We start from the raw sequence: 230,686 nt of genomic DNA, 5'->3' as shown, positions 1-230,686 counted from the left end.
AAAATCTTTTAAAGGCGACAGTTGGGAAAAACTGAAATTATATGTTTTTGATGTGCCTGATGCAGAAGGCAATTTATTTGAGCGTTTAGCTAAATTGAAAACGTATTTACTTGAACATCCAACAACTTATATTGACATTATTGAACAAATTCCAGTGAGAGATAAAGCGCATTTATATGAGTTTCTTAATCAAATCGAATCTTTGAAGGGGGAAGGCGTCGTTGTTCGAGATCCTAATGCACCTTACGAACGAAAACGTAGTAATCGGATTTTAAAATTAAAAACGACTCAAGATGAAAAATGTACGGTCATTGCACATCATAAAGGCAAAGGACAATTTGAAAATGTGATGAGCGCTTTAACCTGTAAAAATCATCGGGGAGAATTTAAAATCGGTTCGGGTTTTAATTTAAGCGAACGAGAAAATCCCCCTCCGATAGGATCTGTGATTACTTATAAATATCGAGGTCTCACAAGTCGTGGAAAACCTCGATTTGCAACCTATTGGCGAGAGAGAAAGTAGTAACGGAGAGTTGAAGCGTTTATTTCATAACTTAAACTTTATAATACCTAGAGAAGATTCAACCGAATCTTTGGTTGATTTCATTAAATAATTCTGAAGGATTTAGCTCTAGGGCTTTACAGTATTCTAATAATTCAAATACATCTAATCGCCGGTCACCAGTTTCAACCTTACCGACAAACGAATGCACAACACCCAATTTTTCAGCTAATGCGCGTTGTGTTAGTCCTAATTCATGACGGCGATTCAGCAGTTTCTGTCTTAGCCAGAAATGTTCTTCTGAATGAACCGATAATCTTAAATTTCCCATTGCACCTGTTTTAGGTACAACCTGAACGTTATTTATTAATTTAAATAAACCGAGGAAATTACGATGAAAAAATTAAAACTTATCTCTTGTCTTATTGCTGCTGGATTGCTTTCTGCTTGTGTGACACACCGTGTTGGTGATTTTACTTTAGTTAGTACAAAGAATGTAAACCTTAACTCTAATTCCTTAGTGAGAGGAGATCGTGTTGCCGGAATAGATAAAACAACCAATGTTGTTTATATGAAAAATGCTGTTGATAACGCTATTGAAAAAAATAAATGTGCTGTCGCACTTTCTGATGCTGTAATTAAATTGGAAAATAATTTCTTTGCTGTAAGTTATATTGCAGAAGGTAACTTAGTTATTGATAGAAGTTTGCCAGGATGTGGTAGTAAATAAGATTTAGGAGTTGATATGAAAAAAGCACTATTTTTAGGCATTTTAGGTTCTACTTTTGCTGTTTCATCATTTGCTAATGTAGTTTGGTCACCTGTGGGTAGTAACACTGTTGTGGGGAGTAATGGTTCATCTTATACTCAAATGGGAAATACCATTAGAAATAACAATACAGGTGAAACGTACAGTACGTTTAATGGCACAACATTAGGTTCTGGTGGACAAAATTACCAGACCTATGATCGCGGAAGTTACAGTACAACGATTGATACAAATACTGGTCATTCTTGTACAAATTGGGGAAGTAGCGTTGGCACAGTATGTAATTAACTGTATTACAATGATTTAGCGAGAGCATTATGTAAAGATGCTAAATGCTATTGGTCAACAATCCCCTGATTAATAATCAGGGGATTGTTTTATGTTTAGTTAATATGGAAACAAGCGATTAATTTTCCATCAGTATGTTGCTCCAAGTGCGGTTGATTTTCAAGGCATTTTTCTGTTGCTTTCCAACAACGAGGATTAAATGCACAGCCTTTTGGTGGATTAATTGGGCTTGGCAATTCACCTGTCAACTTTATACGTTCACGGCGCAAGTTTGGTGACAAACGTGACGTCGCTGAAAGTAATGCTTTGGTATAAGGATGTTGAGGATTAGAGAAAATTTGTTCTGTTGTTCCTTTTTCAACACAACGACCTAGATACATCACCATCACTTCATCGGCGATATGCTCTACCACAGAAAGATCGTGTGAAATGAACACGTAAGACAAGCCTAATTCATCTTGTAAATCCATCATTAAATTCAGTACTTGCGCACGCACGGAAACATCCAATGCAGAAACCGGTTCATCGGCAACGACAACATCTGGATCTAACATTAAACCACGAGCGATGGCGATACGCTGGCGTTGTCCGCCTGAGAACATGTGAGGATAACGATCATAAAATTCAGCGCGCAATCCCACTTTTTCCATCATTAATAAAACTTTTTCTCGACGTTCTTTGGCTGAAAGTTTTGTGTTGATGATCAATGGTTCTTCCAAAATTGAACCAATTTTTTTACGTGGATTTAATGAGGCATAAGGATTTTGGAAAACTATTTGAATTTTTTTACGACGTAGCGCCTTTGTTTCGGAATCATTTTCTAAAAAATTGTTCCCTTTGTAATACAATTCGCCTTCGGTTGGTTGTTCAATCATGGTTAGCAAACGCCCTAGCGTTGATTTTCCACAACCAGATTCCCCTACTACAGCTAAAGTTTTACCTCGTTCAAGCTGAAAAGAGACACCATCTAACGCTTTTACTTGCTGTGATTTTGCAAACAAGCCTTTTTTTACAGGGTAATATTTTTTTAAGCCAATCGCATTTAATAATGGCGTATTTTCTTTTACTTCATTCGTCATTATTAAGCTCCTTGATATTCAACAGGATTGCCTTGCTCGTTCAGTGGAGTATGGCATTTTACTTTACGCGAACCGATATGATGCAATTGGGGTTCGACTTGGCGACAGTATTCGGTTGCATAAGGACAGCGAGGATTTAATAAGCAGCCTGTTGGGCGATCGTATTTTCCAGGTACCACACCTTGTAATGACGCTAAGCGAGATTTTCCTTCTGCAAATTCAGGTAATGAACGTAACAAAGCCTGAGTGTAAGGATGTTTTGGCTCGCGGAAAATATCTTTTGCAGAGCCTTCTTCAACAATTTGTCCTGCATACATCACGATAATTCGATCTGCAGCTTCAGCAACAAGCGCAAGATCATGGGTAATCAAAATCAGCGACATGCATTCTTTTTTCTGCAATTCGAGTAAGAGCTCCATAATTTGTGCTTGAATAGTTACGTCCAATGCAGTAGTTGGCTCGTCAGCAATCAATAATTTAGGTCTGCAAGCAATTGCCATCGCAATCATCACTCGCTGACTCATTCCGCCAGACAGCTGATGGGGATAAACATCAATCCGAGATTCAGGATCAGGAATACCGACCAATCTTAAAAGCTCTAAAGTGCGGTCTTTTCTTGCCTTTTTTGTACCGCCTTCATGAGTTTTTAACGCTTCCATAATTTGGAAACCCACAGTATAAGCTGGATTCAAGCTTGTCATCGGATCTTGGAAAATCATCGAAACATCAGCGCCAATAAGCTGACGTTTAGCTTTACTCTCTAAAGTGAGTAAATTTGTGTTTTCAAATTGCAAGGATTCTGCCGATACACGTCCTGGATGATCAATTAATCCCATAATTGCGAGAGAACTCACAGATTTACCTGAGCCTGATTCTCCCACAATGCCAAGCACTTCGCCTTGTGCAACTTGATAGCTGATGCGATCCACGGCTTTAAATGGCGTTTTTTTATCGCCAAAGTGAACAGAAAGTTCTTTTACGTCTAATAATGCCATTCTGTTTTCCTATTGTTTGAGTTTTGGATCAAGTGCATCACGCAAGCCATCACCCATTAAGTTAAAGGCGAGCACTAAAGATAAAATCACTAAGCCAGGAATTGTAACCAACCAGTTTGCCGCTTGCATAAAACCACGAGCTTCTGAAAGCATTGTACCAAGTTCAGGTGTTGGTGGCTTTGCACCAATGCCTAAGAAACCAAGTGTCGCAAGCTCTAAGATTGCATTGGAAATTCCCATCGTCATTTGCACAATCAAGGGCGCTAAACAGTTTGGTAAAATCACAATAAACATGAGGCGAAGAACACCTGCACCAGCGACTTTAGAGGAGGTGACATAATCACGATTTTTTTCATTCATCACCGCAGCTCGAGTTAAACGCACATAGCTAGGAATTGATACAACGGAGATCGCTAAAGTGGCATTGGCGAGTGATGGCTCTAAAATAGAGACGACCACAATCGTCAAGAGTAAGTTTGGAATCGCGAGCATAATATCAATTAGGCGAATAATAACTGTATCTAGCACACCGCCATAATAACCAGAAATTAATCCAAGACTGGTACCAAAGGCGCAGGATAGCAATACAATGACAAATCCCGCAAAGACGGAAATTCGCGTTCCGTAAATGATGCGAGAAAGGATATCTCGCCCAATATCATCTGTTCCGAGTAAATAGGCAGGATTGCCGCCTTCATACCAAGCGGGAGGCAGTAAAAGTGCGGTACGATTTTGTTCTGTTGGATCAAAAGGCGCAATGTAAGGCGCGAAAATGCTGATTAAGGCAACAATTACAATAAAGGTTAAACCGATTAGTGCACCTCGGTTTTGTTTGAAGTAAAACCAAAATTCTTGCAAGGGCGTTTTCGGCACGAAAGTTGAAGGCGTGTCAGACATAATTTCTCCCACAATTAATGACGGATACGCGGATTGACCACGCCGTAAAGTAAATCGACGGTTAAATTCACCACAATAATAATTGTTGCAATAATTAGTACAGAACCCTGTAATACTGGATAATCGCGCGCTTGAATAGCATCAATAATCCATTTTCCAATTCCTGGCCATGAGAAAATGGTTTCTGTCAGTACGGCACCGGAAAGCAATTGACCAACGATTAATCCGACCACAGTGACAACAGGAATTAACGCATTACGCAATGCATGAACAATGACGATTCGAGTATAACTTAGGCCTTTTGCTTTTGCCGTGCGAATGTAATCTTCACCTAACACTTCCAACATTGCAGAGCGTGTCATACGAGTAATAATAGCGAGAGGAACTGTGCCTAGGACTATTGCAGGAAGAATTAAGGATTTAACCGCATTTTCGAAGGCTCCGGGCATACCAGAAAGCCAGCTGTCAATAAGCATAAATCCTGTTGGTGTATCGATCCAAAATTCATTATCTAAACGTCCACCTTGCGGTAAACCGAGTTGTGGTGAAACGTATAAAATTAAAATCAGTCCCCACCAGAAAATTGGCATAGAATACCCAGTGAGCGATGCAGCGGTAACTGTGTGAGAAATCCAACTATCTTTTTTTACTGCTGCAATCGTACCTAAAATCACCCCGCCTAATAACGACCAAAATAACGCAAAAAATGCCAATTCAGCTGTAGCAGGGAAAAGTGTAAAAAATTCAGTAAGAACAGGTTGTTGAGTGCGGAATGATGCACCAAAATCACCTTGTAGCACTTTAGCAATATAATGAAAATATTGTTCATGCAAAGGAAGATCTAATCCTAATTGATGCATCATTTGTTGATGTATTTCAGGTGTTAAGCCACGTTCACCCATCATTATTTCAACTGGATCGCCAGGAATAAAATGCACAAGGGCAAACGTGATAAAAGTAATGGCAATAAAAGTTGGAATTACCATTAAAATACGTTTGAAGAAAAATTTAAACATTCAATCACTCAAATACAAAAAAAGTGCAGTTAAAATTCACCGCACTTTTCAAAGAAATTAATCGGTAGAAGTAAAACTCTCTTGGATTCTACCGCACTTTTTCCAGTTTTGCCAAATGTGCAATGAGCCATTTAATGCCTTGCGCTTGGAAGGCAATTTGGAGGCGAGTATTGTTATCTGATCCTTCGACATTAATGACGGTGCCAAAACCGAATTTTTCATGTTTGACTTTTTGACCCATTTTCCATTCATTTTCGACCGCACTGGTATTAGACAATGAACCGACTTTTGCTAGATTCATTGCGCGCGTGACAGTTCCTCGTAAACGAATTTCTTGGATACATTCTCTCGGTAATTCGGCGATAAAACGTGATGGTAAATGGCGTTCTTCTTTTGCATATAACCGACGGCTTTCCGCATAAGAGATGGTCAGTTTTTTCTTCGCACGAGTAATGCCGACATAAGCTAAACGACGTTCTTCTTCTAAACGCCCAGGTTCCTCAAAAGAACGGAAACTTGGGAATAAACCTTCTTCTACGCCAACCATAAATACACGAGGAAATTCTAAGCCTTTAGCAGAGTGTAATGTCATCATTTCTACACAAGATTGATGTGGAGAGGCTTGTTCTTCACCCGCTTCTAAAGAGGCGTGAGTTAAAAAGGCGGTGAGCTCCGTCATATCTTCTGTATCATCAGGTTTGATGAATCCACGGGTTGCGGTAACTAATTCTTCCAAGTTTTCAATACGCACTTCGCCTTTTTCACCTTTTTCTTGTTTATACATATCATATAAACCTGAATGTTTAATCACAAAATCAGTTTGTGCGAAAAGCGGCATTTCTGCGGTATCAAGTTGTAGTGAATTAATTAATTCCAGGAAACGCAATAATGCGGTTGAGGCTCGCCCAGCCAACATATTTTCTTGTGTTGCGACTTGTACTGCTTGCCATAAGGTAATTTGGCGTTCGCGGGTTAAGTTGCGCAATATATCTAAAGTGCGGTCGCCAATGCCACGCGTTGGCGTATTAATTACACGCTCAAAAGCTGCATCATCTTGACGATTATTAATCAAACGAAGATAGGCTAAAGCATCTTTAATTTCTTGACGTTCGAAGAAACGCATACCGCCATAAATACGATATGGAATTTGACAACGAATTAAGGCTTCTTCAATAACGCGTGATTGGCTATTACTACGATAAAGTACAGCGCAATCATCAAGTTTTCCGCCATGTTCTACCCAATCCTGAATTTGTGAGGAGACAAATTTTGCTTCGTCTAATTCATTAAAAGCAGCATAGATGCCAACCGGATCGCCTTTTTCACCCTCTGTCCATAAATTTTTACCAAGACGATCACTATTGTTTGCAATTAATTCATTTGCGCTGTTTAGGATATTGGCGGTAGAACGATAGTTTTGTTCAAGGCGAATTGTTTCGGCTTTGAAATCTTTCAAGAATTTTTGAATATTTTCGATTTGTGCGCCACGCCAACCGTATATAGATTGATCGTCATCGCCTACGATCATGACTTTGCCAGTTTCTCCAGCAATAATTTTGATCCATTTATATTGAATTTTATTGGTGTCTTGAAACTCATCCACCAAAATATGCTGAAAACGTTGTTGATAACGTTGCAAAATTAATGGTTTTTTCTCAAATAATTCATAGGCCCGAATTAATAATTCAGCAAAATCGACCAATCCTGCGCGATCGCAAGTGTCTTGATAGATCTTATAAATTTTAATCCATTCACGCTCTTGACGATCATTAAAATCTTCAATGTCGTTTGGTCGCAAGCCTTCATCTTTTTTGTTATTGATGTACCAACAAGCCTGTTTAGGCGGAAAGGCTTTTTCATCAAAATTATGTAATTTTAATAACCGTTTAATTAAACGAAGTTGATCTTCTGAATCCAAAATTTGGAAATCTTGTGGCAATCCTGCATCTAAATGATGAGCTCGCAATAAACGATGGGCAATGCTGTGGAAGGTACCAATCCACATACCAAATAATTGATGTTGTGCGTGTTTAGCAAGTGTTGCTTGAATACGATGACGCATTTCTGCTGCTGCTTTATTGGTAAACGTTACCGCCATAATGCTGCCTTCAGAAATATTTTCTACCGCAATTAACCAAGCGATACGGTGCGTCAATACACGCGTTTTACCAGATCCTGCACCCGCTAGCACTAAGTGATTACCAAGAGGAGCAGCTACAGCTTCGCGTTGTTTATCGTTAAGTCCGTCAAGTAATTCAGAAATATCCATAACAATTAAACTGTTCAAATTTACAGTTATTATAATCCTATTTCTCTTTTGAAACAATAAGATTTGTAGGTATATCAAAAGGAGGGTAAAACATGTTCGAATAATATTAAGCAGGATTATCTATATCCTTAAACTCAACATCAAAACCATATGCTTTAGAAAGCCATTCTCCTAATATTTTTATACCATAGCGTTCTGTTGCGTGATGACCAGCGGCAAAAAAATGAATGCCCTGTTCACGTGCAGAATGAATAGTTTGCTCAGATACTTCACCTGTAACAAATGCATCACAGCCTTGCGCAGCAGCAAGATCAATATAACCTTGTCCTCCTCCTGTACAAATTCCTACTTTTCGAATCAGGCACGGACCATTTTCAATACAAATTAATGGCTTTCTATTCAAAACTTTTTCTATTTTCTCTGCAAATTCTTCTCCCGTCATAGGGGATCGCAATTCCCCCCAAATAGGAATGCTCATCGGCGACTTTTCTAGTGGGTGTAACTGTTCAATACCAAGTAATTCTGCTAACTGGGCGTTATTTCCTAATTCAGAATGAATATCTAATGGTAAATGATAGCTATATAAATTTATATCATTCACAAGCAAACTTTTTATTCGTTTACCTTTCATTCCTCGAATACAAGGATTTTCACTTTTCCAAAAATAGCCATGATGAACAATAATAGCATCAGCATCTTGCTCAATGGCATAATTAATCAATGCTTGACTTGCTGTAACTCCTGTAATGATTTTATGAACATTTGCTTTGCCTTCTACTTGCAAACCATTTGGCGCATAGTCAGTGATTTTTTCAGAATTAAGTTTTAGGTTAAGAAGTTGCTCAAGTTCAATGTTATTCATAATTAATATAAATAGGAAAAAGATAAGATATGGTACAAAATTCCAAAAAAAATGGCTAGCACAAAGGAGTGGGGGAAGTGTGCTAGCCAGGTTTGATTATGATTACTATCTAAAACAAGAACCATTATATACTAAATTATATATCGATCAATAAAAAAATAATATTTCTTTCTATTACTCAATACCAATCAATTTATGTGTTTGTAAACTTAGCTTCCATTTAGGTTTATTTGAGCGTAGATTCAACTGACCAAGTAAAGTGATAGTCTCAAGTAAATTCATTTTCCCCGTAATTTCACAAGGTGAAAGATAGTAATTCTCTGCTTTTATTTTTTTCTCAATCAATTCACAAAATGATGATACATTACCATCCATGACAATACGTACTTCATTTGCAAATGAAATACAGCGCTTTTCATACTTATGCGCATAAAGGCTCTTAGGACTCGTCGCAATATAATCTATTTGAGCAGGAACTGTCTTTAGACCATTAGTTTCAATTGCAAGAAAATAGCCATCTGCTTTAAATTGCTCAAGTAAGTATTCAATTTTTGGCACAATTGTTGGCTCACCACCAGTGATGATAATATTCCTTGATGGAAAGGACCGCACTTTTTCTAAAATCTGTGATGCAGACCAGCGTTTAAAATCATTATAAGGCGTATCACACCAAGGACAGTCCAGATTACATTTACCAAATCGTACAAAAATACTTGGCATCCCCGTATTGAACCCTTCTCCTTGCAGACTTTCAAAAATCTCAACTATATTAAAGTGCGGCTCAAACTCATGATATTTTTCCACCGACACTTACTCCTGATACTCACAAAACGAAGTTGGCGTTTCCCATAAACGAACGGCTGATATAGCCAGTTGTTCATCATGTTTTAAACGATTAAAAATAAAACGAGCCATTTCTTCTGCCGTCGTTCTAAAAGGAACACCAAACGTTTTTGAGTTTAACTTTTGCAATAGCGCGGCAATTTGGCTTTCTCGCTCACTGGTTTGATCATAAATAAATGCATGATCCATCGGATCTAAAATAGTTTTTTTCACAATAGACTTTAGATCTGAAAAATCAATGACCATTGCTTTTTTTGCACCAGACTCATATAAGTCACCCGAAATTTCAACTTGTAATTTATATGTGTGCCCATGTAAATTTTGACATTTCCCGTCATGCCCATCTAATAAATGTGCCATATCAAAGCTAAATTCTTTGTAAATTTTAAACATTTTTTCCACCTTTCTGAGCCAAATATTCCGTCAGACCTTTATCGCGTAAAATACAACTTGGGCATTGACCACATCCTCCATTTACACCTTCATAACAAGTATGAGTATAGTTACGCACATAGTCTAGCACTCCTAACTCATCAGCAAGTTGCCAAGTCTGTGCTTTGGTGAGATACATTAATGGCGTTTTGATGTTAAATTGATAATCCATTGCAAGATTTAATGTGACATTCATAGACTTTATAAACACGTCTCGACAATCGGGATAACCACTAAAATCCGTTTCACAAACACCGGTAATAATATCCTGAATACCCTGTCCCTTGGCATAAATTGCAGCATAAAGCAAAAACAATGCATTACGGCCATCAACAAAAGTATTGGGTAATTTATTGTCTTTTTGTTCAATATGCACGTTCTCATCCATTAAAGCATTGTGAGTGATGGCTTTAATAACAGAAGTATCAATAAATGTTTGTTTCACACCTAAATCTTGTGCAATCCATTTTGCTTTTTCTAATTCAATTGAATGACGTTGTCCATACTGAAATGTAATAGTTTCAACATTTTCTTTGCCATATTCAGCAATAGCTTGAAACAAACAGGTGGTGGAGTCTTGCCCACCAGAAAAGATAACAATCGCTTTACGATTATAATTTGGATTGGAAATATTCATATTTTACCTAGTTTTTTTATGTAGGAGGTTTGCGAACTACGAATTGAGGGCGTGCATTCTAGTGCTAAATAAGATCTTTTACAATAAAAATGGCTACCTAATTGAGTAGCCATTTAAATATTTACTTCCAAATACGATAATCTAATACTCTCTTACTTAACTCTGGATAATCACTGATATTAAATTCAGGTGTTTTTCCAGATCTAAGTTGGCGTTGATAGTCTTTCATTAATTTCCATACAATAGGAGAAAGCATTAAAATAGCCACTAAATTAATAATAGCCATAACCGCCATCACAGTATCCGCAAAACTCCAAACAACATTTCCTGATCGTACTGCACCAAAATAAACAAAAAAGAGCACCATTAATCGGAATAAAAAAATAAACCAAGGTTTATTCTTAATAAAACGAATATTACTCTCCGCATAGGCATAGTTCCCAATAATGGAAGAATAAGCAAATAACAATAAAATAAAAGCAAGAAAATGCACGCCAAATTCACCGACATGATATTGTAATGCCGTTTGCGTAAGAGAAATACTTTTTAGTGTTTCATTACCATAATTATTGGAAAGCAAAATAATAATTGCCGTACAAGTACAAACAATCATGGTATCAACAAACACTCCCAGCATTTGAACTAATCCTTGACTAACTGGGTGTTTTACATGGGCTGCGGCTGCAGCATTTGGAGCTGATCCCATTCCTGCTTCGTTCGAAAATAACCCACGTTTAATCCCCATCATCATCGCTTTTGACACTAATGCTCCAAACATGCCTCCTGCTGCAGCATCAAAATTAAATGCGCTTTTAATAATATTACTTAAAACACTAGGAATCATTTCTGTATGCATTCCCAAAATGATCACTGCCATAATGAGATAAAAAAGTGCCATCATTGGGACTAAGCTACTTGAAATTACTGCAATACGCTTAATTCCACCAAAAATAATAAGCGCAGTTAAAATCACTAATGCAAGACCAATGTATTCACCTTGCCAATTCCAAGCATTTTGAGTTGCTTCAACAATAGAATTAGCCTGAACAGAATTAAATGCGAAACCAAAGGTAAAAATTAATGCCACGGCAAATGAGACTGCCATGCAACGTGATTGTAATCCTTGAATAATGTAGTATGCAGGGCCACCGCGAAATGAGCCATCTTTATCTTGAACTTTAAATAATTGTGCCAAGGTTGATTCAGCAAAAGCACTTGACATACCAATAAATGCAGTCACCCACATCCAGAATACTGCACCTTCTCCACCCAATGCAATAGCCGTTGCTACCCCACCAATATTGCCTACTCCTACACGGCTAGCTAATCCTGTAGCAAAGGCTTGAAATGGTGTAAGAGAATTCCCCTCGGTTGCTCTACCAAACCACATTTCTCGAATGCTTGCTGGGAAAAGGCGAAACTGTACAAATCCAGTTGTTATAGTAAAAAACAATCCTGTACCTAATAAAATAATAATAGTGATATCCCATAAAGGAGCATCAATGTGTGAAACAATCCAACTTAATGCTTGTTCCAAAATTTTAGAAAATTCAAACTCCATAAAACCCCCTCAAAAAGTAAAAATCTAATTATATGAATTCAAGGTATAATTTCGATGATTTTTAAGCAATACAACAAAAAAAACAGCAACAATAAAGAAAAAATCTAATAAATTAGAAATATTTTAGATATTTTCAAAAATTAAAATTGAAGTTAACGTTTATAATTTAAAAATTGAATTAGACTATCCACCTCGTCTTTCCAGTTCTTATTCATTAATTCAATCCATTTCTCAATAATAATCTTATTAGAAACCTGAGCTGCCTTTTCTAAATCTTCAGCCAACTTATGTAATTGAATGAGTCCTACCGATGCTGCAGCTCCTTTAATTTTATGAGAAAAGGATTCCGTTTCTTTTAAATTATTAACTGATAGTTTAGACAAATAGGTGGGCATTACTTGTTTAAAAATATCTAAATTAGCCAAAACTTGTGCTTTACCTAAAGTTTCAATGAGATCCAAATCAAATACTTCTGTATTATCATTTTCTTGTATTTTTACAATAGGATGAGATTCATCTGAGAAAAAGTATTGCAGACAATGCTGTAAGTCTTTAATTAAAATAGGTTTACGCAATACACCATCCATCCCCATTTCAAGATAGTCTTTCTCACTATGCATTACATTAGCCGTGAATGCGATCATCGGTGGTAAAAAATCATAAATCCCTTCTTCATAATTTTTTCGTAAATATTGCGCAATATCAAACCCCGTCATATCTGGCAATTTAATATCAAGCAATAGTAAATCATAGGAGTTTTTTTCAAATAGTGTGATGGCTTGCTGACCATTTATCGCCACATCTACCCGATGCCCCAACTTCTCTAAAATTGTTTTTGCAACAATAACATTGAGTTCAACATCTTCAACTAAAAGAATATGTAAATGAGGAATAACTTGATGATTAATTGTGTTAATTTGCGTTTCTTCCGCCTGAATAGATAAATAGAATGTTGATCCCTTTCCTAATTCACTTTCAACTCTCAAATCCCCCCGCATTAATCTAGCAAGATTTTTAGATATTGCTAACCCAATACCACTGCCCGCACTTTGCTGACGACTCTCTTTTACTTGGTAATAAAGTTCAAAAATACGAGACTGCTCTTTTGGTGCGATCCCCATTCCTGTATCAATCACATTAAAATAATAATAATCTTTTTCCCTACTTACTTTTAATGTAATTTCCCCATGATCAGTAAATTTCACAGCATTACTAATTAAATTCCATAAAATTTGGCTTAAACGAACACGATCTAAGGTTAAATAATTAGGTAAACCTGGCTCTGTAACCAAATGAAAGGTAAGATGTTTTTGCTTTGCTAAAAAACTAGCGAAATTATAAATATCATTCAATAATGCAGGAAAATCTGTTGGTTGTAGATTTAACTCTATCCGGCTTGCATCAATTTTCTCTAAATCAATAATATCACTAAAAATATACCCTAAGCTTACCGCACTTATATTGATCGTTTTTAAATAATTGCGTTGTTTATCATCTAATTTATCATCAAGTAAAATTTGGCTTAAACCCACAATGCCATTTAATGGCGTACGCAACTCATGACTAATAGTAGCAAGTAAAGTGCTTTTATCTCTATTATGTTTTTCTAATTTTTCTAGCGCATCGGAAAGTTTTTGCTGAGCAATGATTCGCTCATTCACTTCCTTTTCTAATCGATTAACAGAACAAGATAGCTCTAAACGCGAACGTTCCAATCTTTCAACAAGCAACGTAAAAAAATAAATCACAAAAGGTGCAGTGAGCAATCCAAATGTAACTGATCGAATAATATCGCCCCAAGAGATAGTATGCACAATGAAAAAACTAAATAAAATTTGGGTACATAGTGCAAAAATAGCCAAAATCGTCACGCCTAATAAAGAAAAACGAATTCTTCCTAAGCGAATTACCCAATCAACGTAACGCTGTGCAAAATGCTTTATATTTTTCATTATTAGCCCTCTTTAAAATCATCCGAACTATAAGAATCTAAATCATCCAGTGTATTAAAATTCTCGAAATGCCCTTCTTCTTTCGTAAATTTTACTGAAATCCCACCATTTTCTTGCATAAACCGTAAAAGGTGTCGTTCACCCGATGCTAAATAGTGCCGTAATTTTTCCTTTAGCTGAACGGACATCAAACAAAAAACGGGATGTTCACGTTCCTCATCGCAAGCATAAGCAATTAAAGCACAGTGATTTTCAACCGCACTTTGGAGTTTATCTAAAAGATTAGTTGGGAAAAAAGGTGTATCACAAGGTGTAAAAAGGATAAAGTCACTTTTTGTCTTTTCAAGGGCTGTTAGCATACCACTCAATGGCCCTTGAAAATCGGGTAGTTCATCGGAAAAAACAGGAAAGCCAAATTTTGCATATTCTGTTTGACTTCGGTTAGCGTTAATCGAAATATCATGAACTTGTGGTTGCAAGCGATGAATAACATGTTGAATTAAAGATTGTTTACCTAAAATCTGTAATCCTTTATCTTGCCCACCCATTCTGCGTGCTTTGCCACCAGCCAAAATTACCGCGCTTATTGTGATTGTCATATTTTAATCTATCGTTATTTCAAGTATCATTTGCCTATTTTTTACGATTAAAAAGGAAATAGCAATGAAATGTAAGCGTTTAAATGAAGTTTTGGAACTTTTACAGCCTTATTGGTCTAAAGACCCAGATTTGAGCTTAATGGAAATTTTGCAAAAAATTGCCAATGAATCAGGTTTCCAAAAGCCATTAAATGAATTAACTGATGAAGTGATTATTTATCAGTTAAAAATGGATGGTACAGATAAACATGAGCCAATTCCTGGTCTCAAAAAAGATTACGAAGAAGATTTTAAAACCGCATTGCTCCGTGCTCGCGGTATCATTAAATAAGAGGGAAAGCAAATGAAAAAAGTATTACTTGCGTTAGGTTTAGGTATCAGTACGCTTATGTCTGTAAATAGTTTTGCCGCAGATTTACAAGAAGGCAAACAATATGTTCAAGTGAGTCAACAGGCTTCACAGCAAAAAGAAGTGATTGAGTTTTTCTCATTCTACTGCCCGCATTGTTACGCGTTTGAAATGGAATATAAAATTCCACAACAAGTCGCAGATACTTTACCAAAAGATGTGAAATTTAAACAATATCATGTAAATTTCTTAGGTCGCCAATCTGAAAACTTAACACGTGCTTGGGCGTTAGCAATGGCATTGGGGGCTGAAAGTAAAGTAAAGGCACCATTATTTGAAGCGGCTCAAAAGGATGCCTTAAAATCAATGGATGATATTCGAGCTATTTTCTTATCGAATGGTGTAACCGCGGAGCAATTTGATGGTGGCATTAATAGTTTTGCAGTAAATGGTTTAGTTAATAAACAAGTGAATGCCGCAGAACAATTTAAAGTGCGTGGCGTACCTGATTTTTATGTAAATGGAAAATTCCGCGTAAACCCTGAAGGGTTAAATTACGATGATTTCGTGAAAGATTATGTGCAAACCGTAAAAGGTTTATTGCAAAAATAACGAAAAATTGGTTTAATGCCTGCCCTATTTTGTAAATATTAATGAAAGAAGAGAGAATATTATGGCTGCAAGTTTTAGCGTAACGCGTCGTTTCTTTGACGACAAAAACTACCCACGTGGTTTTTCCCGTCACGGTGATTACACAATCAAAGAATCACAAGTGCTTGAGCAATATGGCCAAGCGTTCAAAGCATTGGACTTAGGGGAACGTGAGCCAGCGACTAAAGAAGAAAAAGATTTCGTCGCTTTTTGCCGTGGTGAGCGCGCAGCAGAGACTTTCTTTGAAAAAACTTGGAATAAATATCGTACTCGTATTAATACTAAAAAACGTGTTTACACCTTATCTGGTGATGTGAGTGAAGCTGCCTCTGGCAGTGAAGATTATTCCGGCGAATAAGATATGTTGAACAAGGCAGGCGGAAGTCTGCCTTTTGTTTTTGAATAGCTTGTGAAATCACGCGTAATTCACGGCTGATAACTTTATTCTCCTATCTTTGTATGAACGATTCGTCTTCATACGCCCTATGAATACTAATTTCTATGCAATTACCGATTTCTCAATACAACGAACAGCTACAAAAAAAACTTGAAAAGTTAACCGCACTTTTGCGCCCTTTTAATGCGCCGGATATTCAAGTTTTTGACTCTCCAACAAGCCATTATCGTATGCGTGCAGAGTTTCGTATTTGGCATGAGCAAGATGATTTTTACCATATTATGTTTGATCAAGCGATGCTACAGCGTTATCGCGTGGATGAGTTTCCAATCGCCAGCACGCTGATTAATCGTATGATGTGCACCTTATTACCTTTGTTAAAACAACAAGAGGTACTACACAAAAAATTATTCCAAATCGATTACCTTAGCACCTTGAGTAATAAGATTATTGTGAGCTTGCTTTATCATAAAACGCTCACTGAAGAATGGGAAAGTGCGGCTAAAAATTTGAAAGATTTACTCGAAAAGCAAGATTTTGATGTGCAAATAATCGGGCGTGCAAGTAAACAAAAAATCTGTTTTGAGAAAGATTATGTGGATGAAATTTTACCTGTGAATGGCAGAAATTATGTCTATCGCCAAGTCGAGAATAGTTTTACCCAGCCAAGCGCAACGGTAAACTGCAAAATGCTTGAATGGGCAATTGATTGTACCCAAAATAGTGAAGGTGATTTATTAGAACTTTACTGCGGAAACGGTAATTTTTCTATCGCACTTGCACAAAATTTCCGCAAGGTATTAGCAACAGAAATCGCCAAACCTTCCGTAGCCGCCGCACAATTTAATATTGCTGAAAATAAAGTCGATAATTTACAAATTATCCGTATGTCGGCAGAGGAATTTACGCAGGCAATGAATGGGGTTCGAGCCTTTAATCGCTTGAAAGGGATTGATTTAAAATCTTATGAATGTAATACCATTTTTGTCGATCCTCCTCGCGCAGGGCTTGATCCTGATACTGTGAAACTTGTACAAAATTACGATCGCATTTTGTATATTTCCTGTAATCCGCATACGCTGTGCGATAACCTTGTTGAACTGTCAAAAACGCACCGTATTGAAAAAGCTGCGTTATTTGACCAATTTCCTTACACTGACCACATGGAAAGCGGCGTATGGCTCATTCGCAAGTAGGAATTCAGCTGATTTCTGAATCTTCAGAAAAAACATTAGCAGAATTGACCACACTTTGTGCTGAACATAACATTATTCATGATGAACAAAGCCCACTTGCGCTTGTTCAAACCGATGAACGTTTAGAGCTTCGTAAATTAGACGAACCTAAACTCGGGGCGGTTTATGTTGATTTTGTAGGTGGCACAATGGCTCACCGTCGTAAGTTCGGTGGTGGTCGCGGTGAAGCTGTAGCGAAAGCGGTAGGGATTAAAGGTTCGGAATTGCCAACCGTTATTGATGCAACAGCAGGTCTAGGGCGTGATGCCTTTGTGCTAGCCTCGATTGGCTGCCAAGTTCGGTTAGTGGAACGTCATCCTGTTGTTTTTTTACTTCTACAAGATGGTATAAATCGTGCTTATCAAGATCAAGAAATCGGCGAGATGTTGCAAAAAAATTTGCGCTTGCTGAATGTTCACCATATTAATGAACTTGATCCTAATATTGATTATGCCGATGTGGTTTATCTCGATCCAATGTATCCACATAAACAAAAATCTGCGCTAGTAAAAAAAGAAATGCGCGTATTCCAGCATTTAGTCGGAGCTGATTTAGATGCTGATGGATTGCTGTTACCTGCGCTGCAATTAGCGAAAAAACGTGTGGTTGTGAAGCGTCCTGACTATGCAGAGTTTCTTGGTGGTAAACAACCGCACTTTAGCCGTGAAACGAAAAATCATCGCTTTGATATTTATATGGGAGCATCCCAATGCTAAGAGAAAGTGCCGTTGTTATTAGCTATGAAAATGGCATTGCCAAAGTGAAATGCCAATCTCAAAGTGCCTGTGGACAATGCGCAGCTAAAAACAGTTGTGGAACATCAAGCCTTTCCGAATTAAATGGTAAACGTGGCGAGCATATTTTTAATGTAGAAACATTAATGCCATTACGCGAAGGTCAAATTGTTGAAATAGGATTAAAAGAAAAATCAATGCTACTCTCTGCCTTATTAATGTATATTGCGCCACTTTTAACACTGGTATTAAGTACATTAATTTCTGATTATATTAGCCACAATGAAATTCTTCGTACAATACTGATATTTTTTTCCACCGCTATTTCATTTATCGTTGTGAAAATATATAGCAGAAATTTAGCACAAAAAACGGAGTTTCATCCTACTTTATTACGCGTTCTCTCATAAATAACATTTAATCTGTTAACTTCTGCAAACCAAAATGTCGATAAGTCTGTGATGTAGCAATTCGCCCACGTGGGGTACGTTGTAAAAAACCTTGCTGAATCAAATAAGGCTCTAAAACATCCTCAATAGTATCGCGTTCTTCACCGATTGCAGCAGCAAGATTATCCAGCCCTACTGGCCCGCCGTCAAAACGCTCAATAACTGCAGACAATAACTTTCTATCTAAATAATCAAATCCGGCATCGTCTACATCCAGCATTGAAAGCGCTTGTTTTGCCACATCTACCGAAATTACTCCCCCATTACGCACGTCTGCATAATCACGCACACGTCGTAATAAACGGTTTGCAATTCGAGGCGTACCTCGTGAACGACGAGCCACCTCAAAAGCGGCTTGCTGTTCTAATTCAAGATTCAAACATCCCGCACTTCTTTCAACGATAGATGTTAAATCTTCTACAGAATAGAATTCCAAACGTTGCACAATACCAAAACGATCACGCAATGGGGAAGTCAAAGAACCCGCTCTAGTCGTCGCGCCAACCAAAGTAAAAGGTGGCAAATCTAATTTAATAGAACGAGCAGCTGGCCCCTCACCAATCATAATATCCAATTGATAATCTTCCATTGCGGGATAAAGGACTTCTTCAATAGCAGGGGAAAGTCGATGAATTTCATCAATAAATAACACATCGTGCGGTTCAAGATTGGTTAGCATCGCGGCCAAATCTCCTGCTTTTTCTAATACAGGTCCTGATGTCGTACGAATATTCACGCCCATTTCATTTGCCACAATATTAGCAAGCGTTGTTTTTCCCAAACCTGGAGGACCAAAAATCAATAAATGATCTAATGCATCTTGACGTAGTTTGGCTGCCTTGATGAAAATATCCATTTGCTCACGCACTTGCGGCTGCCCAACATAATCTGCTAATAATTTAGGACGAATAGCGCGGTCAATAACATCTTCATCAATCTTAGCTTGCCCGCTAATAATTCTATCTGCTTCAATCATGTCTCACCTACAGTGCGGCTTTTAGAGCTTCGCGAATAACTTGTTCACTGGTTAATTCTGGCTTAGCAACACGTTTTACCATTTTTTCTGCTTCTACAGGTTTATAACCTAAAGCAACCAAGGCCGAAATAGCTTCATCGGATGAATTTTCTACACACGATTCAATAGATGGCGCTGACGGAATATGAGTACTTTCGACAAAGAAATCACTTTGTTTTATACCTTTAAATTTACCTTTGAGTTCAACTAATAAACGTTCAGCTGTTTTTTTACCCACACCAGGAATTTTGGTGAGTTTAGAAAGCTCTTCTCTCTCAATTGCATAAGCAAATTGTTCGACCGACATGGCAGATAAAATCGCTAAGGCTAATTTAGGGCCTACCCCATTTGTTTTGATTAATTCACGAAATAAAGTGCGGTCTGTTTTCTGGGCGAATCCAAAGAGTAAGTGAGCATCTTCACGAACAACAAAATGGGTGAATAAAGTAGTTTCTTGACCAATTTCTGGTAAATCATAGAAACTCGTCATAGGCAAAAGCAATTCATAGCCTACGCCTTGCACATTAAGTAAAATTTCTGGAGGTTGTTTTTCTAAAAGAATGCCTTGTAAGCGACCGATCATAATTCTTCCGAATGATAAAAAACTTAACGCATAGAATAAAATAAAACTGGACGAACATCCAGTTAAATTTTTAATCTAAAGCGTCCTCGGCTATATCTGGTCTTTAAAAGTGCGGTCATTTTTTCTTGCGTTTCTGTCATTTTCACAGAATTGGCAATATGTAAAGAATGTTGAATAGAATGCGCATGTGTAATTGCGATAGCCAAGGCATCCGCGGCATCGGCTTGAGGTTTATCTGACAACTTCAAAATACGAGTCACCATTTCTTGCACTTGCACTTTATCTGCTGAACCAATGCCCACCACTGTTTGTTTTACTAAACGTGCGGCATATTCAAAAACAGGTAAATCATGATTTACCGCTGCAACAATCGCCGTACCGCGAGCCTGCCCGAGTTTCAAAGCAGAATCCGCATTCTTCGCCATAAACACTTGCTCAATCGCAAACATATCTGGTTGAAATTGCGTGATGATTTCAGTTACTCCAGCATAAATGCGTTTCAAACGGGTTGGTAAATCTTCAACTTGAGTACGAATTGCGCCACTGCCAAGATATTCCAAATATCTTCCTGTTTGGCGAATCACACCATAACCTGTCACACGAGAACCGGGATCAATGCCTAAAATAATACTCATAAGAATAAAAATAAACGGCTAATCTATTAACACTAGCCGTTTTATTTTTTTATTATTTGTTTGCTTTTACTGTAGCTTTTACATTAACATCGCAATTCTTTACTAGAATTTTATCTGATTTTTCACCTTTTTCTAAAAGATTTACAGGCACTACAGAATCAAATTTATTTAACGTTAAACCACTATCTACGTTCCAAACATATTTGCCTGAAGTAAATGAAGTAAAATCTTTTTGCGCTGTATCACGAGAAAAATCTTTCGCGATAACTTTGTTACCAACCATCACCATTGCAGCTGTGGCTTCTTGATTCTCAAATTGATAAACTGCCGTAACCGTTTTTTTATTACAAGAATAAACAACTGTTTTATCTGTTACGGTTGGCATTGCACCTTGAGCTGGTTTTGATTCCATTTTTGCTGTTTCACTTGCACAAGCGGATAATACAACAAACGCAGCCATTACAGGCAATACTTTTACTAATTTCATTATTATCTCCTTAAAATTACAGCTGAGCTGCAATTTCATCACTAATTTCACCGTTATGATATACGTTTTGTACATCATCACAGTCTTCTAACATATCAATTAAACGCAACAATTTAGGCGCAGTTTCAAGATCAAGATCGACAGTAGTTGATGGAATCATTGTCACTTCAGCTTCTTGAACTTTAAAGCCAGCTGCTTCAATACCATCACGCACCGAACCTAAATCTTCCCAAGCGGTGTAGATTTCAAATGAACCATCATCTTGGGGTTGAATATCATCAGCACCTGCTTCAATTGCTGCTTCAGTTAACGCATCTTCGTCTGCTTCAGTAATTAGAATTAAACCTTTTTTACTAAACAAATAACCAACAGATCCCTCAGTCCCTAAATTCCCCCCACATTTAGTGAAACTTGGGCGAACTTGTGAGATCGTGCGGTTTGCGTTGTCACTTAGACACTCAACCATCACAGCAGTTCCACCTGGACCATAACCTTCATAAATTTTGGTTTCCATATTGGTGTCATCGCCACCACCTACACCACGATCAATGGCTCGGTTGATAGTATCACGCGTCATATTATTGCTAAGCGCTTTATCAACTGCTGCACGTAAACGCGGGTTAGCACTCACATCGCCCCCACCAATTTTAGCTGCAGTAACAAGTTCACGAATTAATTTAGTAAAAATTTTACCGCGTTGTGCATCTTGTGCTGCTTTGCGGTGTTTAATATTAGCCCACTTACTATGGCCTGCCATGTTGTTTTCCTTCTATTTAACTTTAAGAATATATTTTCTAATTGCTTCCGCATTATTGGAAGATTTCGTCATTTGGATCGCTTGTTCAGGTGAAACCCATTGATACGCCAAATGCTCACTTAATATCGGTTCAAATTCCTGCTCAATTGCCAATAAAAACCAATGTTCATGACATTGAGTCACATTCGGTGCGTATTTATATCGGAAATGTGGAAAAATTTCAAATTCTATGCTCTCTTTGCAATCAAAAAGTGCGGTGGAACTTTCTTCTATTTTTAATCCGACTTCTTCCCCAACTTCTCGAATCGCAGTTGTTCTTGGTGTTTCATTCGCTTCCAATGTACCAGTGACAGATTGCCAAAAAGTGGAATCATCTTGACGTTGAAGCATAAGAACACGATTCGTGCTTTTCGCATAAATTACCACGAGAACCGATTGATTATTTTTATATTTCAAACTTATCATTTACATGATTGAAAATGGGCGCATCATACCTTTTCTATTAAAAACTTTCAAAAAAATTACCGCACTTTAAAACCAAAGTACGGTAATTATCTTAATTATTTTAGTTTAACCAGCCAGCTTGTTGGGCGATAAATAATCCTGCAAAGGCGGTTAAGTAGAATAACCCAATAAGGGATAACCACAATAATCCACCTTTTACACTATGTTTCGCATGCTTAGTCAGAGATAAATTTAACCAAGCAAAAATTGGTGCTGAAACAAATGAGGCAATCATTGCGAATTTCAACATCGGCCCAACGGCATTATTAAAGTAGAAAATAATCGCTAAACCAGACAATGCTGCCAAAATCATACCGATATTAAGAATTCTCACTGAGCTTTCTTGTTTACCGAATAAAATACGTAAAGATTCAACATTGGTACGCGAATAACCATCAATTACCGTGATTGTTGTACCAAACATACACATGAACGCGATTACTGCAATTAATAAACGTGCCCATTCACCGATAGTACTTGCATACATATTGATAAGTTGCGCAATATATTTTCCGCCCACCATCTCTACGGTTTCAGGAGAACCATATTGTACCAATGCGCCAAGGGCTAAGAAAACAACGGCTAAAATGGCGGTACCGATGTAACCCACGTTGAAGTCAAACAAACCATCTTGATAAGACACTTTCGTTAGACGACGTTTTGCCACCACCCACATAGAATTAATTGCAGAGATTTCAATTGGCGCCGGCATCCAGCCCATCAAAGCAACTAAAAATGCTAATTTACTTAATTCCCATGGAGAAGGTGGCACAAAATCAGGTGCAGCTACGCCATGGATACCATTACGCATAAAGGCAATCACGACGGCGCTCACGGTTGTTACCGTTAAAGCAATCATGATGATTTTCGATAAGCTATCTAATAGACGGTATTTCCCTAACAATAAAATGCCAGTTGTCACAAGAATTACTAATGAACTTAACACTGGCATTGGGAGTGGAATTGGTGTAATGAAGGTTAAAATTGCTGCTGTTAATAACCCTACTGCAGCAGTATTAATCACTGTCGCAAAAATGTTTAAAGCTAAGAATAACCAAAGATAGAATTTCCCTTTTTGACGGTAACCTTCTAATAAAGTATTACCCGTATCTAGAGTATATTGAACACCGAAACGAAAGAAAGGATATTTGAATAAATTGGCAAGAATAACAATGCTCACTAATTCCCAACCATAGATTGCACCCGCTTGGGTAGATGCAATAATATGCGAACCACCGACAGCCGCTGATGCCATCACGATGCCAGGGCCTAAGGCAGAGAATTTACTCGCCCATGTTGATTTTTCTACTGGAGTTGAAATTTCACTCATAAAATTTTCTCTTATAAATTGACCATAAACCGAAAAAGGCCTTATTTATAATAGAATTTTATCCTTGAGTAAAGTAAATAAAATCCACTTAAAAGCACCAGTGTAAAATAAAAACCTAATTATTTTAAAATTTCAGAATATAACTCCAAAACAAATAAATTTCGCCAGTATTCACACCAAAAAACATATGTCTTTAAGTGAATAAAATTTTTTCAACAAAAAGAAAGTGCGGTCAAAATCAGTGGAATTTTTAACCGCACCATAGAATAATAAAACTAATTACTTTGAGCGTTTTTTATTTTTGAAGACTTGAAATATTCATTAATAATTGGACGATATAGGAAAAATCCCAAAATACATAATTTAATTAGACTTCTAATCGCATCTTTATCTGCATATCCGCCATCGATAAAACCAATGGCAACAGACAAACATCCTATAACTATATAAAGTGTTCTTCCCCATGATTTACCTTCCAGCATTACAATAGAAGATAAAAATACAAGGGAAGAAACTACAAATGCAAAAATTAAATATGGGATAGCTTCAGAAACTACATATCCTAAAGTTCGCCACCCATCCCATAAAATATAGAAAACTGAACAAAATCCAATCACTGAAGCGAGGATATTAATCCAAGCAATTACTTTAATGATGTAGGTTGTTTCATTTACTCTCCACAAAAATGCGGTCAAAATTGACCGCACTTTATTATTCAAATTTCAAATTTACTCAGCTTTTACAACCTGAATACTCAACTCCGCTAGCGCCTGTGGATTCGCAAAACTTGGCGCTTCGGTCATTAAGCACGCCGCTGCCGTCGTTTTCGGGAACGCGATGACATCACGAATATTTTCAGTGCCGGTTAAAAGCATAGTTAAACGGTCTAAACCGAACGCCAAACCTGCGTGTGGCGGTGTGCCGAATTTCAATGCATCCAATAAGAAACCAAATTTCTCGCGTTGTTCTTGTTCGTTGATGCCAAGAATACGGAATACGGTTTGTTGCATTTTCGGATCGAAAATACGTACAGAACCGCCACCTACTTCGTAGCCGTTGATGACCATATCGTAAGCATTCGCCACCGCAGTTGTTGGATCCGCTTCCAATTGTTCCGGTGTGAAATCACGCGGCGATGTGAATGGGTGGTGCATTGCCGCCAAATTGCCTTCATCATCACGCTCAAACATAGGGAAATCAATCACCCAAAGTGGTTGCCATTCGTCTAAACGAGTTAAACCAAGATCACGACCTAATTTCAAACGCAATGCGCCCATTGCGTCCGTAGTGGTTTGCCATTTGTCTGCACCGAAGAATAAAATATCGCCAGTTTGGGCTTTCACACGTTCTGCTAACGCTTTCCATACATCTTCATTTAAGAATTTCGCAATCGGGCTTTGTACGCCTTCAAGGCCAGCATTGATGTCGTTTACTTTCGCCCAAGCCAAACCTTTCGCACCATAAATACCAACAAATTGTGTATATTCATCAATTTGTTTACGAGTAATTTCTGCACCATTTGGTACACGAATCACGGTAACACGGCCATTTGGATTGTTGGCTGGCTCATTAAACACTTTAAAATCAACGCCTTTGACGATATCAGCCACATCTACCATTTCTAATGGGTTACGCAAATCTGGCTTATCAGAACCGAAACGACGCATTGCTTCTTGCCAAGTCATCACTGGGAACTTACCTAAATCTACACCAATGGTATCAAGCCATAAGCCGTGAACCATACGTTCCATAATTTCGCGAACTTCTGGCGCAGTTAAGAAAGAAGTTTCCACATCGATTTGAGTAAATTCAGGCTGGCGGTCCGCACGTAAATCTTCATCACGGAAACATTTCACAATTTGATAATAACGGTCAAAACCAGACATCATTAAAAGCTGTTTGAAAAGCTGTGGTGATTGTGGCAACGCATAGAATTTGCCTTTATGTACACGGCTTGGCACTAAATAGTCACGCGCACCTTCTGGCGTTGCTTTGGTAAGCATTGGGGTTTCAATATCAAGGAAACCATTATCATCCATAAAACGACGTACAAAACTGGTAATTTTCGCACGGGTTTTCAAACGTTGAGCCATTTCAGGGCGACGTAAATCTAAATAACGATATTTTAAACGTTGTTCTTCAGTATTGTTTTGGTTAAAGTCGAGAGGTAACACATCAGAAGCATTGTAAACACGCAATTCTTTCGCTAACACTTCCACTTCGCCTGTTGCCATATTTTTATTAATTTGGTTTTCAGGACGCGCAATCACTTCACCTTTAATTTGGATACAAAATTCGTTACGTAACCCCGCAGCCGCTGTCAATGCATCTTGATATTTCGGATCAAAACAAACTTGCACGATACCATCACGATCGCGCATATCAATAAAAATCAAGCCACCTAAATCACGACGGCGGTGGACCCAACCGCTTAATGTTACGTCTTGTCCGATATTGTTACGGTTTAATGCTCCGCAATAATGTGTACGCATCATATTCAATTCCTTAACTCTCTATAAAAATGGAAAAATACTGCAGAATTATACGGAAAAAGGCGCGTCTTTTAAATCTTAAACGGAAATTTATTTGACCCCTTGAAAACTTTCCTTAAAATGACCGCACTTTTTAAATATTTTCTAATTCGTAGGGTGTGGAAAAGTGAAAAACACACATACCCGACACAATGTAAACCATGAAAGATACTATTTTTTCCGCGCCCATTGAAAAACTCGGCGATTTTACCTTTGATGAAAACGTTGCTGAAGTCTTTCCTGATATGATTCAACGCTCCGTACCGGGCTATTCCAACATTATCACTGCAATCGGTATGCTGGCAGAACGTTTCGTTACTGCTGATAGTCATGTTTATGATCTTGGTTGCTCACGAGGGGCCGCTACACTTTCTGCACGTCGAAATATTCATCAACCAAACGTAAGAATTATTGGCATCGATAATTCTCAACCTATGGTTGAACGTTGTCGCCAACATATTGCGGCGTATCATAGTGAAGTACCTGTAGAAATTCTCTGTGACGATATTCGCCACGTTGAAATTAAAAATGCCTCAATGGTCATTCTCAACTTTACCTTGCAATTTTTACCGCCTGAAGATCGCATCGCATTACTTACTAAAATCTATGAAGGTTTAAATCCAAATGGCGTACTCGTGTTATCAGAAAAATTCCGTTTTGAAGATACTAAAGTTGATCATTTACTCATTGACTTACACCACCAATTCAAACGTGCTAATGGTTATAGCGAACTTGAAGTGAGTCAGAAACGCACCGCACTTGAAAATGTGATGCGCACAGATTCTATCGAGACACACAAAGTGCGGTTAAAAAACGTAGGATTTTCACAAGTAGAACTTTGGTTCCAATGCTTTAATTTTGGCTCGATGATTGCGGTTAAATAATTCATAACAAATTTATTTAATTCAACTTTTTTATGGCATAATGCCCGCACTTTTTATCACAAAAGGATTAAACCGATGCGAATTTTACATACTATGTTACGCGTGGGCGATTTAGATCGTTCAATCAAATTCTATCAGGATGTTTTAGGTATGCGCTTATTACGCACCAGTGAAAACCCTGAATACAAATATACGCTGGCTTTTTTAGGCTACGAAGATGGCGAAAGTGCGGCAGAAATTGAATTAACATACAACTGGGGCGTAGATAAATATGAACAGGGCACTGCATATGGACATATCGCTATCGGCGTGGATGATATTTATGCGACTTGTGAAGCCGTTCGCGCAAGCGGTGGTAACGTTACTCGCGAAGCAGGACCAGTTAAAGGTGGCTCAACCGTCATTGCTTTTGTTGAAGATCCAGATGGTTATAAAATTGAATTTATCGAAAACAAAAGTACTAAATCTGGTTTAGGCAACTAAAGTGCGGTCAATTTTTATTGTATTTTTAATAACGTAGGGATTCCTACGTTATTTTATTTTTAAGAGATAGATTATGTCCGATTCTCAAGAAATCCCTTATCACAACCAATTAAAAAATCGCTTTCGTGGCTATTTCCCCGTCATTATTGATGTTGAAACTGCTGGTTTTGATGCAAAAAAAGATGCGTTACTCGAACTAGCCGCCATCACATTAAAAATGGATGAAAACGGTTATTTGCATCCTGACCAAAAATGCCATTTTCATATCGAGCCTTTTGAAGGAGCAAATATTAATCCAGAGTCCTTGAAATTTAATGGCATTGATATTCACAATCCATTACGTGGCGCAGTGTCTGAACTCGATGCAATCACGGGATTATTTCAAATGGTACGTCGAGGACAAAAAGATGCAGATTGCCAACGCTCCATCATTGTGGCGCACAACGCTGCTTTTGACCAAAGTTTTGTGATGGCTGCAGCTGAACGTACCGGCGTAAAGCGTAATCCCTTCCACCCTTTTGGAATGTTTGATACGGCAACGCTTGCCGGTTTTATGTTTGGTCAGACTGTTCTCGTTAAGGCCTGTCTTGCCGCTAAAATTCCGTTTGATGGAAAGCTAGCTCACTCCGCGCTATATGACACCGAACGCACAGCGGAATTATTTTGCTATATGGTGAATCATTTAAAAGATTTAGGTGGTTATCCCCATATCATTCCAGACAGTGAAGTAAATGACAAATAAGAATAAATTCAAAGAACAAATTCCGCTTAGTCTGTCAAAAGAGAAAAATATGACTGAACAAAACGAAAAAATCATTAATTCATCAGTAAAAATGCTGACTATTAGTGAAGATGAAAGTGGCCAACGTATCGATAATTATTTATTAGCAAAACTCAAAGGCGTACCCAAAAGTTTAATTTATCGCATTGTGCGTAAAGGTGAAGTGCGGGTAAATAAAGGCCGGATTAAGCCAGAATATAAACTGCAAACAGGTGATATCGTTCGCGTTCCGCCAGTGCGTGTGGCTGAAAAAAACGACGCATCAATTTCAAAAAATCTCAATAAAGTCGCCGCACTTGAAAACCAAATTTTATTTGAAGATGATTGTTTAATTGTTTTAAATAAACCTTCAGGAATCGCTGTGCATGGAGGGAGTGGTTTAAATTTTGGTGTGATTGAAGCCTTACGAGCACTGCGTCCAGAGGCGCGTTTTTTAGAACTAGTTCATCGTTTGGATCGCGATACATCAGGTATTTTATTAATTGCTAAAAAACGTTCAGCATTACGTAATTTGCATGAACAACTTCGTGTCAAAACCGTTCAAAAAGATTATTTAGCGTTAGTTCGAGGGCAATGGCAATCCCATGTAAAAGTTGTTCAAGCACCTCTTTTGAAAAATGAATTATCCAGCGGAGAGCGCATTGTGCGTGTCAGCGAGCAAGGTAAACCATCTGAAACCCGATTTAGCATTGAAGAACGCTATACAAATGCTACGCTCGTGAAGGCTTCACCAGTCACAGGGCGTACACATCAAATTCGTGTACATACACAATATGCAGGACATCCTATTGCATTAGATGATAAATACGGCGATAAAGATTTTGATAAACAAATGAGCGAGTTGGGATTGAACCGTTTGTTCTTGCATGCCTTTTCAATTCGATTTGAGCACCCTAAAAATGGCGAAACACTACGTTTCAATGCACTACTAGATCATAAAATGAAAGCAATTTTGCAAAAGTTGCGGGAAAGCAAATAGACAACATTTGTGTTTATTGCTACACTTGCGTACGGAGACAACTCGTTTCTATCATCAAAATTTCATAATAACGACAACAAAGGATAGCAAAATGGCAAAAGGACAATCTTTACAAGATCCTTATTTAAATGCGCTTCGTCGCGAACGCATTCCTGTATCAATCTACCTTGTAAACGGAATCAAACTCCAAGGTCAAATTGAATCATTCGATCAATTCGTGATTTTATTAAAAAACACTGTGAACCAAATGGTATATAAACACGCAATTTCAACCGTTGTGCCTGCGCGCTCTGTTTCACATCACAATAGCAGCCATCATGTAGCAACACCTGAAGCCGTTGAAAGCGTGGAAACCCAAGTAGAATAATCACAGCTCCATCAATGGATAATCAATATTTATTAAGTGCGGTTGAAAATTCTCAGGAAATTTCAACCGCACTTTCTTCATCTCAACAATCTGAAAAAACGCGTGATATCGCCATCGTGGTTCACGTTTTCTTTTCGCAAGATAAAAACACTGACGATCTACAAGAGTTCTTACTGCTGGCTGATTCTGCCAATGTAGATGTATTGGATACAATCACGACCAGTCGCACCACTCCTCAAGCTAAATATTTTGTAGGTGAGGGAAAAGCTCAAGAAATTGCAGATGCGGTGCAATCACATAATGCTGATGTTGTGCTTTTTAACCATCAATTAACCCCAGCACAAACACGTAACTTAGAAAGTTTATGTCATTGTCGAGTGGTCGATCGCACTGGCGTCATTTTAGATATTTTCGCCCAACGAGCACGTTCTCATGAGGGGAAATTACAGGTTGAACTTGCGCAACTAAAACACTTATCCACTCGATTAGTTCGTCGCAAAACAGGATTAGATCAACAAAAAGGGGCGGTAGGATTACGAGGGCCGGGTGAAACTCAATTAGAAACCGATCGTCGTTTGATTAAAGTGCGCATTTCTCAATTACAAAATCGATTGGCAAAAGTAGAGAAACAGCGCAATCAAAATCGCCAAACACGCCAAAAGGCAGATATCCCGACCATTTCACTTGTTGGCTATACCAATGCAGGGAAATCAACCTTATTTAATCGTTTAACCAATGCAGAGGTTTATGCGGCAGATCAGCTTTTTGCAACATTAGATCCCACTTTACGAAAATTACAGATTCAAGATGTAGGCACGGCAATTTTAGCGGATACAGTTGGATTTGTTCGACAGCTTCCGCATGATCTTGTTTCAGCCTTTAAATCGACTTTACAAGAAACAGTGGAGGCCAGCTTATTACTCCATGTGATTGATGCGGCTGACTCGCGAAAACAAGAAAATATCGATGCCGTCAATGATGTGCTAGAGGAAATTGATGCAGGACAAGTGCCTGTTCTATTGGTATATAACAAAATTGATTTGTTAGAAAATGTTATACCGCATATCGAATACAATGATGAAAATCAGCCTATTGCAGTCTATCTCTCTGCGCAAGATGAGTTGGGTATTCATTTATTGTTTGAAGCTATTAAAGTGCGGTTAAAAAACGAGATACTTTCTCTTTCTTTAATTTTACAACCGCACGAAGGCAAACTTCGCCATGCTTTTTATCAGCTTGATTGTGTACGACATGAACAAATTTCTGAACAAGGCGAATTTTTGTTAAATGTGCAGATTGATAAGATTATGTGGTTAAAGTTATGTAAGCAATTTTCTGGATTAGCGGATATTAAAATACAATCTGACTATGCCTAATTTATAGAAAATTATTTTCCAATTCCATATTGTTTCAATTTATTCGCAATCGCAGTATGCGAAACACCTAAACGTTGAGCTAATTTTCTCGTGCTTGGATATTCTTCATAGAATAATTTTAGGACTTGTGCCTCATAAGAACCAATGATTTCATCTAAGGTTTTATTCTCAAATTCATCCAAAGAAATCACCGAACTTTGTGGCGGAGCAAGCTCTAGACTATCCGTAGTTAAGTGATTATCTTTTATCAATGAACTAGCGCGATAAAGGGTGTTATAAAGCTCACGAACATTCCCTTTCCAATCATATTTCTGCAAATAAAGAAGAAAATCTTTATCGAAAGTTGGTTTTGCAATTTTTAATTCTTCACTGATTTCCTGTAAAAAACCTTGTGCCAGTGGCTCAATATCAGCCATGCGTTCGCGTAATGGTGGCACATTAATAGTGAGAACATTTAAGCGATGAAACAAATCAGCACGAACTTTACCTTGCTCAACAAGCAAATGAAGTGGAACCTGTGATGTGCAAATCACTCGCACGTTTGCATGATGTTCCTTCTCTTCACCCACTCGACGGAAAGATCCATCCGTTAAAAAACGTAATAATTTAGCCTGTAAACCCAATGAAAGTTCTGCGATGCCATCTAGTAATACGGTTCCCTCATTCGCGTATTCAAAAAAACCGATAGTTTCACTGTCTCCGACTTTCCGACCAAACATTTCACTTTCCGCATCTTCATCAGGCAACCCCGCACAATTTACTGCGATAAATTTTTTATCACGACGTAAACTCTGATAATGGCAGGCTTTCGCCAACAAATCTTTTCCAGTCCCAGTTTCACCTTGAATTAATAAAGACGCATCAAACATAGCAAAACGTTTTGCATTCTCAACCGCACTTCTCATGGATTCACTTTGCACAATAAAACAATCGAAAGGTTTTTGAGGATCAAATTTGAAGGTTGTCATATATCGGAAATATGAGAGAAATAATATATGATTATGATAGTTTTTTTACATAAAGGTGTAAATATTATTTTACACATCGAAAAATAAAAATGCGGTCAATCTTGACCGCATTTTATATGACTATAATTTTAACATTCGCTCTGCTTCACGTGCTCGAACAAGGAATTGTTTCCGTTCAGCAGTGCCCATTCCACTACTTGTGCCTGGCAATTTAATCGTCAACGGATTAACTGCTCGCCCATTAATATGAAATTCATAATGCAAATGTGGGCCTGTTGAAATGCCAGTGTTACCTGAAAGTGCTATTCTTTCCCCTTTTTTGATTTCTTGTCCTGCGCGCACAAGTGGCTTGCTTAAGTGCATGTAAACCGTTTGATATTCTCGACCATGTCGAACGACAATATAACGACCAGCACCACCAGCTTGATATGCCACTTTTTCAACTACTCCATCTGCAGGGGCGATAATCGGTGTGCCTTGTGGAACAGAGAAATCCACACCTTTATGTGGTCGTATACGTCCAGTTACCGGATGACGACGATTCGGATTAAATGGTGAAGAAACCCGAGCTTGGCGTTGCAATGGATAACGAGCAAAACCTTTGCCTAGAGTCTCCCCTTGTTGGCTATAATAACGGCCATTTGTTGCTTGCACAGCATAATAACTCTTACCTTCAAATGAAAGGTGCAACGCTTCAACGTTACCTTGTCCAGTTAATTTATCACCTAAATATTCACGAGAAACTAAAATTGCAAATTTAGTTCCTTTTTTCAATTTCTGAATACTCACTTGCCATTGAAGTGCAGTTGTTAGTTGATTAATCTGACGGTTATCCAATCCTTGCGCTTTCAAACTTGCGGCAAAAGTACCATTAATCTCACCTTTTAATACTTCTTTCCGCCAAACACTTTTCTTCTCAATAACTTGACGTTTAAACGTTCCATTTTCTAAACGCTCATAAACTCGCTCTTCTTTTTCTGAAACAAGCCAATTTAAGTATTCTAAATTATCATTTTTATCTAGAATCCAATAAATTTGTTGGCCCGCATTTAAATGCGCCAATTGAGAATCCGTGTCAATTAAACGCTTTGCTGTATCATCCTCCAAACCAGAAAGTTCAAGTACATCTTTTAAAGTATCACCACTTGTAACGGTATGGCTAAATTGATCGGTAATTCGAATAGCCTGATCAGCTGCATCTAATAAACCACTTAGTGCATCTTGGGCATTTTGCGGAAGATCATCCAAATCATCTAAGAATGGTTTTACTTCTTCAACCTCATCATCATGAGCCTGTAATTCATCATCATAAGAGGTTGCTTCATCATGAGAAACCGGATGCGTTGTAATCGTCTCATCCTTAGGCGATGAGTTCAAAGATTGATATGCCACACCATCAACAACAGTCGGCATCATTTGACTGGATTCAGAATGGCTTTCAACATTATCTTTAAGCGTAAGTAAAATCCCAGTAAAAATCAGCAAAATAGCAATAAAAAAAACGCCCGCTTTAATGCGAGAACGCTTTTTCCGTCTATCTCGAGCTAATTTTACGTGTTGCACAGGATTTCCTAAAATTAAAAAGTTTTCTTTTCAGCACTCAGACTGCAAATTAAAAAGAAAATTCATTTTACCTGAAAAAGTCTCAATCAAACGCCTAAATATTCATCATAAAGCATAAGTTCTTGAGGAATCGATCAAAATGCGCTATTTTGACCAGCTAATCTCAAAAGCGCGGCGATTTTATGAATATAACAGCTATTCACAGTCAACCTGATTTATCCCCATTAATTCAGCTAAAAAATATTAGTGTCGTTTTTTCACAAAAAACAGCATTACAAAATATCAATTTAAATATCTATCCAAATTCTATTATCACTATTGTTGGGCCAAATGGTGGTGGTAAATCAACGTTATTAAAAACCTTATTAAAACTACAAACACCCACTTCTGGCGAAGTGATTTACAGTAAAAATGTTCGCATTGGCTATGTACCACAAAAAATCCATTTGGATCATAGTTTGCCTATTACGGTTGAGCGATTTCTTTCGCTAAAAAAAGGTCTCAAAACACAAGAAATATCCACCGCACTTGAGCAACTTTCGATTTCACATTTACGCAAAAGTAATATGCAAAAACTTTCTGGCGGTGAAATGCAACGCGTATTATTAGCACGTGCAATTTTAAATAAACCGAATTTACTTGTACTAGACGAACCCACCCAAGGTGTAGACATTACTGGTCAAGCAGAGCTTTATCAACTAATTCATCAGACCCAACAAAAATTAAATTGTGCCGTATTGATGGTATCACACGATTTACACATTGTGATGGCGGATAGTAAAGAAGTATTGTGTATTAACCAACATATTTGCTGTGCAAGTACACCCGATGTTCTCTCAAATGATCCAACATTTATGCGTTTATGGGGAAATCAGCTCGCACAAAATGTCGGCTTTTATACCCATCATCACAATCATCACCACACCTTACACGGGGATGTGTGCGGTTGTAATTCATCAGCTGTGCATTGTCAAAATAAGGATAAATAATGTTTGAAATTTTATTTCCCGCTTTTCTAACAGGCATTTTACTTTCACTTATTACTGCCCCACTCGGTGTTTTCGTTGTATGGCGGAAAATGGCTTACTTTGGTGATACGCTATCTCACTCCGCATTATTTGGCGTGGCCTTAGGTATTTTCTTTCAAGTAAATCCCTATATCGCAATCATTATACTTACCCTCATTCTCGCCATTGCAATGGTATGGTTAGAAAGCAACACACAATTTTCTATTGATACATTACTTGGAATTATTGCTCACAGCTGTTTATCTCTTGGGGTAGTAACTGTAGGATTATTAAAAAATGTTCGTGTTGATTTAATGAGTTATTTATTTGGTGATTTACTAGCAATTAACTATACCGATCTTATTTATATTGGTATAGGTGTTATCATTGTACTGACGGCCTTAGTATATTTTTGGCATGACTTACTTTCTACAACCGTATCGCCTGAACTTGCCCAAGTAGAAGGTATCAATATAAAAAAAATGCGCTTTATTTTAATGATTTTAACCGCTCTTACAATCGCACTTAGTATGAAATTTGTTGGCGCGTTAATCATTACATCACTCTTGATCATCCCTGCCGCTACTGCACGTCGTTTTGCACGAACCCCTGAATCAATGGTGTGTTATGCCACCATAATCAGCATGCTTTCCATTATTGGTGGTTTAATACTCTCGGTATTTTACGATACTGCAGCAGGTCCTTCTGTTGTAATATGTTCTGCATTTTTATTTGTATTATCCTTGATTAAAAAAGAACGCTTATAAAACATAATAAAAAAGACAGACACACAAATTCGGTGTCTGTCCTAAAATTATGAAATAACATTGCTAACTATGCTATTTGTACAAAAAAATCTTTTAAACCAATTAACACATTATTCACGGCAACTGTCGCTAAAATTAATCCCATCACACGACTAATAATTGCAGCCCCGGCATTACCAATAAAATGTTGAATGCGATTTGCACCAAGTAATAATAAATAAGTGATTAATAATACTGCTAACATAATTCCCGCCGTAATAAATTGTTCTGTAAAATTAAAACGATGGTTATCTGTTAAAAGTACAATGGCCATCATTGCACCAGGAGAGGCAATAGACGGAACCGCAAGAGGATAAACCGCAATTTCCGTAATATTTACCTTCATCTTTATTTCTTGTTCTGGCTTACTTTCACCAAAAATCATACTTAAAGCAAATAAAAAAAGCACTAAACCACCCGCAATTTGGAATGCAGGTAAAGGCACCTTCATCGCTTCAAAAAGAATTTGTCCACCAATCAAAAAGAAAAGCAAAATACCGGCTGAAATAATCACCGCATTACGCGCAATTTTCCTACGTTCATCTAATGAAAAACCAATAGTTTTCGAAAGATAAACAGGAATGGAACCGATAGGATCAATCACAGCCCATAACACGACAAACTGAACAACAAGAGAATCAAACATTTATGTTCCTTATTTATCACTAAAAACCATAGTTTCTGATTCTAGCAAAGAAATGACATGAAGTGCGGTTGGTTTTCTATCATTTTTCATTTGATTTAAAAACACAGAAAAAACCTACCGCACTTTTTAATTCATCACCATAAAAAATAAGTGGAATTCGATTTCTCTGCCAAGGGGGAATATCAAGTGATTGCCAGATTTTTTTTATATCTTCTCTTGGGCGTTTCGGATGATGTTTAACTTTACCTGAATAGCCAAAGCGGATAGAAATAGGTAAGTCCGTTTTGTCTAGCATAACAGAGTAATTCTGCCAGTAGAAAATCAGATTACGTTCATTTTCTTGAACAGTGAGATTGCCTAAATCATCGGGTAAACTTAGCGTGTTTTGTTCTAATTTTAAGATGTATTTGGTTAGATCAGAAAACGGCTTAGTTAAATATAAACTGTCCTTATAACGTCGAATGACTTTATTTACAAGCTGAAATTGAGGATTTGCATCTTCTTTTGCAAAAACAACATCATTAATAAGTTGTGTAAGTTGGCATTTACTTGGCATTTCAAGTTGGTTTTCGGCAAGCCACATGCGCAAAAGTGCGGTTTGTTTTGCAGGTGAATATTGGCGAAATTGGGGCAGTTTAAATTGGCTTTTAATTTGACAATGTTCTGCAAAGGCTTCACTCAATAAATCATTAATTAACTGTTGTTGCTCAAAACAATGTTGTGCTGAACGTTGTACGGCTAAATCAAAATAAGCCCAGCGTTCACGTAATTCTGGCAAAATTTCATTGCGTAAGAAATTGCGATCAAATCGATTATCTTTATTACTTTCATCTGTAATCCAGTTGAGCTTTTCTTTTTGCGCGTAATTTTCTAACTGTGGACGAGTAAAACCTAACAAAGGACGTAAAATCGGCATGCTGAATAATACACTTCGCTGCTGCATAGCGCCTAAGCCTTGTAGCCCACTGCCACGTTTTAGGGCTAAGAAAAAGGTTTCAGTTTGGTCATTTAGATGATGTGCCGTGACGAGCACTTCTTGAGTTTGAAGATGTTTTTTTATGGCTTGATAGCGTGCTTCACGCGCCCCAGCCTCAATACCATTGGTTTTATCTACTTGTACTAGCTCGACAATCAACGGAATTTGAAATTGATCGCATAAGTTTTGGCAGTGTTTAGCCCAACTGTCTGCATTAGGGCTTAATCCGTGATGAATATGGATTGCTCGTATAGATAAAGGTTGTAAGTGCGGTCGTTTTTGACGAAGTTTTGCAAATAAAGAAAGAAGTACAGTGGAATCCAAACCACCACTCAAGGCAATAAGAAATCCTTGAGTAGAGGTTTGTTTGAGTTGTTTTTCAATGTCTGAAAGTAAGTCCATTAGGCAACTTTTTCAGCTTTATAATTGCTGCTTGGATTGAGAATTTCAAAACGCGCAGCAATGGTTTGTAATTCGTAAGAACCTAGTTCAAAGGTGGTTTTCATTACGCCTGCTACTTCGTTATTCATCGCTTCAAAGGCTTCTACGTCAGATTTTCCATTGAGTAAATTTGCTAAGAATGTACCTGCGATTAAATCGCCCACACCCACCGGTTCAAAGTTGAATTGATAAAGTGGACGGCTTAAATGCCAAACACCCTCTGGGGTTGCCATAATAATTTCAAATGTATCAGGATCGTTAATTTTACCCGCACAGCCTAAATGTTTAACAAGGACTTTCTTCACGCCTTTTGCAATCAGTGCATTCACCGCTTTTAATACATCATCAAAGGTATTAATTGGGAATTCAGTCAGTTGGCGTAATTCATGCAAGTTTGGTGTCATAATATCAGCCACTGGAATCGCTTTTTCAATAAGAGACTCGCGAACACCATTTGCAACAACGCAGATTTTTTTCGGATGTGGCATCACTGGGTCACATAAATAAAGCGCATTTGGATTACGCAGTTTGATTTGTTCTAAGGCAAAAAGAATTTGATCGACTTGTTCCGCAGATCCTAAGTAACCTGATAGTAAGGCATCACATTCTTGTAGTTTTTCAATGTTGTCGAGTCCGGTCACAATTTCTCGGATTTGTTCTTGCGGAATGACCATGCCTGTCCATTTTCCATATTGGGTGTGATTAGAAAATTGAACGGTATTTAATGCCCATACATCTACGCCTAACAACTGCATTGGAAAAGTCGCAGATTTGTTACCCGCAAAACCATAGACCACGTGAGATTGGATCGAAAGTACGTTTTTCATTGTGTTTGCTCCTTTATTGTTATATTTAGATCAAAAAAGAGCGGCAAAAATCACCGCTCTTTTAGAATGTCAGCTAGCAATAACCGTAAGACATTAAACGTTCATAACGTCGATTTAATAATTCTTCTTTGCTTAGTCCATCGAGCTCTGCTAAATCTTCTTTTAAACGAAGTTTTAAGTTTTCAGCCATTTTCGCATAATTGCGATGTGCGCCCCCCAAAGGTTCTTGCACAATGTTATCGATAAGATTTAGTTCTTTTAAACGGCTTGCGGTTAATCCCATTACTTCAGCTGCGGTTGATGCTTTTTCTGCACTTTTCCAAAGAATAGAAGCACAGCCTTCTGGAGAAATAACAGAATAGGTCGAATACTGTAACATATTCACTTTATCGCCCACGCCAATAGCTAGTGCGCCGCCAGAACCGCCTTCACCGATAACGGTACAAATAACAGGAACGGTAAGCTGTGCCATTTCGCGTAAGTTACGGGCGATAGCTTCCGCTTGACCACGTTCTTCTGCGCCGATACCCGGATAAGCTCCCGGTGTGTCAATAAATGTGATAATCGGTAATTTGAAGCGTTCGGCCATTTCCATTAAACGTAACGCTTTACGATAACCTTCAGGTGCTGGCATACCAAAATTTCGTTGTACTTTTTCTTTTACGGAACGACCTTTTTGATGACCAATCACCATCACTGGGCGACCATCTAAACGAGCCAAGCCACCAACAATCGCTTTATCATTAGCAAATGCGCGATCGCCTGCAAGTTCTTCAAATTCAGTAAAAATATGTTCGATATAATCTAATGTATAAGGGCGGTTTGGATGACGCGCCATACGTGAAACTTGCCAAGCATCGAGGTTAGCAAAGGTTTTTTTAGTGAGTTCGTTACTTTTCTTTTGTAAGCGTTTGATTTCATCAGTTAAATCAACTTTATCATCTGATGCTGCTCGTAATGCTTCAATTTTTGCTTCTAATTCAGCAATCGGCAATTCAAAATCTAAATATTCTTGGCTCATTTTCTTATCCTAAAAAGACCGTAAAAATCGACCGCACTTTATCAAGAATTAAACTGTGGCGCAAATGGTTTTCACTGGTTGGGGGAGATAAGTAGCGGAGAAAATAATAGGAAAAAAACAGATCTATAACCACACATTAAAAAGCAAAAATGGTATTGCTTATACGCATATACCATTTTTATATGAAGCTATATTCTATCTTTTTAAATGATTAAGAAATGATTGTTCCTTCCTCTGTTCCCATTACAACACGGCGTAATGCACCAGGTTTTCCCATATTGAACACTCGAATCGGCATATGATGATCTCGTGCAAGTGTAAATGCGGCTAAATCCATCACTTGTAATTCTTTATCAATAACCTCTGCATAACTTAGTTGCTTATAAAGTTTTGCATCAGCATTTTTTGCTGGATCACAATCATAAACTCCATCAACTTTTGTTGCTTTTAATACCACGTCTGCTTCAATTTCAATACCACGTAAACAAGCTGCAGAATCGGTTGTAAAGAATGGGCTGCCTGTCCCTGCAGAGAAAATCACAACTCGTTTCTCGCGTAACATTTTGATTGCCTCAGACCAATTGTAAGTGTCGCAAATTCCATTTAACTGAAATGCAGACATTAATTTCGCATTTACATCCGCACGAAATAACGAATCACGCATTGCTAAACCATTCATTACGGTAGCAAGCATTCCCATATGATCGCCTACAACGCGATTCATTCCGGCTTTTGCTAATTTCGCGCCACGGAATAAATTTCCGCCACCAAGGACAACACCGACTTCAACCCCCATTTCTACAAGCTCTTTAATCTCTAATGCCATACGATCAAGAATTGATGGATCAATGCCAAAACCTTCTTCCCCTTGTAATGCTTCACCACTTAATTTTAATAAAATACGTTTGTAAATTGGTTGGCTCATTATTTTTTCCTTTTGGCTTTAAAAATCGGCTTATTTTATAAAATAACCTAGCAAGAGTGAAGAAGTTTAAGATGGAATTTATGTGTAAAAGGTGGATAATATTGAGCACATAAGTCTAATCTAAAATATTTACGATAGGGCTATTTCAAGCAACCAATACAAATAGTTTTGATATATCAACAACCCCTACACTTTTCTTTTAACAGAAGGTAATTATGAACACTAAAAAAACATGGCTAGTTTTTCCCGCACTTTTTATACTCATTTGCGTATTGCTTGCGGGCTATTTTATTTTGATTGGTTCTGGCATGTTTAACCAGCCAAATTTGACGCTCATTTTACTGACGGCAGCGGTCATTATTTTACTTAGTAGCAGTAAAAAAACATTCTATTTTATTTTACTTCCTCTTTCATTACTTCATGCAATTTATACGCCTACGGGGTTAAACTTTGGTGCACCAAGTTATCAATATATCGCCTCTCTTTTTGCAACAGATATGTTAGAAACTAAAGAATTTCTCTTACAGATTCCTATAAGTAGCTATTTAATTGCTTTTTCTATTCCTATTCTTATCTTTGTGCAATATAAAAGTGCGGTCAAATTTGACATAAAATTTTATCAAAATAAAACCTTTATTATTTTTACTACCTTACTCTTTGCTTATCATTTACCTATTTCAGCCCCATTAAAAGAAACTGTTGATTCCACTGTCAAAATTCTCGATGAGGTGCAGAAACTCAAAAAAATGTCTCAATCAAATGATTGGGGAAAATCTACTTTGGAAAATTCTCCTTATGATGATTACGTCATTGTATTAGGTGAAAGTGCCCGTAAAGATTATCATCATGCTTATGGGTATCCAATTGAAAATACCCCCTTTATGTCAAATTCAAAAGGCATATTAATTGATGGTTTTCGTTCTGCCGGAACCAATACCGTATCATCACTTCGTCTCATGCTAACCTTACCAAACAAAGAAAAATGGGAACCAAATTATAATTTAAGCCTTATTGATTTAGTAAAATCAGCAGGAATTAAAACATACTGGCTTTCAAATCAAGGTATGTTAGGGGAATTCGATACCCCAGTTTCATCACTGGCCTCAAAAGCAGATGAAACGATATTTTTAAAAAAAGGGGGAAGCTTTAATTCAACTAACTTCAGCGATTTTGATTTATTACCAAAATTTGCCAAAGTGTTAGAAAATCCTATTCAGGGAAAACGTTTTATCGTACTCCATATCTATGGTTCACACCCATTAGCATGCGATCGTGTAGAGGATTACCCAAAAATCTTTGATGATAATAAGATCGCGCCTAAATATGGCTACTTAAATTGTTATATCTCCTCAATTAAAAAAACTGATGAATTTTTAAAACGCGTATATGAGCAACTTAAAGAAAACAATCTAAAAAATCACCGCACCTTCTCTATGGTTTATTTCTCTGATCATGGTTTATGCCACCAACAAGATGAAAAACAAAATATTTTGTTGTTCAACCAAAATTGTTTCAGCCGTGAACATCACAATATTCCATTGTTTAAAGTATCTTCTGACGATACTGAACGTAAAGAATACAAGGTTTTTAAATCTGGACTAAATTTCCTCGAAGGCATTGCACATTGGGTAGGAATTAAAAATCCAAAATTGAATCATGAGGAAGACTTATTTTCTAATGAAAGCGATAAGGATGATTTTGGTTTACAAAAACGAATTAACGAGAAATATCGGAAAGATGATGACCCAGCAATAGATATTCGCCCAAACATTAACGATCAGTAATATCAATACCATACATAATTTCGATGATATTTATACATAAAATATCTATATACTTAAATCCTTTTGACTGGATGGATATAAAAACTTTCCTCTCAAGAGGATTTCTCTTTACTAAAAATACAAAACTCGCTTATGAGAACAAATAAGAATAACTTTTATAACCTTTTTCTCTATATAAAAAAAGCGGACATAATGTCCGCTTTTTCAACATGAAATATGAAAATAAATTATGCGTTACCGCCAGTGATTTTTGCTACTTCAGCAGCAAAGTCTTCTTCTTTTTTCTCGATACCTTCACCAACTTCTAAACGGATGAAATTAGAAACTGAAGTGTTTACTGATTTTAAGAAGTCGCCTACAGATACAGAAGGATCCATTACAAATGGTTGACCAGTTAATGAAACCTCGCCGGTGAATTTCTTCATACGACCTTCAACCATTTTCTCTGCGATTTCTTTTGGTTTACCAGAGTTAACTGCGATGTCGATTTGGATTTGGCGTTCGTGTTCAACTACTTCTGCTGATACATCTTCTGGATTTACGAATTCAGGTTTAGATGCAGCTACGTGCATAGCTACTTTTTTAAGTTCATCTGCAGAACCTTGACCTGCAACTAATACACCGATTTTCGCGCCGTGTAAGTATTGAGCAATTACTTGACCATCTAAGTAAGCAACACGACGGATGTTCATGTTTTCACCGATTTTAGCCACTAATGCAGCACGCTTTTCTTCAAATTGTGCTTGTAACGCTTCGATAGTGGTACCTTTATTTGCTGCTGCGAAATCAGCTACTTCGTTTGCTAAACCTAAGAAACCAGCATCTTTTGCTACGAAGTCAGTTTCACAGTTCATTTCAACTAATACACCAAAACCATTTTCTACACGAGCAAGGATAACACCTTCAGCTGCAACACGGCCTGCTTTTTTAGCTGCTTTAGCTTGACCAGATTTACGCATGTTGTCGATTGCTAACTCGATATCACCGTTTGCTTCAACTAATGCTTTTTTACATTCCATCATACCTGCGCCGGTACGTTCACGAAGTTCTTTTACTAATGATGCTGTGATTTCAGCCATTTTTAAAATCCTCTGTCGAAAATGCGGTTTATTTTGACCGCACTTTTAGATAAAAATATAGGGGCTAAATCTTTAGCCCCTATGCCAATTAATCGTTTGATTATTAAGGGCTTCGCCTTATTGCAAAACTTAAATTATTCTGCGTCAGCTGCTAATTCTTCAGCAACTTGAGCTTCGTTACCACGACCTTCTTTAACCGCCGCTGCAGCTGCAGAAACGTAAAGTTGGATAGCACGAGTCGCATCATCGTTACCTGGGATAACGAAATCTACGCCAGCTGGAGTTGAGTTAGTATCAACGATAGCAAATACAGGAATACCTAAGTTGTTTGCTTCTTTTACTGCGATATGTTCGTGGTCTGCACCGATAACAAATAATGCATCTGGTAAGCCGCCCATATCTTTGATACCGCCAAGGCTTAATTCAAGTTTTTCCATCTCACGGCTACGCATTAACGCTTCTTTTTTGGTTAATTTATCAAAAGTACCGTCTTGAGATTGGGTTTCTAAATCTTTTAAACGTTTAATTGATTGACGAACGGTTTTCCAGTTAGTCAACATACCACCTAACCAACGGTGGTTTACGTAATATTGCTGACAATCTAATGCTGCTGCTTGAACTGCTTCAGACGCTGCACGTTTTGTACCAACGAATAATACTTTACCGTTGTTGCTAGCAATGCGAGTTAATTCCGCTAAAGCTTCGTTGAATAAAGGTAAAGTTTTTTCAAGATTGATGATGTGAACACCGTTACGCGCACCAAAAATGAAAGGTTTCATTTGTGGGTTCCAGTAACGAGTTTGGTGTCCGAAGTGTACGCCTGCGTTGATCATGTCGCGCATTGAAACTTGTGCCATAATATTTTCCTTTTGTTGGGGTTGAGCCTCCACATATCAGCTAATCGACCGTTTGGCACCCCGATTAAACCTTGTTGATATGTGTGTGTTGTTAGTAATTAAAAAGCTGCTTTTGAAAGGCAAAAACAGCGGTGCGATTTATATCATAAAGCATAGTAGAATGCTAGTTAATTTTGGCATTTAGGCGACTTTAGTAAGCCTAATGATTTAATAAAAAATCGTTTAAAATACCCGCTGTGAATGCTTTTCTTAAATAAAATCCTAAAGGTAGGGTTTCTATCACTTCACCATTTCGCCCAATTCCTTTCGTTATCGACCGACTATTTGCCCCCTTCGGGCGAAGTTGCATCACTTCACCAATTCGAGCCGTTATTTGATCCAATTTGCCAAGTACAATTAAATCCATCAATTCTTCCCAATCTTGTTTTAATTGACGTTCTTGCTCTACGGTTGGCTTCCATAAAATTGGTGTACCGATATGGCGTTCACGTAATGGAATATGACGGCTGCCTTCAATAGGCATCCAAAGTACACAAGAAAGTTTATGACGAACGTGAGAATTTTCCCATTTAACCCCTGAATTTTGTACCAATGGGGCAAGGCTAACAAAGGTCGTTTCAAGAGGATACCCCTCCGCATTAATCGGTAACGTTTTAAGCTCAACACCTAAATGAGAAAAATCCTGTTCAGCTTTGCTCCCTGCCGTTGCGCCCAAAGCGCGCTCTAATAACATGCCGACCCAGCCTTTATCACGTTTTAAATCAGGCGGGACAGGAATATGCAGTTCATCAGCTAACTCTCCAAAAGTTAAGCCAGCAATTGATTGTGATTGGGAAAGCAATTGTTCAAGGGTTTGTGGAATCATTCGTGATATTTCTTAAAAAAGCGAGGCTTAGTGTTTTCAGTGCCTTTATCAATATAGGGAATTTTCTCTAACTGTAATAAAAAACGTTTTGCCTCTAAGCCACCGCCAAAACCAGTTAAAGTACGATCTTTACCTAAAATGCGGTGACAAGGAATAATAATACTAATCGGATTACTCCCCACTGCACCACCCACGGCACGAACAGCTTTAGGATTATTAATCCGTAACGCAAGCTCACCATAACTTGAAAGTTCGCCATAATCAATTTCGCACAAAGCTTGCCAAATGGCTTGTTGAAAAGCTGTCCCTTCTGGCTTTAAGGGAATGTCTGCAAAGCGCTCAACTTCCCCATTAAAATATCGTTCAAAAGCCAACCGCACTTTTTGAAAAACAGGCAATTCATCTTGCTTGAGCCATTTTGGATTAGGATCATATTGCTCTTTTTCAAAATCAATATGTGTAATACTTTCACCATCAGATAAAATTAAAAGCCGCCCGACAGGTGAGGGATAATAAGTGTAATAAAGTGCGGTCATTTTTCGCCTTATTTTATAAAAAGAAAAGCACACTTCGAGTGGAAGTATGCTTTATTATGCTAAATTTTTTAACGGATTAAAAACTATAATTTAAGTTTAAACCATAAAGATTTGCGCTTGCTTTAGAGCTGTAATTGCCTGTAACAACCACTACACCATTACTAATACGTTGCTCTTCTTTGAAATGAACTTTTTTACCTTTCAAATAAGCATAGCCTAAATCAACTGAAAGATTTGGAGTAAATTTATATGTAGCACCCACACTATACCAAGTACGGTCAGTATCAGGAATTGCCGCACTAGCATGTTCAGTTGCTGCAGCTTGATCATAAGCAATACCTGCACGTAAAGTTAATTTATCATCTACGTTATAAGTTCCACCTAATGCAATACGTGAGCTATTTCTATAGTACATTTTCTTATGGAAGGCTTCTTTTCCATCAGAATGATAGCTTGCATATAAGTTTTTCAAACGGCTCCAATGGGAATATTTATAACTATAGTGCATTGCAAATTTTTCAGTTAATTGGTGGAATCCTGAAAACTCTAAGTAATCAGGCAAATTAAGCTTTAAACCACCTTCTTGTCCAATACGACTTGCTTGTAAACTGGTTGCTGTATGATCTGTAAAATCAATATCTACTTTAGAATGGTAAGCTAAACCAATTCGATGATTTTCATTAAATTGATACATTACACCAGCATTCCAAGCAAAAGCCCAAGCTGCTTTGTCTTGTAATTGAGTTAGAATAGTATCTTTTTTCACATTAGCCAATGCTGGAGAAGAAATAAGTTCTGATGCTTTAGGAGTTCTTAAAAGTGCTGCAATTGCAGGAGAATGCATAGCGGCCGTACGTAACGCTGAAGGAACATCAGCAAGGAAACCAGCTCTACGCTCAATTTTTGCTTGAGCATAAATCGCATTCAAGCCTAAACCAGCACTAAATCCCTCAGTAACACGATAAGATCCACTTAGGTTTAAATTTAACGCGGTTAGATCTGTTGTTCCACCAAACACACCGCCATTATATTTGTTATCATATTCGCTCTTTAAACCAAAGTTCACATTCATTCCACCACCAAGAGCAAATTTGTCATTAATAGGTGCAACGAAATACATATTTGGCACAAGTGAGCCAGGAACCACACTTTTCTGATAAAGATCTTTTGATGAACGTTGCAATATAGGAGTTACGTCATTTTCAATAATACTTACTTGAGAATTACCACTCATATTAATCTTAGAATCCACATAAACGCCACCCACAGAAAATTGATTCGTTTTAAATAAACTCATCAACGCTGGGTTAGTTGCCACTACAGAGGCATTATCCGCAATCGCCGCTTCACCCGCATATGCACGACCAAGACCAGAAGTCGATACTTCAGATAATTGGAACGCTGCAGCATTTGCCCCACCAGCAGCTAATAACATCGCAGTTGCTAAGACAGATTGATTAAATTTTTTCATTTGGAAACCTTTGTTATAAATAAAAATCTGGGCGATTCTAAAACCCGAATCTATTGAGTGCAAATCCATTTCCTTGTTTTCATTAGAGTTCCGACCAGTTATCGGGAACTTTTTGCATTTAATGGGCTATTTTGTTCAATTTTTGTCATTCATAAGAAAAATGATAAAATGTACGAAAATTCATATAAGGAAAAGAAAATGACCGTAAAATGTAAAGCAGAAGAATCCTTAACCTGTAGCTGCGTTGATGTGGGCACAATTATTGATGGTTCTGACTGCACTGTAGAAGTACATCAATTTTATAGTACTGAAACTGATGCCAATGCAGCCCTTGAACGATTAACAAAGAAAGCGCGCGATACAGAAAGCGATCCTTGCGAAATTAAAAGCGAAATCGTGGCAGTTGAAGACGGAGTTCAACTAAATGCCTCTTTCACTTTTAGTTGCCAAGCAGAAGCGATGATTTTTGAACTCGCGAATCGTTAGTATTTAATAACACACTAAATACTCAAAAAAATTAACCGCACTTTTTAAAGTGCGGTTAATTTCTTCTTCCTATTTTGATTGTAAATCTTCCATCATTTGTTTTATTGCATCCTCAATTGAATCCCCATGATTTTTATGAGAAATCCATCGAAATATCACAGGATAACCTTGCTGTACTAATTTCTCTGCCAATTTTGGCGCATTAAATGGTCGCATTTTCTTACGTTGTTCAATACGTTGAAGTTGTTCTGATGTAAGCTTTGGATCTCGCTCAGGATATTCTTCATATTCACCTAAAGTGATCAATATATGCTTAGGACTTGACTTAATCCAAGGCATTGTTTGTGGTAAAAATGAACCATTCCCCCACCAAAGTGATGGACTTGCTAATGTGTAATATTGAAATAAATCAGGTTGGTGAAATAATACATATAATCCGAATAGGCCACCAAATGAATGCCCGAAGAAAAACTGTTTCTCTGGATTAATATGGTATTGCTGTTCAATTTCTGGTTTAACTTGGGTTTGGATAAAACGCAGAAAATCTGAAGCCCCTCCACCATTTTTAAAATTCTCCCCATTCACAGGAAAAGTATAATCCCGTTGACGTTCTGATATGGCATAGGCATTCTCTGACACATAACCAATTCCGACAATAAGCGGTAACTCTTGAGTAGGATCCACTGTATTAACCGCAATGGGAAATTGTGCATTACCATCAAGCATATAAAGAACTGATAATGGTTTATTGTTAACCTTAGGTTCCGCAATAAATAAACGATATGGCTTACTTTCAAAAAGAAGGTCTTTTTGATGAATCTTATAAAGTGTATTCATATTTTCGTTAATTTTAGGAATGATAAAATCAGGAGTAGCAAGAATCATGGGCGTATAAAAAACACTCAATAACGCACCAATACATGTCAAAAGAGTTAAGAAGATTCGTTTCATGATTAAAATATCGACCGTACTACTACGGCCGATGATATAGTCGAAATTATTTTATGGCTTTCTCAAGTTCTGCGGCAATCACTTCCATTGATTCTAGTCCACCAAACGCTAAATACCAATTCGCTGCATCTAAATATATGATGTGCTTATTTTTATAAGCATTAGTCTGTTGAACAATAGCATTATCTAATACCTTTTGTGCATTATTGACTTTATCTGTCACCGCCGCCGTACGATCTACCACAAGCAAATAATCTGGATTTTTTTCTAAAAGATACTCAAATCCAACACTCATACCATGTGTCGATGACTTAATATTGGGATCAGCAGGTTTAAAACCAAATTTCTGGAAGACCATACTATAACGTGAATTATCACCAAAGGTACTAATTTTACTTTCATTCACTAACACAAGTAAGGCAGTCTTTCCTTTCGTCTCATTCGCGACTTGTGACACTTTAGCATCTAATGCATCTAATTTTGCTTTTGCTAGTGCTTCTTTATTAAAGATTTTACCTAATGCAGTAACATTTTCTTGGAAGCTTGGATAATAATTCGAGTAATCATTTTCCACATAGAACACGGGCGCAATTTCTTTCAATTTATCCAATAATTTTTGTTGACGCGGTGCGGCAATAATCAGGTCAGGATTCAGTTCATTAATCGACTCAAATGCTGGCTCAGGTAATGAACCAACATCTTTAAATTTATCTTGTTTAAACTCATCTAAATAAGTTGGAATATGTCCTGCTTTAGGGAAACCCACTATTTTATCAGTTTCTCCTAATGCTCGTAGGGTATCAGCCACACCAAAATCTAACACAACTACTTTTTGTGGATTTTGCGGCACAGTTTGCTCTCCTGCTGCATTTTTAACAATAATATCCTGCGCATTTACCATCGTAGAAGCAAACAAAACAAAGCTAAGTACGGTTAATTTTTTTAATGTTTTCATAAAGGATCTCCTATTTAAAATACACAGCAATTTTTTGTTGATTAATTTCTTGAATTGGAATTTCCATATCATAAATATTCAGCAACACCTCTGACTGCATTATCTCATTTACTGAGCCCTGAGCGACCAGCTTCCCTCGCTTCATCGCAACCATATAATCAGAATAGCAAGAGGCGAAATTAATATCATGAATCACAATGACCACTGTTTTGTTCAGTTCCGTCACAAGCTTTCTCAATACTTGCATAATTTGTACCGAATGTTTCATATCTAAATTATTCAGTGGTTCATCAAGCAAAATATAATCAGTATCTTGTGCTAGTGTCATGGCAATATAAGCCCGTTGTCGTTGTCCCCCACTCAGGTTTTCAATATATTGCTCACGAATATCATCTAAGTTCATATATTTAATGGCATTATCAATAAAAGTGCAGTCAATTTCTGTTAGGTTTCCTTTCGAGTAAGGAAAACGACCAAACGCCACTAATTCTTCCACCGTAATTCGTAGATTAACGTGATTCGATTGTTTTAATATCGCCATTTTGCGCGCAATATCAGTATTTTTTTGTTCTTTTAATGGCAAATGATTCAAATAGACTTCACCACTATCAGCTATTAATAAACGGCTTATAATACCCAGTACGGTACTTTTCCCTGCCCCATTTGGCCCAATAAATGAAGTGATTTTTCCTGTTGGGATCACGAGTGAAACATCATCCACCACTTTTTTTTCGCCATAAGATTTACAAATATGCTTAATTTCTATTGCCATTTTTTATTTGCTCTTAATAACAAAGAAAGAAAATATAATCCGCCTACAAAATTAATGATAACGCTTAGCGGCGTGCTGAATGTAAAGACTTGTGTCAATAAAAATTGCCCACAAACTAACGTAAATACAGCAAGTAACATCGCGGCAGGAATCAAGAGTTTATGGCGATAATCCTGCATGAATTCAAAGGTAATATTCATCACAAGAAGTCCTAAAAAAACTAAGGGGCCGACAAGGGCGGTCGAGACAGATGTTAAAATAGCTACAATAATCAACAATTTTTTAACCATATGTTGATAATCCACACCTAGATTCAGTGCCTGTTCTCGCCCTAATGCCAACACATCAAGATACTTCCAGTAACGTAGGCTATATAAAATCACCGCCACTAACATCGCTAACGCCAGCCAAAGAATCTTAGTATTAATCCGATTAAAACTCGCAAAACCAAAATCTTGTGAAATTTGAAACTCATTTGGATCAATCAACACCTCCATAAAGGTGGTTAAGCTACCGAAAAAAGTGCCAAAAACAATACCAACGAGCAATAAAAAGAAAATATTTTGTGATTCTCTTCTAAATAAGAAATGATAAAGCACAAGCATAAAACCAATCATTACACCTGTACTCATAAGAAATAGAACAAAAGGATTAATAGACAACAATGTCTTTGAACCAAATAAAAATAAAATTCCTGTTTGAATCAGTAAATACAATGAATCTAGCCCTAAAATACTTGGTGTGAGAATACTATTATTCACCACTGTTTGAAATAGCATCGTCGCAAGAGCAATAGCAATGCCGGTTATCACAATAGCGGATATCGTTAATGCCCGATTATTTAAAGCATATTGCCAACGATTTGGTAAATGATACCCAAGAAATAATGCAATACTGACAAGTGCTAATATGCCTAAAACCGCAATACGAAGTAAGGATGATTTACGCATGGCGGTACCTTTTCAATAAAAAATACAAGAAAATACCGCTCCCCATTACACCAACCACTGCATTAATAGAAATTTCATAAGGATAAATCAAACAACGCCCCAAAATATCGCAAAACAATACAAAAACGGCACCTAAAAGTGCGGTGTGAGAAAGAATTTTTTTGAGATTATCACCTAAATATAGTGTAACTAAATTTGGAACGATAAGACCTAGAAAAGGAATTACCCCAACAGAAACAATAATAATCGATGAAACTGTCGATACAATAAGCAAACCTATATAAAGCACTTGGTTATAATTTAGCCCAAGATTAGTAGCGAAATCTTTTCCCATTCCTACAATCGAAAAACGCTGTGCAAATAAATAAGAAATAATCAGCATCGGGAGGCTAAAATAAAGCAATTCATATCGCCCGCTCATCACTAGTGAAAAGTCCCCTTGAAGCCAACCAGAAAGGTTTTGCAATAAATCTTGTTGATATGCAATAAATGCGGTGATTGAACTGATCACATTGCCAAACATCATTCCCACCAATGGCACAAAAATAGTATCTTTAAACTTTAAACGGGAAAGAATGCTCATAAATAATAGCGATCCAATAAAAGAAACAAGCACAGCAATAGCTGTTTTTAAAAGCATTGATGCACCTGGAAAAAAGAGAATGGCCAATAAAATGCCAAGACGCGCACTATCCATTGTGCCTGCAGTTGTGGGAGAAACAAAACGGTTTCTACTTAATTGCTGCATCACCAACCCACAAATACTTAAAGAAGCACCAGCAATCAAAATACTCACTAAACGAGGCACTCGACTATCTAGAAATATTTGCCATTGACTATCTTCCAAATTGAATAAGCCCCTCATAGTGACGGAACTTACCCCAAGAAAAAGTGAAATAACCGAAAGCAAAATAAGCAGAAAAATCCAATATCGCCGTTTAAACATCATTATAATGAGAATAATTATTGATTATAAGAGGATAGCATATTGAATGATTAAAAGAAATTTAAATTAAATACGTGTGTAGTTTATCTTTTCAGATCATGATAATGCATCACTTCAGCCACTAAAAGTGCGGTAGTTTTTTCCACTATTTTTCCATTCGATTATTTGCTCAATTAACGAAATTAATTTATCCCTTTCAACACTATTTAATTGATTAAATAATCGATCCAACTGATAAACCTGCTCTGTCGGTTGTAGCTGACTATCCGTAATTAAATCGGATACTCGACATTGAAAAAGCTGTGCAAACTCATATAAACGCTCAACATTTAAGGCAATAGTGCCTCGCTCCATACGCGAAATAGCATCATTGCTCAATCCTAATAATTCCGCTACCTGCGCCTGAGATAACCCCGATACCTTACGATATTTAGCAATCGTGGCACCAACTCGCTTATTTATCTCAATTTTTTCTTTCACACCATATTCTTCATTTCATTTTTAATGGAATGAGTATAGGCATTCACCTTTCAATAAAAAGAGAATTAAATTCTTGTAATTAAGAACAAAATACTTAGAATAATTGCTATTTTATAAAATAATTTTTTGCCCGAACCAACCTTGCAAACAAAGTCTATAACATAAGCCATTATCTTGTTGCTGAAGGAAGAACCATGTTAAGAAAACACGAAAAACTCGCTGAACGTTTAGCTTCTATTTTGGTGGAATTGAATACCACAGGGCAAATTGATATTAATGAACTAGCAGAACGCTTTTCTATCGGCATTCGCACCTTACAAAAAGACCTAAATGAGCGTCTTGTTTTTCTAAATTGGGAACAAAATGGACCGCGCTTTTATCGTTTAAACCGCGCCCAACTCGGGGTATTCACTAAAGAAGATATTGAACGATTTGCTCATTTCGCTAGTGTGCAAGATCTTTTCCCTAAAATAGATCGTGAATTTTTTCAACATAGTTTAAATAAAAGTATTGCCGTTAAAGGATTACATTACGAAGCGATTCAGCATCGCCAACAAGAATTTAAACAACTTCAAAATGCAATTGAAAAACATTGTGTGGTGCAATTTACCTATCAAAAACTCGGCACTCAAAATGCCTCAAATCGTGAAATTGAGCCTTATGTGCTGTTAAATAAAAACGGAGTTTGGTATCTCATCGGTCTTGAAAATGGAAAACAAAAAACCTTTTGCTTTACTCAAATCCATTTTTTAAAAATAACAGATAAAACATTCAAACCTAATGAACAATTTCTCTCAGAAATTCAAAAAAGCGACAGCATTTCTCACGGCAATCAAATTAGTGAAGTTGTGATCAAAGTAGATGCTTCCGTTACTCATTATTTCACTCGACGTAATTTGCTACCGAACCAAGAAACCATCCGAAAATTAGAAAATGGAGAGCTTCTCCTCTCTTGCAAAAACATTCACGAGTTAGAAATTATTCCATTGGTGCAATATTGGATTCCATTTTTAACTATCGTCAGCCCGAATGATTTGCAAGAACGAATGATTGTTAAGTTGAAAGACTATATGGCAAATATTGGAGCTTAACGATGGAAATCACATCAAATAATTACCGCACTTATTACCAAAATTTAATAAATCAACGTGCTAGCTTTGAAATTTATCAAGTATCACTCACCGATATGATTTCCATCTGTGGTGAACTAGAAGAATATATCGAAAAACAAAACCTAAAATGCCGAATTTATACAGAAAAACGTATGACAAGCTTACTATCATCAGTACTAAATAAACGCTATGGCATTTTATCTGCCGCCTTTATCTTGGCACATAATCTTTTTACTTGGAGTCCAGATTATGAGATTAGTCGAGATTTAGCAAATAATCGGATTAATGTTAAGTCTAAAAAGTAACAAAATTATCATCAACCATACAGGAGAATAAAATGTCTGATGTACAATCCACTGCTTTAACAACTATTACTGCAGCCCTTAAATTACGAGGTGTAAAAGTAGATCGAACTAGTTTTTTATTAGAAATCTTTGAGTTAAATCCAAAAACAAAACGCCCTTTAACTCCCGAAGAAAAAACTAGACTTATTGAGTTCGGTCCAATAGATTCTGGTTTAGCAACTCCTAGAGAAGTAAAAAAAATAGCTGAAGATTTATGCGGAAAAAAAACCTTATTAAGCGCAGCAAATTCCTTTATAGCAGGTCTTCCAGGAGGAATTGCTATGGCTGCAACTGTGCCTGTTGATGTCGCTCAATTTTACGGTTTTGCTCTAAGAATCGCTCAAGAAATAGCTTATTTATATGGGAAAAAAGATCTATGGAAAGAGGGAGTCCTAGATGAAAATGAAGTTCGCAGTGAATTGCTTCTCTATTTAGGTACAATGTTGGGGGTTAGTGGTACAGCAGCGCTGATGCGCTATATTAGTACAGCGGTAGCGAAAAAAATTGCTACAGATATACCAAAGCAAGCACTTACTAAAACAGCTTGGTATCCAATTTTAAAATCTTTAGCAAGTTATATTGGTATTAAACTCACAAAAGATACTGCAGGGAAAACGATCTCAAAAGTTGTACCTATTTTAGGAGGCATTATTTCTGGTGGAATCACCTACGTTACATTAAGTAAAATGAGTGAACGATTATATTTAGCCTTTGACAAGTCAGCTGGAGAATATACTGAAAAAGAAATAAAAGAAGATATTGAAGATATTAAGGAAAAAATGCCAGATATCTATGATGCCATCTTTACTATAAATTCTGATTCGGAAGATAATATAAAAAGTTAATTAAAGGTATTAATATGGCAATTATCAATGAAAAAGATCTATCTGAAGCATTGAAAAATGATAAAGATACTATTGAAATTGAAGGCGACCTAGCTGATAAAGTAATCAGAATCAAAGCCACAGGTTCAGTAGCATGGGCTATCGCTATTGGCTCCATTGCTGTTGGATTAGCAGCTATTTTCGTTACAGCTGGAACTGGTGGTGCAGCTACTCCTGCAACTGTTCCTACTAGTGCTTTAGCAGCTGCAGGGGCGGTGGCAATATTAGGAACACCTACAACAATATCCTTAATAGGTATTGCAGTGGCTGCAGGGGGAGTTAGTGCGGGTATTGCTAGATTAAATAAACTTCGTGATTATAAAATAAAATCTAAAACTAAAAATAAAGTAATTTTAGTAAGAAAATAACTAAGGAGTTGTTTAATTTACAACTCCTTTTATTCAATAAGGATATAAAATGCCAATTCCCTCAAAAACCCAAGAAACCTGTCCAAATTGTGGTTGGAAAAATAAATATATCAATTCATCAGACAATCTTATCTTTTTTGGAGGTGAATGTCCGATTTGCAAAACCGAAACCAAACTAATTGTATTGAAGGATACAACCCCTGAAATGGATTCATTATCAATACGATTTTTTCATAAAATTTATAGTCTATTCACAAAAATATGATTAAGAAACTTGAAGATTTTTATAAAAAATATCGAGATCATTATTCAGATGACTTCCGTTTACGAATTCATCGCTCATTAAGTTGGATAAAACAAGCATATAATACAGAAGAACAAGATGTTAAATTTATTTTGTTATGGATCTCTTTTAACGCAGCCTACGCTAATGAATTTAGTGAAACGTTGGGAGATAAAAATACATTCCTAAATTTTCTTAAGAAAATTTGTCAATTTGATGTTGAGCATAAATTACATTCAATTTTAGCTGACGCCCATAAATCATCATTTGATAAACTTATTGATACCCCCTATACCTTCCAACCCTTTTGGGATTGTCATAATGGCAAGCGAAAAAACTTTGATTGGAAAGTAGAATTTAATGAAACTCGATATAACGCTATAATTTCATTAAGAAAGAAAAAAACACATGTTGTATTACAAATAGTGTTTGGGCATTTATACACATTACGCAATCAAATAGTGCATGGTGGAGCAACATTTAATAGTCAAGTGAATCGCACTCAAATTAATGAATGTATAACACTCCTATCATCTTTAATTGTAGTAATGCTTGATATTATGATGAAAAATAATGATGAAATGGACTGGGGAAAACCTTTTTACCCTGTTGTAAAATAAACTTATTTCTTACTGTAATTTGCGAACCAACCTTGCAATCTAGCTCACTATAATCCTCACCAATCTGACGAAATTTCAGATTGCCCTCCTTAGGTCTTAATACAAGTGCGGTCATTTTCTGTAAGTTTTTTCAGGGAATGATCGCCTTTTTTATTATAAATTCAATAGGATAATAGTTATGTTAGGTAACATTTTAAAACTTGCTGGAGCTGGCGTATTAGCTTTTGGTGCAAAGAAAATTTATGAATTAATTCAAGATAAAAAACAAGAATCTTCAGAAAGCGAGGAATATTGGGAAAATAATTGCAGAGAAAAAGAAGCAAGACGCGCTATGAAAGAAGAACCCGATCCTGCAATGAAGTTAGCTAAAGGCGGAACACCAAATTTACTTGAGACAGAAGAATTTTATCAAGAATTGAAAAAAACTTTACCTAAAAGAGCGTTGGAATGGACAGATGAACAAAAAAATGAATTTATTCGTTTGACATTATATATTTTTGAAGGCGCAGATGCTTGGGATTATATTCATGCAGAGGATCCCCTAAATATTTTTGAACTTACTCAAACAAAGGGAAGAACAATTGATTACTTGCGATTTATTGCGGAAACATTACCTGGCTTACAACAAACATCACGTCTTCTTTATATTATTAAAGAAGTTGAGCGTATTCGTAAGCGTCAAGAAAATCCAATTTATGATTTAAATCAGATACCAAGTGTTAAATTTCAGGATATTGGTTTGAAGCTCGCAGTAATTAATCAATTAATGTTTAAAGATGAAACTCTAAAACCAAAGTTTTTCCTTGAAATATTTAGAGAAGAATATAAAAAATATTTTTTGAATCCATTATATGGATTAGATAGAGAAAAAGCGGGTGAATATATGAAAGATCTAGATATTCCAGTTAGCCTATTAAACAAAATAGAATATTTAGAAATAAACCCAACCTCAGAATTTTACCGACAAATCTATATAAAAAAAACATTTGATATTAGCGAGTTTTTTCTTAAAGCACCTCGCAATAGCCAATATATTCCATTGTTTAATATAGGATATTCAACAAGTGATATTGAAAATGAATTGTCATTATTGCCAAATCTAAAGGAAATAAGAATCAATTTATCTAAAGAAAATTCAAACAAAAAATTTTCATTAAGCGATTTAGGATTATATGAATATATTGTAAGAACTTTAGATAATAAAAACATCAAAATTGTGATTAATTAAATCTATACAACCCAATAAATATTATTAATAAAAGAGCAGATAATTTTCTTTAAGTTTTACAAATAATGATCGCCTTTTTATTATAAAAAAATTAAATATAATAATATGCGAACCAACCCTACATAGGAATCTCATAAACTCCTTTACTGAATAAAGTAAAGGAGTTTTTATGTCTATAAAAATTATAGGTTGCGGAAAATGCGGTAATAACATAGTAGATTATTTACAACAACTCAATTTACCACGAGTTGAATATTATTCAATGAATCTTTCATCAAAAAATGAAAAGGAATATCAAATAGAAAATACTTTTTCCTTAAACGAAATGCAAAAAAACTATCGTGTTCCATTTTTGAAAGGCATATTATTTGATGCTAAACCTTGCTTTATACTGGCAGGTCTAGGTGGAAAAACGGGTAGTCAATTAGTAATCGAGCTAACAGAAATAGCCAATTTGCTCAATATCAAGCCTTACATTATTGTCACAACGCCTTTTAAATTTGAAAGTCATGAAAGAAAATCACAAGCAAACTTAGTTATCGAAAAGCTTCAAAAGTTAATGTGTAATCTTTATATCATTTCAAATGAGGATATAACAGAAAAAACTTATAAATTTAAAGGGTTAATAGGCTCATTCGCAGCTATTCATCAAAAATTCTATGAAATTATTAGTGCCAAAATAGTACCTATAAAATATCCATTCCCATAAAAAATATAAAAACTTGTTGCATTCTCCTTATTTTTCCAGTAACTTGGCGACTAGTATCTATTTGGAGATTTAATATGTTTATTATCCGTCGTCACCATCATCACCATTTTAACTGAATAATCTTTCAGGTTTTTGGTGTGCTTGGAAGATTTCTTCCGAGCTGACAGGATAATCTAAATGTTACCCCTCGGAAGGCAACTTTCGAGGGGTTTTATTTTATGGCGATAAAAGGAGATTATACTATGCAACATCATTATTTATTCAATACATCAAATTTTTAAAGTACAGTATTCACTATTTAATTTATAAGGAAAAACAAAATGTTATCAAATCCTGTTGTTATTTCGATCATTGTTTTGCTCACTCTTAGCTTACTGCGTATTAATGTAATTATTGCTCTTGTGATTGCCTCTCTCACAGCTGGGCTTTGCGGTGATCTAAGTTTAAGTAAAACTATTGAAACCTTCACTGGTGGCTTAGGTGGTGGTGCTGAGGTGGCGATGAATTATGCGATGCTTGGTGCGTTTGCTATTGCGATTTCTAAATCTGGTATCACTGATTTAATTGCTTATAAAATTATTACCAAAATGAATAAAACGCCTACTTCTAGCAACTTAGTATGGTTTAAATATTTTATTTTTGGGGTGCTCGCCTTATTTGCCATTTCATCACAAAATCTTCTTCCCGTACATATTGCCTTTATTCCTATTGTTGTGCCGCCACTACTTTCTATTTTTAATCGTTTAAAAATCGATCGCCGTGCTATCGCTTGTGTACTCACCTTTGGGTTAACCGCTACTTATATGTTGCTTCCCGTTGGTTTCGGTAAAATTTTTATTGAAAGTATTTTGGTAAAAAATATTAATCAAGCGGGTGAAGCTCTCGGATTACATACTGATGTTGCACAAGTTTCTCTTGCGATGCTCTTGCCTGTAAGCGGTATGATTTTAGGCCTGTTTATTGCTGTATTTATTAGTTATCGTAAGCCACGTGAATATGATGTTACTATTGAAGAACCAACTACAAAAGAAATTGAAGCTCACATTGCAAACATTAAATCAAGACAAATTATTGCTAGTGTCATTGCGATTATAGCCACATTTACCACGCAATTAATGACAAGTTCAACTATTATTGGTGGGCTAGTCGGGTTAATTATTTTTGCTGTATTTGGTATTTTTAAACTGAAAGAAAGTAATGATATTTTTCAAAAAGGGTTACATCTAATGGCGATGATCGGCTTTGTGATGATTGCCGCATCTGGTTTTGCGAATGTCATTAATGCAACAACAGGCGTCACGGATTTGGTTCAAGGTTTAAGTAATGGTGCGGTACAGAGCAAAGGGTTAGCGGCGTTTCTAATGTTACTAGTCGGGTTATTAATTACGATGGGAATTGGGTCGTCATTCTCTACAGTGCCGATTATTACTTCCATTTATGTGCCACTTTGTTTATCTTTCGGTTTTTCTCCATTAGCCACTGTAGCTATTGTAGGTGTTGCAGCCGCCTTAGGAGATGCGGGCTCCCCTGCCTCTGATTCAACATTGGGTCCAACATCAGGATTAAATATGGATGGCAAACACGATCATATTTGGGATTCCGTTGTTCCAACCTTTATTCACTATAATATTCCATTATTAGTGTTTGGCTGGATTGCAGCCATGTATCTTTAGCGATTATAATCCCCCTTTGGGGGATTTTTATGACGATTCAATTACTTATTCAACGTCTGGAACAAAAAGTCCAGCACCTTTATCAAGATTATTTACCTCAACGTGAAGAAAAAATCTTTGCTAGATTTGACCGCTCTTTATTTAGTGAGCACGGGCAAACTGTCGGTTTTTATCTAACTGAGCTAAACCAAACGCTTGATAAGATTAAAATGTTAGAATCGGACATTCCCACTCACTATGCCTATCTAGCAGAACGTTTAGTGGCTCAGTGTACGGTGCTTTCAGAAGCATTAGCACGCAAAAAAAATACGTTAAATACTCAATCCTCATCAGCTATATTCGCGCCCGTTAAAAGTCCACAACATAACATTCACAGGTTACCGCCAAGAGAACGTCTAGAAAAATATTATGAAGCATTAGAAAAACTAAATAAACTTTACCAGGAACAATGTGATTTGGCACGAACATCTCCCCTTCCTGATGATGCGATTCTCCATACACAGCTTGCAGAACGTTATAAACAACGCCATCAAAAATGCCAAGATGCGATATATCTATTAGAAGAATATTTAGCATTCAAAGAAGAACAAGAAAACCATACTTTATAATAGCGATTATCATATTAAATCTGCCAATCAATGGGATTTATCCCATTTTCTTCTAAATATGTATTCGTTTTAGAAAAATGATGACAGCCAAAGAAACCTCTATGTGCTGACAAAGGAGAAGGATGCGGAGCCGTTAAAACAAGGTGACGAGTGCGGTCAATAATTTGCCCTTTTTTTTGTGCGTGACTACCCCAAAGTAAAAATACGAGTTTTTCACGATGTTCATTAAGCGCCGTAATAACACGATCAGTAAACGTTTCCCAGCCAAAATTAGCATGTGAATGTGCCATGCCACGCTCCACGGTAAGCACAGTGTTAAGTAGCAATACCCCTTGTTCTGCCCATTTAACTAAATAACCATGTGATGGCATTTGAAATCCAGAAATATCTTGTGTGAGTTCTTTATACATATTTAATAAGGAAGGGGGGATGGCTACTTCAGGTTTTACCGAAAAAGCCAATCCATGAGCTTGGTTTGGACCATGGTAGGGATCCTGACCTAAAATCACTACTTTCACATCTTCAAAAACGGTATATTTAAATGCATTAAATACATCTTCTTGTGGGGGATAAATCGTTTTCCCGCTTGCTCTTGCAAGATGAACCTGTTGTAGCGCATGTTGAAAGTAAGGTTGTTCTTTTTCTTTTCCAATAACATCTGTCCAGGTTTTCATTATTGTGATCCTATTAATAAGTTTATTCTTATTATAAACAAAAAAATTAAGGCAATAAAAAGCTTAAAAGTTAAATTAATGTTAAACAGTTTTAGATAAACCACTATAGAAATGACTAAAACTTAATTTAGATCAAGTTTTTAAAATTATCCTAAAAAGATAACCTGTTCTTTATCAAAAAAATCTAAAATAATTTGAAACCTTCAAATTATTTGATAAAATTTATACAGTTTTTATGATTATTCAATGCCAATTAGGAGGCTATTATGATTAAAGGTATTCAAATTACTCAAGCAGCAAATGACAATTTACTTAATTCATTCTGGTTATTAGACAGCGAAAAAAATGAAGCACGTTGTTTATGTGCAAAAGGCGAATTTACTGAAGACCAAGTTGTTGCAGTGAGCGAATTAGGTCAAATCGAATACCGTGAATTACCAGTAAATGTAGCACCAACTGTAAAAGTTGAAGGCGGTCAACACTTAAACGTAAATGTATTACGTCGTGAAACTTTAGAAGATGCGGTAAACAACCCGGATAAATATCCACAATTAACTATCCGTGTTTCTGGTTACGCAGTACGTTTCAACTCTTTAACGCCAGAACAACAACGCGACGTTATCACTCGTACTTTCACTGAAAGCCTATAATTTCAGTTTGAATGAAAAAAGAAACCCTGAAGTCATTCGGGGTTTTGTTTTATCTAAAATTTGACCGTACTTTTCCCTTTCATCCCTAGCGATTTCCATGCTTTTCAGGTACAATCCGCCAGTTAAATTTATTGATTTTTTTGAGAAAAACTATCTTTTATGAAGAATATTCGCAACTTTTCTATTATTGCCCATATTGACCACGGTAAATCAACGCTTTCTGACCGTTTGATTCAAACTTGTGGTGGCCTTTCGGATCGCGAAATGGAAGCGCAAGTGCTAGATTCTATGGATCTTGAGCGTGAGCGTGGAATTACCATCAAAGCACAAAGTGTTACCTTAAATTATAAAGCCAAAGATGGAGAAACTTATCAATTAAACTTTATTGATACACCAGGACACGTGGACTTTTCCTATGAAGTGTCTCGCTCTCTTGCTGCTTGTGAAGGGGCTTTGTTGGTGGTCGATGCAGGTCAAGGAGTAGAAGCTCAAACCTTAGCAAACTGTTATACCGCAATCGAAATGGATTTAGAAGTGGTACCGATTTTAAACAAAATCGACTTGCCTGCTGCAGATCCTGAACGCGTAGCGGAAGAAATTGAGGATATCGTGGGAATTGATGCAATGGAAGCGGTTCGATGCTCAGCTAAAACGGGGGTAGGTATCGAAGATGTATTAGAAGAAATCGTTGCAAAAATTCCTGCACCGGAAGGCGATCCTAATGCGCCATTACAAGCATTGATTATTGATTCTTGGTTCGATAACTATTTGGGTGTGGTATCTTTAGTTCGCATTAAAAACGGGGTATTACGTAAAGGCGATAAAATTAAAGTGATGTCTACAGGACAAACTTACAATGTAGACCGTTTAGGGATTTTCACGCCAAAACAAGAAGATACTGCCGTTTTAGAATGCGGTGAAGTTGGTTGGGTAGTTTGTGCAATTAAAGATATTTTAGGTGCGCCAGTTGGGGATACTTTAACGCTTCAACATAATCCTGCAACTGAAGTTTTACCAGGCTTTAAAAAAGTAAAACCGCAGGTTTATGCTGGACTTTTCCCTGTAAGTTCTGATGATTATGAAGCGTTTCGCGATGCTCTCGGCAAATTAAGTTTAAATGATGCCTCACTTTTCTATGAGCCAGAAAACTCTACCGCACTTGGTTTTGGTTTCCGTTGTGGTTTCCTTGGCCTTTTACATATGGAAATCATTCAAGAGCGCCTAGAGCGTGAGTATGATTTAGATCTTATCACAACTGCACCAACGGTAATTTATGAAGTGCAATTAACGAATAGTGATGTTGTTTACGTCGATAGTCCATCGAAATTGCCTCCGCTTAATAATATTGCTGAAATCCGTGAACCGATTGCAGAATGTAATATGTTAGTGCCGCAAGAATATTTAGGTAACGTTATTACACTTTGTGTAGAAAAACGTGGCGTGCAAACCAATATGGTATATCACGGTAATCAGATTGCGCTGACTTATGAAATTCCAATGGGCGAAGTTGTTCTAGACTTCTTTGACCGTTTAAAATCAACATCACGTGGTTATGCTTCGTTAGATTACGGTTTCAAACGTTTCCAAGCTGCAGATATGGTTCGCGTAGATATTATGATTAACAGCGAACGAGTAGATGCGTTGGCTTTAATCGTTCATAAAGATAATTCACAATATCGTGGCCGTGAATTGGTTGAAAAAATGCGTGAGTTAATTCCTCGTCAGCAATTTGATATTGCTATTCAAGCCGCGATTGGAAACCACATTATCGCTCGTTCTACGGTGAAACAATTACGTAAAAACGTATTGGCAAAATGTTATGGTGGTGACGTGAGCCGTAAGAAAAAACTCTTACAGAAACAGAAAGAAGGTAAAAAACGTATGAAGTCTTTAGGTAATGTAGAAGTACCACAAGAAGCGTTTTTAGCGATTTTACATGTAGGAAAAGATAAATAGGGAAAATTATGTCAAATTTATTTTTTGTGATTTTACTAGCTGTTGGTTTTGGAGTATGGAAATTATTGGATTATTTCCAATTACCAAACACATTCAGTATTGTACTGCTAATTTTGACCGCACTTTCAGGGATCTTATGGTGCTACCATTATTTTGTGGTAACACCAAAACGGAATCGTAAAATCGCACGTGCTGAACAGCGTTCAGGTCAGGCATTAACAGATGAAGAAAAAGCAAAAATTGAACCGGTCTCTGAGGCTTCTGAATTTTTATCATCTCTTTTTCCAGTACTTTCTGTCGTATTCTTAGTGCGTTCTTTTTTATTTGAACCATTTCAAATTCCTTCTGGCTCAATGGAGTCAACCCTACGAGTGGGCGATTTTTTAATCGTAAACAAATATACTTATGGCATCAAAGATCCTATTTTCCAAAATACAATTATTGCTGGAAATAAACCTCAACGTGGGGATGTCATTGTATTCAAGGCACCTGAACAAGCTTTAATTCGTACTGGTCTTGGGGCAACGCGAGCGGCTTTTGCAGAAAATTTAGCGTTAAGTTCAAAAGATAATATGTCTGGTGTTGATTATATTAAGCGTATTGTTGGAAAGGGCGGAGATCGTGTCATTTTTGATCCGGAACAAAAAACGCTAAAAGTGGTATATGGCAAAGAAGGCAAACCTTGTGAAATTGATTGCGAAACCAAGGCGTTTGAATATACACAAAATCCAACAAATCCTGCTTTTCCGAATGAATTAGAATTGACTGAAAAAGGTGATGTGACACACAATGTACTAATTAGTGAATATCGTCGTTATTCAGGTCCTGAGTTTTTCCCACAAGAAGGTATGCAAACTGCAGAATGGCTTGTGCCAGAAGGGCAGTATTTTGTGATGGGGGATCATCGCGATCACAGCGATGATAGCCGTTTCTGGGGCTTTGTGCCTGAAAAAAATATTGTGGGTAAAGCCACTTATATTTGGATGAGCTTAGAAAAAGAAGCGAATGAATGGCCAACAGGTTTCCGTTTTGATCGTTTCTTTACAGCAATAAAATAAGATGAATCATTTAGATCGACTTGAGCGTAAAATCGGCTATCGTTTTAATAATATTGCGCTCTTAAAGCAGGCACTTACACATCGAAGTGCGGCGACTCAACATAATGAACGCCTAGAATTTCTAGGCGATTCTATTCTTAATTTCACTATCGCAGAGGCGCTTTATCATCAGTTTCCACGTTGTAATGAAGGCGAACTGAGCCGTATGCGTGCTACTTTGGTGAGAGAACCTACTTTAGCGATTTTAGCGCGTCAATTTGAATTGGGCGATTATATGTCTCTTGGTTCTGGTGAGCTAAAGAGCGGTGGTTTTCGCCGAGAATCTATTCTTGCCGATTGTGTAGAAGCGATTATTGGCGCAATGTCTTTGGATCAAGGATTGGCTATGACAACCCAAGTGATTCGAAATTGGTATCAACAATTATTAGCTGAAATTAAACCGGGCGATAACCAAAAAGATGCGAAAACTCGTTTACAAGAATATTTACAAGGTAAACATCTACCATTGCCAACTTATGAAGTGGTTAGTATTCAAGGCGAAGCCCATTGCCAAATTTTCACTGTTGAATGCAAAGTGAAAAGTGCGGATAAAATTGACCGCACTTTTGTGGCAAAAGGATCTAGCCGTCGTAAAGCTGAACAAGCAGCAGCAGAACAAATTTTAAAAGAACTGGACATCAAATGACCGAACAATTCGACAAAACCTATTGCGGCTTTATTGCTATCGTAGGTCGCCCAAATGTGGGTAAATCAACTCTCTTAAATAAAATTTTAGGACAAAAAATTTCAATTACATCGCGTAAAGCACAAACCACGCGTCACCGTATTGTTGGGATTAAAACTGAAGGGGCATATCAAGAAATCTATGTGGATACGCCGGGACTTCATATTGAAGAGAAACGTGCGATTAACCGTTTAATGAACCGCGCAGCAAGTAGTGCTATCGGCGATGTTGATTTAATTATTTTTGTCGTGGATGGCACACACTGGAATGCAGATGATGAGATGGTGCTAAACAAATTACGCAATGCAAAATCACCAGTTGTGTTAGCTATTAACAAAGTAGATAACATCAAAAATAAAGATGATTTATTGCCGTTTATTACGGAACTTAGCGGTAAATTTAATTTTGCTCACATTGTGCCAGTTTCTGCACAGCGTGGTAATAATGTTCATGAATTAGAGAAAATTGTACGCCAATCTTTACGCGAAGGTGTCCATCATTTTCCAGAAGATTATGTCACAGACCGTTCGCAACGTTTCATGGCATCGGAAATAATCCGTGAAAAATTAATGCGTTTTACCGGTGAAGAATTACCTTATTCTGTTACTGTTGAAATCGAACAGTTCAAAGTGAATGAACGTGGCACTTATGAAATAAATGGACTAATTCTCGTTGAACGTGAAGGCCAGAAAAAAATGGTAATTGGTGCGGGCGGTCAAAAAATTAAAACTATTGGTATGGAAGCACGCGCTGATATGGAACGTTTATTTGATAACAAAGTCCATCTTGAACTTTGGGTGAAAGTGAAGTCAGGTTGGGCAGATGATGAACGTGCACTGCGTAGTTTAGGATATATGGATGAATAAAGTGCGGTAATATTTCTGATATTCTTAAAATCGCATTATGCTAGGCATAATGCGATTTTTCTATTTATAACAGTTATAAATTTTCCATAAAAAATATCCTTTTATTTTTCCTATTGATTCAATTTAGCAACTACTTTTTCAATCTTTTATCTACTATATAGGGATCAAAATTGCGGAGGAATCCAACTAACAAGCTTTGATTATAAAATGTGGTAAATAAACATCCTATATTTAAATTATTTGGCATAAATAGTACAAATTAAGTATAAATTTGGACAATAAATAACACGATTGCCGATATACACATAAAAGGTGCAAAGGGTAAGAATCGGGATTTTCGTCGATAAACCAATGTAAAAACGATTCCTAATAAGCACGCTATGAGTAAAAAGTGTGGTAAATGTGACAATGGAGTAAAACTACCTAACCCTAATGACAACCACCAATCACCTTTACCAAAAACTTCCTTACCATAATAAACTTTTGCCCCTCCATAAATGAGCCCAAAAACAAAGAAGAAACCAGCTGAGCTTTGCAAGCTTTCGATTAACGATAAAGGGGAAAAATAGAAATAAGCCCCTAATACGCCTAAAGCAAATAATGCTAAGCAAAGCGTTGGAGAAATAAGTTGATAATGCCAATCAAGGTAACTCATTGTCCAAAGCATAAGAAGTACTACTCCAGCCCATAATAAGAGAGATTCATTTTTTAATATCAAATGCAAAAAGAGAAATAAAAAACCGACACTAAAAAAGTAAACTAAAATATGACCGCACTTTTTCTGTTGAATTGTCGAAGCATCAGGTTGAAAAAATGGGGCATTTTCTGGGAACAATTCAATATAAGCATCATAAATATCTTTCTGTAAACAAGTAATAAACTCCGATACATAGCACCATAAAACTACGCCACTAATCCCACCGAATAAAAATGAGGCTAAGTAAATCATTAAATCACTGCACCCATATTAAAGATAGGTAAATACATCCCCATCATAATAATTCCAATCAGACTGCCGATGATCACCATCATTAATGGTTCCAGCATTTGTGAGAGTAAGTCAATTTGATGATTAAGTTTTTCTTGGTAATTATCCGCGATGTGCTCTAGCATCAAAGCGAGTTTTCCACTTTGTTCGCCAATTTGGAGCATTTGTTGTGCTTCCATCGGGAAAAGATCGCTATTTACACTATGAGAAAAGGCATAACCTTGAGAAACCCATTGTAAAATTGACCGCACTTCTTTATCTAATACGATGTCATTTACAAGCGTTTTCTTGGTTTGCCACGTTTGTGTGCGAGGGAGAAAACTCTCTAGTGCTTGATTAAGCGGTACACCAGCCTGCAACATAATTTGTAAACTTTGACTAAAGTTCACTAAACGTGAAAGCTTTTGAATTGTGCCAAAAATAGGCGTGATAGAAATAAGTTGATTTTTCTTTTGATGAAACCAAGTTTGGCGTTTTAGATAGAAGTTATAAAATAGAAAAAAACTAAAAGCGAAAAATAGCAAAATGCCAATATTTTGCTTAAGAAAATTGGATATAGAGAGCAATATTGCGGTTATTGTTGGTAACTCAGCATTATTGCCACTGTACATTTCAGCAAATTGAGGCACGATAAAAAGTAGTAACGCGAGTGTCAATAATAGAGAAATTCCCAACACCATTGACGGGTACAGCATAATTTTCTGTAATTTGCGTTGTAATGCTAAAGATTGGCTACGATGCGTGGCTATTTTTTTACAAACAACGGAAAGTTTGCCCGTCATTTCTCCCACTTGAATCAGTTGAATTTCTTGTTGAGTGAGATATTTCCCTTGTTGTTCAATGGCTTGTGAGAATACTAAACCAGATTCAATGGATTGAAGCAGTCGTTCAAGCCATTCATTGAGCATAATTTGAGTGCAATTTTGTTGCAAAATTTGCAGACTGTTTTTTAACGGAATTGCGGACTGTAGCAATGTCGCTAATTGATTGAGTAATTCACTGATTTCTGAATTTTTGGGCTTTGCCCCAAATTGCCAGTTTTGTTGTAATTTGATGTGAGTAAGCCCGCGGCTTATTAATTGAAAGTGTGCTTGTTGCTTTGTATCCGCAATAATTGAGCCTTTTTGTTTCTGATTTAATGCGTTACTACCTTGATAATAAAAGAGTTTTTTAGTCATGAGTCTTTACCTAACACACGTTCAATTTCTTTCTCATCTGTTATACCTTGGCTAACTTTTTCTAAACCACTCGCATGTAAATTTTGAAAATCCGTTTGATAGCCATTCTGCTGCCAATATAGAAATTGATACACGCCGATTCGACCTCGATAACCTTGATGGCAATCACAAGAATTTATTAAATTTCCACCGCACTTTGGACAGATTTTTCGTACAAGACGTTGCGCAATGACGAGTAGTAAACTGTTTTCAATTTCATGTTGTTGAATACCGAGTTGTTGTAAGCGAGAAATGGCAGATATTGCATCATTGGTATGTAAAGTTGAAAGCACCAAATGCCCAGTTTGAGCAGCACGTAGTGCAATCATTGCACTTTCTTCATCGCGAATTTCACCTAGCATAATGATATCGGGATCTTGACGTAAAAAAGCGCGCAATAGACGGCTAAAATCTAATCCAATCTGTGGATTAATTTGGCTTTGAATAATGCCATCAAGCTCAATTTCAATGGGATCCTCAGCGGTCATAATATGTTTATCTGGCGTATTCAGCCACTGAAGTGCGGTGTAAAGTGAGATACTTTTCCCACTTCCTGTGGGGCCAGTTACTAAAATTAATCCTTGTGGTTGGCTAAGCGCGCGTTGAAATTCTTTCTGTTGACTTTCAGTCATGCCTAGTTCAGAAAAGCTGAGTTCTACTGGTTTATTTTGCTGTGCTCTCAGGACAACTTTCTCTCCCCAATGGGTTGGTAACGTTGAAAGACGGAAATCAAGAATATCAGAAAACGTAGTTTTAAATTGAAATCGCCCATCTTGTGGAAGGCGGGTTTCACTGATATCTAATTTAGCGAGCAGTTTTAGGCGAGAAATAATTCGATTAGCCAAATTTTTACTAAGTGGAGGCTGAGCTTGTAAAACGCCGTCTATTCTAAACCGCACTTGGAAATGATCCGATAAGGTCTCCAAATGAATATCTGAGGCATTGTTTTGTAAAGCAGATTCAAAAATTTGATTAAGCAAGCGAATGACAGGCTCATCATCTTGTTGTTCAAGATGAGGCTGTTCTTGATGTTGGTAATATTTAACTTGCTCTTCCACTTGAAGTTGATTTGGGGCAAGTTGCTGTAATAGTTCTTTAAGTTGAGTGCTTTCTAATAAAACTGGCTCAACAAGTTTATCGGTTATAAACGCAATAGTTTCACAGGCGGAAAGATTAGAAAGAGAATCTACACCTAGCCAGAGACGATTATTTTCTTCTTTGAGTGGTAACGCAAAATAACGTAAGAGTAGCGACTGTTGTTGCTGATTACGCCCCCATAAATCTGGCGAGATCGTAAATATCTCGCCATTTTGTGCTTTTACACGAGGTTTGGCACTAGTTAAGTCGATCATTTTGAACAGAATCCAGCAGGGAAAATATCGGCATTCGTTGTGCCACAGGTAGTTTTCCATGTAACGCCGTTTGCACTATTGCCTTCAGCAGTAAGTGTGTAACTCATTCCGTCTAATGTACCATTACCCGCTACTGTTATTGCACCGTTGCTTGTTGTCACTGATTTTACATAGCCTTTTGCTGTTGTAATATCAGCCGCAATTCCATTGCTTCCTCCCGAGCAACTGGAAGGTTTACCTGTGCTATAAACGCATAATTCCACGTCTGACTTATAAGGTGCGGAAGCTTGCAGTAATTCGGATACCGCCGCTTTTTTGGTATAATTTTGATAAGAAGGAATAGCGATAGTGGCTAAAATCGCGATAATGGCGATGACTATCATCAATTCAATTAAGGTAAAGCCTTTTTTCAAGGTAGTTTGTGTAGTTAGTTTCATTTATTTTCCTTTCGTTAAGCCTTTATTGGCTGAAATATTGTGAAAAGGGAAAATGGTTTTGTAAAACAGACCGCACTTTTTCTGCGATCCTGATCGCAAAAATAGGAAAAATGTATGCGAAAAATAAAAGATATTGAGAAAGGATTTCTGACTAATTGTCGACAAATTCCATCTCCGCATTTTGATGAGCGCCCAGATTTACAAGATATTTCACTTCTGGTGATCCATTACATTAGCTTACCGCCAGAACAATTTGGTGGCGGATATATAGATGATTTTTTTCAAGGGAAATTAGATCCTAAGATTCATCCTTATTTTGAAGAAATTCATCAAATGCGTGTTTCTGCCCATTGTTTGATTGAACGAGATGGGCGAATCACGCAATATGTTAATTTTAACCAAAGGGCTTGGCATGCTGGATTATCTAGCTTTCAAGGGCGAGAAAAATGTAATGATTTTGCCATTGGAATTGAGTTGGAAGGTAGTAATGAACAACCTTTTACTAATGAGCAGTATTTGGCATTGCAAGAATTAACTAACCTAATCATGAAAAGTTATCCTAAGATTACGAAAGATCGAATTGTTGGGCATTGTGATATTTCGCCAGGACGTAAGATCGATCCAGGTCAATATTTTGATTGGAAGCGTTATTTTGCTAGCCTAAAATAATTTGTTCAAAAATTAGACATTAAAATTTAGAGACTTTTGTGTATTACAAACATTGTCATATTTTGCTGCTAAATACTTGAATTTAAATGGATAAATTTTACCTTGGAATTATCTTGGAAAGGTTTGTTTGAGTTATACAACATTATGGATTTTCTCAACCACAATTTTATCCACAGAAATATTGAATAACTCAAAGAGATGACCAAAAGATCTTTGATGAATGGAATCGCTTTAAAAATTGTATTTTTTTACCGCACTTTCTTCTATTTTTGTATGTAAAAAGTGCGGTTTATTTTTTCTTTAGATTTTTAGATCGAAAATAACTCAATTTATTTTTAAGTTCGATGTGATAAGGATCCTTCCCTGTTTTTACGTGATCAATTCACAATCAGAAATCCGTTATTCACAATGTTATCCACAATCTGTGTATTTTATTGTGTAACTAGCCCTTTGGTTGATAAAAACAGTGATTTATGAAACAATCTGCAGACTATTTTTATATGAAAAATTTAAGGTAAAACGATAGTGATCGATTTTGATGGCTACCGTCCAAATGTGGGTATTGTGATTTGTAATCGCAAAGGGCAAGTGCTTTGGGCGAAGCGCTGTGGGCAAAATTCTTGGCAGTTTCCGCAAGGTGGCATTAATGATAATGAAAGTGCCGAGCAAGCGATGTATCGTGAACTGTACGAGGAAGTAGGTCTACAGCCTAAAGATGTGCGCATTTTATATGTATCTAAGCATTGGTTGCGTTATAAATTACCAAAACGTTTGTTGCGTTATGACAGCAAACCGATGTGTATAGGGCAAAAACAACGCTGGTTTTTGTTGCAGCTTGTTGGCGATGAAAAAAATATCAATATGCAAACAACCAAATCACCAGAATTTGATGGCTGGCGTTGGGTAAGTTTTTGGTATCCTGTTCGCCAAGTTGTATCCTTTAAAAAGGATGTATATCGTAAGGCAATGAAGGAATTTTCTAACATATTGTTCTCAGATAATCCTCCTATTCATACGACGATATATGATACAGAACAAAAGCATTATTCATATAATAAAAAGCGTAATACATCGAAATATTCTAAACGTCCGTTTTATAAAACAAGGAATGATTCATGCTAACTTTTCTCATACTTTGCTTGTTAGTTGGCGCTGTTGTAGGCTTTTTAGCGGGTCTTTTTGGTATTGGTGGTGGATTAGTCATTGTTCCTACGTTAGTCTATCTGCTACCCATTATGGGAGTACCTGAACCGCTTCTCATGTCTACTGCGCTTGGTACTTCTTTTGCCACTATTGTTATCACTGGATTTTCATCAGCGCAACGTCACCATAAATTAGGTAATGTTGTCTGGAAAGCAGTAAAGGTTCTTGCACCTTCCATCATGCTAACTGTCTTTATTTTCGGTTTTTTTATCGGAAAACTGGATCGTGATATTTCATCAAAATTATTTGCCTGCCTAGTTATCTATCTTGCCATAAAAATGGTGTTATCTATTAAACCTAAATCACACAAGAAAATAAAACCTTTAACTACCTTATCTTCCATTATTGGTGGCATTTTAATTGGTATAGCATCCAGTGCCGCGGGTATCGGTGGAGGCGGCTTTATCGTACCATTTTTAACTTCACGTGGTATTGATATGAAAAAGGCTATTGGTTCCTCGGCATTTTGTGGCATGCTACTCGGCACATCTGGGATGTTTAGTTTTATACTAGGAGGCTTAAGTAATCCTAGTATGCCTGAATATTCTTTAGGCTATATTTACTTACCTGCTGTTGTAGGTATTACTACGACATCATTTTTCACTTCAAAACTTGGTGCAAATGCCACTGCAAAACTGCCCGTAACTACATTGAAAAAAGGTTTTGCAGTATTACTAATCGCTATTGCTATTAATATGTTTCTAAAATAAGGGAAATTATGAATCAATACCTAACACTTCCACATTTTGATCCAACCATTTTTACTCTTGGTGATAGCAATATCGGCTTACGTTGGTATGGTTTGATGTATCTTTTGGGTTTTATTTTTGCACGCTGGCTTGCAGTTCGTCGTGCTAATCGTCCAAATAGTGGTTGGACAGTGGATCAAGTTGATACCTTACTGTTCAATGGTTTTATGGGCGTATTTATTGGCGGACGTGTTGGCGATGTATTTTTTTATAATTTGAATCGTTTCTTACAAGAGCCGCTTTATTTATTCCGCGTTTGGGAAGGTGGAATGTCTTTCCATGGTGGCTTAATAGGCGTCATTGTTGCCATGATTTGGACGTCTTATTCACAAAAACGTAATTTTTGGCAAACGGCTGATTTTGTTGCGCCTTTGATTCCGTTTGGTTTAGGTTTAGGCAGAATTGGTAATTTCATTAATCTTGAGCTATGGGGTCGCGAAACGGATGTGCCTTGGGCAATGATTTTCCCGAATGATCCTCTGTTACTACCTCGTCATCCATCACAACTTTATGAAGCTTTTCTAGAAGGCATAGTGTTGTTTGCCATTCTGAATATTTTTATTAAAAAGCCACGTCCAATGGGCTCTGTTGCAGGCTTATTCTTAATTGGTTATGGCGTCTTCCGTTTTATTGTGGAATATGTGCGTGAACCTGAAGTTGAAAACTTCTTTGAGGTCATTACAAGAGGACAAGCGCTTTGTTTACCAATGATTATTGGTGGGACTTTAATTATGGCTTGGGCTTATTCACGCAAAAGTGCGGTAATAAAATAGGAGATTTTTATGAAGCAATATCTTGATCTTTGTCGTCGCATTGTTAATGAAGGTGAATGGATTGCGAATGAGCGTACTGGTAAGCGCTGTCTCACCGTCATTAATGCAGATTTAGAATATGATGTGGCGAATAATCAATTTCCGTTGATAACAACGCGTAAAAGTTATTGGAAAGCGGCAATTGCCGAATTTTTAGGTTATATTCGTGGATATGACAATGCCGCTGATTTCCGCGCACTTGGCACTAAAACTTGGGATGCCAATGCGAATGAAAATACCGCATGGCTAGCGAACCCACACCGTAGAGGTGTTGACGATATGGGGCGCGTATATGGTGTGCAAGGCAGAGCATGGCGTAAACCTAATGGTGAAACCATCGATCAGCTACGCAAAATTGTTAATAATTTGACAAAGGGCATTGATGATAGAGGGGAAATTTTAACCTTCTTTAATCCAGGAGAGTTTGATCTTGGTTGTCTTCGTCCTTGTATGCACACGCATACTTTTTCCCTTGTGGGCGATACTTTACATCTCACTAGTTATCAACGTTCTTGTGATGTTCCGCTTGGATTGAATTTCAACCAAATTCAGGTGTTTACTTTCTTAGCGCTTATGGCTCAGATCACGGGCAAAAAAGCAGGCAAGTCATATCATAAAATTGTGAATGCGCATATTTACGAAGATCAGCTTGAGTTAATGCGTGATGTGCAACTTAAACGCGAGCCTTTTCCATTGCCAAAATTAGAAATCAATCCAGATATAAAAACGCTTGAAGATTTAGAAACTTGGGTCACGATGGATGATTTTAAAGTCATTGGCTATCAATCTCATGATCCGATTAAATATCCGTTTTCCGTCTAATGGATGTAGCAAAAGTGCAGTCAGAATTTGACGAGAAAATGATGCGCTATGCCCTTGATCTTGCCGATAAAGCGGAAGCGTTAGGTGAGATTCCTGTGGGGGCGGTTTTGGTTGATGATGCTGGAAATATTATTGGAGAAGGTTGGAATCTCTCCATTGTTCAAAGCGATCCTACCGCACATGCTGAAATTATCGCTTTGCGTAATGGCGCGAAAAATATTCAAAATTATCGCTTACTGAATACCACGCTTTATGTGACATTGGAGCCTTGCACCATGTGTGCTGGGGCGATTTTGCATAGTAGAATTAAACGCCTTGTGTTCGGCGCTTCTGATTATAAAACTGGGGCTATTGGATCACGTTTCCATTTTTTTGATGACTACAAGATGAATCATACTCTGGAGATTACATCTGGTGTATTAGCAGAAGAGTGTAGTCATAAATTAAGCGCATTTTTTCAGAAACGCCGTGAACAGAAAAAAGCAGAAAAACAAAAACAGCAATTGCATGTAGCATCTTATGAAGAAAGATAATTATTTTTCGCTACGAACAAGAATCAAAAATCGACAGTCATACTCATTATCTTCATCAGCCTGACGATATTCTTCAAATTCAACGATCCATTCGTTCCAATCAAGTGTGGGAAAAAATGTATCTCCTTCAATTTCAGATTGAATTTGTGTAAGATAAAGTTTATCCGCTTTTGGTAAATATTGTTTAAATAATTCACCACCACCGATTAGCATAATTTCATCGCAATCATTCACAAAATTAACCGCACTTTCAAAGCTGTTTTTCCAAATCACCCCTTCATGTTCAAACGGTTGACGAGAAAGTACGATATTTATTCGTTTTGGCAACGGCCTCCCAATACTTTCAAAGGTTTTTCTTCCCATTATTACGGGCTTACCTGTTGTATTACGGCGAAACCATGCCAAATCTGCAGGCAAATGCCAAGGCATCTGATTATCTTTACCGATCACATTATTCAAGGTTGTCGCTACAATTAAACTCAATGTCATAAATTTCCCCTAAAATTTACTTTACTATACCTGATATTAAGTGATTTTTCATTGATTTAGTGATAACGTAAAAATACAAATAAAAAACTTGGAAAAACTTATGACTAAAAAAACAATAGTTGTAAAATTTGGAACAAGTACACTAACACAAGGTACTCCAAAATTAAATTCACCGCATATGATGGAAATTGTTCGTCAAATTGCGCAATTACACCATGATGGATTTCGAATCGTTATCGTTACTTCGGGCGCAATTGCGGCTGGCAGACACTATTTAAATCATCCAAGCTTACCCCCAACAATCGCATCAAAACAATTACTTGCTGCAGTAGGTCAAAGCCAATTAATTCAGGCTTGGGAAAGATTATTTGCTATTTATGATATTCATATTGGACAAATCTTATTAACCCGTGCGGATATTGAAGATCGTGAACGTTTTCTCAATGCTCGCGATACATTACATGCCCTGTTAGATAATCAAATTATTCCTGTGATAAATGAAAATGATGCTGTTGCAACAGCGGAAATTAAGGTCGGTGACAACGATAATTTATCTGCATTAGTGGCTATTCTTGTTCAAGCTGAACAACTTTATCTACTCACAGACCAGCAAGGATTATTTGATAGTGATCCGCGTAAAAACCCAGATGCAAAATTAATTCCAATCGTAGAACAAATCACCGATCATATTCGTGCCATTGCAGGAGGTTCAGGGACAAATCTTGGTACAGGTGGAATGATGACAAAAATTATCGCTGCTGATGTTGCAACGCGTTCAGGTATTGAAACAATTATTGCGCCAGGCAATCAGCCAAATGTAATTGCTGATTTAGCTTATGACCATAATATTGGTACAAAATTTATTGCTCATCAATCTAATCGTTTAGAAAGTCGGAAACAATGGCTTTTTGCAGCCCCTTCCGCTGGCATTATTACAATTGACGATGGTGCAGAACATGCAATGTTAATACAAAACAAATCGCTTCTCCCTGCTGGTATTATTGCAATTGAAGGATGTTTTTCTCGTGGTGAGGTTGTAAAGATTCGTACACAGTCCGGTAAAGATATTGCGCTTGGTATGCCTCGTTATAATAGTGATGCATTACAACTGATTAAAGGTAAAAACTCGACAGAGATTGAATGTATTCTTGGTTATGAATATGGCTCTGTCGCGATGCACCGTGATGATTTGATTATTTTATAAAATGTTTTAACTAAAAAAACCGCACTTTGCTCATTGACCAAAGTGCGGTTTTTTTTACATAATTTTTATGTGTATCAATTTGTTAAATCTTCTTTAAATTCTGGTAATGGCTTATGTTCTGTTGCAATGTAGCTATAAACTACTGGTAAGACAAATAAAGTGAAAACTGTCCCAATAGATAATCCTGCTACGATAACAATCCCCATGCTAAAACGAGATACAGCCCCAGCGCCCGTAGCATAAAGTAATGGAATTAATCCAGCTACCATTGCTGCAGTAGTCATAAGGATCGGACGCAAACGTACTTTCGCAGCTGATGTAATTGCTTCAATACGCGTTTTACCATGATTCAACTGCTCTTCTTTTGCCACTTCACACATTAAAATACCATGTTTGGTAATTAAACCGACTAATGTAATTAATCCAACTTGCGAATAGATATTTAATGTCGTTCCGTCAATTTGGAAAAAAGACAATAAGTTTAATGTGAGTAATGCTCCACTTACTGCTAAAGGCACCGAAATCATAATAACCATTGGATCTCGTATTGATTCAAATTGAATCGCAAGAACCAGGAAAATAATGATAACGGCTAAAATAAATGTCACCGCAAGTGCATTCCCCTCTTGAATAAGCTGGCGAGCCTCTGATTTAAAATCATAAGTATATCCTTGCGGTAAGTTATTTTTGAAATAATCCTGCAACCACGCTATCGCATCACCTGTAGATGAACCTGGCATCGCAACTGCACCAATTTCAGCAGAGTTTAATTGACTAAAACGAGCTAATGACATTGGCTGCGTTTCTAGTTTCATACTAACTAAACTACTTAATGGTACAGATTGTCCATTTGATGCTGTTAAATAATAGTTTTTGAAGCTTTCTGGAAATAAACGATCATCTCGTTTTACTTGCGAAATCACTTTATAAGCACGCCCATCGACATCCACTCGAGTAATCGTTGCACCTGATAAGAAACTCCCCAACGTGTTACTTATTTGTTGCATCGTAATACCATAAGTTCCAGCTTTCTCCTTATCTACAGATATCGTCATTTGGGCCGTATCATAGGCCAAATTTAAATTAGTATAAATAAATTTACCTGATGCTTTCATAGCTTTTTCCAAGCTTTCAGCTGTATTTGCTAACGCTTTGTAATCCTGTGCTGTTTTTAACACAATGGCAATTGGAGGGCCTTGCTCGCCTGTATCTATTTCAGGGAAATTAAACGCAGATACCGATACTTCAGGAATTGATTTTGCTTTCGTATTCAGCTCATTCATTACTGCTGCTTGTTTACGATCTCTTTCTTTCCAATCTTTTAAGGTAATAATATTAAGTGAGCCATTAGAACTTGGCGCCCCCGCAATGCTCATACCAAATGAAACTTCAGGTGTATCCATCACATTCTTCATATATGGTTTCATTGCATTTTGAATATAGTCAACATTAACACTAGATGGGGCATTACCAATTGCCAGAAATGCGCCTTTATCTTCTTTTGGTGTCAATTCACTGGACAGTGAATTAAACAAGAAAGGTAGTGTTGCAAAAATTACCACAGCAAATGTAAGCATACATTTACGATTTTGCATGACAATATCAAGCATATAATCGTAAATTTTATTTACTTTACTTAGTGTATGTTCTACGCGTTGTTCCAGTTTCGTTGGCTTGACATTAGCTTTAAGTAACTTACTACTCATCATTGGTGAAAGTGTCAATGCTACAATACCGGATATAAACACAGCTCCAGCAAGCGTTAATGCAAACTCTTTAAACAGCGTTCCTGTAATTCCTCCCATAAGCGCCATCGGAGAATAAACTGCAATTAGCGCAATCGTCATTGAAATAACAGGCACAGCAATCTCACGTGTTCCTATAATTGCCGCTCGAAATGGTGTTTCACCTTCTTTAATATGACGATCCACATTTTCAAGTACAACGATCGCATCATCTACGACTAAACCAATTGCTAGAATAAGGGCTAATAATGTCATTAAGTTAATAGAAAAATTCAAACTTTGTAACATCATTAGCACGCCAATTAATGAAATTGGAATGGTTAAAACTGGGATTAAAATCGCACGAAGTGAACCCATAAACATCAAAATGACGACTAATACAATAACTGTCGCTTCGATAATCGTTTTAATCACTTCATGTATGGAACTATTAATCGCAATCGTACGATCATAGAGAATATCGGCTTCCATGCTATCAGGGAGTTGCTGCTTAATCGTTTCAAAGAGCGGTCGAATTTTTTCAGCAACAGTTAATGGATTCGCTGTTGAAGTAGGGTTGATCCCTAACACCACAGAATCAGAACCATTCGCTGTTGCGCGTGAGTTATCATTTTCTTTATTCAATTCTATCGTGGCGATATCTCGTAACCGAACAAGCTCATTACCCTTAGTACTAACAATTAAATTGCCTAAATCCTCAACTGATTTTGTTGTGGTTTCAACTTTATTACGATAAGTAACAAAATAGCCATTATCATTACCCGCAGCAGTTTGTACATTGTTTGCAGATAGCGCCGACATCACCGTAGGCGCAGAAAGATTTTGCGCAGCCATTTTTTCAGGATCAAGCCAGATACGTAACGAATACTCTGCCGCACCAAATACTTGTACCTCGGCAACACCTTCTATTGTAAAGAACTGAGGTTTCACCACACGATTAATATAATCGGTAACTTGGCTAGAATCTAATTTTTTTGAACGGAAACTAATATACATAATCCCCGTACCACCTGAAGAGGAAGCCACTGTTGGATCCTCAATACCCTGTGGCAATTCAGAACGTACCGCATTTACCTTAGCAAGCACATCAGCTAATGCTCCTGCAGGATCGGTATTTAATTTCATTTTCACTGTAATGACAGATGCACTAGGTGAACTTGATGATGACATATAATCAATATTGTCCGCCTGAGCAATAGACTCTTCAAGTTTAGATGTCACAAAAGCTTGAATTAAGTTTGCATCTGCACCTGGATAAGCTGTCGTTACCGTAATTACGGTAGTTGTCATTTTAGGATATTCACGCACGGCCAGTTTTGAAATCGCTTGTAATCCTAAAATAATAATAAGCAAGCTAATTGAAATCGCTAAAACAGGGCGACGAATAAAGATATCAGTAAATTTCATTCGTATTTCCTAAGTTGAATTAAAGATTAGTCTTTTTAGCGGGCTCAGAGCCACCAACAATGTCTTTTTCAATCCATTCTACAAGGCTACCATTGCTAATATTTTGCTGCCCCCCTGTAATAATTTTATCACCTGGTTTTATCTCATTACCTTGTAACTGAGAATAAATACCTTGACGATCTTTCGTAAATACAGTGATTTGTTTAGCTCGATACAAACGATCGAATTTATCATTACCTGATAATTTTTCTTTATCTTTGTCTGATAATGGCACCAATAAATAGGCAATTTCACCATACATATTGTAACTAATTGCGACTTGGGGAACGACAACTTGATTTTTCTCTGTAGGTAAGGCTATGCGTAATCGAGAAAACATACCAGAAAGTAATTGGCGACCATCTTCGGGTTCAAAAGTAGCTTGTACATCAACCAAACCCGTTGATGAATTAATTGCAGGTTCAATCGCCGTGATATGAGCTGAAAATGTTTCGCCTTTACGCGCATCCGTCGTTGCTGTAACACGTTGACCAATATGTAATTTATCTAATTCATTTTGAGAAATAGCAAAATCAACCTTCATTGAACTCGTATCTTCTACACGAACAATTTCTGTACCAATATTGACATATTGCCCTACATTAACTTTAACAATACCCGTTTTTCCATCAAATGGCGCAACAATACTACGGCGCTCAATGGTTGCTTTTAGAGATTCAATATTGGCTAGTTGAGCATCATATGCTGATTTTGCATTATCAACATCTTGACGAGATGCCGCATTACTTTTTAAAAGATTTGCATAACGTTGATAAGTCTGACGAAGTGCTGGAAGTTGAGCTTCTGCAGCTTGTAAACTTGCACGTTCAACAGAACTATCTAGCTCCACTAAGCGATCACCTTTTTTCACTGATTGTCCATTTTGAACAAATACATGTGAAACGCTCCCCGCATTTTGTGCACTTAACATTGCCCCTTGATTTGGACGAACAAGACCTGTTGTATTAATTACAGGTGTCCATTCGCTAGGCTTAACCTCTAAGGCAGTTACTGGATTCGTTGACTCAGGCATATTGGCTAGAAATTTTCCAATCATCATGTTGCGAATAAAACTAAAAGCAATAACGCCCGCAAAAATTAAGACAAAAACAGCCAAAATCACTTTCATAAAGAAAGCATGTGAACGTTTTGGTCTCTGAGATTGAGTTTGACTCATTTTTAAAGCTCCGTAATAAAAGATAACGACTATTTCTGAATTGCTCGCCAAGAGCGTTCAATGATAGATTCTAAAATGTCCTCAGTAAGTACTACATCAAAAAACTTAAGCTCAGATGCAATAATCACCGCTCTTTTTAAACTTAATAAAAAAAGTAAATGATTTGGCAAAATAGCAAGTATGCCAGCCTGCTGAGCTTTTTTACAAAAAAGCTCCCAGCGGCTATTAATTGTCATTTTCTTACAAACTTCAATAAAGTTTGGTAAAGATTGGTATTGATTCAGATTTGATAAAATTGTTGGATGTTCTTTCAGGAAATACCAGATATTCCACCACATCCGTCGGTATTGCTCGAAAAAAGACATTGTTTCATCGTAATCCTTTTCAAGCGTCGCCATAAACATCGCAAACACACGATGAGCAAATTGTTCAAGCAATTCATCTTTATTTTTAAAATAAAGGTAAATGGTGCCAGCTGCTATATTCGCTTCTTTTGCAAGCTTATGCATAGAAAGTTGATTTAAACCTTCTTTTGCCATCAAGCGATCCATAGCTAGAAAAATTTGCTCAGTTAAATCAGACTTTGCTTGTCGCATAAAATCCTTAGATAAAATATATTGATACACCAAATGAATGAACGTTCATTTTATTGTTTTTTTGTTTTTTAGCAAGTTAAAAAACACAAAAGCACAACGAAAATGGGCAACATTTAAAAGCTAGATTTTTTAATCAACTTTTAAATGTTGCCCATTTTGACCGCACTTTTGATTGGGAGAATAAAAAGCTAAATTGGCTCTAGTCCTAATACTTTACGACCGTTAATACTTGCGATGTTGACCATTTCATCCAAGTATGGGAAACGGCAGCCCGCAGCCAATAGGCTTAATTCTTGCCATAAATCGCCTTCACATAATGGCACCATATAATCGCAAATATTATCTGTACCTAGGGCAACAGTGATACCTTCGGGGAGCATTTCATCTGCTGGCGTGAGCGCATTATGGAATGGCATAAGATCTTCTTTGCGATTACTGTCAATCCATGCCATAGGACAGGCGATCATCATCATTTTGGCTTTACGCATTTTTTCGTAAAGTTTGTAGCGATATTCTTTTGAATGTGAGCCAATGGAAATACCGTGGATACCCACAACTCGCCCCTCCATTCCATGTTCAATGGTTTTATCGCAAAGTTGCTCAGTTTCTTTTTCACTTGGATTGTTGAATTGGTCGACATGTACATGACACATAATCCCAAGAGATTTGGCTTTATCTAACAAAATATCCATCGCCTCTAGACCGCGTCCATAATCCAATTCGTCACGATATGGTAAGCCACCAATCATGTCTACCATTTCCGCACCAATATCAAACCATTTACGCGCAGTGGGTTCGATTACCCCTTTTAAAGTTTGATTGGCAAATTTCAAAATAATGTCATGTTTATACACTTCACGGGCTTTATGTGCGGCAATAATTGCACGATCTTCACAAATTGGGTCTATATCGACAAAGGTACCAAATGCGGTAACACCTTGGGATATCATTAATTCAATAGATTGGCAAAAACGTGCGTAATAATCATCAACACTGGAAGTGCGTTTTACTTCATCCACTAAATCCCATTTTTGTTGCAAATTACTACTATGATAAATCCCAATTTTCTCTGGCGTCATCGTAAAAGCGCGATCAGCATGTGCATGGGCATTTACCCATCCGCCTTTTTTGATAATTTCATCGCAAATATAGGTTTTAAAACTACAAACGTGGCTTTTCATACAAACTCCGTAAAAAAGAAAGGATAAAAAGACGAGAATGTATATTAATTGAAAGGTACTGTAAGTACGGCGAGAAGCATTATGATAATGTTATGAAAAACTCACGGATTTTCATTAATAACATTTTTCAGTCTTAAACTGAGTCATGAGTATAAAGGCTTAAGGGCAAAAAATCTATTCTTTTATGCCCTTATAGGCTATTTTTCAAAGAAGAAATTTTGTAATTGGAAGGCTTCTAAGAAGATTCCAAGTGGCGGTCTATCTAACGATTGCTCAATATAATCTTTATCGAATTTTTTGTAATTACCTTTGCGATCAATGTGATATTGTGTTCCATCTGGTTGAATCACCACATTCCAGTGGAAATTAGAGGCAAGCACCCAGTCATCACCCTTAAGATCAAAGAGATTGCGTCCCTGACTATAATCCATCAACGGGTTTTCTACACCGAACACCGTTTGCATTAATGCAGAGAAAATATCCGCATGATTACTTAATCCATTTTGTTTGCCTACCGGTAAATCTTTCCAATATACAAGCAATGGCACTTGAACCTCATCGCGACCAAAGTAGTTTTCTCACTCTTTTTCATTCATTTCATTAAAGGTTAAACCATGCTCTGACGTGATGATGACTAATGCATTTTCAAGCGGTGTACTTTCTAACGCTTTTGCTAAAAGAGAATCAATGTCTTGCAAAGTGCGGTCATAATCTGATGTTTTTTTAGCCTCCAAGGCTAAGTCTAAATAAGCAAACCAAGGGAGTCTGTTTTTTGTGCTTTAATAAAATCATTGAGATTTTTTACCGCACTTTCATTATTTGGTTTGTTGGTTTTATTCGATGAAAGTTTTATTTCACGAAATAATGCTTGGCGGAAGACGCTATCTTTGAAATTCGTAGCAGAAAATAAACCCAATTGATAATGTTCAGCACGTAATTTTTCGATTAAAACAGATTGAGTATGATTGCTTAAAATGCTATCGGTGTAATTTGCATTTAGCCCGTAAAATAACCCAATCAAGCCCGCGTTATTACTATTGCCTGTACTGTAATGATTAGTGAATTCTGTTGAACTTGTTGCAAATTCAGCAAGTTTTGGCATCTTTTCATTAGAAATCGCATCATGGCGTAAACTCGAAACCGTTACGAGCAGAATATTAGGTTTGTGCGTAATTGGTGCATAAGTGAGTTCTTTTTTCGGATAATCAATTTTTAAGGCATCTAAACAGCCTTCTTGCGCCAATTTTTGCGTATATTCCTCTCCATCCAAGAAACCGTGTTTTTCTAAAAAAAGAACGAGCTATCATTGGATAAGATAAAGGGAAATTAGATCGTTGCATGGTGATAGGACGATACAAATAAGCATCTGCCCAAGCATAAATTAAATGCGTCGCAATTAACGTTGCAGTTAAGAATATACCTGTGCCTTTTAGCCATTTTGGGCGTTCAAGACTGCGTAACTTTTCCCAACTCCAGCGAGAAAATAACATTTGAGCCAGTAAAATTATTGGCATTAGTGCAAAGAAAATTTGCCAATCGCGTGACATTTCACCATTTTCTGGATTAACCAGTAAATTCCATACAACAGAGGATAAATGCAGATTAAAACGATTGAAAACGGCGGTATCAAATAATAATAAGGTTGTACAAATCGTGGAAAAAATCACCGCACTTAACCTGTAAAATTAACTGATTGATTACATACCAATCACCACGCAATCTGCGACACTCTTTGCTTTACTCTGAGCTTGCATTGCTGCATCTCGATTAGCAAAATTTCCAATTCGCACTCTATTCCATTCACCGTTTACTTGTACTTGTGCATTTAAACCTGTCATTGCCAATCTTCCCTGTAAATTTTCAGCCTGGGCCCGGTTCTTAAAAGCACCACACTGTAAACCAAACTTCTTACTGATATTTTCATTCTCTGTAGTTTTCGGCTCAACAGTTTTAATAGATTCCACTTTTTTCGCTGTATCTAATTTAGCTTGTTTAGCTTTTTTTTCGGCTTCAGTGCTAAGAGTGTCAATTTTTACGGTTTCCACTTTTTTGACTTGCTCTGTTTTAGCCGGTGATGATTGCTGAACCACCGTACTTTTTGATAAATTATCAACCTTAGTAGATCCTTGAGCTTCTTGTTGTTCAGCTAATTTACGAGCTTCCTCTGCTGCTTTTTGATCTTTCTCCATTTGGATTAAGACTTGACGTTGTTCTTCTGTTAAACGCATATTTTTTTCTACACTTGATGGCTTATCATCAACAGGCACTGTACGCGTTTCTAATGCTTTAATATAACTCCAAACTTCTTCAGGACGATTAGGTAAAATACTTTTAGGCTGCATTTTTTCTATTTGAGGAGTAATTTCTTTCACTACTTTTTCCTCTGTTTTATTTTTCAGAAAATAAAGCCCAATACCAAATGCAAAGACAACTGCAACCATCATCCCGATTAAAATATTCTTGTTTTTTCCTTTTTTCTTACTTACGCCACGACGCGCAACAAAATCTCGATGAGCCACGATAAATCCCTAAACTTTGAGTAATCTTTTTAATCATTTTATAAAACTTGGCGATTTTACTGAAAAATTCACTTTTTTTCTAGGATAAAAATCAGATAAAAAAATACCGCACTTTTAAAGAGTACGGTATTTTCCTATACATTGCTGAAAGAATTATTTCTCTTCTTTCTTAAATCCTGATTCGACATCTTTCATATCGGGTAACTTATGTGCAATACCTTTATGACAATCGATACAAGTTTTACCATTTTCTTCAGCGAACTTATGCATCTTCGCCGCTACGCCTTTTTGTTGAGAACGATCCATACGATCCATTTTATGGCAGTTACGACATTCTTGAGAATCATTCGCTTTCATACGTGCCCACTCATTTTCAGCCATATGTAAACGACGTTCATTGAATTTCTCAATAGTATCCACTTTACCAGTATAAAATGCATAAACTTCTTTTGCTGCAACAATTTTACGCAATATTTTTGGACCAAACTCATGTGGAACATGACAATCTGGACAGCTCGCGCCTACACCTGTACGTGTTTGAAAATGGGTACTATGCAAATATTCAGGATAAACATCATTTGTATGACAGCTTGAACAGAATTTTTCTGTATTGGTTTCAGCTAGACCATAATTAAAGCCCACCCAAGCCAAAATTCCTGCAATAAATGCAAGTGAAATGATTGTTCCCACCGCAATTCGGCTTGGTGTTCTGAACCAATGCCAAAAAGATTTAATTAAATTTGTTAATTTTTTCATTTTTGCTCACCTTAATGATGTTGGTTCAAATATTTATCTGAAGAATGACCAAATTCTTTGAGCGTTTCCTCAAATTTTTCTTTATATTCAGGCGTTTTAGTCACTTGTGGTAACGGTTGATCTGCTTTTCTATCATAACCTGGCGTAGAGCGATATGTTTGTTCAACAATCGGTTTTGCATCAGTTTGTGGAACATGACATTGTAAACAGAAATAACGACGTGCAGAGACTGTATCACCTAAATGCCCTTCACGATCATAAAAGTGAGTTTTACTTGGTACAGTAGCGCCAACAAGTTGAGCTACATCAGCATTATGGCATTCTAAACAACGGTTTGTGTTTTTACTCACTTGCATCCCTTTAATACTGTGTGGTACTACAGGTGGTGCAAAAAGCATATCACGAGGTTGGATACCTGTATCTTTTAGGTTATTTTTAAACTCAGGTTGAATTGCTTCATGTGCATTTTCAACACCTGATTTCACCACTTCTACATTAGTATTCGGATAAACTTCAGCATGAAGCATTGCTGAACATCCCAATAATGCCATAATCATGGCCATCATCTTTTTCATTTTTCACTCCATTTGTGAATTTATTTTCACAAAATTGGCATAAGCCGTTAAAAAATACGATAAAGTGCGGCCATATTTCTATTATTTTACTATGACCGCATACGTTTTACGCTTTTACTACTTTAACTGCACATTTTTTATAGTCAGTTTCTTTTGAAATTGGGTCTGCCGCATCTAAAGTTAAGCGGTTAACTTGCTGACCCGCATCAAAGAACATAGTGAAAACCAAACCGCGAGGTGGTTTATTACGTCCACGTGTATCTAAATAAGACACCATCTCACCACGACGAGTAATCAATTTAATTTTATCGCCATGACGCATTCCACGTGCCTCAGCATCTAGTGGATGCATATATACAACATTGTTTGGGAATGAACGGTGAATTTCTGGTACACGACGTGTCATAGTACCTGTATGCCAATGTTCTAAAACACGGCCAGTACATAACCACATATCGTATTCTTCATCTGGTGATTCTGCAGGAGCCTCATAAGGTGCGGCAAAAATAACCGCTCTTTTATCTTTTTGACCATAGAAATCTACTTCACGGTCTTTAGAAGCAAAGAAGTCATAGCCCTTACGATAACGCCAACGTGTTTCAACACCATTTACGACAGGCCAACGTAATCCGCGAACTTCTTCACTTTGATACATATCATATGGTGCTAAATCGTGTCCGTGACCACGACCAAACTCAGCATATTCTTCAAATAAACCTTTTTGTAAATAGAAGCCAAAATGCTCAGCATCATCATTTAAATGATCTGTTGGTTTTTCAAATTTATTCACGTTGCCATTTAAATAAAGCACTTCATATAACGTTTTACCTTTAAATTGCGGATTAGCGTCAAGCAATTCTTTTGGCCAGACTTCATCAGTTTTAAAATATTTAGAAAACTCAAGAACTTGCCATAAATCAGATTTTGCCTCACCGGGTGCTTTTACTTGCTGTTTCCATGCTTGGGTACGACGCTCAGCGTTACCAAAAGCCCCTTCTTTTTCCACCCACATTGCAGTTGGTAAAATTAAGTCAGCAGCTACTGCACTTGCTGTTGGATAAGGATCCGATACAACAATAAAGTTTTGTGGATCTCGCCAAGCTGGCATACGTTCCTGATTACTATTTGGGCCCGACTGCATATGGTTATTACACATTTGCCAGTAAACATTGATTTTGCCATCTTTCATTGCACGGTCAATTTCATTAATTGACAAACCAACTTGTGTTTGCACCGCACCAGCTGGCAACTTCCAAATACTTTCTGCTTTTGCCACATGTTGTGGGTTTGTAACAAGCATATCCGCAGGTAAACGATGTGGGAATGTTCCAACTTCACGAGCAGTACCACAAGCAGATGGTTGACCCGTCAAAGAGAATGGGTGATTACCTGGTTTAGAAATCTTGCCTGTTAATAAATGTAAACTATGTAACATTTGGTTTAACCACACACCACGAGTATGTTGGTTAACTCCCATTGTCCAGAATGAAGTAACATTTGTTTTTGGATCAGCATATGCCTGTGCAAGTGCTTCTAATTGATTTTTAGGAACCCCGGTTAGTTTATGGGTATACTCAAGATCATACTCTGATACAAATTTCTTATATTCATCAAAGGTAAAATCAAGCATTTTACCCGCACCTTTCCCCGCATTTTTCGCAGCTTTTTCTAAAGCATGATCGGGTCTAAGTGCATAACCAATATCTGTTGTAGCCTTTTTAAATTTAGTATTTTCTGCAACAAATTTCTCATCTACACCACCATTTTGGATGATATAGTTTGAAATATAGTTAGCAATAGCTAGGTCTGTTTGAGGAATGAATACAATGCCATAATCTGCTAATTCAAATGAACGATGTTCAAACGTTGAAAGAACAAAAATTTTCAGATCTGGGTGGTTTAATTTGCGATCGGCAATACGTGACCACAAAATTGGGTGCATTTCAGCCATATTAGAGCCCCAAAGCACCATAACATCCGCATTCTCGATGTCATCATAACATCCCATCGGTTCATCAACACCAAAGGTACGAATAAATCCAGTTGCGGCAGATGCCATACATTGACGCGCATTTGGATCAATATTGTTTGAACGTAAACCAGCTTTATAGAATTTAGATTTTGCGTAGCCTTCAATAACTGTAGTTTGACCAGAGCAGTAATGTGCAACAGAACTTGGACCTTTCTTACGAATTGCTTCTTTGGTTTTATCCGCAAATACAGTAAATGCAGTTTCCCAACTTACTGGCGTAAACTCACCATTTTTATCATATTTACCATCTTTCATTCGAAGCAATGGCTGGGTTAAACGATCCTTACCATACATAATTTTAGATAAGAACAACCCTTTAATACAATTCAATCCACGGTTTACTTCAGCATCTGGATCGGCATAAGTAGCAACTACACGCCCATCCTGTGTACCAACCATTACACTACAACCTGTACCACAGAAACGGCAAGGTGCTTTTTCCCAATGAATATCTTTATTGATATTTTCTTCCGCTGCAACATTTTTGATTGGAATACTAATACCAGCAGCAACTGCTGCCGCTGCAGCAGCATTTGCCTTCATAAAGTCACGACGACTTATGCTCATAGTGTTTCCCCCACTATTATTAACACTAAAAAATAAAAAACTAATTATCTTCTACTTGATGATAGACTAACGAAACCGTAATAACACCATCAATATCTCTAGCCAATTCCATACGATTAGCTAATTCTTTCTGACTATTTGCTTGCATTACTGCAACAATTTTACCATTTTCCTCATTGACTGCATGAATTTCAGTATCAGGTAATTTGGAAAGCTCACTTTGAATTATACCAAGTTTTGACACCATACATTGCACAACAATGCCACAAACCTGCCATTTCTCAACTGTATCTGTTTTTATTAAATCGTTAATTTTCATTTTCATTATTGTGAGATGGATAAAACAAAGTTATCGCATCGACAGGACAACGTTGAATGCAAGCGCCACAACCGTTACAAGCATCCACATCTAATACAGGCTTAGCTATTCCACCTACTTGCCAACGAAATTTAATTGCGTTCTTTGGGCAATTATCTTGACAACTACGACAAGCTATATTTTTTTCTGCTAAACAATCTTTACCAATCTCAATTTTATGGTTCCAAGGTTGCTCAGAACAAGAACGGAAAATTGGTTGTTTACATATATCTACACATTTTCCACAAAAAGTACATTCCCCCTTATCGAAACACACTTCAGGGAATCCACCATCACCTTTTACTAAAATATTGGTTTCACAGACAGAAAGACAATCGCCACAGCGAGTACATTGCTCTACAAAAATATAATTTTCTACAGCCCAAGGGGGGCGAACTCCATCAAAGCCTTGTTTCTGCTCAGTTTTCGTATGCAGAGATGTTAAAAATTTACCTCGTAAAAATTGTCTGCGGGGTAAGTTTTCAACAGTCATCCAGGTGCCTTCTATAAATCCGTCAGTACTTTTTGGGTGGTGATTATGAAGTTCCTAACCAGGAATAGGAACCACCCAAAATAGGTAGTTATTTACTTTTTTTGAACTTTCTTTGTGATAGATCAAATTTAAATCGTAATAAAAAATAACTCGACATAGTTGTTTTTTTACCGCGATATTTTAACAAAACTACTCTACTTTTGCTGGATATTCCCACCAAATATCAAATAATTCGCTTACTTCAATTTGTTGCAAACCATTTGTTTCTAACCATTTTTTCACAGTTTCACGATGGCTTTCATCACATTTACCAATTTTTTCTAGGCAAACTAAACCTTCCCAATGTAAATATCCACTACCTTCATAAGCTAGACCATTTGGTTGAATCACTTCGTTAATAAAACGATCAACGGTTTCATCTACAGTTTCAATCGCAGTTCCTTCTGCAAATTGGAAATTTACAAGAAAACCAAGTTCTTGGAATTCAGCAAGGTGAAGTTTTTTGCGTTGACGTTGATTGTAAGATTTAGACATGGTATTTCTCCTATTAAGGTCGTATTCAAATCAGTATTCTATATTAAATTCGTGAATTTATCATCGGATTTCCTCAACATCAATCTTCACCCAAAAGTTAAATTGCTCAAAATAGGCTTATTTCTTCACAAAGTATAAATCCCAAACACCATGACCAAGTCTGTGGCCTCTGGCTTCAAATTTAGTTAAAGGTCTAAAATCTGGTCTTGGAATATAATCACCATTTTTCGAGGTGTTCACTAAATCGGTATTTGCACTTAATACTTCTAGCATTTGCTCAGCATAATTTTTCCAGTCTGTTGCCATATGGATAAAACCATTTCCACCTAATTTTTGCACAACTTGTGCCACAAAGTGCGGTTGAACAATACGACGTTTATGGTGCTTTGCTTTATGCCAAGGATCTGGGAAAAATAACTGCAAACCGCCAAGCGTACCATCAGCAATACTGTCTCGTAAAATTTCCGTTGCATCATGACAAATCACGCGTAAATTCGTTACGCCTTTTTCCACTGCATAAGCAATACAAGCACCAACGCCTGGAGTATGAACTTCAATGCCAAGGTAATTTTTGTCAGGATTAGCAAAAGCCATATCCACGAGCGATTTTCCCATTCCAAAGCCAATTTCTAATACAACTGGATTATCATTGCCGTAAATCTTCGCAAAATCAAAAGGTTCCGTTTGATAATCTAAACCAAGTGTTCCCCAGTTATCATTCATCATGTTTTTCTGAAATTCGCTCAAACGACCTGTGCGGAGAACAAAACTACGGACTTTGCGTTTATAGCGGCCATCTTCGGTAAATTCTGCGGTTTCAACGATTTTACGTTTTTGATCAGCAAAAGTTTGTGTCATAAAAATCTTGTTCGTGAAAAAATTGGCGGCGATTATACACGTTTTTCTCGTATAATAGGGCAAATTTTTTCCCAAGGTTGATTATGAAAATTGTCCGAGTGGCACTGGCTGTGCCGCTTCCTCGTTTATTTGATTATCTCATCCCCGATGATGTTTCATTACAAATCGGTATGCGTGTTCTTGTACCTTTTGGTACACAAAAACGCGTAGCCATTGTGGCTGATTTCCCAACAAAATCAGACGTGCCAGAGGATAAACTTAAAGCCATTCTTCAACCATTGGATTTAGCACCGCTCTTTACCCCAATTTATTGGGATTGGCTTCATTGGGCAGCAAATTATTATCAAGCGGGATTAGGCGATGTTTTATTTCAAGCCTTGCCTGTGAAATTGCGTAACGGCGAAAGTGCGGTGAAAAATGACCGCACTTTTTGGCGAATTACAGATGCGGGGAAAAATGCGCTTGAACAAGGCCTGTTAAAACGCTCGAAAAAGCAACTTGAAGCTCTACAATGCTTATCTGAAACTGATCTTGAAAAAGGCAATAATGATTTTTCCTCTGCGATTTGGTCAGCCTTAAAAGCCAAAAGGTTTATTGAGGAAATTACCACCCAAACAACGCCCCTAAGCTGGCAACAAAGCTTAGGCAATAACCAAATTGTCAATGCTGAAAATCGCTTAACCTTAAATAAGCAGCAAGCCTTAGCCTTTAGTCAATTGCTCTTTCATTCTGGTTTCAATGTATGGCTGCTCGATGGGGTGACAGGTTCTGGAAAAACAGAAATTTATCTGCAGTATATTGAAGAAATTTTAAAATCGGGTAAGCAAGTATTAGTGCTTGTACCTGAAATCGGGCTAACGCCACAAACGGTGCACCGTTTCAAAGCGCGTTTCAACGTAGAAATTGATGTTCTTCATTCTAATTTAACCGATACGCAACGGCTTTATGTATGGGATCGTGCGCGTTCTGGACAAAGTGCCATTGTGATTGGCACGAGATCGGCATTGTTCACGCAATTTTCTAATCTTGGTGCAATTATTTTGGACGAAGAACACGATGCGTCTTACAAACAGCAAGACTGTTGGCGTTACCACGCGCGAGACCTGGCTATTGTTCTAGCTCAAAAACTAAATATTACTGTATTAATGGGGTCCGCTACGCCAAGTTTAGAAAGTATTAATAATGTACAAAACGGCAAATACCAACATTTAGTTTTATCAAAAAGAGCGGGGAATTCCACCGCACTTCGTCATTTCGTTATTGATTTGAAAAATCAAAACATACAAAACGGGCTTTCAAAACCCTTATTAGAACGAATGAAAGCTCACCTAGAAAAAGGCAATCAAGTACTGCTTTTCTTAAATCGTCGTGGCTTTGCGCCCGTATTACTTTGCCATGAATGTGGTTGGATTGCACAATGCCCGCATTGTGAAAAACCTTATACCTATCATCAGCATCAAAATATATTGCGTTGTCATCATTGTGGCGCACAGAAAACTATTCCTCGACAATGTGGTGATTGTGGCTCGACTCATTTAGTCACCACTGGTCTCGGCACGGAACAATTAGAAGAAACCTTGAAAATGCTATTTCCTCATTATTCTGTGGCACGAATCGACCGCGATAGCACTGCGCGTAAAGGAAAATTGGAGAGTTATTTAGAAGATATTCAACAAGGCAAAAGTCAAATTTTGATTGGCACACAAATGCTTGCGAAAGGACATCATTTCCCGAATGTTACTCTCGTTGCCTTAGTGAATGTAGATAGTGCATTATTTTCACTAGATTTTCGTGCAGAAGAACGTTTAGCTCAACTTTATATTCAAGTTGCTGGACGAGCTGGACGTGCCGATAAACAAGGCGAAGTGGTGCTACAAACACATTACCCAGATCATCCTTTGCTCACTACATTATTAGCGAATGGCTACCAAGCTTTTGCAAAAGAAACCTTACAATTACGCCATTCAATGGGATTGCCACCTTTCACTTTTCAAGCGTTATTCAAAGCACAGTCTCGACATTCTGATCTTGCAGAAAATTGCTTAAGCCAAATTGCAGATTTTTTTCAATCAAAGGAAATCACGGGATTGCAAATGCTTGGCCCAATGCCTGCACCGTTCAGCAAGAAAGCGGGGCAATATCGCTGGCAGTTATTATTGCAGCATCCGTCAAGAATGACGTTACAAAAAGCATTGAGAGAATATCAACAAGCCGAACTTGAAAAAAACAGCCAAGTGCGGTTAATTTTGGACGTCGATCCACAAGACTTATCATAAAAAATGCGGTGAAAATTCACCGCACTTTCTCTATGAAATCTATTTGAAATCTATTTGAAATCTTCGACATCACCCAATAGACAGGCATATTTCGCCGTATTGGGACTGGACTCCAAGGCAATTTTTAATGCCATCGTCAGAGGAACAGACAGCAGCATTCCCACGGTTCCAAGCAGCCATCCCCAAAACAATAATGAAAGAAATACTACTAAGGTTGAAAGCCCTAATCGTTGTCCCATCATTTTAGGCTCAATAATGTTACCTACAACCATATTGATCGCAATAACACCGATTGCGACGCCAAAGCCAATTCCAAAACCGTTCAGTAATAAGGCTTGAACAATAATCGGAATAGCCGCGATGATAGAACCAATATTGGGAATATAATTCAGCAAGAAACTCAAAGTTGCCCACAAAATGGCATATTGAACCCCACAGGCTTCCAACAAAATAAAAATACCAACACCAGTAAGCAAGCTGGTGATACTTTTAATGCCGAGATAACCAATTACGCCTTGCAAAACGCGATCAATATGACGTTCTTCTTTGGCTGCATCATGAGGAGTTGAACTAATCACCATTGCAAATTTATGTTTCATCGTTGGCGCTTCAGCAAGCATAAAAATCACGACCAGCACTAAAACAAACACATTACTCACCACACCAGAGAAATTCAGCAATACTCGGCTCACAAAATTCATAATGATGCTTGGGTCAAAATTTTCTTGGATGGTTTCACGCGAAAGCGTGAAAGGCAGATTGAAACGTTGCAACAATCCTGTTAGATCACTCACACGTTGTGAAAGCAAAACTTTATACTGTGGAATAGATTGGGTAAATTCTCTTGCAGTGCTGTTAATCAGCCCGACTAAAAAGAAAAACACCAAAGAAATCAAGACGAAAAGCAAGGTTATGGCTAACCAATGAGGAATTCGGCGTTTCGTCATCGCCTTAATCATCGGTGAACAAATTATCGCGATAAATAGCGACAGTAAGAATGGCACCACAATTTCTGCCGCCAATTTTACGCCAGCTAAGATAATAATCACCGAGGCAATGCCAAGCAAAGTGCGGTGTAAATTTAAATTATTTTGCACTAAATAGCGTCCTCGTTTTCTTCGCCCGTGCGAATACGAATCGCTCGCTCAACGTTATAAACAAAAATTTTGCCGTCACCGATTTTGCCTGTTTGTGCTGTTTCAATAATAGCTTCAATACATTGATCCACAAGCTCATCAGGAACCACTACTTCCAATTTCACTTTCGGCAGAAAATCCACCATATATTCCGCACCACGATAAAGTTCCGTATGACCTTTTTGGCGACCAAATCCGCGTACTTCCGTGATTGTCATACCTGAAATACCAATATCTGAAAGACTTTCGCGCACATCGTCTAATTTAAACGGTTTGATCATTGCTTCGATTTTTTTCATGCTATTTCTCCAGATTTTCACGTCTTGCTGATTTAGGACGGAAACTTTCGATAATTTCAGGCTTGGTATCAATATATAAGCCGTTAATCAGTTGCAAACAATAAGGTACAGCACTGAAAATACCTTTTACAAGCACATTCCCTTCTCTATCTTTCACGCCTTCCAAGGTTTCTTTAATCGCTTTAGGCTGACCTGGAAGATTTAAAATCAGGCTTTCCTTACGAATCACGCCCACTTGACGAGATAAAATTGCAGTGGGCACAAAATGCAAACTCACTTGACGCATTTGCTCACCAAAACCAGACATTTCTCGATCCGCTACCGCAAGGGTAGCGTCAGGCGTTACATCGCGTTTTGCTGGCCCTGTTCCACCAGTTGTCAGCACTAAATGGCAACCTTGTTCATCCACCAGCTCTTTTAATGTTTGTTCAATAATCGGCTGTTCATCGGGGATTAATCTTGTTTCCACATAAAAAGGTTCTACAAGAGCTTGTTCTAACCAAGCCTGTAACTCTGGAATACCTTGATCTTGATATACGCCTGCTGATGCGCGATCTGAAACAGACACCAGACCAATTTTTAAAAGTGCGGTCATATTTTTCCTTATTTTAAGTGTATATATCTATTTATCAGTAAATTTAGTTTCCAATACCTTTTTAACAGGTGTAAAACTACGACGATGTTGCGGTAACGCGCCAAGTTCAGCTAATTTTTCCAAATGTAATTTGGTTGGATAGCCTTTATGCTGGGCGAAAGCGTATTCTGGATATTGCTTATCTAATTCTTCCATTTCTTGGTCTCGTGCTACTTTTGCCAAAATAGAGGCTGCACTGATTTCCGCCACAAGGCTATCGCCTTTTACGACGGCTTGCGCTGGAACATCTAAATCTTTTGGGATCTTATTGCCATCAACCAACACAAAGTGCGGTTGAATTTTTAAAGATTTTACTGCTCGAGTCATTGCCAGCAAGGAGGCTTGTAGGATATTTATCTCATCAATTTCGTTAGCTTCAGCTCGACCTAATGCCCAAACAAGGGCTTTTTCTTTGATTTCTTCAGCAAGAGCTAAACGTTTTTTTTCTGAGAGTTTTTTAGAATCAGCGAGGCCTTCAATTGGGTTATTCGGATCTAAAATAACGGCGGCCGTTACAACAGCCCCAACTAGAGGGCCTCGCCCAACTTCATCAACGCCAGCGATCAATTCATAGCCTTGTGGATATTCAAACATTTTCTTTTCCTTCTAATAAATCAATGACCGCTTGAGCCGCTTGCTTATCTGCATTGCATTGAATTTTTTGGTGTAAATCCGTGAAGTGCTGAATTAAAGCATGGCGATTTTTTACCGCACTTTCATTATCAGAAAGATAAGCAGATAGTTTTTCAGCGAGCAATTCTGGCATGCATTCTTCTTGAATCATTTCAGGAACGAGCATTTCATTCGCAAGCAAGTTTGGTAAAGAAATATAATCAGTTTTCACTAAATGTTTTGCTAAGAAATAGGTCAGTGGTTTCATTCGATAACCAACCACCATGGGTGATTTACAAAGCATTGCTTCAAGCGCTGCTGTTCCTGAAGCAAGAAGTGTTGCATCAGCTGCGATCATTGCTTGTCGTGCATTGCCATCAATTAAATGCAGGTCTAGATTTGGTGCAATTTTAGTTTTAATAGCTTCAAATTGAATTCGTCGTTTTTCGTTCACCAAAGGAACGAGGAATTGTAAATCAGGGAATTGTTCTTTTAACAATAAAGCCGTTTTCAAGAAAGGCTCAGCCAGAAACTCCACTTCTGAACCACGACTTCCAACTAAGATAGCTAAATAGCGTTGTGCGGGATCAATCTGTAGCATTTGGCATGCTTCGGCACGGTTTGGTTTGAGCGGAATAGCATCTGCCATTGTGTGTCCAATAAAACGGCAAGGCACGTTAAATTTATCGTAAAAGACTTTCTCAAAAGGCAAAAAGGCAAGAACTTGATGAGTTGCTTTGGCAATTTTATGGATGCGATTTTGACGCCAAGCCCATACAGAGGGGCTCACGTAATGAATAGTTTTAATTCCGTTTGCTTTGAGCTTGAGTTCTACATCCAAATTAAAATCAGGCGCATCAATGCCGATGTAAACATCTGGTTTTTCTTGCAGCATAGTTTGAATGACATTTTTGCGAATTTTCAACAGACGAGGAAGATGTTTCAAAATTTCAGCCAAGCCCATGACTGAAAGCTCTTCCATATCGACAAGCGTCTCACAGCCTTCAGCCAACATTCTTGGGCCTGCAATGCCAATAAAGCGAGCGTTAGGATAATGAGCTTTGAGCTGGCGAATTAAACCAGCTCCGAGAATATCACCAGATACTTCTCCTGCAACAAGAGCAATGGTTGGATTTGTTTTGTTCATCAAATTTACCCTAAAAAATAACCGCACTTTGGTGTGCAAAGTGCGGTTGAAAACAGAGATACTTTATTAACGAATAATACCGCGAGTTGAACGTTTGAAAAATTCAACAAAGAAACTAATCGCTGAATCGGTTTCTGCAATTTGCTCAATTTCTGGTAACACTTCTTCGAGCGTTTTACCACTACGATAGATCATTTTATAAACGTTACGGATTGCGTGCATGGTTGGTTTATCAAAACCACGACGTTTTAAACCTTCTAAGTTTACGCCAAATGGACGGGCGTGGTTGCCTTGTGCCATAACATAAGGAGGTACATCTTGGCTTACCATAGAACCGCCGCCTAACATGACGTGTGCACCAACGATTACAAATTGGTGAATTGCTGACATGCCACCAACAATCACGAAATCATCTAATTCTACGTGACCAGCAAGCGTTGCATTGTTTGCCAAAATACAGTTGTTTTTAATTTGGCAATCATGTGCAATGTGAACATTCACCATTAATAAATTGTTATTGCCAATAGAGGTTACACCTCCGCCTTGGATGGTACCACGATGAATTGTCACATGTTCACGAATTCGGTTGCCATTACCAATAATCGTTTTGGTTGCTTCGCCGTTATATTTTAAATCTTGGTTCACTTCACCAATGCTAGCGAATTGATAGATTTCGTTATCTTCGCCAATAACCGTATCGCCACGAACGACAACGTGAGATTTCAATACAGTGCGAGCTTTAATTTCAACAGTGCCTTCAACAATACAGAAAGGCCCGATAACAACACCTTCGCCAATAACTGCGCCTTCTTCAACTAAGGCTGTAGGATGGATTTTTGCATTTGGGTGGATCATATTTACCCCCTTAATTAACGACGAGCGCACATTAGTTTTGCTTCACAAGCAATTTCACCGTTTACGGTTGCAACACCAGTAAATGCAGTGATGCCACGGCGTTCTTTAATCACTTGAACGTTTAATTCCATTTGATCTCCAGGTAACACTGGACGTTTAAAGCGCGCTTCATCAATACCTGCGAAATAGAATAGTTCACCGCCTTTTAATTCGTGAGTTTTAAAGGCTAAAATACCCATTGCCTGTGCCAAAGCTTCTAAAATTAAAACGCCCGGTAAAATAGGTTCGCCGGGGAAGTGACCTGTGAAACAAGGCTCATTAACGCTAATATTTTTAATCGCTTTTAACCATTCGCCTTCTTTAAAATCCAATACGCGATCCACTAATAAAAATGGATAGCGATGTGGTAATAAAGTCATAATTTCTTTTGATTCGATCACTCTTGGTTGTTGTTCTGACACGTTGACACCTTACAAAAAATAAACAAATAAAATCTCTCGAATTATACGATATTTACGGCTAAAAATAAAACGCACCATAAAAGTTGGTGCGCTCTACAATAAATTAATTAATCTTCTTCTCTAACGCTTTCACACGTTTATTTATTTCATCAATTCCCAAAGTTAATGCCGCAGTTTTACGCCATGCTTTGTTCGTTTGCAATGGAATACCAGATGAATAGACACCAGGCTCAGTAATTGGACGCATCACCATTCCCATACCTGTAATAGTTACCTTATCGCAGATTTCCATATGACCATTGATTACACTCGCACCACCAATTAAGCAATACCGCCCAACTGTTAAGCTTCCAGCCATAATGACCCCCCCCGCAACCGCGGTGCCGGTACCAATATGTACGTTATGGGCAATTTGACAAAGATTATCAATAATAACATTATCCTCAATAACAGTTGCATCTAAAGCACCACGATCAATACAAGTGCAAGCACCTATTTCAACATTATTACCAATAATTACCTGACCAACTTGTGGAATTTTAATCCAACGCCCACGATCATTTGCATAACCAAAACCATCGCTACCAATCACTGCACCCGATTGAATTAAACAATTTATACCAATTTCTACATCATGATAGATACTTACATTTGCCCAAAGCTGTGTATTCGCACCGATTTTTGTATTTTTACCCACAAAGCAATTTGCACCAATAATAACGTTATCGCCAAGAACAACGCCATCTTCAATAACAGTATTTGCACCGATGGAGACATTCTCTCCCAAAGATGCATGACCAGAGACTACCGCGCTAAGTGCAATACCTTGAGCTGCTTTAGGCGTAGTATCCATATATTGGGCTAAAATGGCATAGGCAACATAAGGATCTTTTACGATTAATAAATTGCTTTCAGGTGAACAAAACTCTACATCTGCTTCAGATACAACCAAGATACCTGCCTTAGAATCTTTTAATAAAGAACGGAACTTTGCATTAGAAATAAAGGTAAGCTGATGACATTGAGCCTTATCAAGAGGAGCGATATTTTCTACAACGACATCGGCGTTACCGCGAACGGTAGCGCCGATTTGAGTTGCCAATTCTTGTAAAGAATAGGTTTTTAACATGATTAATAAAGCCTATTATTTTTTCTCTTCTGTTTTTTGTGTTGCAGGAATTGTTTTTAACACAGCATCACTAATGTCTTTACCCTCTACTGCAAATACGACTGAATTTGCATCAAGCACATAGCTATAACCATTTGCTTTTGCATAATTATTTGTTGCAGTTTGAATACTATCTAGCAATTTACCACGCTCTTCAGCTTGACGTTTTTCATTTTGAGCTTGAAATTCAGCCACTTTTTTATCTTGTTCTTGCATCAATTTTTGTAATGAAGCGTCTTCAGAAGCAGCGAGTTTATTAATTTCATCTTGACGTTTTTGAATATCAGCTTTACTTAAACGTGCCGCATCTTTTTCTAATGCTGCTGCTTTTGCTTCTACTTTTTTACGTGCTGCAACAATTTTATCATCAATTTCTTTTTTGCTTGCAGCTAATTTATCAGCAACAGGTTTAAATTCTGCATCTAATTTATCTGCAACAGCTTGACGATCTGGATGGTTTTGGAAAACATAACCTGCATTAATGAAAGCAATTTTTTCCTCAGCAGCCGCATAGCCTGAAGCAAGTGCGATACCTAATGCAAGTGCGGTTACTTTTACAACATTTTTCATTTTATAAATTTCCTTAATTAGTTAGTTAGTTAGTTAGTTAGTTATTAATATTCTCTACACTAAAATAAATTTAGTATAGAACGTTTTCTTTGAATGATGATACAACAAAAAGTTCAATTTATTAAAATGAACCACCAATACTAAATTGGAATTGTTCTACATCATCATATTCATATTTCTTAATCGGTTTTGCGTAAGAGAAAACCAACGGTCCAATAGGGGATTGCCATTGGAAGCCTACACCCGCAGAGGCACGAACTCGACTAACTTTTCCATAATCGGGTAAGCTTTTCAATACATTATTATCTAACCCACTCTTATCCGATTTCCATTTAGTATTCCAAACACTTGCCGCATCAACAAATAAGGAAGTTCGGACTGTATTTTGGCTCTTATCGCTCACAAACGGTGTTGGTACAATAAGTTCTGCGCTCGCAGTTGTGATTGCATTACCACCAATCACATCAGAACTTATCCTATTAAAATTACCATGTTGATCGGCATAAATTGCATTAGGTCCAATACTACCATAAGCAAAACCACGTAATGAACCGATGCCACCCGCTGTATAAGTTTGATAGAACGGTAAACGCTTGTTTCCAAAACCATTTGCATATCCTGCAGATGCTTTTGCAGATATAACCCAACGGTGATCTCTGTCTAATGGGTAGAAACCTTGTACATCTGCACTTAGTTTGTAGTATTTGTTATCCGAACCCGGAATTGTAACTCGTCCACCAAGACTTGCTTTTACCCCTTTAGTTGGGAAATATCCCCTATTAAGGCTGTTATAGTTCCAACCAAAAGAAAAATCAAAGTCACTGGTTTTGATTGAATTTCCATTAAAATTCATGGAATCAAGATATAATTCACGGTTATATTCTGGAGCAAAATTACTGATCTTATTATAAGTATAACCCAATCCAACATAGTAAGAGTTATTTTCATTTACAGGGAAACCTAAAGTGACATTACCACCGTAAGTCGTACGTTTATAATTAGAAGATGTATCACTTTTAGAATTATCATAGTTTTCAAAGAAAACATTTCCACCAAGACTTACGCCATCTTTAGTAAAGTAGGGTTCGGTATAACCCAAATTGACACTAGTACCATAATCATTTTTCGTACCAGCTATACTTACTGCTGCTCCTGTTCCCAAGAAATTATCTTGTTTAACACTAGCTTGATAACTAATACCACTCTCTGTACCGTAACCAATACCAAAGTTGATACTACCTGTATTACGCTCTTTAACTTTATACACGACATCGACTTCGTCATCCGTACCTTTTACAGGATCAATTCGATTTTCTACGGTTTCGAAGAATCCTGTACGATCTAAACGGATTTTACCTAACTCAACTAATTGCGAGTTATACCACGCCCCTTCTTGTTGGCGCATTTCTTGACGTAAAGTACTATCTGCTGAAACAGTATTTCCTTCAAAGCGTAGTTGACGAACAGTTAAACGTCGACCAGCATCAACAACAAAAGTAATTGCTAAGGTTTTATTTGCATCATCAAAATCAGGTACAGTATTCACCGTTGCACTACCGTAACCACGTTCACCCAATTTTGCTTTAATCGCATTTTCAACATCGGCAATATCACTGCGACGGAAAGTGTCATTTAAATGTAATGAAGAAAGTAACGGTTCAAGTTCAGAAGCCATACCACCCACATTACCAACAATACGAGCACTTCGAAGGTCATACTGTAAACCTTCATTGACATCAATGGTTACATTTACTTTCGTTTTTTCATCATTTAGCTGAACATCAGTTTTAGTGATTTGTGCTTTGGCATAACCATTATTTAAATAATAATCACGAATTGACTGTAAATCTTTCTCGAACTGAGCGCCTTCAAATTTATTACCCCATAATTTCCACCAAGAATCAGGTTGTAATTCCATTTGCTCTTGCAACGTACTGCTACTAACAGATTCATTACCATTGAAAGTTAATGATGCTAATTTTGCAGTATCATCTTCATTGATCTGAATTAAAATTTCAGCACGATTATTTGGTAACGTATTTACAATAGGTTCAACTGTTGCGTTATAGCGACCTAAACTTGCATAGTGCTCTTTTACACTTTTTGCAAATTCATTTAATTTTTCTCGAATTAAAACATCGCCAACTTTAAACCCATTAGCATCTAAGTTTTGTTTAAGTGCTTCAGTTGGAATAACAGAGTTACCTTTGATTTTAACATCTGAAATGATCGATTTAGCCACAACGCTAACAACAAGTACATCGCCTTCTTGATGTGCATTCACATCATCGAATCGACCACTTACGAATAAAGAGCGGACAATATTAGCCACATCATTGTCAGTCACACGCTGACCGGCACGAACAGGTAGACTTGCTCGGATTTGTTGTTCTAAGTCACCTTGAACACCATCCACACGAATATCTTTTGCCACAAAAGGTGCGGCAAACACAGTCGTTGTCGTACCGAATAATAAACTTGCGATTAGAAGTTTTTTCATCGATTGTATCCTATATAAATTATAGACGTAAAAAATCATTAAATAATGCAAACACCGTTAAACTTAATAACAGCGCTGCGCCAATTCGATAACAGATGCTTTGCACCCGCTCAGAAATAGGTTTTCCTTTAACAGCTTCCATTGCTAAAAAAACTAAATGGCCGCCATCTAATACAGGCAATGGGAATAAATTCATAATACCTAAATTCACACTAATCAATGCCATAAAGCTTAAAAAATACACCAATCCAATATTAGCAGATGCACCCGCACCTTTAGCAATAGAAATCGGGCCGCTTAAATTGTTTAATGACAAATCACCCGTGATTAATTTTCCTAGCACCTTCAAGGTTAATACAGAAAGTTGGCCAGTCTTTTCAATGCCTTTTTGTAAGGACTCAAGAATATCATATTTTAATTCTGTACGATATTCATCAGATAATTTTACAAAAGTTGGGCTTAAACCCACAAACCATTTTCCACTCTGATTACGCACTGGCGTGATAATTTTGTCAAGCGTTTCCCCATTACGTTCAACTTTAATAGAAAAAGATTCGCCTTGTTCGACCTGTTTTATAAAATCTTGCCAAGGAAGTACGGTTAAATTTTCTTTTAAAATTTTATCACCGATTTGTAAACCTGCTTTCTCAGCTGGAGAACCTTGAACAACTTTAGAAAGCACCATTTCCACTTTAGGACGCATAGGCATAATCCCTAATGCCTCAAAAGCACTTTCTTTTTCAGGATCAAAAGTCCAATTTGTAAGATTTAAAGTCCGTTGTTGTTCAATATTGGAGCCAAAAGAAGAAAGGGTAATTTCAACATTAGGCTCCCCCATTTTTGTGGCAAGTAGCATATTGATGGTTTCCCAATCTTGAGTTTCTTCGCCATCAACCGCTAGAATTTGTGTATTGGGTTCAATGTGCGTTTGTGCCGCGATTGAACTTGGCGTTATTGATTCAATCACAGGTTTAACACTTGGCATTCCATAAACATAGATGACCCAATAGGCAAAAATCGCAAAAATAAAATTTGCCAAAGGACCGGCGATAATCACAAATGCACGTTCTAATACACTTTTACTGTCGAATGCTTGTGGCTTTTGCTCAACTGGAACCTCTTCATTGCGTCCATCAAGCATTTTTACATAGCCGCCTAAAGGAATCATTGAAACCGCAAATTCTGTACCATGCTTATCGATACGTTTCCAAATTACCTTACCAAAGCCAATTGAAAAACGATGAACTTTTATACCGCACTTTCTAGCAGCCCAAAAGTGTCCATATTCGTGAACGGATACTAATACTGCAATAGCAATGATAAAAGAACCTAGCGACCACAAAAATGACATTCAGAATCCTTATAACACAAAGAAATAGAAGTAGCTGAAAAAAGGTACCGCAGCAGTCAAGCTATCAATGCGATCTAATACACCACCATGACCTGGAATTAATTGACTGCTGTCTTTAACTCCTGACTCACGTTTAAACATACTTTCAGTTAAATCGCCCAATACTGAAATTGCAACTGTAGCAACGGAAAGAATAACGAATCCAGTGATATTTCGCTCACCAACTAAAGCATCGCCAGAGAAATGAATAAATACAAAAGCAAGCACTAACGCTGTAATTAAACCACCAACAACGCCTTCCCAGCTTTTACCAGGTGAAACTTTTGGCGCAAGTTTACGTTTACCAAATGCGCGTCCACTAAAATAAGCACCAGAATCAGCAGCCCAAACAAGCACAAATACATAAAGTAATAAAAATAAGCCGTGATAAGGATCATGGGTATAGTGTTCTAAACGTAAACGTAATACACCCGCGATAAATGGGATTAAAGTAGAAAAGGCAAATAAAAGCTGTAAAAGAGGATTTTTAGACCAAAATTTAGCTGATTTAGGATAACTCACCACAAGCAATAAAGCTAAAATCCACCAACCAACAGCGTTCATTAATAAAAGCTGAAGATGCTGTTCAAACACACGACCTGCATCTAAATAGTTGCCCTCAGTATAGAGCCATAAAAAGATAAAAGCACCTAAAAAAGCAGCAACACAAAAACGCGCTAAAGGCTGTTTAAGGCGAGCAAACTGAGTCCATTCCCAAACGCCTAAAGTCGCCACAGCACCTAACGCGAGAGCAAAATAAAAAGGCGTAAATAAAAATATCGCACATAACACCGCTACGATTAACACAATGGCTGATAAAACTCGTTGTTTAAGCATAATTTTAATCCATTTATTGAATTATTCTGTCCCACCAAAACGGCGATGACGTTGTTGATAACAGGCGATGGCACTGTTAAATTCCGCCTCATCAAAATCTGGCCACAGCACATCGGAAAAATAAAGTTCTGCATATGCAATTTGCCATAATAAAAAATTACTAATTCGTTGTTCACCACTGGTACGAATCAATAGATCCACTTGTGGTTCATCTTGTGTAACTAAATGACGCTGAAAAGCAATTTCATCAATCTCTTCAACGCTCATCTCATTATTTTTTACTTTTTCTGCGAGTTGTTTTGTCGCCTGTACAATATCCCAGCAACCACCGTAATTTGCAGCAATATTGAGCGTAAGTGCGGTATTTTTTTCTGTTAAATTTTCCGCTTTTGCAATTTTTTCTTGTAAAGATTCACTAAAACGAGATACATCGCCAATAATTTTCAGACGAATATTATTTTTATGTAATTTTTTCACTTCGCGATCTAAAGCTTGCATAAAAAGCGTCATTAACGCGCTGACTTCTTGCTCTGGTCGATTCCAATTTTCGCTACTAAAAGCATAAAGCGTAAGAAAATTTACTCCTGTTTGGCGAGCATAACTTACTGCTCGGCGAACAGCAGATACGCCATTAGTATGGCCAAAAATACGCATTTTATTTTTCTGTTTAGCCCATCGCCCATTACCATCCATAATAATGGCAACGTGTTTTGGAATATTGTTTTGATCGAGTTCTATCATTATTTTTATTATAAAAAGATCCCTATAAATTCGGCTGTGAACTATATCACAAGTTGTATTTGCTTGCTATGGATTAGCGAGCCCTAATCCACACTTTATTTTTTACATAATTCATTTTTATAATAAAGAAAAATAAACAAAACGAAGAATTTATGTCTGCAATTGAACAAAATAAAGACGGCATTAGATTAAGAATATTCTTACAGCCAAAAGCCAGTAAAGATCATATTGCTGGTATTCACGATGATGAATTAAAAATTACCATTACTGCGCCCCCCGTTGAGGGGCAAGCAAATACGCATTTATTGAAATTTTTAAGTAAATCCTTCAAAGTGCCCAAAAGCAGTATTATTTTAGAAAAAGGGCAATTGAGCCGACACAAACAAGTTTGGATTCCTGACCCCAAATTAATTCCAAAAGAAATTCAAAATCTATTGTAAAAACAAAGAAAAAAATCACCGCACTTTGGACTCTCACCCTATTAATTTATGCCGTTTTACGGTATTCTATGCCACATTTTCTATTGTCAAAATGCTGCAAAAGTGCGGTTAAAAATTAAGGTGATTTTATGCAAGAACAATATCGCCCCGATATGATCGAACCAAAGGTTCAACAATATTGGGCAGAAAATAAAGTTTTCAAAGCAATCAAAGACGAATCTAAAGAAAAATATTACTGTCTTTCTATGTTCCCGTATCCTTCTGGTCGCCTACATATGGGGCACGTGCGTAACTACACTATTGGTGATGTAATTTCTCGTTATCAACGCATGCTAGGCAAAAACGTATTACAACCATTTGGTTGGGATGCTTTCGGCTTACCAGCAGAAGGCGCAGCGATCAAAAACAAAACTGCGCCTGCTAAATGGACGTACGAAAACATTGCCTACATGAAAAAACAACTTCAACTTTTAGGCTTTGGTTTCGACTGGGATCGTGAAATCGCAACCTGTAAACCAGAATACTACAAATGGGAGCAATGGTTCTTCACTGAGCTTTATAAAAAAGGCTTAGTGTACAAAAAAACCTCAACAGTAAACTGGTGTCCGAATGATGAAACTGTACTCGCAAACGAGCAAGTACACGAAGGTTGTTGCTGGCGTTGTGATACACCAGTGGAACAAAAAGAAATCCCACAATGGTTTATCAAAATTACTGACTATGCAGAGCAATTATTAGGTGGTTTAGATACCCTTCCACAATGGCCTGACATGGTAAAAACTATGCAGCGTAACTGGATCGGTCGTTCTGAAGGGGTAGAAATTACTTTTGATGTTGTAGATACCAACGAAAAAGTAGCAGTTTACACCACGCGTCCAGATACCTTTTACGGCGTAAGTTATTTAGGCATTGCGGCGGCACATCCATTAGCAAGTTTAGCGGCTCAAAATAATCCTGAATTAGCCGCCTTTATTCAGGAAGCGAAAAATGCCAAAGTAGCAGAAGCTGATCTTGCGACAATGGAGAAAAAAGGAATGGCAACGGGTTTATTTGCCATTCATCCATTGACGGGTGAAAAATTACCAATTTGGGTTGCGAATTTCGTGTTAATGCACTATGGCACTGGTGCTGTCATGGCCGTTCCTGCTCACGACCAACGCGACTTTGAATTTGCTCAAAAATACGGTTTACAAATCAAGCAAGTTATTGAACCCATTGCTGATGAAGACATTGATTTAACCAAACAAGCTTTCGTTGAGCACGGTAAATTAGTGAACTCAGCTGAGTTTGATGGTTTAGATTTTGATGGCGCATTCAATGGTATCGCGGACAAATTAGAAAAATTAGGTGTTGGAAAACGCCAAGTGAATTACCGTTTACGTGACTGGGGCGTTTCTCGCCAACGTTATTGGGGGGCGCCAATTCCGATGCTAACCCTTGAAAATGGCGGTGTAGTACCTGCACCAATGGAAGATTTACCTATTATTCTACCTGAAGATGTGGTAATGGATGGCGTAAAAAGCCCAATTAAAGCTGATCCTAACTGGGCGAAAACCACTTTCAACGGTGTACCTGCATTAAAAGAAACGGATACCTTTGATACCTTTATGGAATCCTCTTGGTATTACGCTCGCTACACTTGTCCACAATATCAAAATGGCATGCTTGATGCGGAAGAAGCAAACTATTGGTTACCAGTGGATCAATATATCGGTGGTATTGAACACGCAACAATGCACTTACTCTACTTCCGTTTCTTCCACAAATTATTGCGTGATGCAGGGTTTGTAACCAGTGACGAACCAGCCGATAAATTATTATGTCAAGGTATGGTACTTGCAGATGCCTTCTACTACACAAGTCCGACCAACGAGCGTATTTGGGTAAGTCCAACACAGGTGACTCTTGAACGTGATGAAAAAGGCAGAATTATTAAAGCGGCCGATCCTGAAGGACGTGAACTAGTCCACAGTGGCATGACCAAAATGTCGAAATCCAAAAATAACGGTATTGACCCACAAGAAATGGTAGAAAAATATGGTGCTGATACTGTTCGTCTCTTTATGATGTTTGCCTCTCCAGCAGAAATGACCTTGGAATGGCAAGAATCTGGCGTAGAAGGTGCGAAACGTTTCTTAGGGCGTGTTTGGAACTTGGTATATCAATATCAACAAAATCCAGCAAAAACTAGCCTAGATATCACCTCACTTTCAGCAGCGCAAAAAGCGCTTCGTCGTGAAGTACATAAAACGATTGCAAAAGTGAGCGATGATATTGGTCGTCGTCAAACATTTAATACTGCGATTGCAGCAGTGATGGAGTTGATGAATAAACTCACTAAGGCTTCCTTAGAAAGCGATCAAGATCGTGCTGTCATGGCGGAAGCATTAAGTGCAGTTGTTCGTATGCTTTATCCAATTACGCCACATATCTGCTTTGAATTATGGCAAGCGCTAGGAAATGAAAGCAACATCGATACCGCTGAATGGGTGAAAGCTGATGAAGCCGCAATGGTAGAAGATGAAAAACTCATTGTTGTGCAAGTAAATGGCAAAGTTCGTGGAAAAGTGACTGTTCCTGCAACCTCTTCAGAAGAAGAAGTTAAAGCCGCAGCCAAAGCAGATCCTAATGTTGCGAAATTCCTTGATGGAAAAGAAATTCTTAAAGAAATCTATATTCCATTAAAAATGTTGAATTTTGTGGTTAAACCATAATCCGTAGAATCCGTGGAATATTGATATTTCACAGATTCTATCTTTATTAGTGTATGGATTTTGAATTCATGCACTCCACAATAAAGGTAATTTTTATGATTAAATCAATCAAAGCATTGTTCATTGTAACAAGCATTACCGCGCTTTCTGCTTGCGGCTGGCATTTTCAAAACGGTACATTAATTCCACAAGAATTACGTACTCTTACATTTGAAAGCCCCGATCCATACAGCGAAATGTCAGTTGCGATGCGTAATCAGTTACAAGCGAATAATGTTCAACTCGTCAATTCGACTCAAGGCATTCCTGTTTTGCGCATCAATAAATTCCGCACAAATGATGAAGTTGCTTCTGTCTTTAAACGCGGACGTGAAGCTGAAAAAGTATTGATGTTAGAAGTGGAAGCAAGTATTCGTTTAGCGAATGGTGAAAGTCACCCAATCACAGCAAAAGTCAACCGCACTTTCTTTGATAACTCTCGCGCAGCATTAGCTAAATCCGCCGAACGAGAAGTAATTTGGAATGATATGCGGGAACAAGCTGCCCGTCAGCTCATTACTAAAATGGTTGCATTAGAAAAACAAGTGAAAAACAAATAATGAATCGCATCTTCCCTGAGCAACTTAATCAACATCTTTCCCAACGTTTAGCCAAAGTTTACTTTTTGGTCGGACAAGATCCATTGTTACTGAGTGAAAGTGAAGATGCCATTTATAAAACAGCCAACCAACAAGGATTCGATGAGAAAAATAGCATTCAGATTGATAGCCAAACTGACTGGGCACAACTCATAGAATCCTGTCAGTCCATGGGATTGTTTTTTAATAAACAAGTCATGGTATTAAATTTACCAGAAAACTTCACCGCACTTTTACAGAAAAATCTGCAAGAATTTATTTCGGTTCTACATGACGATATCTTGCTGATTTTACAAATTGCAAAGCTAGCAAAAGCAAATGAAAACCAAGCATGGTTTGTTGAACTAAACCAATATGAAACCAGTGCGATTCTTGTAAATTGCCAAACGCCTACAGCTGAAAATCTCCCCCGTTGGGTAAAAAATCGTACCAAAACGATGGGATTAGAAGCTGATGATGAAGCAATCCAACAACTTTGTTACAGTTATGAGAATAACCTGCTCGCACTCAAACAAGCTCTGCAACTTTTAGATTTGCTCTATCCTGACCATAAACTTAACTACAATCGTGTAATTAGCGTAGTCGAACAATCCTCAATTTTTACACCATTTCAATGGATTGATGCTTTGCTAATGGGAAAAGCAAATCGCGCTAAACGTATTTTAAAAGGTTTACAAGCTGAAGATGTGCAACCTGTTATTTTATTACGCACGCTACAGCGAGAATTATTTACGTTGCTGGAACTCACAAAACCACAGCAACATACGATGACAACGGAAAAACTTCCAACTCAACAAATTAAGGTTGAATTTGACCGTCTAAAAATCTGGCAAAATCGCCGGCCGCTCTTTTTAAGTGCGATTCAACGTTTAACCTACCAAGAGCTCTACGAAATTATTCAAGAGCTCGCCAATATCGAACGTCTTGCTAAACAAGAATTTAGCGATGAAGTGTGGATTAAACTTGCTGATTTATCTGTGAAAATTTGTTTGTAATCGCTATTGTTTTTTTTTTGCACTAAAGCGGTATAATAAAACGCCACATCGGCAATGACTTATTAATTAACTTTCGTGAGGATATCATGATGAAAAAAACACTAGCTACACTTATTTTAATGGGATTTGGTTTTTCAGCTTCTGCAGCTGATTTGTCTGCAAGTTGTAAAACTTATTTCGCTGAAATTGATTCTTTCTTAGCATCAATGCCAGCTGCGCAAGCAAATGCAATGAAAGCGCAATATGAATCAAGCAAACAACAATTTGCATCAATGCCCGTAGCGGCACAAGATAAGGCTTGTAATCAAGCGGCAGAACAACTTAAACAAATGAAAGCCGCAATGCCGAAATAATTTGAAAAAAATCAATAGATGTTATATAAACCCTAGTCTGACTAGGGTTTTATTTTATAGGACGGGGAATTTCATTCAATAACCGATGAATTAATTTTGCATTAGCGGGAGGAAACTGTCCTGCATCTAATGCACGTTGCTCAACCCAAAAACCTTCTTGCCCCTCTCGCCCAAAAGGCTCACCAATCCATTCATCTACGACATAAAAGAAAAAAGAAATAATCTTTGTTGGATATTCGAATTGGAAGCGCTCGTAAAGTTCAGCATTTAATACCACAATGCCAATTTCCTCTTCCAGTTCACGTTTTAAAGCCTGTTCTGGGGTTTCCCCCGCATCCACTTTTCCACCTGGAAATTCTAAAGATTGTGCAAAATCCTGTCCTTCTAAACGCTGCGTTAAATAGATCTGACCAAACTCATTACGAATAATACCTGCAGAAACTTGTATAATTTTTTTATCCATTTCTTCTATCCAATAGCATCTATGAAAAAAGTGCGGTGAAAAATCACCGCACTTTGGCTAATCATTAATGGCGAGCAGCACGACTACCATGACAATGCTTATATTTTTTTCCTGAACCACAAGGACAAGGCTCATTGCGTCCAATGCGACGATCTGAATAATCTTCAGAATCTGAATTTTGGATTGCCTGACCATTTTCATCCACAGGTAAATTATTTTGATTGATACGAGCAGCCATCTCCTGACGAGCACGTTCAGCTTCTTCCATTTCTTCTTGAGTACGCACACGTACACGCGTTAACGTCGTGATAACGTGGTGTTTTAAAGAATCCAACATTTCCGTAAACATACGGAAAGATTCTTTTTTATACTCTTGTTTTGGATCTTTTTGCGCATAACCGCGTAAATGAATACCTTGGCGCAAATAATCCATCGCAGCTAGGTGTTCTTTCCAAAGCTCATCTAAGGTTTGTAACATGACGCCTTTTTCAAAGTTGCGCATGGTTTCTTCACCAGCTAGCGCTTCTTTTTCTTTATATTCTTTTTCGGCGACTTCTACGATGCGTTCACGCAAGTTTTCTTCGTGAAGATTATTGTCTTCTTCCAGCCAATGAGAAATTGGTAACTCCATACCAAACTCTTGAGCTAAACGTTCTTCAAGCCCTTTAATATCCCATTGTTCTTCCAAAGATTGCGGTGGAATATATTGATCAATCACGCTATTAAATACATCGTGGCGAATTGCGTTGATAGTTTCAGAAATATCATCATTATCAAGCAAATAATTGCGTTGCTCATAAATTGCATGACGTTGGTCATTTGCAACATCATCATATTCAAGTAGGTTTTTACGGCCATCGAAATGGAAAGCCTCAACTTTTGCTTGAGCAGATGCAATCACTTTCGCCAACATTTTCGATTCCATTGCTTCACCAGGCACGGTGAACGCTTTACGCATTAAATTGAGTTTACCTTCATTTAAATAAATGCGCATTAAGCCATCTTCCAAAGAAAGATAAAAACGAGAAGAACCTGGGTCACCTTGACGACCAGAACGACCACGCAACTGGTTATCGATACGGCGAGATTCATGACGCTCTGTACCGATAATATGCAAACCACCTGCTTTCATTACAATCTCGTGGTTCTTTTCCCACTCAGCTTTAAGTGCTTCAATTTGTTCTTGAGTTGGATTTTCTAATTTAGCAGCCTGCGCTTTCCAGTTACCCCCAAGGATAATATCCGTACCGCGACCCGCCATATTCGTTGCGATAGTCACCGCACCAGGATAACCAGCTTCTGCCACGATTTCCGCTTCTTGTTGGTGGAATTTCGCATTCAACACATTGTGTTTGATGCCCGCTTTATCTAAAGCCTTAGACAATTCTTCCGATTTTTCTACTGAAATCGTACCCACTAACACTGGTTGCTGGCGTTCTACACAATCTTTGATGTCTTCAATAATTGCGTTAAATTTATACTGTTCATTTTCAAACATCACATCAGTACGATCATCACGAATCATTGGACGGTTTGTTGGAATCACAACGGTTTCCAAGCCGTAAATTTGTTGGAATTCAAACGCTTCGGTATCCGCAGTCCCCGTCATACCGGCAAGACGCTCATATAAACGGAAGTAGTTTTGGTAAGAGATTGACGCAACAGTTTGGTTTTCACTCTTAATTTCTACCCCTTCTTTTGCCTCAATGGCTTGATGTAAACCATCCGACCAACGACGCCCTGCCATTGTACGACCAGTGTGTTCATCAACAATCACGATTTCACCATCTTTCACAATGTAATCGACATCTTTTTCAAACAATGTGTGCGCACGCAAAGCAGCCATAACATGATGAAGCAATACGATTCGACCTGGAGAATACAAAGAATCTCCTTCAGGCATTAAACCTTGCGCAATCAACCAATCTTCCACTTTTTCTTGGCCACGTTCCGTTAAATGTGCCTGCTTAGATTTAAGATCTAAAGTAAAATCACCTTCACCTTGGTATTCTTCCGTATCTTCTTTTTCTTGTCTAATTAAGTTTGGAATCAGTTTATTGACTGCAATATAAAGCGCAGAACTGTCTTCCGCTTGACCAGAAATAATCAATGGCGTACGTGCTTCATCAATTAAGATGGAGTCCACCTCATCCACCAACGCATAACCCAAAGTACGTTGGAAACGCTCTTCTTTTGAGTGGGCTAAGTTGTCACGTAAGTAGTCAAAACCAAGTTCACTATTGGTTGCATAAGTAATATCTGCTGCATAAGCTGCACGTTTTTCTTCAGGCGGTAAACCAGGAATATTTACTCCTACACTCATGCCCAAAAATTCAAATAACGGACGGTTTGTTTCTGCATCTCGGCGAGCAAGATAATCATTAACCGTCACAACATGAACGCCTTTACCCTCTAGTGCGATTAAATAACAAGGCAAGGTCGCCGTTAATGTTTTCCCCTCACCAGTACGCATTTCTGCGATACAGCGGTTAGTTAATACCATCCCACCGATAAGCTGAACATCAAAATGTCTCATACCAAGCACGCGCTTACTTGCTTCACGTACCGTTGCGAATGCTTCTGGTAAAATTTGTTGCAAAGTTTCGCCCGCACCTAAACGTTGACGGAATTCATCTGTTTTTGCACGAAGTTGTTCATCTGTGAGGGATTCAAACTCAGGTTCTAATTTATTGATTTTTGCAACTTGTTTTCTTAATTTACGTAAAATACGGTCGTTACGGCTGCCAAAAATTTTCGTTAAAATGCTCATAATTTCTCTTTTTAAATATATAAGTTAAATAGTTAAATGCGTATGAAATACTTTATTTCATATACAATAATTTTTTAAAATATCGCTATTTCAATAGCAATATTCTTCACAAAAAACAGAAAAATTAAATGAGCAAGGGGCCTGCTCGAATTGGCGCACTAAGATTCAACACATCCGCTAAAAAGTGCGGTTGAATTTTAAGTTGTTTTTCAGTTTGGTGGGAAATTGAAGGTTGAGGAATGGCTTGTCGTTGCACTTCACGAGCAACTTTTACCGTTTCCAACGCTTGTTGAATGGAAACACTTGAGGAATAATTTTCCGCATTATTTTGATTTTCAAAACTTTGTGCGTTAGGCAAAGCAAAAATCGCGATGATACTTAAAAGTAATCGCGACCAAAAAGTCGGTTTGACAGTGCCTGAAATCATCATCTCGTTGTTTATTATGGAAATTACATGTATTGTAACGGAAATCTAAACTAATGTCATTTACTGGGGGCAGACTTTATGGAAAACAAGGCTGAGCGTTATCAAAAAGCAGTCAATATTATGGATGTACTTGAGCAATCGCCTTTTGCCAAAATAATGAAAAAAGGTCTTGCCATCAATGAACTTAATCAAAAATTTAACCGCATTTTTCCACAGGAATTTCACGGCAAATTTCGTATTGGTTCCGTTAACGGTAATAGTCTTTTTTTAGAAGTATCAAATGCAATAGTGCGTCAAGGAATCTTATTTCGTCAACCTGAACTTATAAAATTAATTCAAGAGGATTTTCCACAAATCATAAAATTGGATATCGTTATAAACCCTGAGCTATCAAAGATTACACCTTAAAAATCGCAATTAACTCTCTTACTTTTACTCGTTTTTCTGAGCTCTGGCTAATCGAACGTTGTACTTTCACACGTTTAAATTTAGCCCCCTTATAAATTTCTCGGGTAAATTTGGTATCGTGATTAGATATTAAAACCGGAATCTGTTTTTCTTTTTGTGTAAATTTTGCGAGTTCCGCTAAAATGCGTTGATGCTCACAACTAAACTCATTACCCGCATAGCTCGTAAAATTTGAATCCTGCAGTAAGGGAGCATAAGGCGGATCGCAGTAAATCACCGAATCTTTATCAGCTAATGCAAATGTTTGCTGAAAATCGCCACATAAAAATATTGCACTTTGTGCCTTATGTGCAAAATAACGTAACTCGTCCTCTGGGAAATAATGCGTTTTATATGCGCCAAAAGGCACGTTAAATTCATTTTTGCTGTTATAACGGCATAGCCCATTAAACCCAAAGCGATTTAAGTAGAGAAAAAGCACAGATCGTTCAAAAGGATCTGTTGAAGCATTAAATTGGCGACGTTTGTCATAGTAGTAATCAGGATCATTCGCATTAGGAGCAAAAAAAATGGTTTTACAAGCCTCAATGTAAATATCTACATTTTCTTTCACTATATTAAAAAGATTAATTAAATCAGGATTAATATCAGCCAAAATATAGCGCTCAAAATTCGAGTTTAAAAAAACGGCCCCTGCTCCGACGAACGGTTCAATAAGACATTGTTTTCTCTTAGGAAAGATATTATTAATTTCATCTGTTAAACGAAACTTCCCACCCGCCCATTTCAAAAATGGACGGTGTTTAAGTTTCGGTTTTAGGGAATGTTTTTTTGGACGTAACATCTTAGTCCATTTGGGTACAACGCTTAATAGCGTTTAACACAAGATCCTTATCAGTATCATTTGCTATATAAGCTTGACCTAGTGATTTAAGTAACACCAGACGCAACTTACCTTCTAGAACTTTTTTATCTCGCATCATATGCGGTAGATAGTCCTCCGGCTGCATCGAATCCGGTGATAAGGTGGGCAAATTAGCGCGTGCGAGTAATTTTTCTAAGCGTGAAACATCTGCTACAGAAATATCACCCAACTGCTCGGAAAGCGCGGCTGCCATCATCATTCCGGTAGATACCGCTTCACCATGGAGCCAGTTACCATAGCCGAGATGAGTTTCAATCGCATGTCCAAAGGTATGACCAAGATTAAGTAAAGCTCGATCACCTTTTTCTGTTTCATCACGAGCAACTACATCCGCTTTAATTTGACAGCAACGAGCAATACAATGTTGTAGGGATTCGTTATTTAATGCAACAAGATCATCAATATGAGCTTCAAGCCATTCAAAAAATTCGTAATCTAAAATTGCACCATATTTTATTACTTCAGCCAACCCCGCATTTACTTCACGTTTTGGTAACGTGCCAAGAGTATGCGTATCAATAATAACCATAGAGGGTTGATAAAATGCACCGATCATATTTTTCCCAAGTTCATGATTCACTGCTGTTTTTCCTCCAACAGAAGAATCCACTTGAGAAAGTAAAGTGGTTGGAATTTGAATTAATCGTACTCCTCGTTGATAACTTGCTGCGGCAAATCCTGCCACATCACCAATCACACCACCACCTAGTGCTATAATTGTTGTATCACGCCCATGATTACCTTGTAAAAGCGCAGTAAAAATTAAATTTAAGGATTCGAGCGTTTTATACTTCTCACCATCGGGTAAAAGAACATGATCGACTTCGCACCCGCGTTTTTTTAGCGCAAATGTTACCGTATCTAAGTAAAACTGTGCAACCGTGGGATTCGTCACAATCATCACGCGCTCTCCTCGCTTAACCGGATAACTGCGTTCATCTTGCAATAGTCCATTACCAATTAAAATTGGGTAACGACGCTCCTGTAATTCCACGTTTACGCACAGCATAAATTTATCCTTAGACACACTTAAAGTGCGCCATTTAATCCATTCATATTATCAATGAGATCAACAATCTGGTTTACCATTACTTTGGCATTTTGCTCATCTGTAGGTAGGGTGATGTCAGCTACTTCCTCATAAAGTGGATTACGAATTTTTGCCAACTCTTCCAATACTTGACGAGGATCTTCTGCGCCTTGCAACAGCGGACGTTTTTTGTCACGCTGAGTACGTTGAAATTGTTTTTCTACAGTAGTTTCTAAATAAATTACAATACCACGTGCAGATAAATAATTACGGCTATCTTTAGAAAGCACTGCTCCTCCACCAGTAGACAGGACAATCCCCTGCATTTGAGTGAGTTCGTTAAGAATACGTTCTTCACGTTTGCGGAAGCCCTCTTCGCCTTCCAAATCAAAAATCCAGCTAATATCTGCGCCAGCACGTTCTTCAATTACAGCATCCGAATCAACAAAATCCATATTTAACTGTTGCGCTAACTGACGACCAATCGTGCTTTTTCCTGCCCCCATTGGCCCTACTAAAAAAATATTACGTTTTTCCGCCATTGTTCTTATCTAATTTAAAGGTGAAATAAAAATCTAATCTTTCTAACAAAAAATAAACAAGCCAAAATAAACTTCAGCAGTTAAAAAGATTTTCCCGAAATGGCTTAAATTATCGCAATAAATCCCCCTATTTTTCAACCTTTTGAGGGAATTTATTTTCTTTAACGAAAAAGGAAAATAAAAGAGCGGTGAAATTTACAACGCTTCTAACTTAAATGTATGCTAAACGTTGACGCACAATTTCAAATAAACATACCCCTGTTGCGACAGATACATTTAATGATGAAACTGAACCAGCCATTGGAATGCTAATCAATTGATCGCAATGTTCACGCGTTAAACGACGCATTCCTTCGCCTTCTGCTCCCATAACAAGTGCGAGTGGCCCTGTCAGTTTGCTTTGATAAATGGTTTCAGTTGCTTCGCCAGCAGTGCCAACCACCCAAATATTATGGTTTTGTTGTAAATCGCGCAGTGTGCGAGAAAGATTGGTTACACGAATTAACGGCACGCTTTCTGCTGCGCCACAAGCAACTTTACGCGCGATAGATGTTAATTGTGCCGATTTATCTTTTGGTACGATCACAGCCACTGCGCCTGCTGCATCAGCTGTTCGTAAACATGCTCCCAAGTTGTGCGGATCCGTCACGCCATCTAAAACTAATAAAAGCGGATTTTGTTTATTTGCAAGAATTTCATCAAGATCATTTTCATTGAGTTCTTTTGCTGCTTGTACTCGAGCAATGACACCCTGATGAACTTCGCCATCGGCTTTTTTATCAAGTGTTTGTCGATTAACGAATTGCACACCAATTCCGAGGGAATAAAGTTCGTTTAAGAGTGGCTGTAGACGTTTATCTTCACGTCCTTTAAGTACGAAGACTTCAATTAAACGTTCTGGCGAATGGGTTAAAATACTATTAACAGCATGAATGCCGTAGATTTGTTCTGACATAAATTTCTCTTTTTCTTATTTGAATTTTTAATTCATTCTTAAAATAGGGAGTGAATTATTTGCGTTTTCTAGATGTTTTCTTAGAAACTTCTTTCTTTTTTACCGCACTTTTTCGTTTTTTGGAGGCTTTAGACGGTAGTTCTTTAAAGACTTTCTTAGCTTTTTCTTTCGCGGTTTTTCCAGCACGACGAGGTTTGCGTTCACTCCCCATCAGCGAGAAATCGACCATTTTATTTTCTAAATGTACCGCTTCAACTTTGATGCGAACTTTATCGCCTAAGCGATATTGCATTCCGCTATTTTCGCCGATTAAACGCTGTTTTGTTGCATCGAATTGGTAATAATCGTTTTCTAAAGTAGAAATATGGACTAAACCATCGATGAATAAATCATCTAAGCGTACAAATAAACCAAATCCAGTCACAGATGAAATAACACCGCTAAATTCCCCCCCGACATGATCTTGCATATATTCACATTTCAGCCAATCAGCCACTTCACGCGTTGCTTCGTCAGCACGGCGTTCGGTCATTGAACAGTGATTTCCAAGTAAATCCATTTCATCAAAAGAGTAATGATAACCGCCAGTATCAGTTGTTTTACGTTTTGCGCCTTGTTCTTTAGCGAGTAAATACTTGATGCCTCGATGAAGTGTTAAGTCTGGATAACGGCGAATTGGCGAAGTAAAATGAGCATATTCTTCCAAAGCCAAACCAAAGTGCCCAATATTATCAGCATGATAGACTGCTTGACTTAAAGAACGTAGCAACATTATTTGAATAAGTTCATGATCTGGTCGTTCTTTAACTTTTTCTAAGAGTGCAGCGTAGTCTTTTGTAGTTGGTTTTAAGCCACCTTCTAAAGTTAAACCAAACTCACTTAAGAAAGTGCGGAAAGATGTTAATTTTTCTTCGCTCGGGGTGGCATGAATACGATATAACGCAGGCTCTTTATGTTTTTCCATAAAATTGGCTGCTGCGATATTCGCAAGAATCATACATTCCTCAATGATTTTGTGGGCATCGTTACGAACAACAGGTTCAATGCGCTCAATTCTTCCCATTGCATTGAAAATAAACTTAGTTTCAATGGTTTCAAAATCGATCGCACCACGTTGATGACGCGCACCAAGCAAAGCTTGATAGAGTTTATAAAGATCTTCTAAATGAGGTACAAGCGAAGAATAACGAGTGCGTAATTCTTCATCGCCTTCAAGCATTTTTGCTACTTTGGTATAAGTTAGGCGGGCGTGAGAATTCATCACCGCTTCATAAAAACGATAATCTGTGAGCTTACCTTTGGCAGAAATTTGCATCTCACACACCATACACAAACGATCCACTTGTGGGTTAAGAGAGCATAAGCCGTTTGATAAAATTTCAGGTAGCATTGGTACAACTCGGTTCGGAAAATAGACCGAGTTACCACGATTATGCGCTTCTACATCCAAAGTGGAACGTAAACGTACGTAATAACTAACATCCGCAATCGCTACCCAAAGTTTCCAGCCCTTGCCGTGTTTTTCACAATAAACAGCATCGTCAAAATCGCGAGCATCTTCACCATCAATGGTCACAAGCGGTAAATTGCGTAAATCCACACGGCCTTTTTTTGCTTCTTCAGGCACTTCTTCAGTAAATTTTTTTACGTATTTTTCCACCGCACTTGGAAACTTATGGGGAATATCGTGGTTACGCAAGGCGATTTCTACTTCCATTCCTTTCGCCATATTATCGCCTAGGATCTCAGTGATTACGCCAATTGGTTGGTTAAAACTGGCAGAACGTTCTTGTAATTCGACAACGACAACTTGTCCCATACGTGCGCCATTACGATGTTCATTTGGCACGAGAATATCTCGGCCAATTCTGCTGTCATCAGGCACCACATAGCTAAAACCGTTTTCTAAGAAAAAGCGGCCCACAATTTGTTTTTTACGACTTTCTAATACGCGCACAATTCGCACTTCACGGCGACCACGACGATCTAATCCAGCAGGTTGCGCTAAGACAAAATCTCCATGCATGACTTTTTGCATTTGATGGTTCGGAATGAATAAATCATCCTTTTTGCCATCGACCTGTAAAAAACCGAAACCTTCGCGATGACCAACTACCGTACCTTTAAATAAATCTAATTTTTCTGGTAAGGCATAGTGTTTACGTTTGGTGAACACTAATTGGCCGTCATTTTCCATCGCGCGTAACCGGCGACGCATCGCATCTATTTGATCTTCATTTTGAATGGAAAGTGCGGTCAAAATTTCATCCCGATTCATCGGCGCATTATTGTCTCGTATGACGCTTAAAATAAATTCACGGCTCGGGATTGGATTGCCGTATTTTTCCAATTCTCGTTTGTAATGAGGATCTTGGTTGATTAAGTTTTTACGTTTTTTGGTCATTATTTTTTACAGTTTTAAAAAGTGCGGAGAGTTTGACACTGTAAGGGGGATAATGCAAGGAAAAGAAAATCTGCACTCATGATGAGTGCAGATAGAAAGTGAATTAAGCGGATTTTTTGGTAAAGCCAATATAAGCGCAGAATATAAATCCAAGAACTAAAGCGTAAGGCGTGAATTCACCAATGCCAGAGCCTGAAGCTGCAAGGTTTAAACGGTGGGCTGCAGCTGCACCTAAAAGCATACCAAGCACAAAAATAGCGGAGTCATTATCGCCTTCACCAAGATGAACTAAATGTTTGCCTGGGCAACCACCGCCAAGGGCGAAGCATAAGCCGCAAAGTGCCATGCCGAGGAAGTTCCAAAGATATTGATTATGTGCACCAGGTTGTTGTTCAAAACCTAAATGGAATTGACCAAGTAAAGCATTGGTAATAGCAGCAAATACCACTAAAGCGATGACACCGTTCAATAACGAAGAATCACGGAATAGAATAAAATTACGGAATGCGCCAATTGAGCAGAAACGTGATTTTTGCATTAATACGCCTATGATTAGCCCGCCTGCTAAAGATAATGCCCAAAATGCATGTTGTGCGCCGGGGCCTTTTTGTGAGAAATAAAGGGGTAAGCCTTCGCCAAAACTAAATTGTGTGATAACGCCAATAAGTAATAAACCTGCGATAATGACAGAAATCCAGCCTGTAACGGGGGCTTGTTCTTTTGCTTTGCCGAGCGAAAATCCTCGATTGCTAAAGAAAATTCCACCTAGTACACCGACAAATAAACCAACTATACCTGCAATAGCAGATAAATCGCCACCTCCTAGACGCAAATATGCACGCCATGGACAACCTAAGAATGTTAGGGCACCAATCATGGCAAATGCCCCTAAAATTAAGCGAATGAATGGCGATGAGCCACCACGAGCACGGAATTCTTTTGCAAATAACGCACTCACTAATGCACCGAATATTAATCCGATGAGTTCTGGGCGAATATATTGAAGTGGGGCAGCTTGATGTAAGCCAATGGAGCCAGCTGTATCGCGTAAGAAACAGGCTGCGCAGAATCCCATGTTGCCGGGATTTCCGCTATAAGTAAGTAGTGGAGCGATGATACCAAGTGCAGCACCTGCAACCACAGGCCATTTTGATCCTTTCATAATGAAACCCTTGTGATATCTAAAGTTAAACTAAATTGTGTACTCTCGAATACTCGAAAAGCACGTTCATTTTAGTCTAAGAAGTTAAATGGTAAAGAATGATTTGATGAAAAGATGAGATAAATCAAAAATTTGCTACGAAAAAAAGTGCGGTAAAATTTTTATTGATTGTCGTAATGAAAATAAAAGATCTATACTAACTACATTCATTTTTTACTCGGAAAATACTATGACAGAACGTTCAGCCAACATCATCACCCACGATCCTTTTGGTAGCTTGCTTGGATATGCACCTGGTGGCGTGGCAATTTATTCTTCAGATTACAATACTGCAGATGATAAAGAGTTCCCGAATGATGCCGCATTTCGGAGTTATCTAGGACGAGAATATATGGGCTATAAATGGCAGTGTGTGGAATTTGCACGTCGTTATTTATATCTCAATCATGGCGTTGTGTTTGCCGATGTTGGTATGGCGTACGAGATCTTTTCTTTACGTTTTTTACGCCAAGTGGTGAACGATGCCTTGTTGCCCTTGCAGGCATTTGCTAATGGTTGTAAACGTAAACCTCTAGCAGGCTCCTTATTAATTTGGCAAGAAGGGGGCGAATTTAAACACACGGGGCATGTGGCAATTATCACCGAGGTGTTGCCTGATCGCATTCGAATCGCCGAGCAAAATGTAATTCATTCTCGCTTGCCAAGTGGTCAGCAATGGACGCGTGAATTGCCGATGATTGTTTCAGAACAAGGCTATTTTCTACAAGATACTTTCGATGATACAACAATTCTTGGCTGGATGATTCAAACAAATGATACTGAATTTTCAGAGCCTCAACCTTTCCCAAAATCCACCGCACTTCAGTTACAAGCTCATCATGTTAACAATCACAGACAATTTAGTGGGAAATGGTTAAATGAAAATGAACCATTTGATATGGCCTATATCAAGGCGATGGGTGGGCATAAAGTGAGCCATTCTGATCAATATCGCTATTTTGCTATGTCTGAAAGTGCTCAACAGGAATTAATTCACGCCACTAACGAACTGCATTTAATGTATTTGCATGCGACAGACAAAGTACTCAAAGATGATAATCTGTTGCAGTATTTCAATATTCCGAAGCTCCTTTGGCCACGCTTAAGACTTTCTTGGCAAAATCGCCGTTATCAGACGATTACTGGTCGTCTAGATTTCTGTATGAGTGAACGAGGTTTGAAAGTCTATGAATATAATGCAGACTCAGCCTCTTGCCATGCTGAGGCAGGCGATATTATGAATCGTTGGGCAAAACAAGCTGGTGGCGTATTAGGTGAAAATCCATCCGATGGTTTACGTAATGCGTTAGCTGATTGTTGGCAACATAGTCAAGCCTCAAAATTAGTTCATATTTTGCAAGATCACGATGATGAAGAAGATTACCACGCCATGTTTATGCAACAAGCATTGGTACAAGCTGGGTTCCAAGCCAAAATTATTCATGGCACAGAAGGATTGCATTGGGATAATCATGGTCGCCTGATTGATGATGAAAATAACCAAGTTCAAACTGTTTGGAAAACCTGGGCGTGGGAAACCATGCTGGAACAACTTCGTGAAGATGCAACAGGAATGGAAGTCGCACCACCTATTCGCACTGGTTATCCTGAAGATAAAGTGCGGTTAATTGATGTACTACTTCGTCCAGAAGTGTTGGTTTATGAACCGCTTTGGACGGCAATTCCAAGTAATAAGGCGATTTTGCCTGTGCTTTGGTCTTTATTTCCTAACCATCGTTATTTGTTAGAGGCAAGTTTTCATCTCACGCCAAACTTAATTCAAAACGGCTATGCACAAAAACCAATTGCAGGTCGCCGAGGCGATAACGTTAAATTGATTGGTGAAAATAATTCCATGCTAGACACAACCGATGGACAGTTTGGTCAGCAAGATAGTATTTATCAACAGCTTTGGTGCTTACCACAAGTGGAAGATCAATATTTGCAAATCTGTACTTTTACCGTGGGAGGGCATTATGGTGGCACTTGCCTACGTTCTGATTCAGGTCGTGTCATCATGGGAAATAGTGATATGCAGCCTTTGAGGGTGTTGAAGGATAAGCAGTTCTTTGAACAGTAAAAATATGATTTAATGATTTAATTATTTAATAAAAGAGCAATTGAATCATTTTACATGAGTGAATTAAAATTATTTGTATGCATTATTGCTTCAAATTTATTATTATCTGTGCATAATTAAAAAACTTTCAGGTTTTCACTATACCTTACTCAATTTTATTTTCTCTAAAGCATTAGCACAAAGGTCTCCTTGTTTTATTTTATTAAGGAAACTTTATGCATCGAATTTATTTTTTTCGTCCAACGCTATTAGCATTAAGTCTTGCTTTAGCAGGTTCAAGTATTCAAGCATCTATGGTTCGCAATGATGTGGACTATCAATATTTCCGTGATTTTGCCGAAAATAAAGGTGTATTTTCGGTGGGGGCGAAGGATATTCCAATTTTTAATAAACAGGGTCAGCAAGTTTCAACTATGTTGCCCCATTGGGCTATGCCTGATTTACACGTAGCAAGTCGGGTAAGCGGCGTTGCGACCTTATTTAATCCTCAATACATTGCTAGCGTAAAGCATAACTTAGGTTATGGCTCAGTACAATTTGGTGAAAATAGCAACAACACTGATAATCATCACTTTAATTATCTTATTACAGAACGTAATAACCACCCTACCCTTGATTTTCATGCACCACGTTTACATAAATTAGTCACCGAAGTTGCGCCAATTTCGTTAAATAATATTGCTTTTGATAATGTTAGAAGGACTGGACCATATAATAATGCATTCTTAAATAAGAATCGTTACCCATATTTTGTGCGAGTCGGCTCTGGTACTCAATATTTACGCAGTAAGGACGGAAAAGTAAAAACGTCATTAACATCTGCGTATAACTATCTTACAGGCGGTACACCACTTAAACCTAATAGCTCAATGGATAATTGGGTGCTATTTAACGGTGATCTTTATGATACGTTAGGAACCTATGGCTTGCCAGGCGATAGTGGTTCTGCGCTTTTAGCCTATGATGCTAAAGAACAACGTTGGGTATTAGTAGGAGTATTATCAACTTATGCAGGTTATGATAGTTCAAATAATATCTATACAATTATTCAGCCCGATACCATTGAAAAAGCATTCAAGGATGATGAAATAACCGTCCAGCTAAATGCCAAAAGAATAACTTGGGATAATAAGAATAATGGAATAAGTATTTTACAAGTTGGTAATCAGAATATTACCTTACCAGTTGCTGACTTGACTAAGAAATCTCAGGATAATAATCAATTTCGCCCTTCATTAGAAAACGGTAAGACAATTCATTTTCAAGGAGGAGACGGCTCAACATTGATATTGAAAAACAATATTAATCAGGGTGCGGGGGCGTTACATTTTAATCAGAATATAACCGTTCAAGTTGATAACAATGATTATACTTGGCTTGGTTCAGGCATTGTGGTGAATGGCGATAAAACTGTTCATTGGCGCGTAAAAAATCCTATTAATGACCGTCTGTCAAAATTGGGAACAGGTACGCTATATATTGATGGTCAAGGTAAAAACCTAGGCGATATTAGTGTGGGTGATGGTACAGTTGTTCTTGATCAAAAAATGCTGAATGGACAGCAACAGGCCTTTAATCAAGTAGGAATTACCAGTGGCCGGGCAACTGTTATACTGGCAAATAACAAACAGGTTAATCCAGATAACATTTATTTTGGCTTCCGAGGAGGACGTTTAGATATAAATGGCAATAATCTAACTTTCCATCGAATTCAAAATGCAGATGAGGGTGCAAAGATTGTTAATAATAACCGCACTCAATCTGCCGACATTCACATTATTGGTCGAGATGCTCTTACTGAACAAAATATTGAATGGGTAAAATGGGGGCAAGAACCAACATCATCATTAGCTATTTATGAATACAAAAATAATTATAGAAATAACCGATTAGATTATTTCCGCCTAAAAGAAGGAAAAAATCCACGTGCTTATTTTCCTTGGGATATGGAAACAACAAATGACTGGGAATTTTTAGGTAACGACAGACAACAAGTTATAAAGAATGCACTTGCTCAAGAAAATGCAAAAAAACATTTAGATACCTTTAGTGGTTTCCTTGGTGAGTATGATTCTCAGCGTTATAACGGTGCATTAACGTTTAATTACAACCCGAATTATCACAATAGTGTGCTTGTTTTGAATGGAGGTACTAACTTAAATGGCAATTTAAACATATCTGCGGGTCATTTAGTGCTTTCTGGCATCCCAACTCCGCATGCTTACGATCATTTAAACCAAAAAGAAGTCATAGATGAAAATAGTTGGATTAATCGTCAATTCAAGGCTCATGAATTTAATGTTTCAGGTAATGGCAAATTAGAAAGTAGTCGTAATGTGAGCTTGTTAGAAGGGAATATTAATGCTCGTCATCAAGCTCAAATCCAACTCGGTTTTACTCAGAATAAATCCAATGAGTGTATCCGTGCCTCATATACAGGAATAACGAGTTGTACTGAAAATAAAATACTAAGTCAGGCAGCCTTTGATAGTGTTCCTGTAACAGTAGTAAGTGGTAATATCGATTTAAAAGAAACGAGTCAATTTAATCTAGGTAAAGCGCATTTAGTGGGGCGTGTAAATGCAACACCGATGACTCAAATTCGTTTACAACCCTATAGCCAATGGATGCTAACAGGTAATAGTTCGGTGGGAAATCTCGAATTTTCGCCCAATAGTCAAGTTACATTAAATACGGGCTATGATGAGCTAAATAAGGATTATCGTAGTTGGGTACAATTTAATGAATTGACAATAAATGGAAAATTGACGGGTAATGGGCATTTTCGTTTTTTAACTAATATTGCTGAACGTCGTGGCGATCATATTACAGTAAATGGACTAGCATCAGGAGCATATCTTCTTTCTGTGAAAAATACGGGGAGAGAACCCAATGAGGTAAACCCATTAAGTTTAGTTAAATTAAATCATCCTGAACAAGCTATTGGGGATGCGCAATTTTCTCTTGAAAATGGCTATGTCGATTTAGGGGCTTATCGTTATATTTTAACAAATCGTAGCAATGATTATCGATTATATAACCCGTTACGTGATGCAGAATTACATTCTCGGGATAACAACCAATTAATATTAAATAGTCAGCGTGAATTTGAATCGGTTCAGAATAAACTAAATAGCAAAAGACTAGAGCTTGCTAATTTAACTCGTGAATATAGTCACGCACAAAAACAAAAAACAGAAGATGATGCTCAGATTGAGCGTTTGTTAGCTGATATTCGCCAAACTAATAATCAAATTGATAATGTTTTTTATGAATATAATCGTACTTGGCGTATTCGCTTTATTAAACGTCGTAACTTATATAACCAATTTACTCAATATAAAGCACGTTTGGAAAATCAACGTAATGAGTATCGAGGCTTAAGAGCTCAGGTAGAAAAGAGTGAAAATCAAGCTCAAAAATTACTGCAAATGCTAACTGGTATGAGAAATACTGTGAATACGCTTTCGACTCAATACGATAAGTTACAAGCAGAATTTAATCGTTTAAAAAATGATTCACAAATGAATAAGGCAAGTTATGCACAGTGGCTCTGTGAAGTTCAAGGGCTTTCTTCTGATATTTGTCGTAAAGTTGCAAAAGTGGCAGATGAAAGTAACATTACTGCCTTTGAAGCGGAAATTGATGCAAACATTACACGTGTTGAATCAGCTCAACAAACTTTAATTAACGCTCAAACCTCTGGCAATCGAAGTGCGGTTAATTCTGCGCAAGTTTCCTTGAATGAGGCGGTATTAGCATTACTGAATAGTCTTGAAAAGGCTTATCAAACTGAGAAGGAAATTCAGCAATTTTTAAGTTCTCAATCTTCGACTGTTGCTCTGCCAGTGCAAGCTCAACTGATTAGTCGTTATTCCAATACGGCTTTATCAGAACTATCTGCAAATATCAATTCAGCATTGCAAATTGGACGAAATTTAGATCGTCATTTATTAAGCCAAGATAAATCAAATGTTTGGGTGAATACTGAAGCAAGTCAGAGAACTTATCGCTCTGACTATAATCGTTCATATAAGCAAAATTTAACTTTAACTCAAATCGGTGTAGCACAGGCATTAAATTCGACCATACAAATTGGTGCGGTGCTTTCTCATTCTCGTGCAAATAATGAGTTTGATGAAAATGTATCAGGTACAAGCCGACTAACTACCATAAATAGTTTTGTTAAAGGTGAGTGGAATAATGGTGTCTTTGCAAGTTTTGACTTAGGTTATGGGCACAGTCGTAACAATGTAAAATTTGATGAAGAAAACAAAACGTTCCACCGTAATATTTTTAGTGCAGGTGGAAATATTGGGGCTTCTTTGGACTGGGGAATTCACGTCACACCTTCAATTGGTATACGCTACTACAGTCTATCTAGCACAAACTACCAATTAGACGGTGCAAATATCAACAGTAAAACGTTACATTTAACTACTTACCGTGCTGGTGTAATGTTAGATAAAACGTTTGATATAAATGGTGTAAAATTCACCCCAAGTTTCTCAAGCAATTACTATGATACCACTCAACGAAAACTTGCCATTGAGAGAGTATTAAGCGTCAATGATGTCGCATTAAAACAACAATTTGGACGTTATTTTACTCATGAACTTGGTTTTAATGCGCAGATGAAACAGTGGAATATAAGCACGAATATTGGAATGCTTAAGGGCTCTGATGTTGCACCACAGAAATTTGCTTCATTAAAGGTCGGTTTTACTTGGTAGCATTATCTAGTAAGTAAATAAAAAAAGTACGGCTATATTTGATCTGCCCCCCAAAAGTTGGACTAACCAAACCAACAATTGAGGTGCAGATTTTTTATGGGTAAACACTACACAATCGAATTTAAATTACAGGCTCTCCAACCTATTTTGAATGGGAAAATGAGTATTAGAGAAGCCGCGCGCTTTTACAATATTCCCTCCAACGCCTTAGTTGGGACATGGTTGAAACGGTTTGAAAAAAATGGCATAAATGGATTGATTCCCCGTAAACCATCAGGACGACCGCCGATGAAACCTAAATATGCCAGAATGCCACCGCCACCCAAAACTGAAGAAGACCGTTTACGTTTGAGAATTTTACAGCTTGAAGCGGAGGTAGCCTACCTAAAGGAGTTGAGAAGGCTCAGACTTCAGGACGAAGCCGAGCAACGGAAATTATCCAAAGGTTGAGAACGCATTATCCCTTAACATGGCTATTGAGTTTTGCACGATTAGCGCGTAGTACGTTCTTTTCCCAACTTCAAGTTAAGCCAGATAAAGACAAGGCCCTTATAAAGACATTAATCCTGATTACGGCTATCTACGCATTCATGCCTGTTTGTCAGGCGTGAATCATAAAAAAGTCCAACGTTTAATGCAGGCAATTGGGCTTCAAGTGCGGTCAAGAAAAAGCAAGAAATTTACCATCTATCGAGGCACGATAGGCCATATTGCTCCAAATCATCTTGAACACGGTTTTAGTGCAACAGCCCCGAAACAAAAATGGGTAACCGATATTACCGAGTTTAAGGCGAAAGATGGAGGTAAAGTCTATTTATCTCCAATTTTAGACTTATTTAACAATGAGATAGTCTCCTATAACCTCAGCTATTCCCCAAACTGGGAGCAAGTAGAGGGCATGTTAATGCAAGCCGTCAAAAGGTTAAATAAAGCTTGTGGCATCATTCAAAGTATGTCGAGAAAAGGGAATTGCTTGGACAATGCCGAGATGGAAAGTTTCTTTGGGCGATTAAAAACGGAATGTTTTTATGGTCGGGAATTTAACAGTAGAGAAGAGATAGTTGATGCTGTCAGAGATTACTATAATCATTGACGGACTCAAGTAAAATTAAAAGGACTGAGTCCGATACAATATCGAAAACAATCCTTTAAATAACAGTCTAACTTTTTGGGGTCAGATCATATTTTGCCGTACTTTTTTATTAGTAGTAAATAAACTCTATCCATAATAAGAATATAAACGCAACATCACACTTTTATATTAGTTCTGCAGCAATCTTTCTCGCTAAACGATCAACTTCCAATACATCCTCAATATATTGAATAGTTTGCGGTGTAATCTTCTCAATAGTACGCTCATTAATTTTTGCAATATCCATAAAGCTAATTTGACAATCTAAAAATGCTTGTACGGCAATTTCATTAGCTGCATTCATTGCTGTTGTCGCATATTGACCCGCAGCAAAGGCATCAATAGCTAGTTTTAAATTTGGATAACGATTAAAATCAGGTTCAATAAACGTCAGTTCTTTGACTTTAAAGAAATCAAGTGGTTCTACCCCAGCAAAAGTGCGGTGAGGATATGCCATAGTTTCTGCAATTGGCGTACGCATATCTGGATTTCCCATTTGAGCAATGACTGAGCCATCAACATAACGTACCATAGAATGAATAATTGATTGTGGATGGATAATGACTTCCATTTCTTCCGCACTTGCGTTGAAAAGCCAGCGAGCTTCAATGTATTCTAAGCCCTTATTCATCATTGTAGCTGAATCGACAGAGATTTTTTTACCCATAAACCAATTAGGGTGTGCAACCGCTTGTTCTGGTGTGATGTTGGTGAATTGTTCAAGTGGCGTGTAACGGAATGGCCCGCCAGAACCAGTGAGTATAATTTTACTTACACCTAATTCAGAAAGTGGGCAAAAACCAATTTTTTCTTGTGCTTCTGGCGGTAATGATTGAAAAATCGCATTATGTTCACTATCTACTGGTAAAAGCTTCGCACCGTAGTTTTTTACGGCATCAATAAAAAGCTGTCCGCAGGTTACCAATGATTCTTTATTTGCCAGTAATACCCGTTTACCTGCTTTAACCGCTGAAAGAGTCGGTAACAATCCTGCAGCTCCAACAATCGATGCCATTATCTGATCAGCATCTGGATGTGCAGCAAGTTCACAAATAGCTTGTTGTCCTTCCAACACTTCTATTGGAATATGATGTGCAATTAATTTCTCACGTAAAATTTTAGCGGCATTCACATCATCAAGAGCCGCAAAGTGTGGTCGGAATTTTATGCATTGTTCAAACATTGCTTCTACATTTTTTCCGCCTACGAGTGCAAATGCATGATATTTCTGAGGGTTATTTTCGATAACGGAAAGGGTGCTCTTACCTATTGATCCCGTTGAACCAAGAATGACAATGTTTTGTTTTTGCATAGAATCTTTACCGCACTTTTGTTGATTATATTTTTATTGGTACGTCTAAATTCGCATACCTAATAAAATAAAGGCAGACAAAACTGTCTGCCTTTCGCATTTTTTATGATTAGAAATCCATTAATTCTTTTTCTTTATCCGCTAATACTTCATCTACTTTTTTAATGTAAATGTCTGTGATTTTTTGGATTTCTTCTTCTGCTTTATGTTGTTCGTTTTCACTAATTTCTTTGTCTTTTAATAATGCTTTGATTTTATCATTCGCATCACGACGCACATTACGAACCGCAACTTTACCTTGTTCACCTTCGCCTTTTACAATTTTGATTAAATCGCGACGACGTTCTTCTGTTAATGGAGGAAGCGGAACACGGATTGTAGTACCCGCTGAAGATGGGTTTAAACCTAAATCTGAGGTTAAAATTGCTTTTTCTACCGCAGAAATTAAAGAACGATCAAAAACGGTTACAGCTAAAGTACGCGCATCCTCCGCCACTACGTTTGCTAATTGGCGAAGTGGCGTCGCTGCACCATAATATTCAACTTGAATTGCATCAAGTAAACTCGGTTGTGCACGACCAGTACGGATTTTTGAAATATGGCCTTTTAATGCTTCAAGGCTTTTTTCCATACGATCTTGAGCATCTTTTTTAATTTGGTTAAGCATTGCATTGTCCTTTTTAATTGACGAAAGTTAAAACACAGTGATTTTACTGGATTTTTGTCAATTTTTGAATACATTTATCAGCTTGAAAACAGATAAAAAATGACCGCACTTCAGTTACCCAAAGTGCGGTTAATATTTTTAGTATTTTTAATTAAGCTTTAGGACCAGCTGCAATTAAAGCTTTTCCTTCTTCGTTAGTTGCATATTTAACAAAGTTTTTCACAAAACGACCTGCTAAGTCTTCAGCTTTTGATTGCCATTGTGCTTTATCTGCGTAAGTATCGCGAGGATCTAAGATTGCAGAGTTTACACCTGGTAATGCTTTAGGAATGGCTAAGTTGAAGATTGGCAATTCGCCCATTTCAGCTTTTTCAATTGAGCCATCTAAGATTGCATCAATAATTCCGCGAGTATCTTTGATTGAGATACGTTTGCCTGTACCATTCCAACCAGTATTCACTAAGTAAGCTTCAGCACCGGCTGCTTGCATACGTTTTACTAACACTTCTGCATATTGAGTTGGGTGAAGCGTTAAGAATGCTGCTCCGAAACATGCTGAGAAAGTTGGAGTTGGTTCAGTAATACCACGCTCAGTACCTGCTAATTTTGCTGTGAAACCAGATAAGAAGTAGTATTTAGTTTGTTCTGGTGTCAATTTAGATACTGGTGGTAATACGCCAAATGCATCTGCAGTTAAGAAAATAACTTTAGTTGCGTGACCAGCACGAGAAACTGGTTTTACAATGTTATCGATGTGATAAATTGGGTAAGACACGCGAGTATTTTCTGTTTTTGAACCGTCGTCAAAATCAACAGAACCATCTGCACGAACAACTACGTTTTCTAATAATGCGTCGCGACGGATAGCGCGGTAAATATCCGGTTCATTTTCTTCTGAAAGGTGAATGGTTTTTGCATAGCAACCACCTTCAAAGTTAAAGATACCAACATCATCCCAACCGTGTTCATCGTCACCGATTAATTCACGTTTTGGATCGGTTGAAAGGGTTGTTTTACCTGTGCCAGATAAGCCGAAGAAGATTGCTACATCGCCATCTTTACCAACGTTAGCTGAGCAGTGCATTGCACCTACACCTTTAAGTGGTAGGAAGTAGTTCATCATTGAGAACATACCTTTTTTCATTTCACCGCCGTACCAAGTACCACCGATTAATTGAATACGCTCAGTTAAGTTGAAGGCAACGAAGTTTTCTGAATTTAAACCTTGTTCTTTCCAGTTTGGATTGGTTACTTTAGAACCATTCATTACAACGAAATCTGGTTCAAAATTTTTGAGTTGTTCTTCAGTTGGGCGAATAAACATGTTTTTCACAAAGTGTGCTTGCCATGCAACTTCAGTTACAATACGTACTGCAATACGGTCGTGTTCGCTAGCGCCACAGAAACCATCAACTACAAATAAGCGTTTACGAGAGAGTTGGTTAGTTACCAAGTCTTTTAAGCTTTGCCATGTAGCTTGGTTCATTGGTTTGTTGTCATTTTTCGCTGCTTCAGATGTCCACCAAACAGTATCTTTGGTTTTTTCATCTAATACGATATATTTATCTTTTGGTGAACGGCCAGTGAAGATCCCAGTATCTACAGCTACTGCACCAGTCGTAGTTAAAGTACCTTTTTCAAAGCCTTCTAAACCTGGATTGGTTTCTTCTTCGAACAATTGCTCGTAGCTTGGATTGTAGACAACTTCTTTTACGTCATAAATGCCTAGCGCTTCAAGTTCTTTTACTACTTTGTTTAAGTATGTCATAAGTCACCTCTAATATTTAAGATTAAAATTTAACTGTTGCCTATTCTAAAGAATGTCAATGTAAAAAAATGTTAACTAGATCTCATTTTTGAAAAATTATAGCTCTTCATTACCTATTTTTAGGTGTATTGATGACGTAGATCAAAAATCCCGACATAGCGTCGGGATTGTTTTTAAAGTTTTGTTGATTTTAATTTTTCAATCGCTTCTTTATTAAAGAAGTAGTGTGTACCACAGCACTCACACTGCATATCAATACTGCCTTTATGCTCGGCTAATATTTCATCAATTTCTTCATCGGAGATGAGCAGTAATGCAGAACCAGAACGCTCTGCTGAGCAGCCACAGAAAAATTGTACATCTTGTGCTGGATAAAGATTGACGGTTTCTTCGTGATATAAACGATAGAGTAACTCTTCTGCTGGGAGGCCAAATAATTCTTCGTCTTTTACTGTTGCTGCGAGCGTAGTTAAATGCTCAAAATCTTCTGATGTACCAGAACCATCAGGCATAATCTGTAATAGCATACCTGCTGCCACCGGCTTTCCTTCATATTCTCCAGTACGAATAATTAATTGAGTTTGAAGCTGTTCTGAGCGTACAAAATAATCTTCTAAGCATTCTGTGATCGTTGGTTTATCCAGACTAATTACACCTTGATAGCGTTCGCCCTCTTTTGGTGCAATAGTAATGACCAATACGCCTTTACCAATCATATTGTGCAGACTCATATTTTCAGTGATGTTCCCATCCACTCGAGCAAGGGCGCGGATTTGTTGTTGATCATTGCCATTTACTAATGCTAAGCGTAATGGGCCATCGCCTTGAATTTGTACGGTGATATTGCCGTCAAATTTTAGTGTGGCTGTAAGCAAATTAGTCGCCACCATCATTTCACCCAATAAATCCTGTACTGCTTTAGGATAGTGATGGATATTTAATGTATCAGTAAATGTTTTATTTAAGCGAACCCATTCCCCACGAACCGCACGATTTTGGAAAAGATAACGGTAAAGCTTGTCATTGTCTTGAATATGTTTTTCCTGTTCTGTCATTAACTATTTCTCATCGATAATACATTGAAAAATATGCGGTAATTTTGCATACTTCTATGAGTTTAAACCTCAATAACTATATCCTAGTCTCTAAAATTATTAAATTGGAATGGTTGGCCTAATTCAGCACCTTTAACAAGTTGAATGACTGCCTGTAAGTCATCGCGTGACTTACCTGTCACGCGCACTTGTTCACCTTGAATTTGAGTTTGAACTCTGATTTTAGAATCTTTTACCAATTTAGTAATCTTCTTCGCCATCTCTGTTTCAATACCCTGTTTAAGTTTGATTTCTTTACTATAAAGTTTACCGTGGTGTTCGCTTTCTGCAGGAATATCTAAAGAACTGTGCTCAATACCACGTTTAATACAAGATCCAATTAAAATCTCAATTAATTGCTCAAGTTGGAAATCAGATTCTGTGGTAATTTTAATCGTTTCATTTTTTTCATTTAATTCAATTACCGCTTCTACACCACGAAAATCATAACGCGTGCTAAGCACACGGTTGGCATTTTCCACTGCATTACGGACTTCGTGTAAAGTAATTTCAGAAACAATATCAAAAGATGGCATAGTCTTCTCCCATTTTATTAAATTCGATCATTGGCACTTAAAAGGCATAAAAGTGCGGTTAAGTCGGCGAAGTTTATCACAATTTGCGCTTGTTGTTGCACTTTAGGTTTAGCATGGAACGCAATACCTAGCCCCGCCACATTCATCATTGCCAAGTCATTCGCACCGTCGCCGATAGCAATAGAATGTTGTGAATCAATACCGTATTCCTCTAATAAATGTTGCAACGTTTTAGCTTTGTATTGGGCATCAACCACATCGCCTTTAACTAAGCCAGTGAGTTTTCCATCCTCAATATCAAATTGATTGGATGCAGCAAAATCAAGCTGTAATAAGTCTTTCAAATAATCCGCAAAATAAGTAAATCCGCCTGAAGCAATTGCGGTTCTCCAGCAATATTTTTGTAAGGTTTGGATCGTTCCAACTAATCCAGGCATTAGTGGTAAATTCTCTCTAACTTGCTGCAAAATGCTTTCTGGCGCACCTTTTAATGTCCCCACTCGACGACGCAAACTTTGCTCGAAATCTAATTCACCTCTCATTGCCCTTTCCGTAATCGCAGAAACAAGTTCGCCAACACCCGCTAGTTTCGCAATTTCATCAATACACTCAATTTGAATCGCGGTAGAATCCATATCCATCACCAACAACCCTGCTTGAGACAATTTAGGTCTGAAATCTAATTTAGCTATATCTACTTCAACGTCATGAGCAAAGTTAAGGAAGTCAGCAACCCATTGACCTTTCAATAAGACGACAATATTTTGCTCTACCATCCAAACATCTATAATCTGGAAATTTTGACCGCACTTTTGTTGAAATTTTTCCAGTTTAGTCATGTCCAACTTTGTGCCGTATAAGATAAAAGGTTCCCCATTCTGTATAGGTTCCTCATTAGCCAAAAGTGCGGTAGGAAATTGTGGGTATTTTTGTGTAATGCTTTCGAAACATTGAATTTGCATAAAAATCCTGTAAATTGTGGCAACTGGAAAGATTTTAACCGATGTGAGTTGAAAAAGTGCAAATAATTAAAGAAAAACTAATCAAATCAACCATGCTTGCAACGATTATTGTGCTAAGCCTAACTGCACTTGGTATTATCTTATTTGGTGTAAAACAATTTAAGCTAAGTTCACAATTTGCAAGCGTAAACCAAGTGGCGAACATCTCACATATTTTGGTTCGTCAACAAGCCAATTTATTTTCAGTTTTACTCACAAACAATGCCAAAACAGAGCAATTAACGGATAATCTTGATCAAATAGTCAAAGAAGACTTTATTTTAGATGCCAGCTTATACGATGGCGAAGGAAAATTACTGGCTCAAAGTCGCGAAATGCTCAATTCACCCGATACAAACAATCAACAAATTGTAGAGCCACTTTACGCCCAAAGCGGCATTAAAGGATTTTTACGCGTCACTATTGATGCGCAATATACGCAATCTAACCAATCAAAAATTAATCAAATTTTTCACCAATTATATGGTGAACTCATTATTGTCTTTTTACTTGGTGCGGTGATGGCAAGCTCTATTCATTATTTTTTAAGTCACTATCGACGGACTTACCGCAAATCTAAAGAGAAAAAAAGTGCGGTAAATTTGAAAGTAAAATCGAGTAGTACGCGTTTTCACCAGCGTCGCCGTAGAATTTGATTATTGTCACAAACTATTAAATTGAGTGCGGATTTTTGCTAAATTTCCTTCAGAAATAAGGTAGAATGCGCAAGATTATTTTTTCAAAGCGAATTATAACAGGAGAACAAAATGGCAACTCGTAGACAATTAGCCAATGCAATTCGTTTCTTATCAATGGATGCTGTGCAAAAAGCTAAATCTGGTCACCCTGGTGCACCAATGGGAATGGCAGATATTGCAGAAGTATTATGGCGTGACTTTTTAAAACACAATCCGACCAATCCTAAATGGGCTGACCGAGATCGTTTTGTACTTTCTAACGGCCATGGTTCTATGTTGATTTATAGCCTTTTACATTTAACTGGCTATGATCTTTCTATCGACGATTTAAAACAATTCCGTCAATTACATTCTAAAACTCCTGGCCACCCAGAATATGGTTATGCACCAGGTGTTGAAACCACGACAGGTCCATTAGGTCAAGGTATCACTAATGCAGTAGGGATGGCGATTGCAGAGAAAACCTTAGCGGGCCAATTTAACCGTGAAGGTCATGAAATCGTTGATCACCACACTTATGTATTCTTAGGTGATGGCTGTTTAATGGAAGGGATTTCTCACGAGGCTTGCTCTTTAGCAGGCACATTAGGTCTTGGCAAATTAATCGCATTCTACGATGACAACAACATTTCGATTGATGGTCATGTTGATGGTTGGTTCAGCGATGATACCGCAGCACGTTTTGAAGCTTATGGCTGGCAAGTAATCCGTAATGTGGATGGCCACAATGCAGAACAAATTCGTCAGGCTGTTGTACTTGCACAATCAGAAAAAGAAAAACCGACTTTAATTATTTGTAAAACAATCATTGGTTTTGGCTCGCCAAACAAATCTGCATCACATGATTGTCACGGTGCACCATTAGGCGATGAAGAAATTGCATTAACCCGCAAAGCCTTAAACTGGGATTACGCACCATTTGAAATTCCAGCTGAATACTATGCTGAATGGTCTGCAAAAGAAAAAGGCGCGGCAGCAGAAAAATCTTGGGAAGAAAAATTTGCCGCTTATGCGAAAGCATATCCTGAACTTGCCGCAGAGTTTACACGTCGTGTAAACGGTGAATTACCAGCAAACTGGGCGGCTGAATCCAAAGCGTTCATTGAGAAATTACAAGCAAATCCAGCAAGCATTGCAAGCCGTAAAGCATCACAAAATGCAATCGAAGCGTACGCTCATGTGTTACCTGAATTCTTGGGTGGTTCTGCAGACTTAGCAAGCTCTAACTTAACGTTATGGAGTGGTTCTAAACCTATTCGTGCGCATGAAAACGTAGGTGGTAACTACATCAACTACGGTGTTCGTGAATTTGGTATGTCTGCCATTATGAACGGTATTGCCTTGCACGGCGGTTTCATTCCTTACGGCGCAACCTTCTTAATGTTCTACGAATATGCACACAACGCAGTACGTATGGCTTCATTAATGAAACAACGCTCATTATTCGTTTATACTCACGACTCCATCGGTTTAGGTGAAGATGGTCCAACTCACCAACCAGTGGAACAAACTGCATCACTACGCTTAATTCCAAACCTTGAAACATGGCGCCCATGTGACCAAGTGGAATCAGCTATCGCATGGCAACAAGCGGTTGAGCGTCAAGATGGCCCAAGTGCATTGATCTTTACCCGTCAAAACTTAGCACAAATGGACCGCACTTCTGCACAATTAGATGCAGTTAAACGCGGTGCTTATGTGTTAAAAGACTGTGATGGCACACCTGAGTTAATCTTCATTGCAACAGGTTCTGAAGTAGAATTAGCGGTGAAAGCGGCTGAAGCATTAAGTGCAGAAGGTAAAAAAGTACGTGTCGTATCTATGCCAAGCACTAACCGTTTTGATAAACAAGATGCAGCTTACTGTGAAAGCGTATTACCTGCATCTGTAACCAAACGTGTTGCGATTGAAGCGGGTATTTCTGACTTCTGGTATAAATACGTTGGATTCAACGGACGTGTAATAGGTATGAATAGTTTCGGTGAATCTGCACCAGCGGATCAATTATTCAAACTCTTTGGCTTCACTGTTGAAAACGTGGTAGCGAAAGCGAAAGAGATTTTATAATTCCCTCATGATAAAAAGCGGTCAGAAAAAACCTGATCGCTTTTGATTTTCTTAAACTTCACATCAAATAGCAATATTTCCAAAATTATGTCAGAATTCATTGCATTTTGCGGATCGGTATCCATCGTTTATTTTTGACCGCACTTTTAAGGAATCCACATGACTGTACCAACCTTATATCAGTGTCCTAAAGCCGAATTGATTTATCCTGATAGACCTAATAAATCTTATGCAGCAAAACGTTTACGTTATCGTCTTCGTTCACTCTTACATTGGCAAACAATAAAAAAATTTGAAGCCTTCGTTAATCAAACTCCAGTTCTGATTAGCTTGCTAACACAACGTCCCAATTATAGCTATCCCTTAGTTCATCGTTTTTTAGATAAACGTTTCAATACCCAAAAACGTTTATCAACCATTTGTGATAATTTTCTATTTGTACCACAAAAATTATCAAACCTATCTCCTTCTATTTTGGAAACCCCCATTTCTTTTGGTGAAATTATTCCTGATTTTGAATTGCTATTCATGCTAAGCAATCACCAACCCATGGAAGGTTTTTGGACATTAGAGTTACGTTATAAACCCACTGATGCTGAAGTTTATCTACTCACATTTGGGAAGTTAGAGGAGGCATTGCTTATTGCTGTTGTGCAAGGCCCAAATTTTGAAGGCGCTAAAGAAATGGTAAAACAACTCACTAAAACTTGCCACGGATTACGCCCAGCCTATCTAATGGTTGAAATAATGAAATCGCTCACAAAAATATTAGGCTATGACAAACTTTATGGTATTCCTCAAAAATACCAAAATAAGTCTCGCTTTGTTCAAAGTAAACATTTCGTGGTTGATTATGACGCCATATTTTCAGAAGCTGGTGGTGAACGAAAAAATTATTGGATGTTACCTCTTATTAGAGATACAAACCTAGACGATGTTCCAAGTAAAAAACGCTCAATGTATCGTAAACGTTATGCTATGTTAGATGAAATTGAAACCACACTTAAAAATAAACTTCAAATGTAAATCTTCCGTGCAGATCAATGTCTGCACCTATTTTTTCTATTGAAAAATTTTTCCTTTTCGTCATAAATTTATGCTATCGTAGCTGAGATTATTTATTCCATTTCATTTGAATAGGAGAGACTGATGACAACTCAATTAGATTCACTTCGTAATATGACCGTTGTGGTTGCTGATACTGGCGATATTGAGGCCATAAAAAAATACCAACCACAAGATGCGACAACTAACCCATCTTTAATTTTAAGTGCATCTGCCCTACCACAATATTCACCACTTATTGACGAAGCTGTTTCTTACGCGAAAGCACAAAGCAATGACAAATTCCAACAACTCATCGATGCAGAAGATAAATTAGCGGTAAACATTGGTTTAGAAATTTTAAAAATCGTTCCGGGACGTATTTCTACTGAAGTGGATGCGCGCCTTTCTTACAACACACAAGCAACAGTTGAAAAAGCACGCAAATTAATTGCACTTTACAATGCTGCGGGTATTTCAAATGATCGCATTCTGATCAAAATTGCATCAACATGGCAAGGTATCCGAGCTGCAGAAATCCTTGAAAAAGAAGGCATCAACTGTAACTTAACCTTATTATTCTCTGAAGCTCAAGCTCGTGCTTGTGCAGAAGCAGGCGTTTACTTAATTTCTCCATTCGTAGGCCGTATTTTAGACTGGTACAAAGCAAACTCCGACAAAAAAGAATATGCGCCAGCAGAAGACCCAGGCGTTATTTCTGTTACCAAAATCTATAATTACTACAAAGAATATGGCTACAACACTGTTGTGATGGGCGCAAGCTTCCGTAATGTAGGTGAAATTACTGAACTTGCAGGTTGCGATCGTTTAACTATTGCACCGGCATTGCTGAAAGAATTACAAGAAAATTCAACCGCACTTGTACGTAAACTAGAATACAAAGGCGAAGTAAAAGCGAAACCACAACCTCTTACTGAAGCTGAATTCTATTGGCAACATAATAGCGATGCGATGGCAGTAGAAAAATTAGCAGATGGTATTCGGAAATTTGCTGTTGACCAAGAAAAATTGGAGACTATGCTTTCATCAAAACTTTAGTCATATGAAAGTGCTAACATATCTTTATGTCAAAACTCGCCATATATGGCGAGTTTTTTTATTGAGAAATTAAAAATGAATTATTTCTGTATTGTTTCTTCTCTATCTTGATGTAAATCATCCTCATCGATTAACAATTCTGCCGTTTCATCATTTAAAGCTTGAGCATCAGCATGAGGTTTAATAAAAGGTTTTGGCGTCCAATACTTTTTTACAATTTCATTAGAAAAACCATGTAATACCTCTTCATTTAAACGAGCTTGGTCTAAAGCGCGAACTTCATTAATTACTTCATCTACCTCAATTTTATCAATACCTAATTTAATTAAGGTTGCTCGGCTCAAACTAATTGCTGATTCAAAAGTTTCACGAACAATAAAATCAACATCTTGTTTAATTAAACTTACTGTCGTTTTTCTATCGTAAGTACGTGTTAAAATCGGCAAATGTGGATAAGCTTCTTTAAGTTGGCTAATAATCGTTTCAATACGCGCGGTATCATTAATTCCAATTACCACACATTTTGCTTTTTCAATGCCTGCTGCATGAAGAACATCTAAACGAATACCATCCCCATAGTAAACCTTAAAACCAAATTTTGCAGCCGCACGAATATTTTCAATATTACGATCAATCACTGAAACGCTGATGCCACGGATTAATAAAGTTTGACACACAATTTGACTAAACCGTCCAAATCCAATCACTAGTACGTTATCTTCCAAGTCAACAATGGGGTCAAGCTCACTCACACTCGCCTGATTAGGATGCTTGTTTTCAGAACGTTGTATTAATTTTCGTGATAACTGTGCAATTAATGGTGAAAAAAGCATAGACATAATAACTGCAGCAGTAAAAGTCGCATTCTGATGATCGCTCATGACTCCTGCGGTCGTTGCAGCAGAAAAAAGCACAAATGCAAATTCACCGCCATGAGCCATCAAAGACATTCTTCCCACTGCTTCTCGATGATCTAAATGTGTTACTCGGGCAATCAAATAAACAGAAAATGCTTTACCAATAATATAAAGGAAGACAATACCAAGTAATAATAGCCAATGATTAAACACTAAACGTAAATCCAATGACATGCCCACGCCCATAAAAAACAGTCCAAGCAATAAACCACGAAATGGCTCGATATCAGCTTCTAATTGATGGCGAAACGAAGATTCTGAAAGCATTACTCCAGCAACAAATGCCCCCATGGCCATAGAAAGCCCCCCCAATTCCATGGCTAATGCTGCGCCAAGTACAACCAATAATGCGGCGGCCGTCATCGTTTCTCGAATATGAGCTTTAGAAATCAAACGAAATAACGGATTCATCAACCACTTACCAGCTACAATCAAACCGATTACTGCCCCTAAAGCAATACCAATCGACATCCAGCCCGTATGTTCTGCTGCTTCAGAATGGGGAGCCAAAAATGCAACGAAAGCCAATAATGGAACAATGGAAATATCTTCAAAAATTAATGTAGAAATAACTCTCTGCCCTTTAGATGTACTGGTAATACAACGTTCTTCTAAAGCCTGCATCACAATAGCTGTAGAGGAAAGCGTAAACCCCATCCCCGCAATAAAAGCCACTTCTTTTGGTAAACGTAGTAAATAAATTCCAGCTAAAGTAAGTAATGCACCACAGCATCCCACTTGCAAAAAACCACGTACAAAAATTGCTTTTCTCATTGCCCAAAGACGCTCAGGATGCATTTCAAGACCAATAATAAATAAAAACATTACCACACCAAGCTCAGCCAAATGCACAACTGCAGTAGGATCTTGAATTATGCCAAACACGGAAGGCCCAATTAGACAACCAGCCACCAAATAACCTAACACACTACCAAGACCAAGGTGTTTAAATAGTGGCACAATGGTTACACTGGAGGCGAGTAAAATAACGGTTTTGATGAGTTCATGGTTAGCTAGATGCTCAATAGTATTCGACATAAAAACGCTCAATAAAACTGAAGTGTAGCTTGTATTTTAGCCTGTTTTATTAAAATAAAGAACACATCAATTATCTAAACTTGCTATAATTCTTCACAACTTTTAACCGCACTTTTACTTATGACGTTACAATTTAATATCGTCGCCTTATTATTGGTGATTTTAATTATTCTCGGATTACTCAGCCATAATAGCGCAATAACAATTTCTGCTGCCGTCTTGCTCATTATGCAACAAACTTTTTTATCACAGTATATTCCTTGGATCGATCAATATGGTTTAAAACTGGGAATTATGGTTTTAACCCTCGGTGTCCTCAGCCCTTTAGTGTCAGGGAAAATTCCATTGCCTGAACTTTCTGCTTTTATTCACTGGAAAATGTTTTCCTCTATCGGAGTTGGTATTTTTGTAGCCTGGCTTGCAGGCCAAGGTGTTGACTTAATGACAAATCAACCCGTTCTCGTCACAGGGCTTATGATTGGTACGGTTATCGGCGTATCTTTCTTTGGCGGCATCCCCGTTGGTCCACTTATTGCTGCTGGTATATTAGCTTTACTTTTAGGGAAAATTTAAATGAAAAACAAATATCTCACTCTTGCAGCTTTAAGTAGTTTCTTCTGTGTCGCACTAGGCGCATTTGCAGCTCATGGTTTAAGCCATGTATTAGAAGCCAAAGCATTATCATGGATTGATACGGGTTTAAAATATCAAATGTTCCATACTATTGCAGTACTTGCCGTTGCATTATCTACTTTACGTGACAAAAAATTCGCCCGATTATCCATGTCTTCTTGGTTAATTGGAACCTTATTATTTAGTGGAAGTTTATACGCACTCGCTTTCGGAGCAAGCAATGCAATAGTGTGGATTACGCCTATTGGCGGAACTTTATTTTTAATCGGATGGATTAGCTTAGCTTACGGAAGTTTCAAAAGTAAATCGCTATGAAAAACAGATCGGTAAAACACGCATTAACCCCTTTACAACAATCTCTTTTTTCTCAATTAAATGACATCATGTTGGTAGATAAACGCCGTTTATCCGCCCGTATTCATGGTATTGGAAAAATAAAGAGCCAAGAGGCCCAACAAGCCGTTATTACAGAAATCCAGCTGCAGATTGAACAGGCTCAATTACGTGTAGAAAATCGTAAAAGTGCGGTCAAAAATCCGATTGTTTTTCCAGAGAGTTTGCCGGTTAGCCAACGTAAAGCAGAAATTCAAAAACTGCTTTCTGAACATCAGGTCATTGTGGTGGCAGGGGAAACTGGTTCGGGTAAAACCACCCAATTGCCGAAAATGTGTTTGGAATTAGGTTTCGGCAATTTAGGCATGATTGGTCATACTCAACCACGCCGTATTGCTGCTCGTTCGGTGGCGGCGCGTATTGCTGACGAACTGGAAACGGAGCTAGGCGGTTTAGTTGGTTATAAGGTTCGTTTTAACGATCAAATCAGTGATGATACACAAATCAAATTGATGACTGACGGGATCCTGTTAGCAGAAATTCAAAATGATCGTTTCCTCAATCAATATTCTTGCCTGATTATTGATGAAGCCCATGAACGCAGCTTGAACAACGATTTTATTCTTGGTTATCTGAAACAGCTTCTGCCACGTCGTCCGGACTTAAAAGTCATTATCACCTCCGCCACCATTGATGTGGAACGTTTTTCCAAACATTTTAACAATGCGCCGATTATCGAAGTCTCGGGCAGAACTTATCCTGTGGAAGTGCGTTATCGCCCACTTGCAGAGGAAGACAATCAAGATCAGCTGCAAGGCATTCTCAATGCGGTGGATGAACTGCAAGCAGAAGGTCGGGGCGATATTTTGATCTTTATGAACGGTGAGTGTGAAATTCGCGATACCGCCGAAGCTTTACAAAAACAAAATCTAAAATACACGGAAATTCTACCGCTCTTTGCACGCTTGTCTGCGCAAGAACAGAATAAAATTTTCCATCCTAGCGGATTAAATCGCATCGTGTTGGCGACCAACGTCGCAGAAACCTCATTGACTGTGCCAGGCATTAAATATGTGATTGACCCAGGTACAGCGCGAATTTCCCGTTATAGCTATCGCACCAAAGTACAACGTTTACCGATTGAACCCATTTCACAGGCATCTGCTAATCAGCGTAAAGGTCGTTGTGGTCGTGTAAGTGAAGGGATTTGTATTCGTTTATATTCGGAAGAGGATTTTAATTCTCGTCCAGAGTTTACCGATCCTGAAATTCTACGGACTAATTTAGCCTCCGTTATTTTGCAAATGACGGCATTGGGTTTGGATGATATTGAAGCGTTCCCATTTGTTGATGCGCCAGATAAACGCCATATTCAAGATGGTATAAAACTGTTGGAAGAATTAGGTGCGTTTGAAATGATTCGCACCAAAGCAGGCGAGAAACGTCAATTAACGGCTGCTGGTCGTCAATTAGCTCAACTCCCTGTGGATCCACGTTTAGCAAAAATGTTGCTGAGTGCAGTCTCACAAGGTGCGTTGCATGAAGTGATGATTATTGTTTCGGCGTTATCCATCCAAGATCCGCGTGAACGTCCGACAGAAAAACAGCAGGCTTCCGATGAAAAACATCGTCGTTTTGCCGATAAAAAATCAGATTTCTTGGCGTTCTTGAATCTCTGGAATTATGTGCAAGAACAGCAAAAAGCATTGACGAAAAACCAATTCCGCCGTCAGTGCCAAAAGGATTTTTTAAATTATCTTCGCATTCGCGAATGGCAGGATATTTATCAACAAATTCGCCTTGCCGTGCGTGAAATGGGCTTGCCGATTAATTCCGAAAAAGCAGAATATCAGCAAATTCATACCGCACTTTTAAGCGGCTTGCTTTCTCATATCGGTTTAAAAGAAGCGGAGAAACAACAATATCTTGGTGCACGTAATGCCCATTTTGCAATTTTCCCCAATTCTGTGCTTTTCAAAAAACAACCGAAATGGGTGATGGCGGCAGAGTTAGTGGAAACCTCCAAACTTTGGGGGCGTATGGTAGCGGAAATTGAGCCAGAATGGATTGAGCCACTTGCCGAGCATCTAATTAAAAAATCCTATTCAGAACCGCGTTGGTCAAAATCTCGTGGCGCGGTGATTGCAGATGAAAAAGTCACGCTTTATGGTGTGCCGATTGTGGCTGCACGGCCAGTGAATTACGGTGCTATTGAGCCAACGGTAAGCCGCGAGATCTTTATTCAATCAGCCTTAGTGGAAGGGGATTGGAATACCAAACATAAATTCTTCAAAGAAAATCAACGACTCGTTCGAGAAGTAGAAGAGTTGGAACACAAAAGCCGCCGCCGTGATATTTTGGTGGACGACCGTACGCTTTTTGAATTTTACGATCAGCGTATTGGTACGGAAGTGTTTTCCCAAAAACATTTTGATACGTGGTGGAAAAAGGCACAGCAAAAAGATCCTGAATTGCTTAATTTTGAACGCTCATTTTTGATCAATGATGATGCGGAACAAGTGAGCAAGCTGGATTTTCCGAATCTCTGGCATCAAGGCAATTTGAAACTCAAACTGACGTATCAATTTGAACCGGGTACCGATGCGGACGGCGTGACCGTGCATATTCCGTTGCCATTGCTCAACCAAGTGGAAATGACGGGTTTTGACTGGCAAATTCCAGGCTTGCGTGAAGAATTAGTGATTGCGCTGATTAAATCTCTGCCAAAATCTTATCGCCGTAACTTCGTACCGGCACCTAATTATGCTCAATCTTTTTTAAGTCGCGCAGAGCCGTTGGAAAAGCCATTATTAGATACGCTAATTTATGAATTGCGTCGTATGACGGGCGTTACCGTAGAAGCGGAACATTGGAATTGGGAACAAATTCCAAGCCATTTGAAAATGACGTTCCGCGTGGTGGATGAAAACGGCAAGAAAATTGCCGAATCCATGAATTTGGATGAGCTGAAATTCAACTTAAAAGATCGTGTGCAGGAAAGTATTTCTGCTGTGGCAGATGATGGCATTGAGCAAAGCGGGCTACATATTTGGAGCTTTGCAGATTTACCGCAATGTTACGAGCAAAAACAACGTGGTTTCAGTGTGAAAGCCTTTCCTGCCATTGTGGACGAAAAAGACGCCATAGGTATTAGACTGTTTGAAACAGAGTTTGAGCAAGCAGTGGCGATGCAACAAGGTCTGCGCCGCTTGTTGTTGCTTAATGTACCGTCACCGATTAAATATCTGCATGAAAAATTGCCGAATAAAGCCAAATTAGGGCTGTATTTTACCCCATTCGGTCGCGTGTTGGATTTGATTGATGACTGTATCGCTTGTGCTGTGGATAAACTGATTGCCGATTTTGGCGGGTTTGTGTGGGATGAAGCAAGCTTTGAAAAATTGCGTGATTTCGTTCGAGAAAACCTTAACGAAGTGACCGTAGATATTGCACAGAAAGTGGAGCAAATCCTATCTCTTAATCATGCCTTAAACCAATGTTTAAAAGGCAAAATGGATTTCACCATGGCCTTTGCGTTGTCGGATATTAAATCACAACTTGCGGATCTTATTTATCAAGGTTTTGTGCAAAAAAGCGGTTATTATCGTTTACCAGATTTATTACGTTATTTACAGGCAATAGACAAACGCTTAGATAAACTTACCCAAGATACAAATCGAGATCGTGCAGCGATGCTACGCGTGGAACAAGTGCAACAAGCCTACCAACAACTTCTTGCCAAATTGCCGAAATCTAAACCGATTTCTGATAAAGTTGCTGAGATTCGTTATATGATTGAAGAATTGCGCGTGAGTTTGTTTGCGCAGCAATTAGGAACTAACTATCCCATTTCAGATAAGCGGATTATAAATATAATTGGAGAAATATAAGTAAATCAAAAGTTATTTAATGTCATCATTCCCGAGCATTATAAGCATTTATGCAATCTTGAGCATAAGATATAGCATGTCTGAATAACCTTTAATGTGAATTATCATATATACGTAGCATTATCAAAATACAAAAGAGATTTACTCTTACTTATATTGTTATTTATTCTGAACAGGACAATTATTAACTATTAATGTATAAAATATGATCAAAACAAAGAAATAAAATATATTCCCCGAATTATGCGCAAGAAATGTTTGCGTTAAACAATAACTCATAGTTGCTAACACATGAATAATACCAAGGGTAGTAAGCAATTTTACCTTTTTATTTTTTGAAAATCTCTTCTGTTTACGATAAAAAGAACATAATGGGACTAGAAAAATGCCAAAAATTGCGACTCCACCCAAAATACCTTTTTTGGCTAATTCATCAATAAATTGGTTATGAAAATGTGAGAATCCTATAAATTCATGAGATACAATTCCCTTATCAGCTAATTCCTTTTTATATTCATCTAATTCGTTTAAATTCCAACCAGAAATAGGGTGCTCAATAAAAGCATAAATTCCCATTTTCCACATATCTAAACGGGCCCCTATACTGCCATCTTTTGAATTTTCAGAATAGTGAATTAGATTATTCTTCGCATCTAATATTCGCCCCATAAATTGTTCGTTAGTACTTAATGAAATCCCCCCGACTAGAATACTTAGTAAAACAACACTAAGTAATTTTTTAGATATCATATTTCTATAAATATAAAGTACAAAAACAAATATTAAAGGAACACCGACCCATCCACCACGAGCCAAAGAAAGCACGCTGGCTAATACACCGAATAATCCAGCAATAACTGTCACCAATGCAAATCTGTTTTTCTTTATATCAAACAAGTACAAAGCGATGATAAAATTAAATAATCCTAGCGACATCGCAATATCACCAGATTGAATTTTCATTTGCTCCCAAAATGCACTAGGTAAATGCAAGACATAGTATTGATAGAGAGCAACTAATCCCGCAACAAAAGATCCGACAGGAATACTATAAAGCAATACATCAAATTTTATCTTAGTATAAATGACGAAAATAATCACAGAAAGAAATAAAAATGCTCTTAGAGGATTATCAATCAGCTTAAATTTATCACCATGTAAAATAATAAAAAAAAGAGCGATCAGGAAATACAGAGAAACAATAAAAAAGATAGGGTTATTCTGTTTTATAATTTCTTTTATCTTAAACTTCTTATAAATAGAATAAAAAACAAATAAAACACTTGCGACTAATAATGCTGTTGAACCATAGTTATATCCTTTAGGGAAAACTAAGAGTAAAGTAAAAAAACAAAATATAGACGTATTAATAAATAATTTTAGGTATTTTTCTTTTCTATACACTGATTAATCCTTATATAACACATCTACAATTTCTGTTGTTGGATTAAAACCTGTAGGCGCATTTAACAATATCTCACGAATAGACATATAATCCCCATTCTTACAAGCTTGCTCTAACTGAACTAATACACTTGATAGCTGATCAAATGGTAAATAATGTTCTTCTGCTGTCATAATACGTGAATGTTCAGTCTTCTGAACATTATCTCCAGCAATTAACAACTCCTCATAAAGTTTTTCACCTGGTCTTAATCCTGTATAAGTAATTTCAATATCACCTTTCAAGCTATTTTCATCTTTAACAGACAAACCTGAAAGCTGAATAAGATTTTTTGCTAAATCAACAATCCTAACTGGCTCACCCATATCTAAAATAAAAACATCACCGCCTTTTGCCATTGCCCCAGCCTGAATAACAAGTTGAGCAGCCTCAGGAATTGTCATGAAGTAACGAATAATATCAGGATGTGTAACAGTAATTGGTCCTCCTTTTAGAATCTGTTTTCGAAAGAGTGGAATAACAGACCCTGAAGATCCTAATACATTACCGAAACGAACCATACTAAAGCAGGTTTGGGAATTTTTAAGTTGATCAGATAAAGCTTGCAAACAAAGCTCCGCCATACGCTTGCTCGCGCCCATGGTATTCGTTGGACGAACCGCTTTATCAGTTGAAATGAGTACAAAAGATTTTACATTATATTCTGCTGCGCATCTTGCAACATTATAGGTCCCGAAAATATTATTTCGAATACCTTCAATGATATTGTATTCCACTAAAGGAACATGTTTATAAGCTGCGGCATGATAAATTGTGTCAACATTAAAATGATCTAAAACACAATCTAAACGCTCAATATCCTGTACATTACCTAACATAGGATAAATCTTAGTACTAAAACTATTTCTCTTTACTATTTCAACCAATTCTTGATGAATGGAATATAGTGAAAATTCAGAAAGCTCGAATAAAATTAAGGTATTGGGTTTATTTAAAATAATCTGACGACATAATTCAGACCCAATAGAGCCACCAGCCCCCGTTACCATTACTGTTTTATCAAAAATATTTTTTTGTAATAACTCTTTGTTTGGTAAAACAGGCTCACGACCTAATAAATCTTCGATTTTCACTTCACGTAATTCATCAATCTTGGCATGACCTTGTAAAATCTCTTCCATATCGGGAATAGTTCTTACCTTAATTTTCAAAGGAATTAAACTATCAATGATCGATTTACGCTCACCGCGAGAGGCGCTAGGTATGGCCAATAAAATAATTTTAATATGATATTTGCGAACAAGCTTTGAAATATCATTTGGTGAAAATATTTTATTTCCCAAAAGATAAGTACCATGTAACTTCACATTATCATCAATGAAACCTCTGATACGATAACGATAAGCATGCTTAAGCAGTACTGCTAACTGCCGTCCTGTTGTACCGGCACCATAAATCAAAACAGATTCATTATCTTTATCTAAAATTAAACTAACATAATAGCGAACCAACATTCTTGCACTACCACAGAGCAAGAACACATAGGAAAAATAAATAATAGGAACCGTTCTAGGTATATCTGAACCGATGAAGAAAGAAAAGAAAATAAGGCTAACAGCTGAAACAAAAGCTCCCCCTGCCACCATCGCTAAAGCCTTAAAAGAGATGTAACGCAATACTGCTCGATAAAGCCCTAATTTAATAAAAGTAAAAAGGGTTATAAGTATTGTACATAGTAACGTCATCCAGATTTCAGTATTATCAAAAGCTATAATCCCACCCAATCTAGTCCAATACGCAAGGAAAAAGGAGGAAATAAGCAAGATAATATCAATAAAAAGACTTATAACTCTTTTTGTTGATCTTGACATTCCGAATATAAACGAATACATCATAGTAACATCCTTAAAAGGCAACCTAAATAATTATCTATCGTACAATTTTTAATACTGTTAAAAATATAATCTTAAAATATTCAAATAAATTTTTATTATTAATATATTTCATATTATATTTAATCTTCTCAGGCATGATATCTTCAATATATGTTTTTTCAGGATCGCTTGATTTCCCCAAAATCTCATTTTCATCCATATATTCAATTGAAGCATAATCTGTAATACCTGGTTTTACAGAAAGTACTTTTTGTTGCTCATCAGTATACAAGTTAACATATTTTCTTACCTCTGGACGAGGACCAACTAAGCTCATATCTCCAACTAGTACATTAATCAGCTGTGGTAACTCGTCAAGTTTATACTTACGAATAAAATAACCTGAACGGGTAATTCTAGGATCTCGACCACCTACAGTGATTAACCCTTTTTTATCAGCATCAACTACCATCGAGCGAAACTTAAACAGACCAAAATTGATACCATTCTGTCCAACTCGAACTTGCTTATAAAAGACAGGACCTTTTGAATCAATCTTAATCCAAATAGCTAACATAATGAAAATAGGGGCTAGAACAACTAGCCCAACTAAACCTAGAATAAAATCAAAAAAACGAATCACTTTTACTTAACCTTATTATAGACATTAACAACAGTATCAATTACAAATTTCACCTGCTCATCTGTTAATTGAGGATAGATAGGCAGAGAAATCTCACACTTATAGTTATTATATGCTTGCGGGTAATCTTCAATTTTATACCCTAAGTTCTTAAATAAAGTAAGCATTGGCATTGGGATAAAGTGAACATTTACAGCCACTTCACTCTTAGCAATTTCATCAATCATTGCATCTCGCTGTGCTTCAGTAAAATCTTTAATACGTAGTGCATATAAGTGATATGAAGTTTCTTTTTCACCTTGTTTCGATGGTGGTAAAATTGCCCAATCATATTGTTTAAATGCCTCACCATAGGTATCAAAGACACGTTTACGTTCTTTCAGCAAATCTTCATAAATACGAATTTGTGCTAAACCTATTGCAGCATTCACATCTGCCATATTAATTTTCATACCTAGGCCAGTAATATCGTATCGCCAACCACCGGCTTTACTCTTAGAGAACGCATCTTTAGTTTGACAGTTTAATGCCATTTGACGAAGCTCACCATAGAGTTTAGCATTATCAAAAGGTGCAGGTAAGTTAATGCAAATTGCACCACCTTCAGCTGTTGTAATATTTTTTACGGCATGCAATGAAAAAATAGCAATGTCGGTTTCACTTCCTGTTCGCATGCCCTTTTTGTACCAAGCACCTAAAGAGTGTGCTGCATCATTCAATACTAAAATACGGCCAAGTTTTTCTTGATTCTCGCTTTCAGCCTTAAAGAGCGGTCGAATTTCAGAAGATTTTACCAAATCCATAATTTCGTCATAATCGCAAGGGAACCCAGCAATATCAACAGGCATAATAGCTTTCGTTCTTGGTGTAATTGCTTTTTTAATCGCATCCAAAGAAATATTAAAATCTTCTGAAGTATCTACCATTACTGGTTTTGCTCCAGCATGTAACACCGCTAAAGCTGTTGCACTATAAGTGTAAGCAGGTACAATCACCTCATCACCTTCTTTTACTCCAAACCAACGAAGTATCATAATCGCTGCAGAAGTCCAAGAGTTTACACAAAGCACTTCTTTGGCCCCTGAGAATTGTTTAATTTCTTCTTCTAAAGCCTTCACTTTAGGTCCTGTGGTAATCCAGCCTGAACGTAAAGAATCTACAACTTCATTGATTACATCTTCATTAACAAATGGTGGAGAGAATAGGATTTTCATATAATTTACCTTTTTACCGAAATAGTTTATACAATATTTTTTTACAAAACTTGGCGAAATAGACATCAAAAAATAAGCAATCGCGTAGATATCTGCTTTAATACCATAATTTAAATCTCTATTTATATGAAATAGGCGGAATTTTAGTAGCCCAATTGTTTTTTTCCAATTTGCTCTACGCTTATAAAAGTCGGAACTGCGTCTGAATTTCAACCCAATATAATCAACATTTGCCAATCTGCAGTTATTTAAGAATGCTTGATACCACAATAAAGTATCTTCCGCTAAAGCAACTTCCTTACTATACCTTCCCGCTTTATCAAAAAAAGTCTTCCTGAACATAGCTGTTGGATGAGCTATTGGATCTCGTTTTTCAAAAAATTGATATAACTCGTTATGAAGAAGAGGATATTCTACTTTGTTATTAATAATATTACTATTTTCATCAATTTCAGAAATCCAACAACCGACGGCATCAATATCAGAATTTTGTTGTAAAAATTCAAACTGTTTTTTAAAACGCTCTGATTCAGCTATATCATCTGTATCCATTCTTGCGATAAAATTACCTTTAGCAACCTTTAGTCCTTCATTTAACGCTGAAGCAAGTCCAACATTTTGGGCTAATGGAATAGAAACTAATTTATCTCCTAGTTTATCTTTCCAAGAGTTTATAGCTGAGTATAATTCTCTTGTTAATTTACCATCCTCAACTAACACAATTTCATTTGGTTTTAAAGTTTGTTTAAACCAAATACTTTCCATTGTTTGATTAAAATACTCAGGGTTTTCCTTATGGTAAATTGACATTAATATAGAAAGGCTCATTTCATACCTTATTTTGCTCTATAAAGTTTCACTAAAATATTCAAAAAGACACTAGATATCCTAAATCCCATATACTTCAAACAAAAGTAAATTAATCTTTTTTTCTTATTTTTAGTCTGGTTAGAATATTCCGAAAGCCATTTATATTTACTTAAAAGCCTTTTAACTTTAACATTTCCTAGGAATGGCGTTATATAAGGAATAACTTCTAAATAATAATGAGATAAATACAAGTAATCAGCATCCCTTAATTTATTATTCCTAGACTCTGACAGGATTTTATCTATATTCATAAATAAATCTTCTAAATGCTTTATTTTAATAGTGTGAGTAATACTCCCTTCCCTGCCTTGCCTATACATATATACTGGCTCATTATAAACATAATAAGATTTTATATATCTTGACAATTCAAAGCACCACTGTACATCTTCTGAGGTCATATTTAATGGAAATGAAATATTATTTATAGTGACAATATTTCTTCTTATGCACTTATTCCATGCTGATGGATACCAAATCCCATTATCTATCAGCGAATATAAGTTATCAGAAAAGTTATTTGAACTAGAAGATATTTCTAATAAATCAAACTGATACTCCTTAATTCTATCCTTGGAGTAATAATAAGAGTAAGAGAAAATTATCGTATCTGGTGAATTAGTTTCAATTATACAATTAAGATTTTCCAAAAACTCACCATCTTTCCAAAAATCATCACCATCTAAAAATAATAAGTAATCACCTTCTGCTTGATTTATTCCTGCATTTCTTGCACTAGACAGACCACCATTTTGTTGATTAATCAATCTTACATTTTTATATTTTTTAGAATAATTTAAACAAATATTAAAACTATCATCTATTGAACCATCATTTACAAGTATAATTTCATAATCTTTAAAAGATTGTTTCAATACACTATTTACACATTCACTAATATAATTACTTATATTATATACTGGAATAATGATGCTAAATTTAATTAAACTCAAAATCAAACCTCAACAATTATCAAATCGATTATCTAGGGAAAAAATCATAAAACAAAACACAAAAATAAATATATAAAAATTGTCAAAAATAAGATTATTCATTAACAAAAAGAATATTACAACACTTACATTATAAGAAGAATTTTTTGTGGCTTTGTATATTACACATGAAATCATAAAATAATAAACTAAGCCATGATCAAATAATTCTTGAAAGTATAAATTATGGAACACCCTATCAAAAACTTCTAGTGATCTACCACTCCCCATCCCCCAAAGAAATATCGATAAATCACGCCCTATATGAACAAATCCAGCATGAAGCCCATTCAATCGGATAATAACTGAATTAAATTTCATAGACAAATATGAATCTTGCCAATCATCATAAAAAGCTATAGTTTCTATAGATCTGAAGTATAACAACATAATAATTAATATAACAAAATAAAAATAAGGATTTATTCTTCTTGATAAACATAAAATAATTTTTTTACTTATAAAAATGTAAACTAGGAAAAATAGCATTGTAGAAAGAGACTGACTTATTAAAATAAAGAATAACATAAATGCCTTTATTACTTTAACATCCTTGCTACTACCATATCTATACATATCAACAAACAAATAAAAAATAAAACAAAATAAAGCAAAATAATTTGCATCATATAGAAAGCCAGAAAATCTATTAAGCAAAATACCTTGATCACTATAATATCCAAAAGGATAAAGAATGAAACTAACCAGTGACAGAAAGATAAAAAATTTAATATTTAAATAAACATCATCCACATTAAAAAGTAAATTTTTATAAGACATTAACAAAAACACAAAAATTATCATTAACTTAGATAAAGTTCCAATAGAGTTATACACAAAGGCTCCATTTAAGAATGATAATGAAATTAAAGAAATTAACAGTATAAAAAGCAATAATAGACATAAAAAATTATTTTTATCAAATCTTATTTTTTTAGTAACAACCCCAATAATTATTAGCAACCATATTATAGGAACAGAAAAATTACTAAAATCTGTAGATGCTATAAGAACAGATAAAAATAAAAATGAGAAATAAAAATTCTTCTTAAAAATTAAAATTAATAATGAATAGAGGATAATAAAAATAATAATCATAAATGATTCTCTATATAAATAATTTTTAAGCCTAACTTTTCTATTACAGAATAAGACCCCATGATTGCGTTATTTTTTTCCATACCTATACCTTTAACGAAGACAGAATTCAAAGATATGTTTTGACAATTTATCAATGTTAGCAAGCTAGAGCTATAAAAAGAATAAAGTTCGAAACAACCATCTTCGTTTAAAATATAATCCTCTAAAATTAAATCTGTTTCTATATAATTTACTCCACTTATTTTATAATTTTCTCTTGGGTGTGGTATATAGTAATCAATTTGGAGAAGATTACAAATATCTCTAATGATCTTAATATATTTTTCTTTACCTATACTAAGCATCTCAAATATTGGTTGACCTACAAATATCTTTTTACGATTACAATTTTTAACGTGAATATTTTCTGAATTACCTAGAGATAATGGAGTTATCTTATCTGATATGTTTTTAAAATCAGGGAATAAAGTATAGTGGCTAGATATTATATTTTTAATACGTCTCTTATTAAACTTTATACCAAAAACATAATTTAATAATATTCTTATAAAACTGATATTTTCCTTACAAGTAATAGAGCTATTAGGGATAATATTTGCCATACCATCATCAAATGTAATAATCTTACTAAAATAAATTAATGATAAAATTCTATGAATAAATATTGAATTTATATTTGCAAAGAAAACATCATCATATTTCTTATTAAGAAATTTTTTTATTCTAAATAAAAATTTTAGATATTCCACTCTATTTTTATAGTACACACAAAAAAAATCTGCATTATTAACCTTATTTGATAATCTATTAAAATAGAAATAATCTTTATTACTTCCCCTCTCGGAGATAAAAATTAAATGAAAAAATTCTCCTGCTCTATTTTCAATAATTTTCTCAGCAATCAAACTATGTAAAGGAGTCGTGCATATTATTAAATTCATTTTTTACTCACTCTATTCGTAATCACATATAATACAGGTAAAATCCCCAATGCCCCCAATACACTCGCATAAGGAATATAAACTACATCCTTAAAAATTAATCCTCCCAATGCTCCCAAGTAAATCATTGTTGATAATATAGAGCAAAATGAAATTTCTTTAGTTTTTCCATGATAAAACAAATAATTTACTAAGATCAAATAAGGGATCGTTAAGCTCGTAGCGAGTGAAAATACTATAATGTAGTATTTTACTCCGATAAAATGTTTGCCTAAGAAGAACAATAGCCATTGTTCCGGAACAATTAAGGTAACAAGTGATGGAATTGGTACAATTAATAATGAAAGTAACGACCATCTATGTAAATCTTTTAACTTAACACTACCTTGTTTTAATTTCTCAAACAGATAGGGAACAAGTGCTTTATTTATCGCTAAAATAAAAACTGATAAGATAGATGCAATTTGTGCTCCCATTGCATATAAACCTAATTCTGCTTCGCTAAATCGGTGGAAAATAAAAATTCGGTCTAATTGCCCTTTAATAAAAAAGCTACCATGATGAAATATCATCGGAAAACCAAAAGCAATGACATAGAAAAAAGCAGTTTTATATTGTGCAAAGTTAAATTTTTTTGCTTTAGCCCCTTTTATATAAATAAAATAAGCAAGGAGTGCAACTAAAACATTACTGAATAAAATCGCTAAAATTCGCTTTTCAACTAATTCTGTTTTGTAGAACTCTAACATCAATACTGTAAACAAGGCATTTGTTATCGTAGATGTGAGTTGAATAAAAGTATATGGAAGAGCTTGCTTTTGGCATTGTCTAATGCTGAGCTGAACTGAAAGAAACACCTGAAATATCGCACTTAATACTAAGTAAAACATTATTTCAGATTGCATTAACCAGCAAAAAAGCAAACCTAATCCACCAATACTAAGCGTATAGGTATAGCCTGTGTTTACAACTAAATTTAATGAGCGTTTACCATACACATAAAAATAGCGAGCAACAGCACCATCTTGGCTTAGCCCAATAAAAATTACAAATAAAGCTAAAAACGTTTGATAGTAAGAAAGCTCCCCAAATCCTTCTACGCCTAATTTACGCGATAAATAGGGTAATAATAGAAAAGGTACACATTTTGCTGATAACTCTCCAATTAGATAAATAGAACTATCTTTAATTAAGCTCATTCTTTATTCCTTGCAGATCATAAAAGCATTTAGGTTTATTTTTATTCTTATTAGCTAAAAATACTTTAATCAGTTATAAGCCTTTTCAGATGAGATCTCTTGAAAACACGGGTTATCCATTGTAGGCAAACATTTTCGGAAAGCATCATAAATTTTGCTAGTACACCAGCTATAACAGGCAGTTAACATCAAAGATAATAACCGCTCCCATACCGATAAAAATAACTTTTTTCTTCATGACTGTTTTTTGTTAGTTTGTATAACCGAACCTAATAAAATAACAAAAGTAGATAACAACATACCAATAATAAACCCGATAGCAAGAATCAACGCCTTCTTAGGTTTATCTTTCACAATTGGATAATCCGGTGAACTTAAATAATAATACGCCTTTACATTTTCAACCGATTCTAATTGGGGTGCTAATTTAGTTAGCTTACTCAACTCTCTATCCACACTATAATAATTCGTTGGGTAAACGACTGGGTTATTTTTAGCAATATCTAATTGAGCTTGTAAATATTTCTCACCAAGCATAAATAAATATGTACCATCCGCTAATTTAGAATCAGAGATGTTTAAACGTGCATCACCTAACATATATTCTGGTACAGAAATATTATTATTTCCTCTTGAGAAATCTTTAATTCCTGCTTTTTTTGCAATATCTAATGCATTTGCTAAGTTTTCAACTTGAACCTTTTTTGCTTCAGTTAGATTCTCTTCAATTTGTTCTTTAGTAAATTTCAGCGCATCTAAACGAAGGTTAAATTCTAGTTTAAACTCTTGATTTATTTGGTTAAGAATATATTTGTTCACAAAACTCACATACTCAGTTAATACAGATTGTGCATCTTTTGGCGTTTCTGCGGAGAAAGTAACTTTTAAACCAATTTTATCTAACTCTGTTAAGTCTTTTTTCTTTGGATCAACTTCATGAACAATTAAATATTTATCTACAGCATTCTCAATATAAGCATGTTTTTGCTCTTCTGTCATATTCTTTGTATAGTTTTTTAGCCATTCAGACTGTTCTAAAAACTTACGTTTTAAATCGTTAGAAAGAAGAAAGTGCTTAAATTGGCCATATAGTGAGCTTGATAATCCCCCAGTAGAAAAATTACCATCGCCAATGATACGAGCATATTCTGCGCGTGTAGGTAATAAATGGCCTAAATCAGTTGAACGTGGTGCCACAATAATTGCAGTAGAAGTCCACTGTTCTTTCACAGTAAATGCGTAAACACCCGCAATAGCCGTACAAAAAAAAGTCGATAGAAAAATCCAAATTTTTTTATTCCATAATGTTCTTATTAGCTCGATTAAATCTATTTCATTATTGTTTTGATAATTAATATCATTCATATTTATGCCTTATTTTAAATATTTTATTTTTCATAATTTTACAGAATGTAACTCTTATTAACAATAAAAGTTACGTAAAGATATTGTAAAGTTCTAATACATTTATAAGAAAAATGCGGCTAATATTCGCCGCACTTTCCATATTAATTTAATCCTTATTGAAACTTTAATTAAGCATAATACATCTCAAACTCAACTGGATGTGGAGTCATATTTAAACGCTCTACTTCTTTACGTTTAATATTAATAAATGCTTCAATAAAGTCTTTAGTAAATACCCCTCCTTGCGTTAAGAATTCATAGTCTTTTTCTAATGAATTCAATGCTTCTTCTAATGAGCTTGCAACCGCTGGAATATTTTTTAATTCTTCTGGAGGAAGATCGTAAAGATTTTTATCCATTGCATCGCCTGGATGGATTTTATTTACTACACCATCAAGGCCTGCCATCAATAATGCAGCAAATGCAAGGTATGGGTTTGCCAATGGATCTGGGAAACGCGCTTCAATACGAATAGCCTTCGGATTGGTTACTGCAGGGATACGGATTGAAGCAGAACGGTTGCTTGCTGAGTAAGCCAATAACACTGGCGCTTCATAACCTGGCACTAAACGTTTATATGAATTAGTGCTTGGGTTGGTGAAGGCATTTAATGCTTTAGCATGCTTAATGATACCTCCGATGTAATAAAGCGCGGTTTCAGAAAGACCTGCATACTTATCACCTTGGAAAATATTTTTACCATCTTTACTTAATGACATATTACAGTGCATGCCTGAACCATTATCACCCGTAATTGGTTTCGGCATAAAGCAAGCGCTTTTACCGTGTTCTAATGCAACGTTTTGTACCACGTATTTATAGATTTGCGTTTCATCCGCTTTTAAAGTTAAGCTATTGAATTTAGTTGCAATTTCATTTTGACCCGCGGTTGCCACTTCGTGGTGATGAGCTTCGATGACTAAGCCCATCTCTTCTAAAATCAAGCACATTTCAGAGCGAATATCATGAGCCGTATCAATAGGCGCCACCGCACAATAACCACCTTTCTTCAATGGACGATAAGCATTGTTACCGCCTTCATATTTTTTATTGGTGTTCCAAGCGGCTTCAATATCATCAATTGCGAAAGAAGCACGATTCATTGATACATCAAAACGTACATCATCAAATAAGAAGAACTCTGGTTCTGGACCAAAGAATGCCTGATCTGCAACGCCTGTTGAACGCATATAGTTTTCTGCTCGAATAGCGATTGAACGCGGATCACGATCATAGCTTTGCATGGTTGTTGGCTCATAAACGCTACAACGAATTGAAAGTGTAGGGATCTGCGCAAATGGATCGACTACTGCTGTTTCAGCAATTGGCATTAAAAGCATATCGGCTTTGTTAATGGTTTTCCAACCTTCAACAGAAGAACCATCGAACATTTTGCCATCTTCAAACATATCTTCATCGACAAGGCTAACTGGGATGGAAACACCATGTTCTTTACCTTTAATGTCGGTGAAACGAAGTAGCACGAACTTAATATCGTTCTCTTCGATCAGTTTGAATACGTTGGCAATTGCATTTGCATTTGGCATAAGGAGTCCTCTATTTTGCTATGTGTATAATCTTTACAAAAATTAAGAATGCATTATAACGTAACCACTTACCTTTTTCATGGGATTTATTTTATCACTCAGCATAGCAGATCAACGAAATATCGTGTATAATTTTTGCCCTTTCAACATTCTTGTAGGGTGAGTTCTACTCACCAATTTAAACTACTTGGACTATTCGGTGGTATTAAAATTCCACCTTATAAAACTTAAACTTTAAGAAAGTAATAAATGAAAAACGACATTGATATTAACAAATTGCGTAATATCGCAATTATCGCTCACGTTGACCATGGTAAAACCACCCTCGTTGACAAACTTCTTCAACAATCTGGTACATTTGAATCCACTCGTGGTGATGTTGATGAACGCGTAATGGACTCAAATGATCTCGAAAAAGAACGTGGTATTACCATTCTTGCAAAAAATACCGCAATTAACTGGAATGGTTATCGCATTAACATCGTAGACACCCCAGGACACGCCGACTTCGGTGGTGAAGTAGAACGTGTACTTTCTATGGTGGACTCTGTACTTCTAGTCGTAGATGCCTTTGATGGACCAATGCCACAAACGCGTTTCGTGACACAAAAAGCCTTTGCTCACGGTTTAAAACCAATCGTAGTTATTAACAAAGTTGACCGTCCAGGCGCTCGTCCTGATTGGGTAGTGGATCAAGTATTCGATTTATTCGTTAACCTTGGCGCAACCGATGAACAATTAGACTTCCCTATTATCTATGCATCTGCATTAAATGGTGTCGCAGGGCTTGAACACGAAGATTTAGCGGAAGATATGACCCCATTATTTGAAGCGATTGTTCAACACGTTGAACCGCCAAAAGTGGAATTAGATGCACCATTCCAAATGCAAATTTCCCAATTAGACTATAACAGCTATGTGGGTGTTATCGGTATCGGTCGTATCAAACGTGGTGCAATCAAACCAAATCAACCGGTGACTATCATTGATGGCGAAGGTAAAACTCGCCAAGGCCGTGTAGGTCAAGTATTAGGTCACCTCGGTTTACAACGTTATGAAGAAGATGTTGCTTACGCAGGAGACATCATTGCCATTACTGGTTTAGGTGAATTAAATATCTCGGATACAATTTGTGATATCAACGCCGTTGAAGCCTTACCTTCATTAACTGTTGATGAACCAACTGTAACCATGTTTTTCTGTGTAAATACTTCACCGTTTGCAGGTCAAGAAGGTAAATATGTGACTTCTCGCCAAATTCTTGAACGTTTAAACAAAGAGTTAGTTCACAACGTGGCATTACGCGTAGAAGAAACACCAAACCCAGATGAATTCCGTGTTTCTGGTCGTGGTGAATTACACCTTTCTGTATTAATTGAAAATATGCGTCGTGAAGGTTATGAGCTTGCAGTTTCTCGTCCTAAAGTAATCTATCGTCAAATCGACGGCAGAAAACAAGAGCCTTACGAACAAGTGACTATCGATGTAGAAGAACAACACCAAGGTTCTGTCATGGAAGCATTAGGTATCCGTAAAGGTGAAGTTCGCGATATGATGCCAGATGGAAAAGGCCGTGTTCGTTTAGAATACATCATCCCAAGCCGTGGCTTAATCGGTTTCCGTGGTGAATTTATGACCATGACTTCAGGTACCGGTTTACTTTACTCTAGTTTCGATCACTACGATGACATCAAACCTGGTGAAATCGGCCAACGTAAAAACGGTGTATTAATTTCTAACGCAACAGGTAAAGCACTTGCTTATGCACTGTTTGGTTTACAAGAACGTGGTAAATTAATGATCGACGCCAACGTAGAAGTTTACGAGGGTCAAATTATCGGTATTCACAGTCGTACAAACGATCTAACCGTTAACTGTTTACAAGGTAAAAAACTCACCAATATGCGTGCATCAGGTAAAGATGATGCCATCGTCTTAACCACGCCGGTGAAATTCACCCTTGAACAAGCTATTGAGTTTATCGATGACGACGAGTTAGTGGAAGTGACACCTGAATCGATCCGTATCCGTAAAAAACTCTTAACGGAAAACGATCGTAAACGTGCAAACCGTACTACAACCAGCACGAGTACTCACTAACAAAAATGGGATCATTGCGATCCCATTTTTATTTTCCTAAATTCATCATAAAGTTTCATGAAAATTATATATAAGGTGTAAATTCGTTATTTTCACCTCGTAGTAACGACATCAATTTAGGATGAATAAATAATTTATCTCTTCCCAAAGATATCTCACTCAAAACACCTATATCACAAAGCTCTTTTAAGTATTTAGAAGCAGTCTGTCTCTTAGCAATACCTGCCTTTTCTAAATTCAGAATTCGAGTATAAGGCTGTTCAAAAAGCAGTTCAATAAGCTCTGAACTATAAAGATGAGGCAACTTCTGTTGAATATATTTTTTGGTTTCAATAGATAAAGCTTTTATGGATTCAATCTTATTGAGCGTCCAAACTGCCGTATCTTCAATCCCTTTCAAAATATATAAGACCCAATCCTTCCAGTTATTATTAGCTGTTACATCTAATAATAAATGATAATAATCTGCTTTATGTTCAATAATATAACGACTTAAATATAAAATAGGTAAGTGGAGAAGACCTTTCTCAATCAATAATAAACTATTTAATATACGCCCTGTTCTACCATTTCCATCAGTAAAGGGATGTATAGCCTCAAATTGATAGTGAGCAACAGCAAGAATAATCAATGGATCTAAATCTTCATTATTATGAATAAATTTTTCCCAATTAGCGAGTTTATCTCGAATAACTCTCTCCCCCTCTGGTGGGGTATAAATAATCTGACCATTAACCCCATTACGCAACGCTGTTCCTGTTACTTTTCGAATATCCATCATCCGTCCCTTTATATCAGAACACACAAGCACGGCTGTTTGAGTACAAAGTGGACGTTCTTTCAAACTGCTAAAGCCTGAAAATAAAGCTTGTCTATATTGTAGAGCCTCTTTAGTTGCAGAATCATTTTCTTCTACATCAAGCTGTAATGATTGAAAAATTTTATCAGTTGTTGTCACGATATTTTCAATTTCACTACTTGCCCGAGCCTCCATAATAGGCAATGTATTAATTAGCATAGATTGATTAGGAATAAGCTCAGCAGCCTGTTTTAACTCAGCTAATGCAGCTCTAGCTTTAATAGTTTGCTTTAAAATCTCTTTAGTTTCTAATTCATCTGATGGTGGAAGATCTGGAAGATGATTATATGCAAACTGAGGATTCCATTTATTCATCTTTAAAAATCTCTTTTTTTTAAATATATTCAGAGTATATGTTTATCAGATAAACATATCAATAGAATATATTTAAAATATTATATTTTTTAAATATATTTAAAAGCATATAGCTTATGAACTACTAGAACCGCTATTTCATTAAGGTTTATAGATAAACTCTATACCTTCATCATCTTCTTCGGTCCAATCATCATCCCAATCTTCGTCATCATCAAATTGATGCTCAGCTAGTTGTTCTTGATGATAATCTTCCCATTTGAATTTCACTTCTTCAGGTGTAACTTGTTGTGTTTCAGCTTCTCGTGGATTCGCTATGATAAAGTCCATAATATCACGACAAAGTGGTGGAACATTTTTCCCAGTTGCAGCTGAAATTAGGTAATAATCTTCTTCCCAACCCAATTGTTCAGTAATTGCTCGAGCCCGCTCTTCAGCTTCTTCATCGCTCATCGTATCAATTTTATTGAATACTAACCAACGTGGTTTTTCTGATAATTTTTCACTGTATTGGAAAAGTTCAGATTCAATAATAGCGACATTATCTGCTGGATTAGAGCCATCAATTGGAGCAATATCAACTAAATGAATAAGCACTCTACAACGTTCTAGATGTTTTAAAAAGCGAATTCCTAGCCCTGCACCATCTGCTGCGCCCTCAATTAATCCAGGAATATCTGCCACTACGAAACTGTGTGAGTCGTCCACTTTCACAACACCAAGACTTGGCACTAAGGTAGTAAATGGATAGTCTGCAACTTTTGGTTTGGCTGCTGAAACGGCACGAATAAAAGTGGATTTACCTGCATTAGGTAAACCCAGCATTCCCACATCAGCAAGTAGCATTAATTCCAATAATAAATCGCGTTTTTCGCCCGGCGTACCCATTGTTTTTTGACGCGGCGCACGGTTTACCGATGATTTGAAACGAGTATTCCCTAAACCGTGATAACCACCTTTGGCGACCAACATTTTTTGACCGTGTTGGGTTAAATCTCCCAAGGTTTCTTTAGTGTCGTTATCAATAGCGCGAGTTCCTACGGGAACAGGTAAAATAATATCTTTACCGCGACGTCCTGTACAATCTGAACTCCGTCCATTTTCTCCTCGCTCTGCGGCAAAGCGTTTATTAAAGCGGTAGTCGATTAAGGTATTGAGGTTTTCATTGGCTTGTAAATATACATCGCCACCGTCGCCACCGTCGCCACCATCGGGGCCACCTTTCGGAATAAATTTCTCTCGGCGGAAACTTACGCAGCCGTTGCCACCATCCCCAGCCTCAATTCGGATAAGGGATTCATCAATAAATTTCATTAAAACTTCTCCAAAATAAACCGCACTTTAATGAGTTTTATGCGGTAATAATTTATGTCCAATCGCAGATAAAATTGCCCCGCATACTACAACAAATGCGCCAATATAGCTAATATTATTCAACTCTGGTGCGGCAAAATCGGATGGGCTAAAATAATGCGCAATATGAGAAAATAGAATCGTGAAAAGCGGTACAAGTGTGATGACAACACTGACTTTTGATACATCCCAACGATTAAGTGCTTCCGCATAAGAGCCATATCCAATTAAGGTATTTAAACAGCAGTAAATAAAACAAATCAGAGCTAAAGGTGTGAGTTCTTGTACTTGCGAGAATTCAGCCATCGGCATAAAGGCTATGGCACAACCTAAATACATCATTAGCAAGATTTGTTGTGAATTAAATTTACGCAACATTAATTTTTGCGCCATTCCATAAGCGACCCAAATAAGGGATCCTGCTACGCTTAAGATGACACCTGTTGAATACTGATTGAGTCCGGTAAATACATCAAAATGATCATTAAAAAATAAACCTAGACCAATTAACAATAAGAAAAGTCCAATCTTTTGGTGCAGTCCCAATTTTTCTTTGAAGATCAGTACACCACAGATGAGCATTCCAAAAGAGGATAAATGAATAAAAATTTGTGCAACTGAAGGTTCAATATAATTCAGCGAACTACTAAATAATAGAAAATTGCCGGTAAGACCAATTACCCCAATAAGAGCAAGCCAAGTATATTGGCCGACTTTTATTAGCTCTGGTAATTTCTTTTTATAAGCAAGTAGGACTAATAATGAGATTGCGGCTACAATAAAACGATACCATACGATAGTTTGCGCATTCATTACAGATAAAACTTGTTTGAGAGCGATCGGTAAGGATCCCCAAGCCATAGCGGTAATAAGCGCAAAGGTAAAGCCTAATAAAGGTTGTTGTTTCATTGCTTGCTCGCTTATGTGAAATTAAAAAAGACAAAACGCCCCACAAAATTGTAGGGCGTTTCAATCGAATAGACTTTAAATTATTCAGTAACAATACTTACGTATTTACGGCTTTTCTCGCCTTTTACTTCAAATTTAACTTTACCATCTGCAGTTGCGAATAAGGTGTGGTCTTTGCCCATACCTACGTTGCTACCCGCGTGGAACTTAGTACCACGTTGACGAACAATGATGCTACCTGCTAATACAGATTCGCCACCGAAACGTTTAACACCAAGGCGTTTAGCTTCAGAATCGCGACCGTTACGAGTTGAACCACCAGCTTTTTTAGTTGCCATCTACTTGATCTCCTCTGAAATTATGCTTGAATCCCAGTGATTTTCACTTCTGTGAACCACTGACGATGACCTTGTTGTTTACGGCTGTGTTTGCGACGACGGAATTTAACGATTTTAACTTTCTCGCCACGACCTTGTGCAACTACTTCAGCCACTACTTTTGCGCCAGCAACTACTGGTGCACCGATTTTAACATCTTCACCATTAACGACCATCAACACAGAATCGAACTCAACTGTTGCGCCAGTTGAAAGTTCAAGTTTTTCTAAACGAACAACTTGACCTTCGCTCACACGGTGTTGTTTACCGCCACTTTGGAAAACTGCGTACATAAATACTCCGCTTAATTGTGTTTCCCTGCTCTTTAGCAGTCCACACTTAAAAATTTATATAAATAGGTCGCAAATTCTACGGAAAAATCCTACCTATGGCAAGAATTTATTTACAATAAAATAAAAAAATTCCCTTCATTTGCGGATTGATTTCAGAAAGTCTGAAAATTCGGGTAAAATGCACCGCACTTTCGACTAATAATTGATGAAAAAATGAAGAAACAAGATCTTATGAGCATAGACGCGATCCAGAAACTAGTAGATCCCGATATGCAAAAAGTTAATCAAAATATTCTTGCTCAGCTTAATTCAGATGTTCCATTAATAGGACAGTTAGGTTTTTATATTGTTCAAGGCGGTGGTAAGCGGATCCGTCCATTGATCGCAGTTCTCGCAGCTCGATCTTTAGGATTTGGAGGATCTAATTCAATTACTTGTGCTACGTTTGTTGAATTTATTCATACGGCCTCTTTATTACATGATGATGTGGTGGATGAGTCCGATATGCGTCGTGGGCGTGCTACGGCGAACTCAGAATTTGGGAATGCTGCAAGTGTACTTGTAGGAGACTTTATTTATACGCGTGCATTTCAATTAGTTGCACAATTAGAGTCATTGAAGATTTTGGGCATTATGGCCGATGCGACTAACGTTTTAGCGGAAGGCGAAGTTCAGCAGTTAATGAATGTTAATGATCCCGAAACGAGCGAAGCTAATTATATGCGTGTAATTTATAGCAAAACTGCTCGTTTGTTTGAGGTGGCTGGTCAGGCTGCGGCAATTGTTGCAGGCGGAACAGAAGCTCAAGAAAAGGCTTTACAAGATTATGGGCGTTATCTTGGAACTGCATTTCAGCTCGTGGATGATGTATTGGATTATAGTGCAAATGCACAAGCTCTAGGTAAAAATGTAGGTGATGATTTAGCTGAAGGCAAACCGACTCTTCCTCTGCTACACGCTATGCGTCATGGTAATGCTCAACAGGCAGCTTTAATTCGTGAAGCGATTGAGCAAGGTGGTAAACGTGAAGCTATTGATGAAGTATTAGCTATTATGGCTGAGCATAAGTCTTTAGATTATGCGATGAATCGTGCAAAAGAAGAAGCTCAAAAAGCAGTAAATGCAATTGCAATGTTGCCAGACAGTGATTATAAGAAGGCGTTAATTTCTTTAGCATATTTGTCTGTGGATAGAAATTATTAGCCCTTAATTTAGCTTATATACTTAATACCAATTAATTTTAATTAAACTTTATGAATACAGAACTTCAATCTAAACCTGAGCAAAGTGCGATTAATTTTCAAGGTAAAACTCGTAAACAAAAGGTGCACAAAGATCCTAATGCACCTTTTATTCGTGAAAAACTTGAGTTGCCAGATGGACATAATAAACTCCTTTTACATTCATGCTGTGCGCCTTGCTCGGGTGAAGTGATGGAAGCAATCCTTGCATCTGGCATCGAATTTACGATTTATTTTTACAATCCAAACATTCATCCACTCAAAGAATATTTAATTCGTAAAGAAGAAAATATTCGTTTTGCTAAAAAATTTGGCATTCCATTTATTGATGCAGATTACGATCGTCAAAATTGGTTTGATCGTGCCAAAGGAATGGAGTGGGAGCCTGAGAGGGGAATTCGTTGTACTATGTGTTTTGATATGCGCTTTGAAAAAGCTGCTGAATATGCTCATGAACATGGTTTCCCTGTATTTACTAGTTGCTTGGGTATTTCTCGTTGGAAGGATATGAATCAAATAAATGACTGTGGGCATCGCGCGGCGGAAAAATATGATGATGTTATTTATTGGGATTACAACTGGCGAAAAGAAGGTGGCTCGCAACGCATGATTGAGATTAGTAAACGGGAGCGGTTTTATCAACAGGAATATTGCGGTTGTGTGTATTCTTTACGTGATAGTAATAAATGGCGTGAAGAGACGGGGCGTCAAAAAATTGAAATTGGTAAACTTTATTATACGCCAGATTGAACTCTCTCTTTAATAAGGCTGATATTTTCAGCCTTATTTTCTTTTAAAATTAAGATTGATAGACATTTAAAAAGACCAATTACATCAATTTATAGCATTCTTCATAAAAATTAGGCAAAATACGGAAAATTTTTGAGTTCAAAAAAGGATCAAACTATGACTAAACATTATGATTACATCGCTATTGGCGGTGGCAGTGGCGGTATTGCTTCTCTAAATCGTGCTGCAAGCTATGGAAAAAAATGCGCAATCATTGAAGCAAAACATCTTGGCGGTACTTGTGTAAATGTAGGTTGCGTACCTAAAAAAGTAATGTTTTATGGTGCACACATTGCAGAAGCAATTAACAATTATGCACCAGATTATGGTTTTGATGTTGAAGTGAAAAAATTCGATTTTTCAAAACTGATTGAAAGTCGCCAAGCCTATATTGGTCGTATTCATACATCTTATAACAATGTATTAACGAAAAATAATATTGATGTAATTAACGGTTTCGGAAAATTTGTCGATGCGCATACTATTGAAGTAACACTTACCGATGGTACAAAAGAGCAAGTAACCGCAGATCATATTTTAATCGCAACAGGTGGCCGCCCATATCGTCCAAACATTAAAGGACAAGAATACGGCATTGATTCAGATGGTTTCTTCGCATTAACAGAATTACCAAAACGAGCAGCTGTTATCGGTGCAGGCTATATTGCCGTTGAACTTTCTGGTGTATTAAACAGCCTAGGCGTGGAAACCCATTTATTAGTGCGTCGCCATGCGCCAATGCGTAATCAAGATCCATTAATCGTAGAAACACTAGTGGAAGTACTTGCGCAAGATGGAATTCAATTACATACCAATTCCACACCATCTGAGATTGTTAAAAATGCAGATGGTTCACTTACAGTAAAATGTGATGGTCAATCTGATGTTACGGTGGACTGTGTTATTTGGGCTGCGGGTCGTATTCCCGCGACAGATAAAATTGGCTTAGAAAATGCTGGCGTAGAAACGAATGAACGTGGCTATGTCAAAGTAGATAAATATCAAAATACTAATGTGAAAGGCATTTATGCGGTAGGCGATATTATCGAAAACGGCATTGAATTAACACCAGTTGCAGTTGCAGCAGGTCGTCGCCTTTCTGAGCGTTTATTCAATAATAAACCGACTGAACATTTAGATTACAATTTGGTTCCAACTGTTGTATTCAGCCATCCACCAATCGGCACTGTAGGTTTAACTGAACCTCAAGCTATTGAACAATATGGAGCTGAAAATGTTAAGGTATATAAATCTTCTTTCACAGCAATGTACACTGCGGTCACTCAACATCGCCAACCGTGCAAAATGAAATTGGTTTGTGTGGGTAAAGATGAAAAAGTTGTGGGTTTACATGGTATTGGTTTCGGTGTAGATGAAATGATTCAAGGATTTGCCGTAGCAATTAAAATGGGCGTAACAAAAGCTGATTTTGATAACACAGTGGCTATTCACCCAACGGGTTCAGAAGAATTCGTGACCATGCGTTAATCTTCAAAGCAAAGAAAAAAGAGCGGTAAAATTACCGCTCTTTTCTGTTTCTAATTTTGCTTAAGTATGTTTAGCTACGTTTAACCAATTTCGTCCAGTTATAATAACCGTACAACGAGTTAAGTAAGTAGGCTGAATACATTAAGTACATAGCTGGTGTTTCTGCCCATAAGAAGATAGAAAGGATATTTAAAGCAATCCATAACAACCACTGTTCACGATAGCGCAAAATCATTAAAATCTGTGCAGCAACCGTAATAATTGTGGTTAGACCATCTAAACCTGTTGAACTGCCGCCAGCCGCTTGTAATGCTTGAACAAAAAGCAAAGTACCAACCGTAGTCACAACAATTAATGTCATCCATCCTTTAACAGTTAAAGCTTTGGCAATCACACTTTCTCCACCATCACTATTTTGCATATTGGCTTTCCACATGAAGTAACCAATAAATTGAGATGGCAAATATACATAGAGTACGGTATTCATTTCCCCTAAGAAATTTGATCCCCAAGCGACATAAAAATAAGTGTAAGCAAAAATTAATCCAAAGAAATAATTACTAATTTTACCTTTACTTACCAATACCACACACAAAATACCAGAAATACCAGAAATCATTGCTAACCAAGAATCTGGCGCTTGCACATAAGCCCAAATCTGTGCAACGATAAAAAGTGCAAGCCATATTACTTCAAAAGGCTTCCAGCCAGTAATAAACTCTTGCTTAAGACGTTCAATTAAAGTCATTTTTACTCCTTTTAGGTTTTCAGGTCGGTATTTTTACACAATTATTTTTTTATGTAAAACATCCTATCAGATTATTCTAAATGTTATTTGTACACCAAATTTTATCCAATAAAAACGAGTAGTCACTCTCTTTTCAAAGTAATAAGAAAGTTAAATACAGTAATCTAAGTCTAAAGGCATTTTAGCTTGCATTAAGAATTGTCGAGTGCGTTCTTGTTTTGGACAAGCAAAGAATTTATCTGCTGTATTTTGTTCTACAATATGCCCATCCTCCATCAAAATCACACGATCTGCAACATCTTTCGCAAACTGCATTTCATGAGTAACAATAATCATAGTCCATCCTTCCTGTGCAAGCATTTTAAGGGTTTGCAATACCTCGCCTACTAATTCAGGATCCAACGCAGATGTAGGTTCATCTAATAAAATTAAATCTGGTTGTACCGCCAAGGCACGAGCAATACCAACTCGTTGTTGCTGCCCACCAGAAAGTTGTGATGGAAATAAATCTGCTTTAGCTCTTAACCCAACCTTCTCTAACAACATTAATGCTTTTTTTCGAGCCTGCTCTTTCGGTTGTTTTTGAACCACCAGCATCCCTTCCATTACATTCTCAAGTGCTGTACGATGAGGAAATAAATTATATTGTTGAAATACCATTGATGAACGACGGCGTAAACTTAATTCATCCGATTTCGTAATTTTTCGACTAAAATCAATTTTCAAATCACCATCCGTAAAAACTAACTTACCTTGCTCTGGGCGCTCTAACAAATTTAGGCAACGCAAAAATGTCGTTTTTCCTGAGCCTGAGGGACCTAAAATAGCGACAACTTCACCTTTATTTATCTCAAAATCAATGCCTTTTAATACATGATTGCCATTAAAGTTTTTTTGAATATTGGTTACTTTTAACATAAACATTCCTTATAAATGGCGAGATAAGCGAATTTCAAGACGATCTTGTAAGAAAGATAAAACAAAACAGAAAATCCAATAAATCAAAGCAGCCTCACTATAAATTAAAATAAATTCATAGTTTGCTGCCGTAATATTCTGTGCGACACGGAATAATTCTGTCACTAAAACAAGAGAAGCTAATGAAGTATCTTTCACTGTACTAATAAAAGTATTAGAAAGCGATGGTACTGAAATACGTAAAGCCTGTGGCATAATTGTACGAATAAATGCTTGTCGATAATTCATACCTATCGCATAAGAGGCTTCCCACTGCCCTTTAGGTATAGCAATAATTGAAGCTCGAACTGTCTCTGCTGCATAAGCACCAATATTAATAGAAAATGCAATAATCGCTGTTGGGAAGGGCTCTAAAGTAATACCAACTTCAGGTAATCCATAAAAAATAATAAAAATTTGTACTAACATCGGTGTACCTCGAATTATAGAGATATACACTCGACATAAAGCCTGTAACAATTTTAAGGGTAAATTAGGGCTAGGTAAAGTACGAATAACTGCAACAATCACTGCAATAAGCAAACCACAGAAGAAGGAAATGACTGCCAATGGCAATGTGTATAAAATTGCTGCTTCCAACATAGGCCAAAACGAGCTGATTACATAATCAGCTCGTTCTGCACTCATAAATGGAAGACTCGCCAACCAATTATTGAGTAATATCATCACCAAACCATTCAATTGAAATCTGTTTTAATGTACCATCTTGGCGAAGTGCTTCAAGTGCTTGATTAAATTTTGTAATCAATGCATCTTCACCTTGTAAAAAAGCAAAGGCTGTTGGAATTTTATCCCCACGATCATAAGCAATTTTTAAACCGGCATTTGGGTGTTGTTTAAAATAATCTAATACCGCCAATTTATCATTAATTGTTGCTTCTGCACGGCCCTGTTTAATAAGCTCTAAGCTCTGTGCTAAACCATCTACTACAAGAATCTGTGCGCCTGCAGCTTTTGCATCTTTCCCCCAGTTACTTGTTGCGGATTGCGCAGATTTACGCCCTTTCAAATCTTCAAATGATTTAATACTGTTATCCGATGATTTTGTTACAATCACCCCACCAGAATAATTATAAGGCGTTGTGAAACTGTATTTTTTTAAACGCTCTGGGCTTGGGTTAGTTTGGTTTGCAATCACATCAAAACGTTTTGCATTTAACCCCGCATACATTGCATCCCATTGCGTTTCTTTAAATTCTACTTTCAAACCGAGCTTTTCAGCCACTTTACGAATAACCTCTACATCAAAGCCTGTTAATTTTCCACTTTTATCATGGAAAGTAAATGGCGCATAAGTCCCTTCTGTCCCTACGAGCAATGTCTTTGTTTTCTCAACGCGTTCTGAAATTTCACCTGCGTTTGAAAGTGTGGAAAATGTTAAACCCGCAGCCAAAAGTGCGGTTGCAAAAAATAGTTTTTTCATAATTGTATTCCTTATATAGTGTTTGAATTAGCTTGATTATAAAAGTCTAATTAATAGAAAAACAAGACGATTATGTAATGAGTTAGATTTTTTAGTTATAAGAAGAACATTAAAAGTGCAGCAAAATTTTACCGCACGTTACCCGTAATATAACCTATCCCTCAATGCCCTCAAATAATGCGGTACTTAAATAACGTTCTGATGCCGAAGGTAAAATAGCCACAACTAATTTATCTTTAAATTCTGGCAATTTAGCTAAACGATCTGCAGCTGCGACAGCTGCACCAGATGAAATCCCTGCAAGAATGCCTTCTTCCGCCATTAAGCGACGAGCTGTGGCAAGTGCGGTATCGCTATCAACAGTTTCTACGCGATCAATAATAGATAAATCTAAATTTTTAGGAATAAAACCTGCTCCGATGCCTTGAATTTTGTGTGGGCCTGGTTTTGCTTCTTCACCCGCTAAAGTTTGAGTAATGACGGGAGATTCCACTGGCTCAACCGCAACAGAAGTGATTTGTTTACCAAAATCTAATTTAATCGCGCGAGAAATCCCCGTAATCGTACCACCTGTCCCTACGCCAGCAACAACAACATCGACTTTACCATCCGTATCTTTCCAAATTTCAGGGCCTGTTGTTTCTTGATGAATTTGTGGGTTGGCTGGATTCTCAAATTGTTTAAGCATGACATAGCGGTTTGGATCCGAAGCAACAATTTCTTCTGCTTTCGCAATCGCGCCTTTCATTCCTTTTGCGCCTTCGGTAAGCACTAAATTCACACCCAATCCGCGCAATAAGCGTTTTCTTTCAAGACTCATAGTTTCTGGCATAGTGAGCGTGATTTTATAACCTCTAGCAGCTGCAACATAAGCCAAAGCGATACCAGTATTACCGCTCGTTGCATCTACAATTTCTTTTCCTTTCGTGAGCGTACCATCTTTTTCAGCTTGCCACACCATATTCGCCCCAATACGGCATTTTACGCTGTAGCTTGGATTACGCCCCTCAATTTTCACCACCACATTGCCATTGTGACCAAAGTGTTTTAAACGCACAAGTGGCGTATTTCCGATAGAATAAGAATTGTCTGCATAAATTGTCATAATATTTCCCTTTCGTTAGGCTTTGTTAATGTTGGTTTATTTATAACACCGCACTTTTGATTAAAAAAATAGTTATTTGATCTATTTTATAACCGTAAGCTATTTAACAATCCCTGTATTTTCTGAACGAACCTCAAGCCCCGCTTGAGATGAAGAATCACTATTCATATTAAAACGTAAGTCATTACGATAATTTTCCACCCACATTACGGTCGCACCACATACTGCAACGGGCATAATTAATAAATTAATCACAGGCACAAATGTACAACAAGTTACCAATCCACCAAAAGTTAAACTTTGAGTTCGTTGATAGCCAAGCACATTTTTCATGATATCAAAAGAGACTTTGTGATTATCAAAAGGATAATCACAATATTGAATTGCCATCATCCAACAAGTGAACAAGAAAGTAAGTACAGGCACGATGGTTTGCCCAACCAAAGGAATAAAACTCAGTAAAAACAAGGCGATAATTTTGGGTAGACTATAACGTAATTTTTGCCACTCTCGAGCAAGCATACGAGGCACATCTCTCATTACATCCACAAGACTATCATCATTAATATTTTCACCTGTCAGCATTTTTTCTACTTTTTCCGCTAACAAGCCATTAAAAGGTGCGGCGATAAAGCCAGAAAGTGTGGTGAAAGTAAAATAAAAGAGCAATAAAATTGTTAAAATGGACAGGGTTAACAAAATTACACTGAGAAAACTAAGCCAGTCTGGAATAAAATTCATCACCCAATCAATCGCACTCGTGATTTGGCTAATAAAAAGCCAAAATAAACCACAAAGCAAAACGGTATTGAGCAAAATTGGAATAATAACAAACCGACGCAAACCTTTTTGTGTAATGTAATGCCACCCCATTACAAAATAATGGAAACCAGATTTTAATTCATTAGGATTCAACATTTTTCTTTCCTTTCAATAAAAATACGCCTAAAACAGACCGCTCTTTTCCCTTAAAATTCCACGCATTGAAGTATTTTTTCACCTACTGAAATATGGTAGGATTAGCGCCATTAATAGCATTCTCGCAGGACTAGCACGCGTAAGGAATAAAGATGGATTTAAATACAATTTTGATTATTGTGGGCATTTTGGCACTTGTTGCCTTAATCGTGCACGGATTATGGTCAAATCGTCGTGAGAAATCAAAATATTTTGATAAAGCTAATAAATTTGACCGCACTTCTCATGTGCAAAGATCCCATACGCAAGAAGAAACGCAACCAACAAATGCTAATTTGTCTCACGTCACTACAGCGCAAGCAAATGCACCAATTCGTCATCAAGTAATGCCTAATGCAGCAGTAAATCAAGAACCTGTTGATTATAGACAAAGTGAAAAAAGTGTCGATGACATTAAGATTTCAATTCCAAATGTTCAACCTGTTTATGATATGGGAAATCATCGTTCTGAGCCGTTAAAGCCGACTCAACCACAATATGATATGCCAACATCAAATAGCGTTGCGAATATGACATTGGAACAAATTGAAGAACAAAGCAAAAATACTAGTTTCGATGGAATTAATTCATCATCACCAGAATTAAGAGCGCAACTTGCAGAATTAGCTCACGAAGAACGTCAAGTGGACTACAACGTATCTTTTAATGAACCAAAAGAAACAACAGCTAAACCGAAACAAACAACTGGATATATTCAACTTTATCTTATTCCAAAATCTAGCGACCAATTTAACGGTGCGAAATTAGTACAAGCACTTGAAAACTTAGGGTTTATCTTGGGTGAGGATGAAATGTATCACCGCCACTTAGATTTAAGTGTGGCAAGTCCAGTTCTCTTTAGCGTGGCAAATTTAGAACAGCCTGGAACATTTGATTCTTACAACTTAGTAGATTTCAGCACAATGGGAATTGTATTCTTTATGCAACTACCATCACCAGGTAATAATCTCGCTAATTTACGAATGATGATCCGCGCTGCTCATACATTAGCCGAAGATTTACAAGGCATAGTGCTTACTGAAGAACAAGAAATCTTTGATGAAAATGCAGAGCAAACATATCTTGCTCGCGTGTAAATTCATACCTTAAATTTACCGCACTTTTATCTTTATTGAGACAGGCTTTATGCCTGTCTATTTTCACTATAAACAAACAAAAAGTGCGGTCATTTTTCCTCGAGAATTTTATGACAAATATTCAAACTCAAATAGACAATCTACGCAAAACCTTGCGCCAATATGAATATGAATATCACGTTCTAGATAATCCAACCGTGCCTGATAGCGAATATGATCGTCTATTTCATCAGCTAAAAGCGTTAGAACTAGAACATCCAGAATTTCTTACTTCAGACTCCCCAACTCAACGTGTTGGTGCAAAACCACTTTCTGGGTTTAGCCAAATTCGTCATGAAATTCCCATGCTCTCTTTAGATAATGCTTTTTCCGATGAAGAATTCAATGCCTTTGTAAAACGCATTGAAGATCGTTTAATCATATTACCTAAACCGCTTACCTTCTGTTGCGAACCTAAACTTGATGGTTTAGCAGTGAGTATTTTGTATGTAAATGGCGTGCTCACCCAAGCAGCCACTCGTGGTGATGGCACCACAGGCGAAGATATTACAGCCAATATCCGCACTATTCGTAATATCCCATTACAACTTCTAACGGACAATCCTCCCACACGCTTAGAAGTGCGAGGCGAAGTTTTTATGCCACACGCAGGATTTGAGCGTTTAAATGAATATGCACTAGAACATGGTGAAAAGACCTTTGCTAACCCTCGTAATGCGGCAGCAGGCTCTTTGCGTCAACTTGATCCTAATATTACAAGTAAACGCCCATTGGTATTAAATGCTTATGGCATTGGGATTGCTGAAGGCGTTGAACTACCAAACACTCATTATGCTCGTTTGCAATGGCTAAAATCTATCGGTATTCCAGTGAATCCAGAAATTCGTTTATGTAATGGCACAAATGAAGTTTTAGATTTTTACCGGGATATTCAAAATAAACGAAGCTCACTAGGTTATGACATTGACGGAACTGTATTAAAAATCAATGATATAGCCTTACAAAATGAACTAGGATTTATTTCCAAAGCACCTCGTTGGGCGATTGCTTATAAGTTCCCAGCCCAAGAAGAATTAACGGTGCTGAATGATGTTGAATTCCAAGTTGGCCGAACGGGTGCAATCACACCAGTCGCTAAATTAGAACCAGTATTTGTTGCAGGTGTCACAGTAAGCAATGCCACCTTACACAATGGTGATGAAATTGAACGCTTAAACATTGCTATTGGCGATACTGTTGTCATTCGTCGAGCGGGGGATGTGATTCCACAAATTATCGGAGTATTACATGAACGTCGCCCTGATAATGCTAAACCAATTATTTTCCCAATAAATTGCCCTGTGTGCGACTCTCAAATTATTCGTATTGAAGGCGAAGCGGTGGCTCGCTGTACGGGAGGATTATTCTGTGCTGCACAACGCAAAGAAGCGTTAAAACATTTCGTCTCTCGTAAAGCAATGGATATTGATGGTGTGGGTGGAAAATTAATAGAGCAATTAGTCGATCGCGAACTGGTTCATACACCAGCGGACTTATTTAAACTTGATTTAACTACGCTCACACGCTTAGAAAGAATGGGCGCAAAATCTGCAGAAAACGCTCTCAATAGTCTTGAAAAAGCCAAAAGCACGACCCTTGCTCGCTTTATTTTTGCTTTAGGCATACGTGAAGTAGGCGAAGCCACTGCATTAAATCTTGCGAATCACTTCAAAACCTTAGATGCGCTTAAAGCCGCTGATCTTGAGCAGCTTCAACAAGTGCCTGATGTGGGTGAAGTTGTAGCAAACAGAATTTTTGTATTCTGGCGTGAAGCACATAATGTTGCCGTTGTTGATGATTTAATCGCACAAGGTGTACATTGGGAAACAGTGGAAGTAAAAGAAGCCAGTGAAAACTTATTCAAAGATAAAACCGTCGTCCTCACTGGCACCCTCACTCAAATGGGTCGCAACGAAGCAAAAGTATTACTACAGCAGCTAGGCGCAAAAGTAAGTGGTTCTGTTTCCAGTAAAACGGACTTTGTCATCGCAGGCGACGCTGCTGGCTCTAAACTAGCCAAAGCGCAGGAACTAAATATTGCAGTATTAACAGAAGAAGAATTTTTAGAGCAGGTTAATATTTTAAATTAGTTAAATTAAAATCGTATAAACAAAAGCGGCCAAAAATTATCATATTTTTGACCGCTCTTTTGTATTTAAATATTAATTTATCTATTTACTGACATAGTCATTTATCTTCTTTCATCCTCACTTAAATACACAGTTGCACGGAGGCGGCTACCTCGCCCTACTCGTACGGTAAACAATCCTTGCTGAATGTTTCAACACGCAGCCGCGCGGAGGCGGCTGCCACTGGAAAGCAAATTTTGAGTACCTACTGCGAGTTTCAACACACAGCCGCGCGGAGGCGGCTGCGCTTTAATTTGCTCCTCAGTGACATCGTTGAGTGGTTTCAACACACAGCCGCGCGGAGGCGGCTGCCGCTATCAACAAATGCTAAATGAGTTACTGGCGGGTTTCAACACACAGCCGCGCGGAGGCGGCTGCTTAATGTTGATTTTAGGTTTTATGGGTTTGAATGGGGGTTTCAACACACAGCCGCGCGGAGGCGGCTGCCCAAATAATTTTTGACCCTTCGTATGTGCTACTTGTTTCAACACACAGCCGCGCGGAGGCGGCTGCCCGTCGAAGCCGTAAATATCGTATTCATTAAATGGTTTCAACACACAGCCGCGCGGAGGCGGCTGCTTACGCCCTAAACGGGTTTGATGAAAGTTAAAATAGTTTCAACACACAGCCGCGCGGAGGCGGCTGCCCCCTAAATAAATAAAACAAGATATAAATAAAAGGTTTCAACACACAGCCGCGCGGAGGCGGCTGCAGCTATGTTAAAAACTGAAAATGAGGAATTAAGAGTTTCAACACACAGCCGCGCGGAGGCGGCTGCCTGTTTTCCATAAAATCAATATTTTTGAAAGATTGTTTCAACACACAGCCGCGCGGAGGCGGCTGCTTGATTTTGAGCTAAAGGATAAATTAAACCGTACTGTTTCAACACACAGCCGCGCGGAGGCGGCTGCTTGGGTAATTGGCTTCCAAAACTAACATATCTTTGTTTCAACACACAGCCGCGCGGAGGCGGCTGCGTTTGAATATCGCCAGTCAAGAAAATCGAGGTAGAGTTTCAACACACAGCCGCGCGGAGGCGGCTGCTCAGTGATTTGGTTTCAGCAACTTTTGCGGACCCTGTTTCAACACACAGCCGCGCGGAGGCGGCTGCAATTTATATCTTTTACACCTTGAGCAGGGTAGTGTTTCAACACACAGCCGCGCGGAGGCGGCTGCTTTTTCTTACGCTTTGCTCAACCATCACTTACGGTTTCAACACACAGCCGCGCGGAGGCGGCTGCTGCGATAATCCTTACTCTGAGGCCATTGTTACCAAGTTTCAACACACAGCCGCGCGGAGGCGGCTGCCTCTATTAATTGTTGTTTTATGCCTTCATAAGCTAGTTTCAACACACAGCCGCGCGGAGGCGGCTGCTCTTCGGCTACTATGATCATGACGATCATAGTTGTTTCAACACACAGCCGCGCGGAGGCGGCTGCTCTCTACATAAAAAAGCAAGAAAAATCAGCGTATTAAACACTGTATTTCGCTAACTGATTTTATGATAAGGAGTTTAATAAGTATAACGGTCATACCGCCGTTATACAAATAGATTAACTTATTCAAATTGTTAAAGAAAATAAGGATCGCTATCCCATCAGGGTTTTAATGAGAACAACAGGTTAGCGAACTAAATGACAAGCACGTCTTTAAATACATCTATTGCTGGTTTTGCCCCATGATGTTCCACTTTATTACGCCACTTACTGCCTAAATGATAAAAACGCAGACTGTCACATGTAGGGTCGTAGGTTTCCAACAGTTTGTTTTTCAATATGACCCACTGGTCAGGCGTGACATCACATTCAAATACCGAATATTGCGCCCGCACGCCGTAATCTAAGCAATGTTTTGCAATGCGGCGCAATCGCGCTTGCCCATTTGGATCATCAAAAGAAATGTCGTAAGTAATCAGCATTAACATAGTTTATCTCATCAAAAACGGCGGGTATTCCGCCAAATCCCCGCGCAGATGACGCGCCAAAAGCATCGCCTGAATATACGGCAGCAGCCCGATTTCTACTTCTTCGCCCAAAAACGGATGAACGATTTTCTCCTGCTTTTTCGCCTGCAAAGCTTGGAACAACAGCTTACGCGCATCGGCTTTCAAACTTACCGCGCCGCTTGCTTCGGTAACAAAATCCTGCGGTTTGATTTGCCCGCGGTTAATCAGCGACAGCACCAACCTGTCTGCCCACCACGCGCGGAATTCTTCCAAAATATCCTGCGCCAAACTGTCGCGCCCCGACCGGTCGGCATGCAGAAAGCCTACCTGCGGATCCAGCCCCACGCCTTGCAGCGCGCCGCTGATGTCCTTGCCCAACAAACTGTACACAAACGACAACAGCGCATTCACCCCGTCTCTGGGCGGACGGCGGTTGCGCCCATCAAAAGAAAAGCCGCTTTTTTCGCTCAAAAGCTGCCCGAACACGCCGAAATAACTCGCCGCCGCATCGCCCTCAATCCCGCGCACCATGTCCAGCTCCGCTGCGCTCTTCAACTGCCGCAGCGAAATGTTCAAAGAATCGACCGCACTTTGAATCGCCGAATTCTCGCCGTAATTGCGAATCTGCCGCTGAAGCCCCCGCTTACTCGCCTGAATCTTCGCAGCGATGATACTACGCGCAATCGGCACAGGATTTTGCTCCGACACCCGATACTGCGCCCGACGCAACAGCACATTGCCGCTCTGCCGCCCCTGAAGCCGTCCCAAGAAATGACCGTTTTCGGTAAAAAACGCCAAATTCACATTATTTTCACCGCAAAACCCCAGCAAAAACGGCGACACCAGCACATTCCCAAAACAGAAAATATGCCCGATGGAATGTACCGGCAACTGTGCTACCTTCTTACGCTCCTGCTCCACAACCAGCGTTTCCCTCTCCTTATGCAGATAGCTGCCTTGGGTGGTGATATAGAGCGTGTTTTGTAGTTTACGCATGGGGAACTCCTTGGATTTTGACCGCACTTTTGGGGTGCTGGTTGGGTCACCTGAAAATTATTGGCAGATTGGATTAGGGTGAACACGATAACTCAGCATAGAATCCCTACAAATAAGACGATATTTTTTCAATGATTAACTCTGCCCTCTTATCAATAAATTTCTCAAACTCTTTCTCTAACCATAAGCTTTCGTCATCTGGTATAAGATGAATTTTCACATACTGCTTTTTATCTTTAACATTATCTTTATTATTAATCCAATCATTAAATGAACTTGAATTTTTATTACCTCTATTTGTTGAATAATCTAATAGTTGATAATTTGAAATACTATTAATCTTATCCCAAGAATAGTTATAACTTTGCAAAATAAATTTTGGCATGATGTGATCAACATCATTAACTCTCAAGCTCTCTTTACGATCATACATTAAATAATAAACAAAAGAAGAATCTAAGTTATTTAAAGATTCTTTAGAGTAATTTAGATCAAAGTTTAAGGGATGTTGAATATAAACATCGAATAAATCTTTTACTGGAAATTCCTCATTTTTAAAATCTTTAATCACGCTGAGTAATTTCCTAATCCCTGTTTTATAAGATACCCAGCCAGCTCCTCGGCTACGAAACACACCATTTAATAAAGAATGATATAACCAGCTTTTCATTGGGATATAATCAAAATTACCAGTTTCAAAATTATTGAAATATGATTTTATTTCATCTAACTCTAATTTTTTATGAAATAAATGATATGCAATAAAAAATAGCGGTATAAACGAACGACTGCCATCTTTATAATAATCATACAATTTTGAATGTTTTAAAAATTGTTTTGTTGCATATAAAGAAGATTCAATTTTTTCTTTATTAAGAATTGCAAAATTGGCATCACTATCTTCTATATTAGCCATTTCTTTATTATGATTATCCTGCAGAATAAATATAAGTTTAATTAAATTATCTTGTGTAAGACCAATATCATCATATTGAGATAAAATCTCTCTTAGAAAGCCCTCCATCCTCCAATCAAACCCTTTTAAAATAGAGGCAACCAAATCAAATGAAGATAATTTTGTACCACCATCATTCAGTCTTCTAAACAATTCCACAATACGCTGTCTGTTTTCAAGATCCGGTCTGGTTTTATTGATATTTACAATAGAAACACCAAGGCTATCCGATGAAATAATATTTTTATAAAACGCTTTAATATTCTTTTTGATATGATCTCTTTCTAATTCATCTTTAATATCAAAATCATCAATTAATTCATCTGCAACTTGTTCTTCATCATTGGTATCTTTTAATTTGTTTAATAATGTACCAGCCTCATACCATAAGTGTCTTGATAGGCTCCTGCCATCATCTTTAGATGATGACGGTAATGAACTTTTGTCTTTTTCAAATTTGAACTCGTATTGAGATAAATAGTTACTATATAAATCAAAATATAAATATTTTCCATTTAAACTGCCCATTAATCCCATATAAAAAGTTTGTAACCGCTGTTGTCCATCAATGATAAAAAATTGAGTTTGTTCTAATTTATCAATTTCTTTACTATTAACCAGTTCGCCAGTTTTGCTGAATCGACGATAATTGAATAAAGGCATCTTACCTTTTTCTTCTTTTATGGCTATCACACCACTGAAACTATCTCCTTTTAATAAGGTGTCAAATAATAATTCCATTTTTTCTTCTGTCCACACCAAAGACCTTTGAATCACAGGTAAAACATATTTACCTTCATCAATTTCATTAATCACATCAGAAATACGGTATGTTTTCCAATTTGCCATATTAATTACCTCAAAAATAAAATAAAATAAATTCAGTTATTCTCTAACTCAAACAACTCCTCTACATACCCCACACTTCTATCCCGTTTCCCCAGCAACTCAGGCTGACAAATCTCCACCAGAGAGCAGGCTTTGCAGCGTTTGCCGTAGTCGGGTGGCGGTGTTTTGCCGCTGTTTAGAAGTTCGCGCACGGCAGCGATGGTGACGAGTGTTTGGGCGCGCAGGTCGTCTGAAAATACGACGGGAACGCGGTGGCGGGTTTGCATATACCACAGCGCGCCCTCAGAGACGGTTTGCCCCGTCATTTCTTCCAAGCACAAGCCTTGGGCGCAAAGCTGAATTTCATCCATCGGGTCGGGTTTGGGCTTGCCGCGTTTGTATTCCACGGGTTTCAGACGGCCTGTTTTCGTTTCCACCTCCACCAAATCCAGCACGCCGCTGATGCCCAGTTTTTCCGCCGACACATGCACTGCCCGCTCAAAGCGCACGCCCTTGCGCGTTTCCAGCTCGCCCGAATCTACCCGCTCATGCAGCGCCTTGCCCTGCGCAGTCAAATAGTTCTCCGCCCACGCCTTCTCGTTGTGAATCAGGGCGCATTGGCGCGAGCAGAAGGCGTAGTGTTGCAGGGCGGAAAGGGGAATCAGGCGCGTGTCCTGAGTTTCCCCTTTGGCTTTGGCTGAAAGTGCGGTCATCTTTTTAAGTGTTTTTAAAGCAGTTCTTCCACACTCACGCCATTTAAGCCATCTGAAACTACGCTGATGTTGTAATCACCAAAACCGCTTGCGGGCGTACCTGATTCGCCGTTTACGCGTTCGACTTTTACGGCGTCAAACAGTTTATGTGCAGGCTGGCTGCCGAGTGCGCTATCGTGTTTGAAAACAATCAGTTTGCGTGCCGCCATTTCGCCACGGGCGGCGGAGCGGTCATGCTCAAACATCAGCGTCAGGGCTTGCCAGAGTTTGGCTAAGTCGTCGTCTGAAAAACCGGTTTTGGCGGCAAGGTTGGCGGAGATAAAGCCGTGCACGCGGTAGAGCGCGTAAGGGACAATGTATTTGCGCCCCATAGTGCGTTCTTTTTCCAAGTCTTTTTCGTTGGTGACCGCCATGCGGGTGATAGAAACTTCCAGTGGCACAATCGGGTCGATGGATTGGGCAAACGCCAGCTGCACCGGGCCGCGCACTTGTCCGCTGTTGACTTCGGTGGTCATCACGGCGCCGAAGGTGCGGATATCAAAGAAGTTTTTACACATCCAAGCGGTAATGTCGCGGGCTTTGGCTTCGTCTTTAGGCAGTTTTTTGGCTTCAAATTCTATACCGAGCGCTTCATAGGCGCGTTTGTTTTGCAGGTTTAACACGCTTTTTTCTTTGACGTAGATTTCATAACCGGCTTTGTTTTCGCTGCTGATTTCTACAAAATTACGGATTTTGCGTTTCAGGCAGACATCGGTTACCAAGCCTTTGCTGGATTCGGGGTCAAGGCGTGGCATATTGCCCGCATCGGGATCGCCGTTGGGGTTGCCGTTGGTTACGTCAAAAAAGTAAACAAATTCATAGCGGTTTTGAATAGCAGACATTTTCTGGCTCCTTAGTTTTCAATGGTTTCAGCGGTTTCTTTTTTAGAAAAATAACTTTGTTTTTGATGGTAATAGCCGATGGCGAAGCGGCCTTGCTCATCAATGCTCAAATGGCGCGGAAAGGTTTCGGGCAGTTTGGCAATGATTTCGCCCAAATCTTTATCCAAATTCACCGCCATGCCGGCTTTGTCTTTACGCAGGCGCGATAAATGGTGTTTTGCGCCCGACAAAAGGCGCGGAAAAACGGAAAACGGCACGGCGGATGCAGAACCGTAATAGCGGTCGGCAATGCCTGCGTTTAATTCGCCCAGCGCCTGATATTGGATGCGCTCCAACACGGCAAACAGCCGCCCTAAAAGATAGGCGCGATTCGGGCTTTCATTGTTCAAACTCATAGGAACTCCTTCTTCGATAAAACCTTTTCTAAAACGCCGCTCTAATACGGCTTTCATCATTGCCACGCGCAGACCGTTCACGTCGCCGTCGGCGCGGATTCGGGTAATCAGTTGCGACAGCAAACTTAAGGGGTACGGCGTGCCGCAAATCACGGCGCGGGTCATTTCGCCTGCCAACACGGGCGAGATATTTTCGCTTTTGCCCAATACGGCAGTTTGCAATAAGAGTCGCCAAATAGACGGCGGCGTTTTCCATGCGCAAGGTTCAATAGCTAAATCTTGCCAATGCTGCGCCAAATTTTCCGCCAACTGCCCAAAGGTGGTATCCAGCCAAAACCGAACAGAAATCCGCGCGGCATTGGGGGCAAGCCCTAAGATATAAAAACGGGTATTGGGAGAGAGTTCGGGTGCAATTTCTTGCAGCGGGCGACCTTTGTTACTTATTTGTTTCAATACGTTGAAAACTTTGGCACTTTCTTGTTCGTCATCCGGAGGCGTAAATACGTGCGCGAAGAAACCTTCGGCAGCCTGCTCCGTCGCGTTATCGTCCGCTTCCGCCCAAAAGACCGTGCTGGCGTCGCCGATGGTCAAACAATGATTATTTTCGCGGCGTAACAGATAGTTCAGCGCAGTGGTGTAGGCAAATGCGGATTGTTCGGAAACAGGGGCATTTGCGCCTTGCTCCTTGCCAAACGAGGCAAAGGCTTCTTTGTTGAACGAAATAATCGAACCGCCGGAGCTTTGCCCGCCAAACACGCCTTTAATCGCCGGATGCAGCCGTGCAATCGGGGCGTTATCGCCGCTAATCAGGCACAAGCCCTCGAGCGCTTCGTCGCTTTTCAGGCAGCCTGCCCACAAGCTCTGCGCGGCTTCGCGTTTATGGATAAGTGCGGTCGGTTTTTCAAGAGAAAATGCGATGTTGGCATCGAGCATTTCGGCAGGCAGATTTTCGGCGGCGAAATGTGCAGGCTGCCAGTTTTGCAGAAAACGGCACAAGGCTTGCAGGCCTTCATCGTCGCTGTTTTGCAGTAAATCGAGATGGTATTGCTTGAAGGCATCAAAAGTTTTTTCAGACGGCGTAAACGGTTTTTCTTTCGCCTCGGCTTTGTTTTTATTGGCTTCCACGCCAAGCGCGTAGGCGGTTTTGTCCCACAAAAAATTCGGTTTGATGCCCGACGTGCGTTTTTCAGGGCGCGGCACGCTCATCAGCTTCGGCTGCGGCTTTTTATCGGCGGTCAGATTCGGCACAACGGTTTTCAGACGACCTTCTTTGTCCAACACCAAAATCAAGCCGATTTTTTCCTCGCTAAAGCCATAAGGCGGCACTTTCGGGTTGCCCATTTCATCGTTTTCCGCTGCCAAACGGCGGTAATAGCGGGCAAGGGAGGCAAGAATCATGCTTTCACCTCCTCGGCGTAAAACGGCGGCACATCAATTACGCCTTCTTTCATTTGTGCACGGAAAAAATGCGGCGTGTTGCCGTGGTCAAAATCAATATCGTGCAGCATCCAGCCCAAATCACGGTTTGCATCGTTTTCTGATAACGCCGACAGCGGCAGCGGCTCGCCTTCGTCAATTAAGGCAAAATCGGCAGAAAATTCACGCACGCCCAAACAAGGCTGCTGAAAACATTGCCCCTTTTTCGCACGGCGTTTGAACATCTCGATATGCTTGGTAACGGTCTCATCCACGCCCGCTTTTGCCGTCAGCACCGCATGGGCTTCAATCACATAAGCCACGTCTTTAAGCACCGTCGCCGCGCGCTGCTGGCGGTCGTCTTCAATCAGCGTATATAAATCGGCAACGCTTTTACGCTTCATCGCACCGCTAACCTTACCCGCCGAAATCTTGCCGCCCAACTCATTGCGCCGCACCGACTCAAACCGAATCGGTTTCAACACATAAATCCGGTCAATCACCCACCGAATCGCCGGCTTCCAATGCACCGCCGCCAAAATCCCGCGCGCCGCCGACGGCGTGATGACATCATAAGACACCCGCTCCACCTTCATCTCCGGACGGGTAAAACAGGCATAATCGCCCCAAACGTGTAGGCGGATTTGGTTTGCCATACAAACTCCTTAACACACAGCCGCCCGAAGGCGGCTGATTTTTTTTAATACTGATAACCTATCAGCTTTAGTTTCAATACACGTATTTTAAGAATACGATACTATAAATTATTTTCGATAAACCATTCTTAAATGCTAAAAAATAGAAGATTATAATTTAGTTACGATCTTTCACTTAATATCTTCTGATATTCAGTTTTAATCATTGTTCTAATTTTCTCTGATATATCATTTTCAATATTCTTTCTGATCGAAGCAGTTGGCTGATTGTCATAGTTAGATCCTGTTATCACAAAAGTAAGCTCAGCATCTTTATCAAATGATGATCTTTTTCTTGACGAAGAACTAAAGAAAAAACAAATCTTTAAAGTTCCTGATTTTACCCCCTCTGAGTATTTATAAGTTACAAGCATATTATGAATATAGTAATACTCATAATATATTTCATCTGACATTAAAAAAATATCATGCAACCGATTTCCATCAATTTTCATTGACGTAACCGTATTATTCATCCAAGAGACTTTAGGATCATTAGGTAATGGATTTTTCGAACCTTCCCTGCTAATAACTATCTCATTCACATTATCTAATTTTAAATATTCACCTAGTCCACCTGTTAATCTTTTGAAAAACCTAACTCTCTCTATATCTTTAAAACTAGCAAAAGTAATCCTCTCTTCTACATCACTCTTAGTAACACCTGATTGTTTTAGTTCTTTCGCAATCGCAACACCAAGCCTACGGTTTATAAGTTCGGTCTCACCAGATGTATGAGTATAAATAGATTCTAAGCTAATTCCATCATTTTGCTTTTCAATAATAATTTCTCCATAAAAATCAAGCTCCCTATTCAAAAAATCTTTACTAAAATCTTTTCTCTTTATCTCGTATTGAATTTTAGCTTTATTATTTCCAATAAATGTAAGTTTGGGTTTAGTATTTATTTCAATATTAGGGATATCTCGAAAAATATCAAAATCAGAAGAGAATAAGTTTTTTAAAGGTTCCTTCCAATTTATACCTTCATTAGACAACTCTAATTTTGAAATTTTACTTTTAGGCTTTAAATTTCTTGCAATGGATTTATCAATAATATTAGAGTATTCATTTGGTGTTAACAGTGTAGCGACAAGAAGGGGAACAGAAAAAGTTTTATCGCCATCCCCACAAAATACACCTTTATTTTTTAAGGTATTATTTATTTCACCTTCAGAAATATGCTTGCTATTGAGAAGAACTCGTAATTCATTTCCAGATGGAATCAAACCTTTTAGATCTAATTTATTTTCCATTGTTTACTCCTGAAGCAAATCTAAAATTGAACTATTGTAAGAAAAAGGAATGATCTCTTCTCTTCTATCTTTAAATGAAGAACGAATCATTTTAGCCATATCTTCATTAATGACCGAATTGTAATCAGGAAATCCAATATAAATTTTTGAAACTAAGCCAGCAGAAAAATTTAAAGCATAGGCTATAAGGTTTTTATATGCTATATCGCTAAAAATTTCTCTACTATATAAGTAAAATTGATTTTGACTATCTACTGAAACAATAGCTGGTATAATATCTGAAACAATTAACTCTATAGGTAAAAAATGACCTTTCCTATCTAATTCAACTGAAATAGAAGTTCCGATCTTAGGATAATAAAATTGATATTCTCCATTACAAGATCGTTTTTCTAGATCATTTATTACTTTTAAAAGAAAGCTTGCTCTAGCACTATCTATAACATAATAGGGGGTATCGCCCTTTAAATCTGGTCTAGACTTTGCAATAATAGGCAAAATGCTTCGATCAATTTCATTTTTATTACTATGTAACCAAATCAGTATCCCAATATCTTTTCGATTCTTTTTGATGGTAGTCAGTCCAATCAATGAATTGAATTCTTCATCATACTTTGCACATGCAATAATTTCCTCAAGCCCTTTAATATGACTTCTGAATTCGCTAGTAACAGCAAACTCACTAGTTCCATATCCTTCCATTTTATGTTTAACAGAAATATGAGCTATAACCGTTGTATCATCATGAAATGGAGTATCATATAAATATATTATATCCTCTCCATGACTTTTCTTTTGATTTCCTGAACTATTTACATGATTATCATCAGAGCATGCAATCGAAATATTATGAATTTGTTCTTTCCACCCTATTTTCTCTAACAATTTTTTAGCAATCTTCTCACCAATATCACCAGATTTTTTTGAAATTTCACCTGCCATATTATTTTCCTTCTTTAATATCAACGATTGCTTTATAGCCAAAATCAGTCTTTTGAACTTCAAATGACATAATTTTTGTATTAGGATTTGAAATCACAATTTCTATGCCATCTAATAACGGAATTTTCTTTGATATTACTTTGATATATTTTGATAGTCTTGATTTATCAACTGAAAAATCGACATCTAAATCAGCCCCATGTTTAATACCAAATCCATCTACAATAGAATTAATATCTTCTTCATGAAGAAAATTACTAGATATTTTTTTTAACTGATTAATTGAGAATGAATCTTCATTTGCTAAAAATTCTGAAAATTTCAAAATATTTTCTGGATTCGTAATTTTCTTAGAAATTGCAGCACTAATGCCACCGATTATTTGTGTATATTTCTTAGGGGTGTTTTTAGGAGTTGCTTTTATAAATGACTCTAACCAATATTTGGTTTTTTTTCCTAAGCTATCAATAATAAAAGTAATATCTTCAATAGATAAAATTACAGCGCCTTTTTGAATAGAATCGATAGCAATACCATCTCGTTTAATAATCTCAATGATTCCATTGTGATTTTCAACATCTAAATAACTGTTTTTGGTCTCAATTCTAAATAAGCCAATAGCCTGAATATATTGTTCAGCATATTTTATTCCAGTAAATAATATTTCAATAAATTCTCCTCCGCCAATATTTGGATGAGATGAGCAAATATATAAATGTTTTGCTATAGCTAAAGAAGCATTAAAGAAATTTTCATTATCTTCAAATATCAGTGATGTATAATGCTTAACTAAATTAAGATTGATATTAGATTCATGAGTTAGAGTATATTCATTTTCACTCTTTAAAACAGGAAGAAGAAAATGTTTTAATAAAAGTTCATCTAACGCTGAGTGGCTTTCTAGTTCAGCATCTGATAACTGCATACCTTCATCTCTGAACTGATTCCCTATTTTATGAACAATTACTTTTTCAACTTTTGCTTCACTTAAATCAAATTTCTCAGTCATTATCTTATCTCCACCAATCACTCGTAATTTTCATTACGAGTCAATTATCTCCCTACTTTTAGGAGAATGCAATATTTTTTTCTAAAGGTGTTAAGTTAATCAAAAAACCAAACTCTCTCCCTTCAAAAACTCCGTATCCTCCCAAGAAAGCCCTGCCACCTCATCATATAAATCCAGCCCGATCAGCGTATAAAACTGTTTGCCGAAGTTTTTCTCGTTAATCGGTTCGATACGCCCTGCTTTATACAAAGCGACGAGGGCTTTTTCGGGGATTTGGACGGTGTAGGGTTGCAGTTTGCGTAAGAGTCCGCCGATGTGGTCGGCATGGTGCAGGCTGCTAATGAGGTTTTCAGCCTCACCATCGAAGGGAATAATCAGCGGCTGCATGTGGCTTTCGATCATGCGAAACTTGTCGGCTATGGTTTGGAATGGGAAATCGAGGCTTTGTCCTGTATCGTTGTGCATTTTCAGAATTTTTTTATTGTCCAGTTCACTGCCTTTTAATTGATAAAGCTCGGCGAAGTAGGCGGCGATAGCCTGGGTGGATAAGAGGTCGTCTGAAAAGCTGTCAGCTGTCAGGCGCATAACGGCGGCTTGGGCGGCAAGTTCAGGCGGGGCTTTCCATTGTTCTTCTGGCGTAAATATCCAGACAAAGCTGTTTTCAGACGCCCTTTTACCTTCGCGGTTGCAGCGTCCAGCGGCTTGCGCAACGCTGTCTAAACCTGCTTCGGCGCGCATCACCAGCGGAAAATCCACATCAACGCCGGCTTCAATTAAGGAGGTGGCGATGACGCGGCAGGGTTCGCCGTTTTTCAGACGACCTCGGATTTCATCGAGCTTTTGGCTGCGGTGTTTGGCGCACATTAAGGTAGTAAGGTGAAATGTGCCCTCAAGGTGTTTGGCTTGGTCGTACAGGCTGCGGGCGTGGCGGCGGTTATTGACAATAACGAGCATTTGCGGGTGTTCACCAAGTTTGGTGAGCAAGTCGGCGTCGGTTTGTGTGCCGATGTGTTGCACGGTGGTTCGGCGCAGTTTGTCGAAAAGTGCGGTCGGTTTCGGGGCGATTTCGCGCACGTTTTCAAAGCCGCGATAGAAGCCGTTTTCAGCTTGCACGGCTGGCTGGGTGGCGGTGCACATGATGATGCTGCAGTGGTAGTTTTGCGCCAATTCTTTGATGGCTTGCATGATGGGCAACAAAAGATTGAGCGGCAGCATTTGCGCTTCGTCGAGGATGATGACGGAGCCTGCGATGTTGTGCAGCTTGCGGCAACGCGAGGAGCGGTCGGCAAAGAGGGATTCGAAGAATTGCACGGCGGTGGTAACAACAATCGGCGCGTCCCAGTTTTCTGAGGCTAGACGTAATTTGTCTTTAGTGGCTTCGTCTTGTAGTTTGCCGTCGTCGAAGGTGCTGTGGTGTTCCAGCACGGCTTGTTCGCCCAATTCACCAAAGGCTTTGCGGAATTCGGCGGCATTTTGCTCGATGATGCTGGTGAACGGAATGACGTAAATCACACGCCGCATGTCGTGCTGTTTGGCGTGTTCCAGTGCGAACGCCATGGAAGTGAAGGTTTTACCGCCGCCGGTCGGCACGGTGAGCGTGAATAGCCCTTGCAGTTGTGCCGCTTGTTCTACGGCGTAATCGAGAATTTCGCTGCGCAGGCGGTTTAAGGTGGCATTGCGTTTTTCGGCTTCAGTTTGCTCTGGAGCTTGGGCGATACGTCGTCTGAAATTGTTGATAAATTGATTGAAATTGTCTTGTAAGGCGTTTAAATCGGGATAGCCGCCGCGCTCGACGGCTTTGTTTTCTAGGTTTGAATAAAAGGCTTCGGTGTCGAGATAATCGGCATCCACCAAGCAGGAATAAAGCATTCGTGTAAAAAAAGCGTAGGAGAAAAAAGGATGATGCGTGTCAGCTTTGAGTGGCGGTACAGACAGAGTTTCCGGGAGCTTGATTTCTTGTTGCCACAGGTTATCGAGGGCGGGAATATCTGCGCCGAATTGCAATGCCAAACGATCCTTTAACGTGCGGCGGTTATCGCCTTCACCGTTTCCATTTGCCAACCCAGCATGATGCCCCGCAATGCAAAACGCCATTAGTTTGCCAATAACATTTACCCAACGCTCGACGGCAATTTTGGCTCCCGCAGTAGCATGATCGACTGATGGACCACCATGCAATCGATGATTAAAGGGTTCCGAATATTTCCCCACGTCATGAAGCTGTCCCATCTGGCAAGCAATTTCCTGCGCACCAAATACTCGCGCAAACTCCGACGCCATTTCGCCAACATTTACCGAATGGCTTTGTAAGGTTTGCCAATGTTCGTAAGGTAAAAGATTGCTGAGTTCGTCTTGTGCAGAATGGGCGTAGTACAGAAGCTTAGCAGGCATAAAAATAATCCTTTATATTTATGATTATTATTTGACCTAATCTACTCCTAATCCTCTTTTAATTCAACAATGTTTACATTGATAAATTTTGAGGTTAAATCATTCAAATTTTGAATAATATGATACTAATGACGCCCGCCAAATGGTGGTTTTGCAAACCAAATCACAATAAACAATCCTAAGAATCCCATAGCTGATAGCCAAAATATTTCATTTGCGCCAATAATAAATCCTTGAGATGTTATTTGTTGAGCGAGGTAAGCTGAAGTTTGGGTATCACTTAAACCAAATTGATTCATTTGATGGTAAAAACTTTGGGAAATTGGGTTATAAGGATTAATGTGTTCTGTTAATTGAGTATGGTGAACAGCCTCACGGTTATACCACATAAATGTGGTTAAAGATGTTCCTACAGAACCCGCTAAAGTTCTCAAAAAGTTAAATAAGCTAGAGGCAGAAGCCATTCTATCCGCAGGTAAGCCAGACAGGGTTATTGTGGTAAGTGGCATAAAGAAACAGGCCACAGCCAAACCTTGCACTAATTGTGGTAAAGCCACATCAGCAAAAGTCATTGATGGCTCGAAAGTCACCGCTCGCCAATAAAATGTTATTGCATATACAATAAAACTTATCGTCACTAAAATTCGCATATCAATCTTATAACCGAAACGCCCAATAATCGGTGAAAGCAAAATTGGGAATAATCCAACTGGGGAAGCCGCAAGCCCAGCCCACGTCGCGGTGTAATGGAAGACTTGTTGTAGCAAGAGCGGAATTAATACCACAGAACCTAAATAAATCAAAAAGGCTAAACTAGTACATAAACACCCTACACTAAAATTACGAGAATGGAAAAGCGAAATATCTACTACAGGATTATCATCTGTCAATTCCCAAATAACCAAGGCAATCATACAAACGACAGCAACAACGGCTAATATAATGATTTCATTAGAATTAAACCAATCTTGCTCACGCCCCTGATCAAGCATTAATTGCAAACATCCCACGCCTAAGACAAGTAAAACTAAACCGACTTTATCAATAGGTTGATGAACAATTTCACTTTCTCGGCTACCTAAAATCTTCCAGCTGATTAGCACAACTAATAAACCAATCGGAACATTGATAAAGAAGATCCATCCCCAATGGATATTATCACTAATCCATCCGCCTAAAATTGGGCCAAAAATAGGCGCAACAACAATAGTCATTGACCAAAATGCCAATGCCATTCCTCGTTTTTCTGGTGGATAATTATTTAATAATAAACTTTGCGAAAGAGGGATCACCGGGCCTGCGACAGCACCTTGAATGACACGAAAAATAATTAATGCCTCAAGACTATCTGCAATCCCACAGAGCCAAGAAGAGACAACGAATAAAAAAGTTGAAACTAAAAATAACCGCACTTCGCCAAAACGTTTTGCTAACCAACCTGTTATTGGAATAGAAATCGCATTTGCCACACCAAAAGAAGTAATTACCCATGTACCTTGACTAAAAGATGCGCCAAGATCTCCCGCAATAGTAGGAATCGCCACATTTGCAATGGTAGAATCTAATACCTGCATAAAGGTGGCGAGAGATAAAGCCAGCGTCAATAAAATTAGGGCGCCACCTTGAATAGGTGGGAATTTTTTTGCGGAATTTTCCATAACGCCGCCTTAATGGCTGTTTTGCTGAATAATAAATTCAATCAAATCTTCTACCGCACTTTCATCATATTTAAGTGTATCAGTAGCAAATAAAGTTTTCGGTTCTGATTTTTCTCGTAGCATTGGGCCAGATGAATCTACAATTCTTACTTTTGCCGTTGCAGAAAGACCAATTCGTAATGGCGTTTCAACAAATTGTTGTGGATCTAATTTAATTCGTACAGGTACACGTTGCACCACTTTAATCCAGTTACCCGTAGCATTTTGCGAAGGCAAAAGAGAAAACGCATTGCCAGTCCCCATTTCAATGCCATTTATCACGCCATCAAATTCTTTATTTTTACCGTATAAATCAAAATGAATTTTCACTGGCTGACCGATGCGCATATTCGTTAATTGGGTTTCTTTGAAGTTAGCTTCTAACCACATTTGCTCATTAGATACCACCGCCATTAACGCGCCGCCCACTGAAACGGCTTGCCCAACTTGAGCATTACGACGCGCCACATACCCGTCAATTGGACTTCTAATTTTTGTACGTTGTAAATTCAACCAAGCCTGTTTGAGCGAACTAATTGCATTCTGTATTTGCGGTTGTTCACGTAATGGAACATTACTCAATAAAGCCTGATTCGCAGCTAATTGGTTTCTAGAGGAATTTAAATTTGCTTTGGAAAGCTCAACGGCTTCTTTTGCATGTTGGAAAGATTCTTTATCAATTGCGCCCATTTTTTCAAGTTGAACTCGGCGTGCCAAATTGCCTTGTGCTTGAGCTAAAGAAATTTCATTGGCGTGCACAGCTGATTGTAATTGCTGCACAGTAAAACCTAACTGTTCTACCTGACGTACAGCATTGGCGAGATTGCTTTTGGCCTGTTCGAAACTAAGTTTTGCATTCGTATCATCCAATTCAACTAGAATATCACCTGCATGGACTTTATCCATATTGTCAGCATTAATCTTCGCTACATTACCCGCAACTTGTGATGACACCATTACTTGATTTCCACCCACATAAGCATCTTCTGTTTCTTCAAAATCCTTCAAGAAGAAAAACCAATACAAAGCACAAGCAATACTTAAAATAAGTAAAATAACGATAAAAATACCGAGACTTTTTTTACGTTTTGCCTGATTAGGAATATCAGATTGTTTAATTTCAGCCATAAATTAATCCTAAATTAGGAATAGCGCTCAAAAATAACTCATTAAAAAAATTTAAAGCTAATCTTTAAACACTATCAAAGATCGAAATACTTCATTATGAAACTTTATAAAAAGGAACTCAATATAAATAAAGTTTAAAATAGTTTTTTTTAATTGATTCAATAGATTTCAATCGTCAAAACCTTTTTGTATGATACTCAAGAAATTTATTTCAACCAAACGATTATTTACTTTACAAGGAGTATTCTATGAGTTCTCAATGTCCTTTTTCACATTTAAGTGGCTCTAATCTTACCATGGGTAACGGTGCCCCTGTTGCCGATAACCAAAACAGCTTAACAGCAGGACCTCGCGGCCCATTACTTGCACAAGATTTATGGTTAAATGAAAAACTAGCAGATTTTGTGCGTGAAGTAATTCCTGAGCGCCGTATGCACGCGAAAGGTTCTGGTGCTTTTGGTACCTTTACTGTCACACACGACATTACTAAATATACTCGTGCAAAAATTTTCAGTGAAGTTGGCAAAAAAACAGAAATGTTCGCGCGCTTTACCACTGTTGCGGGTGAACGTGGTGCAGCAGATGCTGAACGTGATATTCGTGGTTTTGCATTAAAATTCTATACTGAAGAAGGTAACTGGGACTTGGTGGGTAACAACACTCCGGTATTCTTCTTACGTGATCCACGTAAATTCCCAGACTTAAACAAAGCTGTAAAACGCGATCCTCGCACTAATATGCGTTCAGCAACAAACAACTGGGATTTCTGGACATTATTACCGGAAGCGTTACATCAAGTTACTATTGTAATGAGCGAGCGTGGCATTCCAGCAAGTTATCGTCATATGCATGGTTATGGTTCACACACTTATAGTTTCTGGAATGAAGCTGGCGAACGCTTCTGGGTTAAATTCCATTTCCATACTCAACAAGGTATCAAAAATTTAACCGATGCAGAAGCTGCTGCAATCATCGCCAATGATCGTGAAAGCCACCAACGTGATTTATATGAAGCAATTGAACGCGGTGACTTCCCTAAATGGAAACTATTTGTACAGATCATGCCTGAAGCTGATGCTGAAAAAGTGCCTTACCACCCATTTGACTTAACAAAAGTATGGCCGAAAAAAGATTATCCATTAATTGAAGTAGGTGAATTTGAACTCAATCGTAACCCAGAAAACTTCTTTGCTGATGTAGAGCAATCCGCTTTTGCACCAAGCAACTTAGTTCCAGGTATCGGTGCAAGCCCAGACAGAATGTTACAAGCACGCTTATTCAACTATGCCGACGCACAACGCTATCGTTTAGGCGTAAACTATCGTCAAATTCCGGTTAACCGTCCACGTTGCCCAGTTCATAGCAACCAACGCGATGGTCAAGGTCGTGTTGATGGTAACTACGGGAGCTTACCACACTATGAACCAAACAGCTTCAACCAATGGCAACAACAACCTGATTTTGCAGAACCACCTCTTCGTATTAATGGTGATGCTGCATTCTGGGATTATCGCCAAGATGATAATGACTACTTCAGCCAACCACGTGCATTATTTAACTTAATGAATGCTGAACAAAAACAAGCATTATTTAATAATACTGCAGCGGCAATGGGGGATGCGCCTGACTTCATCAAATACCGTCATATCCGTAATTGTCACTGGTGTGATCCAGCATACGGCGCTGGTGTTGCAAAAGCATTAGGATTAACAGTAGAAGATGCATTAAAAGCTCGTGATACTGATCCCGCATTAGGACAAGGTGGATTGTTATAATTGTAATCAGTTTTTACTGATAAAGAAAAACGGGAGTGACGTGCTTCCGTTTTTTATTTGCCTATAAATTTAGACATGAAAATGATACAATCCGCAAAATTTTATAAAAAGGAACTACGAATGGCTCGTAAGAAAAAAACACGTCGCATCACTGATGTTATGCCAATCCGTAAGGCGGATAAGAAACCTGAAATCTCCAACTCTCGTCCAGGAAAAAAACTCACACGTTATGAATTAGATGCCAAAGCACGTGAAGATAAGAAAAAACGAAAACATAAAGGTTTCGCATCAGGTTCTCGTCATAGCGCAATAGAAGACAAAACGAACAAAATCCAACAAGAAATTAAAGATCCTAAAATTGGTAGCAAGAAAAAAGTACCATTAATTGTGGAATTTGTTAATAAACCAGAAAAAGGACAAACGATTCCTATCGTAAAACAGGCGAAAAAGTTAGATCCAATGCAAGAGCTTGAAAAGCTTGAAAATAATGAGATTCTGAATGAATTATTAGATGCCTTAGATGAAGGTAAAGCAATTACCAAAGCAGATCAACAATTTGTGGATGAATGTCTCGAAAGAATTGCCGAATTAATGGAAGAACTAGGCATCGAAGAGGAAGACGAAAACGAAGATGATTTATACCGCACTTTTGAACGTATTGATATTAATCAATTTAGATAATCTATGATTTGGATCATTATTTTAAGTATTGTTGCACTTATTGTTATTCTAGGGTTAAGTGGATATGCAATTCGTTTACTAAAACAGCTAAAACAACAAAACATTATGATAGCTAAATCCAAAGCGATAAGGGAAGCCCGCTTAAAGGAAAGTATTGATATCATTGCTCGAGCAATGCAGTCTGGCGAATGTAATCACTCAGAAGGTGTAATTCGCCTTACCATGTTATTAATGCCCTTTGGTAAAACGCTTACTCCATACCCCAGTATGGCGCAATTACATGAAATCGTACGTAACATGCCAACTCATGATGCTCGTAAACAATTAGAAAAAAAAGAAAGAATGCGTTTAGATTTAGCACGTGAAAGAGCCGAAGCCAAATTTGAACACGAAATTAAAGAAGAATTACGTCAGTTTTTAGACGATATTAAACAGATTGGAGTGATTTAATGTCAGAAATTATTTGGGATAGCGCACTTATTCAAAAATACAACCAATCAGGCCCGCGTTATACCTCCTATCCAACAGCCCTAGAATTTAATGAAAATTATACTGAGCAAGATTTTGAAGCTGCCGTAAAACGCTACCCAAATCGTCCGCTCTCTTTATACGTTCACATTCCTTTTTGCCACCAGCTCTGCTATTTCTGTGCCTGTAATAAAGTAATCACTCGCCATCAACATAAGGCTGATATTTATTTAGATTACCTTGAAAAAGAAATTAGTGCGCGCTCAGCATTATTTAAACATCGTCTCGTTACCCAAATTCACTGGGGTGGCGGTACCCCCACCTATCTGAGTGAAATCCAATCAGCTCGTTTAATGGCAATGTTAAAAAAACATTTTACAATATCTGAGACAGCTGAAATTTCAATTGAAATCGATCCTCGTAGAATTGAACTTTCTATGCTTGATCATCTACGTCACCTTGGTTTTAACCGCATGAGCATGGGTGTACAAGACTTTAATAAAAATGTGCAAAAAGCGGTAAATCGTGAACAAGATGAAGATTTTATTCATGCATTGTTAGATCACGCTAGAGAATTAGGCTTTCAATCAACTAACCTTGATTTAATTTATGGTTTGCCATTACAAACTGTAGAAAGTTTTATGTTCACTCTTGAAAAAGTAATTGCACTCAATCCAGATCGATTAAGTGTCTTTAATTATGCACATTTACCAAGTCGCGTACCAGGACAAGCAAAAATTAAAGAATATCAACTGCCCGCGCCAGAAACAAAACTAACCATTTTGCAAAAAACGATCGAAACACTAGGTAATGCAGGTTATAAATTTATCGGTATGGATCACTTTGCTAAACCCCATGATGAACTTGCCATTGCTCAGGACCAAGGCGTATTGCACCGAAACTTTCAAGGCTACACAACGCAAGAAGAATGTGATTTATTAGGGCTTGGCGTGTCTTCTATTAGCTTATTGGGTGATACTTACGCGCAGAATGAAAAAGACTTAAAACGCTATTATGCCCTCATTAAAGAACAAGGCAATGCTCTACATAAAGGATTAGCATTAACACAAGAAGACTGCTTACGCCGTGATGTTATTAAACAATTAATTTGTAACTTTAAACTCAATTTCTCACTGATTGAGGCACAATATAACATTCAGTTTACCACTCACTTTGCCGAAGATTTAGCACTATTAAAACCATTAATCGATGATGAGCTCATCAAAATCACGCATACAGGTCTCCAAGTTTCGCCAAAAGGAAGGCTATTAATTCGTAACATCTGTTTGTGTTTTGATACTTACTCACGTGAAGCAGCAAAACGTCAGCAATTTTCAAGAATAATATAACAAAAAAGTGCGGTAAAAATTTTACCGCACTTTGTCATTTATGGATGCAACAAATTATAAATATTCCTTTTAATACTTGTACTAATATTAAATAATTCTCTTGCTATCACTGTTTTTAATGTCTTGACTTTCTTCTGCTTTTCAAAAATAGTTGATTCAATTTCGTAATCAGCCTCTAAGCAAAACGGTACAATTGCATAAGGTGGGACTTTATTTTCAAAAAAACGGTCCATTGTAACATCCACAGTTAAATACCATTCTTGGCTTTGCGCTAAAAATTTCTTAGCCGCTTTAGGTGTTAAATAATAACCTGTCGCACCAATAAAACCTTTACTAAATTGATAAACAGAGAAATGCCCAAAATCCGCCACTAATTTTCTTTTATTTTTTAAACGATCAGGCTGTAGCCAGAAAAACTCAAAGGTATTTTTCTCACTATTAATAAAATCAAGCACGTCTAGAAAATTATCTTTAAACTTAGCATCATCTTCCAACACAATAATAGGGCTATCTAACTCAACACATTTTTCCCACATTGAATAATGGCTAGCATAGCACCCTAGTTGATTGAGCGTGAGTGGATACCCTTTCACATTCAGTCTCTTCTTCTCATTATAACGTTGGAATAAGGGGTGATTCGGATTTTCTTTTCCATTAATTGCCTTAAAGAAATGAATAGCCTGTTCTGTGTTATCCAAAAATAATCGATCAAACTGAGCCTGCATATAAGCTTTACGATCAGTAGATTTTTCTAGATTGATGATATAAATTGGTATGAGAGACATAATTTCTCCATATTATTTAAATGGAATAATAAATTTCTGCTTATTTCTTTTAGCAGCAATCCTTTTATGTTTAGTAAATAATCTTATTATATTTTCTAATACTGTCCTTTTTTCTTTTACTTCATTTGCTTTTTGAATAACAATTCTCTCGCTTTGTAACGAACTATCTAATTTACTTTTTGACTTATTTAACTGTAATTCTTGAACGCAAATGCCTGGGAATAATTGGTAAATTTTTAATTCAGGATTTTTAATACTTTCTTCAAATATCATCCTATCAATAGCATCAAGCTCATCTGCATCTAAAGACTTAAGCCAAGACATAAGATAAATGATCATAGAACGAGAGATTACATATCCAGCTGTACCATATTGAACTTCGTTTAATTGTTTAAACAACCGGTTTTTATAAGCTGGTATTAGAGTATCTTCATAAAAAGATGGTTTTAAAAATGTCTCTAATCTCAAGATAAAATTCTCACTAAAATTAAATCGCTCTTTGAGCCATTCGTCTTCAGCTAAAAAATCATAAGCATTTTGACCTAATAATATATCGTCTTCAAAGATATAAATATAAGGAAAATTGTCGTCAATACACTTTTGCCAAAGTATCCAATGACTCATAAAACAAGCTTTTTCACCTTCAGTTAATTTTGCATATGTAAGATTTGGTAAATGAGTTTGAATAAGTTGGGTAAGCTTTTCTGATGGCATAAGTGCATCATAAAATTCAAATGGAATTTTATGGTAATCAAATTCCTGCCTTATATGTTTTCTACGTTTACTGGCAGAAATTAGACTAACTATATAATTTATGTGCATAAATGAGATTCCTAATAGATGCCATATTTTATTTTATCTTTAATTTTTCTATTAAATTTATTTAGTTTAGAAAATAAAGAGATATCTTCAAACTTATTTTTCCAAGAATTCGGTGTATTTATTATATTATTAATTTCTTTTAATAAGCTATACCCTAGCTGACTATTAGTATGATCACAACTTTTATGCCAAAACTTGGTTTCACCACAATAATGATATATAACAATTGGCATTTCTGTTTTAGATTTATAACCTTTTTTTATAAGGTGTCTTTCTGATGGAGTAAAGTTGAATCTATTATTAATAAATTTCACTTTACCTTTTAAGATTCCATTTAGAATATCCTGATCTTGATACTTAATAATATCTTTATACTCTAGAAGCCAGTCAATAGAATTTTTTAATATACTATCCTCTCTCCATTTATTAAAATTTATCAATAAAACACCAGCATTAAAGTAAGTATAACAATCTAATCCTATCTTATTTTTATACTCTGCTTTTTCTATATCTATAAATGTATCTTGACAAGCAGCTAAATAATACTCATCTATATTTGTATTCCAAAGTTCATCTAATGAACCATTTGTTAAAGTATCAACATCAATATAAATTGCTTTATCAATGTCCTTAATATACTCAGATAAATTTAATCTTGCATATGTTGCAAATGAAATATAATCAATTGTCTTTGGAAAATTAATAAAATCATTATCATCAATAGATATGAAACTTATTTTTCCATCATAACAATCTACAATTCTTACTATACAATCTTTATTTAATTGACTAATACCTAAATCTAAAACATAAAAACTTACCTTACCATTAGTCTTTAATATACTAAGTATACTGATTGCTAGATAAGGAGAATAATTATCATCTGATGAAAATATAATGTTCATTTATACTAGGTTACTTTTGTATTTATTCTTTCTTAAAAATTTTTTCACTATCTTTATCTTTTGGCTTATATTAAATAATTTAGAATGATACTTTATGAAATGATGAAAAGAAATAATATTATATTTATTTAAACTCATGTACATTTCATATAATATTTTAACTAAAACCTTATTGTCCTTATCCAGATTATATAAGGTTAATAATGAAACTTCATTTCTTATATCTATATTTATACCAATTTTATTAAGATAATATGTAATATTTTCTCTCTTTATTTTTTTTGCTATCTCATTTTGCTTACCATTATGAAGAGAAGATGTTTGATTACTATGTAACCTATACTTAACTAGAGCTTCAGGATAATTAGCCAAATTACCAAACTTGCTAACTTCCGACCAAAACTTATAATCTTCGGCATGAGGGTAGTCTTTATTAAAGATTAATCCATATTCTTTATATACACTAGCCCTCATAATCATAGTATTATTATGCATCACGTTATTAAAAAGCATAGATTCACAAATCTCATTATGCTGTAGAGGATTTTTCCATATATCCCCTGTTTTATATTGAGCTCCAATCACCCCACATTCTTTCTCTACAATAACTTCTAAATATGTTCCTATAGCGATAATATTAAGGTTACTCTCTAAATATGTAATCAACTTCTCTATCCAAAATGGCTTAGCTATATCATCTGCATCCATTCTTGCAATATACTTACCAGAGAAATATCTAAGCCCTATATTTAAAGAATTTATAAACCCCAAGTTATGTTTATTATTAATAATTTTAATCCTTCCATCTAACTTATTAAGTCTCTCTAAATGAGATAAAGTTAAGTCAGTAGAACCATCATTAATAATGATAATCTCTAGATTTTTATATGTTTGATTAATAATAGAGGTAATACTCTCATCTATATACTTTTCAACATTGTAAGCACAGACGATAATAGATACCAATGGAGAATATTTCATATGTTCAAACCTTTATTTTTTCTGTTTCTATTCTACATGCTCTTCAGATAAAACAAAACCCCACCATTTGGCAGGGTTTCGAAGCAAGTTCAAATTATTTTGTGCTTGGAATTTTGAAACGGCTGTTAAAGCGTTCAACACGACCGCCAGTATCTACAACACGTTGTTTACCTGTGTAGAATGGGTGGCAGTTACCGCACACATCAAGGTTGATATCTTTGCCTAAAGTTGAACGAGTTTTGATCACGTTACCGCAAGAGCAGGTTGCCGTGATTTCTTTATATTCTGGGTGAATACCTTGTTTCATAGAAAACCTCAAAATGAAGCCACGCCGCTATAAGAACTTTCTCCCTACACCGCGTGAATGAATAATACGCCATATTTGGCACCAAATAGACTGCGAATTATACTGAAAAAACATAGATAAACAAGCCCCATTTTAGTGTAGAATCAAAAACATTCTTAACAAAGCTTTTCCTTATGCAAGCACAATCTTCAATCCATACTTCTTTTGCCAAATCTGTTTTGGCTTGGTACGACAAATTCGGGCGTAAGAATTTGCCTTGGCAACAAGATAAAACGCTCTATGGCGTATGGCTTTCTGAAGTAATGCTACAGCAAACACAAGTAGCCACTGTTATACCTTATTTTAAGCAATTTATAAAAACATTCCCCTCTATTACCGCACTTGCTAATGCATCACAAGACGAAGTCTTACATTTATGGACAGGCTTAGGCTATTATGCGCGTGCACGTAACTTACATAAAGCAGCCCAAAAAGTGCAGGATGAATTTAATGGGAATTTTCCAACTAATTTTGAACAAGTATGGGCATTGCCTGGTATAGGGCGCTCCACAGCGGGTGCTATTTTATCTTCCGTTTTAAATCAACCTTACCCCATTTTAGATGGTAATGTAAAACGTGTACTTGCCCGATACTTTGAGGTGGAAGGCTGGACGGGTGAAAAAAAAGTGGAAAATTACCTGTGGCATTTAACTGAACAAGTCACGCCTGTAACACGCGTTGCTGACTTTAACCAAGCGATGATGGATATTGGTGCAATGGTATGCACACGAACAAAACCAAAATGTGAACTTTGCCCTTTAAATGAGGATTGTTTGGCGAATAAACATGAAAGTTGGGATCAATTTCCAAATAAAAAACCTAAAAAAACCCTACCAGAAAAAGAGACCTATTTTTTAATATTATCAAACAAAGGAAAAGTTTGGTTAGAACAAAGAGAAAATTCGGGGTTATGGGGAGGATTATTTTGCTTTCCTCAATTTGAGGATAAATCAACGTTATTGAACCACCTCATACAAGAAGGTATTTCCCATTATCAATCCTGGCCAAGTTTTCGACATACTTTTAGTCATTTTCATTTAGATATTCACCCAATTTACGCAGAAGTTAATGATAATTTACATATTGAACAAGAAAACGATGATTGGCGTAAAATCACGGAAAACCCAAAAGAATATCAATCAAATCTATCCAGTGCGGTCAAATATTGGTATGATCCGCAAAATCCTGAACAGATCGGGCTTGCTCAACCGGTAAAAAATCTTTTAATTCAATTTGTAAGGAATCATTATGGCAAGAACAGTATTTTGTGAATATCTTAAAAAAGAAGCAGAAGGTTTAGATTTCCAGCTCTATCCTGGTGAACTCGGAAAACGTATTTTTGATTCAATCAGCAAACAGGCTTGGGGAGAATGGATCAAAAAACAAACGATGTTGGTTAATGAAAAAAAACTCAATATGATGAATACCGAGCATCGTAAATTATTAGAACAAGAAATGATCAATTTTCTGTTTGAAGGAAAAGATGTGCATATTGAAGGTTATGTTCCACCATCAAATTAATTGACTGTAACACAATGAAAAAGTATTTATTATTAGCATTACTGCCTTTTTTATATGCTTGTAGCGACTCTCCGAACCGCAGTATTAATTACGATGAAGCCTTTGCAAAAGATACACAAGGTTTAGACATTCTTACTGGACAATTCTCTCATAATATTGATCGTATTTGGGGTGTAAATGAATTATTAGTGGCCAGCCGTAAAGATTACGTAAAATATACCGATTCTTTTTATACACGTAGCCACGTAAGTTTTGATGAAGGTAATATTGTCATTGAAACACAACAAGACCTTAATCGTTTACATAATGCAATTGTTCATACGTTATTAATGGGAGCAGATGCAAAAGGAATTGATTTATTTGCCTCAGGTGACGTTCCCATTAGCTCTCGTCCGTTTCTTTTAGGACAGGTGGTAGACCACCAAGGTCAGCAAATTGCAAACCAATTTATTGCAAGTAATTTTGCAACTTATTTGATCCAAAATAAATTACAAACACGCCGCCTACAAAATGGTCATACCGTGCAATTTGTTTCAATTCCTATGATTGCAAACCACGTGGAAGTCCGCGCTCAGAAATATTTACCATTGGTTCGTAAAGCATCTGAACGTTATGGCATTGATGAAAGTCTGATCTTAGGTATTATGCAAACAGAATCAAGCTTTAACCCTTATGCAATTAGCTATGCAAATGCTATTGGTTTAATGCAAGTTGTTCCACGCACAGCGGGTCGTGATGTATTTGCTATGAAAGGGAAAAGTGGGCAGCCATCAGAGCGTTATTTATACGATCCAGCAAATAATATTGATTCGGGCGTCTCTTATTTATGGCTTCTTCAAAACCAATATTTAGATGGCATTACCAATCCGACATCAAAACGCTTTGCTATGATTTCTGCTTATAATAGTGGTGCAGGTGCGGTGTTGCGTGTATTTGATAATGATAAAGATGAAGCGATTTATAAAATCAATCAAATGTATCCAGAACAAGTTTTCCGCATTCTGACAACAGCTCATCCATCTGCTCAAGCACGAAATTACCTATTAAAAGTAGATCAAGCACAGAAAAAATTCCGTGTAAGACGATAATACAGCCCTTTAATCATGACTAAATGCTCGTTGAACCATTTCAACGAGCATTTTTTTATAAAAAAATGACTGTAAAATGAATAGGCAAGTTATGAATTTTAGTTGTTTTAATAAACACTTTGATGATTAACTATCCAAACAAAACAGTTTTTTCATTTTTTTTAAATTTAGTTATTGACCGACTCCCGAAAAAATAGTTTAATACGCTCCGTTGTCAGGCAGCAGCCGATAATGATAACGCCTCGATAGCTCAGTCGGTAGAGCAGGGGATTGAAAATCCCCGTGTCGGTGGTTCGATTCCGCCTCGAGGCACCATTTCCTCCTTAGTTCAGTCGGTAGAACGGTGGACTGTTAATCCATATGTCGCAGGTTCGAGTCCCGCAGGAGGAGCCAAATTCTAAAAAGCCGCTAAAGAAATTTAGCGGCTTTTTGCTATCTTTTATTTTTTAAGGGTATACAAATGAAAAAATTTTTTGTATTTATGGGCCTTGCTGTATTTGCCTCTTCCACTTTTGCAACAAATCCCATTAATCTTCGTGACGAAATGATGATTATGTCCCAACGTTTGGTATTAGCATCAAAAGCCTCTTCATCAGAAGAATTCCAAAATAACATAAGTGCATTTATTAATGCTGCCGAACACTCAAAAGTAACCATGCCGACAAAATGGAACGGAGATCAATCTCAATTTCCTGGTTATCAACAAGGTATTCAAAAAGTGATTGATGTAGCTACAGAAGCCTCCAATTTAGCTAAAGAAGGCAAACTTGATGCGGCTAAAATAAAGCTATATGAAATGTCAGAATTACGACAAATGTACCATAAGTTATATAAGTAATAAAATGTAACGTTTTATTATAAAAATTCACCGCACTTCTCTTGAAATCCCCCCTATAATGGTGTTAAATCAATACATATTATGGGGTTATATATCTAAACTATGTGTCAATTACTCGGAATGAACTGCAACACACCAACGGATATCGTTTTTTCTTTTGAAGGGTTTCGTCGTCGTGCAGGATTAACAGATTGCCATTCTGATGGCTTTGGTATCGCTTTTTTTGAAGGGCGTGGCGTACGTGTTTTTCGTGATAATCATCCTGCAAGTAACTCGCCTATTGCAGATTGCGTCAAACAATACAAGATTAAATCACTAAACGTTATTGCTCATATTCGTAAAGCAACTCAAGGTGATGTTAATATCGAAAACACCCATCCTTTCATTCGTGAAATTTGGGGGCAGAACTGGGTTTTTGCGCATAATGGTAATTTGAAAAACCTACCAGATATGACAGAACATTTTTTGCAGCCAATAGGTTCTACAGATTCTGAAGCTGCTTTTTGTTATATGGCGGAATATCTTAAAAATACTTTTCGTAAAAAACCGAGTGAAATGGAAATTTTTGAGGCTATTCAAAAAGTAACAAAAGAGCTTGCTCAACACGGCACATTCAATTTTATTCTGTCTAATGGCGAGTGGATGATAGCCCATTGTTCAACGAATTTACATTATGTCATGCGACAAGCGCCTTTTGGTAAAGCACACAGAATTGATGATGATGGAGTCATTGATTTTAGTGATTATGCAAAGGAAGGCGATAAAGTGAATATCATTACAACCTTTCCATTAACCAAAGATGAAAATTGGACAAAAATGGAAAATGGTGGATTTGTATTTTTTAAGAACGGGGACAAAATTGCTGAAGTGGTAGGTACTCCGAAAGAAGCGATTGATGATGGTACCTTAGGTAATCGAGTAGCTTAATTAAATCTAGCCAAATAAAAGTGCGGTTAAACTCAAAGAGAATTAACCGCACTTTTTTATTGAAGCGTGAAACTAATCGGCACATTTAACCCAGAAGGGAATCCTGAAGGTCTTGCACCGATAGGTCTTGCACTGTTAACTGCTTCTAATGCTGCATTATCTAGGCTTTCATCACCTGATGATTGAGTGACGCGAGCACCACTTAGTGAGCCATCAGGACCTACATTGAAGGATACGCTGACTTTACCTTGCTTACGCATCATTTTTGCGCGTGTAGGATAACGTTTATGACGTTCAATTTCACGACGAATTGCGGAGCGATAGGCTGCCATTTCGCTTGTGTCGGTTCCACTACCGGCTACTTGTGCATTGCTATTGGTGGCGCCAGTTGTAGTCGCTTTAGCATTCACGTTTGCACTTGAATCAATATTTTTATCACCTTTTGGTAGATCTTTATTGATTGGTTTTTCTTGTGGTTTAACGTCTTTTTTTGGTTTATCCTTTGGCTTTTCTTTAGGTTTTTCTTTTGGTTTTGGCTTTTCTTTTTCCGGTTCTTTGATTTTTTGTGGTTCAGGTTTCACTGTTGGATCTTCCACAACCTCTTGTTTTTCTGGTTCAGGCTCTTTTTGTACATTTTCTGGCTCAGGAGCTTGTTCTTCCATCACCATGCCTTGCACCATTTCCATGGAAATACTTGTGGATATGTCGCCTGGTGCGCTATTGGCGCTATCACTTGGCTTATTCCAACTCCATAAGATTAATCCTACAACAATGCTGTGCACGATCAAAGAAATAAGCAAACCTAATAGCGAACGTTTTGTTTGCTGCATAATTATTCCTTAAGGCGTAGTTGGCACAGATTGAGCAGGTGCAGATTCTTGAGGATTTTTACCCGCACTTTTACCCTTATCTTTCATAGAAACAATAGCTACATTTTTGATCTCATTTTTAGAGAGCATATCTGTAATGGTAACAAAGTCTTGGAAAGAGGCTTCAGCATCAATTTTTAATGTGACCTTCTGATCTTTATTCCATTGGGCAATTTCTGCTTCTAGGGCTTCTTGCGTAATAGGTCTATCATTGAAATAGAGTTGTTTATCCGCTGTCACAGTCAATAATTTAGCAAGCTCATCAGCTTTAAATGCAACGGCTGTACTGGCTTTAGGTACGTTAACTTGAATTTTACCTTGAGAGATAAAAGACGCAGTGATAAGTACTACAGCAAGCAACACCAACATAATATCAATGAAAGGGATAATGTTGATTTCATCGAATTTTTTCACGGACTATTCCTTATCTTTTTGTTCGTTTAACACTTTCCATTTCAAACGATTAACTTCAACTTTACGACCTAAACCGTTATAAAACACCATCGATGGAATAGCCACAAGAATACCTAATGCTGTCGCTTTTAACGCTAAAGATAAGTGCATCATAATCACGCCAGCATCGATTTCGCCACCGCCATGACCGATTTGATAAAACGTTAATAAAATCCCGATAACTGTACCAAGCAAACCAACATATGGTGCGTTTGCGCCGATAGTAGAAATCACGGTCATATTGCGATTTAAATCGATATCTAATGCGTGAATGGTGGAATAGTGTGCGACGTTTACCTTTCTTAAGAAAAGATAACGTTCAATTACCATGGCTAGCATAATAATGCTCATCAGTAATAATAAACCGATGATAAAGTAGTCACTGTACTGTTGTAAAAAATCAAAAAGCTGCATCATTTTTTTCTGTCCTTATTATTTGAGAAATATCTTGGGGATATAATTGAGAATGAATTTCAATCAATGATAAATTCTAGCAAAGGCGGAATAACGCGTAAATATCGAACTGAAAAAATAATGAATTTTTACCGCACTTTATATAGAAAAGTGCGGTAATTTTTGAAGGGTTATAGGGTTCGAAGATAATCAACGATAACTTGATGATGTTCTGTTGTTTTGAATTTATCAAATACGTGAATAATTTTTCCGTTTTCATCAATTAAAAAACTAATTCGGTGAATACCATCGTAAGTTTTACCCATGAATTTTTTCTCACCCCATACGCCAAATTGTTCTGCAATTTTGTGATCAGGATCGGAAAGTAGTGTGAAATTAAGGGCTTTTTTCTCAATAAATTGAGCTAATTTTTTCGGTTTGTCAGGGCTAATGCCAAGTACAACTAAACCTAATTCATCTAATTCTGATTTACTATCACGCAATCCACATGCTTGCGTTGTGCAGCCAGGCGTGAGTGCTTTCGGGTAAAAATAGACTAACACTTTTTTACCGAGAAAATCATTTAAAGAAACGGGTTGTTCTTGCTGATTTAATAACGTAAAAATGGGCGCTTGGCTACCAACGGATAATGGATTCATAAAAAGCTCCTTTGATGAAAAAATATTTGCAAATTCAAGTCATTTTAGCGACTATAACGAGCTATACCAAATAATAAAATTAAAAAAACCAACGGAGGTTCTATGTCAGCACAAAATCCTTTATTTTCAGGCAGTATTGTTGCACTTGTTACACCTATGAATAATTACGGCGAAGTAGATTTCGCTTGTTTAGAAAAATTGGTGGAATATCACATTGAGGCAGGCTCTAACGCGCTTGTTTCTGTGGGTACAACGGGTGAATCAGCAACATTAAGTATTGAAGAAAATGTAAAGGTTATTGAGAAGACGGTTGAATTTGCCAAAGGTCGTATTCCTGTGATTGCTGGCGCAGGCGCAAATGCGACGAGCGAAGCAATTACAATGACAAAATTATTACGCGATAGTGGCGTTGCGGGTTGTCTATCCGTTGTACCTTACTACAATAAACCAACCCAAGAAGGAATCTTCCAGCATTTTAAAGCCATTGCTGAATGTACAGATTTACCGCAAATTCTTTATAACGTACCAGGTCGTACCGGTAGCGATATGAAGCCAGAAACTGTTGCTCGTTTAGCAAAAATCAACAACATTGTTGGTATTAAAGAAGCAACTGGAGATATCAGTCGTGTCACCAAAATTAAAGAGCTCGCAGGCAAGGATTTCATCGTTTTAAGTGGTGATGATGCAACGAGTTTGGATGCAATGAAACTCGGCGCAGAGGGCGTGATTTCTGTAACGAATAACTTAGCGCCAAAAGATATGGCTGATATGTGTCGTTATGCACTTTCAGGTGATTTTACTAAAGCCGAAGAAATTAATGCTCGCCTGATGCGCTTACATAATGATTTATTTATTGAATCCAATCCAATACCAGTTAAATGGGCAGCTTATCGTTTAGGTTTAATTAAATCTCCTCACTTACGTTTACCGCTGACCATATTAAGCGAAAACGTTCAACCCAAAGTAGAAGAAGCATTAAAAATTGCGGGATTATTATAAATAAAATAAGGGGCAAATCATTGTCCCCATATTTTTATTATCGCAAAAGTATTATTGATTTTTCGTTTATTTTATAGGATTCTAAACATGAAAAAAATAATATTAGGTTTGGCTGCAACTGTTGTGCTAAGTGGTTGTTCATCTGATCCAGAAAAGCTAAAAACCGCTAATGATACATTCCAAAAATCAGAAGCCAGTATTCCAGGTTTCTCTCCATTAGCAACAGGAGGCGTTAACTTACCTATTGCAGACAATACTTATGCATTACCTAATATTGCCTTCAAAAAAGGAGAAAATATCGATATTCGTCCACCATCAACACCATTAGCAATTATTCAAAATTCATTAACACAATTTGACGGTGAACGAGCCCTTATAGTATATCCAGAAGAACAAACAAGCATCTATAATTTAAAGCAAGTTGAACGTCTACTGAAAGAAGAAAATATTTCATCTACTGTTCAGGGGAATGTTTTAACGACGGATTGGTCACCAACTGATCGTATTGGAGATAAAAATGTCGAAATTAAATATCAAATAGAGCATGTTACCGATCGCAGCTCTAGTGCACTTGCCGTATCGGTGTTACAAACACGTCGTGATGGTATCATCTTCACACCAAGTGCATCTGAAAAACAACGTTATACCTCTGATCGTCTGAATCGTCTCATATATGCATTAACGTCAGCTTATACAAAACAACAGCAAGATTTATCTAACGCTTCTGTCGGGGCTATTTCATCACACATTATCCAAGATCTAAATGGTCAAATCGCTTTAGCAATGAATACGACATTTAACCAAGCATGGGAAAAATTAGGCTATGCCTTACCTAAAGTGGGTTTTGCGATTAAATCTGAAACCTCTGGCAGAGGATATCGCGAATTGAAATATTCCTCTTTAAATAAAGAAGACTGGCTACGCTTAGGTATCGAATCCCCAAAAATAGATAACGGTATTTACAATATGCAAATCTCGGACCATGGCAAACAAAGTTCAATGGTTATCTCTGATGAAAAAGGGCATTCACTTTCTGGGGATGATGCAAGAAAGATCTATCAGGCGATAAGTAATATCATATCAAGATAAAGAAAAACCGCACTTTAAAGTGCGGTTTTATTTTTCATTTTTTCTAGCTAAAAATTACGCTAATTTTTTGATTTGTGCAGCTAATTTAGATTTGTGGTTTGCTGCTTTGTTAGCGTGGATTAAGCCTTTAGAAGCCATACGGTCAACAACTTTTTGCATTTCAACGAATGCTGCTTCAGCTGCTGCTTTTTCACCTGCTGCTACTTGAGCATATACTTTTTTGATGTAAGTACGCATCATAGAGCGTTGGCTTGCGTTGTGTTGGCGGCGTTTTTCAGATTGAACCGCGCGTTTTTTTGCTGACTTGATATTAGCCAAGGTCAAACTCCTAAAATTTCTGTTAATTGATAGACAAAATAAAGGGCGTCAATATGCCGATTTTTTATACTTTTGTCAATGGAAAATTTGTGTTGATTTCGGTGAGACACAACCGAAAGTAAGTATCGTTATTTTCACAAGCTCTTTCAATATGGGCTCACACAAACGATGTGTGGCGGATTTTATCAGTTTTTTTTCACGGAATATAGCGTAAAAACAAAATTTCTATACAATTAGGCAAAAATTTTAGGGTAGAGAAGAATATTTTGAGTAAACGACTTTTAAAATCTAGCATTGTTGTTAGTTCTATGACTTTATTGTCTAGAGTGTTAGGCCTTGTGCGCGATGTAGTTATCGCTCATCTCATTGGGGCTGGCGCTGCGGCGGACGTTTTTTTATTTGCTAATCGTATCCCAAATTTTCTTCGCCGTTTATTTGCTGAAGGGGCTTTTTCACAGGCTTTTGTCCCTGTTCTCGCAGAATATCAAAAATCTGGTGATATTAATAAAACCCGTGAATTTATTGGAAAAGTTTCTGGTACCCTTGGGGGATTGGTCAGTATTGTTACGATCCTCGCGATGATTGGCTCACCTATCGTTGCCGCTTTATTTGGGATGGGCTGGTTCACCGATTGGATGAATGATGGCCCTGATGCACATAAATTTGAACAAGCTTCTCTTTTACTTAAAATAACTTTTCCTTATTTATGGTTTGTCACTTTTGTCGCGCTTTCTGGCGCGGTGCTTAACACGATTGGAAAATTCGGTGTGATGTCTTTTTCACCGGTGTTATTAAATATAGCGATGATAGCCACCGCACTTTTCCTTGCGCCACAAATGGATAATCCAGATCTTGCATTGGCTATAGGTATTTTTCTAGGCGGCTTATTACAGTTCTTATTCCAAATTCCATTTATGAAACAAGCTGGTTTACTGGTGAAACCCAAATGGGCGTGGCGGGATGAAGGCGTAACTAAAATCCGCAAATTAATGATCCCTGCGTTATTTGGTGTATCAGTAAGTCAAATTAATCTTTTGCTGGATACAGTGATTGCAAGCTTTTTAATGACAGGTTCAATTAGCTGGTTATATTATTCCGACCGCTTACTGGAATTTCCTCTCGGTTTATTTGGTATTGCTATTTCTACCGTAATTTTGCCAACACTTGCTCGCCACCATGTTAATCGTGAAGGTGATTCAGCTAAAAGTGCGGTTGATTTTCGTAATACAATGGATTGGGGCGTGAGAATGATTTTATTACTTGGCGTTCCCGCTGCCATTGGTATTGCGGTATTGGCTCAGCCGATGTTACTTACGCTCTTTATGCGTGGAAATTTCATGCTAAATGATGTTCATGCCGCCTCTTATTCTTTATGGGCATTTAATACGGGTTTACTTAGCTTTATGTTGATTAAAATCCTCGCCAATGGCTATTACGCCCGCCAAGATACCAAAACGCCAGTAAAAATCGGCATTATTGCCATGGTGAGTAATATGGGGTTTAACTTATTGGCGATTCCTTTTAGTTATGTGGGTTTAGCTATTGCTTCAGCAATGTCGGCAACCCTTAATGCCTATTTACTCTATCGCGGCTTAGCCAAAGCGGATGTCTATCATTTTTCACGTAAAAGTGCGGTCTTTTTTGGAAAAGTTTTATTGGCAGCAATCGCAATGGGCGCAGCAGTTTGGTATTACGTGCCTGAAATCAACCAATGGGCGAAAATGGATTTCTTCATACGTGTTTATTGGCTTGTTTGGTTGATTGTATTAGCCGCAATAGTTTATGGCGCAACATTGATTTTATTAGGCGTTCGAAAGCACCATTTGCTGACAAAAAACTAACTTCTCGCTATAATGCCGAAATTCTCTTATTTTCATGGATAAGGACATGCAATTAATTCGCGGGCTTCATAATGCAAATCGTGTTTTACAAGGTTGTGCGCTAACGATCGGCAATTTTGATGGTGTGCATTTAGGGCATCAAGCGGTCCTCCGTCATTTGCGCCAAAAAGCTGACGAATTAAATTTACCCATGGCGGTATTGTTATTTGAATCACAGCCGCGTGAATATTTTATGGGAGAAAATGCACCAGCGCGTTTAATGCGTTTGCGAGACAAAATTTATTATCTAGAAAAGGCTAAGGTTGATGTCGTAATTGTGGCGAAATTTGACCGCACTTTTGCCGAACAACCAGCTGATGTTTTTATTGAACAAACGCTTGTTAATCATCTGCATGTGAAATTTTTAAGTATTGGTGATGATTTCAAGTTCGGCTCAAAACGCCAAGGCAATTTTGCAATGTTGCAAGCAGCAGGTAAGCGTTTCGGTTTTGTTGTTGAAGATAACCGTAGCTTTTGTCTAGATGAACAGCGAATTAGTAGCACTGCAATCCGCGAAGCGTTAGCGAATGATGATTTACAACTTGCAGAAAATTTACTCGGTAAACCTTATCGTATTTTCGGGCGTGTGATCCATGGTAATAAGTTAGGTAGAACAATCGGATTTCCAACGGCAAATATTCGTTTGCATAGACAAGTAAATCCAATCAAAGGCGTTTATGCCGTAAAAGTGCGGTTAAAATCGGGTGAGATTTTTAATGGCGTGGCAAATATGGGAAGACGCCCAACTATAAATGGATTAATGCAATTATTAGAAGTTCATTTATTTGATTTTTCTCAGAATATTTATGGCCAAATAGTAGAAGTCGAATTCTGCCATAAGATTAGAAACGAGATTAAATTCCCGTCTTTTGACGCTTTAAAAACTCAAATTGAACGGGATATAAACACAGCGAAAGGCTTTTTTAAAGGGTAGATATGCCAGTTATTTTACGTTTTAGAGACTATGTTTTTTTCTTTTACTCTAATGAAGGAAATCCTCTTGAACCTGCGCATATTCATGTGCGCAATGCGGAGTCGGAAGCAAAATTTTGGTTGGAACCCGATATTTCTTTAGCAAGAAACGATGGATTTAATTCAAAAGAATTAAAAGAAATTTTTGTTATTGTTGAAACGCATAGAATGCAATTCACGGAGGCGTGGTATGACTATTTCAGCTAAAAGCATTCGTTTTGATGAAAACACTATGTGGGTGGAGTTAAATGATGCGCGTATTTTGGGTGTACCCTTAGTGTGGTTTCCGAAATTATTACATGCTACCCAAAGTGAATTAGAAAACTATGAGTTGAGTCGTAGAGGCATTCATTGGGATTGTCTTGATGAAGATATCTCTATCGATGGTTTACTTGCGGGACGTGGAGATGTCACACATAAACCACAAAAAGTTGCTTAAATTTAATTTAAAAATTGGAAAATAAAATGACAGTCGATTACAAAAACACTCTTAACCTACCAGAAACCAGCTTTCCAATGCGCGGTGATTTAGCTAAGCGCGAACCTGATATGTTGAAAAATTGGTACGAGAAAAATCTTTACCAAAAAATTCGTGAAGCGAGCAAAGGCAAAAAATCTTTTATTCTGCATGATGGTCCTCCTTATGCGAATGGTAACATTCATATTGGTCACGCAGTAAACAAAATTCTAAAAGATATTATTATTAAATCCAAAACAGCATTAGGTTTTGATTCTCCTTATATCCCGGGCTGGGACTGTCATGGTTTGCCAATTGAATTAAAAGTAGAAGGTTTAGTAGGCAAACCAAACGAGAAAATTACGGCGGCTGAATTCCGTCAAAAATGTCGTGAATATGCCACGGAACAAGTAGAAGGTCAGAAAAAAGATTTTATCCGTTTAGGTGTGTTGGGAGATTGGAATAATCCTTATTTAACGATGAACTTCGACACCGAAGCAAACATCATCCGTACACTCGGTAAAGTGATTGCGAATGGCCATTTATACAAAGGTTCAAAACCAGTGCACTGGTGTTTGGATTGTGGCTCTTCTTTAGCAGAAGCAGAAGTGGAATACGAAGACAAAGTTTCTCCGTCTATCTATGTTCGTTTCCCAACAGTAAGTGCGGTTGAAATTGAAGAGAAATTTAACGCAGTAGGTAAAGGCCATGGCAAATTATCTGCGGTGATTTGGACAACCACACCTTGGACAATGCCATCTAACCGTGCAATCGCGGTAAATGCAGAATTAGAATACAACCTAGTCCAACTTGGCGATGAGCGTGTGATTTTAGCTGCTGAATTAGTTGAATCCGTAGCGAAAGCGGTGGGCGTAGAACAAGTTGAAATTTTAGGTTCAGTAAAAGGTCAGGCGCTTGAGTTAGTACGCTTTAACCATCCGTTCTATAATTTCACTGTACCAGTAATTTTAGGTGATCACGTGACCACTGATGGTGGTACGGGTTTAGTACATACCGCGCCAGATCATGGTTTGGACGACTTTATTGTAGGGCAAAAATATAATTTACCAATGGCGGGTCTTGTATCGAATGACGGTAAATTTATTTCAACGACTGAATTCTTTGCAGGCAAAGGTGTATTTGAAGCCAATCCATTGGTTGTTGAAAAATTGCAAGAAGTGGGCAACTTATTAAAAGTTGAGAAAATCAAACACAGCTACCCACACTGCTGGCGTCACAAAACCCCGATTATTTTCCGTGCGACTCCTCAATGGTTTATCGGTATGGAAACACAGGGTTTACGCCAACAAGCATTAGGCGAAATCAAACAAGTTCGCTGGATTCCTGATTGGGGTCAAGCACGTATCGAGAAAATGGTTGAAAACCGTCCAGACTGGTGTATTTCCCGTCAACGTACTTGGGGCGTGCCGATGACCTTATTCGTGCACAAAGAAACTGAAGAACTTCATCCGCGTACTTTAGAGTTACTTGAAGAAGTGGCTAAACGTGTAGAGAAAGCCGGCATTCAAGCATGGTGGGATTTAGACGAAAAAGAATTATTAGGTGCGGACGCAGAAACCTATCGCAAAGTGCCAGATACCCTTGATGTATGGTTTGACTCAGGATCAACCTATTCTTCTGTTGTTGCGAATCGCACAGAATTTAACGGTCAAGATATCGATATGTATTTAGAGGGTTCTGACCAACATCGTGGTTGGTTTATGTCTTCTTTAATGCTTTCTACGGCAACAGACAGCAAAGCGCCATACAAACAAGTTTTAACTCATGGTTTCACTGTGGATGGTCAAGGCCGTAAGATGTCAAAATCTATCGGTAACATTGTGACTCCACAAGAAGTCATGGATAAATTCGGTGGTGATATTTTACGTTTATGGGTAGCTTCTACTGATTATACGGGTGAAATGACCGTTTCTGATGAGATCTTAAAACGTGCAGCGGATAGCTATCGTCGTATTCGTAACACCGCTCGTTTCTTATTAGCAAACTTGAATGGTTTTGATCCAAAACGTGATTTGGTCAAACCAGAAGAAATGATTAGCCTAGATCGTTGGGCGGTGGCTTGTGCGTTAGATGCACAAAAAGAAATCAAAGATGCGTATGATAACTATCAGTTCCACACTGTGGTACAACGTTTAATGCGTTTCTGTTCTGTGGAAATGGGTTCGTTCTACCTTGATATTATCAAAGATCGTCAATATACAACGAAAGCAGACAGCCTTGCTCGTCGTAGTTGTCAAACTGCGTTATGGCATATTGCTGAAGCATTAGTTCGTTGGATGGCACCGATCTTATCTTTCACTGCCGATGAAATTTGGCAACACTTACCACAAACCGAAAGTGGTCGTGCAGAATTCGTATTTACTGAAGAATTCTATCAAGGCTTGTTCGGTTTAGGCGAGAATGAAAAATTAGATGATGCTTACTGGCAACAACTGATTAAAGTTCGTTCTGAAGTGAACCGCGTATTAGAAGTCGCGCGTAACGATAAAGTGATTGGTGGCGGTTTAGAAGCTGAAGTGACCGTTTACGCTAATGACGAATATCGTGCATTGTTAGAACAATTAGGCAATGAATTACGTTTCGTGTTAATTACCTCAAAAGCTGAAGTGAAAGCATTAGCAGATAAACCTGCGGATGTGACTGCGGGTGAGTTAGAGGGAATTGCGGTAAGCGTAGCTCGTTCTAACGGTGAAAAATGTCCGCGTTGCTGGCATTATTCTGACAAAATCGGCGTGAACCCTGAACACCCTAAACTTTGTCCACGTTGTGTGGAAAATGTGGCGGGTAATGGTGAAGTGCGCCATTTTGCATAATTAAATTCGTTGTAAAACAGAAAAGTGCGGTTTATTTTAACCGCACTTTTTTAATTTTGTACAAAAGGAAGTAGAGATTATGTTAGGAAAAGAAATGATTCGCTCTAAAACAATGTGGTTTTATCTCTTATTGCTTGTTTTCTCCATTTTTACAAATATGGGATTGGGTAATGTATTAAGTGAGAATATTCCCGTTTCAGATTACGCAATTTTATTTGTTATCACGGCGATTTCTTTTTATTTTACCCCTTGGGTTGGGCGAATATTAATTACTGTATTATTCCTCAGCGCGCTATTTTATTGCTCTGCTGGTTTTTTCTATGGTATTCCATCTTTGGGTATTATCGCTTCTGTTTATGAAACGAATATTAATGAAACCTTGGAATATTACACGACTATCCCTTTTTGGATATTCTTATTTCAAGCTACTTATCTCATCCTGTTTGTTGCTTTAATGAAATTAAGTTTTCATGCTAAACAACAAGCATTTAAATGGCTGAATACGGGTGTTATCGGCATATTATTGGTTTTTTCTTACAATCAATTTTTTGATTGGAACTATGCGTATAAATTCCGTTTTTATCCTGTTCTGTTTTACTCAGAATTTGATCGTATGAATGATCTGTATTTAGAACAACGAGATTTTCTAAATCAATCAGTTAATGCGCCTTCTCAATGGGATATTCAATCTTTTACGCCAAAATATAAAAATTATATTTTAATTATTGGTGAAAGCATGCGAAAAGATTATATGTCGTTATATGGCTTTCCATTGAAAACAACACCATTTTTAGAGCGTGTGAAAGGCACAGTTTTTGAAAATTATTATTCTGCGGCACCGAATACGCAACCGTCTTTACAACGCACCTTATATCGAGCAGATAAAGGGGAAACGGTTTATACGGATAATATTATTTCTTTAGCCAAAAAAGCGGGCGTGAAAACCTATTGGATTTCTAATCAAGGCAAAATTGGGGAATTTGATACGATGGCCTCTCGTATTGGGCAAAGTGCGGATGAAACGATTTTTATGAAGCCGTTAGGTTACAATTCTAAAAAAGTTTATGACGATGAAATGTTGCCTGTATTAGATAAAGCTTTAAAAGAAAATATTACGAATCCAAAATTAATTGTGATTCATTTAATGGGCTCTCACCCTGCCTTTTGTGAGCGTCTTCCATACGAGGTTAAAAATTATTTTATTAATCAATCTATGTCTTGTTATTTAGAATCGATTAAATATACGGATCAGTTTTTAGAGAAATTAAATTCTCAATTAGTAGCGCAAAATGAATCCTATTCGGTGATTTACTTTTCTGATCACGGGCTTGCTCATTATGAGGATTCTAAAGGATTATCATTGCATCCAAATAATCTTTATAAACAAGATTATGAAATTCCTTTCGTTATGTTTTCGAGTGATAGCCAAAAGGTAGAAAAAATAAAAACGCCACAATCTGCATTTAATTTTGTTTATGGTTTTGTTGATTGGATGGGAATTAAGGAAAAACATTTACAAGGCGTGGATTTCTTCCATCCTGAAAAACAGGAAATTAAGGTATTTGATTGGAAGAAAGTGGTGAATGTCAAAGAGTTGGCTGATGATCCAGCAAAATTACCTGAAGCTGTGCAGTAAATGAGATCATGCTTTATCATTTATCGGCTTATGCTAGAATTAGCGCAATTTTTTTAAAAGGGAAATAGTATGTCCAAAAAATCAGGGCTTTCGTTTTTATGGTTAAGTGCGGTCGCTTTCGTGGTTGATTTACTCACTAAATACATTGTGGTACAAAAATTTGATTTGTATGAAAGCGTTAATGTATTACCTGTTTTCAATCTTACCTATGTTCGCAATTATGGCGCGGCATTTAGTTTCTTAGCGGATCATAGTGGTTGGCAACAATATTTCTTTATTTTGTTAGCATCGGCTATTTCTGGCATGTTGGTTTATTTTTTAGCAAAAAATAATGCTCAACAAAAAATCCAAAATTCTGCTTATGCACTCATTATTGGTGGCGCGTTAGCGAATATGGTGGATCGTGCTTATAATGGTTTCGTCGTGGATTTTTTTGATTTCTACTGGGATATTTACCATTATCCAGTGTTTAATATCGCCGATATTGCCATTTGTATTGGTGCAGGGTTATTAGCATTGGATGCTTTTAAGAGCGAAAAGAAAAAAGTACAAGATAAACAAGCAGAAAAGTACGGTCAGAAATGAAGATAATTTTAGCGAACCCACGAGGATTTTGTGCCGGTGTAGATCGTGCCATTAGTATTGTTGAACTAGCCTTAGAAATTCATGGCGCACCGATTTATGTTCGTCACGAAGTAGTACATAACCGATTTGTTGTAAACGGATTGCGTGATCGTGGCGCGATCTTTGTGGAAGAATTAAGCGAGGTGCCTGATGGTGCTATCGTTATTTTTTCTGCGCATGGCGTATCTCAAGCGGTTCGACAAGAAGCGAAAGATCGTAATCTCAAAGTATTTGATGCAACCTGTCCTTTGGTAACTAAAGTGCATATGCAGGTTGCACGCGCAAGTCGAAAGGGAACAAAAGCGATTTTGATTGGGCATAAAGGGCATCCTGAAGTTGAAGGCACAATGGGGCAGTATAGCAACGAAGATGGCGGTATTTTCTTGATTGAAAAAGTAGAAGATATTGCACGTTTGCCAATGCAAGAAAATGATGATTTAACCTTTATGACGCAAACCACTTTGTCGCTAGATGATACAGCTGAAACCATTGCTGCATTAAAGGAAAAATATCCCGCTATTCAAGGGCCACATAAAAACGATATTTGTTATGCGACAACTAATCGTCAAGAAGCGGTGCGAGAATTGGCAAAATTATCTGATTTGGTATTAGTGGTGGGTTCTAAAAATTCATCAAATTCAAATCGTTTAGCTGAACTGGCGTCTCGAATGGGTGTTAAATCGCAGCTTCTTGATGATCCTTCCGATATTCAAGCGGATTGGTTTAATGATGTGAAAACCATTGGGATTACAGCTGGCGCGTCTGCACCAGAAGAATTAGTCCAATCGATTATTTCCCGCTTAAAAGAGTTTGGTGCGAATACCATAGAAGAACTACAAGGGTTAGAAGAAAATATGTTCTTTGAAGTTCCAAAAGAGCTGAGAATAAAAGAAGTTAACTAATCTTAAGGGCTTGTCGTAAATGATAAGCCCTTTGTTTTTTCATTAAAATCAAGAATTTTTGCGATCTGAATCTCAAAAGTGCGGTAAGAATCTTGAGCGTTTTTTTGAAAGCATAAAAAATGGCTGTGTTGATATGCTCGTCAACATGTTCATATTACAAGGAAACCTCTATGAAATTAATGAAAACATTATTTACTTCGATGGTATTGTGTGGTGCGCTTGTTGCTTCTTCGTCTTTTGCTGAGGAAAAAGCAACAGAACAAACTGCTCAACCTGTTGTGGCAACTCAAACTGAAGCTCAAGTTGCACCAGCTACTGTGAGTGATAAATTGAATATCAATACGGCAACCGTTAGTGAAATTCAAAAAGCCTTAACAGGAATCGGTGCAAAAAAAGCAGAAGCGATAGTGCAATATCGTGAAAAACACGGTAATTTCACGAGTGCTGAACAACTATTAGAAGTGCAAGGGATTGGTAAAGCAACACTTGAAAGAAACCGTGATCGAATCACTTTTTAATTTTAAAACCGCTTATGGATGCCCTGTTTTACAGGGCTTTTTTATTGTGCACTTTAAGCCATTTTTGCATTTGTTCAATTTCCGCTTGTTGTGCGTTAATAATATTCTCAGCAAGCTTACGCATCTCAGGATCTTTTCCGTATTTTAATTCAACTTCCGCCATTTTTACTGCGCCAATATGGTGTGGCAACATACCTGCTGCAAAAGCAACATCAGGATCTTTATATTGCATGGCTGCCATCATGTCTTGATGCATTTGATTCATACCTTGCATTAATTCTTGTTGCATTGCAGAACCTGTCGGCATTGGCATATTCATGTGTGCTTGATGCGGTTGTTCATTAGCTTGGGCACAAATTGAAACTGCAGCAGCGCTAAGTGTGATAAAAGTCATAAGTTTTTTCATGTTTTTCTCCTATGTGATAACTGAATGAGCACGAATCATAAACCTTGACCTAAGGTTAAAGTCAATATTTATTCCGAAAATTTTTGGTGAGATATTAAAATAAGACAATGTTTGATATGAGGGACAGAATTACGAAGCAAAGATTTGTACTTGCCACGGGCAATAAAGGCAAAGTAAAAGAAATTGCAGATGTATTAGCTGATTTTGGTTTTGAAGTCATTGCTCAGACAGATTTAGGCATTGAAAGCCCAATCGAATCACCTTTTAATTTTAAAACAGCTTATGGATGCCCTGTTTTACAGGGCTTTTTTATTTTTTTCAGAAAATGTAGAAAGTTTATTTCTTTTTAAAAATCCGTTGGCAAGCCTAATAAATTTTAATACACTAAAAAGCCTAGTCGGGGTGCAATACGCTGAGATCATACCCGTGAACCTGAAACAGTTAATACTGACGTAGGAAACTAGGAATACAACCTTATCTCCTTCCCGTCATTGTTGCTGCCTTTTGATATAAATAAGGATGTAATAATGAAACTTCTTAAATTAACCTTAATTTCTACCGCACTTTTTTCCACCACGGCATTAGCCCAATCACAACAAAGTGTGAATGTATATAGCTATGATTCTTTTACTTCTGAGTGGGGAGCGGGTCCAAAAGTAAAACAAGATTTTGAAAAAGCGCACCCACAATGCTCTATTAATTTTACGCCTTTTGAAAGTGGCGGTGTGTTACTCAACCGTGTTCGTTTGGAAGGAAAGAAAACCAAAGCGGATATTGTGTTAGGTTTAGATAACTTTGTTTTAGAACAAGCTGAAAAAACAGGTATTTTCACGCCAAATAAAGTAGATTTAACTCAACTTGATCTGCCAACAAAATGGACGAATAAAACATTCTTGCCTTTCGATTTCGGTAACTATGCTTTTGTGTATGACAAAACTAAATTACAAAATCCTCCGAAAAGTTTGAAAGAATTGGTTGAACGCCAAGATATCCGTGTAATTTATCAAGATCCTCGCACCAGCAGTGTGGGTCGTGGTTTATTGGTTTGGATGAATGCAATTTATCCTGCGGACAAAATTCAATCTGCTTGGAAAGAGTTGGATAAACATACGGTGACAGTGGGTAAAGGCTGGTCGGATACTTACGGTGCATTCTTAAAAGGCGAGGCTGATTTAGTGTTAAGTTACAGTACATCACCACTTTATCACCAACTTTTTGAGAAAAAAGATAATTATGCAGCGACAGATTTTGCGGAAGGGCATATTACTCAAGTGGAATTAGCGGCTCGAGTCGCCAACCATCCAAATCAATGTGCGGATGATTTTATGGCATTTTTAATTTCACCTACGGCACAAAAACATATTGTGACAGCCAATATTATGTTGCCAGTCATTCAAGGTGAAATTGAACCGCACTTTGATGCTCTTAAAGCTCAACAAAAAATTCAAACTCCAATTAATCCAATGGTGAATGCGGAACACTTAAAAAATTGGATTAGCACTTGGCAAACTACATTAACAAAATAGTTTGATGTTGTCATTATTTCATCATCCACAACTCCGCCCTCGTCATTATGTGGGCGGCGTTGTTGTTATTAGCTTTATTACTCTTTTTTATGGTAGCGCCTTAAGTTCGATCTTTGCATTGGGCGATGAATTGCAATGGCGATCTTGGTTCACGGATGATTATCTACAGCATCTGATTCTTTTCAGTTTTGGACAAGCCTTACTTTCTACTGTTTTGTCTATTTTTTTTGGTCTGCTCCTCGCTCGAGCATTGTTTTATCAATCATTATCAGGAAAAAAGTGGCTATTAAAATTAATGTCGCTAACTTTTGTCTTACCTGTTTTAGTGGCAATTTTTGGTTTGATCGGCATTTATGGTTCAAGTGGTTGGTTAGCTAAGTTTGCTAACCTTTTTGGAATGCCGTGGCAGGGACATATTTACGGGCTCTCGGGTATTTTAATTGCTCATCTTTTTTTCAATATCCCACTGGCAGCGCAACTTTTCTTACAAAGCTTGCAAAGTATCCCTTATCAGCAACGTCAGCTTGCGGCGCAACTCAATTTACAAGGTTGGCAATTCGTTAAATTGGTGGAATGGCCCGTTTTTCGTCAGCAATGTTTGCCCACATTCAGCTTGATTTTTATGCTTTGCTTCACCAGTTTTACAGTTGTTCTTACACTAGGCGGTGGGCCTCAATATACAACATTAGAAACCGCAATTTACCAAGCGATTTTATTTGAATTTGATCTGCCAAAAGCAGCACTTTTTGCCATGTTACAATTTGTATTTTGCTTGGTTTTATTTAGCTTAACATCGCGTTTTTCTCCCTCTAATCAAAATGGCTTGAGCAATAGTAATCCTTGGTTTGAGAAACCTAAAAGTGCGGTCAAAATTTTCCATGTTTTTGTCTTACTTATTTTTATATTTTTCCTTTTTTCGCCAGTGTTGAACATTCTTATCAGCGCATTGAATTCACCAAGTTTACTCTCGGTTTGGCATAATTCTCAGCTCTGGCGTGCGTTAGGTTATTCGCTTTCTATTGCGCCCCTGTCCGCATTACTTGCATTAATAATGGCGATTGCCTTATTGCTTTTATCACGCCGTTTAGAATGGTTGCATTATCAGAAAATCGCTCAATTTATTATTAATGCAGGAATGGTGATTTTGGCAATCCCGATTTTAGTGCTTGCGATGGGATTATTTTTATTATTACAAGATCGTGATTTTTCAAATATTGATTTGTTTATTATCGTTGTATTTTGCAATGCGTTAAGTGCAATGCCTTTTGTTATACGTATTTTGAGTGCACCTTTTCATAACAATATGCGTTATTACGAAAATCTATGTAATAGTCTGGGAATTGTGGGGTGGAAACGTTTTTCTCTGATTGAGTGGCAAACTTTACGTGCGCCATTGCGCTACGCTTTTGCTTTAGCCTTGGCACTATCTTTAGGGGATTTTACGGCTATTGCGTTGTTCGGCAATCAAGAGTTTACTTCTCTACCGCACTTGTTATATCAGCAGCTAGGGAATTATCGTAATCAAGATGCAGCTGTAACCGCAGGGATTTTATTATTGCTTTGTGGCATATTGTTTGCCTTTATTCACACGCATAGGGATGCCGATGATTTATCTAAATAATGTGATTTTGAACGATAAAACCTTACCGATGTGCTTTAATTTGAGCGTAAATTCTGGCGAGCGTGTCGCAATTATTGGCGAAAGTGGGGCGGGGAAAAGTACGTTATTGAATTTAATCGCTGGATTTGAATTTCCTCATCAAGGAGAAATTTGGTTAAACGATAAAAATCATACGCGTAGTGCACCTTACGAGCGTCCAGTTTCCATGCTATTTCAAGAAAATAATTTATTTCCTCATTTAACCGTACAGCAAAATCTTGCTTTGGGGTTAAAAACCTCTTTAAAATTAACCGCACTTGAGCAGGAAAAAATTGAACAGGTCGCTTGTTCTGTAGGATTGGGCGATTATTTGCAACGTTTACCGAATTCTCTTTCTGGGGGGCAAAAACAGCGAGTGGCATTGGCGCGTTGTTTGTTGCGAGATAAACCTATCTTATTATTAGATGAGCCTTTTTCCGCATTAGATCAGAAACTTCGTGTAGAAATGCTCGCTTTGATCGCTAAACTTTGTGATGAGAAACATCTGACGTTGTTACTTGTTACCCATCAACCATCGGAATTAGTTGGTACGATAGATCGAGTATTATTGGTGGAAAATGGTCAGATAAGTCAATTGCAAAAAGAGACGTAAAATTATATAGATTTTATAACCGATGAATCTATTCATGGCTATCGATATCAGCCTATAAACTAAATGAATATAAGATACAAAAATGCGGTTATTATTTACCGTACTTTCAAAGGAAAAATATGTTAACTGAAAAACTACAAATTAACTCCATTACACCACATCCAAGCGTTGAATATTGGTCTGTTTGCAAAGTTGAGGCGTTATTTGAAACGCCATTTTTGGAATTGGTTTACCGCGCCGCGCAAGTTCATCGCAAGCATTTTAATCCTAGAGCGATTCAGTTATCCACGTTAATGTCTATCAAAACGGGAGGATGCCCAGAAGATTGTGGTTATTGTCCTCAATCAGCCCGTTATCATACTGGCGTACAAAATCAGCAGTTATTAGATGTTGATGAGATCGTCGCGAAAGCAAAAATTGCGAAAGCGCGTGGAGCAGGGCGTTTTTGTATGGGCGCAGCTTGGCGAGGTCCTAAGCCAAAAGATATTGAGAAAGTCACAGAAATTATTAAAGCAGTGAAATCGCTCGGTTTAGAAACTTGCGGTACTTTTGGTTTATTGCAAGACGGTATGGCAGAAGATTTAAAAGAAGCGGGATTAGATTATTACAATCATAATCTTGATACCGCGCCAGAACATTATGCAGAAGTGATTGGTACTCGCCGTTTTGATGATCGCCTTAGCACGTTAGGAAAAGTGCGCAAAGCTGGGTTAAAAGTGTGTTGTGGCGGTATTGTGGGGATGAATGAAACTCGCAAAGAACGGGCTGGATTAATCGCGAGCCTTGCAAATCTTGATCCTCAACCTGAATCGGTGCCGATTAATCAACTCGTTAAGGTTGAAGGTACACCATTAGCCGATGCGGAAGAATTAGATTGGACAGAGTTTGTGCGAACGATTGCTGTCGCGCGTATTACTATGCCAAAAAGCTATGTTCGCCTTTCTGCAGGCCGTAGTGGTATGAGTGAAGAAATGCAAGCGATGTGTTTTATGGCGGGTGCAAATTCGATTTTCTATGGCGATAAATTACTTGTCACAGGTAACCCAGAAGAAGATGGCGATCAGTTATTAATGGCAAAATTAGATTTAGAGCCAGAAAATGCAGAAAATAAAAGGTAGTAGTTTGCATTAGGTAGCTGAGAAATTAAGTATTAATCTACTCTTTTCTTTATTTTTATATATCATAATACTTTTCCAGTAGCCAATAACAATCCGCACAAAACGTCAGTTTTTAGGCACTCTTATAACGCCCTATACTTCACAAGCCCTTAAAAGGGCTTGTGAGAATTGACAATCTATCTAATTATTTTCTTACCTTCCCTTAAAGAGAGCAAAGAACATATGAATATGGTCTGGCATTATACATACTTCAATTATCTTATATTTTTATAACCATATAACCGTCTCAATATTTACCCTATATCTACTCTTCACCTTCCATAAATTGGTTTTATCCTGTTTACTTTTCTTATGCACTTCGGAATAAAAACAATATAATACTTACCATTCCATTTTGTAAATTATAGACTTCAGTCGTCATTAACTTTACTTACTATGATAATCCTCCTATATGTTGAATTTTGGTTGTCAGCCTTGTTCATTATATAGCGAGAATTTTTTCTGTTCATCGCTTAAGCTATTTGGCTCCATACGCATAGCGTATGGTTTTTGTTATAGCCAGACTTTCGTCTGGCTATAACAAAAACCCCATATCTTTCGACACGGGGTTCTTCTGTTTTTATTTGGATTTAACTTAGATAAGTATTTGGTAACCTGGCGGTGCCCTACTCTCACATGGGGATGCCCCACACTACCATCGGCATTACAGCGTTTCACTTCTGAGTTCGGTATGGTGTCAGGTGGTTCCACCGCACTATCGCCGCCAGGATAATTCTTTGATAACTTGTCTTTCTCTTTTATCTTTCGCTACTCAGCTCTTACTCGACCTTTCACTCGTTCTTATTGGCCACAAGCTGAATGTTTAGTTAATTTCTTTTTCTTTCACTCTGTTTTCCAAAAACACTTGAGCGTTGTATAGTTAAGCCTCTCGGGCAATTAGTACAGGTTAGCTCAATGACTCACATCACTTACACACCCTGCCTATCTACGTCTTAGTCTTAAACAACCCTTACACACTTGATGTGTGGGAGAACTCATCTCTTGGCAAGTTTCGTGCTTAGATGCTTTCAGCACTTATCTCTTCCGCACTTAGCTACCCGGCAATGCGTCTGGCGACACAACCGGAACACCAGTGGTGCGTCCACTCCGGTC

General features: G+C 37.6%; 220 protein-coding genes, 2 tRNA genes, 2 rRNA genes, 3 pseudogenes, 1 CRISPR repeat array, 2 riboswitches and 1 other annotated feature (1 of these 231 cut by a window edge). Of the genes and pseudogenes, 92 read left to right on the top strand and 135 right to left on the bottom strand.

Going from position 1 to position 230,686, the window contains the following annotated elements; all coding sequences use genetic code 11:
• A protein-coding gene (locus FE813_RS05490; protein ID WP_139989904.1) for a DNA ligase crosses the window boundary here: on the top strand, positions 1–523 show its 3' portion. The gene continues 284 nt to the left of window position 1, outside the view; only the last 523 of its 807 coding nucleotides appear in the window; its start codon lies beyond the left edge, outside the window; its stop codon occupies positions 521–523.
• Positions 524–581: 58 nt separating this feature from the next.
• Here FE813_RS05490 and FE813_RS05485 read toward each other — a convergent pair whose 3' ends face one another.
• A complete protein-coding gene (locus tag FE813_RS05485) occupies positions 582–833 on the bottom strand; it encodes a helix-turn-helix domain-containing protein (RefSeq protein WP_032803530.1) in 252 nt (83 codons plus the stop codon).
• 63 nt (positions 834–896) lie between these two features.
• Between FE813_RS05485 and FE813_RS05480 the strand changes: the two genes are divergently transcribed.
• The gene (locus FE813_RS05480) at positions 897–1,232 is read left to right on the top strand and encodes a hypothetical protein (RefSeq protein ID WP_139989793.1); all 336 of its coding nucleotides are present in this window, start codon (positions 897–899) and stop codon (positions 1,230–1,232) included.
• A 15-nt stretch (positions 1,233–1,247) separates the two neighbouring features.
• The gene (locus FE813_RS05475; protein WP_009766870.1) at positions 1,248–1,559 is read left to right on the top strand and encodes a hypothetical protein; all 312 of its coding nucleotides are present in this window, start codon (positions 1,248–1,250) and stop codon (positions 1,557–1,559) included.
• Positions 1,560–1,654: 95 nt separating this feature from the next.
• Here the strand turns inward: FE813_RS05475 and FE813_RS05470 are convergent, their stop codons facing one another.
• The 12 genes from FE813_RS05470 to mobA all read right to left on the bottom strand — a co-directional run bounded on the left by FE813_RS05470 (position 1,655) and on the right by mobA (position 14,701).
• Complete coding sequence (locus FE813_RS05470) at positions 1,655–2,638, bottom strand: peptide ABC transporter ATP-binding protein (RefSeq protein ID WP_139989792.1); 984 nt, start codon at positions 2,636–2,638, stop codon at positions 1,655–1,657.
• 2 nt (positions 2,639–2,640) lie between these two features.
• Positions 2,641–3,633, bottom strand: a complete 993-nt coding sequence (gene dppD, locus FE813_RS05465) for a dipeptide ABC transporter ATP-binding protein (protein WP_139989791.1) — start codon at positions 3,631–3,633, stop codon at positions 2,641–2,643.
• A gap of 9 nt (positions 3,634–3,642) precedes the next feature.
• Entirely contained in the window at positions 3,643–4,530 is an 888-nt protein-coding gene (locus tag FE813_RS05460) for an ABC transporter permease subunit (RefSeq protein WP_139989790.1), read from the bottom strand.
• Between the two features lie 14 nt (positions 4,531–4,544).
• Positions 4,545–5,546 carry an ABC transporter permease subunit gene (locus tag FE813_RS05455; protein ID WP_005625756.1) on the bottom strand — a complete coding sequence of 334 codons (1,002 nt, stop codon included), beginning with the start codon at positions 5,544–5,546 and terminating at the stop codon, positions 4,545–4,547.
• 88 nt (positions 5,547–5,634) lie between these two features.
• Complete coding sequence (gene uvrD / locus FE813_RS05450; RefSeq protein ID WP_139989789.1) at positions 5,635–7,815, bottom strand: DNA helicase II; 2,181 nt, start codon at positions 7,813–7,815, stop codon at positions 5,635–5,637.
• 106 nt (positions 7,816–7,921) lie between these two features.
• Positions 7,922–8,677 (bottom strand): Nif3-like dinuclear metal center hexameric protein, encoded by a 756-nt coding sequence (locus tag FE813_RS05445; RefSeq protein ID WP_139989788.1) that lies wholly within the window; start codon positions 8,675–8,677, stop codon positions 7,922–7,924.
• 174 nt (positions 8,678–8,851) lie between these two features.
• Complete coding sequence (locus FE813_RS05440; RefSeq protein ID WP_139989787.1) at positions 8,852–9,487, bottom strand: 7-carboxy-7-deazaguanine synthase QueE; 636 nt, start codon at positions 9,485–9,487, stop codon at positions 8,852–8,854.
• Positions 9,488–9,913: a 6-carboxytetrahydropterin synthase QueD gene (queD, locus tag FE813_RS05435; RefSeq protein ID WP_139989786.1), complete on the bottom strand. Its 426-nt coding sequence runs from the start codon at positions 9,911–9,913 to the stop codon at positions 9,488–9,490.
• Complete coding sequence (gene queC / locus FE813_RS05430; protein WP_139989785.1) at positions 9,906–10,589, bottom strand: 7-cyano-7-deazaguanine synthase QueC; 684 nt, start codon at positions 10,587–10,589, stop codon at positions 9,906–9,908. Before queC ends, queD begins: the two co-directional genes overlap by 8 nt.
• A gap of 1 nt (position 10,590) precedes the next feature.
• A riboswitch (PreQ1 riboswitch) is annotated at positions 10,591–10,635 on the bottom strand.
• 75 nt (positions 10,636–10,710) lie between these two features.
• Entirely contained in the window at positions 10,711–12,150 is a 1,440-nt protein-coding gene (locus FE813_RS05425; protein WP_139989784.1) for an alanine/glycine:cation symporter family protein, read from the bottom strand.
• A gap of 152 nt (positions 12,151–12,302) precedes the next feature.
• Positions 12,303–14,102 (bottom strand): ATP-binding protein, encoded by a 1,800-nt coding sequence (locus FE813_RS05420; protein ID WP_139989783.1) that lies wholly within the window; start codon positions 14,100–14,102, stop codon positions 12,303–12,305.
• A 2-nt stretch (positions 14,103–14,104) separates the two neighbouring features.
• Positions 14,105–14,701: a molybdenum cofactor guanylyltransferase MobA gene (mobA, locus tag FE813_RS05415; protein ID WP_139989782.1), complete on the bottom strand. Its 597-nt coding sequence runs from the start codon at positions 14,699–14,701 to the stop codon at positions 14,105–14,107.
• A 64-nt stretch (positions 14,702–14,765) separates the two neighbouring features.
• Here mobA and FE813_RS05410 point away from each other — a divergent pair, with 64 nt between their 5' ends.
• From FE813_RS05410 to FE813_RS05385, 6 genes are all read left to right on the top strand, one after another.
• Positions 14,766–15,032: a YihD family protein gene (locus tag FE813_RS05410; RefSeq protein ID WP_005631120.1), complete on the top strand. Its 267-nt coding sequence runs from the start codon at positions 14,766–14,768 to the stop codon at positions 15,030–15,032.
• A 12-nt stretch (positions 15,033–15,044) separates the two neighbouring features.
• A complete protein-coding gene (gene dsbA, locus FE813_RS05405) occupies positions 15,045–15,662 on the top strand; it encodes a thiol:disulfide interchange protein DsbA (RefSeq protein WP_046952675.1) in 618 nt (205 codons plus the stop codon).
• Positions 15,663–15,723: 61 nt separating this feature from the next.
• Positions 15,724–16,059: a MaoP family protein gene (locus tag FE813_RS05400; RefSeq protein WP_139989781.1), complete on the top strand. Its 336-nt coding sequence runs from the start codon at positions 15,724–15,726 to the stop codon at positions 16,057–16,059.
• A 143-nt stretch (positions 16,060–16,202) separates the two neighbouring features.
• The gene (trmA, locus tag FE813_RS05395) at positions 16,203–17,294 is read left to right on the top strand and encodes a tRNA (uridine(54)-C5)-methyltransferase TrmA (protein ID WP_139989780.1); all 1,092 of its coding nucleotides are present in this window, start codon (positions 16,203–16,205) and stop codon (positions 17,292–17,294) included.
• On the top strand, positions 17,276–18,049 hold the full coding sequence (locus tag FE813_RS05390; protein WP_139989779.1) for a class I SAM-dependent methyltransferase: 774 nt from the start codon (positions 17,276–17,278) through the stop codon (positions 18,047–18,049). The genes trmA and FE813_RS05390 overlap by 19 nt, the downstream gene beginning before the upstream one ends.
• The gene (locus FE813_RS05385) at positions 18,043–18,477 is read left to right on the top strand and encodes a SoxR reducing system RseC family protein (RefSeq protein WP_139989778.1); all 435 of its coding nucleotides are present in this window, start codon (positions 18,043–18,045) and stop codon (positions 18,475–18,477) included. Before FE813_RS05390 ends, FE813_RS05385 begins: the two co-directional genes overlap by 7 nt.
• Before the next feature lie 7 nt (positions 18,478–18,484).
• On the opposite strand, the gene ruvB is transcribed toward FE813_RS05385, so the two are convergent.
• The 9 genes from ruvB to aspS form a co-directional block, all read right to left on the bottom strand.
• Positions 18,485–19,492 (bottom strand): Holliday junction branch migration DNA helicase RuvB, encoded by a 1,008-nt coding sequence (gene ruvB, locus FE813_RS05380; protein ID WP_139989777.1) that lies wholly within the window; start codon positions 19,490–19,492, stop codon positions 18,485–18,487.
• Between the two features lie 7 nt (positions 19,493–19,499).
• Positions 19,500–20,114, bottom strand: coding sequence for a Holliday junction branch migration protein RuvA (gene ruvA / locus FE813_RS05375; protein WP_139989776.1), 615 nt, complete (start codon positions 20,112–20,114; stop codon positions 19,500–19,502).
• A gap of 62 nt (positions 20,115–20,176) precedes the next feature.
• The gene (ruvC, locus tag FE813_RS05370) at positions 20,177–20,749 is read right to left on the bottom strand and encodes a crossover junction endodeoxyribonuclease RuvC (RefSeq protein ID WP_118782447.1); all 573 of its coding nucleotides are present in this window, start codon (positions 20,747–20,749) and stop codon (positions 20,177–20,179) included.
• A gap of 52 nt (positions 20,750–20,801) precedes the next feature.
• Positions 20,802–21,236, bottom strand: coding sequence for an ACP-like domain-containing protein (locus tag FE813_RS05365; RefSeq protein ID WP_139989775.1), 435 nt, complete (start codon positions 21,234–21,236; stop codon positions 20,802–20,804).
• 16 nt (positions 21,237–21,252) lie between these two features.
• A complete protein-coding gene (locus tag FE813_RS05360; protein ID WP_048952842.1) occupies positions 21,253–21,993 on the bottom strand; it encodes a YebC/PmpR family DNA-binding transcriptional regulator in 741 nt (246 codons plus the stop codon).
• A 12-nt stretch (positions 21,994–22,005) separates the two neighbouring features.
• Positions 22,006–22,458, bottom strand: coding sequence for a dihydroneopterin triphosphate diphosphatase (nudB, locus tag FE813_RS05355; protein ID WP_139989774.1), 453 nt, complete (start codon positions 22,456–22,458; stop codon positions 22,006–22,008).
• A 100-nt stretch (positions 22,459–22,558) separates the two neighbouring features.
• On the bottom strand, positions 22,559–23,827 hold the full coding sequence (locus tag FE813_RS05350) for an NRAMP family divalent metal transporter (protein WP_139989773.1): 1,269 nt from the start codon (positions 23,825–23,827) through the stop codon (positions 22,559–22,561).
• Between the two features lie 275 nt (positions 23,828–24,102).
• Positions 24,103–24,522: a hypothetical protein gene (locus FE813_RS05345; RefSeq protein WP_139989772.1), complete on the bottom strand. Its 420-nt coding sequence runs from the start codon at positions 24,520–24,522 to the stop codon at positions 24,103–24,105.
• 33 nt (positions 24,523–24,555) lie between these two features.
• Complete coding sequence (aspS, locus tag FE813_RS05340) at positions 24,556–26,322, bottom strand: aspartate--tRNA ligase (RefSeq protein WP_139989771.1); 1,767 nt, start codon at positions 26,320–26,322, stop codon at positions 24,556–24,558.
• Positions 26,323–26,519: 197 nt separating this feature from the next.
• Here aspS and cmoA point away from each other — a divergent pair, with 197 nt between their 5' ends.
• The 6 genes from cmoA to hflX all read left to right on the top strand — a co-directional run bounded on the left by cmoA (position 26,520) and on the right by hflX (position 31,228).
• Entirely contained in the window at positions 26,520–27,242 is a 723-nt protein-coding gene (gene cmoA / locus FE813_RS05335; RefSeq protein ID WP_139989770.1) for a carboxy-S-adenosyl-L-methionine synthase CmoA, read from the top strand.
• Between the two features lie 75 nt (positions 27,243–27,317).
• Positions 27,318–27,725 carry a lactoylglutathione lyase gene (gloA, locus tag FE813_RS05330; protein WP_111407625.1) on the top strand — a complete coding sequence of 136 codons (408 nt, stop codon included), beginning with the start codon at positions 27,318–27,320 and terminating at the stop codon, positions 27,723–27,725.
• Positions 27,726–27,798: 73 nt separating this feature from the next.
• On the top strand, positions 27,799–28,467 hold the full coding sequence (gene rnt / locus FE813_RS05325) for a ribonuclease T (protein ID WP_139989769.1): 669 nt from the start codon (positions 27,799–27,801) through the stop codon (positions 28,465–28,467).
• Between the two features lie 49 nt (positions 28,468–28,516).
• On the top strand, positions 28,517–29,485 hold the full coding sequence (gene rluC / locus FE813_RS05320) for a 23S rRNA pseudouridine(955/2504/2580) synthase RluC (RefSeq protein ID WP_139989768.1): 969 nt from the start codon (positions 28,517–28,519) through the stop codon (positions 29,483–29,485).
• A gap of 91 nt (positions 29,486–29,576) precedes the next feature.
• Entirely contained in the window at positions 29,577–29,852 is a 276-nt protein-coding gene (gene hfq / locus FE813_RS05315) for an RNA chaperone Hfq (RefSeq protein WP_046942174.1), read from the top strand.
• 14 nt (positions 29,853–29,866) lie between these two features.
• On the top strand, positions 29,867–31,228 hold the full coding sequence (gene hflX, locus FE813_RS05310) for a ribosome rescue GTPase HflX (RefSeq protein ID WP_139989767.1): 1,362 nt from the start codon (positions 29,867–29,869) through the stop codon (positions 31,226–31,228).
• Between the two features lie 11 nt (positions 31,229–31,239).
• Here hflX and FE813_RS05305 read toward each other — a convergent pair whose 3' ends face one another.
• Together FE813_RS05305 and mepM are read right to left on the bottom strand one after the other, a co-directional pair.
• Positions 31,240–32,196: a sigma 54-interacting transcriptional regulator gene (locus FE813_RS05305; protein WP_139989766.1), complete on the bottom strand. Its 957-nt coding sequence runs from the start codon at positions 32,194–32,196 to the stop codon at positions 31,240–31,242.
• Between the two features lie 120 nt (positions 32,197–32,316).
• A complete protein-coding gene (gene mepM, locus FE813_RS05300; protein ID WP_139989765.1) occupies positions 32,317–33,759 on the bottom strand; it encodes a murein DD-endopeptidase MepM in 1,443 nt (480 codons plus the stop codon).
• Between the two features lie 182 nt (positions 33,760–33,941).
• Between mepM and znuC the strand changes: the two genes are divergently transcribed.
• On the top strand, positions 33,942–34,748 hold the full coding sequence (gene znuC, locus FE813_RS05295; RefSeq protein WP_139989764.1) for a zinc ABC transporter ATP-binding protein ZnuC: 807 nt from the start codon (positions 33,942–33,944) through the stop codon (positions 34,746–34,748).
• Positions 34,748–35,533, top strand: coding sequence for a zinc ABC transporter permease subunit ZnuB (znuB, locus tag FE813_RS05290; RefSeq protein ID WP_139989763.1), 786 nt, complete (start codon positions 34,748–34,750; stop codon positions 35,531–35,533). The genes znuC and znuB overlap by 1 nt, the downstream gene beginning before the upstream one ends.
• A gap of 67 nt (positions 35,534–35,600) precedes the next feature.
• On the opposite strand, the gene FE813_RS05285 is transcribed toward znuB, so the two are convergent.
• The 5 genes from FE813_RS05285 to pyrH all read right to left on the bottom strand — a co-directional run bounded on the left by FE813_RS05285 (position 35,601) and on the right by pyrH (position 40,408).
• The gene (locus tag FE813_RS05285; RefSeq protein ID WP_048952831.1) at positions 35,601–36,218 is read right to left on the bottom strand and encodes a MarC family protein; all 618 of its coding nucleotides are present in this window, start codon (positions 36,216–36,218) and stop codon (positions 35,601–35,603) included.
• A gap of 79 nt (positions 36,219–36,297) precedes the next feature.
• Positions 36,298–37,596: a tRNA lysidine(34) synthetase TilS gene (gene tilS, locus FE813_RS05280; RefSeq protein ID WP_139989762.1), complete on the bottom strand. Its 1,299-nt coding sequence runs from the start codon at positions 37,594–37,596 to the stop codon at positions 36,298–36,300.
• Complete coding sequence (gene pdxY, locus FE813_RS05275; protein WP_139989761.1) at positions 37,596–38,462, bottom strand: pyridoxal kinase; 867 nt, start codon at positions 38,460–38,462, stop codon at positions 37,596–37,598. The genes tilS and pdxY overlap by 1 nt, the downstream gene beginning before the upstream one ends.
• 73 nt (positions 38,463–38,535) lie before the next feature.
• A complete protein-coding gene (accA, locus tag FE813_RS05270) occupies positions 38,536–39,483 on the bottom strand; it encodes an acetyl-CoA carboxylase carboxyl transferase subunit alpha (RefSeq protein WP_139989760.1) in 948 nt (315 codons plus the stop codon).
• Positions 39,484–39,694: 211 nt separating this feature from the next.
• Positions 39,695–40,408, bottom strand: coding sequence for a UMP kinase (gene pyrH / locus FE813_RS05265; RefSeq protein ID WP_048952828.1), 714 nt, complete (start codon positions 40,406–40,408; stop codon positions 39,695–39,697).
• 215 nt (positions 40,409–40,623) lie between these two features.
• Between pyrH and FE813_RS05260 the strand changes: the two genes are divergently transcribed.
• Positions 40,624–42,192, top strand: coding sequence for a phosphoethanolamine transferase (locus tag FE813_RS05260; protein WP_139989759.1), 1,569 nt, complete (start codon positions 40,624–40,626; stop codon positions 42,190–42,192).
• Positions 42,193–42,419: 227 nt separating this feature from the next.
• On the opposite strand, the gene tsf is transcribed toward FE813_RS05260, so the two are convergent.
• From tsf to FE813_RS05235, 5 genes are all read right to left on the bottom strand, one after another.
• The gene (tsf, locus tag FE813_RS05255; protein WP_005627519.1) at positions 42,420–43,271 is read right to left on the bottom strand and encodes a translation elongation factor Ts; all 852 of its coding nucleotides are present in this window, start codon (positions 43,269–43,271) and stop codon (positions 42,420–42,422) included.
• 134 nt (positions 43,272–43,405) lie between these two features.
• Positions 43,406–44,128 (bottom strand): 30S ribosomal protein S2, encoded by a 723-nt coding sequence (gene rpsB, locus FE813_RS05250; protein WP_005645552.1) that lies wholly within the window; start codon positions 44,126–44,128, stop codon positions 43,406–43,408.
• Positions 44,129–44,327: 199 nt separating this feature from the next.
• Positions 44,328–44,993: a DNA mismatch repair endonuclease MutH gene (mutH, locus tag FE813_RS05245; protein ID WP_139989758.1), complete on the bottom strand. Its 666-nt coding sequence runs from the start codon at positions 44,991–44,993 to the stop codon at positions 44,328–44,330.
• Complete coding sequence (locus tag FE813_RS05240) at positions 44,990–45,529, bottom strand: methylated-DNA--[protein]-cysteine S-methyltransferase (RefSeq protein ID WP_180978690.1); 540 nt, start codon at positions 45,527–45,529, stop codon at positions 44,990–44,992. The genes mutH and FE813_RS05240 overlap by 4 nt, the downstream gene beginning before the upstream one ends.
• Before the next feature lie 76 nt (positions 45,530–45,605).
• A complete protein-coding gene (locus FE813_RS05235) occupies positions 45,606–47,063 on the bottom strand; it encodes a porin (protein ID WP_139989756.1) in 1,458 nt (485 codons plus the stop codon).
• A 135-nt stretch (positions 47,064–47,198) separates the two neighbouring features.
• On the opposite strand from FE813_RS05235, the gene FE813_RS05230 reads away from it, so the two are divergent.
• The gene (locus FE813_RS05230; RefSeq protein WP_139989755.1) at positions 47,199–47,486 is read left to right on the top strand and encodes a YfcZ/YiiS family protein; all 288 of its coding nucleotides are present in this window, start codon (positions 47,199–47,201) and stop codon (positions 47,484–47,486) included.
• A 69-nt stretch (positions 47,487–47,555) separates the two neighbouring features.
• Here the strand turns inward: FE813_RS05230 and FE813_RS05225 are convergent, their stop codons facing one another.
• The 6 genes from FE813_RS05225 to FE813_RS05200 form a co-directional block, all read right to left on the bottom strand.
• A complete protein-coding gene (locus FE813_RS05225; RefSeq protein ID WP_373366634.1) occupies positions 47,556–48,437 on the bottom strand; it encodes an alpha/beta hydrolase in 882 nt (293 codons plus the stop codon).
• A gap of 46 nt (positions 48,438–48,483) precedes the next feature.
• Positions 48,484–49,392: a siderophore ABC transporter substrate-binding protein gene (locus FE813_RS05220; protein WP_139989754.1), complete on the bottom strand. Its 909-nt coding sequence runs from the start codon at positions 49,390–49,392 to the stop codon at positions 48,484–48,486.
• A gap of 10 nt (positions 49,393–49,402) precedes the next feature.
• The gene (locus FE813_RS05215; RefSeq protein ID WP_139989753.1) at positions 49,403–50,164 is read right to left on the bottom strand and encodes an iron ABC transporter ATP-binding protein; all 762 of its coding nucleotides are present in this window, start codon (positions 50,162–50,164) and stop codon (positions 49,403–49,405) included.
• Positions 50,155–51,114, bottom strand: coding sequence for an iron chelate uptake ABC transporter family permease subunit (locus FE813_RS05210; RefSeq protein ID WP_139989752.1), 960 nt, complete (start codon positions 51,112–51,114; stop codon positions 50,155–50,157). The genes FE813_RS05215 and FE813_RS05210 overlap by 10 nt, the downstream gene beginning before the upstream one ends.
• Positions 51,107–52,060: an ABC transporter permease gene (locus tag FE813_RS05205; RefSeq protein ID WP_139989902.1), complete on the bottom strand. Its 954-nt coding sequence runs from the start codon at positions 52,058–52,060 to the stop codon at positions 51,107–51,109. The genes FE813_RS05210 and FE813_RS05205 overlap by 8 nt, the downstream gene beginning before the upstream one ends.
• Before the next feature lie 114 nt (positions 52,061–52,174).
• A complete protein-coding gene (locus FE813_RS05200) occupies positions 52,175–52,540 on the bottom strand; it encodes a helix-turn-helix domain-containing protein (protein WP_139989751.1) in 366 nt (121 codons plus the stop codon).
• Positions 52,541–52,734: 194 nt separating this feature from the next.
• Here FE813_RS05200 and FE813_RS05195 point away from each other — a divergent pair, with 194 nt between their 5' ends.
• The 9 genes from FE813_RS05195 (at position 52,735) to priC (ending at position 60,369) form a co-directional block, all read left to right on the top strand.
• The gene (locus FE813_RS05195) at positions 52,735–53,631 is read left to right on the top strand and encodes a helix-turn-helix transcriptional regulator (protein ID WP_139989750.1); all 897 of its coding nucleotides are present in this window, start codon (positions 52,735–52,737) and stop codon (positions 53,629–53,631) included.
• Positions 53,632–53,633: 2 nt separating this feature from the next.
• Positions 53,634–53,957 (top strand): hypothetical protein, encoded by a 324-nt coding sequence (locus tag FE813_RS05190; RefSeq protein WP_139989749.1) that lies wholly within the window; start codon positions 53,634–53,636, stop codon positions 53,955–53,957.
• 32 nt (positions 53,958–53,989) lie between these two features.
• Positions 53,990–54,841, top strand: coding sequence for a bacteriochlorophyll 4-vinyl reductase (locus tag FE813_RS05185; RefSeq protein ID WP_139989748.1), 852 nt, complete (start codon positions 53,990–53,992; stop codon positions 54,839–54,841).
• Positions 54,842–54,855: 14 nt separating this feature from the next.
• The gene (locus FE813_RS05180) at positions 54,856–55,248 is read left to right on the top strand and encodes a PM1101 family membrane protein (RefSeq protein ID WP_005637201.1); all 393 of its coding nucleotides are present in this window, start codon (positions 54,856–54,858) and stop codon (positions 55,246–55,248) included.
• Positions 55,249–55,509: 261 nt separating this feature from the next.
• Positions 55,510–56,151, top strand: a complete 642-nt coding sequence (locus tag FE813_RS05175; protein ID WP_139989747.1) for a HEPN domain-containing protein — start codon at positions 55,510–55,512, stop codon at positions 56,149–56,151.
• A 178-nt stretch (positions 56,152–56,329) separates the two neighbouring features.
• Positions 56,330–57,379, top strand: coding sequence for a DUF6892 domain-containing protein (locus tag FE813_RS05170; protein ID WP_139989746.1), 1,050 nt, complete (start codon positions 56,330–56,332; stop codon positions 57,377–57,379).
• Between the two features lie 169 nt (positions 57,380–57,548).
• Entirely contained in the window at positions 57,549–58,088 is a 540-nt protein-coding gene (locus tag FE813_RS05165) for an FtsZ/tubulin family protein (RefSeq protein ID WP_139989745.1), read from the top strand.
• A 94-nt stretch (positions 58,089–58,182) separates the two neighbouring features.
• Positions 58,183–58,305, top strand: a sequence feature (His leader region).
• A gap of 103 nt (positions 58,306–58,408) precedes the next feature.
• Positions 58,409–59,761 (top strand): Na+/H+ antiporter family protein, encoded by a 1,353-nt coding sequence (locus FE813_RS05160; protein WP_048952817.1) that lies wholly within the window; start codon positions 58,409–58,411, stop codon positions 59,759–59,761.
• Between the two features lie 29 nt (positions 59,762–59,790).
• Positions 59,791–60,369: a primosomal replication protein PriC gene (priC, locus tag FE813_RS05155; protein ID WP_139989744.1), complete on the top strand. Its 579-nt coding sequence runs from the start codon at positions 59,791–59,793 to the stop codon at positions 60,367–60,369.
• Positions 60,370–60,383: 14 nt separating this feature from the next.
• On the opposite strand, the gene ung is transcribed toward priC, so the two are convergent.
• Positions 60,384–61,043, bottom strand: a complete 660-nt coding sequence (gene ung / locus FE813_RS05150; protein WP_139989743.1) for a uracil-DNA glycosylase — start codon at positions 61,041–61,043, stop codon at positions 60,384–60,386.
• Between the two features lie 266 nt (positions 61,044–61,309).
• On the opposite strand from ung, the gene grcA reads away from it, so the two are divergent.
• The 5 genes from grcA to era all read left to right on the top strand — a co-directional run bounded on the left by grcA (position 61,310) and on the right by era (position 66,297).
• Entirely contained in the window at positions 61,310–61,693 is a 384-nt protein-coding gene (grcA, locus tag FE813_RS05145) for an autonomous glycyl radical cofactor GrcA (RefSeq protein ID WP_139989742.1), read from the top strand.
• Positions 61,694–61,852: 159 nt separating this feature from the next.
• Positions 61,853–63,649 (top strand): translation elongation factor 4, encoded by a 1,797-nt coding sequence (gene lepA, locus FE813_RS05140; RefSeq protein ID WP_118800880.1) that lies wholly within the window; start codon positions 61,853–61,855, stop codon positions 63,647–63,649.
• Positions 63,650–63,657: 8 nt separating this feature from the next.
• Positions 63,658–64,707 (top strand): signal peptidase I, encoded by a 1,050-nt coding sequence (gene lepB / locus FE813_RS05135; RefSeq protein WP_139989741.1) that lies wholly within the window; start codon positions 63,658–63,660, stop codon positions 64,705–64,707.
• Between the two features lies 1 nt (position 64,708).
• Positions 64,709–65,392, top strand: coding sequence for a ribonuclease III (gene rnc / locus FE813_RS05130; RefSeq protein ID WP_139989740.1), 684 nt, complete (start codon positions 64,709–64,711; stop codon positions 65,390–65,392).
• A complete protein-coding gene (era, locus tag FE813_RS05125) occupies positions 65,389–66,297 on the top strand; it encodes a GTPase Era (RefSeq protein WP_139989739.1) in 909 nt (302 codons plus the stop codon). The genes rnc and era overlap by 4 nt, the downstream gene beginning before the upstream one ends.
• A gap of 259 nt (positions 66,298–66,556) precedes the next feature.
• Here the strand turns inward: era and FE813_RS05120 are convergent, their stop codons facing one another.
• From FE813_RS05120 to ppdD, 4 genes are read right to left on the bottom strand one after another with little or no spacing between them, the layout of a single operon-like run.
• Complete coding sequence (locus FE813_RS05120) at positions 66,557–67,246, bottom strand: prepilin peptidase (RefSeq protein WP_065265374.1); 690 nt, start codon at positions 67,244–67,246, stop codon at positions 66,557–66,559.
• A complete protein-coding gene (locus tag FE813_RS05115) occupies positions 67,246–68,463 on the bottom strand; it encodes a type II secretion system F family protein (RefSeq protein WP_139989738.1) in 1,218 nt (405 codons plus the stop codon). Before FE813_RS05115 ends, FE813_RS05120 begins: the two co-directional genes overlap by 1 nt.
• Positions 68,460–69,854 (bottom strand): GspE/PulE family protein, encoded by a 1,395-nt coding sequence (locus FE813_RS05110; RefSeq protein ID WP_139989737.1) that lies wholly within the window; start codon positions 69,852–69,854, stop codon positions 68,460–68,462. Before FE813_RS05110 ends, FE813_RS05115 begins: the two co-directional genes overlap by 4 nt.
• The gene (gene ppdD / locus FE813_RS05105; RefSeq protein WP_046938705.1) at positions 69,851–70,291 is read right to left on the bottom strand and encodes a prepilin peptidase-dependent pilin; all 441 of its coding nucleotides are present in this window, start codon (positions 70,289–70,291) and stop codon (positions 69,851–69,853) included. The genes FE813_RS05110 and ppdD overlap by 4 nt, the downstream gene beginning before the upstream one ends.
• Positions 70,292–70,405: 114 nt before the next feature.
• Here ppdD and ampD point away from each other — a divergent pair, with 114 nt between their 5' ends.
• The 6 genes from ampD to tadA all read left to right on the top strand — a co-directional run bounded on the left by ampD (position 70,406) and on the right by tadA (position 75,079).
• A complete protein-coding gene (ampD, locus tag FE813_RS05100) occupies positions 70,406–70,960 on the top strand; it encodes a 1,6-anhydro-N-acetylmuramyl-L-alanine amidase AmpD (RefSeq protein WP_139989736.1) in 555 nt (184 codons plus the stop codon).
• A gap of 525 nt (positions 70,961–71,485) precedes the next feature.
• A complete protein-coding gene (gene rppH / locus FE813_RS05095; RefSeq protein ID WP_065250245.1) occupies positions 71,486–72,082 on the top strand; it encodes an RNA pyrophosphohydrolase in 597 nt (198 codons plus the stop codon).
• Positions 72,076–72,873, top strand: a complete 798-nt coding sequence (locus tag FE813_RS05090; RefSeq protein ID WP_139989735.1) for a sulfite exporter TauE/SafE family protein — start codon at positions 72,076–72,078, stop codon at positions 72,871–72,873. The genes rppH and FE813_RS05090 overlap by 7 nt, the downstream gene beginning before the upstream one ends.
• 8 nt (positions 72,874–72,881) lie before the next feature.
• Entirely contained in the window at positions 72,882–73,685 is an 804-nt protein-coding gene (lgt, locus tag FE813_RS05085) for a prolipoprotein diacylglyceryl transferase (protein ID WP_306468510.1), read from the top strand.
• A 9-nt stretch (positions 73,686–73,694) separates the two neighbouring features.
• The gene (locus tag FE813_RS05080; protein WP_139989733.1) at positions 73,695–74,546 is read left to right on the top strand and encodes a thymidylate synthase; all 852 of its coding nucleotides are present in this window, start codon (positions 73,695–73,697) and stop codon (positions 74,544–74,546) included.
• On the top strand, positions 74,546–75,079 hold the full coding sequence (tadA, locus tag FE813_RS05075) for a tRNA adenosine(34) deaminase TadA (RefSeq protein ID WP_139989732.1): 534 nt from the start codon (positions 74,546–74,548) through the stop codon (positions 75,077–75,079). The genes FE813_RS05080 and tadA overlap by 1 nt, the downstream gene beginning before the upstream one ends.
• On the opposite strand, the gene folA is transcribed toward tadA, so the two are convergent.
• Positions 75,080–75,568: a type 3 dihydrofolate reductase gene (gene folA, locus FE813_RS05070; RefSeq protein ID WP_065265383.1), complete on the bottom strand. Its 489-nt coding sequence runs from the start codon at positions 75,566–75,568 to the stop codon at positions 75,080–75,082.
• Between the two features lie 100 nt (positions 75,569–75,668).
• Between folA and proB the strand changes: the two genes are divergently transcribed.
• Positions 75,669–76,772 carry a glutamate 5-kinase gene (proB, locus tag FE813_RS05065; RefSeq protein ID WP_048952799.1) on the top strand — a complete coding sequence of 368 codons (1,104 nt, stop codon included), beginning with the start codon at positions 75,669–75,671 and terminating at the stop codon, positions 76,770–76,772.
• 74 nt (positions 76,773–76,846) lie between these two features.
• Here the strand turns inward: proB and acrB are convergent, their stop codons facing one another.
• From acrB to trmB, 13 genes and pseudogenes are all read right to left on the bottom strand, one after another.
• Entirely contained in the window at positions 76,847–79,924 is a 3,078-nt protein-coding gene (gene acrB, locus FE813_RS05060) for a multidrug efflux RND transporter permease subunit AcrB (RefSeq protein ID WP_139989731.1), read from the bottom strand.
• A 19-nt stretch (positions 79,925–79,943) separates the two neighbouring features.
• The gene (acrA, locus tag FE813_RS05055; protein ID WP_048952797.1) at positions 79,944–81,140 is read right to left on the bottom strand and encodes a multidrug efflux RND transporter periplasmic adaptor subunit AcrA; all 1,197 of its coding nucleotides are present in this window, start codon (positions 81,138–81,140) and stop codon (positions 79,944–79,946) included.
• A gap of 29 nt (positions 81,141–81,169) precedes the next feature.
• Positions 81,170–81,736: an efflux transporter AcrAB transcriptional repressor AcrR gene (acrR, locus tag FE813_RS05050; protein ID WP_106013956.1), complete on the bottom strand. Its 567-nt coding sequence runs from the start codon at positions 81,734–81,736 to the stop codon at positions 81,170–81,172.
• Between the two features lie 188 nt (positions 81,737–81,924).
• The gene (locus FE813_RS05045; RefSeq protein WP_139989730.1) at positions 81,925–82,917 is read right to left on the bottom strand and encodes an amidohydrolase family protein; all 993 of its coding nucleotides are present in this window, start codon (positions 82,915–82,917) and stop codon (positions 81,925–81,927) included.
• A 197-nt stretch (positions 82,918–83,114) separates the two neighbouring features.
• A pseudogene (locus FE813_RS10800) lies at positions 83,115–84,599 on the bottom strand (DUF3413 domain-containing protein); the annotation flags it as partial.
• 15 nt (positions 84,600–84,614) lie between these two features.
• Positions 84,615–85,436 carry a cell division protein FtsN gene (gene ftsN, locus FE813_RS05035; RefSeq protein WP_139989728.1) on the bottom strand — a complete coding sequence of 274 codons (822 nt, stop codon included), beginning with the start codon at positions 85,434–85,436 and terminating at the stop codon, positions 84,615–84,617.
• Between the two features lie 153 nt (positions 85,437–85,589).
• Positions 85,590–86,192, bottom strand: coding sequence for a NapC/NirT family cytochrome c (locus tag FE813_RS05030; protein ID WP_048952794.1), 603 nt, complete (start codon positions 86,190–86,192; stop codon positions 85,590–85,592).
• Between the two features lie 11 nt (positions 86,193–86,203).
• Positions 86,204–86,767 carry a nitrate reductase cytochrome c-type subunit gene (locus tag FE813_RS05025; protein ID WP_048952793.1) on the bottom strand — a complete coding sequence of 188 codons (564 nt, stop codon included), beginning with the start codon at positions 86,765–86,767 and terminating at the stop codon, positions 86,204–86,206.
• A 106-nt stretch (positions 86,768–86,873) separates the two neighbouring features.
• Complete coding sequence (gene napA / locus FE813_RS05020; RefSeq protein WP_048952792.1) at positions 86,874–89,366, bottom strand: nitrate reductase catalytic subunit NapA; 2,493 nt, start codon at positions 89,364–89,366, stop codon at positions 86,874–86,876.
• A 40-nt stretch (positions 89,367–89,406) separates the two neighbouring features.
• Positions 89,407–89,685: a chaperone NapD gene (locus tag FE813_RS05015; protein ID WP_048952871.1), complete on the bottom strand. Its 279-nt coding sequence runs from the start codon at positions 89,683–89,685 to the stop codon at positions 89,407–89,409.
• On the bottom strand, positions 89,675–90,217 hold the full coding sequence (napF, locus tag FE813_RS05010) for a ferredoxin-type protein NapF (protein ID WP_139989726.1): 543 nt from the start codon (positions 90,215–90,217) through the stop codon (positions 89,675–89,677). The genes FE813_RS05015 and napF overlap by 11 nt, the downstream gene beginning before the upstream one ends.
• 189 nt (positions 90,218–90,406) lie before the next feature.
• Complete coding sequence (locus tag FE813_RS05005; protein WP_139989724.1) at positions 90,407–90,751, bottom strand: YggL family protein; 345 nt, start codon at positions 90,749–90,751, stop codon at positions 90,407–90,409.
• A gap of 117 nt (positions 90,752–90,868) precedes the next feature.
• Positions 90,869–91,609 (bottom strand): tRNA (guanosine(46)-N7)-methyltransferase TrmB, encoded by a 741-nt coding sequence (gene trmB / locus FE813_RS05000; protein ID WP_139989722.1) that lies wholly within the window; start codon positions 91,607–91,609, stop codon positions 90,869–90,871.
• Between the two features lie 83 nt (positions 91,610–91,692).
• Between trmB and priA the strand changes: the two genes are divergently transcribed.
• Complete coding sequence (gene priA / locus FE813_RS04995; RefSeq protein WP_139989720.1) at positions 91,693–93,885, top strand: primosomal protein N'; 2,193 nt, start codon at positions 91,693–91,695, stop codon at positions 93,883–93,885.
• A gap of 50 nt (positions 93,886–93,935) precedes the next feature.
• Here the strand turns inward: priA and FE813_RS04990 are convergent, their stop codons facing one another.
• The 13 genes from FE813_RS04990 to uppS form a co-directional block, all read right to left on the bottom strand.
• On the bottom strand, positions 93,936–94,982 hold the full coding sequence (locus FE813_RS04990; RefSeq protein WP_139989718.1) for an AI-2E family transporter: 1,047 nt from the start codon (positions 94,980–94,982) through the stop codon (positions 93,936–93,938).
• Positions 94,982–95,320 carry a nitrogen regulatory protein P-II gene (glnB, locus tag FE813_RS04985; protein WP_005627040.1) on the bottom strand — a complete coding sequence of 113 codons (339 nt, stop codon included), beginning with the start codon at positions 95,318–95,320 and terminating at the stop codon, positions 94,982–94,984. The genes FE813_RS04990 and glnB overlap by 1 nt, the downstream gene beginning before the upstream one ends.
• A 1-nt stretch (position 95,321) precedes the next feature.
• Positions 95,322–95,915 (bottom strand): molybdopterin adenylyltransferase, encoded by a 594-nt coding sequence (gene mog, locus FE813_RS04980; protein ID WP_139989716.1) that lies wholly within the window; start codon positions 95,913–95,915, stop codon positions 95,322–95,324.
• A 27-nt stretch (positions 95,916–95,942) separates the two neighbouring features.
• The gene (gene rnhB, locus FE813_RS04975; protein WP_139989714.1) at positions 95,943–96,548 is read right to left on the bottom strand and encodes a ribonuclease HII; all 606 of its coding nucleotides are present in this window, start codon (positions 96,546–96,548) and stop codon (positions 95,943–95,945) included.
• Positions 96,541–97,713: a lipid-A-disaccharide synthase gene (gene lpxB / locus FE813_RS04970; protein ID WP_139989712.1), complete on the bottom strand. Its 1,173-nt coding sequence runs from the start codon at positions 97,711–97,713 to the stop codon at positions 96,541–96,543. The genes rnhB and lpxB overlap by 8 nt, the downstream gene beginning before the upstream one ends.
• 66 nt (positions 97,714–97,779) lie before the next feature.
• Positions 97,780–98,568: an acyl-ACP--UDP-N-acetylglucosamine O-acyltransferase gene (gene lpxA / locus FE813_RS04965; RefSeq protein ID WP_114891498.1), complete on the bottom strand. Its 789-nt coding sequence runs from the start codon at positions 98,566–98,568 to the stop codon at positions 97,780–97,782.
• A 14-nt stretch (positions 98,569–98,582) separates the two neighbouring features.
• Positions 98,583–98,987, bottom strand: a complete 405-nt coding sequence (fabZ, locus tag FE813_RS04960; protein ID WP_044233196.1) for a 3-hydroxyacyl-ACP dehydratase FabZ — start codon at positions 98,985–98,987, stop codon at positions 98,583–98,585.
• Positions 98,988–99,132: 145 nt separating this feature from the next.
• On the bottom strand, positions 99,133–100,158 hold the full coding sequence (lpxD, locus tag FE813_RS04955) for a UDP-3-O-(3-hydroxymyristoyl)glucosamine N-acyltransferase (protein WP_139989710.1): 1,026 nt from the start codon (positions 100,156–100,158) through the stop codon (positions 99,133–99,135).
• Positions 100,159–100,173: 15 nt separating this feature from the next.
• Positions 100,174–100,767 (bottom strand): OmpH/Skp family outer membrane protein, encoded by a 594-nt coding sequence (locus tag FE813_RS04950; protein WP_048952783.1) that lies wholly within the window; start codon positions 100,765–100,767, stop codon positions 100,174–100,176.
• 121 nt (positions 100,768–100,888) lie between these two features.
• Complete coding sequence (gene bamA, locus FE813_RS04945) at positions 100,889–103,267, bottom strand: outer membrane protein assembly factor BamA (protein WP_139989708.1); 2,379 nt, start codon at positions 103,265–103,267, stop codon at positions 100,889–100,891.
• A gap of 19 nt (positions 103,268–103,286) precedes the next feature.
• Positions 103,287–104,618 (bottom strand): sigma E protease regulator RseP, encoded by a 1,332-nt coding sequence (gene rseP, locus FE813_RS04940; protein ID WP_139989706.1) that lies wholly within the window; start codon positions 104,616–104,618, stop codon positions 103,287–103,289.
• 9 nt (positions 104,619–104,627) lie between these two features.
• The gene (locus FE813_RS04935) at positions 104,628–105,494 is read right to left on the bottom strand and encodes a phosphatidate cytidylyltransferase (protein ID WP_139989704.1); all 867 of its coding nucleotides are present in this window, start codon (positions 105,492–105,494) and stop codon (positions 104,628–104,630) included.
• A 21-nt stretch (positions 105,495–105,515) separates the two neighbouring features.
• Entirely contained in the window at positions 105,516–106,235 is a 720-nt protein-coding gene (uppS, locus tag FE813_RS04930; RefSeq protein WP_139989702.1) for a polyprenyl diphosphate synthase, read from the bottom strand.
• Positions 106,236–106,387: 152 nt separating this feature from the next.
• Here uppS and yggU point away from each other — a divergent pair, with 152 nt between their 5' ends.
• From yggU to FE813_RS04905, 5 genes are all read left to right on the top strand, one after another.
• On the top strand, positions 106,388–106,675 hold the full coding sequence (gene yggU, locus FE813_RS04925) for a DUF167 family protein YggU (protein WP_139989700.1): 288 nt from the start codon (positions 106,388–106,390) through the stop codon (positions 106,673–106,675).
• A gap of 128 nt (positions 106,676–106,803) precedes the next feature.
• Positions 106,804–109,389, top strand: a complete 2,586-nt coding sequence (leuS, locus tag FE813_RS04920; protein WP_139989698.1) for a leucine--tRNA ligase — start codon at positions 106,804–106,806, stop codon at positions 109,387–109,389.
• Between the two features lie 95 nt (positions 109,390–109,484).
• Positions 109,485–109,988 (top strand): LPS-assembly lipoprotein LptE, encoded by a 504-nt coding sequence (locus tag FE813_RS04915; protein WP_139989696.1) that lies wholly within the window; start codon positions 109,485–109,487, stop codon positions 109,986–109,988.
• Positions 109,988–111,022, top strand: a complete 1,035-nt coding sequence (holA, locus tag FE813_RS04910) for a DNA polymerase III subunit delta (protein ID WP_139989694.1) — start codon at positions 109,988–109,990, stop codon at positions 111,020–111,022. The genes FE813_RS04915 and holA overlap by 1 nt, the downstream gene beginning before the upstream one ends.
• An 89-nt stretch (positions 111,023–111,111) precedes the next feature.
• Positions 111,112–111,375: a DUF5339 domain-containing protein gene (locus tag FE813_RS04905; protein ID WP_223893686.1), complete on the top strand. Its 264-nt coding sequence runs from the start codon at positions 111,112–111,114 to the stop codon at positions 111,373–111,375.
• Positions 111,376–111,424: 49 nt separating this feature from the next.
• Here FE813_RS04905 and mutT read toward each other — a convergent pair whose 3' ends face one another.
• From mutT to secM, 3 genes are all read right to left on the bottom strand, one after another.
• Positions 111,425–111,838 (bottom strand): 8-oxo-dGTP diphosphatase MutT, encoded by a 414-nt coding sequence (mutT, locus tag FE813_RS04900; protein WP_139989690.1) that lies wholly within the window; start codon positions 111,836–111,838, stop codon positions 111,425–111,427.
• A 64-nt stretch (positions 111,839–111,902) separates the two neighbouring features.
• Complete coding sequence (gene secA, locus FE813_RS04895; protein WP_139989688.1) at positions 111,903–114,608, bottom strand: preprotein translocase subunit SecA; 2,706 nt, start codon at positions 114,606–114,608, stop codon at positions 111,903–111,905.
• A 124-nt stretch (positions 114,609–114,732) separates the two neighbouring features.
• On the bottom strand, positions 114,733–115,035 hold the full coding sequence (gene secM / locus FE813_RS04890) for a secA translation cis-regulator SecM (RefSeq protein ID WP_139989901.1): 303 nt from the start codon (positions 115,033–115,035) through the stop codon (positions 114,733–114,735).
• A 78-nt stretch (positions 115,036–115,113) separates the two neighbouring features.
• Here secM and FE813_RS04885 point away from each other — a divergent pair, with 78 nt between their 5' ends.
• Positions 115,114–115,443, top strand: a complete 330-nt coding sequence (locus FE813_RS04885) for a DciA family protein (RefSeq protein WP_139989687.1) — start codon at positions 115,114–115,116, stop codon at positions 115,441–115,443.
• Here FE813_RS04885 and FE813_RS04880 read toward each other — a convergent pair.
• The 6 genes from FE813_RS04880 to yedE form a co-directional block, all read right to left on the bottom strand.
• Positions 115,433–116,287 carry a Dam family site-specific DNA-(adenine-N6)-methyltransferase gene (locus tag FE813_RS04880; RefSeq protein WP_139989685.1) on the bottom strand — a complete coding sequence of 285 codons (855 nt, stop codon included), beginning with the start codon at positions 116,285–116,287 and terminating at the stop codon, positions 115,433–115,435. The genes FE813_RS04885 and FE813_RS04880 overlap by 11 nt on opposite strands.
• Before the next feature lies 1 nt (position 116,288).
• Positions 116,289–117,377, bottom strand: a complete 1,089-nt coding sequence (gene aroB, locus FE813_RS04875) for a 3-dehydroquinate synthase (RefSeq protein ID WP_139989684.1) — start codon at positions 117,375–117,377, stop codon at positions 116,289–116,291.
• A 20-nt stretch (positions 117,378–117,397) separates the two neighbouring features.
• Positions 117,398–117,940 (bottom strand): shikimate kinase AroK, encoded by a 543-nt coding sequence (gene aroK, locus FE813_RS04870; RefSeq protein ID WP_139989682.1) that lies wholly within the window; start codon positions 117,938–117,940, stop codon positions 117,398–117,400.
• 211 nt (positions 117,941–118,151) lie between these two features.
• A complete protein-coding gene (rlmB, locus tag FE813_RS04865) occupies positions 118,152–118,895 on the bottom strand; it encodes a 23S rRNA (guanosine(2251)-2'-O)-methyltransferase RlmB (protein ID WP_139989680.1) in 744 nt (247 codons plus the stop codon).
• Positions 118,896–118,950: 55 nt separating this feature from the next.
• Positions 118,951–121,299 (bottom strand): ribonuclease R, encoded by a 2,349-nt coding sequence (rnr, locus tag FE813_RS04860; RefSeq protein WP_139989678.1) that lies wholly within the window; start codon positions 121,297–121,299, stop codon positions 118,951–118,953.
• A 103-nt stretch (positions 121,300–121,402) separates the two neighbouring features.
• Positions 121,403–122,461, bottom strand: a complete 1,059-nt coding sequence (yedE, locus tag FE813_RS04855) for a YedE family putative selenium transporter (RefSeq protein WP_065250037.1) — start codon at positions 122,459–122,461, stop codon at positions 121,403–121,405.
• A 229-nt stretch (positions 122,462–122,690) separates the two neighbouring features.
• Here yedE and gss point away from each other — a divergent pair, with 229 nt between their 5' ends.
• The 5 genes and pseudogenes from gss to FE813_RS04835 all read left to right on the top strand — a co-directional run.
• A complete protein-coding gene (gene gss, locus FE813_RS04850; protein WP_139989677.1) occupies positions 122,691–124,580 on the top strand; it encodes a bifunctional glutathionylspermidine amidase/synthase in 1,890 nt (629 codons plus the stop codon).
• Between the two features lie 215 nt (positions 124,581–124,795).
• Positions 124,796–129,313 carry a S6 family peptidase gene (locus FE813_RS04845; protein ID WP_139989675.1) on the top strand — a complete coding sequence of 1,506 codons (4,518 nt, stop codon included), beginning with the start codon at positions 124,796–124,798 and terminating at the stop codon, positions 129,311–129,313.
• A gap of 96 nt (positions 129,314–129,409) precedes the next feature.
• The gene (locus FE813_RS04840) at positions 129,410–129,763 is read left to right on the top strand and encodes a helix-turn-helix domain-containing protein (protein WP_139989674.1); all 354 of its coding nucleotides are present in this window, start codon (positions 129,410–129,412) and stop codon (positions 129,761–129,763) included.
• Between the two features lie 109 nt (positions 129,764–129,872).
• Positions 129,873–129,974, top strand: a pseudogene (locus FE813_RS10860) (IS3 family transposase); the annotation flags it as partial.
• Positions 129,948–130,403, top strand: a pseudogene (locus FE813_RS04835) (transposase); the annotation flags it as partial. The pseudogenes FE813_RS10860 and FE813_RS04835, both read left to right, overlap by 27 nt.
• Positions 130,404–130,569: 166 nt before the next feature.
• On the opposite strand, the gene ispC reads toward FE813_RS04835, so the two are convergent.
• The 6 genes from ispC to serB all read right to left on the bottom strand — a co-directional run bounded on the left by ispC (position 130,570) and on the right by serB (position 136,784).
• On the bottom strand, positions 130,570–131,757 hold the full coding sequence (gene ispC, locus FE813_RS04830) for a 1-deoxy-D-xylulose-5-phosphate reductoisomerase (RefSeq protein ID WP_139989670.1): 1,188 nt from the start codon (positions 131,755–131,757) through the stop codon (positions 130,570–130,572).
• A gap of 109 nt (positions 131,758–131,866) precedes the next feature.
• Complete coding sequence (gene frr, locus FE813_RS04825; protein ID WP_005632773.1) at positions 131,867–132,424, bottom strand: ribosome recycling factor; 558 nt, start codon at positions 132,422–132,424, stop codon at positions 131,867–131,869.
• Positions 132,425–132,575: 151 nt separating this feature from the next.
• A complete protein-coding gene (pckA, locus tag FE813_RS04820) occupies positions 132,576–134,192 on the bottom strand; it encodes a phosphoenolpyruvate carboxykinase (ATP) (protein ID WP_139989669.1) in 1,617 nt (538 codons plus the stop codon).
• Positions 134,193–134,365: 173 nt separating this feature from the next.
• Positions 134,366–135,247, bottom strand: coding sequence for an Hsp33 family molecular chaperone HslO (hslO, locus tag FE813_RS04815; RefSeq protein ID WP_139989667.1), 882 nt, complete (start codon positions 135,245–135,247; stop codon positions 134,366–134,368).
• Positions 135,248–135,330: 83 nt separating this feature from the next.
• Positions 135,331–135,822 (bottom strand): YajQ family cyclic di-GMP-binding protein, encoded by a 492-nt coding sequence (locus FE813_RS04810; protein ID WP_139989665.1) that lies wholly within the window; start codon positions 135,820–135,822, stop codon positions 135,331–135,333.
• Positions 135,823–135,839: 17 nt separating this feature from the next.
• Positions 135,840–136,784 carry a phosphoserine phosphatase gene (gene serB / locus FE813_RS04805; protein ID WP_139989663.1) on the bottom strand — a complete coding sequence of 315 codons (945 nt, stop codon included), beginning with the start codon at positions 136,782–136,784 and terminating at the stop codon, positions 135,840–135,842.
• A gap of 56 nt (positions 136,785–136,840) precedes the next feature.
• Between serB and FE813_RS04800 the strand changes: the two genes are divergently transcribed.
• The 4 genes from FE813_RS04800 (at position 136,841) to tal (ending at position 141,691) form a co-directional block, all read left to right on the top strand.
• Positions 136,841–137,479, top strand: coding sequence for a YtjB family periplasmic protein (locus FE813_RS04800; RefSeq protein WP_139989662.1), 639 nt, complete (start codon positions 136,841–136,843; stop codon positions 137,477–137,479).
• A 111-nt stretch (positions 137,480–137,590) separates the two neighbouring features.
• A complete protein-coding gene (gene tkt, locus FE813_RS04795) occupies positions 137,591–139,588 on the top strand; it encodes a transketolase (protein WP_139989661.1) in 1,998 nt (665 codons plus the stop codon).
• Between the two features lie 159 nt (positions 139,589–139,747).
• The gene (locus FE813_RS04790; protein WP_139989660.1) at positions 139,748–140,614 is read left to right on the top strand and encodes a VirK/YbjX family protein; all 867 of its coding nucleotides are present in this window, start codon (positions 139,748–139,750) and stop codon (positions 140,612–140,614) included.
• Positions 140,615–140,737: 123 nt separating this feature from the next.
• Complete coding sequence (gene tal / locus FE813_RS04785; protein ID WP_139989658.1) at positions 140,738–141,691, top strand: transaldolase; 954 nt, start codon at positions 140,738–140,740, stop codon at positions 141,689–141,691.
• An 80-nt stretch (positions 141,692–141,771) separates the two neighbouring features.
• Here tal and FE813_RS04780 read toward each other — a convergent pair whose 3' ends face one another.
• Positions 141,772–143,634 carry a monovalent cation:proton antiporter-2 (CPA2) family protein gene (locus FE813_RS04780; RefSeq protein ID WP_139989900.1) on the bottom strand — a complete coding sequence of 621 codons (1,863 nt, stop codon included), beginning with the start codon at positions 143,632–143,634 and terminating at the stop codon, positions 141,772–141,774.
• A 132-nt stretch (positions 143,635–143,766) separates the two neighbouring features.
• Here FE813_RS04780 and FE813_RS04775 point away from each other — a divergent pair, with 132 nt between their 5' ends.
• Genes FE813_RS04775 through hrpA form a run of 3 tightly spaced genes read left to right on the top strand, consistent with a single transcriptional unit; the run spans position 143,767 to position 148,502 of the window.
• Positions 143,767–144,219 (top strand): DUF441 domain-containing protein, encoded by a 453-nt coding sequence (locus FE813_RS04775; RefSeq protein WP_106013946.1) that lies wholly within the window; start codon positions 143,767–143,769, stop codon positions 144,217–144,219.
• Positions 144,220–144,594 (top strand): DUF423 domain-containing protein, encoded by a 375-nt coding sequence (locus FE813_RS04770; RefSeq protein ID WP_139989657.1) that lies wholly within the window; start codon positions 144,220–144,222, stop codon positions 144,592–144,594.
• Complete coding sequence (gene hrpA, locus FE813_RS04765; protein ID WP_139989656.1) at positions 144,591–148,502, top strand: ATP-dependent RNA helicase HrpA; 3,912 nt, start codon at positions 144,591–144,593, stop codon at positions 148,500–148,502. The genes FE813_RS04770 and hrpA overlap by 4 nt, the downstream gene beginning before the upstream one ends.
• Positions 148,503–148,661: 159 nt before the next feature.
• On the opposite strand, the gene FE813_RS04760 is transcribed toward hrpA, so the two are convergent.
• The 10 genes from FE813_RS04760 to glnA form a co-directional block, all read right to left on the bottom strand.
• Positions 148,662–149,906: an O-antigen ligase family protein gene (locus FE813_RS04760; protein ID WP_139989655.1), complete on the bottom strand. Its 1,245-nt coding sequence runs from the start codon at positions 149,904–149,906 to the stop codon at positions 148,662–148,664.
• Between the two features lie 3 nt (positions 149,907–149,909).
• Positions 149,910–151,802 (bottom strand): polysaccharide biosynthesis protein, encoded by a 1,893-nt coding sequence (locus tag FE813_RS04755; RefSeq protein WP_180978689.1) that lies wholly within the window; start codon positions 151,800–151,802, stop codon positions 149,910–149,912.
• Positions 151,803–151,836: 34 nt separating this feature from the next.
• Positions 151,837–152,424 carry a sugar transferase gene (locus FE813_RS04750; RefSeq protein ID WP_139989651.1) on the bottom strand — a complete coding sequence of 196 codons (588 nt, stop codon included), beginning with the start codon at positions 152,422–152,424 and terminating at the stop codon, positions 151,837–151,839.
• 2 nt (positions 152,425–152,426) lie between these two features.
• Complete coding sequence (locus FE813_RS10660; RefSeq protein WP_235898317.1) at positions 152,427–154,466, bottom strand: aminotransferase class I/II-fold pyridoxal phosphate-dependent enzyme; 2,040 nt, start codon at positions 154,464–154,466, stop codon at positions 152,427–152,429.
• A gap of 8 nt (positions 154,467–154,474) precedes the next feature.
• Positions 154,475–155,461 carry a glycosyltransferase family 2 protein gene (locus tag FE813_RS04735; protein ID WP_235898318.1) on the bottom strand — a complete coding sequence of 329 codons (987 nt, stop codon included), beginning with the start codon at positions 155,459–155,461 and terminating at the stop codon, positions 154,475–154,477.
• 9 nt (positions 155,462–155,470) lie between these two features.
• Positions 155,471–156,598 carry a hypothetical protein gene (locus tag FE813_RS04730; RefSeq protein ID WP_139989649.1) on the bottom strand — a complete coding sequence of 376 codons (1,128 nt, stop codon included), beginning with the start codon at positions 156,596–156,598 and terminating at the stop codon, positions 155,471–155,473.
• Positions 156,595–157,542 (bottom strand): glycosyltransferase family 52, encoded by a 948-nt coding sequence (locus FE813_RS04725; protein WP_139989648.1) that lies wholly within the window; start codon positions 157,540–157,542, stop codon positions 156,595–156,597. The genes FE813_RS04730 and FE813_RS04725 overlap by 4 nt, the downstream gene beginning before the upstream one ends.
• Complete coding sequence (locus FE813_RS04720) at positions 157,539–158,741, bottom strand: flippase (protein ID WP_139989646.1); 1,203 nt, start codon at positions 158,739–158,741, stop codon at positions 157,539–157,541. The genes FE813_RS04725 and FE813_RS04720 overlap by 4 nt, the downstream gene beginning before the upstream one ends.
• Before the next feature lie 234 nt (positions 158,742–158,975).
• Complete coding sequence (locus FE813_RS04715; RefSeq protein ID WP_139989645.1) at positions 158,976–160,106, bottom strand: LPS O-antigen chain length determinant protein WzzB; 1,131 nt, start codon at positions 160,104–160,106, stop codon at positions 158,976–158,978.
• A 170-nt stretch (positions 160,107–160,276) separates the two neighbouring features.
• A complete protein-coding gene (glnA, locus tag FE813_RS04710) occupies positions 160,277–161,695 on the bottom strand; it encodes a glutamate--ammonia ligase (RefSeq protein ID WP_139989643.1) in 1,419 nt (472 codons plus the stop codon).
• Between the two features lie 249 nt (positions 161,696–161,944).
• Between glnA and typA the strand changes: the two genes are divergently transcribed.
• Positions 161,945–163,795, top strand: a complete 1,851-nt coding sequence (typA, locus tag FE813_RS04705) for a translational GTPase TypA (protein ID WP_139989642.1) — start codon at positions 161,945–161,947, stop codon at positions 163,793–163,795.
• A gap of 64 nt (positions 163,796–163,859) precedes the next feature.
• On the opposite strand, the gene fic is transcribed toward typA, so the two are convergent.
• The 5 genes from fic to rplU all read right to left on the bottom strand — a co-directional run bounded on the left by fic (position 163,860) and on the right by rplU (position 167,901).
• Entirely contained in the window at positions 163,860–164,969 is a 1,110-nt protein-coding gene (gene fic, locus FE813_RS04700) for a protein adenylyltransferase Fic (protein WP_139989640.1), read from the bottom strand.
• A 141-nt stretch (positions 164,970–165,110) separates the two neighbouring features.
• Complete coding sequence (gene cgtA, locus FE813_RS04695; RefSeq protein ID WP_139989639.1) at positions 165,111–166,283, bottom strand: Obg family GTPase CgtA; 1,173 nt, start codon at positions 166,281–166,283, stop codon at positions 165,111–165,113.
• Positions 166,284–166,310: 27 nt separating this feature from the next.
• The gene (locus FE813_RS04690) at positions 166,311–167,231 is read right to left on the bottom strand and encodes a DMT family transporter (RefSeq protein WP_139989637.1); all 921 of its coding nucleotides are present in this window, start codon (positions 167,229–167,231) and stop codon (positions 166,311–166,313) included.
• An 80-nt stretch (positions 167,232–167,311) separates the two neighbouring features.
• A complete protein-coding gene (gene rpmA, locus FE813_RS04685) occupies positions 167,312–167,569 on the bottom strand; it encodes a 50S ribosomal protein L27 (protein WP_005626413.1) in 258 nt (85 codons plus the stop codon).
• A 20-nt stretch (positions 167,570–167,589) separates the two neighbouring features.
• Positions 167,590–167,901, bottom strand: a complete 312-nt coding sequence (gene rplU / locus FE813_RS04680) for a 50S ribosomal protein L21 (RefSeq protein ID WP_139989635.1) — start codon at positions 167,899–167,901, stop codon at positions 167,590–167,592.
• A gap of 213 nt (positions 167,902–168,114) precedes the next feature.
• On the opposite strand from rplU, the gene ispB reads away from it, so the two are divergent.
• From ispB to gorA, 3 genes are all read left to right on the top strand, one after another.
• Complete coding sequence (gene ispB / locus FE813_RS04675; protein WP_139989634.1) at positions 168,115–169,104, top strand: octaprenyl diphosphate synthase; 990 nt, start codon at positions 168,115–168,117, stop codon at positions 169,102–169,104.
• A 50-nt stretch (positions 169,105–169,154) separates the two neighbouring features.
• Positions 169,155–169,892 (top strand): epoxyqueuosine reductase QueH, encoded by a 738-nt coding sequence (locus FE813_RS04670; protein WP_139989632.1) that lies wholly within the window; start codon positions 169,155–169,157, stop codon positions 169,890–169,892.
• 156 nt (positions 169,893–170,048) lie between these two features.
• Entirely contained in the window at positions 170,049–171,419 is a 1,371-nt protein-coding gene (gene gorA, locus FE813_RS04665) for a glutathione-disulfide reductase (RefSeq protein WP_139989630.1), read from the top strand.
• Between the two features lie 70 nt (positions 171,420–171,489).
• Here the strand turns inward: gorA and pnuC are convergent, their stop codons facing one another.
• The 6 genes from pnuC to cysZ all read right to left on the bottom strand — a co-directional run bounded on the left by pnuC (position 171,490) and on the right by cysZ (position 176,591).
• Positions 171,490–172,167, bottom strand: coding sequence for a nicotinamide riboside transporter PnuC (gene pnuC / locus FE813_RS04660; protein ID WP_111407968.1), 678 nt, complete (start codon positions 172,165–172,167; stop codon positions 171,490–171,492).
• 150 nt (positions 172,168–172,317) lie between these two features.
• Positions 172,318–173,085 carry an amino acid ABC transporter ATP-binding protein gene (locus tag FE813_RS04655; protein ID WP_139989629.1) on the bottom strand — a complete coding sequence of 256 codons (768 nt, stop codon included), beginning with the start codon at positions 173,083–173,085 and terminating at the stop codon, positions 172,318–172,320.
• Positions 173,086–173,094: 9 nt separating this feature from the next.
• Positions 173,095–173,811: an amino acid ABC transporter permease gene (locus FE813_RS04650; RefSeq protein WP_005633396.1), complete on the bottom strand. Its 717-nt coding sequence runs from the start codon at positions 173,809–173,811 to the stop codon at positions 173,095–173,097.
• Complete coding sequence (locus tag FE813_RS04645) at positions 173,795–174,568, bottom strand: amino acid ABC transporter substrate-binding protein (RefSeq protein ID WP_139989627.1); 774 nt, start codon at positions 174,566–174,568, stop codon at positions 173,795–173,797. The genes FE813_RS04650 and FE813_RS04645 overlap by 17 nt, the downstream gene beginning before the upstream one ends.
• Positions 174,569–174,722: 154 nt before the next feature.
• Complete coding sequence (cysK, locus tag FE813_RS04640; protein ID WP_139989626.1) at positions 174,723–175,673, bottom strand: cysteine synthase A; 951 nt, start codon at positions 175,671–175,673, stop codon at positions 174,723–174,725.
• Positions 175,674–175,772: 99 nt separating this feature from the next.
• Positions 175,773–176,591 (bottom strand): sulfate transporter CysZ, encoded by an 819-nt coding sequence (gene cysZ, locus FE813_RS04635; RefSeq protein WP_139989624.1) that lies wholly within the window; start codon positions 176,589–176,591, stop codon positions 175,773–175,775.
• A gap of 152 nt (positions 176,592–176,743) precedes the next feature.
• On the opposite strand from cysZ, the gene zipA reads away from it, so the two are divergent.
• Positions 176,744–177,727, top strand: a complete 984-nt coding sequence (gene zipA, locus FE813_RS04630; RefSeq protein ID WP_139989622.1) for a cell division protein ZipA — start codon at positions 176,744–176,746, stop codon at positions 177,725–177,727.
• 110 nt (positions 177,728–177,837) lie between these two features.
• A complete protein-coding gene (ligA, locus tag FE813_RS04625) occupies positions 177,838–179,856 on the top strand; it encodes an NAD-dependent DNA ligase LigA (protein ID WP_139989621.1) in 2,019 nt (672 codons plus the stop codon).
• 188 nt (positions 179,857–180,044) lie between these two features.
• Positions 180,045–181,335: direct repeats of the CRISPR family, unit length 32 nt; unit sequence GTTTCAACACACAGCCGCGCGGAGGCGGCTGC.
• 191 nt (positions 181,336–181,526) lie between these two features.
• Here the strand turns inward: ligA and cas2 are convergent.
• The 13 genes from cas2 to FE813_RS04560 form a co-directional block, all read right to left on the bottom strand.
• Positions 181,527–181,820 (bottom strand): CRISPR-associated endonuclease Cas2, encoded by a 294-nt coding sequence (gene cas2, locus FE813_RS04620; protein WP_139989619.1) that lies wholly within the window; start codon positions 181,818–181,820, stop codon positions 181,527–181,529.
• A gap of 3 nt (positions 181,821–181,823) precedes the next feature.
• The gene (cas1c, locus tag FE813_RS04615; RefSeq protein WP_139989618.1) at positions 181,824–182,837 is read right to left on the bottom strand and encodes a type I-C CRISPR-associated endonuclease Cas1c; all 1,014 of its coding nucleotides are present in this window, start codon (positions 182,835–182,837) and stop codon (positions 181,824–181,826) included.
• A 106-nt stretch (positions 182,838–182,943) separates the two neighbouring features.
• The gene (locus FE813_RS04610; protein ID WP_139989617.1) at positions 182,944–184,641 is read right to left on the bottom strand and encodes a DUF262 domain-containing protein; all 1,698 of its coding nucleotides are present in this window, start codon (positions 184,639–184,641) and stop codon (positions 182,944–182,946) included.
• A 32-nt stretch (positions 184,642–184,673) separates the two neighbouring features.
• On the bottom strand, positions 184,674–185,333 hold the full coding sequence (gene cas4, locus FE813_RS04605) for a CRISPR-associated protein Cas4 (RefSeq protein WP_139989616.1): 660 nt from the start codon (positions 185,331–185,333) through the stop codon (positions 184,674–184,676).
• A gap of 14 nt (positions 185,334–185,347) precedes the next feature.
• Entirely contained in the window at positions 185,348–186,214 is an 867-nt protein-coding gene (cas7c, locus tag FE813_RS04600) for a type I-C CRISPR-associated protein Cas7/Csd2 (protein ID WP_139989615.1), read from the bottom strand.
• Positions 186,215–186,225: 11 nt separating this feature from the next.
• The gene (cas8c, locus tag FE813_RS04595; protein ID WP_139989614.1) at positions 186,226–188,007 is read right to left on the bottom strand and encodes a type I-C CRISPR-associated protein Cas8c/Csd1; all 1,782 of its coding nucleotides are present in this window, start codon (positions 188,005–188,007) and stop codon (positions 186,226–186,228) included.
• The gene (gene cas5c / locus FE813_RS04590) at positions 188,004–188,681 is read right to left on the bottom strand and encodes a type I-C CRISPR-associated protein Cas5c (RefSeq protein ID WP_139989613.1); all 678 of its coding nucleotides are present in this window, start codon (positions 188,679–188,681) and stop codon (positions 188,004–188,006) included. The genes cas8c and cas5c overlap by 4 nt, the downstream gene beginning before the upstream one ends.
• A 161-nt stretch (positions 188,682–188,842) precedes the next feature.
• A complete protein-coding gene (gene gapS4b / locus FE813_RS04585; protein ID WP_139989612.1) occupies positions 188,843–189,976 on the bottom strand; it encodes a GapS4b family protein in 1,134 nt (377 codons plus the stop codon).
• A 3-nt stretch (positions 189,977–189,979) separates the two neighbouring features.
• The gene (gene gapS4a, locus FE813_RS04580; protein ID WP_139989611.1) at positions 189,980–190,918 is read right to left on the bottom strand and encodes a GapS4a family protein; all 939 of its coding nucleotides are present in this window, start codon (positions 190,916–190,918) and stop codon (positions 189,980–189,982) included.
• Between the two features lies 1 nt (position 190,919).
• A complete protein-coding gene (locus tag FE813_RS04575; protein ID WP_139989610.1) occupies positions 190,920–191,927 on the bottom strand; it encodes a nucleoid-associated protein in 1,008 nt (335 codons plus the stop codon).
• A gap of 99 nt (positions 191,928–192,026) precedes the next feature.
• Positions 192,027–194,318, bottom strand: a complete 2,292-nt coding sequence (gene cas3 / locus FE813_RS04570; protein ID WP_139989609.1) for a CRISPR-associated helicase Cas3' — start codon at positions 194,316–194,318, stop codon at positions 192,027–192,029.
• A 125-nt stretch (positions 194,319–194,443) separates the two neighbouring features.
• A complete protein-coding gene (locus FE813_RS04565; RefSeq protein WP_139989608.1) occupies positions 194,444–195,976 on the bottom strand; it encodes a DHA2 family efflux MFS transporter permease subunit in 1,533 nt (510 codons plus the stop codon).
• A gap of 9 nt (positions 195,977–195,985) precedes the next feature.
• Positions 195,986–197,143, bottom strand: coding sequence for an EmrA/EmrK family multidrug efflux transporter periplasmic adaptor subunit (locus FE813_RS04560; RefSeq protein WP_139989607.1), 1,158 nt, complete (start codon positions 197,141–197,143; stop codon positions 195,986–195,988).
• A gap of 248 nt (positions 197,144–197,391) precedes the next feature.
• Between FE813_RS04560 and FE813_RS04555 the strand changes: the two genes are divergently transcribed.
• From FE813_RS04555 to hemN, 4 genes are all read left to right on the top strand, one after another.
• A complete protein-coding gene (locus tag FE813_RS04555) occupies positions 197,392–198,918 on the top strand; it encodes a catalase (protein WP_048952720.1) in 1,527 nt (508 codons plus the stop codon).
• 120 nt (positions 198,919–199,038) lie between these two features.
• Positions 199,039–199,599 (top strand): Der GTPase-activating protein YihI, encoded by a 561-nt coding sequence (yihI, locus tag FE813_RS04550; protein ID WP_139989606.1) that lies wholly within the window; start codon positions 199,039–199,041, stop codon positions 199,597–199,599.
• A gap of 3 nt (positions 199,600–199,602) precedes the next feature.
• Positions 199,603–200,049: a DUF2489 domain-containing protein gene (locus tag FE813_RS04545; protein ID WP_139989605.1), complete on the top strand. Its 447-nt coding sequence runs from the start codon at positions 199,603–199,605 to the stop codon at positions 200,047–200,049.
• Positions 200,049–201,416 (top strand): oxygen-independent coproporphyrinogen III oxidase, encoded by a 1,368-nt coding sequence (hemN, locus tag FE813_RS04540; protein WP_139989604.1) that lies wholly within the window; start codon positions 200,049–200,051, stop codon positions 201,414–201,416. The genes FE813_RS04545 and hemN overlap by 1 nt, the downstream gene beginning before the upstream one ends.
• A gap of 38 nt (positions 201,417–201,454) precedes the next feature.
• Here hemN and FE813_RS04535 read toward each other — a convergent pair whose 3' ends face one another.
• The 5 genes from FE813_RS04535 to rpmE form a co-directional block, all read right to left on the bottom strand.
• A complete protein-coding gene (locus FE813_RS04535; RefSeq protein ID WP_139989603.1) occupies positions 201,455–202,201 on the bottom strand; it encodes a glycosyltransferase family 25 protein in 747 nt (248 codons plus the stop codon).
• Between the two features lie 12 nt (positions 202,202–202,213).
• The gene (locus tag FE813_RS04530; protein WP_139989602.1) at positions 202,214–203,023 is read right to left on the bottom strand and encodes a glycosyltransferase family 25 protein; all 810 of its coding nucleotides are present in this window, start codon (positions 203,021–203,023) and stop codon (positions 202,214–202,216) included.
• 11 nt (positions 203,024–203,034) lie between these two features.
• Positions 203,035–203,928: a glycosyltransferase family 8 protein gene (locus FE813_RS04525; protein ID WP_139989601.1), complete on the bottom strand. Its 894-nt coding sequence runs from the start codon at positions 203,926–203,928 to the stop codon at positions 203,035–203,037.
• Entirely contained in the window at positions 203,929–204,909 is a 981-nt protein-coding gene (locus FE813_RS04520) for a glycosyltransferase family 2 protein (protein ID WP_139989600.1), read from the bottom strand.
• 94 nt (positions 204,910–205,003) lie between these two features.
• Complete coding sequence (rpmE, locus tag FE813_RS04515) at positions 205,004–205,216, bottom strand: 50S ribosomal protein L31 (RefSeq protein WP_005625828.1); 213 nt, start codon at positions 205,214–205,216, stop codon at positions 205,004–205,006.
• A gap of 173 nt (positions 205,217–205,389) precedes the next feature.
• Between rpmE and mutY the strand changes: the two genes are divergently transcribed.
• The 7 genes from mutY (at position 205,390) to FE813_RS04480 (ending at position 209,629) form a co-directional block, all read left to right on the top strand.
• Positions 205,390–206,526, top strand: coding sequence for an A/G-specific adenine glycosylase (gene mutY, locus FE813_RS04510; RefSeq protein ID WP_139989599.1), 1,137 nt, complete (start codon positions 205,390–205,392; stop codon positions 206,524–206,526).
• Positions 206,504–206,776: an oxidative damage protection protein gene (locus FE813_RS04505; RefSeq protein ID WP_048952712.1), complete on the top strand. Its 273-nt coding sequence runs from the start codon at positions 206,504–206,506 to the stop codon at positions 206,774–206,776. The genes mutY and FE813_RS04505 overlap by 23 nt, the downstream gene beginning before the upstream one ends.
• 14 nt (positions 206,777–206,790) lie before the next feature.
• The gene (gene mltC, locus FE813_RS04500; protein ID WP_139989598.1) at positions 206,791–207,864 is read left to right on the top strand and encodes a membrane-bound lytic murein transglycosylase MltC; all 1,074 of its coding nucleotides are present in this window, start codon (positions 206,791–206,793) and stop codon (positions 207,862–207,864) included.
• Positions 207,865–208,103: 239 nt separating this feature from the next.
• Positions 208,104–208,179, top strand: a tRNA-Phe gene (locus FE813_RS04495).
• Positions 208,180–208,181: 2 nt separating this feature from the next.
• A tRNA-Asn gene (locus FE813_RS04490) sits at positions 208,182–208,257 on the top strand.
• 67 nt (positions 208,258–208,324) lie between these two features.
• Positions 208,325–208,702 (top strand): cytochrome b562, encoded by a 378-nt coding sequence (locus FE813_RS04485; protein ID WP_139989597.1) that lies wholly within the window; start codon positions 208,325–208,327, stop codon positions 208,700–208,702.
• A gap of 102 nt (positions 208,703–208,804) precedes the next feature.
• Positions 208,805–209,629 (top strand): class II glutamine amidotransferase, encoded by an 825-nt coding sequence (locus tag FE813_RS04480; protein ID WP_139989596.1) that lies wholly within the window; start codon positions 208,805–208,807, stop codon positions 209,627–209,629.
• A 56-nt stretch (positions 209,630–209,685) separates the two neighbouring features.
• On the opposite strand, the gene tolA is transcribed toward FE813_RS04480, so the two are convergent.
• The 4 genes from tolA to bcp all read right to left on the bottom strand — a co-directional run bounded on the left by tolA (position 209,686) and on the right by bcp (position 212,003).
• On the bottom strand, positions 209,686–210,459 hold the full coding sequence (gene tolA, locus FE813_RS04475) for a cell envelope integrity protein TolA (protein ID WP_139989595.1): 774 nt from the start codon (positions 210,457–210,459) through the stop codon (positions 209,686–209,688).
• A 9-nt stretch (positions 210,460–210,468) separates the two neighbouring features.
• Positions 210,469–210,912, bottom strand: a complete 444-nt coding sequence (gene exbD, locus FE813_RS04470; RefSeq protein WP_005627856.1) for a TonB system transport protein ExbD — start codon at positions 210,910–210,912, stop codon at positions 210,469–210,471.
• A gap of 3 nt (positions 210,913–210,915) precedes the next feature.
• Entirely contained in the window at positions 210,916–211,368 is a 453-nt protein-coding gene (gene exbB, locus FE813_RS04465; protein ID WP_111696015.1) for a TonB-system energizer ExbB, read from the bottom strand.
• A gap of 167 nt (positions 211,369–211,535) precedes the next feature.
• On the bottom strand, positions 211,536–212,003 hold the full coding sequence (bcp, locus tag FE813_RS04460) for a thioredoxin-dependent thiol peroxidase (protein ID WP_139989594.1): 468 nt from the start codon (positions 212,001–212,003) through the stop codon (positions 211,536–211,538).
• Between the two features lie 102 nt (positions 212,004–212,105).
• Between bcp and dapA the strand changes: the two genes are divergently transcribed.
• Positions 212,106–213,002 (top strand): 4-hydroxy-tetrahydrodipicolinate synthase, encoded by an 897-nt coding sequence (dapA, locus tag FE813_RS04455; RefSeq protein ID WP_139989593.1) that lies wholly within the window; start codon positions 212,106–212,108, stop codon positions 213,000–213,002.
• Between the two features lie 87 nt (positions 213,003–213,089).
• A complete protein-coding gene (gene bamC, locus FE813_RS04450; protein ID WP_139989592.1) occupies positions 213,090–214,091 on the top strand; it encodes an NlpB/DapX family lipoprotein in 1,002 nt (333 codons plus the stop codon).
• A 54-nt stretch (positions 214,092–214,145) separates the two neighbouring features.
• On the opposite strand, the gene rpsT is transcribed toward bamC, so the two are convergent.
• Positions 214,146–214,409 carry a 30S ribosomal protein S20 gene (gene rpsT / locus FE813_RS04445; RefSeq protein ID WP_005548279.1) on the bottom strand — a complete coding sequence of 88 codons (264 nt, stop codon included), beginning with the start codon at positions 214,407–214,409 and terminating at the stop codon, positions 214,146–214,148.
• A gap of 266 nt (positions 214,410–214,675) precedes the next feature.
• Here rpsT and murJ point away from each other — a divergent pair, with 266 nt between their 5' ends.
• From murJ to FE813_RS04400, 9 genes are all read left to right on the top strand, one after another.
• Complete coding sequence (gene murJ / locus FE813_RS04440) at positions 214,676–216,250, top strand: murein biosynthesis integral membrane protein MurJ (RefSeq protein WP_139989591.1); 1,575 nt, start codon at positions 214,676–214,678, stop codon at positions 216,248–216,250.
• A gap of 46 nt (positions 216,251–216,296) precedes the next feature.
• Positions 216,297–217,223, top strand: coding sequence for a bifunctional riboflavin kinase/FAD synthetase (ribF, locus tag FE813_RS04435; RefSeq protein ID WP_180978688.1), 927 nt, complete (start codon positions 216,297–216,299; stop codon positions 217,221–217,223).
• 2 nt (positions 217,224–217,225) lie between these two features.
• Positions 217,226–217,468, top strand: a complete 243-nt coding sequence (locus tag FE813_RS04430; protein WP_139989589.1) for a DUF4160 domain-containing protein — start codon at positions 217,226–217,228, stop codon at positions 217,466–217,468.
• Entirely contained in the window at positions 217,452–217,700 is a 249-nt protein-coding gene (locus FE813_RS04425) for a DUF2442 domain-containing protein (RefSeq protein WP_005639170.1), read from the top strand. The genes FE813_RS04430 and FE813_RS04425 overlap by 17 nt, the downstream gene beginning before the upstream one ends.
• 26 nt (positions 217,701–217,726) lie before the next feature.
• Positions 217,727–220,552, top strand: coding sequence for an isoleucine--tRNA ligase (ileS, locus tag FE813_RS04420; protein WP_139989588.1), 2,826 nt, complete (start codon positions 217,727–217,729; stop codon positions 220,550–220,552).
• A 79-nt stretch (positions 220,553–220,631) separates the two neighbouring features.
• Positions 220,632–222,188: a phosphoethanolamine transferase gene (locus FE813_RS04415; protein ID WP_180978687.1), complete on the top strand. Its 1,557-nt coding sequence runs from the start codon at positions 220,632–220,634 to the stop codon at positions 222,186–222,188.
• A 69-nt stretch (positions 222,189–222,257) separates the two neighbouring features.
• Positions 222,258–222,773 (top strand): signal peptidase II, encoded by a 516-nt coding sequence (gene lspA, locus FE813_RS04410; RefSeq protein WP_139989586.1) that lies wholly within the window; start codon positions 222,258–222,260, stop codon positions 222,771–222,773.
• On the top strand, positions 222,770–223,714 hold the full coding sequence (gene ispH, locus FE813_RS04405; protein WP_005634483.1) for a 4-hydroxy-3-methylbut-2-enyl diphosphate reductase: 945 nt from the start codon (positions 222,770–222,772) through the stop codon (positions 223,712–223,714). Before lspA ends, ispH begins: the two co-directional genes overlap by 4 nt.
• Before the next feature lie 170 nt (positions 223,715–223,884).
• Entirely contained in the window at positions 223,885–224,232 is a 348-nt protein-coding gene (locus FE813_RS04400; RefSeq protein WP_172454024.1) for a ComEA family DNA-binding protein, read from the top strand.
• Positions 224,233–224,260: 28 nt separating this feature from the next.
• Here FE813_RS04400 and copM read toward each other — a convergent pair whose 3' ends face one another.
• A complete protein-coding gene (gene copM, locus FE813_RS04395) occupies positions 224,261–224,638 on the bottom strand; it encodes a CopM family metallochaperone (protein ID WP_046942448.1) in 378 nt (125 codons plus the stop codon).
• Between the two features lie 107 nt (positions 224,639–224,745).
• Here copM and FE813_RS04390 point away from each other — a divergent pair, with 107 nt between their 5' ends.
• The 5 genes from FE813_RS04390 to bioB all read left to right on the top strand — a co-directional run bounded on the left by FE813_RS04390 (position 224,746) and on the right by bioB (position 229,534).
• On the top strand, positions 224,746–224,988 hold the full coding sequence (locus FE813_RS04390; RefSeq protein WP_106013894.1) for a Maf family protein: 243 nt from the start codon (positions 224,746–224,748) through the stop codon (positions 224,986–224,988).
• A gap of 38 nt (positions 224,989–225,026) precedes the next feature.
• A riboswitch (TPP riboswitch) is annotated at positions 225,027–225,114 on the top strand.
• A 51-nt stretch (positions 225,115–225,165) separates the two neighbouring features.
• Positions 225,166–226,164 (top strand): thiamine ABC transporter substrate binding subunit, encoded by a 999-nt coding sequence (gene thiB / locus FE813_RS04385; RefSeq protein ID WP_139989585.1) that lies wholly within the window; start codon positions 225,166–225,168, stop codon positions 226,162–226,164.
• Between the two features lie 4 nt (positions 226,165–226,168).
• Entirely contained in the window at positions 226,169–227,785 is a 1,617-nt protein-coding gene (gene thiP / locus FE813_RS04380) for a thiamine/thiamine pyrophosphate ABC transporter permease (RefSeq protein ID WP_139989584.1), read from the top strand.
• Positions 227,769–228,416: a thiamine ABC transporter ATP-binding protein gene (gene thiQ, locus FE813_RS04375; protein ID WP_139989583.1), complete on the top strand. Its 648-nt coding sequence runs from the start codon at positions 227,769–227,771 to the stop codon at positions 228,414–228,416. The genes thiP and thiQ overlap by 17 nt, the downstream gene beginning before the upstream one ends.
• A 119-nt stretch (positions 228,417–228,535) precedes the next feature.
• On the top strand, positions 228,536–229,534 hold the full coding sequence (bioB, locus tag FE813_RS04370; RefSeq protein WP_139989582.1) for a biotin synthase BioB: 999 nt from the start codon (positions 228,536–228,538) through the stop codon (positions 229,532–229,534).
• A gap of 652 nt (positions 229,535–230,186) precedes the next feature.
• Here the strand turns inward: bioB and rrf are convergent.
• Together rrf and FE813_RS04355 are read right to left on the bottom strand one after the other, a co-directional pair.
• Positions 230,187–230,302 (bottom strand): 5S ribosomal RNA (gene rrf, locus FE813_RS04360).
• Between the two features lie 147 nt (positions 230,303–230,449).
• A 23S ribosomal RNA gene (locus FE813_RS04355) occupies positions 230,450–230,686 on the bottom strand; the annotation flags it as partial.

Source organism: Haemophilus seminalis (genome assembly GCF_006384255.1).
In the GTDB taxonomy this organism is placed as follows: domain Bacteria; phylum Pseudomonadota; class Gammaproteobacteria; order Enterobacterales; family Pasteurellaceae; genus Haemophilus; species Haemophilus seminalis.
The sequence above is the reverse complement of the archived record's forward strand: the minus strand, read 5'-3'. Positions and strand labels throughout refer to the sequence as shown.

Excerpts from the sequence above, each read along its gene's own strand:
- gorA (WP_139989630.1), top strand. The coding sequence starts at position 170,049 with ATGACTAAACATTATGATTACATCGCTATTGGCGGTGGCAGTGGCGGT.
- priA (WP_139989720.1), top strand. The coding sequence starts at position 91,693 with ATGAAAATTGTCCGAGTGGCACTGGCTGTGCCGCTTCCTCGTTTATTT.
- tkt (WP_139989661.1), top strand. The coding sequence starts at position 137,591 with ATGGCAACTCGTAGACAATTAGCCAATGCAATTCGTTTCTTATCAATG.
- FE813_RS05480 (WP_139989793.1), top strand. The coding sequence starts at position 897 with ATGAAAAAATTAAAACTTATCTCTTGTCTTATTGCTGCTGGATTGCTT.
- cas4 (WP_139989616.1), bottom strand. The coding sequence starts at position 185,333 with ATGACCGCACTTTCAGCCAAAGCCAAAGGGGAAACTCAGGACACGCGC.
- FE813_RS05385 (WP_139989778.1), top strand. The coding sequence starts at position 18,043 with ATGCTAAGAGAAAGTGCCGTTGTTATTAGCTATGAAAATGGCATTGCC.
- FE813_RS04770 (WP_139989657.1), top strand. The coding sequence starts at position 144,220 with ATGAAAAACAAATATCTCACTCTTGCAGCTTTAAGTAGTTTCTTCTGT.
- FE813_RS04790 (WP_139989660.1), top strand. The coding sequence starts at position 139,748 with ATGACTGTACCAACCTTATATCAGTGTCCTAAAGCCGAATTGATTTAT.
- FE813_RS05410 (WP_005631120.1), top strand. The coding sequence starts at position 14,766 with ATGAAATGTAAGCGTTTAAATGAAGTTTTGGAACTTTTACAGCCTTAT.
- FE813_RS05210 (WP_139989752.1), bottom strand. The coding sequence starts at position 51,114 with ATGCGTAAATCATCCTTACTTCGTATTGCGGTTTTAGGCATATTAGCA.
- pyrH (WP_048952828.1), bottom strand. The coding sequence starts at position 40,408 with ATGAGCCAACCAATTTACAAACGTATTTTATTAAAATTAAGTGGTGAA.
- FE813_RS04720 (WP_139989646.1), bottom strand. The coding sequence starts at position 158,741 with ATGAGCTTAATTAAAGATAGTTCTATTTATCTAATTGGAGAGTTATCA.
- era (WP_139989739.1), top strand. The coding sequence starts at position 65,389 with ATGACCGAACAATTCGACAAAACCTATTGCGGCTTTATTGCTATCGTA.
- FE813_RS05400 (WP_139989781.1), top strand. The coding sequence starts at position 15,724 with ATGGCTGCAAGTTTTAGCGTAACGCGTCGTTTCTTTGACGACAAAAAC.
- tal (WP_139989658.1), top strand. The coding sequence starts at position 140,738 with ATGACAACTCAATTAGATTCACTTCGTAATATGACCGTTGTGGTTGCT.
- FE813_RS04535 (WP_139989603.1), bottom strand. The coding sequence starts at position 202,201 with ATGTCTCTCATACCAATTTATATCATCAATCTAGAAAAATCTACTGAT.
- FE813_RS05365 (WP_139989775.1), bottom strand. The coding sequence starts at position 21,236 with ATGAAATTAGTAAAAGTATTGCCTGTAATGGCTGCGTTTGTTGTATTA.
- dppD (WP_139989791.1), bottom strand. The coding sequence starts at position 3,633 with ATGGCATTATTAGACGTAAAAGAACTTTCTGTTCACTTTGGCGATAAA.
- ppdD (WP_046938705.1), bottom strand. The coding sequence starts at position 70,291 with ATGAAACTAACTACACAAACTACCTTGAAAAAAGGCTTTACCTTAATT.
- thiB (WP_139989585.1), top strand. The coding sequence starts at position 225,166 with ATGAAACTTCTTAAATTAACCTTAATTTCTACCGCACTTTTTTCCACC.
- FE813_RS04715 (WP_139989645.1), bottom strand. The coding sequence starts at position 160,106 with ATGAATGATATTAATTATCAAAACAATAATGAAATAGATTTAATCGAG.
- zipA (WP_139989622.1), top strand. The coding sequence starts at position 176,744 with ATGGATTTAAATACAATTTTGATTATTGTGGGCATTTTGGCACTTGTT.
- hemN (WP_139989604.1), top strand. The coding sequence starts at position 200,049 with ATGTCAGAAATTATTTGGGATAGCGCACTTATTCAAAAATACAACCAA.
- lepB (WP_139989741.1), top strand. The coding sequence starts at position 63,658 with ATGTCAAATTTATTTTTTGTGATTTTACTAGCTGTTGGTTTTGGAGTA.
- napA (WP_048952792.1), bottom strand. The coding sequence starts at position 89,366 with ATGAGCATAAGTCGTCGTGACTTTATGAAGGCAAATGCTGCTGCAGCG.
- FE813_RS04485 (WP_139989597.1), top strand. The coding sequence starts at position 208,325 with ATGAAAAAATTTTTTGTATTTATGGGCCTTGCTGTATTTGCCTCTTCC.
- FE813_RS05205 (WP_139989902.1), bottom strand. The coding sequence starts at position 52,060 with ATGTTTAAACGGCGATATTGGATTTTTCTGCTTATTTTGCTTTCGGTT.
- nudB (WP_139989774.1), bottom strand. The coding sequence starts at position 22,458 with ATGATAAGTTTGAAATATAAAAATAATCAATCGGTTCTCGTGGTAATT.
- gapS4b (WP_139989612.1), bottom strand. The coding sequence starts at position 189,976 with ATGGAAAATAAATTAGATCTAAAAGGTTTGATTCCATCTGGAAATGAA.
- exbB (WP_111696015.1), bottom strand. The coding sequence starts at position 211,368 with ATGATGCAGCTTTTTGATTTTTTACAACAGTACAGTGACTACTTTATC.
- acrB (WP_139989731.1), bottom strand. The coding sequence starts at position 79,924 with ATGAAATTTACTGATATCTTTATTCGTCGCCCTGTTTTAGCGATTTCA.
- dapA (WP_139989593.1), top strand. The coding sequence starts at position 212,106 with ATGTCAGCACAAAATCCTTTATTTTCAGGCAGTATTGTTGCACTTGTT.
- holA (WP_139989694.1), top strand. The coding sequence starts at position 109,988 with ATGAATCGCATCTTCCCTGAGCAACTTAATCAACATCTTTCCCAACGT.
- accA (WP_139989760.1), bottom strand. The coding sequence starts at position 39,483 with ATGAGCCAAGAATATTTAGATTTTGAATTGCCGATTGCTGAATTAGAA.
- FE813_RS04530 (WP_139989602.1), bottom strand. The coding sequence starts at position 203,023 with ATGCACATAAATTATATAGTTAGTCTAATTTCTGCCAGTAAACGTAGA.
- lpxD (WP_139989710.1), bottom strand. The coding sequence starts at position 100,158 with ATGTTAAAAACCTATTCTTTACAAGAATTGGCAACTCAAATCGGCGCT.
- cgtA (WP_139989639.1), bottom strand. The coding sequence starts at position 166,283 with ATGAAATTTATTGATGAATCCCTTATCCGAATTGAGGCTGGGGATGGT.
- FE813_RS04390 (WP_106013894.1), top strand. The coding sequence starts at position 224,746 with ATGTTTGATATGAGGGACAGAATTACGAAGCAAAGATTTGTACTTGCC.
- hrpA (WP_139989656.1), top strand. The coding sequence starts at position 144,591 with ATGAAAAACAGATCGGTAAAACACGCATTAACCCCTTTACAACAATCT.
- FE813_RS05445 (WP_139989788.1), bottom strand. The coding sequence starts at position 8,677 with ATGAATAACATTGAACTTGAGCAACTTCTTAACCTAAAACTTAATTCT.
- ispC (WP_139989670.1), bottom strand. The coding sequence starts at position 131,757 with ATGCAAAAACAAAACATTGTCATTCTTGGTTCAACGGGATCAATAGGT.
- FE813_RS04915 (WP_139989696.1), top strand. The coding sequence starts at position 109,485 with ATGATTAAATCAATCAAAGCATTGTTCATTGTAACAAGCATTACCGCG.
- fabZ (WP_044233196.1), bottom strand. The coding sequence starts at position 98,987 with ATGACTTTATTACCACATCGCTATCCATTTTTATTAGTGGATCGCGTA.
- pckA (WP_139989669.1), bottom strand. The coding sequence starts at position 134,192 with ATGACATACTTAAACAAAGTAGTAAAAGAACTTGAAGCGCTAGGCATT.
- FE813_RS04545 (WP_139989605.1), top strand. The coding sequence starts at position 199,603 with ATGATTTGGATCATTATTTTAAGTATTGTTGCACTTATTGTTATTCTA.
- mobA (WP_139989782.1), bottom strand. The coding sequence starts at position 14,701 with ATGACAATCACAATAAGCGCGGTAATTTTGGCTGGTGGCAAAGCACGC.
- grcA (WP_139989742.1), top strand. The coding sequence starts at position 61,310 with ATGATTAAAGGTATTCAAATTACTCAAGCAGCAAATGACAATTTACTT.
- thiP (WP_139989584.1), top strand. The coding sequence starts at position 226,169 with ATGTTGTCATTATTTCATCATCCACAACTCCGCCCTCGTCATTATGTG.
- FE813_RS05120 (WP_065265374.1), bottom strand. The coding sequence starts at position 67,246 with ATGATTTACTTAGCCTCATTTTTATTCGGTGGGATTAGTGGCGTAGTT.
- FE813_RS05005 (WP_139989724.1), bottom strand. The coding sequence starts at position 90,751 with ATGTCTAAATCTTACAATCAACGTCAACGCAAAAAACTTCACCTTGCT.
- FE813_RS04610 (WP_139989617.1), bottom strand. The coding sequence starts at position 184,641 with ATGGCAAATTGGAAAACATACCGTATTTCTGATGTGATTAATGAAATT.
- aroB (WP_139989684.1), bottom strand. The coding sequence starts at position 117,377 with ATGCTGTGCGTAAACGTGGAATTACAGGAGCGTCGTTACCCAATTTTA.
- rplU (WP_139989635.1), bottom strand. The coding sequence starts at position 167,901 with ATGTACGCAGTTTTCCAAAGTGGCGGTAAACAACACCGTGTGAGCGAA.
- FE813_RS05180 (WP_005637201.1), top strand. The coding sequence starts at position 54,856 with ATGGCAATTATCAATGAAAAAGATCTATCTGAAGCATTGAAAAATGAT.
- tadA (WP_139989732.1), top strand. The coding sequence starts at position 74,546 with ATGGATGTAGCAAAAGTGCAGTCAGAATTTGACGAGAAAATGATGCGC.
- cas5c (WP_139989613.1), bottom strand. The coding sequence starts at position 188,681 with ATGGCAAACCAAATCCGCCTACACGTTTGGGGCGATTATGCCTGTTTT.
- queD (WP_139989786.1), bottom strand. The coding sequence starts at position 9,913 with ATGTTTAAAATTTACAAAGAATTTAGCTTTGATATGGCACATTTATTA.
- acrR (WP_106013956.1), bottom strand. The coding sequence starts at position 81,736 with ATGCGACAAGCAAAGTCTGATTTAACTGAGCAAATTTTTCTAGCTATG.
- FE813_RS04480 (WP_139989596.1), top strand. The coding sequence starts at position 208,805 with ATGTGTCAATTACTCGGAATGAACTGCAACACACCAACGGATATCGTT.
- FE813_RS05160 (WP_048952817.1), top strand. The coding sequence starts at position 58,409 with ATGTTATCAAATCCTGTTGTTATTTCGATCATTGTTTTGCTCACTCTT.
- FE813_RS05225 (WP_373366634.1), bottom strand. The coding sequence starts at position 48,437 with ATGAAACGAATCTTCTTAACTCTTTTGACATGTATTGGTGCGTTATTG.
- FE813_RS04425 (WP_005639170.1), top strand. The coding sequence starts at position 217,452 with ATGACTATTTCAGCTAAAAGCATTCGTTTTGATGAAAACACTATGTGG.
- FE813_RS05475 (WP_009766870.1), top strand. The coding sequence starts at position 1,248 with ATGAAAAAAGCACTATTTTTAGGCATTTTAGGTTCTACTTTTGCTGTT.
- FE813_RS04430 (WP_139989589.1), top strand. The coding sequence starts at position 217,226 with ATGCCAGTTATTTTACGTTTTAGAGACTATGTTTTTTTCTTTTACTCT.
- tsf (WP_005627519.1), bottom strand. The coding sequence starts at position 43,271 with ATGGCTGAAATCACAGCATCATTAGTAAAAGAACTTCGTGAACGTACC.
- mltC (WP_139989598.1), top strand. The coding sequence starts at position 206,791 with ATGAAAAAGTATTTATTATTAGCATTACTGCCTTTTTTATATGCTTGT.
- glnB (WP_005627040.1), bottom strand. The coding sequence starts at position 95,320 with ATGAAAAAAATCGAAGCAATGATCAAACCGTTTAAATTAGACGATGTG.
- FE813_RS04415 (WP_180978687.1), top strand. The coding sequence starts at position 220,632 with ATGTTAGGAAAAGAAATGATTCGCTCTAAAACAATGTGGTTTTATCTC.
- FE813_RS05015 (WP_048952871.1), bottom strand. The coding sequence starts at position 89,685 with ATGAAAATTAACGATTTAATAAAAACAGATACAGTTGAGAAATGGCAG.
- FE813_RS04810 (WP_139989665.1), bottom strand. The coding sequence starts at position 135,822 with ATGCCATCTTTTGATATTGTTTCTGAAATTACTTTACACGAAGTCCGT.
- leuS (WP_139989698.1), top strand. The coding sequence starts at position 106,804 with ATGCAAGAACAATATCGCCCCGATATGATCGAACCAAAGGTTCAACAA.
- mutY (WP_139989599.1), top strand. The coding sequence starts at position 205,390 with ATGCAAGCACAATCTTCAATCCATACTTCTTTTGCCAAATCTGTTTTG.
- FE813_RS04560 (WP_139989607.1), bottom strand. The coding sequence starts at position 197,143 with ATGGCTGAAATTAAACAATCTGATATTCCTAATCAGGCAAAACGTAAA.
- FE813_RS04725 (WP_139989648.1), bottom strand. The coding sequence starts at position 157,542 with ATGAATTTAATAATATGCACGACTCCTTTACATAGTTTGATTGCTGAG.
- acrA (WP_048952797.1), bottom strand. The coding sequence starts at position 81,140 with ATGAGTCAAACTCAATCTCAGAGACCAAAACGTTCACATGCTTTCTTT.
- znuB (WP_139989763.1), top strand. The coding sequence starts at position 34,748 with ATGTTTGAAATTTTATTTCCCGCTTTTCTAACAGGCATTTTACTTTCA.
- lspA (WP_139989586.1), top strand. The coding sequence starts at position 222,258 with ATGTCCAAAAAATCAGGGCTTTCGTTTTTATGGTTAAGTGCGGTCGCT.
- cysK (WP_139989626.1), bottom strand. The coding sequence starts at position 175,673 with ATGACAATTTATGCAGACAATTCTTATTCTATCGGAAATACGCCACTT.
- ribF (WP_180978688.1), top strand. The coding sequence starts at position 216,297 with ATGCAATTAATTCGCGGGCTTCATAATGCAAATCGTGTTTTACAAGGT.
- bcp (WP_139989594.1), bottom strand. The coding sequence starts at position 212,003 with ATGAATCCATTATCCGTTGGTAGCCAAGCGCCCATTTTTACGTTATTA.
- typA (WP_139989642.1), top strand. The coding sequence starts at position 161,945 with ATGAAAAACGACATTGATATTAACAAATTGCGTAATATCGCAATTATC.
- yihI (WP_139989606.1), top strand. The coding sequence starts at position 199,039 with ATGGCTCGTAAGAAAAAAACACGTCGCATCACTGATGTTATGCCAATC.
- FE813_RS05220 (WP_139989754.1), bottom strand. The coding sequence starts at position 49,392 with ATGAAAACATTAAAAAAATTAACCGTACTTAGCTTTGTTTTGTTTGCT.
- FE813_RS04840 (WP_139989674.1), top strand. The coding sequence starts at position 129,410 with ATGGGTAAACACTACACAATCGAATTTAAATTACAGGCTCTCCAACCT.
- secA (WP_139989688.1), bottom strand. The coding sequence starts at position 114,608 with ATGAGCATTTTAACGAAAATTTTTGGCAGCCGTAACGACCGTATTTTA.
- folA (WP_065265383.1), bottom strand. The coding sequence starts at position 75,568 with ATGACATTGAGTTTAATTGTAGCGACAACCTTGAATAATGTGATCGGT.
- FE813_RS04935 (WP_139989704.1), bottom strand. The coding sequence starts at position 105,494 with ATGCTTAAACAACGAGTTTTATCAGCCATTGTGTTAATCGTAGCGGTG.
- FE813_RS05260 (WP_139989759.1), top strand. The coding sequence starts at position 40,624 with ATGAACACTAAAAAAACATGGCTAGTTTTTCCCGCACTTTTTATACTC.
- copM (WP_046942448.1), bottom strand. The coding sequence starts at position 224,638 with ATGAAAAAACTTATGACTTTTATCACACTTAGCGCTGCTGCAGTTTCA.
- FE813_RS04655 (WP_139989629.1), bottom strand. The coding sequence starts at position 173,085 with ATGTTAAAAGTAACCAATATTCAAAAAAACTTTAATGGCAATCATGTA.
- lgt (WP_306468510.1), top strand. The coding sequence starts at position 72,882 with ATGAATCAATACCTAACACTTCCACATTTTGATCCAACCATTTTTACT.
- cas7c (WP_139989615.1), bottom strand. The coding sequence starts at position 186,214 with ATGTCTGCTATTCAAAACCGCTATGAATTTGTTTACTTTTTTGACGTA.
- rpmA (WP_005626413.1), bottom strand. The coding sequence starts at position 167,569 with ATGGCAACTAAAAAAGCTGGTGGTTCAACTCGTAACGGTCGCGATTCT.
- mutH (WP_139989758.1), bottom strand. The coding sequence starts at position 44,993 with ATGATTCCACAAACCCTTGAACAATTGCTTTCCCAATCACAATCAATT.
- FE813_RS04400 (WP_172454024.1), top strand. The coding sequence starts at position 223,885 with ATGAAATTAATGAAAACATTATTTACTTCGATGGTATTGTGTGGTGCG.
- dsbA (WP_046952675.1), top strand. The coding sequence starts at position 15,045 with ATGAAAAAAGTATTACTTGCGTTAGGTTTAGGTATCAGTACGCTTATG.
- cas1c (WP_139989618.1), bottom strand. The coding sequence starts at position 182,837 with ATGCGTAAACTACAAAACACGCTCTATATCACCACCCAAGGCAGCTAT.
- uppS (WP_139989702.1), bottom strand. The coding sequence starts at position 106,235 with ATGATAGAACTCGATCAAAACAATATTCCAAAACACGTTGCCATTATT.
- FE813_RS05420 (WP_139989783.1), bottom strand. The coding sequence starts at position 14,102 with ATGAAAAATATAAAGCATTTTGCACAGCGTTACGTTGATTGGGTAATT.
- gapS4a (WP_139989611.1), bottom strand. The coding sequence starts at position 190,918 with ATGGCAGGTGAAATTTCAAAAAAATCTGGTGATATTGGTGAGAAGATT.
- ruvA (WP_139989776.1), bottom strand. The coding sequence starts at position 20,114 with ATGATCGGTCGCTTACAAGGCATTCTTTTAGAAAAACAACCTCCAGAA.
- rseP (WP_139989706.1), bottom strand. The coding sequence starts at position 104,618 with ATGTCATTTTTGTGGTCGCTAGGTTCTTTTATCATTGCTATTGCAGTA.
- FE813_RS04905 (WP_223893686.1), top strand. The coding sequence starts at position 111,112 with ATGAAAAAAACACTAGCTACACTTATTTTAATGGGATTTGGTTTTTCA.
- hslO (WP_139989667.1), bottom strand. The coding sequence starts at position 135,247 with ATGACAGAACAGGAAAAACATATTCAAGACAATGACAAGCTTTACCGT.
- hfq (WP_046942174.1), top strand. The coding sequence starts at position 29,577 with ATGGCAAAAGGACAATCTTTACAAGATCCTTATTTAAATGCGCTTCGT.
- FE813_RS05240 (WP_180978690.1), bottom strand. The coding sequence starts at position 45,529 with ATGACCGCACTTTATTACACTTATTATCCCTCACCTGTCGGGCGGCTT.
- FE813_RS05350 (WP_139989773.1), bottom strand. The coding sequence starts at position 23,827 with ATGAGTGAAATTTCAACTCCAGTAGAAAAATCAACATGGGCGAGTAAA.
- FE813_RS05080 (WP_139989733.1), top strand. The coding sequence starts at position 73,695 with ATGAAGCAATATCTTGATCTTTGTCGTCGCATTGTTAATGAAGGTGAA.
- rpsB (WP_005645552.1), bottom strand. The coding sequence starts at position 44,128 with ATGGCACAAGTTTCAATGCGCGACATGATCAACGCAGGCGTACACTTC.
- cas2 (WP_139989619.1), bottom strand. The coding sequence starts at position 181,820 with ATGTTAATGCTGATTACTTACGACATTTCTTTTGATGATCCAAATGGG.
- FE813_RS05305 (WP_139989766.1), bottom strand. The coding sequence starts at position 32,196 with ATGACAACCTTCAAATTTGATCCTCAAAAACCTTTCGATTGTTTTATT.
- rnr (WP_139989678.1), bottom strand. The coding sequence starts at position 121,299 with ATGACCAAAAAACGTAAAAACTTAATCAACCAAGATCCTCATTACAAA.
- queC (WP_139989785.1), bottom strand. The coding sequence starts at position 10,589 with ATGAATATTTCCAATCCAAATTATAATCGTAAAGCGATTGTTATCTTT.
- FE813_RS04730 (WP_139989649.1), bottom strand. The coding sequence starts at position 156,598 with ATGATTATTATTTTTATTATCCTCTATTCATTATTAATTTTAATTTTT.
- cysZ (WP_139989624.1), bottom strand. The coding sequence starts at position 176,591 with ATGTTGAATCCTAATGAATTAAAATCTGGTTTCCATTATTTTGTAATG.
- FE813_RS05165 (WP_139989745.1), top strand. The coding sequence starts at position 57,549 with ATGTCTATAAAAATTATAGGTTGCGGAAAATGCGGTAATAACATAGTA.
- rluC (WP_139989768.1), top strand. The coding sequence starts at position 28,517 with ATGACTGAACAAAACGAAAAAATCATTAATTCATCAGTAAAAATGCTG.
- priC (WP_139989744.1), top strand. The coding sequence starts at position 59,791 with ATGACGATTCAATTACTTATTCAACGTCTGGAACAAAAAGTCCAGCAC.
- cas3 (WP_139989609.1), bottom strand. The coding sequence starts at position 194,318 with ATGCCTGCTAAGCTTCTGTACTACGCCCATTCTGCACAAGACGAACTC.
- rlmB (WP_139989680.1), bottom strand. The coding sequence starts at position 118,895 with ATGTCAGAACAAATCTACGGCATTCATGCTGTTAATAGTATTTTAACC.
- FE813_RS05425 (WP_139989784.1), bottom strand. The coding sequence starts at position 12,150 with ATGGAGTTTGAATTTTCTAAAATTTTGGAACAAGCATTAAGTTGGATT.
- FE813_RS05285 (WP_048952831.1), bottom strand. The coding sequence starts at position 36,218 with ATGTTTGATTCTCTTGTTGTTCAGTTTGTCGTGTTATGGGCTGTGATT.
- FE813_RS05215 (WP_139989753.1), bottom strand. The coding sequence starts at position 50,164 with ATGGCAATAGAAATTAAGCATATTTGTAAATCTTATGGCGAAAAAAAA.
- uvrD (WP_139989789.1), bottom strand. The coding sequence starts at position 7,815 with ATGGATATTTCTGAATTACTTGACGGACTTAACGATAAACAACGCGAA.
- FE813_RS05185 (WP_139989748.1), top strand. The coding sequence starts at position 53,990 with ATGTCTGATGTACAATCCACTGCTTTAACAACTATTACTGCAGCCCTT.
- tolA (WP_139989595.1), bottom strand. The coding sequence starts at position 210,459 with ATGCAGCAAACAAAACGTTCGCTATTAGGTTTGCTTATTTCTTTGATC.
- bamA (WP_139989708.1), bottom strand. The coding sequence starts at position 103,267 with ATGAAAAAACTTCTAATCGCAAGTTTATTATTCGGTACGACAACGACT.
- FE813_RS05190 (WP_139989749.1), top strand. The coding sequence starts at position 53,634 with ATGGAAATCACATCAAATAATTACCGCACTTATTACCAAAATTTAATA.
- rnt (WP_139989769.1), top strand. The coding sequence starts at position 27,799 with ATGTCCGATTCTCAAGAAATCCCTTATCACAACCAATTAAAAAATCGC.
- fic (WP_139989640.1), bottom strand. The coding sequence starts at position 164,969 with ATGAATAAATGGAATCCTCAGTTTGCATATAATCATCTTCCAGATCTT.
- FE813_RS04505 (WP_048952712.1), top strand. The coding sequence starts at position 206,504 with ATGGCAAGAACAGTATTTTGTGAATATCTTAAAAAAGAAGCAGAAGGT.
- FE813_RS10660 (WP_235898317.1), bottom strand. The coding sequence starts at position 154,466 with ATGAGCCTTTCTATATTAATGTCAATTTACCATAAGGAAAACCCTGAG.
- ung (WP_139989743.1), bottom strand. The coding sequence starts at position 61,043 with ATGAAAACCTGGACAGATGTTATTGGAAAAGAAAAAGAACAACCTTAC.
- ispB (WP_139989634.1), top strand. The coding sequence starts at position 168,115 with ATGAAGAAACAAGATCTTATGAGCATAGACGCGATCCAGAAACTAGTA.
- gss (WP_139989677.1), top strand. The coding sequence starts at position 122,691 with ATGACAGAACGTTCAGCCAACATCATCACCCACGATCCTTTTGGTAGC.
- FE813_RS05485 (WP_032803530.1), bottom strand. The coding sequence starts at position 833 with ATGGGAAATTTAAGATTATCGGTTCATTCAGAAGAACATTTCTGGCTA.
- FE813_RS05090 (WP_139989735.1), top strand. The coding sequence starts at position 72,076 with ATGCTAACTTTTCTCATACTTTGCTTGTTAGTTGGCGCTGTTGTAGGC.
- rpmE (WP_005625828.1), bottom strand. The coding sequence starts at position 205,216 with ATGAAACAAGGTATTCACCCAGAATATAAAGAAATCACGGCAACCTGC.
- FE813_RS04690 (WP_139989637.1), bottom strand. The coding sequence starts at position 167,231 with ATGAAACAACAACCTTTATTAGGCTTTACCTTTGCGCTTATTACCGCT.
- cas8c (WP_139989614.1), bottom strand. The coding sequence starts at position 188,007 with ATGATTCTTGCCTCCCTTGCCCGCTATTACCGCCGTTTGGCAGCGGAA.
- FE813_RS05460 (WP_139989790.1), bottom strand. The coding sequence starts at position 4,530 with ATGTCTGACACGCCTTCAACTTTCGTGCCGAAAACGCCCTTGCAAGAA.
- lepA (WP_118800880.1), top strand. The coding sequence starts at position 61,853 with ATGAAGAATATTCGCAACTTTTCTATTATTGCCCATATTGACCACGGT.
- znuC (WP_139989764.1), top strand. The coding sequence starts at position 33,942 with ATGAATATAACAGCTATTCACAGTCAACCTGATTTATCCCCATTAATT.
- ruvB (WP_139989777.1), bottom strand. The coding sequence starts at position 19,492 with ATGATTGAAGCAGATAGAATTATTAGCGGGCAAGCTAAGATTGATGAA.
- FE813_RS04520 (WP_139989600.1), bottom strand. The coding sequence starts at position 204,909 with ATGAAATATTCTCCATTGGTATCTATTATCGTCTGTGCTTACAATGTT.
- ligA (WP_139989621.1), top strand. The coding sequence starts at position 177,838 with ATGACAAATATTCAAACTCAAATAGACAATCTACGCAAAACCTTGCGC.
- mutT (WP_139989690.1), bottom strand. The coding sequence starts at position 111,838 with ATGGATAAAAAAATTATACAAGTTTCTGCAGGTATTATTCGTAATGAG.
- FE813_RS04555 (WP_048952720.1), top strand. The coding sequence starts at position 197,392 with ATGAGTTCTCAATGTCCTTTTTCACATTTAAGTGGCTCTAATCTTACC.
- napF (WP_139989726.1), bottom strand. The coding sequence starts at position 90,217 with ATGACTGTTGAAAACTTACCCCGCAGACAATTTTTACGAGGTAAATTT.
- bamC (WP_139989592.1), top strand. The coding sequence starts at position 213,090 with ATGAAAAAAATAATATTAGGTTTGGCTGCAACTGTTGTGCTAAGTGGT.
- FE813_RS05110 (WP_139989737.1), bottom strand. The coding sequence starts at position 69,854 with ATGATCGACTTAACTAGTGCCAAACCTCGTGTAAAAGCACAAAATGGC.
- rnc (WP_139989740.1), top strand. The coding sequence starts at position 64,709 with ATGAATCATTTAGATCGACTTGAGCGTAAAATCGGCTATCGTTTTAAT.
- mog (WP_139989716.1), bottom strand. The coding sequence starts at position 95,915 with ATGACCGCACTTTTAAAAATTGGTCTGGTGTCTGTTTCAGATCGCGCA.
- FE813_RS05390 (WP_139989779.1), top strand. The coding sequence starts at position 17,276 with ATGGCTCATTCGCAAGTAGGAATTCAGCTGATTTCTGAATCTTCAGAA.
- FE813_RS04525 (WP_139989601.1), bottom strand. The coding sequence starts at position 203,928 with ATGAACATTATATTTTCATCAGATGATAATTATTCTCCTTATCTAGCA.
- FE813_RS05360 (WP_048952842.1), bottom strand. The coding sequence starts at position 21,993 with ATGGCAGGCCATAGTAAGTGGGCTAATATTAAACACCGCAAAGCAGCA.
- thiQ (WP_139989583.1), top strand. The coding sequence starts at position 227,769 with ATGATTTATCTAAATAATGTGATTTTGAACGATAAAACCTTACCGATG.
- FE813_RS05470 (WP_139989792.1), bottom strand. The coding sequence starts at position 2,638 with ATGACGAATGAAGTAAAAGAAAATACGCCATTATTAAATGCGATTGGC.
- FE813_RS05195 (WP_139989750.1), top strand. The coding sequence starts at position 52,735 with ATGTTAAGAAAACACGAAAAACTCGCTGAACGTTTAGCTTCTATTTTG.
- FE813_RS04575 (WP_139989610.1), bottom strand. The coding sequence starts at position 191,927 with ATGACTGAGAAATTTGATTTAAGTGAAGCAAAAGTTGAAAAAGTAATT.
- gloA (WP_111407625.1), top strand. The coding sequence starts at position 27,318 with ATGCGAATTTTACATACTATGTTACGCGTGGGCGATTTAGATCGTTCA.
- pnuC (WP_111407968.1), bottom strand. The coding sequence starts at position 172,167 with ATGACTTTAATTGAACGTCTTAAGCAAGAGTTTATTACTGGCTGGAAG.
- yedE (WP_065250037.1), bottom strand. The coding sequence starts at position 122,461 with ATGAAAGGATCAAAATGGCCTGTGGTTGCAGGTGCTGCACTTGGTATC.
- lpxA (WP_114891498.1), bottom strand. The coding sequence starts at position 98,568 with ATGATCCACCCAAATGCAAAAATCCATCCTACAGCCTTAGTTGAAGAA.
- FE813_RS05230 (WP_139989755.1), top strand. The coding sequence starts at position 47,199 with ATGACCGTAAAATGTAAAGCAGAAGAATCCTTAACCTGTAGCTGCGTT.
- FE813_RS04645 (WP_139989627.1), bottom strand. The coding sequence starts at position 174,568 with ATGAAAAAACTATTTTTTGCAACCGCACTTTTGGCTGCGGGTTTAACA.
- frr (WP_005632773.1), bottom strand. The coding sequence starts at position 132,424 with ATGCTTAACCAAATTAAAAAAGATGCTCAAGATCGTATGGAAAAAAGC.
- rnhB (WP_139989714.1), bottom strand. The coding sequence starts at position 96,548 with ATGTTTGAATATCCACAAGGCTATGAATTGATCGCTGGCGTTGATGAA.
- ispH (WP_005634483.1), top strand. The coding sequence starts at position 222,770 with ATGAAGATAATTTTAGCGAACCCACGAGGATTTTGTGCCGGTGTAGAT.
- hflX (WP_139989767.1), top strand. The coding sequence starts at position 29,867 with ATGGATAATCAATATTTATTAAGTGCGGTTGAAAATTCTCAGGAAATT.
- FE813_RS04845 (WP_139989675.1), top strand. The coding sequence starts at position 124,796 with ATGCATCGAATTTATTTTTTTCGTCCAACGCTATTAGCATTAAGTCTT.
- bioB (WP_139989582.1), top strand. The coding sequence starts at position 228,536 with ATGTTAACTGAAAAACTACAAATTAACTCCATTACACCACATCCAAGC.
- FE813_RS04880 (WP_139989685.1), bottom strand. The coding sequence starts at position 116,287 with ATGTTACGTCCAAAAAAACATTCCCTAAAACCGAAACTTAAACACCGT.
- glnA (WP_139989643.1), bottom strand. The coding sequence starts at position 161,695 with ATGCCAAATGCAAATGCAATTGCCAACGTATTCAAACTGATCGAAGAG.
- FE813_RS05175 (WP_139989747.1), top strand. The coding sequence starts at position 55,510 with ATGATTAAGAAACTTGAAGATTTTTATAAAAAATATCGAGATCATTAT.
- FE813_RS04650 (WP_005633396.1), bottom strand. The coding sequence starts at position 173,811 with ATGATATTACTCAATAATTGGTTGGCGAGTCTTCCATTTATGAGTGCA.
- pdxY (WP_139989761.1), bottom strand. The coding sequence starts at position 38,462 with ATGAAAAACGTACTTTCGATCCAATCTCACGTGGTCTATGGTTTTGCG.
- proB (WP_048952799.1), top strand. The coding sequence starts at position 75,669 with ATGACTAAAAAAACAATAGTTGTAAAATTTGGAACAAGTACACTAACA.
- FE813_RS05025 (WP_048952793.1), bottom strand. The coding sequence starts at position 86,767 with ATGAAAAAGATGATGGCCATGATTATGGCATTATTGGGATGTTCAGCA.
- FE813_RS04950 (WP_048952783.1), bottom strand. The coding sequence starts at position 100,767 with ATGAAAAATGTTGTAAAAGTAACCGCACTTGCATTAGGTATCGCACTT.
- trmA (WP_139989780.1), top strand. The coding sequence starts at position 16,203 with ATGCAATTACCGATTTCTCAATACAACGAACAGCTACAAAAAAAACTT.
- serB (WP_139989663.1), bottom strand. The coding sequence starts at position 136,784 with ATGCAAATTCAATGTTTCGAAAGCATTACACAAAAATACCCACAATTT.
- FE813_RS04670 (WP_139989632.1), top strand. The coding sequence starts at position 169,155 with ATGAATACAGAACTTCAATCTAAACCTGAGCAAAGTGCGATTAATTTT.
- secM (WP_139989901.1), bottom strand. The coding sequence starts at position 115,035 with ATGATTTCAGGCACTGTCAAACCGACTTTTTGGTCGCGATTACTTTTA.
- trmB (WP_139989722.1), bottom strand. The coding sequence starts at position 91,609 with ATGACACAAACTTTTGCTGATCAAAAACGTAAAATCGTTGAAACCGCA.
- yggU (WP_139989700.1), top strand. The coding sequence starts at position 106,388 with ATGTCTGCAATTGAACAAAATAAAGACGGCATTAGATTAAGAATATTC.
- tilS (WP_139989762.1), bottom strand. The coding sequence starts at position 37,596 with ATGGACTTACTTTCAGACATTGAAAAACAACTCAAACAAACCTCTACT.
- ruvC (WP_118782447.1), bottom strand. The coding sequence starts at position 20,749 with ATGAGTATTATTTTAGGCATTGATCCCGGTTCTCGTGTGACAGGTTAT.
- ileS (WP_139989588.1), top strand. The coding sequence starts at position 217,727 with ATGACAGTCGATTACAAAAACACTCTTAACCTACCAGAAACCAGCTTT.
- FE813_RS05455 (WP_005625756.1), bottom strand. The coding sequence starts at position 5,546 with ATGTTTAAATTTTTCTTCAAACGTATTTTAATGGTAATTCCAACTTTT.
- FE813_RS05115 (WP_139989738.1), bottom strand. The coding sequence starts at position 68,463 with ATGACTAAAAAACTCTTTTATTATCAAGGTAGTAACGCATTAAATCAG.
- FE813_RS04565 (WP_139989608.1), bottom strand. The coding sequence starts at position 195,976 with ATGGAAAATTCCGCAAAAAAATTCCCACCTATTCAAGGTGGCGCCCTA.
- lpxB (WP_139989712.1), bottom strand. The coding sequence starts at position 97,713 with ATGAACAAAACAAATCCAACCATTGCTCTTGTTGCAGGAGAAGTATCT.
- FE813_RS04885 (WP_139989687.1), top strand. The coding sequence starts at position 115,114 with ATGGAAAACAAGGCTGAGCGTTATCAAAAAGCAGTCAATATTATGGAT.
- ampD (WP_139989736.1), top strand. The coding sequence starts at position 70,406 with ATGCGAAAAATAAAAGATATTGAGAAAGGATTTCTGACTAATTGTCGA.
- FE813_RS04755 (WP_180978689.1), bottom strand. The coding sequence starts at position 151,802 with ATGATGTATTCGTTTATATTCGGAATGTCAAGATCAACAAAAAGAGTT.
- aroK (WP_139989682.1), bottom strand. The coding sequence starts at position 117,940 with ATGGCGGAAAAACGTAATATTTTTTTAGTAGGGCCAATGGGGGCAGGA.
- FE813_RS04775 (WP_106013946.1), top strand. The coding sequence starts at position 143,767 with ATGACGTTACAATTTAATATCGTCGCCTTATTATTGGTGATTTTAATT.
- FE813_RS05170 (WP_139989746.1), top strand. The coding sequence starts at position 56,330 with ATGTTAGGTAACATTTTAAAACTTGCTGGAGCTGGCGTATTAGCTTTT.
- cmoA (WP_139989770.1), top strand. The coding sequence starts at position 26,520 with ATGAAAGATACTATTTTTTCCGCGCCCATTGAAAAACTCGGCGATTTT.
- FE813_RS05030 (WP_048952794.1), bottom strand. The coding sequence starts at position 86,192 with ATGAAAAAATTAACAAATTTAATTAAATCTTTTTGGCATTGGTTCAGA.
- aspS (WP_139989771.1), bottom strand. The coding sequence starts at position 26,322 with ATGATGCGTACACATTATTGCGGAGCATTAAACCGTAACAATATCGGA.
- FE813_RS05045 (WP_139989730.1), bottom strand. The coding sequence starts at position 82,917 with ATGAAAAGCCACGTTTGTAGTTTTAAAACCTATATTTGCGATGAAATT.